The sequence below is a fragment of the Caldalkalibacillus uzonensis genome, assembly GCF_030814135.1.
GTDB lineage: Bacteria > Bacillota > Bacilli > Caldalkalibacillales > Caldalkalibacillaceae > Caldalkalibacillus > Caldalkalibacillus uzonensis.
The window spans coordinates 115344-346029 of sequence record NZ_JAUSUQ010000003.1 but is presented as its reverse complement, the minus strand read 5'-3'; the positions used below and the strand labels follow the sequence as shown (position 1 = coordinate 346029).

The 230686-nt window shown below is 46.7% G+C and carries 219 protein-coding genes, 1 tRNA gene, 1 other RNA gene, 9 pseudogenes and 3 riboswitches (2 of these 233 only partly in view); of the genes and pseudogenes, 187 read left to right on the top strand and 43 right to left on the bottom strand.

Annotated elements, in window-relative coordinates; genetic code table 11:
* The 4 genes in view from J2S00_RS06280 to fhuF are tightly spaced (at most 54 nt apart) and all read left to right on the top strand, a layout consistent with a single transcriptional unit that may run on beyond the window.
* Positions 1-120, top strand: partial view of a FecCD family ABC transporter permease gene (locus J2S00_RS06280; RefSeq protein WP_307336887.1) — the final stretch only. It extends 885 nt beyond the left edge of the window; 120 of the gene's 1005 nt are visible here — the last part of the coding sequence; its start codon lies off the left edge, out of view; the stop codon is at positions 118-120.
* A 2-nt stretch (positions 121-122) separates the two neighbouring features.
* A complete protein-coding gene (locus J2S00_RS06275; RefSeq protein ID WP_307336883.1) occupies positions 123-1172 on the top strand; it encodes a FecCD family ABC transporter permease in 1050 nt (349 codons plus the stop codon).
* 54 nt (positions 1173-1226) lie between these two features.
* Entirely contained in the window at positions 1227-2054 is an 828-nt protein-coding gene (locus J2S00_RS06270) for an ABC transporter ATP-binding protein (RefSeq protein WP_307336880.1), read from the top strand.
* Positions 2032-2799, top strand: coding sequence for a siderophore-iron reductase FhuF (gene fhuF, locus J2S00_RS06265; RefSeq protein WP_307336877.1), 768 nt, complete (start codon positions 2032-2034; stop codon positions 2797-2799). Before J2S00_RS06270 ends, fhuF begins: the two co-directional genes overlap by 23 nt.
* Here fhuF and J2S00_RS06260 read toward each other — a convergent pair.
* The gene (locus J2S00_RS06260) at positions 2796-3956 is read right to left on the bottom strand and encodes a CopD family protein (RefSeq protein WP_307336873.1); all 1161 of its coding nucleotides are present in this window, start codon (positions 3954-3956) and stop codon (positions 2796-2798) included. The two genes, fhuF and J2S00_RS06260, sit on opposite strands and share 4 nt — an antisense overlap.
* On the bottom strand, positions 3953-4591 hold the full coding sequence (locus J2S00_RS06255; protein ID WP_307336871.1) for a copper resistance CopC family protein: 639 nt from the start codon (positions 4589-4591) through the stop codon (positions 3953-3955). Before J2S00_RS06255 ends, J2S00_RS06260 begins: the two co-directional genes overlap by 4 nt.
* 280 nt (positions 4592-4871) lie before the next feature.
* On the opposite strand from J2S00_RS06255, the gene J2S00_RS06250 reads away from it, so the two are divergent.
* The 7 genes from J2S00_RS06250 (at position 4872) to J2S00_RS06220 (ending at position 11464) form a co-directional block, all read left to right on the top strand.
* Positions 4872-6533, top strand: a complete 1662-nt coding sequence (locus J2S00_RS06250; protein WP_307336869.1) for a tetratricopeptide repeat protein — start codon at positions 4872-4874, stop codon at positions 6531-6533.
* A 54-nt stretch (positions 6534-6587) separates the two neighbouring features.
* Positions 6588-7541, top strand: coding sequence for a thioredoxin-disulfide reductase (gene trxB, locus J2S00_RS06245; protein ID WP_307336866.1), 954 nt, complete (start codon positions 6588-6590; stop codon positions 7539-7541).
* Between the two features lie 260 nt (positions 7542-7801).
* Positions 7802-8260, top strand: coding sequence for an NUDIX domain-containing protein (locus J2S00_RS06240; protein ID WP_307336863.1), 459 nt, complete (start codon positions 7802-7804; stop codon positions 8258-8260).
* Complete coding sequence (rapZ, locus tag J2S00_RS06235; protein ID WP_370875837.1) at positions 8253-9140, top strand: RNase adapter RapZ; 888 nt, start codon at positions 8253-8255, stop codon at positions 9138-9140. The genes J2S00_RS06240 and rapZ overlap by 8 nt, the downstream gene beginning before the upstream one ends.
* A 13-nt stretch (positions 9141-9153) precedes the next feature.
* Positions 9154-10116: a gluconeogenesis morphogenetic factor MgfK gene (mgfK, locus tag J2S00_RS06230; protein WP_307336858.1), complete on the top strand. Its 963-nt coding sequence runs from the start codon at positions 9154-9156 to the stop codon at positions 10114-10116.
* A gap of 23 nt (positions 10117-10139) precedes the next feature.
* On the top strand, positions 10140-11075 hold the full coding sequence (whiA, locus tag J2S00_RS06225; RefSeq protein WP_307336855.1) for a DNA-binding protein WhiA: 936 nt from the start codon (positions 10140-10142) through the stop codon (positions 11073-11075).
* Positions 11076-11206: 131 nt separating this feature from the next.
* Positions 11207-11464: an HPr family phosphocarrier protein gene (locus tag J2S00_RS06220; RefSeq protein ID WP_307336852.1), complete on the top strand. Its 258-nt coding sequence runs from the start codon at positions 11207-11209 to the stop codon at positions 11462-11464.
* 109 nt (positions 11465-11573) lie between these two features.
* Here the strand turns inward: J2S00_RS06220 and clpP are convergent, their stop codons facing one another.
* Complete coding sequence (clpP, locus tag J2S00_RS06215; RefSeq protein ID WP_307336848.1) at positions 11574-12164, bottom strand: ATP-dependent Clp endopeptidase proteolytic subunit ClpP; 591 nt, start codon at positions 12162-12164, stop codon at positions 11574-11576.
* Between the two features lie 187 nt (positions 12165-12351).
* Between clpP and J2S00_RS06210 the strand changes: the two genes are divergently transcribed.
* The gene (locus J2S00_RS06210; protein WP_307336845.1) at positions 12352-14133 is read left to right on the top strand and encodes a phospho-sugar mutase; all 1782 of its coding nucleotides are present in this window, start codon (positions 12352-12354) and stop codon (positions 14131-14133) included.
* A gap of 61 nt (positions 14134-14194) precedes the next feature.
* On the opposite strand, the gene J2S00_RS06205 is transcribed toward J2S00_RS06210, so the two are convergent.
* Complete coding sequence (locus J2S00_RS06205) at positions 14195-14338, bottom strand: hypothetical protein (RefSeq protein WP_307336843.1); 144 nt, start codon at positions 14336-14338, stop codon at positions 14195-14197.
* Positions 14339-14519: 181 nt separating this feature from the next.
* On the opposite strand from J2S00_RS06205, the gene J2S00_RS06200 reads away from it, so the two are divergent.
* From J2S00_RS06200 to J2S00_RS06105, 20 genes are all read left to right on the top strand, one after another.
* A tRNA-Arg gene (locus tag J2S00_RS06200) sits at positions 14520-14598 on the top strand.
* A 247-nt stretch (positions 14599-14845) separates the two neighbouring features.
* Positions 14846-16204, top strand: a complete 1359-nt coding sequence (rpoN, locus tag J2S00_RS06195; protein WP_307336838.1) for an RNA polymerase factor sigma-54 — start codon at positions 14846-14848, stop codon at positions 16202-16204.
* A gap of 82 nt (positions 16205-16286) precedes the next feature.
* Positions 16287-16889 carry a hypothetical protein gene (locus J2S00_RS06190; protein ID WP_307336835.1) on the top strand — a complete coding sequence of 201 codons (603 nt, stop codon included), beginning with the start codon at positions 16287-16289 and terminating at the stop codon, positions 16887-16889.
* 141 nt (positions 16890-17030) lie between these two features.
* Positions 17031-17564: an MFS transporter gene (locus J2S00_RS06185; RefSeq protein WP_307336833.1), complete on the top strand. Its 534-nt coding sequence runs from the start codon at positions 17031-17033 to the stop codon at positions 17562-17564.
* Positions 17565-17575: 11 nt separating this feature from the next.
* Positions 17576-18292 (top strand): MFS transporter, encoded by a 717-nt coding sequence (locus tag J2S00_RS06180; protein ID WP_307336830.1) that lies wholly within the window; start codon positions 17576-17578, stop codon positions 18290-18292.
* Between the two features lie 201 nt (positions 18293-18493).
* On the top strand, positions 18494-19516 hold the full coding sequence (locus J2S00_RS06175) for a sugar-binding transcriptional regulator (protein WP_307336935.1): 1023 nt from the start codon (positions 18494-18496) through the stop codon (positions 19514-19516).
* Between the two features lie 71 nt (positions 19517-19587).
* On the top strand, positions 19588-20595 hold the full coding sequence (locus J2S00_RS06170) for an ArsJ-associated glyceraldehyde-3-phosphate dehydrogenase (protein WP_307336827.1): 1008 nt from the start codon (positions 19588-19590) through the stop codon (positions 20593-20595).
* Between the two features lie 87 nt (positions 20596-20682).
* Positions 20683-21864 carry a phosphoglycerate kinase gene (locus J2S00_RS06165; RefSeq protein ID WP_307336824.1) on the top strand — a complete coding sequence of 394 codons (1182 nt, stop codon included), beginning with the start codon at positions 20683-20685 and terminating at the stop codon, positions 21862-21864.
* A gap of 13 nt (positions 21865-21877) precedes the next feature.
* Positions 21878-22627: a triose-phosphate isomerase gene (gene tpiA, locus J2S00_RS06160; protein ID WP_307336822.1), complete on the top strand. Its 750-nt coding sequence runs from the start codon at positions 21878-21880 to the stop codon at positions 22625-22627.
* Between the two features lie 4 nt (positions 22628-22631).
* Positions 22632-24170: a 2,3-bisphosphoglycerate-independent phosphoglycerate mutase gene (gene gpmI, locus J2S00_RS06155; protein ID WP_307336819.1), complete on the top strand. Its 1539-nt coding sequence runs from the start codon at positions 22632-22634 to the stop codon at positions 24168-24170.
* Positions 24171-24300: 130 nt separating this feature from the next.
* On the top strand, positions 24301-25590 hold the full coding sequence (gene eno / locus J2S00_RS06150) for a phosphopyruvate hydratase (RefSeq protein WP_307336816.1): 1290 nt from the start codon (positions 24301-24303) through the stop codon (positions 25588-25590).
* Positions 25591-26199: 609 nt separating this feature from the next.
* The gene (locus J2S00_RS06145) at positions 26200-27441 is read left to right on the top strand and encodes an ROK family transcriptional regulator (protein ID WP_307336813.1); all 1242 of its coding nucleotides are present in this window, start codon (positions 26200-26202) and stop codon (positions 27439-27441) included.
* Between the two features lie 29 nt (positions 27442-27470).
* Positions 27471-28355: a carbohydrate ABC transporter permease gene (locus J2S00_RS06140; protein WP_307336812.1), complete on the top strand. Its 885-nt coding sequence runs from the start codon at positions 27471-27473 to the stop codon at positions 28353-28355.
* A gap of 100 nt (positions 28356-28455) precedes the next feature.
* A complete protein-coding gene (locus J2S00_RS06135; protein WP_307336932.1) occupies positions 28456-29223 on the top strand; it encodes a carbohydrate ABC transporter permease in 768 nt (255 codons plus the stop codon).
* Positions 29224-29338: 115 nt separating this feature from the next.
* Entirely contained in the window at positions 29339-30619 is a 1281-nt protein-coding gene (locus J2S00_RS06130) for an ABC transporter substrate-binding protein (protein WP_307336810.1), read from the top strand.
* 86 nt (positions 30620-30705) lie between these two features.
* Positions 30706-32538, top strand: a complete 1833-nt coding sequence (locus tag J2S00_RS06125; protein WP_307336807.1) for a glycoside hydrolase family 125 protein — start codon at positions 30706-30708, stop codon at positions 32536-32538.
* Positions 32535-34463, top strand: a complete 1929-nt coding sequence (locus J2S00_RS06120; RefSeq protein WP_307336804.1) for a glycoside hydrolase family 15 protein — start codon at positions 32535-32537, stop codon at positions 34461-34463. Before J2S00_RS06125 ends, J2S00_RS06120 begins: the two co-directional genes overlap by 4 nt.
* On the top strand, positions 34460-37966 hold the full coding sequence (locus J2S00_RS06115; RefSeq protein WP_307336801.1) for a TIM-barrel domain-containing protein: 3507 nt from the start codon (positions 34460-34462) through the stop codon (positions 37964-37966). The genes J2S00_RS06120 and J2S00_RS06115 overlap by 4 nt, the downstream gene beginning before the upstream one ends.
* 101 nt (positions 37967-38067) lie before the next feature.
* Positions 38068-41343, top strand: coding sequence for a TIM-barrel domain-containing protein (locus J2S00_RS06110; protein WP_442319987.1), 3276 nt, complete (start codon positions 38068-38070; stop codon positions 41341-41343).
* Between the two features lie 235 nt (positions 41344-41578).
* Positions 41579-45316 (top strand): TIM-barrel domain-containing protein, encoded by a 3738-nt coding sequence (locus J2S00_RS06105; RefSeq protein ID WP_370875836.1) that lies wholly within the window; start codon positions 41579-41581, stop codon positions 45314-45316.
* Between the two features lie 134 nt (positions 45317-45450).
* Here J2S00_RS06105 and J2S00_RS06100 read toward each other — a convergent pair whose 3' ends face one another.
* The gene (locus J2S00_RS06100; protein WP_307336796.1) at positions 45451-45600 is read right to left on the bottom strand and encodes a hypothetical protein; all 150 of its coding nucleotides are present in this window, start codon (positions 45598-45600) and stop codon (positions 45451-45453) included.
* 236 nt (positions 45601-45836) lie between these two features.
* Between J2S00_RS06100 and J2S00_RS06095 the strand changes: the two genes are divergently transcribed.
* Both J2S00_RS06095 and J2S00_RS06090 read left to right on the top strand, forming a co-directional pair.
* Positions 45837-46091 (top strand): nucleotidyltransferase family protein, encoded by a 255-nt coding sequence (locus tag J2S00_RS06095; protein ID WP_307336792.1) that lies wholly within the window; start codon positions 45837-45839, stop codon positions 46089-46091.
* Between the two features lie 22 nt (positions 46092-46113).
* Positions 46114-46581: a UPF0158 family protein gene (locus tag J2S00_RS06090; RefSeq protein ID WP_307336789.1), complete on the top strand. Its 468-nt coding sequence runs from the start codon at positions 46114-46116 to the stop codon at positions 46579-46581.
* A gap of 194 nt (positions 46582-46775) precedes the next feature.
* Here J2S00_RS06090 and J2S00_RS06085 read toward each other — a convergent pair whose 3' ends face one another.
* Entirely contained in the window at positions 46776-46922 is a 147-nt protein-coding gene (locus J2S00_RS06085) for a hypothetical protein (protein WP_307336787.1), read from the bottom strand.
* Positions 46923-47163: 241 nt separating this feature from the next.
* On the opposite strand from J2S00_RS06085, the gene J2S00_RS06080 reads away from it, so the two are divergent.
* Positions 47164-47424 (top strand): hypothetical protein, encoded by a 261-nt coding sequence (locus J2S00_RS06080; RefSeq protein WP_307336785.1) that lies wholly within the window; start codon positions 47164-47166, stop codon positions 47422-47424.
* 81 nt (positions 47425-47505) lie between these two features.
* Positions 47506-48327 (top strand): hypothetical protein, encoded by an 822-nt coding sequence (locus J2S00_RS19885; RefSeq protein ID WP_370875835.1) that lies wholly within the window; start codon positions 47506-47508, stop codon positions 48325-48327.
* Positions 48328-48331: 4 nt separating this feature from the next.
* Here J2S00_RS19885 and J2S00_RS06075 read toward each other — a convergent pair.
* Positions 48332-48631 (bottom strand): annotated as a pseudogene (locus J2S00_RS06075) (thiol-disulfide oxidoreductase DCC family protein); the annotation flags it as partial.
* Between the two features lie 181 nt (positions 48632-48812).
* Here J2S00_RS06075 and purU point away from each other — a divergent pair.
* From purU to J2S00_RS06030, 9 genes are all read left to right on the top strand, one after another.
* Positions 48813-49742, top strand: a complete 930-nt coding sequence (gene purU / locus J2S00_RS06070) for a formyltetrahydrofolate deformylase (RefSeq protein ID WP_370875834.1) — start codon at positions 48813-48815, stop codon at positions 49740-49742.
* A 186-nt stretch (positions 49743-49928) separates the two neighbouring features.
* A complete protein-coding gene (locus tag J2S00_RS06065) occupies positions 49929-51479 on the top strand; it encodes an AraC family transcriptional regulator (RefSeq protein WP_307336780.1) in 1551 nt (516 codons plus the stop codon).
* A gap of 196 nt (positions 51480-51675) precedes the next feature.
* Entirely contained in the window at positions 51676-52635 is a 960-nt protein-coding gene (locus tag J2S00_RS06060) for an ABC transporter permease (protein WP_307336777.1), read from the top strand.
* Positions 52619-53575: an iron chelate uptake ABC transporter family permease subunit gene (locus J2S00_RS06055; RefSeq protein ID WP_307336775.1), complete on the top strand. Its 957-nt coding sequence runs from the start codon at positions 52619-52621 to the stop codon at positions 53573-53575. The genes J2S00_RS06060 and J2S00_RS06055 overlap by 17 nt, the downstream gene beginning before the upstream one ends.
* Positions 53563-54321, top strand: a complete 759-nt coding sequence (locus J2S00_RS06050) for an iron ABC transporter ATP-binding protein (RefSeq protein ID WP_307336772.1) — start codon at positions 53563-53565, stop codon at positions 54319-54321. The genes J2S00_RS06055 and J2S00_RS06050 overlap by 13 nt, the downstream gene beginning before the upstream one ends.
* Before the next feature lie 48 nt (positions 54322-54369).
* On the top strand, positions 54370-55365 hold the full coding sequence (locus J2S00_RS06045) for a siderophore ABC transporter substrate-binding protein (protein ID WP_307336769.1): 996 nt from the start codon (positions 54370-54372) through the stop codon (positions 55363-55365).
* Between the two features lie 140 nt (positions 55366-55505).
* Positions 55506-56708: an aminotransferase-like domain-containing protein gene (locus tag J2S00_RS06040; RefSeq protein ID WP_307336766.1), complete on the top strand. Its 1203-nt coding sequence runs from the start codon at positions 55506-55508 to the stop codon at positions 56706-56708.
* 81 nt (positions 56709-56789) lie between these two features.
* Positions 56790-57527 (top strand): PH domain-containing protein, encoded by a 738-nt coding sequence (locus J2S00_RS06035; RefSeq protein ID WP_307336763.1) that lies wholly within the window; start codon positions 56790-56792, stop codon positions 57525-57527.
* A 77-nt stretch (positions 57528-57604) separates the two neighbouring features.
* A complete protein-coding gene (locus J2S00_RS06030) occupies positions 57605-58246 on the top strand; it encodes a hypothetical protein (protein WP_307336760.1) in 642 nt (213 codons plus the stop codon).
* Positions 58247-58475: 229 nt separating this feature from the next.
* Here J2S00_RS06030 and J2S00_RS06025 read toward each other — a convergent pair whose 3' ends face one another.
* Positions 58476-59642: a PstS family phosphate ABC transporter substrate-binding protein gene (locus tag J2S00_RS06025; protein WP_307336758.1), complete on the bottom strand. Its 1167-nt coding sequence runs from the start codon at positions 59640-59642 to the stop codon at positions 58476-58478.
* A gap of 188 nt (positions 59643-59830) precedes the next feature.
* Here J2S00_RS06025 and J2S00_RS06020 point away from each other — a divergent pair, with 188 nt between their 5' ends.
* From J2S00_RS06020 to J2S00_RS05960, 13 genes and pseudogenes are all read left to right on the top strand, one after another.
* Positions 59831-60325: a DUF456 domain-containing protein gene (locus tag J2S00_RS06020; RefSeq protein WP_307336755.1), complete on the top strand. Its 495-nt coding sequence runs from the start codon at positions 59831-59833 to the stop codon at positions 60323-60325.
* 42 nt (positions 60326-60367) lie between these two features.
* Positions 60368-60991 carry a flavin reductase family protein gene (locus tag J2S00_RS06015; protein ID WP_307336752.1) on the top strand — a complete coding sequence of 208 codons (624 nt, stop codon included), beginning with the start codon at positions 60368-60370 and terminating at the stop codon, positions 60989-60991.
* Positions 60992-61005: 14 nt separating this feature from the next.
* A complete protein-coding gene (locus J2S00_RS06010; protein WP_307336750.1) occupies positions 61006-61494 on the top strand; it encodes an NUDIX hydrolase in 489 nt (162 codons plus the stop codon).
* 28 nt (positions 61495-61522) lie between these two features.
* Positions 61523-61609: pseudogene (locus tag J2S00_RS06005) on the top strand (peptidase E); the annotation flags it as partial.
* Positions 61610-62900: 1291 nt separating this feature from the next.
* Positions 62901-63032: a hypothetical protein gene (locus tag J2S00_RS06000; RefSeq protein ID WP_307336747.1), complete on the top strand. Its 132-nt coding sequence runs from the start codon at positions 62901-62903 to the stop codon at positions 63030-63032.
* A 246-nt stretch (positions 63033-63278) separates the two neighbouring features.
* Positions 63279-63872, top strand: coding sequence for a histidine phosphatase family protein (locus J2S00_RS05995; RefSeq protein ID WP_307336744.1), 594 nt, complete (start codon positions 63279-63281; stop codon positions 63870-63872).
* An 11-nt stretch (positions 63873-63883) separates the two neighbouring features.
* Positions 63884-64111, top strand: coding sequence for a hypothetical protein (locus J2S00_RS05990; RefSeq protein ID WP_307336741.1), 228 nt, complete (start codon positions 63884-63886; stop codon positions 64109-64111).
* A gap of 19 nt (positions 64112-64130) precedes the next feature.
* Positions 64131-64463 carry an ATP-binding cassette domain-containing protein gene (locus tag J2S00_RS05985; RefSeq protein ID WP_307336737.1) on the top strand — a complete coding sequence of 111 codons (333 nt, stop codon included), beginning with the start codon at positions 64131-64133 and terminating at the stop codon, positions 64461-64463.
* A gap of 63 nt (positions 64464-64526) precedes the next feature.
* Positions 64527-65012, top strand: a complete 486-nt coding sequence (locus tag J2S00_RS05980; RefSeq protein ID WP_307336734.1) for an ABC transporter permease — start codon at positions 64527-64529, stop codon at positions 65010-65012.
* Positions 65013-65058: 46 nt separating this feature from the next.
* Positions 65059-65550 carry an SRPBCC domain-containing protein gene (locus J2S00_RS05975; protein ID WP_307336731.1) on the top strand — a complete coding sequence of 164 codons (492 nt, stop codon included), beginning with the start codon at positions 65059-65061 and terminating at the stop codon, positions 65548-65550.
* A gap of 201 nt (positions 65551-65751) precedes the next feature.
* Positions 65752-66105, top strand: coding sequence for an O-methyltransferase (locus J2S00_RS05970; RefSeq protein ID WP_307336729.1), 354 nt, complete (start codon positions 65752-65754; stop codon positions 66103-66105).
* Between the two features lie 71 nt (positions 66106-66176).
* Positions 66177-66497, top strand: a pseudogene (locus J2S00_RS05965) (GNAT family N-acetyltransferase); the annotation flags it as partial.
* 63 nt (positions 66498-66560) lie between these two features.
* Entirely contained in the window at positions 66561-67682 is a 1122-nt protein-coding gene (locus tag J2S00_RS05960; RefSeq protein WP_307336727.1) for an NAD(P)/FAD-dependent oxidoreductase, read from the top strand.
* Here the strand turns inward: J2S00_RS05960 and J2S00_RS05955 are convergent.
* Together J2S00_RS05955 and J2S00_RS05950 are read right to left on the bottom strand one after the other, a co-directional pair.
* Positions 67679-68242, bottom strand: coding sequence for a thioredoxin family protein (locus J2S00_RS05955; RefSeq protein ID WP_307336724.1), 564 nt, complete (start codon positions 68240-68242; stop codon positions 67679-67681). The genes J2S00_RS05960 and J2S00_RS05955 overlap by 4 nt on opposite strands.
* 215 nt (positions 68243-68457) lie before the next feature.
* Positions 68458-69018: an FAD-dependent oxidoreductase gene (locus J2S00_RS05950; RefSeq protein ID WP_307336722.1), complete on the bottom strand. Its 561-nt coding sequence runs from the start codon at positions 69016-69018 to the stop codon at positions 68458-68460.
* A 225-nt stretch (positions 69019-69243) separates the two neighbouring features.
* On the opposite strand from J2S00_RS05950, the gene J2S00_RS05945 reads away from it, so the two are divergent.
* The 5 genes from J2S00_RS05945 (at position 69244) to rnr (ending at position 73805) form a co-directional block, all read left to right on the top strand.
* The gene (locus J2S00_RS05945) at positions 69244-69606 is read left to right on the top strand and encodes a hypothetical protein (RefSeq protein ID WP_307336721.1); all 363 of its coding nucleotides are present in this window, start codon (positions 69244-69246) and stop codon (positions 69604-69606) included.
* A 79-nt stretch (positions 69607-69685) separates the two neighbouring features.
* On the top strand, positions 69686-69919 hold the full coding sequence (gene secG, locus J2S00_RS05940; protein ID WP_307336719.1) for a preprotein translocase subunit SecG: 234 nt from the start codon (positions 69686-69688) through the stop codon (positions 69917-69919).
* Between the two features lie 120 nt (positions 69920-70039).
* Complete coding sequence (locus J2S00_RS05935; RefSeq protein WP_307336717.1) at positions 70040-70774, top strand: alpha/beta hydrolase; 735 nt, start codon at positions 70040-70042, stop codon at positions 70772-70774.
* A gap of 5 nt (positions 70775-70779) precedes the next feature.
* Positions 70780-71547: an alpha/beta hydrolase gene (locus tag J2S00_RS05930; RefSeq protein ID WP_307336715.1), complete on the top strand. Its 768-nt coding sequence runs from the start codon at positions 70780-70782 to the stop codon at positions 71545-71547.
* A 26-nt stretch (positions 71548-71573) separates the two neighbouring features.
* On the top strand, positions 71574-73805 hold the full coding sequence (gene rnr / locus J2S00_RS05925; protein ID WP_307336712.1) for a ribonuclease R: 2232 nt from the start codon (positions 71574-71576) through the stop codon (positions 73803-73805).
* Positions 73806-73934: 129 nt separating this feature from the next.
* On the opposite strand, the gene J2S00_RS05920 is transcribed toward rnr, so the two are convergent.
* Positions 73935-74291 (bottom strand): c-type cytochrome, encoded by a 357-nt coding sequence (locus tag J2S00_RS05920; RefSeq protein ID WP_307336709.1) that lies wholly within the window; start codon positions 74289-74291, stop codon positions 73935-73937.
* Between the two features lie 232 nt (positions 74292-74523).
* Between J2S00_RS05920 and smpB the strand changes: the two genes are divergently transcribed.
* The 3 genes from smpB to J2S00_RS05905 all read left to right on the top strand — a co-directional run bounded on the left by smpB (position 74524) and on the right by J2S00_RS05905 (position 76436).
* Complete coding sequence (smpB, locus tag J2S00_RS05915; RefSeq protein WP_307336923.1) at positions 74524-74991, top strand: SsrA-binding protein SmpB; 468 nt, start codon at positions 74524-74526, stop codon at positions 74989-74991.
* Between the two features lie 55 nt (positions 74992-75046).
* Positions 75047-75403: a transfer-messenger RNA gene (ssrA, locus tag J2S00_RS05910) on the top strand.
* A 340-nt stretch (positions 75404-75743) separates the two neighbouring features.
* The gene (locus tag J2S00_RS05905) at positions 75744-76436 is read left to right on the top strand and encodes a TVP38/TMEM64 family protein (protein ID WP_307336707.1); all 693 of its coding nucleotides are present in this window, start codon (positions 75744-75746) and stop codon (positions 76434-76436) included.
* A 268-nt stretch (positions 76437-76704) separates the two neighbouring features.
* Here the strand turns inward: J2S00_RS05905 and J2S00_RS05900 are convergent, their stop codons facing one another.
* Entirely contained in the window at positions 76705-77676 is a 972-nt protein-coding gene (locus J2S00_RS05900; protein ID WP_307336704.1) for a C40 family peptidase, read from the bottom strand.
* A 189-nt stretch (positions 77677-77865) separates the two neighbouring features.
* Between J2S00_RS05900 and pheA the strand changes: the two genes are divergently transcribed.
* Both pheA and J2S00_RS05890 read left to right on the top strand, forming a co-directional pair.
* Positions 77866-78780 carry a prephenate dehydratase gene (pheA, locus tag J2S00_RS05895; RefSeq protein WP_307336920.1) on the top strand — a complete coding sequence of 305 codons (915 nt, stop codon included), beginning with the start codon at positions 77866-77868 and terminating at the stop codon, positions 78778-78780.
* Between the two features lie 44 nt (positions 78781-78824).
* Complete coding sequence (locus J2S00_RS05890; protein WP_307336702.1) at positions 78825-79949, top strand: mechanosensitive ion channel family protein; 1125 nt, start codon at positions 78825-78827, stop codon at positions 79947-79949.
* A gap of 96 nt (positions 79950-80045) precedes the next feature.
* Here J2S00_RS05890 and J2S00_RS05885 read toward each other — a convergent pair whose 3' ends face one another.
* From J2S00_RS05885 to hemQ, 3 genes are all read right to left on the bottom strand, one after another.
* A complete protein-coding gene (locus J2S00_RS05885) occupies positions 80046-80417 on the bottom strand; it encodes a DUF2512 family protein (protein ID WP_307336700.1) in 372 nt (123 codons plus the stop codon).
* A gap of 165 nt (positions 80418-80582) precedes the next feature.
* On the bottom strand, positions 80583-81761 hold the full coding sequence (locus J2S00_RS05880) for a KamA family radical SAM protein (RefSeq protein WP_307336697.1): 1179 nt from the start codon (positions 81759-81761) through the stop codon (positions 80583-80585).
* A gap of 236 nt (positions 81762-81997) precedes the next feature.
* Positions 81998-82747 (bottom strand): hydrogen peroxide-dependent heme synthase, encoded by a 750-nt coding sequence (hemQ, locus tag J2S00_RS05875; RefSeq protein ID WP_307336695.1) that lies wholly within the window; start codon positions 82745-82747, stop codon positions 81998-82000.
* A 120-nt stretch (positions 82748-82867) separates the two neighbouring features.
* On the opposite strand from hemQ, the gene J2S00_RS05870 reads away from it, so the two are divergent.
* The 3 genes from J2S00_RS05870 (at position 82868) to J2S00_RS05860 (ending at position 84894) form a co-directional block, all read left to right on the top strand.
* Positions 82868-83119, top strand: a complete 252-nt coding sequence (locus tag J2S00_RS05870; RefSeq protein ID WP_307336691.1) for a DUF2553 family protein — start codon at positions 82868-82870, stop codon at positions 83117-83119.
* Between the two features lie 108 nt (positions 83120-83227).
* Entirely contained in the window at positions 83228-84091 is an 864-nt protein-coding gene (locus tag J2S00_RS05865; protein WP_307336688.1) for a MotA/TolQ/ExbB proton channel family protein, read from the top strand.
* Entirely contained in the window at positions 84088-84894 is an 807-nt protein-coding gene (locus J2S00_RS05860) for an OmpA family protein (RefSeq protein WP_307336685.1), read from the top strand. Before J2S00_RS05865 ends, J2S00_RS05860 begins: the two co-directional genes overlap by 4 nt.
* Before the next feature lie 115 nt (positions 84895-85009).
* Here the strand turns inward: J2S00_RS05860 and hemY are convergent, their stop codons facing one another.
* From hemY to hemE, 3 genes are read right to left on the bottom strand one after another with little or no spacing between them, the layout of a single operon-like run.
* Entirely contained in the window at positions 85010-86455 is a 1446-nt protein-coding gene (gene hemY, locus J2S00_RS05855; protein WP_307336682.1) for a protoporphyrinogen oxidase, read from the bottom strand.
* A complete protein-coding gene (gene hemH / locus J2S00_RS05850; protein WP_307336679.1) occupies positions 86452-87402 on the bottom strand; it encodes a ferrochelatase in 951 nt (316 codons plus the stop codon). The genes hemY and hemH overlap by 4 nt, the downstream gene beginning before the upstream one ends.
* Before the next feature lie 31 nt (positions 87403-87433).
* On the bottom strand, positions 87434-88498 hold the full coding sequence (gene hemE / locus J2S00_RS05845; RefSeq protein WP_307336677.1) for a uroporphyrinogen decarboxylase: 1065 nt from the start codon (positions 88496-88498) through the stop codon (positions 87434-87436).
* 185 nt (positions 88499-88683) lie between these two features.
* On the opposite strand from hemE, the gene J2S00_RS05840 reads away from it, so the two are divergent.
* From J2S00_RS05840 to J2S00_RS05815, 6 genes are all read left to right on the top strand, one after another.
* Entirely contained in the window at positions 88684-88965 is a 282-nt protein-coding gene (locus J2S00_RS05840; protein ID WP_307336676.1) for a YgaP family membrane protein, read from the top strand.
* Between the two features lie 62 nt (positions 88966-89027).
* A complete protein-coding gene (locus tag J2S00_RS05835) occupies positions 89028-89165 on the top strand; it encodes an EYxxD motif small membrane protein (RefSeq protein WP_307336674.1) in 138 nt (45 codons plus the stop codon).
* Positions 89166-89657: 492 nt separating this feature from the next.
* Entirely contained in the window at positions 89658-92057 is a 2400-nt protein-coding gene (locus J2S00_RS05830) for a 3-hydroxyacyl-CoA dehydrogenase/enoyl-CoA hydratase family protein (protein WP_307336671.1), read from the top strand.
* A gap of 47 nt (positions 92058-92104) precedes the next feature.
* Positions 92105-93286, top strand: coding sequence for an acetyl-CoA C-acetyltransferase (locus tag J2S00_RS05825; RefSeq protein WP_307336669.1), 1182 nt, complete (start codon positions 92105-92107; stop codon positions 93284-93286).
* Positions 93287-93341: 55 nt separating this feature from the next.
* Complete coding sequence (locus J2S00_RS05820; RefSeq protein WP_307336666.1) at positions 93342-95126, top strand: acyl-CoA dehydrogenase FadE; 1785 nt, start codon at positions 93342-93344, stop codon at positions 95124-95126.
* Positions 95127-95322: 196 nt separating this feature from the next.
* Positions 95323-95478 (top strand): DUF1540 domain-containing protein, encoded by a 156-nt coding sequence (locus J2S00_RS05815; RefSeq protein WP_307336663.1) that lies wholly within the window; start codon positions 95323-95325, stop codon positions 95476-95478.
* A 191-nt stretch (positions 95479-95669) separates the two neighbouring features.
* Here J2S00_RS05815 and J2S00_RS05810 read toward each other — a convergent pair whose 3' ends face one another.
* The 5 genes and pseudogenes from J2S00_RS05810 to aroD form a co-directional block, all read right to left on the bottom strand.
* Positions 95670-95798, bottom strand: a complete 129-nt coding sequence (locus J2S00_RS05810) for a hypothetical protein (protein WP_307336660.1) — start codon at positions 95796-95798, stop codon at positions 95670-95672.
* A gap of 80 nt (positions 95799-95878) precedes the next feature.
* Positions 95879-96403 (bottom strand): DUF3189 family protein, encoded by a 525-nt coding sequence (locus tag J2S00_RS05805; protein ID WP_307336657.1) that lies wholly within the window; start codon positions 96401-96403, stop codon positions 95879-95881.
* Positions 96404-96525: 122 nt separating this feature from the next.
* Entirely contained in the window at positions 96526-96780 is a 255-nt protein-coding gene (locus tag J2S00_RS05800) for a hypothetical protein (RefSeq protein WP_307336654.1), read from the bottom strand.
* A gap of 181 nt (positions 96781-96961) precedes the next feature.
* A pseudogene (locus J2S00_RS05795) lies at positions 96962-97155 on the bottom strand (ATP-binding cassette domain-containing protein); the annotation flags it as partial.
* Positions 97156-97239: 84 nt separating this feature from the next.
* Positions 97240-97995, bottom strand: coding sequence for a type I 3-dehydroquinate dehydratase (gene aroD / locus J2S00_RS05790; protein ID WP_307336651.1), 756 nt, complete (start codon positions 97993-97995; stop codon positions 97240-97242).
* Between the two features lie 531 nt (positions 97996-98526).
* Positions 98527-98721, top strand: a riboswitch (cobalamin riboswitch).
* 219 nt (positions 98722-98940) lie between these two features.
* A riboswitch (cobalamin riboswitch) is annotated at positions 98941-99134 on the top strand.
* On the opposite strand from aroD, the gene J2S00_RS05785 reads away from it, so the two are divergent.
* From J2S00_RS05785 to J2S00_RS05690, 20 genes are all read left to right on the top strand, one after another.
* The gene (locus tag J2S00_RS05785) at positions 99092-99220 is read left to right on the top strand and encodes a hypothetical protein (RefSeq protein ID WP_307336649.1); all 129 of its coding nucleotides are present in this window, start codon (positions 99092-99094) and stop codon (positions 99218-99220) included. It overlaps the preceding riboswitch by 43 nt.
* Before the next feature lie 271 nt (positions 99221-99491).
* Positions 99492-101165 (top strand): precorrin-3B C(17)-methyltransferase, encoded by a 1674-nt coding sequence (gene cobJ, locus J2S00_RS05780; protein WP_307336646.1) that lies wholly within the window; start codon positions 99492-99494, stop codon positions 101163-101165.
* A gap of 22 nt (positions 101166-101187) precedes the next feature.
* Positions 101188-102084, top strand: coding sequence for a sirohydrochlorin chelatase (locus J2S00_RS05775; protein WP_307336643.1), 897 nt, complete (start codon positions 101188-101190; stop codon positions 102082-102084).
* 62 nt (positions 102085-102146) lie between these two features.
* Positions 102147-102938 carry a precorrin-6A reductase gene (gene cobK / locus J2S00_RS05770; protein WP_307336917.1) on the top strand — a complete coding sequence of 264 codons (792 nt, stop codon included), beginning with the start codon at positions 102147-102149 and terminating at the stop codon, positions 102936-102938.
* Positions 102939-103002: 64 nt separating this feature from the next.
* Positions 103003-103656: a precorrin-8X methylmutase gene (locus tag J2S00_RS05765; protein ID WP_307336641.1), complete on the top strand. Its 654-nt coding sequence runs from the start codon at positions 103003-103005 to the stop codon at positions 103654-103656.
* A 1-nt stretch (position 103657) separates the two neighbouring features.
* Positions 103658-104803: a cobalt-precorrin-5B (C(1))-methyltransferase gene (locus J2S00_RS05760; protein WP_307336638.1), complete on the top strand. Its 1146-nt coding sequence runs from the start codon at positions 103658-103660 to the stop codon at positions 104801-104803.
* Positions 104787-106001: a precorrin-6y C5,15-methyltransferase (decarboxylating) subunit CbiE gene (gene cbiE, locus J2S00_RS05755; protein WP_307336636.1), complete on the top strand. Its 1215-nt coding sequence runs from the start codon at positions 104787-104789 to the stop codon at positions 105999-106001. The genes J2S00_RS05760 and cbiE overlap by 17 nt, the downstream gene beginning before the upstream one ends.
* On the top strand, positions 105998-106708 hold the full coding sequence (cobI, locus tag J2S00_RS05750) for a precorrin-2 C(20)-methyltransferase (protein ID WP_307336633.1): 711 nt from the start codon (positions 105998-106000) through the stop codon (positions 106706-106708). The genes cbiE and cobI overlap by 4 nt, the downstream gene beginning before the upstream one ends.
* Complete coding sequence (cobM, locus tag J2S00_RS05745) at positions 106705-107481, top strand: precorrin-4 C(11)-methyltransferase (RefSeq protein ID WP_307336630.1); 777 nt, start codon at positions 106705-106707, stop codon at positions 107479-107481. The genes cobI and cobM overlap by 4 nt, the downstream gene beginning before the upstream one ends.
* Positions 107482-107492: 11 nt before the next feature.
* Positions 107493-108620 carry a cobalt-precorrin 5A hydrolase gene (locus J2S00_RS05740; protein WP_307336915.1) on the top strand — a complete coding sequence of 376 codons (1128 nt, stop codon included), beginning with the start codon at positions 107493-107495 and terminating at the stop codon, positions 108618-108620.
* Between the two features lie 42 nt (positions 108621-108662).
* Positions 108663-110036 carry a cobyrinic acid a,c-diamide synthase CobB gene (locus J2S00_RS05735; protein WP_307336628.1) on the top strand — a complete coding sequence of 458 codons (1374 nt, stop codon included), beginning with the start codon at positions 108663-108665 and terminating at the stop codon, positions 110034-110036.
* Positions 110029-111666 carry a cobyric acid synthase gene (locus J2S00_RS05730; RefSeq protein ID WP_307336626.1) on the top strand — a complete coding sequence of 546 codons (1638 nt, stop codon included), beginning with the start codon at positions 110029-110031 and terminating at the stop codon, positions 111664-111666. The genes J2S00_RS05735 and J2S00_RS05730 overlap by 8 nt, the downstream gene beginning before the upstream one ends.
* Positions 111660-112769: a nicotinate-nucleotide--dimethylbenzimidazole phosphoribosyltransferase gene (gene cobT, locus J2S00_RS05725; protein WP_307336623.1), complete on the top strand. Its 1110-nt coding sequence runs from the start codon at positions 111660-111662 to the stop codon at positions 112767-112769. Before J2S00_RS05730 ends, cobT begins: the two co-directional genes overlap by 7 nt.
* Positions 112766-113503 (top strand): precorrin-2 dehydrogenase/sirohydrochlorin ferrochelatase family protein, encoded by a 738-nt coding sequence (locus J2S00_RS05720; protein ID WP_307336620.1) that lies wholly within the window; start codon positions 112766-112768, stop codon positions 113501-113503. The genes cobT and J2S00_RS05720 overlap by 4 nt, the downstream gene beginning before the upstream one ends.
* A 23-nt stretch (positions 113504-113526) precedes the next feature.
* Positions 113527-114378, top strand: coding sequence for a uroporphyrinogen-III C-methyltransferase (gene cobA / locus J2S00_RS05715; protein ID WP_307336617.1), 852 nt, complete (start codon positions 113527-113529; stop codon positions 114376-114378).
* Positions 114332-115513: a FecCD family ABC transporter permease gene (locus J2S00_RS05710; protein ID WP_307336614.1), complete on the top strand. Its 1182-nt coding sequence runs from the start codon at positions 114332-114334 to the stop codon at positions 115511-115513. Before cobA ends, J2S00_RS05710 begins: the two co-directional genes overlap by 47 nt.
* Entirely contained in the window at positions 115510-116295 is a 786-nt protein-coding gene (locus J2S00_RS05705; protein WP_307336611.1) for a heme ABC transporter ATP-binding protein, read from the top strand. Before J2S00_RS05710 ends, J2S00_RS05705 begins: the two co-directional genes overlap by 4 nt.
* Before the next feature lie 152 nt (positions 116296-116447).
* Positions 116448-117491 carry an ABC transporter substrate-binding protein gene (locus tag J2S00_RS05700; protein WP_370875839.1) on the top strand — a complete coding sequence of 348 codons (1044 nt, stop codon included), beginning with the start codon at positions 116448-116450 and terminating at the stop codon, positions 117489-117491.
* A 40-nt stretch (positions 117492-117531) separates the two neighbouring features.
* Positions 117532-118329, top strand: coding sequence for an AIR synthase related protein (locus J2S00_RS05695; RefSeq protein ID WP_307336609.1), 798 nt, complete (start codon positions 117532-117534; stop codon positions 118327-118329).
* A 73-nt stretch (positions 118330-118402) separates the two neighbouring features.
* On the top strand, positions 118403-118969 hold the full coding sequence (locus J2S00_RS05690; RefSeq protein ID WP_188623284.1) for a Uma2 family endonuclease: 567 nt from the start codon (positions 118403-118405) through the stop codon (positions 118967-118969).
* Here the strand turns inward: J2S00_RS05690 and bioB are convergent.
* The 7 genes and pseudogenes from bioB to J2S00_RS05655 all read right to left on the bottom strand — a co-directional run.
* Entirely contained in the window at positions 118936-119967 is a 1032-nt protein-coding gene (bioB, locus tag J2S00_RS05685; protein WP_307336607.1) for a biotin synthase BioB, read from the bottom strand. The genes J2S00_RS05690 and bioB overlap by 34 nt on opposite strands.
* Before the next feature lie 22 nt (positions 119968-119989).
* Positions 119990-120685 (bottom strand): dethiobiotin synthase, encoded by a 696-nt coding sequence (gene bioD / locus J2S00_RS05680; RefSeq protein ID WP_307336605.1) that lies wholly within the window; start codon positions 120683-120685, stop codon positions 119990-119992.
* Positions 120685-121881, bottom strand: coding sequence for an 8-amino-7-oxononanoate synthase (gene bioF / locus J2S00_RS05675; protein ID WP_307336603.1), 1197 nt, complete (start codon positions 121879-121881; stop codon positions 120685-120687). The genes bioD and bioF overlap by 1 nt, the downstream gene beginning before the upstream one ends.
* Positions 121874-123235 (bottom strand): adenosylmethionine--8-amino-7-oxononanoate transaminase, encoded by a 1362-nt coding sequence (gene bioA, locus J2S00_RS05670; protein WP_307336601.1) that lies wholly within the window; start codon positions 123233-123235, stop codon positions 121874-121876. The genes bioF and bioA overlap by 8 nt, the downstream gene beginning before the upstream one ends.
* Before the next feature lie 3 nt (positions 123236-123238).
* A complete protein-coding gene (locus J2S00_RS05665; RefSeq protein ID WP_307336599.1) occupies positions 123239-124015 on the bottom strand; it encodes a 6-carboxyhexanoate--CoA ligase in 777 nt (258 codons plus the stop codon).
* Positions 123984-124493, bottom strand: coding sequence for a hypothetical protein (locus J2S00_RS05660; RefSeq protein ID WP_307336597.1), 510 nt, complete (start codon positions 124491-124493; stop codon positions 123984-123986). Before J2S00_RS05660 ends, J2S00_RS05665 begins: the two co-directional genes overlap by 32 nt.
* Before the next feature lie 237 nt (positions 124494-124730).
* Positions 124731-126230 (bottom strand): annotated as a pseudogene (locus J2S00_RS05655) (glycoside hydrolase family 13 protein); the annotation flags it as partial.
* A gap of 165 nt (positions 126231-126395) precedes the next feature.
* Here J2S00_RS05655 and J2S00_RS05650 point away from each other — a divergent pair.
* Positions 126396-126678 (top strand): annotated as a pseudogene (locus tag J2S00_RS05650) (IS21-like element IS5376 family transposase); the annotation flags it as partial.
* Positions 126679-127261: 583 nt separating this feature from the next.
* Here J2S00_RS05650 and istB read toward each other — a convergent pair.
* The 4 genes and pseudogenes from istB to istA form a co-directional block, all read right to left on the bottom strand.
* A complete protein-coding gene (gene istB, locus J2S00_RS05640; protein ID WP_307336594.1) occupies positions 127262-128131 on the bottom strand; it encodes an IS21-like element helper ATPase IstB in 870 nt (289 codons plus the stop codon).
* Positions 128116-128559 (bottom strand): hypothetical protein, encoded by a 444-nt coding sequence (locus J2S00_RS05635; RefSeq protein WP_307336591.1) that lies wholly within the window; start codon positions 128557-128559, stop codon positions 128116-128118. Before J2S00_RS05635 ends, istB begins: the two co-directional genes overlap by 16 nt.
* 54 nt (positions 128560-128613) lie before the next feature.
* Positions 128614-128718 (bottom strand): annotated as a pseudogene (locus tag J2S00_RS19880) (hypothetical protein); the annotation flags it as partial.
* Between the two features lie 26 nt (positions 128719-128744).
* Entirely contained in the window at positions 128745-129584 is an 840-nt protein-coding gene (gene istA / locus J2S00_RS05630) for an IS21 family transposase (protein ID WP_307336588.1), read from the bottom strand.
* A gap of 477 nt (positions 129585-130061) precedes the next feature.
* Here istA and J2S00_RS05625 point away from each other — a divergent pair, with 477 nt between their 5' ends.
* The 13 genes and pseudogenes from J2S00_RS05625 to J2S00_RS05565 all read left to right on the top strand — a co-directional run bounded on the left by J2S00_RS05625 (position 130062) and on the right by J2S00_RS05565 (position 145545).
* The gene (locus J2S00_RS05625) at positions 130062-131057 is read left to right on the top strand and encodes a VOC family protein (protein ID WP_307336585.1); all 996 of its coding nucleotides are present in this window, start codon (positions 130062-130064) and stop codon (positions 131055-131057) included.
* Between the two features lie 286 nt (positions 131058-131343).
* On the top strand, positions 131344-132075 hold the full coding sequence (locus J2S00_RS05620) for a FadR/GntR family transcriptional regulator (protein WP_307336582.1): 732 nt from the start codon (positions 131344-131346) through the stop codon (positions 132073-132075).
* Between the two features lie 283 nt (positions 132076-132358).
* On the top strand, positions 132359-132901 hold the full coding sequence (locus J2S00_RS05615) for an NADPH-dependent FMN reductase (RefSeq protein ID WP_307336579.1): 543 nt from the start codon (positions 132359-132361) through the stop codon (positions 132899-132901).
* Between the two features lie 98 nt (positions 132902-132999).
* Complete coding sequence (locus J2S00_RS05610) at positions 133000-133965, top strand: fumarylacetoacetate hydrolase family protein (RefSeq protein ID WP_307336576.1); 966 nt, start codon at positions 133000-133002, stop codon at positions 133963-133965.
* Positions 133966-134063: 98 nt separating this feature from the next.
* Positions 134064-135428: an amidohydrolase family protein gene (locus J2S00_RS05605; protein ID WP_307336574.1), complete on the top strand. Its 1365-nt coding sequence runs from the start codon at positions 134064-134066 to the stop codon at positions 135426-135428.
* Between the two features lie 251 nt (positions 135429-135679).
* Complete coding sequence (locus J2S00_RS05600; RefSeq protein ID WP_307336572.1) at positions 135680-136201, top strand: TRAP transporter small permease subunit; 522 nt, start codon at positions 135680-135682, stop codon at positions 136199-136201.
* Between the two features lie 3 nt (positions 136202-136204).
* Positions 136205-137530 carry a TRAP transporter large permease gene (locus J2S00_RS05595; RefSeq protein ID WP_307336570.1) on the top strand — a complete coding sequence of 442 codons (1326 nt, stop codon included), beginning with the start codon at positions 136205-136207 and terminating at the stop codon, positions 137528-137530.
* Between the two features lie 111 nt (positions 137531-137641).
* Complete coding sequence (locus J2S00_RS05590; RefSeq protein ID WP_307336567.1) at positions 137642-138781, top strand: C4-dicarboxylate TRAP transporter substrate-binding protein; 1140 nt, start codon at positions 137642-137644, stop codon at positions 138779-138781.
* 189 nt (positions 138782-138970) lie between these two features.
* Positions 138971-140305 (top strand): amidase, encoded by a 1335-nt coding sequence (locus tag J2S00_RS05585; RefSeq protein ID WP_307336564.1) that lies wholly within the window; start codon positions 138971-138973, stop codon positions 140303-140305.
* A gap of 266 nt (positions 140306-140571) precedes the next feature.
* Positions 140572-141717, top strand: a pseudogene (locus tag J2S00_RS05580) (tryptophanase); the annotation flags it as partial.
* A gap of 62 nt (positions 141718-141779) precedes the next feature.
* A complete protein-coding gene (locus tag J2S00_RS05575) occupies positions 141780-143078 on the top strand; it encodes an MFS transporter (RefSeq protein ID WP_307336561.1) in 1299 nt (432 codons plus the stop codon).
* On the top strand, positions 143048-143854 hold the full coding sequence (locus J2S00_RS05570; protein WP_307336558.1) for a DUF2797 domain-containing protein: 807 nt from the start codon (positions 143048-143050) through the stop codon (positions 143852-143854). The genes J2S00_RS05575 and J2S00_RS05570 overlap by 31 nt, the downstream gene beginning before the upstream one ends.
* Before the next feature lie 2 nt (positions 143855-143856).
* Positions 143857-145545 (top strand): plasmid pRiA4b ORF-3 family protein, encoded by a 1689-nt coding sequence (locus J2S00_RS05565; RefSeq protein WP_307336556.1) that lies wholly within the window; start codon positions 143857-143859, stop codon positions 145543-145545.
* Position 145546: 1 nt separating this feature from the next.
* Here the strand turns inward: J2S00_RS05565 and J2S00_RS05560 are convergent, their stop codons facing one another.
* The 5 genes from J2S00_RS05560 to J2S00_RS05540 all read right to left on the bottom strand — a co-directional run bounded on the left by J2S00_RS05560 (position 145547) and on the right by J2S00_RS05540 (position 150662).
* Positions 145547-145876, bottom strand: a complete 330-nt coding sequence (locus J2S00_RS05560) for an anti-sigma factor family protein (RefSeq protein ID WP_307336554.1) — start codon at positions 145874-145876, stop codon at positions 145547-145549.
* 5 nt (positions 145877-145881) lie between these two features.
* A complete protein-coding gene (locus tag J2S00_RS05555) occupies positions 145882-146427 on the bottom strand; it encodes an RNA polymerase sigma factor (protein WP_307336551.1) in 546 nt (181 codons plus the stop codon).
* A 32-nt stretch (positions 146428-146459) separates the two neighbouring features.
* Entirely contained in the window at positions 146460-146810 is a 351-nt protein-coding gene (locus tag J2S00_RS05550) for a hypothetical protein (RefSeq protein WP_307336548.1), read from the bottom strand.
* Positions 146810-148858, bottom strand: a complete 2049-nt coding sequence (locus tag J2S00_RS05545) for a hypothetical protein (RefSeq protein WP_307336546.1) — start codon at positions 148856-148858, stop codon at positions 146810-146812. Before J2S00_RS05545 ends, J2S00_RS05550 begins: the two co-directional genes overlap by 1 nt.
* A gap of 373 nt (positions 148859-149231) precedes the next feature.
* Positions 149232-150662, bottom strand: a complete 1431-nt coding sequence (locus tag J2S00_RS05540) for a sigma-54 interaction domain-containing protein (protein ID WP_307336543.1) — start codon at positions 150660-150662, stop codon at positions 149232-149234.
* 275 nt (positions 150663-150937) lie between these two features.
* Here J2S00_RS05540 and J2S00_RS05535 point away from each other — a divergent pair, with 275 nt between their 5' ends.
* The 21 genes and pseudogenes from J2S00_RS05535 to J2S00_RS05435 all read left to right on the top strand — a co-directional run bounded on the left by J2S00_RS05535 (position 150938) and on the right by J2S00_RS05435 (position 171182).
* Positions 150938-151855: a proline dehydrogenase family protein gene (locus J2S00_RS05535; RefSeq protein WP_307336540.1), complete on the top strand. Its 918-nt coding sequence runs from the start codon at positions 150938-150940 to the stop codon at positions 151853-151855.
* A 23-nt stretch (positions 151856-151878) separates the two neighbouring features.
* Positions 151879-153426: an L-glutamate gamma-semialdehyde dehydrogenase gene (pruA, locus tag J2S00_RS05530; RefSeq protein ID WP_307336538.1), complete on the top strand. Its 1548-nt coding sequence runs from the start codon at positions 151879-151881 to the stop codon at positions 153424-153426.
* A 329-nt stretch (positions 153427-153755) separates the two neighbouring features.
* Positions 153756-155264, top strand: a complete 1509-nt coding sequence (gene putP, locus J2S00_RS05525; protein WP_307336535.1) for a sodium/proline symporter PutP — start codon at positions 153756-153758, stop codon at positions 155262-155264.
* 85 nt (positions 155265-155349) lie between these two features.
* Positions 155350-155559: riboswitch (cobalamin riboswitch) on the top strand.
* A gap of 183 nt (positions 155560-155742) precedes the next feature.
* Positions 155743-156771: an ABC transporter substrate-binding protein gene (locus J2S00_RS05520; protein ID WP_307336530.1), complete on the top strand. Its 1029-nt coding sequence runs from the start codon at positions 155743-155745 to the stop codon at positions 156769-156771.
* A complete protein-coding gene (locus J2S00_RS05515; RefSeq protein WP_307336528.1) occupies positions 156734-157792 on the top strand; it encodes a FecCD family ABC transporter permease in 1059 nt (352 codons plus the stop codon). Before J2S00_RS05520 ends, J2S00_RS05515 begins: the two co-directional genes overlap by 38 nt.
* Complete coding sequence (locus J2S00_RS05510) at positions 157789-159273, top strand: adenosylcobinamide amidohydrolase (RefSeq protein ID WP_307336525.1); 1485 nt, start codon at positions 157789-157791, stop codon at positions 159271-159273. The genes J2S00_RS05515 and J2S00_RS05510 overlap by 4 nt, the downstream gene beginning before the upstream one ends.
* Positions 159274-159282: 9 nt before the next feature.
* Positions 159283-160278 (top strand): adenosylcobinamide-phosphate synthase CbiB, encoded by a 996-nt coding sequence (gene cbiB, locus J2S00_RS05505; RefSeq protein WP_307336521.1) that lies wholly within the window; start codon positions 159283-159285, stop codon positions 160276-160278.
* Positions 160279-160291: 13 nt separating this feature from the next.
* A complete protein-coding gene (cobD, locus tag J2S00_RS05500) occupies positions 160292-161401 on the top strand; it encodes a threonine-phosphate decarboxylase CobD (protein ID WP_307336518.1) in 1110 nt (369 codons plus the stop codon).
* A gap of 6 nt (positions 161402-161407) precedes the next feature.
* Positions 161408-161941 (top strand): bifunctional adenosylcobinamide kinase/adenosylcobinamide-phosphate guanylyltransferase, encoded by a 534-nt coding sequence (locus J2S00_RS05495; RefSeq protein WP_307336515.1) that lies wholly within the window; start codon positions 161408-161410, stop codon positions 161939-161941.
* Entirely contained in the window at positions 161938-162741 is an 804-nt protein-coding gene (gene cobS / locus J2S00_RS05490; protein WP_307336512.1) for an adenosylcobinamide-GDP ribazoletransferase, read from the top strand. Before J2S00_RS05495 ends, cobS begins: the two co-directional genes overlap by 4 nt.
* Positions 162693-163349 (top strand): histidine phosphatase family protein, encoded by a 657-nt coding sequence (locus J2S00_RS05485; protein ID WP_307336509.1) that lies wholly within the window; start codon positions 162693-162695, stop codon positions 163347-163349. The genes cobS and J2S00_RS05485 overlap by 49 nt, the downstream gene beginning before the upstream one ends.
* 65 nt (positions 163350-163414) lie before the next feature.
* A complete protein-coding gene (locus tag J2S00_RS05480) occupies positions 163415-163723 on the top strand; it encodes a bifunctional adenosylcobinamide kinase/adenosylcobinamide-phosphate guanylyltransferase (RefSeq protein WP_307336507.1) in 309 nt (102 codons plus the stop codon).
* 58 nt (positions 163724-163781) lie between these two features.
* Positions 163782-164654 carry a histidinol-phosphatase HisJ family protein gene (locus J2S00_RS05475; RefSeq protein ID WP_307336504.1) on the top strand — a complete coding sequence of 291 codons (873 nt, stop codon included), beginning with the start codon at positions 163782-163784 and terminating at the stop codon, positions 164652-164654.
* A complete protein-coding gene (locus J2S00_RS05470) occupies positions 164651-165232 on the top strand; it encodes a cob(I)yrinic acid a,c-diamide adenosyltransferase (RefSeq protein ID WP_307336501.1) in 582 nt (193 codons plus the stop codon). The genes J2S00_RS05475 and J2S00_RS05470 overlap by 4 nt, the downstream gene beginning before the upstream one ends.
* Before the next feature lie 136 nt (positions 165233-165368).
* Positions 165369-165683 (top strand): annotated as a pseudogene (locus tag J2S00_RS05465) (Spx/MgsR family RNA polymerase-binding regulatory protein); the annotation flags it as partial.
* 35 nt (positions 165684-165718) lie between these two features.
* Complete coding sequence (gene gcvH / locus J2S00_RS05460; RefSeq protein ID WP_307336495.1) at positions 165719-166105, top strand: glycine cleavage system protein GcvH; 387 nt, start codon at positions 165719-165721, stop codon at positions 166103-166105.
* Between the two features lie 96 nt (positions 166106-166201).
* Positions 166202-167044 carry an SDR family NAD(P)-dependent oxidoreductase gene (locus J2S00_RS05455; protein ID WP_307336491.1) on the top strand — a complete coding sequence of 281 codons (843 nt, stop codon included), beginning with the start codon at positions 166202-166204 and terminating at the stop codon, positions 167042-167044.
* An 88-nt stretch (positions 167045-167132) separates the two neighbouring features.
* Positions 167133-167561 (top strand): L-fucose mutarotase, encoded by a 429-nt coding sequence (gene fucU, locus J2S00_RS05450; RefSeq protein WP_307336488.1) that lies wholly within the window; start codon positions 167133-167135, stop codon positions 167559-167561.
* Between the two features lie 21 nt (positions 167562-167582).
* Entirely contained in the window at positions 167583-169085 is a 1503-nt protein-coding gene (locus J2S00_RS05445; protein WP_307336487.1) for a sugar ABC transporter ATP-binding protein, read from the top strand.
* 32 nt (positions 169086-169117) lie between these two features.
* The gene (locus J2S00_RS05440) at positions 169118-170122 is read left to right on the top strand and encodes an ABC transporter permease (protein ID WP_307336484.1); all 1005 of its coding nucleotides are present in this window, start codon (positions 169118-169120) and stop codon (positions 170120-170122) included.
* 100 nt (positions 170123-170222) lie between these two features.
* Positions 170223-171182 carry an ABC transporter substrate-binding protein gene (locus tag J2S00_RS05435; protein ID WP_307336912.1) on the top strand — a complete coding sequence of 320 codons (960 nt, stop codon included), beginning with the start codon at positions 170223-170225 and terminating at the stop codon, positions 171180-171182.
* 99 nt (positions 171183-171281) lie between these two features.
* Here J2S00_RS05435 and J2S00_RS05430 read toward each other — a convergent pair whose 3' ends face one another.
* Positions 171282-172277 (bottom strand): LacI family DNA-binding transcriptional regulator, encoded by a 996-nt coding sequence (locus tag J2S00_RS05430; RefSeq protein WP_307336481.1) that lies wholly within the window; start codon positions 172275-172277, stop codon positions 171282-171284.
* 101 nt (positions 172278-172378) lie between these two features.
* On the opposite strand from J2S00_RS05430, the gene J2S00_RS05425 reads away from it, so the two are divergent.
* The gene (locus J2S00_RS05425; RefSeq protein WP_307336479.1) at positions 172379-173212 is read left to right on the top strand and encodes an amidohydrolase family protein; all 834 of its coding nucleotides are present in this window, start codon (positions 172379-172381) and stop codon (positions 173210-173212) included.
* Between the two features lie 166 nt (positions 173213-173378).
* On the opposite strand, the gene larC is transcribed toward J2S00_RS05425, so the two are convergent.
* Together larC and larB are read right to left on the bottom strand one after the other, a co-directional pair.
* Positions 173379-174116, bottom strand: a complete 738-nt coding sequence (gene larC, locus J2S00_RS05420) for a nickel pincer cofactor biosynthesis protein LarC (protein WP_307336476.1) — start codon at positions 174114-174116, stop codon at positions 173379-173381.
* A gap of 6 nt (positions 174117-174122) precedes the next feature.
* Positions 174123-174872: a nickel pincer cofactor biosynthesis protein LarB gene (gene larB, locus J2S00_RS05415; protein WP_188624216.1), complete on the bottom strand. Its 750-nt coding sequence runs from the start codon at positions 174870-174872 to the stop codon at positions 174123-174125.
* A 153-nt stretch (positions 174873-175025) separates the two neighbouring features.
* Between larB and larE the strand changes: the two genes are divergently transcribed.
* The 54 genes from larE to J2S00_RS05145 all read left to right on the top strand — a co-directional run bounded on the left by larE (position 175026) and on the right by J2S00_RS05145 (position 230402).
* Positions 175026-175826, top strand: coding sequence for an ATP-dependent sacrificial sulfur transferase LarE (gene larE / locus J2S00_RS05410; protein ID WP_307336471.1), 801 nt, complete (start codon positions 175026-175028; stop codon positions 175824-175826).
* Positions 175823-176302, top strand: a complete 480-nt coding sequence (gene larC2 / locus J2S00_RS05405) for a nickel pincer cofactor biosynthesis protein LarC2 (protein ID WP_307336468.1) — start codon at positions 175823-175825, stop codon at positions 176300-176302. Before larE ends, larC2 begins: the two co-directional genes overlap by 4 nt.
* Before the next feature lie 110 nt (positions 176303-176412).
* Complete coding sequence (locus J2S00_RS05400) at positions 176413-177570, top strand: mandelate racemase/muconate lactonizing enzyme family protein (protein WP_307336465.1); 1158 nt, start codon at positions 176413-176415, stop codon at positions 177568-177570.
* 76 nt (positions 177571-177646) lie between these two features.
* A complete protein-coding gene (locus J2S00_RS05395; RefSeq protein ID WP_307336908.1) occupies positions 177647-178102 on the top strand; it encodes a FadR/GntR family transcriptional regulator in 456 nt (151 codons plus the stop codon).
* A 4-nt stretch (positions 178103-178106) separates the two neighbouring features.
* Positions 178107-178286, top strand: coding sequence for an FCD domain-containing protein (locus J2S00_RS05390; protein ID WP_188623184.1), 180 nt, complete (start codon positions 178107-178109; stop codon positions 178284-178286).
* 6 nt (positions 178287-178292) lie between these two features.
* Positions 178293-179456, top strand: coding sequence for an iron-containing alcohol dehydrogenase (locus tag J2S00_RS05385; protein WP_307336462.1), 1164 nt, complete (start codon positions 178293-178295; stop codon positions 179454-179456).
* 87 nt (positions 179457-179543) lie between these two features.
* On the top strand, positions 179544-180968 hold the full coding sequence (locus tag J2S00_RS05380) for an FAD-binding oxidoreductase (RefSeq protein WP_307336459.1): 1425 nt from the start codon (positions 179544-179546) through the stop codon (positions 180966-180968).
* A 7-nt stretch (positions 180969-180975) separates the two neighbouring features.
* Positions 180976-182268 (top strand): (Fe-S)-binding protein, encoded by a 1293-nt coding sequence (locus tag J2S00_RS05375; RefSeq protein WP_307336457.1) that lies wholly within the window; start codon positions 180976-180978, stop codon positions 182266-182268.
* A gap of 101 nt (positions 182269-182369) precedes the next feature.
* Positions 182370-183401 (top strand): TRAP transporter substrate-binding protein, encoded by a 1032-nt coding sequence (locus J2S00_RS05370; RefSeq protein WP_307336454.1) that lies wholly within the window; start codon positions 182370-182372, stop codon positions 183399-183401.
* Between the two features lie 247 nt (positions 183402-183648).
* The gene (locus J2S00_RS05365; RefSeq protein ID WP_307336451.1) at positions 183649-184398 is read left to right on the top strand and encodes an SDR family NAD(P)-dependent oxidoreductase; all 750 of its coding nucleotides are present in this window, start codon (positions 183649-183651) and stop codon (positions 184396-184398) included.
* Positions 184399-184417: 19 nt separating this feature from the next.
* Positions 184418-185701 carry a M20/M25/M40 family metallo-hydrolase gene (locus J2S00_RS05360; protein ID WP_307336448.1) on the top strand — a complete coding sequence of 428 codons (1284 nt, stop codon included), beginning with the start codon at positions 184418-184420 and terminating at the stop codon, positions 185699-185701.
* Between the two features lie 53 nt (positions 185702-185754).
* Positions 185755-186696 (top strand): carbohydrate ABC transporter permease, encoded by a 942-nt coding sequence (locus J2S00_RS05355; RefSeq protein WP_307336446.1) that lies wholly within the window; start codon positions 185755-185757, stop codon positions 186694-186696.
* Positions 186696-187529 carry a carbohydrate ABC transporter permease gene (locus J2S00_RS05350; RefSeq protein WP_307336443.1) on the top strand — a complete coding sequence of 278 codons (834 nt, stop codon included), beginning with the start codon at positions 186696-186698 and terminating at the stop codon, positions 187527-187529. The genes J2S00_RS05355 and J2S00_RS05350 overlap by 1 nt, the downstream gene beginning before the upstream one ends.
* A 25-nt stretch (positions 187530-187554) precedes the next feature.
* Positions 187555-188646: an alanine racemase gene (locus tag J2S00_RS05345; RefSeq protein ID WP_307336441.1), complete on the top strand. Its 1092-nt coding sequence runs from the start codon at positions 187555-187557 to the stop codon at positions 188644-188646.
* A complete protein-coding gene (locus tag J2S00_RS05340) occupies positions 188643-189791 on the top strand; it encodes a DUF4432 family protein (protein WP_307336438.1) in 1149 nt (382 codons plus the stop codon). The genes J2S00_RS05345 and J2S00_RS05340 overlap by 4 nt, the downstream gene beginning before the upstream one ends.
* On the top strand, positions 189766-191100 hold the full coding sequence (locus J2S00_RS05335; RefSeq protein WP_307336435.1) for a neutral/alkaline non-lysosomal ceramidase N-terminal domain-containing protein: 1335 nt from the start codon (positions 189766-189768) through the stop codon (positions 191098-191100). The genes J2S00_RS05340 and J2S00_RS05335 overlap by 26 nt, the downstream gene beginning before the upstream one ends.
* 70 nt (positions 191101-191170) lie before the next feature.
* Complete coding sequence (locus J2S00_RS05330; RefSeq protein WP_307336432.1) at positions 191171-192454, top strand: ABC transporter substrate-binding protein; 1284 nt, start codon at positions 191171-191173, stop codon at positions 192452-192454.
* 123 nt (positions 192455-192577) lie between these two features.
* Positions 192578-193228, top strand: a complete 651-nt coding sequence (locus J2S00_RS05325; RefSeq protein WP_307336429.1) for an RraA family protein — start codon at positions 192578-192580, stop codon at positions 193226-193228.
* Positions 193229-193275: 47 nt separating this feature from the next.
* Complete coding sequence (locus J2S00_RS05320; protein WP_307336426.1) at positions 193276-194499, top strand: ROK family protein; 1224 nt, start codon at positions 193276-193278, stop codon at positions 194497-194499.
* An 88-nt stretch (positions 194500-194587) separates the two neighbouring features.
* The gene (locus tag J2S00_RS05315) at positions 194588-195049 is read left to right on the top strand and encodes a RidA family protein (RefSeq protein WP_307336423.1); all 462 of its coding nucleotides are present in this window, start codon (positions 194588-194590) and stop codon (positions 195047-195049) included.
* Between the two features lie 84 nt (positions 195050-195133).
* Positions 195134-196006 carry an SMP-30/gluconolactonase/LRE family protein gene (locus tag J2S00_RS05310; protein WP_307336421.1) on the top strand — a complete coding sequence of 291 codons (873 nt, stop codon included), beginning with the start codon at positions 195134-195136 and terminating at the stop codon, positions 196004-196006.
* 280 nt (positions 196007-196286) lie between these two features.
* A complete protein-coding gene (locus J2S00_RS05305) occupies positions 196287-196592 on the top strand; it encodes a UxaA family hydrolase (protein WP_307336418.1) in 306 nt (101 codons plus the stop codon).
* A gap of 36 nt (positions 196593-196628) precedes the next feature.
* Positions 196629-197777 carry a UxaA family hydrolase gene (locus J2S00_RS05300; RefSeq protein WP_307336415.1) on the top strand — a complete coding sequence of 383 codons (1149 nt, stop codon included), beginning with the start codon at positions 196629-196631 and terminating at the stop codon, positions 197775-197777.
* Between the two features lie 93 nt (positions 197778-197870).
* Complete coding sequence (locus J2S00_RS05295) at positions 197871-198629, top strand: SDR family NAD(P)-dependent oxidoreductase (protein WP_307336412.1); 759 nt, start codon at positions 197871-197873, stop codon at positions 198627-198629.
* Positions 198630-198656: 27 nt separating this feature from the next.
* Entirely contained in the window at positions 198657-199943 is a 1287-nt protein-coding gene (locus J2S00_RS05290) for a nickel pincer cofactor-dependent isomerase, group 22 (RefSeq protein WP_307336409.1), read from the top strand.
* Positions 199944-199986: 43 nt separating this feature from the next.
* A complete protein-coding gene (locus tag J2S00_RS05285) occupies positions 199987-200940 on the top strand; it encodes a UxaA family hydrolase (protein ID WP_307336405.1) in 954 nt (317 codons plus the stop codon).
* Between the two features lie 37 nt (positions 200941-200977).
* Positions 200978-203173, top strand: a complete 2196-nt coding sequence (locus J2S00_RS05280) for a dihydroxy-acid dehydratase domain-containing protein (protein WP_307336402.1) — start codon at positions 200978-200980, stop codon at positions 203171-203173.
* A 51-nt stretch (positions 203174-203224) separates the two neighbouring features.
* Positions 203225-204178, top strand: a complete 954-nt coding sequence (locus J2S00_RS05275; RefSeq protein WP_307336399.1) for a U32 family peptidase — start codon at positions 203225-203227, stop codon at positions 204176-204178.
* Positions 204179-204235: 57 nt separating this feature from the next.
* On the top strand, positions 204236-205219 hold the full coding sequence (locus J2S00_RS05270) for a 2-hydroxyacid dehydrogenase (protein ID WP_188623175.1): 984 nt from the start codon (positions 204236-204238) through the stop codon (positions 205217-205219).
* 41 nt (positions 205220-205260) lie between these two features.
* The gene (locus J2S00_RS05265; RefSeq protein WP_307336394.1) at positions 205261-206202 is read left to right on the top strand and encodes a fumarylacetoacetate hydrolase family protein; all 942 of its coding nucleotides are present in this window, start codon (positions 205261-205263) and stop codon (positions 206200-206202) included.
* A gap of 114 nt (positions 206203-206316) precedes the next feature.
* Positions 206317-207237 (top strand): DMT family transporter, encoded by a 921-nt coding sequence (locus J2S00_RS05260; RefSeq protein ID WP_307336392.1) that lies wholly within the window; start codon positions 206317-206319, stop codon positions 207235-207237.
* A gap of 42 nt (positions 207238-207279) precedes the next feature.
* On the top strand, positions 207280-208584 hold the full coding sequence (locus J2S00_RS05255; protein ID WP_307336389.1) for a hypothetical protein: 1305 nt from the start codon (positions 207280-207282) through the stop codon (positions 208582-208584).
* 146 nt (positions 208585-208730) lie between these two features.
* The gene (locus tag J2S00_RS05250; protein ID WP_307336386.1) at positions 208731-209720 is read left to right on the top strand and encodes a C-terminal binding protein; all 990 of its coding nucleotides are present in this window, start codon (positions 208731-208733) and stop codon (positions 209718-209720) included.
* Between the two features lie 96 nt (positions 209721-209816).
* Positions 209817-210854: a TRAP transporter substrate-binding protein gene (locus J2S00_RS05245; RefSeq protein ID WP_307336384.1), complete on the top strand. Its 1038-nt coding sequence runs from the start codon at positions 209817-209819 to the stop codon at positions 210852-210854.
* Between the two features lie 111 nt (positions 210855-210965).
* Positions 210966-211493 carry a TRAP transporter small permease gene (locus J2S00_RS05240; RefSeq protein ID WP_307336381.1) on the top strand — a complete coding sequence of 176 codons (528 nt, stop codon included), beginning with the start codon at positions 210966-210968 and terminating at the stop codon, positions 211491-211493.
* Between the two features lie 24 nt (positions 211494-211517).
* Entirely contained in the window at positions 211518-212798 is a 1281-nt protein-coding gene (locus J2S00_RS05235) for a TRAP transporter large permease (RefSeq protein ID WP_307336379.1), read from the top strand.
* 131 nt (positions 212799-212929) lie between these two features.
* The gene (locus J2S00_RS05230; RefSeq protein ID WP_307336377.1) at positions 212930-213457 is read left to right on the top strand and encodes a TRAP transporter small permease; all 528 of its coding nucleotides are present in this window, start codon (positions 212930-212932) and stop codon (positions 213455-213457) included.
* A gap of 28 nt (positions 213458-213485) precedes the next feature.
* On the top strand, positions 213486-214766 hold the full coding sequence (locus J2S00_RS05225) for a TRAP transporter large permease (protein WP_307336375.1): 1281 nt from the start codon (positions 213486-213488) through the stop codon (positions 214764-214766).
* A 162-nt stretch (positions 214767-214928) separates the two neighbouring features.
* Positions 214929-215990, top strand: a complete 1062-nt coding sequence (locus J2S00_RS05220; protein ID WP_307336372.1) for a TRAP transporter substrate-binding protein — start codon at positions 214929-214931, stop codon at positions 215988-215990.
* A 125-nt stretch (positions 215991-216115) separates the two neighbouring features.
* A complete protein-coding gene (locus tag J2S00_RS05215; RefSeq protein WP_307336369.1) occupies positions 216116-216877 on the top strand; it encodes an SDR family oxidoreductase in 762 nt (253 codons plus the stop codon).
* Positions 216878-217078: 201 nt separating this feature from the next.
* Positions 217079-217993, top strand: coding sequence for a fumarylacetoacetate hydrolase family protein (locus tag J2S00_RS05210; protein WP_307336365.1), 915 nt, complete (start codon positions 217079-217081; stop codon positions 217991-217993).
* Between the two features lie 43 nt (positions 217994-218036).
* Positions 218037-219488 (top strand): alpha-ketoglutaric semialdehyde dehydrogenase GucD, encoded by a 1452-nt coding sequence (gene gucD / locus J2S00_RS05205; RefSeq protein ID WP_307336363.1) that lies wholly within the window; start codon positions 218037-218039, stop codon positions 219486-219488.
* 280 nt (positions 219489-219768) lie between these two features.
* Positions 219769-220542: an IclR family transcriptional regulator gene (locus tag J2S00_RS05200; RefSeq protein ID WP_307336360.1), complete on the top strand. Its 774-nt coding sequence runs from the start codon at positions 219769-219771 to the stop codon at positions 220540-220542.
* 259 nt (positions 220543-220801) lie between these two features.
* A complete protein-coding gene (locus tag J2S00_RS05195) occupies positions 220802-221632 on the top strand; it encodes an electron transfer flavoprotein subunit beta/FixA family protein (RefSeq protein WP_307336357.1) in 831 nt (276 codons plus the stop codon).
* Positions 221629-222678 (top strand): electron transfer flavoprotein subunit alpha/FixB family protein, encoded by a 1050-nt coding sequence (locus J2S00_RS05190; RefSeq protein ID WP_307336355.1) that lies wholly within the window; start codon positions 221629-221631, stop codon positions 222676-222678. Before J2S00_RS05195 ends, J2S00_RS05190 begins: the two co-directional genes overlap by 4 nt.
* Positions 222671-223966, top strand: coding sequence for an FAD-dependent oxidoreductase (locus J2S00_RS05185; RefSeq protein ID WP_307336352.1), 1296 nt, complete (start codon positions 222671-222673; stop codon positions 223964-223966). Before J2S00_RS05190 ends, J2S00_RS05185 begins: the two co-directional genes overlap by 8 nt.
* Positions 223966-224298, top strand: coding sequence for a ferredoxin family protein (locus J2S00_RS05180; protein ID WP_307336349.1), 333 nt, complete (start codon positions 223966-223968; stop codon positions 224296-224298). Before J2S00_RS05185 ends, J2S00_RS05180 begins: the two co-directional genes overlap by 1 nt.
* Positions 224295-224498, top strand: coding sequence for a hypothetical protein (locus J2S00_RS05175; RefSeq protein ID WP_370875833.1), 204 nt, complete (start codon positions 224295-224297; stop codon positions 224496-224498). Before J2S00_RS05180 ends, J2S00_RS05175 begins: the two co-directional genes overlap by 4 nt.
* 486 nt (positions 224499-224984) lie before the next feature.
* A complete protein-coding gene (locus J2S00_RS05170; RefSeq protein WP_307336346.1) occupies positions 224985-226058 on the top strand; it encodes a TRAP transporter substrate-binding protein in 1074 nt (357 codons plus the stop codon).
* 59 nt (positions 226059-226117) lie between these two features.
* Positions 226118-226609: a TRAP transporter small permease gene (locus tag J2S00_RS05165; protein WP_307336344.1), complete on the top strand. Its 492-nt coding sequence runs from the start codon at positions 226118-226120 to the stop codon at positions 226607-226609.
* The gene (locus tag J2S00_RS05160) at positions 226609-227883 is read left to right on the top strand and encodes a TRAP transporter large permease (protein WP_307336342.1); all 1275 of its coding nucleotides are present in this window, start codon (positions 226609-226611) and stop codon (positions 227881-227883) included. Before J2S00_RS05165 ends, J2S00_RS05160 begins: the two co-directional genes overlap by 1 nt.
* Before the next feature lie 280 nt (positions 227884-228163).
* Positions 228164-229126, top strand: a complete 963-nt coding sequence (locus tag J2S00_RS05155) for a sugar kinase (RefSeq protein WP_307336339.1) — start codon at positions 228164-228166, stop codon at positions 229124-229126.
* A 35-nt stretch (positions 229127-229161) separates the two neighbouring features.
* The gene (locus J2S00_RS05150; RefSeq protein ID WP_307336336.1) at positions 229162-229824 is read left to right on the top strand and encodes a bifunctional 4-hydroxy-2-oxoglutarate aldolase/2-dehydro-3-deoxy-phosphogluconate aldolase; all 663 of its coding nucleotides are present in this window, start codon (positions 229162-229164) and stop codon (positions 229822-229824) included.
* Positions 229825-229832: 8 nt separating this feature from the next.
* A complete protein-coding gene (locus tag J2S00_RS05145; protein ID WP_307336333.1) occupies positions 229833-230402 on the top strand; it encodes a DJ-1/PfpI family protein in 570 nt (189 codons plus the stop codon).
* Positions 230403-230565: 163 nt separating this feature from the next.
* On the opposite strand, the gene iolB is transcribed toward J2S00_RS05145, so the two are convergent.
* A protein-coding gene (gene iolB / locus J2S00_RS05140) for a 5-deoxy-glucuronate isomerase (protein ID WP_307336331.1) crosses the window boundary here: on the bottom strand, positions 230566-230686 show its end. The gene runs 683 nt beyond the window's last position; the window shows 121 of its 804 coding nt (coding positions 684-804); its start codon lies off the right edge, out of view; its stop codon occupies positions 230566-230568.

Sequence of the window (230686 nt, the reverse complement as noted above, 5' to 3'; positions counted from 1 at the left end):
CTGGCTGCCGATATTGCCGCCCGCTACGTGATCATGCCTGGCGAAGTTCCGGTAGGGGTGATGACTGCGTTGATCGGCACGCCCTTTCTTATCTATCTGGCACGCAAGGGGATACGTTAGACATGAGCAAATATGTCATTCTGCGCAAACGTCACCTATCTTATCTCTTTGATAAAAAAGCCTTATGGGTCATCACCATTCTGTTTGTCGTGCTGATGTTTGCCGCCTTGGTCAGCATGGGCATGGGGCAAATGGCTATTCATCCTCTCGATGTGTTAAAAGCCCTGTTTGGTTACGGCACGGAAATGGAGCGGCTGGTGGTCACCTCCTTCCGGCTGCCGCGGATTATGCTGGCCATATTGGCTGGAGCCGCTCTGGCGGTGTCAGGGGCGATTTTACAAGGGATTATTCGCAACCCTTTGGCCTCCCCCGATATTATCGGCATTACCGGGGGAGCTTCGGTGGCTGTGGTCACATTTTTTACCCTATTTAGTGACAGGAGCAATGCCTTGACAGTGAGTATCAACTGGTTGCCGCTGGCCGCTTTTTTAGGTGCTTTCCTGATCGGGTTTCTGGTGTATATCTTAGCCTGGAAGGAGGGCGTTTCTCCGCTGCGGCTGGTCTTGATCGGCATTGGCCTGGCTGCCGCAATGAAGGCCTTGACAACGTTGATGATGATTTTGGGGCCGATTTACAGGGCTACAGAGGCTAATATATGGATTACAGGCAGTGTGCATGGCACCAACTGGCGGGAGGTGCTCACCTTGTTGCCTTGGGTTTTGGCCATGGGGGTGCTGGCCTTGGTCCGGACGCGCCATCTGAATGTGCAAGAATTGGGAGACGAGGTGGGCAAAGGAGTGGGAAGCGCGATCCAAAAGGAGCGGCTGATTCTGCTCACCCTGAGCACAGCCTTGGCTGGCGGTGCTGTCGCTTTTGCAGGAGGCATCGGTTTTGTCGGATTAATGGCCCCCCATATGGCCCGCCGCCTGGTCGGATCCGCTTACGGGGTGTTAATTCCTGTTTCTGCTTTAATGGGGGGATTAATCGTCCTGTTGGCTGACTTAGCCGCCCGCACGCTGTTTGCTCCGCTTGAGGTCCCGGCTGGCGTGTTCACCGCTGCCATCGGCGCACCATATTTTATCTATTTGCTTTTTCGCCAGCGTCAGCACTAAACAATGCCCAAACAGGAAAGAGCAGTACTTTTGAGAACAAAGGGGGAGAGTTTTATGCCATCGCTCAAGACCAAAAGGTTAACCCTGGGGTACGGAGAAACGACAGTGATTAATAACTTGGATCTGTCCATCCCTGAGGGCAGGATTACGGTGCTGATCGGAAGCAATGGATCAGGGAAATCCACGCTGCTCCGCTCATTGGCACGCCTGTTGAAACCGAGAGAAGGGACGGTGTTGTTAAACGGCAAGAACATTGCCTCGTTGTCTACTAAAGAAGTGGCCAAACAGATGGCCATACTGCCCCAAACACCTGTTGCACCTGAAGGATTGACTGTCCTGCAGCTTGTCAAGCAGGGACGTTATCCTTATCAAAGCTGGCTCAAACAATGGTCGGAAGAGGACGAACAGGCGGTTCAGAAAGCTTTGGCCGCCACCAATCTGACTGATTTGGCCGAGCGGCAGGTGGATTCATTATCAGGGGGGCAGCGTCAGCGGGCCTGGATTGCCATGTCCCTGGCCCAGGATACCGATATTCTTTTGCTCGATGAACCCACTACTTACCTGGATCTAGCCCATCAGATAGAAATTTTGGATTTATTGTATGACTTAAACCGGAGCGAGGGCAGAACCATTGTCATGGTTTTACATGATCTGAACCTGGCCTGCCGGTATGCCGATTATATGATTGCTGTGTATCGGCAGGGGATTTTTGCCCAGGGAGAACCTGAACAGATCATGTCGCCGGGGTTGGTGGAAAAAGTGTTCGGCTTGTCCTGCCAGGTAATCACTGATCCGCTGTATGGCACACCCCTCTGCGTACCTTATGGGAAGGGAAAAAAGCAAAGGAGACGTGGACACAATGAGATTACGGCTCACGCCTGAAGAAGAACAGGTGCTTGCCGCCCGGTTTCGCTACAATCCTTTATCCCACAACTCGGTTTCGTCAGGAATTAAAGCCAGTGATTTACTGCATCCCGGGCAGTTAGCAGCCTATTTACAAGAGGTATCCCAACTGTTGCGATCCCCTTCCCGGGTCGTGACCGCTTCACAATTTTCCAAACGCTACAGCTATTTAGTCTTGGTGCCGGCTTTGTATGCCATGAGCCGCTTTAACAAATTACTCCCCCTTTGGCCCGGGAATGTTTGGGTGGAATCAAGTGCAGAACAAGGGATGTGGCTGCCAAAGCTTAAACTGCGCCATGGCACGGTGCTGATGCTCTCAGCTGACCGCGAGGTGCAGCGTACGGCTTTTATCCGCTCCCTTTTTGCTGAACATGTGACCAAAGTGTGGACGGCTCTGAACCGCCTCACAGGCATTTCACCGGCTGTCTTGTGGGAAAATACGGCGCTGTATGTGATTTGGTTATATGAACAACACCTGTTAACGGCTGATGAGCCGGATGTCAGACAACGGGCACGGGAGGACTTTCAGTCTTTGCTCACGGCCTCAGCAGCTTTATTTGGAACGGAGTACAATCCACTGGCTCAATACTGGGAGGAGTCAGGTCAGGGAAGCGATGGAGGGCTGCGGCAACGCAAGACATGTTGTTATTATTATCGTTTGCCTGGGGCCAAGCGCTGTCAAGGATGCCCATGCCTCAACAGACGCGCTTGCAATTCATGTTAGTGGCAAAATGAACCTCCGAACTCGATATACTCAGTTGTGCCGGTTTCTTGCCCGGCAGGAGGTTGCTGGATGTCTACTGATAGCATCACGGCCACATATAAACTGGCCGCCACCAGCACAGCACTGGCAAAAGACAGAAGAACTGACTTAACTCTTACTCCCAGCAGAAGGATTGATATAAAGATAAGGGAAGCAACCAGGCCGATCAGGGTCCACCAACTGAATACGAACGACAGTTGGCTGGGCTCAATGACTTGGGGAAAAAACCATTCGAATAAGGGAGAGGCACCGGTAAACTGGAATGTCCGGGCTATCTCTTCGTGTGGGGGTGCTTGCTCGGTCAGGTAAGCTGTCACGGCAAACACCCCGAGGGCCAGCCCGCTTTCAGCCCTCATCCAGCGCTGTGGCGCAAATGAGGGGTTAGTTTTGAGGCGGTGGCGCAGGAGAAAACCATTGATCAGGCCAAACAACAACACAGGAACAATGAGGATATGCTTAATTAAGAGCGTTTGTCCATAAGGCAGGATAAGGGACTCTGCCAGGTAAGGTGTGATAAATGACATCATGGTCACACCCGTGATGATCATGATGCCCACACAGCCTGCCGCCAGTGGTGTAAACCAAAAGAGAAACGGAAGCCACTCGGTGTTCCTGGGGGTAAACCAAGCTACAATTAACAGGCCCCCTATCCACAGACTGATTGCCAGAACATGAAACGATTGGGCAATAAAGCCCAACAGTCCTTCGACTGAGGAAGGGTGGCTGGCCCATCCCTGGGCAAAAACAACGCCAAGCATCAGGAAGAAAGCAACGTAGCGGAGAGAGGTGTACTTCTCCATGAGCCTGGAAAAATAAAGCACAGCCAGACCGCTTAAGAGCAGCAGGATAATCAGCCAGGCCTTGCCCATTTCAAACGAAAACAAGATGCTTTGAAAAATGGGCCAAAACCGCTCCCCTGTTTCCTGTGCAACATAACGGGACAAGGAAACAATGGGGATCAATAATACAGCGGCCAGCAACGGGATGACCACTCCTATGATCCGGCGGGAAACGTGGATGACAGGTTTCCGTGTCGGGGGAATCAGGTTAAGAAGTGTATATCCCATTAAAATAGCGAGGCAAAGATACATTATCCCTTTGCTGATGATAACCGTCATGAGCGTTTCCTCCACAGCACATACCCCACAACAGCAATAACCACCAGTACCAGTCCCAGCCAGGGGAGAAAGGAGTTGTTTTGATCCACTTCGTTTTGCTGCACATCCTCTTCCAATGTGCCTTCTCCATCTGGTGCTACCTGTTCATCTGCCTCAGGCCCTGCAGATTCTTCAGTTGTTTCTGTTGTGTCAGGATCATCTGCAGAAGTTCCCTCTTCAGGACTCTCTGGCATGTCAGCCTCCACGGTAAAGCTAAAAGCCCCGTTGGTGATATGGCCGTCTTCGCTGACAATTTCCCAGTTAACCGTGTAGTGGCCGTTATCCAAGGTGTGAGGCAGGAAAGCTATCACTTGTCGGCCATCATACTGTAACTTATCAATATCTATTACGTTATTGGCATCCGAAATAATTTCCACTTTAATGACATCTTGAACCTGAGTATCAAAAGTTAATTCTACTGACTGTATCTCTTCCTCCACTGTTTCTCCATCAGCGGGCGTCGAGCTTTCCAAATAGGTATGGGCTTTGACAGGAGGCCCGTAAAAAAGTGAAAGCCCACACAGTGAAAGGATGAGGATTAGCACGAAGCAGCCGCTTAGCCTCCTTTGTTTGATGGGAACAGTTTTATTAAACATGATGTGCACTCCTTTGCAAGTCAATTTATACTTAAAATGTAGCAAATCCGATTAAGCTAATCAATATTATAAAATTTCTATTTACCGACTTTCATTCGGTTTAAGGAATGAAAAACGGAGTCTCTCCCCAAATCTTGAATAGAGCAATGGGGATGACTCCTTATGTCTACAAAATATATGTGGATTGCCTTATTATACAAGTTTCGTAAGTGCTCGCGCTATTAAAAGCAAGTTATTTATGATATACTTTTGGCAAACAGATTCATATTTGGGGGATACTATGCCAAAGACTAACCAGACTCAAAAGAGAAACAACATCATTGCTGTACCGTTTGACGCTGATTTCTTTTTTGAACGGGGTTTGCGCCATTTGGCGCGCCGCAATTTTCAGCGTGCCTTGAAATACTTTCAACGTTGTGTTCAATGTGATCCCCATCATCCCCAATATCTGATTCATTTAGCTGCTGTTTACACGGAGCTGGAACAGTATGACCAAAGCAACTACTGGCTGTTTAAAGTGATCAATGAAGTGGATAATACGATACATGAGTGTTACTATTATCTGGCTAACAATTTTGCCCATATGGGTGACATGGAACAGGCGGAGCATTATGTGCTGACGTACCTCAAACAGGAACCGGATGGGGCCTACAGTGAGGAAGCGGAGGAATTGCTGGATTATATTTGCTTTGAGTTGGAACGGGCACCCAAAGAATTGGACGAAGAATACCGCATGATTGAGCAGCATGAGCAAGCACGCCTGTGTCTGGAGCAGGGCAAATTTGTAGAGGCGACAAAGATACTGGAAGAGATGGTGGCAACCTACCCCTCCTTTCTTGCTGCCCGCAATAATCTGGCTCTGTCCTATTATTATTTGGGCGAATGGGAAAAAGCATTAGCCACGATTGACAGCATTTTGGAAGAAGACGCCAGCAATCTGCATGCCCTTTGCAATTTGGCTGTCTTTTTAACCCATCAGGAGGAGCATGATCGGGCCCAAGCCATTATTAATGGTTTAAAAAAGGTACTGCCCATACACCTCGATCATCATTACAAGCTGGCGACAACTCTGGGGATTCTGGGTGAAGATGAACGTTCCTTTGAACTGTTTTCTATCCTTTCCCGCCGAGGGTTGCAGGATGAGGTGATTCTTTATCATTATTTGGCAGTGGCTGCCTTTAATACAAAACGCTGGGAGACAGCTGAAGCAGCCTGGAAAAAGGTTCAAACGCTGGACCCCAAGGGAGAAGTGGCCGACTATTATCTTGAGTTGATGAAACGTCCTGAAATTAAGCACAGCGGACGCAGGCTCCCCTATCATTATCAATTGCCCTACGCTGAACAGTGGCGGAAAAACAAATGGTTTGCTAACGGTCGGCTGCCCCAATCAGTGATGAATGACCCTATGATTCGTTCATCCATTTTTTGGGCGCTGAAACATGGCGATGTGAAAACCAAAATACAGGTGATCCAATCGCTGCCCCTGTTTGCTGATCAGGAAGTGGAGGAAGCGTTAAAATCTCTGCTGCAAGATCCGCAAGAGACAGATTACCTTAAGGCATTGGCTTTGTTTGTCTTGCGTCAAATGGGGGTTGCCATTGAACATGAAGCAACAGATAACGTTCGTTGGATTGGTCACTGGCGCAAAGTGGCGGACTGTCTGGATCAGCATATGACCTGTCCCGGTGATGAGCAGTATTTACAGGAAGCCTATCTAATCTGGACCCATTTCCTGCGCCTCAGTTATCCGCGATTGCCGATCATCAAGAAGCCGGAAGCCTGGGCAGCAGCAGTGGAATATGTCGTCTTGTCCTTGAACAATCATCCCTGCTTGAAAAAAGAGATGGCTCACAAATACGGTGTCTCCGTTTCTACACTCTCCCGCAATGTGGAACTCTTACAGCAAAGCATTTCTTTAGACAGTGTAGGAAAAAAAGATTAAGCTAATAGTAAGGGTGTCAAACCGAACAATGAGTCAGATAGGAGTGTGGACGTCATGAGTGCTGATCAACTGTACGATGTGATCATCGTTGGTGCCGGACCGGCAGGGTTAACCGCTGCTGTGTATACTTCCAGAGCCAACATGAGCACCCTGCTCTTGGAACGAGGACAGCCAGGGGGGCAGATGGCCAATACGGAAGATGTAGAGAACTATCCGGGCTATGATCACATTTTGGGCCCTGATTTATCCATGAAAATGTTTGAGCACGCCCAAAAATTTGGGGCCAAATACAGCTACGGCAATGTGACAAGCATTAAAGACGGGGATCCTTATAAAAAAGTGATTGTAGGAGATAAGGTGTACGAGGCTAAAGCGGTGATTGTGGCGACCGGTACTCAATACCGTAAGCTGGGCGTGCCCGGTGAGGACCGTCTTTCCGGCCGCGGTGTCTCCTGGTGTGCGGTGTGTGATGGTGCCTTCTTTAAAGGCAAGGAACTGGTTGTCGTGGGTGGTGGTGATTCTGCCGTGGAGGAAGCGAACTTTTTGACCAAATTTGCCAGCAAAGTGACAGTGGTGCACCGGCGGGACAAACTGAGAGCCCAACCTATTCTGCAACAACGCGCCTTTGACAACGATAAAATTGATTTTATATGGAACCATACAGTGGAGGAGATTTTGGGCGAGGACAAAGTGAGCGGTGTGCGGCTGAAACATACCCAAACCGGCGAAGAGCGAGAGTTTCCCTGCGATGGTGTGTTCATTTACATCGGTATGGATCCCATTTCCGATGTGGTTAAAGATTTGGGTATCCTTAATGAAGACGGGTACATTGTCACTGATGAAGAGATGAAAACGAAAGTGGACGGTATTTTTGCCGCAGGGGATGTGCGGGAGAAAACACTGCGCCAAATCGTCACGGCCACCGGGGACGGCTCCATTGCCGCCATGAGTGCCCAGCATTATGTGGAAGAGTTAAATGAGCGCTTAAAAGCAGCCAACAAAGCCTAAATCAGTGGCCCATGGCGATAAACAAACGACATATGGCGAAGATTGTCCACAATTGTAACAGTTTTTTTACCTGTTTGTAATATAATTGTAATAAAAAGGGGATATACTATAGATACGTAATGACCCCCTTTTAATATAAATTCTCTTTTTGGCACAGGAAAATCCTGTGCCTTCTTTTTTGCCCAAACGTTACTTTTTGATAATCTGCCCCTTTGGTGATATGCTGGATATGGTAAACTATATGTAGGAGTGACAGACAGGTGCAACGCGTAACTAACTGTATCTTGATCGACCGCGAACAAGATGAAGTCCTCCTGTTGCAAAAGCCCCGCCGTGGATGGTGGGTTGCACCGGGCGGAAAAATGGAAAGCGGAGAAACCATCCGCGAAGCGGTAACGCGGGAATTTAAGGAAGAAACAGGCATTACCCTGATAGATCCTGCTTTAAAAGGCGTTTTTACCATTCTGATTGAAGAGAATGGGCAACATGTGGATGAATGGATGATGTTCACCTTTGTCTGTGACCGGTACGAAGGAGAAGTGCTGGCACACTCTCCTGAGGGTCAGTTGGCCTGGTTGCCCCGCCGGCAAGTGGCCGGATTACCCAAAGCAAAAGGGGATCAGATCTATTTTGAACATATATTGGAACAAGAGGGCGATGAACTGCTGATTCTCAAGTTTCGTTACACCCCGGACTATGACTTGATTTCCTATGAGTAGGAGGGGCAGGCATATGCAGCCAAATCGAATCGAATTAATGATTATCACGGGGATGTCTGGGGCCGGAAAAACGGTGGCCGTTCAAGCTCTGGAAGACCTGGGCTACTTTTGTGTAGATAACCTGCCACCGGTGCTGATTCCAAAGTTCTTGGAACTGATTGAACAGTCGGCTTCAACAATGAATCAAGTGGCTTTGGTGATGGATCTCAGGGGGAGAGAATTTTTTGATGCCTTATTCCAGGCGCTGGATCAATTAAAGGTGAATGACCAGTTTAACTACCAAATCTTGTTCTTGGATGCCAGTGATGAGGTACTGGTCAAACGGTACAAAGAGACGCGCCGCCGTCATCCGCTGGCGCCCGAAGGATTGCCGCTGGAAGGAATCAGGCAGGAACGGGAACTGTTGAAGGAGCTGAAAGGGCGGGCCCAGCTCATCATTGATACTTCCGCCCTAAAGCCGGCCCAATTGCGCAAAAAAATCGTACAGTGCTTTTCCAAGGGCCGGCATACCTTTACTGTCAACGTGATGTCCTTTGGCTTCAAATACGGGATTCCCATCGATGCCGACCTGGTTTTTGATGTCCGTTTTCTGCCCAATCCCCACTATATCGAGGAGATGCGTCCCAAAACCGGACTGGATCAGGATGTGTCCGACTATGTCCTCAAGTGGAACGATACGCAGGAGTTTGTGCATAAATTAAAAGAGTTACTCAGCTTTTTACTGCCCCATTACCAACGGGAGGGGAAAAGCCAGCTGGTGATTGCCATCGGCTGTACGGGAGGAAAGCACCGTTCGGTCACCCTGGCAGAACATATCCGGGACTATTTTGCCGCTGATTACTATACTCAGGTGACCCATCGGGATATTGATAAGTCTTAAACGAGGTGTGCTGATGAACCGATTGGAAACGAGGAAAAGACGGGTGGTGGCCATCGGTGGCGGAACCGGGCTGTCGACGATCCTGCGCGGTTTAAAGAAAGCGGATCTTGAGTTAACCGCCATCGTCACCGTGGCCGATGATGGCGGGAGCTCCGGAATATTACGGGAAGAAATGAAAATGCCACCACCAGGTGATATTCGCAATGTGCTACTGGCTCTTGCTGAGCGGGAGCCGCTTTTGCAGCAAATTTTTCAACACCGCTTTCAAAACGGTAACCATCTGGCCGGCCACAGCCTGGGCAACTTGATTATTGCTGCCATGCAAGAAATAACGGGCGATTTTGTCACCGCTGTTAAAACCTTAAGCCGCGTGTTTGCCGTCCGGGGAACTGTGTTACCGGCGGCCAATCAAAGCATCAGGTTAAGGGCTGAAATGGCGGATGGCACTGTGGTGATTGGGGAGTCTAATATCCCCAAAGCCAAGAAAAAGATTGCCCGTCTGTCCCTCATTCCTGAAGATATTGAAGCGTTACCCGAAGCAGTGGCAGCGGTGAAACAGGCCGACCTGATTGTCATCGGGCCCGGAAGCCTGTATACCAGCGTCTTGCCCAACCTGTTGGTCCCAGGCATCCAAGAGGGGATTAAACAGAGCCAAGCCCAGGTGATTTATATCTGTAATGTGATGACCCAGCCCGGGGAGACCGATGGGTATACCGTACGAGACCATGTCACTGCGATCTATGAGCACATCGGCCAGCCTGTCTTCCATAAAGTGGTCGTTAATTGTGGTCATATTCCGCCTGCTGTTTTAAAAAAATACGAGGAAGAAGAGGCGTATCCTGTGGTGTACCAGCCCGGGAGCCTGGACCCGTTTAACATTGAGGTGATTGAAGACCGCCTGTTTATGGTTAATGATTATTTAAGGCATGATGCCCGGAAGGTAACGGAGATTGTGCTTCGTTGTTTACACGGGTAGCTGTCCGAGGGAGGAGAACCATCATGTCTTTTGCATCGCTAACGAAAAAAGAGCTGACAAGTTTAGAATTGAAAGATTGTTGCCTGAAGGCGGAACTGGCTGCCCTCTTACGTATGAATGGCTCCCTTTCCCTCTCCGGCGGCCGGGTGCTGGTGGATGTCAGCACAGAGAATGCAGCTATTGCCCGGCGCATTTTCAGCTCTTTGAAAAAGCTGTTTCAAGTTCCGGCAGAACTTTTGGTGCGCAAAAAAATGCGCCTGAAAAAGAATAATGTGTACATAGTCCGCTTATCTGCGGGAGCCAGAGACATCTTGGAGGCGCTGGAGATTATCTCTCCCAGTTTTGAAATGAAACGGGACATATCCCCTTCCCTGGTCAAAAAAACATGTTGCAAACGATCCTACTTAAGGGGCGCTTTTATGGCTGGCGGCTCTATTAACCACCCTGAATCTTCCTCCTACCACCTAGAGATTTTTACCAGCTACGCCGAGCACGGCCAGGCTCTGGTGAAGCTGTGCCGTCATTTTAAGTTGTATCCCAAGCTAATCGAGCGCAAAAAGGGATATGTGATGTATTTAAAAGAGGGTGAGAAGATCACCGAGTTTCTGAATATTATCGGTGCCCACCAAGCATTGTTTCAGTTTGAGGACGCCCGGATCGTTAAAGATATGCGCAACTCTGTCAACAGACTGGTCAATTGTGAGACAGCCAACCTGAACAAAACGGTTGCCGCAGCCATGCGCCAGATTGAGAATATCATGCTGATCGATCAAAGAATCGGCCTGGATAACCTGCCGGACAAGCTGAAGGAAATTGCCTTGGTCCGTTTGGAACATCCGGATGTCAACCTGAAAGAGTTAGGTGAGCTTCTGCCCAGCGGTAAAGTGTCCAAATCAGGCATCAATCACCGCTTGCGCAAGCTGGAAGCAATCGCCTCAAAGTTAAGGGCGGGTTCTTAAAAGCACGGGCCTGCCTTTGGAAGGCAGATAGGGAGGAAAGGGCTCAAATCAAATTGCGGCCGCATGAAGATAACGTTATAATAAATAAAAATAAAGTGTTGCTAAGAATTGCTAATAAGGGAGGAAGGTAAATGGTTCACCAAAAAGTAGAGGTGAAATTAAAAACGGGATTACAAGCGCGCCCAGCCGCATTGTTTGTGCAGGAAGCAAACCGTTACGCCGCCGATATTTATGTTGAAAAAGACGATAAGAAAGTCAATGCCAAAAGCATTATGGGTATTATGAGCCTGGCCATTGCCAAAGGAACCAATATTACCATTTCTGCCGAAGGACATGATGCAGAGGAGGCCATCCAGGCCCTGACCGAGTTTGTCTCCAAGGAAGCGTAACAGAGGCCAAACCAGCCGGGGCGATTAGACCATGAGCGTACAAAAAGAGTGATAGCCCGAGAGCCATCACTCTTTTTGTGTCTAGGTATTCCTTAAGGTTGCCAAGTCCTTATTTTTCTGGAGTACGGGTAATCACTTCATCGATCAGGCCATATGCTTTGGCTTCTTCGGCGGACATGAAGTGATCCCGGTCTGTATCCTTTTCAATCCGCTTCAGCGATTGGCCGGTCCGCTCAGCCAAGATTTTATTCAATTTTTCCCGCATTTTTAAGATCCGTTTAGCATGGATCTCAATGTCTGCAGCCTGGCCTTGGGTGCCTCCTAAAGGCTGGTGAATCATCACTTCAGCATTGGGCAAGGCGAAGCGTTTGCCTTTTTCCCCTGCTGCCAGCAGGAAGGCGCCCATGGAAGCTGCCAGCCCGATGCAGATGGTATTCACTTTGGGTTTAATGTATTGCATCGTATCGTAGATGGCCATCCCGGCTGTGATAGAGCCTCCAGGACTGTTGATGTACAGGGAAATATCTTTTTCCGGGTCTTCAGCAGCCAGGAACAAAAGCTGGGCCACAACGGCGTTGGCCACTTGATCATCGATGGGCGTCCCCAGGAAAATGATCCGGTCTTTTAACAGACGGGAATAAATATCATAGGCGCGTTCACCGCGATTGGTCTGTTCAATTACTGTTGGGATTAACGGCATAATGATAGCCTCCTTTTCTATCTGTTAATCAGTGTTCCACTTTTATCATACTACAAAAGGTCAAAAAAGGTCAAATGAAAAATCACTCAGAAAATGGTACAATTAAAACATTAGCGGTGGACGTTAAAGCTTGAAGCACACGTCATTTCACTTCATTAAGGTGATTCATGGAAAGGAAGAGTGCCACATGAGCCTGGAAAACGAGCGTTATCAGCGTTGGTTAAATGCCCCTGATCTTGAGCCCGCGCTGTATGAGGAACTGCGCGCCATCAAGGATCAGCCGGCTGAAATCGCCGAGCGTTTTTATACCCACCTGTCTTTCGGAACAGGGGGAATGCGCGGGGAAATCGGGGCGGGAACCAACCGCATGAACATCTATACAATCCGTAAGGCAACCTTAGGATTGGCACACTATTTACATAACCGAAAATCAGGGGATTTAAACCCTGAAAGAGACAATAACTTTTCAATGGCCGGGAAACATCACGCTGACTCAAGTGTGGTTATTGCCTATGACTGCCGTCATCACTCGGACCGCTTTGCCCTGGAAGCAGCCCTGACTCTGGCCCAGCAAGGGATCAAAGCCTTTCTGTTTCCGAATTTGGCCCCCACACCCCAGTTATCGTTTGCCGTGCGACGTTTGCAGGCAGATGCAGGCATTATGATCACGGCCAGTCACAATCCTCCCGAATACAACGGCTATAAGGTGTACGGTCCGGACGGGGCCCAGTTGAATGTGCAGGATGCCGAACAACTGATGGCCATGATTGCCCAGGTGGAGGACGAACTGTCTGTCCCGGTGGCAAGTCAAGAGGAAGCGCTGGACAAAGGTTTGTTGGTCTATCTGGATGAGCAGATTGACCGGGATTATGTACGCTACGTGACTTCTCTCTCTCTAGAGCCGGAGCTGATCGGAGAGATGAGTGAGCAATTTAAGATTGTGTTCACCCCCTTGCACGGAACAGCGACTAAACTTGTGCAGGCCGTTTTAAAGGAAGCCGGTTTTAAACAGGTATACATGGTGGAGGAGCAAGTGGCTCCCGACCCTGATTTTTCCACGGTGGCTTCACCCAACCCGGAGGAGCATGAAGCTTTTGCCTTGGCCATTGAAAAGGCAAAGCTGATTGAAGCGGATATCATTATGGGTACCGACCCTGATGCTGACCGGATGGGCATTGTCGTCCGGGATGATCAAGGCACTTATCGTGTTTTGACTGGTAACCAGACTGGCGCCCTGCTTTTGAATTATATCCTGACCCGGAGGAATGCCCAAGGCACATTGGCGGCCAATCATACCATCTGTAAAACGATCGTCACCTCTGAGTTAGGGCGGGTCATTGGCCAGCACTTTGGCTTGGAGACGATTGACACCCTGACAGGTTTTAAATTTATTGGGGAAAAAATTAAGCAGTTTAAGGCAACGGGTGACCGTCAGTTTCTCTTTGGCTATGAGGAGAGTTACGGTTATTTGATCGGTGATGAAGTCCGGGACAAAGATGCCATCCAGGCTGTGCTTCTGGCTGCCGAAATGGGGGCGTACTATAAATCAAAAGGGTTGACCTTGTATGAGGCTCTGTTGGCCCTTTATAAGCAGTACGGCTACTACCGGGAAGATTTAATCTCTGTCACCTTAAAAGGACGGGAAGGCCTGGAAAAGATCAGACAAACGATGGCCACACTCCGGCAAGATCCACCCCGCACTTTGACCGGTCAGCCCGTCACAGTGATCGAGGATTATCAGTCACAACGGCGCCAAAATCTTGTTCTGGGCAGGGAGGAGCCGTTGTCCCTTCCCGCTTCCAATGTGCTCAAGTTTATCTTGCAGGATGAGAGCTGGGTATGTGTTCGTCCCTCAGGAACGGAACCCAAATTAAAGCTGTACATTGGCGTGAAGGGAGACTCCCTGCAAGAAGCGGACAGGAAACTGCAAGCGGTGAAAGAAGCAGTTAGTGATGTAACGGCCTTTTAACTGAGTGGCCTGATGGTGTTGACTGCAGTAAAACCGCCCGTTTTAGCTCGGGCGGTTTACTTCATCTTTTCGGCTGTTTTTGCTCTTCATAAGCAATGAGGACAATATTTTCTCCCGTCTGCTGCCGCATCTCTTCTTCAAACGACTTCAATTTTTCCAAAAGGTGAGGATGCAGGTCAGCAGGAGGATACTGGATGTCTTCCATTTTCAGGTCACTTCCTTTCCTAGCAGCTGAACACTTATAGTGTGGATTGGTGGGCTTGTTTTTATAACGACCCCAAAAATAGGCACTTGCCAAATGCAGAGTGATGTCGTATAATTAGTGATGCATGTCAACTGTGGCACATGAGTGTTGCAGATTACTCAATCTGCTGAACGAATATTGTGCACCCGTAGCTCAGCCGGATAGAGCGGTGGCCTCCGGAGCCACGTCTTGCGGGGGTTCGAATCCCTCCGGGTGCACCATTGTAATGATGACAGTTGGTTATGTTTTACATAGGCTACATCCTCCTGTTGCGTCAGGCTGACAGGAGGTTATTTTTTAACTATCGTTCTGCGTTCTGACAGCTTCTTAAACATCCATAGTAATAAAAATAATCTGAAAAAACAGTCATAAGACAGGAGATATTTACCTTAAATATAGATGTAAGCGTTTCACAAAAGTTTTAGTACAATAGACATAAAGAAGACAATCGTTGGGGGGGATCAGACCATGGACATGGGCTTTCGCCTGGTTCAGGAACAACAATTAAAACTGGCCATGACACCTGAATTACGGCAGGCAATTACCCTCCTTCAATATCCGGCACTGGACCTTATTCCTTATCTGCAGGAGGTGGCCCAGAAAAACCCGCTTTTAGAGATTGAGGAGCCAGAGCTGATCAAAAGCTTGGTGCAGACTGAAGCTCCCTCCTCTAAGTGGGAGGATACAGAGGAGGATTATTTCTCCGAATATGCAGTTGCTACAGATGAATATGTGAACCCCATCGATTACTATGCCGAAAAAGAGGTCACTTTGCTACAGTATATCTTGGAACAGATTCACTACCTGCAGGTGACAGAAGAGGAGAAACAGATTCTTATTTTTATGGCCGGCAATTTGGATGAAAATGGTTACCTTGAGGCGGATTATGACGCTATGGCTCCCAACCAGCCCTGTTCCCGGTCCACATGGGAGGCCTGTTTGGCCTTGTTGCAGCAGCTGGAACCGTACGGCGTCGGTGCCCGCAATCTGGAGGAGTGTTTGTTGATTCAGCTCCGCCACAGCCCTTATCAGGGAGATAAGCTGTGTGAAACCCTGATCAGAAACCACCTGACCGATATTGCTGCCAAACGATATACACTGCTGGCCAGGACATTTGGCACCACCCTTGATGAAATTCAGCGCCGTGTGGAGTGGATCAGGTCGTTTTCACCCAAGCCGGGAAGTGTGTTCTTATCCCAGAAGCCCAAATATATTGTACCGGATGTCTTTGTGGAGCGTTTGCCTGATGGTACGTTTGTTTTCCAGGCCAATGACAGCGTACTGCCACGCATCCATTTTAACCGGGAGTATGCGTTGATGTTAGCAGAAAGCAAGCAGGCCAAAAAGTTTCTGGAACAAAAAGTGAAGGAATATGAATGGCTGAAACGGAGCATCAGGCAGCGGAAAGAAACCATTTTGAATGTCACCCAGGTGATTGTCGAACAGCAAAAAGCGTTTTTTGAGGAAGGGGAGGCGGCGTTAAAACCTTTAACACTGAAGGAAGTGGCCCAAGCCCTGGGCATGCATGAGTCCACCATTTCCAGAGCCACCAATCAAAAATATATGCAAACACCCCGGGGATTATATGAGTTAAAGTACTTCTTTAACCAAGGAATTGCCAAAAAAGATGGTGAATTAACTTCTGACGTGCAAATTAAACAAATGATCAAACAATTAATTGACGCCGAAAATAAGCGCAAGCCTTTATCGGATCAAAAAATTGCCCAATACTTGCAAGACAAAGGGATTCATATTGCCAGGCGCACAGTGGCCAAATACCGGGATGAACTGGGTATTCTTTCCTCCAGCCGCCGCAAAGAAATCTAATCATGTACACATATTCAAACTAGTTTGGTTCATACTAAAACATGTTAGCTTAACCAGAGTTTCCGGACTGGAGGACTGCCCAATGAAAAGCATAAAAACCATGCTGCTCGTAACCGTATTTAGTCTTTCTTGCCTGGGTTTTGACACCCCACGCACCGCTCTGCTGCTTCCAGCATCAGTTGCGAGCCAAGCACAACAATTGCCTCAAACCAAAACGGTGCCGATCATGATTGAGGGGATGGAGGAGGAAATCACACTTCACCTCCATGAGGCGAAACAGTTGGGCTTTTACACCTATATTCCCCAAGATATGACGGCTGAAAATAAAGAAAATGCCTTGCTTGTCTACTTCAATCCAGGTAGGCAAAAGGTGTACAAAGCCAAGCTGAAAATATTGGCTCAAGATGGAATTGAATCAGTAGAGGAGATGGCGGATTTTGTTCAAAACCAGCTTGAGGAGAAGGGGTTTACGGTTAAGCCGTCACAGGCAAGGCGGTTTGGATTCTCAGCCCAAGAATTTAGCATTTCCAAAAACAATATGATCGGCAAAGTGTCCATTTTTGAACACAACGAGCGTGTGTTTGGGTTGATTTACCATTATCCGCCTGAGTATGGTGATGGGTTTGAAACCCGGATGGAGACCATTTTGGATGAAATAGTATGGTACGAATCGGATTATAAGTAACGAGTGGATGACAAGGAACAATGGAAAAATATGTGTCGGAAACAGCCTAGCAGACCTAAACTATGGCTCTGCTGGGTTTTTTTATTAAAAATTGAAGTTGTGATAAAATAGAGAATATAAATAACGAGAGGATCTTACTATATGACTGGAAAGCATACTGCATCAACGAACAATGGTATCCAACCCGTTGTTGCCGTTTCAATTATTACTGCCATTTGTTTAACCGGTGACTCAATGTTATATATAGCCTTGCCAATTTACTATAAAGAAGTAGGCCTGGTATCATTATGGGAAGTTGGTTTGATCCTGTCATTAAATCGCTTAATCAGAATTCCCATCAACCCATTCGTAGGCTGGTTTTATAGAAAAATTTCATTAAGAACCGGCTTGTGTATTGCAGTAGTTATCGCTATTGTCACCACTGTAGGGTATGGCGTTGGACAGGGTTTAGTAATCTGGATCATATTGCGTTGTCTCTGGGGCATTGCCTGGAGTTTTTTACGCCTTGGAGGAATGTTTACAGTCCTTGAATGTACGGGGGATCATAATCGTGGAAAGTTAATGGGTACATATAATGGCTTATACCGGCTTGGAAGTTTGTTCGGAATGTTGGTTGGCGGAATATTGGTAGGCGTAGTGGGAATAAAGGCTGTTGCCATTTTTTTGGGCTCATAACGGTCTTTGCTATGCCACTGGTATATTATTCAGTTCCAAAAACTAAACAAGAGGAGTTAACACAGTATAGGAATGAAAAAAATGAATGGGGAAAGTGGATCACGAGCTCTGTAGTAAAGGTCATTATCAGCGGTTTGCTTCTATCTTTGCTTTTCCAAGGAATGTTAGCCTCTACATTAAGTCTAGTCATCGGTTCCCATTATTCTGAAACCATTAGCTTATTAGGATTTACTGTCGGCGCAGCTGCATTAGCTGGTATTATTCAAGGCATTCGCTGGGCATGGGAACCATTTTTAGCTACAAAATTTGGCCAATATTCGGATGGAAAATACGGCCGCTTACTTCTGTTTGTTGCCTTTTTAACAATTGCTGGTTTTACGTTCTTACTTATTCCATTTGCTTTTGCAATTTATATTTGGTTGGCTGTTGTTCTCACCGGTCAAGTGTCTGCCACCATTTTAACAACTCTAAGTGACGCATTGGCTTCTGATGTAGCGAAACAGACCGATAGAAATAGAGTAATAACCTGCTATACTGTTTTTTTAGATATCGGTGCAGCTTTCGGACCGTTAATTAGCTATATGATTATGAGCTTACATCATGGAATAATAATGACTTACATGACGGGAGCCGTGATTATTTTTTCATTAGCGCTCCTGTGGAGTGTTGAATATTTAAGGGGGAGATGGAGGCCCAGTATAAAAAAGAAAATCTCTAATCCAGTTTAAAAGATACGAACAGCCCTCACCATTACGGTGGGGATTTTCATCATCCCTTCTCCGGCCGATACAACAGGCTTGCAATTCATACATGACTTGCTATAATGAAGTTGGAACTTATTTTTTTACCCTTATCGGGACATAATAAGTCACACAGGGACACATAACGTCCCGGTTTGCTGGTGGATCCTGGAAAGGGGTGATCAGACCCTGGAAAAATGGTTAGAATTACAGCAAAGACTGGTGCCTGATCTCTTAGATGTGCTGGAAAGGCGCCATCGCGTCCTTAAGGTGATCCATTCTGTGCAGCCGGTGGGCCGGCGCACCTTGTCTCAACTGGTCGGTTTAACTGAGCGGGTGTTACGGCGGGAAACGGATTTTCTTAAGGAACAAGGGCTCATTGCCTTTTCTCCGGCAGGGATGACCTTGACCGAAGAGGGCAGTTATGTGGTAAGAAAAATGGAAGACGTGATCCGTGAATGGTTCGGTCTTAATCACCTGGAACACCAGTTGAAAGAACAGCTTGGATTAAACAAGGTGATTGTGGTTGCTGGTAATAGTTTGACCCAGACGTGGGTCAAAAATGACTTGGGCCGGGCAGCAGTGCAGCAGTTGAAACAGTGGGCTGAGCCCCACTCAGTCGTCTCTGTGGCTGGCGGCACCACCATGGAAGCGGTGGCCCAAGTAATGACCCCCCATCCGGTGTTGCGCACGTTGCTGTATGTGCCTGCCAGAGGGGGATTGGGCGAAAAAGTGGAGTATCAGGCCAACACCATTTGCTCCCAAATGGCGGCACGCTCCGGCGGACAGTACCGTCTGTTGCATGTGCCCGACCAACTCAGTGAAGAAGCCTATGAATCGCTTTTGCATGATGAACAGATCCAGGAGATCATCAAGCTTGTCAAGTCAGCCCGCATTGTCATTCACGGCATTGGAGAAGCTAACACTATGGCCACACGGCGCAAAGCAAGCCCTGAAACATTGGCCAAGCTGAAAAACAAGCAGGCCGTGGCCGAAGCGTTTGGTTTCTATTTTGACCGGAACGGCAACATTGTACATAAAATTCAAACCGTAGGCTTAAAGCTGGAAGATATCAAACAAGCTGAACACATCATTGCCGTTGCCGGCGGTCAGGATAAAGCACCAGCGATTTTGGCGTTCCTTAAGCATGGCGTGCATGATTGCCTCATTACGGATGAGGGGGCTGCACGGGAAATGCTTCAGTATATATAAACCGTTTTTGCAAAGCAAACAGCTTTTAGCAATCTTTATCACCACATTATTTTTTAAGAGGAGGAATCACAATGGCAACAAAAGTAGGTATTAACGGTTTTGGGCGAATCGGCCGCAATGTGTTCCGCGCGGCACTGAACAATCCCAATGTGGAAGTGGTGGCAGTCAACGACCTGACTGACGCCAAAATGCTGGCTCATCTGCTGAAGTATGACAGTGTGCATGGCCGTTTGAATGTGGAAGTGGAGCATACCGACGATGCCCTCATTGTGAACGGTAAAACGATTAAAGTGATTGCCGAGCGGGATCCGGCCAAGCTCCCTTGGGGCGGACTCGGCGTAGAAGTGGTTGTGGAAAGTACAGGACGTTTCACTGCCAAAGCGGATGCGTCCAAGCACTTGCAAGCAGGTGCCAAAAAAGTGATCATCTCTGCCCCGTCCAAGGACGCTGATTTTGATGTGGTCATGGGCGTCAACGAAGAAAAGTACGACCCGGCCAGCCATCATGTGATTTCCAATGCATCTTGCACCACCAACTGTCTGGCACCGGTTGTCAAGGTCCTGCATGAAACTTACGGGGTGCGCCGCGGCATGATGACCACTGTACACTCCTACACCAATGACCAGCAGATCCTGGACCTGCCCCATAAGGATTACCGCCGGGCCCGTGCTGCTGCACAAAATATTATTCCTACGACGACCGGTGCAGCGAAAGCAGTAGCCCTGGTTCTGCCTGAAATGAAAGGCAAGTTGAACGGCTTTGCCATGCGCGTGCCTACGGCTAACGTTTCTGTTGTCGATCTGGTGGCTGAACTGGAAAAGAACGTCACAGCCGAAGAGGTAAACGCCACTTTAAAACAAGCGGCTGAGGGGCCGTTGAAAGGGATCATGGCTTATTCTGAAGAGCCTCTGGTGTCTTCCGACTATAACGGCGATCCCCATTCTTCCACGGTGGATGCCTTGTCTACCATGGTGATTGAAGACAACATGGTCAAAGTGGTTGCCTGGTATGACAATGAATGGGGTTACTCCAACCGTGTGGTAGATTTAGTTGAATATATCGCCGGTAAAGGTCTATAATTTGAATAGTGTGTTAAGCAGCAAAGAGGAGAATGACCGTTCTCCTCTTTCGCATACATAATGTTGTGCGGTGTAAGGAGGGTACATATGGCCAAAAAAAGCGTGAAAGATATTGACGTTAAGGGGAAGCGCGTGTTGTGCCGCGTCGATTTTAACGTGCCGTTGGACGGGGAGAGGATTACGGATGATACCCGCATCCGTGCCGCTTTGTCCACCATTAATTACTTGCTTGAGCAAGGAGCGATTGTTATTCTTGCTTCCCATCTGGGACGGCCTAAGGGCGAAGTGAAAGAAGAGTTGCGCCTGGATCCGGTGGCCAAACGTTTGGCCGATTTGTTAGGCAAAGAAGTGTATAAAGCGGATGAAGCCATCGGACAAGAAGTGGAGGAGCAAATCGGCAACATGCAGCCGGGCGAGGTGCTGCTTTTGGAAAATGTGCGCTTTTATCCTGGCGAGGAAAAGAACGATCCTGAGTTTGCCAAGCAGCTGGCCCAACTGGCTGACGTCTATGTCAATGACGCCTTTGGTGCGGCCCACCGCGCCCATGCTTCCACGGAAGGGGTGGCTCACCATTTGCCCGCCGTCGCCGGTTTCTTGCTGCAAAAAGAACTGGATGTGCTGGGCGGTGCCCTGGAAGAGCCGGAGCGTCCTTTTACAGCTATTATTGGCGGGGCCAAAGTGAAGGATAAAATCGGCGTGATTGAAAACCTGCTGACAAAGGTGGACAATCTCTTAATTGGCGGGGGCTTGGCCTACACGTTTATCAAAGCGCAAGGCTATTCGGTCGGGAAGTCACTGTTGGAAGAAGACAAAATTGAACTGGCCAAATCACTGCTTGAAAAAGCCAAAGCCAACAACGTTAACTTCCTGATGCCGGTCGATTGTGTCGTAGCGGACCGCTTTGCTGCAGATGCCGAAACCCAAGTGGTGGGCATTGACAGCATCCCTGACGAGTGGGAAGCATTAGATATCGGGCCCGAAACAAGGGCACGTTATCGCAACATTATTTTGGAATCCAACCTGGTGATCTGGAACGGGCCAATGGGTGTGTTTGAGATGGAACCTTTTGCCCACGGCACCAACGCCATTGCCACCGCACTGGCTGACTGCCAAGGCACGACCATCATCGGTGGCGGAGATTCGGCTGCGGCCATTGAACAGGCCGGTTTGGCTGATGCCATGAGCCATATCTCAACCGGAGGCGGTGCATCCTTAGAGTTTATGGAAGGTAAAATCTTGCCGGGTGTTGCTGCTCTGGAAGATAAGTAAGGAGGGGGAGACCATGCGCAAACCGATTATCGCTGGCAACTGGAAAATGCATAAAACAGTCAATGAGGCTGTGGACTTTGCCCGGTCCATCGAGAATAAACTGCCTGATCCAGAAAGAATCGAAACAGTGATTTGCGCACCGTTTGTGGATTTGCCTGCCCTGGTGGAGTGGGCCAAGGACAAGCAGGTAGGCATTGGCGCCCAAAACATGCACTTTGAAGAACAGGGTGCTTTTACCGGGGAAATCAGCCCGGTCATGTTAAAGGAGCTGGGCGTTCAATACGTGATTCTGGGTCATTCCGAACGCCGCCAGTACTTTAATGAAACATGCGAAAGCGTCAATCTGAAAGCCCATGCTGCCCACAAGCATGGCTTAATCCCCATTATTTGTGTGGGTGAAACATTTGAAGAACGGGAAGAAGGCCAAACTAAAGAGGTGGTCCGCAGTCAGGTGATTAAAGCCCTGACCAACTTAACCGGGGAGCAAGTAAAACAATCTGTTATTGCTTACGAACCGGTGTGGGCCATTGGCACGGGCCAAACACCGACGGCTGAAGAAGCCAATGATGTGATCGCCTATATCCGCCAGGTGGTGGCTGAACAGTTTTCCCCAGACGTTGCTGAAGCCATTCGCATCCAATATGGGGGAAGCGTCAAGCCGGACAATATTGCCCAATTTATGCAGCAAACGGACATCGACGGGGCACTGGTGGGCGGTGCCAGCTTGAAACCGGATGCCTTTATAGGTTTATTGGAGGGGTAACAGCATGACAAGACCAAAACCAGTCGCCTTAATCATCTTGGACGGCTTTGCCCTCAGGGAAGAGACCCACGGCAATGCCATTGCCCAAGCCAACACCCCCAACTTTGACCGCTACTGGCAGCACTATCCCCACACCACATTAAAAGCATCAGGAGAAGCCGTGGGGCTGCCGGAAGGACAAATGGGCAATTCAGAAGTGGGGCACTTAAACATTGGGGCAGGCCGGATTGTGTACCAGGATTTAACCCGTGTGAACAAGGCCATCCAAGAAGGGGACTTTTATGAAAATGATGTGTTTCATCAAGCGATGCGCCATGTCAAAGAAAAAGGAACAGCCCTGCATCTGTACGGTTTGCTGTCAGACGGCGGCGTGCACAGCCATATTGACCACCTCTTCGCCTTGTTGGAACTGGCCAAGAAAGAACAAGTGGACAAGGTGTATGTCCATGCCTTCCTGGACGGCCGGGACGTGGCTCCCGACAGTGCCAAAGGGTACATTGAACAGCTGCTGGCCAAAATGGACGAACTGGGCGTGGGCCAGCTGGCCACCATCCAGGGCCGCTATTATGCCATGGACCGAGACCGGCGCTGGGACCGGACGGAAAAAGCGTACCGGGCCATGGTCTACGGAGAAGGCCCCCGTTACCGTGATCCCATTCAAGCCATTGTGGAATCTTACGAAAAAAGTATTTATGATGAGTTTGTGGAACCAACGGTTATTGTGGATGAACAGGATCAGCCGGTGGGCCTGATCCGTTCCGAGGATGCGGTCATTTTCTACAATTTCAGACCGGACCGGGCCATTCAGATCTCACAAGTGTTTACCAACGAAGACTTCCGCAGTTTTGACCGGGGAGAGAAGTTTCCCAAGGACTTATTCTATGTCTGCTTAACCCATTTTAGTGAGACGGTAAACGGTTATGTGGCTTACAGACCGGTTAACCTGGATAACACGCTGGGGGAAGTACTGACCCAAAACGGCTTGAAACAGCTGCGCATCGCTGAAACGGAAAAATATCCGCACGTCACCTTCTTCTTCAGCGGCGGCCGGGAGAAGAAATTTGACGGTGAAAAGCGGGTGCTGATTGACTCACCCAAAGTGGCCACCTATGACCTGAAGCCGGAAATGAGCGCCTATGAGGTGACCGATGCGGTGCTGGATGAGATCGACTCTGATGAGCACGACGTGATCATCCTCAACTTTGCCAACCCGGATATGGTGGGCCATTCCGGTAAATTGGAGCCGACCATCAAAGCGGTGGAAGCGGTGGATGAATGTCTGGGCAAAGTGGTCGATGCCGTACTGGCCAAGGGCGGTGTGGCTGTGATCACAGCGGACCACGGCAATGCGGATATGATCCTGGATGAAAACAATCATCCCCATACGGCCCATACCACCAACCCGGTTCCGTTTATTGTCACCAAAGAAGGCTTGAACTTAAGAGATGACGGTATTTTGGCCGATATCTCCCCTACCTTGCTCGATCTGTTACAAGTGGCTCAGCCGAAGGAAATGACAGGCAAGACGTTAATCAAGAAATAGTGTACAAGGCAGACGATGAACCTCTTCATCGCAAGCCTAAGCACTGTATGTCGTGATCCCTAGTGGCTGTGATAGGATGCTTGTAAAATACTATTGTTAAAATATCCATCGTGAAGGAGATGACTTTAACATGTCCATGATCAGTGATGTTTACGCCCGTCAAGTGTTGGATTCCCGCGGCAATCCGACAGTTGAGGTGGAAGTCTATCTTGAATCCGGTGCTTTCGGACGGGCCATCGTGCCTTCCGGTGCCTCCACCGGTGCCCATGAAGCGGTCGAGCTGCGTGACAATGACAAAGGCCGTTTCCTGGGCAAAGGCGTCTTAAAAGCTGTTGAAAATGTAAATGAAGTGATTGCCCCCGAACTGATTGGCCTGGATGCCACCAACCAAGTGGCCATTGACCGCCTGATGATTGAACTGGATGGCACCCCCAATAAAGGCAAGCTGGGTGCGAATGCCATCCTGGGTGTTTCCATGGCCGTCGCCCATGCCGCTGCCAATGAGGTTGGTTTACCGTTGTACCAGTACTTGGGCGGCTTCAATTCCAAAACCTTGCCTGTGCCGATGATGAACATCTTAAACGGCGGTAAACATGCCGACAACAACGTGGACTTTCAGGAGTTCATGATCATGCCGGTCGGTGCTGACAACTTTGCTGAAGCCCTGCGCATGGGCACAGAAATTTTCCATAACCTGAAGAAAGTACTGCAGGAAAAAGGCTTAAACACTGCTGTGGGTGACGAAGGCGGCTTTGCGCCTAACCTGAAGTCCAACGAAGAAGCCATCCAAACCATTATTGCCGCCATTGAGCAAGCAGGTTACCGTCCCGGTGAAGATGTGTTCCTGGCCATTGATGTGGCTTCGACGGAAATCTACAAAGACGGCAAATATGAGCTGGCTGGCGAAGGTGTCTCCTACACCGCTGATGAGATGATCAGCTTCTATAAAGAGCTGGTCGACAAGTACCCGATTATCTCCATTGAGGACGGCCTGGCCGAAGATGATTGGGAATCCTGGGCCAAGCTGACAGCAGCTATCGGGGACAAAGTGCAGCTGGTGGGAGACGACCTGTTCGTCACGAACACTGAGCGTCTGAAGCGCGGTATTGACACCAACACTGGTAACTCCATTCTGATTAAAGTAAACCAAATCGGAACCCTCACTGAAACGTTTGACGCGATTGAAATGGCCAAGCGCGCTGGCTATACGGCTGTGATCTCCCACCGTTCCGGTGAAACGGAAGACACAACCATCGCTGACATTGCAGTCGCTACCAACGCCGGCCAAATCAAAACCGGTGCTCCATCCCGCACCGACCGCGTGGCCAAATACAACCAGCTGCTGCGCATTGCCGATGAGCTGGATATCACCGGCCAATATGCCGGTAAAGCTGCTTTCTATAACTTGAAGCGTAAGTAAAAGCATAGCAAGCTTAGTCACCCCTCACATATCACTATAAAAGGACCCTTGTGCCCGTTCTGTGTCGGGGAGAGGGTCCTTTTAATGTTTGTTGTCATTTGCTAGCCGGAATAGTATATTAATATATTTTCTGCTCCCTCCTGAAATATCTGGGAAATTACTCTATATTTTTTTACTTTATATAATCTCGAAGAGAATCAAAACTATAAACAACCCATAATTATCGTGACATTATTTATTTTTATATTTTCCTACTCAATTTTTTGTGTTTTTAATACTACTAATGATGCTTTACAATATGCCAGACTAAGAATTAAATACCTTAGAATAAAGAAAGATAGATAAGCACATTTAAGCACATGTTTTTTGTTCCGATCTTTGACACATTATTACGCTACTTTGGTCTAGATAATTAAACAGATCCTTATGACTGTGTATCAAAGTTAAGGGTCTTTTTTATTTGCCTGTTTAGGAGAAATACGAGTCCGTGATAACCATCCAGTGTTAATTTAAATTCGATCCCTTGACCTAAAAATGATAAAATTTTCGAAAACTAACTTGTTTCATTGAATAAAGTAAGTTATAATCAGACTAACATCACAGTTTGAGGTGAGAAAATTGGCAGATATTAGAACAGGGAACAAGCAGTTAATCAAAGATCTTAACCGCTCGCTCGTCATAGAGACGATCCGCAATAAAGGACCGATCAGCCGGACGGACATTTCCCATATTTTAAATTTAGGTCTGTCAACTGTGACCTACATCGTCGACGATTTGTTAAACAACGGCCTTGTGATTGAAACCGGAGAAGCCGATTCCAGTGGAGGAAGGAGGCCCGTTCTGTTTGAGTTTAACCACAAATTCGGTTATACGATTGGTATCAAAATTGAAGTGAATCACATTATTTTTGCTTTGACTGACCTCAATGCCAATATTGTGGTTAAACATATTACTTCTTTTCCGGAAGGTGAAAAAGCACCTCAAGTCATTTCGTTAATTACAGAGGGTATTAAGGATTTGATGTCCTTAGCGGACATATCCTTTGAAAAGCTATTAGGGATTGGTATTGCCGTATCAGGCCATGTTAATGGCAAGACAGGGACAGTGATCAGATCCTCACTCCTGGGTTGGACCAATGTGGATTTAAGCAAAGAGATTGAAAAACATTTTAATCTTCCTGTTTATGTGGACAATGATGTTAACGCTTACGCTTTGGCCGAGCTAGCCAAGGGATACGGCCGGACGCATGACAGTTTTATTTGCCTCTCTATTGGAGAGGGTATTGGAACTAGCATTGTGAATGAGGGGAAGCTGTATTACGGCCACCAAGGCGGAGCTGGTGAGTTCGGCCATACGATCATTCAAGTTAACGGTTATTTGTGCCACTGCGGGCAACGCGGCTGTCTGGAAATGTATGCTTCCAACAAATTTCTGCGCAAAGAAGGGAAACTGTTAATCTCACAATTCCCGGATTCTGCATTAAGGAGCAGTTCCTTCTCTTTTGATGAGGTTTATCAGGCTGCTGCCCTGTTTCGAGATCCTCTGGCGCTTGAGCTCTTGAAAAGAGCAGGTGAATATCTCGGAGTGGGACTGATCAATATGATTAACAGTTTAAACCCTGAGACTATTGTTTTGGTTGGAGAAGGGATGATTGCCCAGGAGTTTTTTTTACCTTATGCCATTGAGACGGCCAATCGAAACTTTTTTGCCAAGGGCGGTTATGAAACCACCTTTTATGTTTCCGAACTGGGCAATGACGCCTGGCTGATGGGAGCTGCATTGCTGGCGATTAAGCATCTGTTTGAACCTCCCATCTACAAGGACAGCAAGGCAAAATCGATCAGCCTTTAAACCGCCTGCAAGATAAAGGGGGAAACATAATGGTCGGCAATACGGGATGGAAAAAGTTCGCTGTCATCAGTATTTTTTTACTGCCAAACTTAGCTGGTTTTCTGTTTTTTATCGGCATTCCGATTATCTCGTCATTTGTGCTTAGTTTTACAAGCTGGGATCTTTTATCACCACCTCAATTCGTTGGAGTAGACAATTATATAAACTTGCTGCGTGACCCATCATTTTTTAATGCTCTTACAAACACTTTACTGTTTATTGCGGGTTATTTGCCGACCGTTATGGTGCTGGCTTTAATCGTGGCCCTTCTTCTTAATAGACGGTTAAGGTTTAGGGTGTTTTTCCGGGCCGCCTACTTTGTGCCTGTCATCACGTCTTGGGTGGCAGTGGCTCTCATCTGGAAATGGATGTTTAACCCATCGTACGGGTTGGTTAATTATTTTCTGTCGCTGATCGGTATCAACGGCCCAGCCTGGCTGCAAGACCCGTCCTGGGCTATGCCCAGCATCATTATCACCAGTGTGTGGAAAGATATTGGTTTTGTGATGGTGATCTTTTTAGCCGGATTACAGGGAATTCCTGAAAACTATTACGAGGCGGCTGACATTGATGGGGCTAATGGATGGCAAAAATTTAGGTATGTCACGCTGCCTTTGCTCGCACCGACCACCTTTTTCGTTTTAGTGATTTCGTTAATCAATTCTTTTCAAGTCTTTGACCAGGTGATGATAATGACCGAAGGCGGACCAGCAGGCGCAACCACGGTGATGGTTCAGGAAATATACAACCACGCTTTCCGTTATTTCCAAATGGGCTATGCTTCCGCTTTGTCCTGGGTGTTGTTTGCCCTGATCTTTGTGGTCACCTTTATCCAAATGAGATGGCAAAAAAGGTGGGTTGATTATGGAAAGTAAAACCACACTAGAGACGCATAAAAAGCCCCATACTTCCAGTATTGATATTGTCAGTATTATTAAACAAGCGGTGTTCTATCTGTTGATTGTCAGTGGCGCCATGATCATGATCGTCCCATTCTTGTGGATGATCTCCACGTCTTTAAAGTCTAAAGGGGCAACCATGGTTCTTCCTCCACAGTGGATTCCGGACGAGATAAGCCTGGACAATTACATCAGAGTGGCCGAAGTGTTTCCAGTGGAAAAGTTTTTACTGAACAGCATCATTGTTGCCGTGTTCACGACAGTCGGACAGCTGCTACTGTGTTCCATGGCAGCCTATGTGTTCGCCCGAATCCAGTTCAAAGGACGGGAGACGCTGTTTCTCCTTTACCTGGCTACCTTGATGGTTCCTACGCAGGTCACGATGATTCCGCAATTTATTCTGATGAAATATCTGGGCTGGCTGGATACGTATCAAGCCCTGATTGTTCCTGGTGTGTTCAGTGCCTTTGGCACCTTTTTGCTCAGACAATCCTTTCTGACCATTCCCAAGTCGTTGGAAGAAGCGGCCTTTATAGACGGGGCCAGCCATTTCAGAGTTTACTGGCAAATCATCCTTCCACTAGCTAAACCGGCCTTGGCCACCCTTGCAGTTTTTTCCTTTATGCAATCTTGGAACAACTTTTTGTGGCCGCTCATTATTATTAGCGACCGTAACATGATGACACTTCCGTTGGGATTGTCCATGTTGCATGGCAGGTGGGAGACAGACTGGAACCTGATGATGGCAGGGGTGGTGATCAGTGTGATACCGATTTTAAGTGTCTATCTCTTTGCCCAAAAATACTTTATTCGCGGTATTACTTTAAGCGGGCTGAAAGAATAAAAGGATGGTCACTTTGTTGAACAGGGGGTGGTGGATCAGGGACAGGAAAGAGACATGTTGGTCGGATAAGATGGGACGCGGTTCATTGTTTATTATCCAAAAGGGGGAAATCACATTGAGAAAAATAGTCTTCTGTTTGTCTATTCTCATTCTGTTGGCCGGATTAATAGCTGGATGCGGCTCACAAGAGTCAAGTACACCGTCTGATTCAGATGTACCTGCTGATGAACAAGTCACCATCACCTACTTCACCTTTTCTCCGGGTGAAGGCCATGAACAAGCTTTGCAAGCGATGATTGAAGCATTTGAGGCTAAACATCCCAACATCAAGATTAAATATGAGATGGCTTCATTCCAGGATTATTTTACCCGCTTGCAAACCCAAATTGCTGGCGGAAATGCACCGGATACCTTTGAGCTAAACTATGAAAACTTTGTCAGCTACGCGGCCAAAGGTGCCCTGTTGGAGCTGGATGAATTAATTGCCAATGATCATGAATTTGATCCTGGTTCTTTAAACCAGCGTGCCTATGAAGCGTTTCAATACAATGGAAAACAATACGGCATGGTGGAGAGTTTTTCCAACGTGGTGCTCTTTTATAACAAAGATCTGTTTGATGAAGCGGGTGTAGAGTATCCCCAACCCGATTGGACCTGGGCGGATGAATTGGAGGCTGCCCAACAACTGACCAATCATGAAGAAGGGATCTGGGGGACTTATGCTCCGGTTCAGTTTTGGGAATTTTATAAAACCATTGCCCAGAACGGGGGAGCCGTTTTCAATGAGGACAAAACGGAGGTCACCTTGCATACACCCGAGAATGTGGAAGCTTTGCAATGGATGATCGACAAAATTCACAAATATAAGGTGACGCCATCTGATGCAGACATGTCGGGCCAATCTGACGGAGACCTGTTTAAAGCCGGAAAGATTGCCATGTTGCGGACCGGTATTTGGATGTTTGATTCCTTTAAAGATGCGCCGTTTGACTGGGATATAGTATTGGAACCTGGCAACACGCAGAAAGCGCACCACTTTTTTGCCAACGGTCTGGCCATCTCCAAAGACAGCGAACATCCTGAAGCCGCTTGGGAATGGATCAAATTTATGAGTGCCAGTCAGGAAGCGGCCCAAATTCGTGTTGATGCCGCTTGGGAATTGCCGGCCGTCAGTGAACCGTCATTGGTTGAAGACTACCTGCAGCAAACACCTCCAGAAAGCAGACACATTGTATTTGAAGCCTTAGACACACTGGTGGTGCCTCCTGTGATTGAACGCTGGAGCGAAATGACAGATATGATCGATGAGGAGCTGGACCGAGTCAAATTGGGTCAAAAGACGCCTGATGAAGCGTTGGCTAATGCGGAGAAAAAATTAAAAGAGCTGCTGGATTAAGCATGGAAGACTAAAGAAGAAGGAAAAGAGGAAGTTACTCTCTTTTCTTTCTTCTCACTTTTAAAAAAAGGGTGGGAGAGGCAGCAATGAAACTGAGGATGACTGACATTTACATTCCAACCGGCAATGAGCAAGTTTCCATTCCAACACTCTATACAGATGGAAGGATTGAAAATATTAATTTTATCAGCATGAAGCACAGGGGGTTAATTGAGATTGCCGGGCATTCCGGAGACTGCCCCCTCATGCAGCCTGTGTTAAGGGTCGACGGGCAACGGATCAGTTCGTCTTTGTATTGGGAGAGAGAAGCCTACTGGATACCCAAATTTATATGTCAGCATGATTATTTAATCTGGAAAGGGGAGATCTGTGCCCCGGTAGGTGAACGGGGTTTTTACTACCTGCTGCAAGTCACAAATACGAATTGTACGGAAAAGCAAACGATAGAGTTCGGATTGGAAGGGTGTTGGTATAGAAATTTACATACCATTAACGAAAGTAAGGAAATCAACGCACGTCCCACCGTGTTTGAGAGCGGATGGAATCAGTCTATTATTTTGGAGTTAGTAGGTGAAACCCCTTTGTTTGCCCTGGCGCCAATCACTGATACAGAATTAGACATATTGCAATATCAACAAGATGAAAATCAGAGTTGGACATATGCTTTGCTAAAAAAGGCGATATTGGAGCCTGGCCAACAAATGTCTCTTTGTTTTTACTGGGGGTTAGGCCTTGAAGAGGTTGGTGCTGCCACTGCTGCTAAAGAAATGTACAGGAAAGGTTGGCAGACTGTTAAGCGAACCACCCTGGACTGGCTGCAGCAACGGATAAAGACCACGACAGACCAGCGCCTTGACGAAGTGATGAATGTGAATCTGTTTTTCAATTATTTTTTTGCCACAGGCAAAACGCTTGATACGGAAGAAGATGTGTTGGTCACCTCCCGCAGCCCAAGGTATTACGTCAGTGCGGCCTATTGGGACCGTGACAGTTTGTTGTGGAGTTTGCCTTCTATTCTGGTGACCGATGTGAAACGGGCCAGGAAGATGCTCGATTACGTGTTTACCACCCAACGCCGAAACATTGGCATTCACAGCCGCTACATTGACGGGACAGTGCTTGAACCTGGGTTTGAACTGGATGAATTGTGTGCGCCCATCATTGCCTTAGACCGTTATGTTTGCTATAGCGGAGACTGGGGCTATCTGGAAGAACCGCATGTCCGACAATCGGTGCAGCAGATTATAGCGGAATTGGAGGAACACCGTCATCCGCGCATCGACCTGTATGACACCTTTCTGCAGCCGACAGATGATCCGATAACCTATCCATATTTGACCTACAACAATGTCCTGGTGTGGAAAGTGTATATGATCTTAAGCGATATGGCTAAAAAGCATGGTGAGCACAATCGTGCCCAGATATACCTTGAGAATGCCAAACGTGTTAAACAAGCGATCCAAACTCACATGATCGTTAAACATGAAGGCCAAGACATATATGCTTGGTCAGTAGATTTAAACGGTCATTTCAATGTGTATGATGAACCTCCCGGCAGCTTGCAGCTGTTACCGTATTACGGTTTTTGTGCCTTTGATGATCCGGTGTACCTGAACACGGTGAAAGTGATTCGCTCGCCGGTCAATGATTACGCGTTTGCCGGATGTGCCTTTGCAGAGTTAGGGTGTGCCCATGCTGAACATCCCTGGGTGTTAAGCATTGCCAACAGCTTTTTGGCTGGCAGGAAGGAGCAGGCCAAAGATCTGATTTTAAGAGCACCCATGGACGGCGGCATTGCTTGTGAGAGTATTGACGAGCATACCGGTGTTTCACGGACCGGTGAGCATTTTGCCACCTGTGCCGGATTTTTAGCTTATGCTATTTATATGGCGTTTGGACAAAAGGAGGAAGAGCAATGACGACTTACGGTCAACGCTATCCTGGCATTGCCGTTGTGGGGGGAGAAAACACCTCTGCTTTATATGGTGTGGATAATGGTATCGTGGACTGGCAGGGGGTGGGTATTCAACATTTCTTTTATCAAACCTATGAGCATGATCTGATCCATTCCGCTGTCACCTTTCTTAAGCACCCTAACGGTGAGCTGGAAATTGGCAACAGAAAGATCAACGGTAAGTCTCATCCTATTCACCAGCACCCGCAGACTACTAGTACTAAGGAAGGTTATTTGTTCCAAACCCGGTTTAAGTCCCAAGTCAACAAGCGGATAGGATGGCAAGAAGAAGTGTTTGCTACTGAAAAGAATAAAATTGTTTTTGAAACAACACTGTTTAATGAAAACTCCCAAACAGTGCAGTTGGAAACGGGGGGTTATGTGATCCTGCGGAATCCAGGTGGTGGGAAGGCAATAAAGACAGAGCAGGGCGTTATCTGGACCAGTCCATATGGCAGTCTTATCATAGCCATGGAACAAGTACAAAAGATTAACATCAATGTGGAGTCTCCCACAGGATTTGTTTGGCAAACTATGCAAAACTTGCTTACTGAGACAGAAACTCCTGCCGAACTTCAAACCTCCCATTTCATCGGTGTCACATTAAGCTGTGATATAAGCATTCCCGCTCACTCACAAGTTTGCATCCGTTGGGGAATAGCAGTAGGAGGGGAGCCGGGGTCCCTGAATCAAGCTGCCTTATGGGACTGGGACCATGAGCGCAGTCAGGCATCAGCCTATTGGCGCCAGTGGTTGCATAACGGCGTAGAGCAAAGTCTCCATTTGCCTTCACATATCCGTTCATACTACCATGTCAACCTTATTGCTCTCAAAGCGTCCTTATTGGGCGGTTTTGTACCAGCAGATATTACAGGGCATTATTATTCCAAAGGCTCTCCCTGCTACTATGCGAGGGATGCGATGATGATTGCCCGATCCTTCTTGTTAAGCGGCCATTATAAAGAAGCACAAGAAATCATGGATTATCTTATCCAGCGAGCAACCAAAGACGGAACCGGTGAATTTTACCAAAGGTACGACGCCCAAGGTAAGCCGAGAGAGGGAGCCAATAACAATGTGTTCCATCAACTTGATTCACAAGGGTATTTTTTGCGTAATGTTCTGACCTACTTTCAACGGACCGGGGAGTGGCTGCTGTCGTTAGATGAAATCAAACCTTATGTGGAAGTGCTGCGAAAATACCGGGGCAAACATGGGCTGATCGGGCCGGAAGGCGGAGTGAATGAAGGGGTATTCGGACCGGCTTACATTACCTCTTCAAATATGTTTATCTATGGCGGATTGATGGCTGCCGCTGATATGGCTGAACTGCACGGGGATAATCGAAGGGCCGACTCATGGAGAAAGTTGGCTAAGGATATTCAGCAGGGAATAGAATCAACATGGCTGGAGAATGAGGGGCGATATGGCTATGGTTACGTCACCTATAGCGATGAAGTGGTGAAAAAATATGATACGCCGCAATATTTTGCTCCATTATACGGTTATCCGCTGAATGAGAGGATGCAAAAAAACAACCGCTTCTTGCTGGAGCATGCTTCATTTTTTGGGCATGGTATAGGCTATACCGAGCAAGAGTACCATCACGGGCCATGGCTGTTTAATACGGCAGCGTGTGCCCAGTTTCAAGCACTAATCGGTGATGCAGAGCAATATGAAGCTAAAATCAACTGGCTGCTGGATCACGCCAACGGTTATGGTTTGATGCCAGAAGCCATTGATGCCCAAAATGAGCAACAGGCCTTTATCAATCCCTTAACCTGGGCCTGTGCTGAATTTGTCTCCGCAATCTCTATCCTGTCTACAGAGGATGGATTTAATTATGGCCGGCTGGCGGTCTGCCGGAATCTTTGGGAGGGAGCGAAATGAGCTTGATGGGTAAATTGTTCCGAGCATACTGTTATCAGTTAGAAAAGAGATTCAACCAATCGGAACAGATTTTAAAACAAAGTGCTGAACAGACAGGAAAGGAGGATCACATTCTGCCCAAAGCGGTGTGGATATGGATGTTGGCGGAGCACCAGGCACGAAGTAACGAACACCAGCTTGTTATCCAATATCAAAGCTTGATCGAGCATGCGGTGAACTTTATATGTGACCATTGGCAGCAACCTGCTTCAAATATCTGGGGAGAATCTGATGATCTTATTCATATCTCTAATCTCGGGATATGTTATGGCGCTCTTAATGCTGCCAAACGGCTGACGGGTCAGAATATTCTTCAGAAATATTTGACTGAAATACGTGATTTTGTTTTTGAGCACGGTCTTTCCGGCGGGATGCTCATCCGGGCCAAGGATAAAAGAGAAGTCTCAACCGACCTCTTGGCGACGGTGATGCCCTTTGGCCTTTTCTCACCGGAAGATTTGGTCCTGGTGGAAGCCGTCAAAGCTATTGAGGAGCGGTTAGTCTATGACAACAAGGTTTATCACTCGCTGGCCTCCAGGAAGGAATCGCCGGCAAGCACCGCCTGGCTGGCCTGGTATTTTACAGAAAAAGGAGAACTGGATAAGGGCAACTTCTACCTTAAAACAGCCCGGCAATTACTGTCGGGTGAGGATAGCGGGGATGGTGAGTTGGCCGATGCGCTTATCGATATCGTCAACCATTACTTGAGTGAAGCCTTACCTGCAACCGGTGAGGTGCGCATGATTCACACCCCGTTTGGACATGACAATCCGTATCACCCCCTTCAGACAGATAGAGAGCCCAAGCTGCCCCAAGCAGGTCAGGACGTTAAAGTGAGAGCGCAAGTCTGGCCTGAACCTGAAAACGGACAGGTGTTTGTCCATGTTAGGACAGAGTCGAAAGAATATGAGGTCAAATGTGTCAAAAAGCATCAGGAGGATAACGTCCTGTGGGAGGCTTCACTCGGTTCCTTCTCCCTTGGTGAGACTGTGCGTTATGCTTTTTACCTTCAATTGCCAGATCGGACGGTCAGGGGGAAGGAGGAATACTCGTTTTCACCGTTGGCCCTGAATGAGCTGGCCTCCGTGTCATGCTTGGGTGTGGATGAGAATACCTTGTGGCTGAAGGGAGAAGATACGCTACAGCTTCATAATGTCTATATTGGGATGGGAAACACGGCTGAAGGGTGGAGGTGTGAGGTGAGGTTAGCCGACCGTGGAAAATCCGCTTCACCCGGTATTGATCTCCCCCCTCAACAGAAACAAAGTCTTTTACACTGGCAAGAGGATGAAGAGCAGATTCAACTGTTTGGCCCTAACGGGACATGTGTGTTCCGCAAAAAGCCGTTTCACATTCAAGTGTTGGATGGTAAGGAAAATATACTGCTGTCCGGCTATGAGCACCTTTTACCCGTCCTGCAGTGGTCAGTCGACAGCGAGGGGCAGGTTTATCAAATGCGGTGGAATTTTCATTCCCCGCTGGATGAACGGTTTTACGGAATGGGAGAAAGGTATCACCGTCTGCAATATCGGGGAGAACGTATCGATTGCTATGTATACAATCAGTACCGGGACCAGGGCAGCCGCACTTATCTGCCAGCGCCCTTTTACTTGAGCTCAAAGGGGTATGGATTCTTTTTGGATCATCCCTGCTATTCCGTATTTGATTTTGCCCATCAATTTGAAGATCTGCTTTCCATTAACATTGATTTGAACCCCGCCCGGCCCTTCTGTTCCTTTCATCTTTTCAGTGGAGAGCCCAAAGAGGTGCTCCAGCACTATACGGCGGTGACCGGCAAGCCGGTGCTTCCTCCGGTGTGGGCTTTCGGTCCCTGGATGTCCAGCAACAATTGGGACCGGGAATCGGTGGTCAAACAGCAGGTGGAGCTGACTAATCGCTATCAAATCCCTGCAACGGTGCTGGTTCTGGAACAGTGGAGCGATGAGTGCACCTACTATATTTTCAATGATGCCGAGTATGATCTAAAGCCAGGACATGACTTTTTCAACTATGAAGATTTTCATTTCCCGGCGTGGGGACGCTGGCCCAATCCCAAAGCATTGATTGACTATGTTCATCAACAAGGTATGAAAGTGATCTTGTGGCAGATACCCATCCAGAAGTATCTAAATAAGCAATCTCATGCCCAGAAGGATGAGGATGAACGCTACATGATTGAGGCGGGCTATGTGGTAAAAGAAAAAGACGGACGCCCGTACCGCATACCGGAAGGGTGGTTTAAAGGAAGCCTTTTGATGGATTTTTCTAATAACGAAGCCTGCGAGTGGTGGTTTAGCAAACGTAAGTATTTGCTGGAGATTGGAGTGGACGGTTTTAAGACGGACGGTGGTGAATTTGTTTTCGGACGGGATGTACAGTTTGCTGACGGACGGACAGGAGCAGAAATGCGCAACCTGTATCCTAACGATTATGTGCAGGCTTACTTTGACTTCGCCTCCAGTTACCACAACGGAGAGGCGCTCACCTTCAGCCGGGCAGGATATGCAGGGGCGCAGAATTTTCCTGCTCATTGGGCGGGGGATGAACGTTCCACATTCGATGCCTTTCGTCACTCCCTGATTGCCGGACTCAGTTCAGGCTTGTCCGGTATCCCGTTTTGGGGCTGGGATTTGGCTGGCTTTAACGGAGAAATTCCCACTTGTGAACTATTCATCCGTTCAGCTCAAATGGCCGCATTTTGCCCCATTATGCAGTATCATGCTGAAAGTAAAGCAGAGTTTAACCAGGACCGGACCCCGTGGAACATTGCCGAGAGGACTGGGGACAGGCGGGCCATTGAGGGATACCGATTTTACGCCAATCTGCGCATGAACTTATTGCCTTATATATTTGCCCAGGCTAAAACATCCAGTCTGACAGGTGTTCCGCTGATGCGGAGCTTATGGCTGGAATTTCCGGACGATCTCCGCTGCTATTCTGTGTACGACCAGTATTTGTTTGGTGACGATTTGCTTGTCGCTCCAGTTATTGAGGAAGGAGCGACCGAGCGGATGGTTTATTTCCCGCAAGGCAAGTGGATCGATCTGTGGACGAATGAGGTGGTTACAGGCCCCTGTTGGAAACGGGTCAAAGCGCCCCTCTTGAAAATTCCGGTGTATGTTCGTCAGGGAACTGTTCTTGCTTGTAATTGTGGGGAAGATTTAAAGCTGGGCACCTGGGTAGGAAACCGCGTCGATCAATATGCTGGCCAGCCTGTGTTGCGCCTATATCCTGCGGAAGGCATGACCAAAACGGTGGAGGATCATTTGCAACAAACATGGTCCATCAGTTGCAGACGAGCTGACGGACAGTGGCAGATTGATGTGAATGGTCCCAAAGGAACGGTGTGCCTGATTCCACAATCACTGCTGGAGGGTGAACAGACCATCCTTGTCAATGGCAGGGAAATACAGCCCAATAAACAGGCAACTACAGATGATTCATGCGTGGTTATCAGGCTGTAAGATACACAGTACAGCGTAAGGGAGGTGATTGGCTATCGCAAAAAACACAGGATTGTAGAGTAGTTTTACAGGCCAATAACAAAGGAAAGGGGCGTTATTTCTTGTTAAGCACAATTAGAAGGAGAAAGACAGTTGCGTTGATCATTGTGCTGCTGATCTTTTTCCTTACTTCAATGACTGTTTTGGCTATTGACGGAGTGTGGCACCATCCCTATGGCATTGATGATTTGTATGAGGTGAAAGAGACAGAGAGATTCCCTAGGGATCCTGTTGCTGGTGAGAATGTATACATTCATTTAACGACTTGGCCCGTGATGCCAGGACAAGCCACCTGGATCACTTGGACCAAAAACGGTATTGCCCAGCCTGATATCGGTGGAGAATGGAAATACAACAGCGGCAATAATTCCTACTGGGTGGTTGACATGGGCAGTTTTGAGAAGGGAGACCACATCCAATATACCGTTCATGCCAATAAAGACGGAACAAATGAAAAAACAATCGGTCCCTTTGAATTTACAGTTGTTGGCTGGGAATCCATACAAAAAATTACTGGAGTTACCGACTATGGAAACCGCATAGTTTTGGAAGCGGTTCCTGACACGGGTAACATGAAACCTAAGATCAATCTCTCTTTTACGAACGATGAGGTTTTTCGCGTGCAAATGTCTCCCACAGGTCTCGAAGATCATATGGCAAGCGGCCTGAGCAACTACACGGTCAGTGAATCCACTTCACAGGTTGTGGTAGAGACAGCCAAGTTAAAAATCATTGTCGAAAAAGATCCTTATTTGCTTAAAGTCTATGATCAAGCGGACAATTTGATTGCCCGTGGTTATGATCCTTCGTTGCAGAGCAGTATGACCTGGCTTACCGACGGTGACTCGATTATCACTAAAGTACAGGATCATTTCTATACACCTGAAAACGAGCAGTTTTTCGGTTTTGGTGAACGCTATAACAGTTTGGGACAACGTGGGCGGAATGTGGACACCTATGTCTACAACCAGTACCTCAATCAAGATGAACGCACTTACATGGCTATTCCCTTTTTTGTCAATACCAACGGATACGGGATATTCGTCAACTCAACCTTTTATTCACAGTTCAGACTGGCCACAGACCGCAGTGACATGTACAGTTTTACCGTTAATACAGCAGGGGCGGCATCTTCGATGTTAGATTACTATTTTATTCACGGAACAGACCTCAAAGATGTGATTGCCAATTATACCGATATAACAGGAAAACCCACTTTGCCGCCCAAATTTGCCTTTGGACTGTGGATGTCCGCCAATGAATGGAGCAGTCAGGACCATGTAACCAACGTGCTCAATCAAGTCCGTACACATGATATTGCGGCTGCAGTCATGGTACTAGAACAATGGAGCGATGAGCACACCTTTTACATTTGGAACGATGCACAATACCAACCTAAACATGGCAGCGAATCATTCAGATATGAGGACTTCACATTCCCTGCAGATGGACGTTGGCCTGATCCCAAAGGAATGGTCCAAGAACTACATGATGAAGGCATTAAAGTGTTACTGTGGCAGATTCCGGTACAAAAATGGACCCCCTATCCCTATGAACAAGCAGATAATGATGAGGCATATATGCTTGAACAAGGCTATGCGGTCGGAAACGGCAGCAATGGCGCTTATCGTATTCCGGATGGCACATGGTTTGGAAACAGTCTGCTGCTCGATTTTACCAACCCTGAGGCGACGGCGTGGTGGATGTCCAAACTGGATTACCTGTTTGATGATATTGGAATAGACGGTTTCAAAACAGACGGGGGAGAAATGGTTTGGGGTAGATGGAACACGTTTGCCAACGGTAAAAAAGGGGATGAGATGCGCAATCAATATCCCAACGAATATATCCGGGCCTATTATGAGCATGCAAAGTCAAAAAAAGAGGAATCCATGCTATTCAGCCGGGCCGGCACACATGGTGTGCAGCAATACCCCGGATTCTGGGCAGGAGACCAGGATTCAACGTTTAATGCCTATCAGCAGGCCATTCGGGCTGGATTAACAGCCAATATTTCCGGTGTTCCCTTTTGGAGCTGGGATTTGGCCGGGTTTACAGGACCCTATCCGTCATCAGAATTGTATAAACGCTCGACTGCAATGGCTGCTTTTTCACCTATCATGCAGTTTCACTCGGAAAAAGCCAATCCATCTCCCAGTGAGGAACGTTCTCCTTGGAACGCCGCCACAAGAACAGGGGACGAAACTATTATTGATACCTTTCGATTTTATGTTAATACACGCATGAATTTACTGCCTTACATCTATAGTGAAGCTAAAAAAACCAGTGAGACCGGCATACCTCTCATGAGAGCGATGGCCATTGAATTTCCTGAAGATACAATAACACACGATTTGACATGGCAATACATGTTTGGAGATTATTTGCTCATTGCTCCCATTGTCAATGAAGGGGAGAAGGTTAAATCAATCTATCTCCCTGAAGGGGAGTGGATTGACTTCTGGTGGGGCGCGCAAAGGCCTGGACAGCGCTGGATCACTTATTATGCCGGTGTGAATGACATTCCGGTATTTGTTCGAGCCGGCAGCATTATCCCGATGAATTTGAATGAAAATTATGAACTCGGCGGTTCCATTGGCAATGAACTGGATAGGTATCAGAACTTAATTTTTCGCATTTATCCCAAAGGCACTACTGCTTATGACTGGTATGATGATGTAAACGGGCAAGTGAAGACGATTACGGTCACCGAAGATTATCCTTCCCAAAAGGTAACCGTTTCAATGCCACCGATCGATGAGATCAGCACCTTGATGGTATTCACCTCCATGCCTAACTCAGTAGAAATTGAAAGTTCACCGCTAGACCACTATACAGATTTCAGCTCCTTTACAACTGCTACTCAAGGCTGGTATTACGACAAGCGTGGAAAATTTGCTTTTGTCAAAGTGCCGGCTGATACTGCGACCCGCACCATTCATCTTAAAGGCGTGCATAAGGCTGAATATGAAGCCGAATTTGCCACTCAACACCAAGTTGGCACCAACGATAATCACAGCGGGTACTATGGAACAGGTTTTGTGGACCAGTTTGCAGATGTGGGTAATTACATCGAGTTTGATGTTCTGGTTGAACAAGAGGGGGCCTATACGCTTGACATCCGCTACAGCTCCGCAGGAGGAGCGGCTTCAAGGGGGATCTATGTCAACGATGTAAAGTTGCAGGAACTCTCCTTGCCACAAACCAGTGACTGGGATACTTGGGATGTTGCTTCACTCACCGTTTCATTAAGAAAAGGTTACAACACGATTAAGATTCAGTATGATAACGGCAACGTTCACGGCATTAATGTTGATCACATCGCCATTCGACCATAATTGAGGAAAATTTGAAGGAAGAGGGGGCGTCCTCCTCTTCCCCATAAACGTAACAACTGATACGTTTTGGAAATTCAAATATCACAATATTGCGATAACAAAAATCTGATGGAAGGTGGTCAGGCAGACAATGCCTTTAATCAGGAAAAGGTCATGGCTCACATGTATCGGAGTCTCCTTATTCCTCCTTGTTCTATGCACATCATTTTTCTCTGCTGGAGCCGATCATGACAGCTTGGGGGACATCATAGGCGTCAGCGTATCGGGTGACATGCTGACATTGGAGGTGGAAAACGGTTCGGCAACCCATGATATTTTGCAACTGCATGTCTTGGGTGAACATATTTTTAAAGTGGATTACCGGCCTCATGGCATTGAACCTTCCCAACAGACTCCAATGATCGACCCGGACAAAACGTGGGAAGCGGTAGGAGCCAATATTGATGTCAGTGGGAACCCCATCATCATCACCACATCAAAGATGAGAGTAGAGATCGAGCGCTATCCATGTCGAATGACTATAAAAAATTCAGACGGAATCCCGCTATTATGGGAAACAGAATCCGGTGGTGTCTTTCGTGATGGTGTTCGCTTTGTACGTTCCAGTCAAGATAACCTGTACGGCATTCGGGGATATAGTGCTTTTGAAGATGCTGGGAATATTTTGCGCAATGACAGCAATCACCCCTCACATGCGGGAGAGCAAGGTGATGCAGGAGGTCCTTTTATCTGGTCCACTGCAGGCTACGGGATACTAGTGGACAGTGACGGCGGCTATCCTTTTACAGAAACATCCACAGGTAAGTTGGAGTTTTATTATGGCGGGACTCCTGAAGAAGGGCGCCGATATGTAAAAGAAAATGTGGAATTCTATGTCATGCTTGGTAAACCGAAAGAGATTATGCATGCTTATACGGAGATCACTGGTAAACCTCCCTTGCTGCCCAAATGGTCACTCGGTTTTATGAACTTTGAATGGGACATCGATCAGGCCGAACTGGAATCCATTGTTGAAACATACCGGGCCAAGAATATTCCTCTTGACGCCTTTGCTTTGGATTATGATTGGATGTCATACGGAGAAGACAATTATGGTGAATTCCTCTGGAATGTGAATAATTTTCCGGATGCGGCTGACAGTACGCTTAAAAGCAAGATGGATCAGCGTGGCCTCAAACTGATCGGGATTCGCAAGCCACGCATTGTGACTAAGGATAAAAACGGACAGCGCACGACCCAGTTTTATGATGCTGAAGCAGGTGGGTATTGGTATCCGGGACATGAGGAATACACCGATTATTTCATTCCGGTGACCGTGCGTAGCATTGATCCGTATAAACAGGAAATGCGCGACTGGTGGTGGAATCATTCCAAAGAGGCTTATGATAAAGGCATCCGTGGCTGGTGGAACGATGAGACCGACAAAGTTTCGTCAGGAGCAGCCCAGTATTGGTTTGGAAACTTCACCACCACCCATCTTTCACAAGCAATGTATGAAGGCCAGCGCGCCTATACCGACAATAAGGAGCGTATCTGGCAAACGGCAAGAAACTACTATCCTGGGGCACAACGATATGCCACCACGCTCTGGTCTGGTGACATTGCCATTCAATACTACAAAGGAGAAAAAGTAGAGTGGGCGGCAGGTATGCAGGAACAACCTTCCGTCATGCTCTCAGCTGTCAATCTCGGGCAATTCAAGTGGGGGATGGATGCCGGAGGTTTTAATATGCAAAACGGAACGATAGATAATCCAAGTCCTGAATTATATACGCGATGGCTGCAGTTTGGTGCTTTAACCCCTGTTTTCAGGGTTCACGGCAATTATCAGCAACAGAGACAACCCTGGTATTATGGTATGACGGCAGAAGAAGTGACCAAGGCTGCCATCCATTTCCGCTACCGTCTTTTGCCGTATATGTACACCTATGAACGCAGCGCCTATGAAAGCGGAGTAGGCCTGGTCCGTCCGCTCATATTTGACTATCCTGATGATGAACAAGTTAAAAATACAACCGATTCCTGGATGTTTGGTGATTGGCTCTTAGTCGCTCCGGTTTTGGAAAAAGGCCAAACCTCCAAACAAATCTATTTGCCGGAAGGAACATGGATCGATTATTTCAGAGGTCATGTATATAACGGTAATCAGTCCATTCATTATCCGTTGGACGCTGAATCATGGACAGACATCCCCATTTTTGTCAAACAGGGTGCTATCATTCCCTCTCAAGAGGTGCAGGACTACGTGGGACAGAAATCTGCAGAGATGATGACCATCGATGTCTTTGCAGGTGACTCGGAATCTCGTTTTACCTACTATGACGATGATGGCAACACATATGGTTATGAAACAGGGGATTTTTTCAAGCAGGAAATGACGGCTCAAGATCAAGGAACCAACGGTATTCGCTTCACCGTTCAGGCAAAGGAGGGCCAATACACACCCGAAACGGAATATTATCTGGTAAGACTGCACGGAAAAGCAGGAGAACGGGTCACACTGAACGGCTCGTCACTGACCTACTATGACCAGCTGTTTGATCTTAAAAATGCCTCTGGAGAAGGTTGGGCAAAAGGAAGAGAAATATATGGAGATGTGACCTATGTTAAGGTAAGAGCAAATTCATCCTCAGTTAAGGAGTTAATTGTCACAGGAGATGCTCCAGTATCAACAGACCATCTGAAATATGAAGCGGAAGAGGCCTCTCTGTCTGGAGAGACAACAAATAGTCGGGCTTCCGTAAACAACAATCATTCTGGCTATTCCGGACAGGGATTCGTGGATGGCTTTCATCACGAGGAAGCAGCTGCAACCTTTTATGTTTCAACCAAGACAGGGGGTGATTATGACATCAGTCTCCGCTATGCAAACGGTACAGGCACAGATCAGACGCTCAGCATCTATGTCAACGGGAAGCGGGTGACACAGACCGTATTGGCAGATACGGGCGACTGGAGTACATGGGGAATACAAACGGAAACATTACCACTCACAGCCGGCCAAAATATGATTACCTACCGCTATGATGCCGAAGCAGGAGATACGGGCAATGTCAATTTGGATTATATTACAGTGCCTTTTGAACCTGCCCAGGCCGAATATCTGGCTGAAAGCGCTAAGCTGGATGGTGGAGCTTCAACCAATCAAAATCACTGGTTCTATACTGGGAACGCATTTGTTGATGGAATGACGCAAACAGGAGCCAGTGTCCAATTCCTGGTTGATGTTCCGGCCACAGGTGAATATCAGGTTGCTTTGCGATATGCCAACGGAACCAACAGTACACGGACAATAAGCGTCTATGTCAACGGCAACAAGGTTGAACAAATCAAACTCACTAGTCCAGGGATGAACTGGAACCTGTGGCGTGAGCATGTACACTCTGTGACCTTGCAGAAAGGGACAAATACGATTATGTACCGTTATGATTCAAGTGACAGCGGCAATGTCAATTTGGACCGGATTATTGTCTCTGCTGAAACACCTGTTCAGCCGGTGTCTGAAAAAAATTTACTCGATAATTCCGGTTTTGAAAGGCCGACTGACTATTCCAGCAACTGGACGCAATGGCACCCTGGCGGACAACCTTCCGCTTTTGGCGTTGACAGCGGTTCTGGAATTAATCCCCCGGAATCCCCTTGGACGGGAGATCAACGGGCTTATTTCTGGTCTGCCAATGCCTACAAACAAAGCATTCATCAGACTGTTGAGGTACCCGTCAACAACGCTCATTACAAACTGGAAGCAAGAGTCCGCCTGCTTAATACCAATCCATACGTCGCCAGGGCGGAAATCATGGATTATGGTGGACAGACCATCTATTACGACCTGGAGAACAATGGCCGCTGGAGCTATTTGACCGTTGACAATATCTATGTCACCAGCGGTCAGATAAAAGTCGGTTTCTATGTCGACTCTCCTGGTGGCACCACACTGCACATTGATGATGTGCGAGTGACGATACAAGAATAATTTTTATACGTTAGTCGAAGAAGGCTTTATACGGCATATCGTATAAAGTCTTTCTTCTGTCAAGTTGTGCCCAATTTGCTGTTTAAGGGCAATTTCTTTTTCAATCACGTTTCTATACAACAATCGAAGTGGCGTTAATTTTTTTTAAAAGTCATCATATTTAACATGTCTTCAAATGGCCCAGAAAGTAATAAATGTGTCATGACACTTTCATCACGCGAAAGAGGATTAAGCAATGAAGTCTCTCCTGTATTTGGATTTTCTACTAGCGCAATTTGCATCATACTCGTCCCACCTGAATTCACATCGCCCCACTTCTACGAATACCTAAATATTGTCCACCTGAGGCAGAATTGCTGAAAGGACGGGGCAGGCTGGCCATTGAGGGGAAGTTTAAACGACGTGAACCCTTATAACGTTAGACGATAGACAATAGTGACTGACTAAGGGTTTAAATGATTTAAAAAATTGGTTTTTTATGTAATTGAGATGGTATAATAAAAATGAGGTGATTGTTATGTTGACACCGCTAGATATTTCAAGAAATCGTCATAAGATCTTAAGAATAGCAAGAGAACACGGAGCCATTGATATCAAGTTATTTGGGTCCGTTTCCAAAAATCAAGTTAAACCAGATAGTGATGTTGACTTTTTAGTTGAATTTGAAGAAGGACGAACTTTATTTGACTTAATTTCAATGAAAGACACATTAGAAAGCTTATTAGGATACAAAGTACATTTAGTGACCCAAGAGGGTCTCCTCGCCGATTCTTGATGAAAATGGAGATGATCAATTGATGGAAAAGAAAGTTAAGCTTCAAGATATTATTGAAGGGATAGAAATGCAGTTTGAGGAGATCAACACATATTTAAATTTGAAAACTAGGCAAGTGATTGCGGTCTCTACTGATAGCTTGTGGAGAGCAGAAGAGGACGAACCCTTTGATGATCTGCCAAAATGGCAGCAAGATGAAGTAAAGGTGGCCATTGATATCATAGAGAACTTTGAAAACTATGAGAAGTTGCCAAGCCAATTTGAAATTAATGAATATGGAATGATGGAAGATTTTTGTTACAGCATACAAAATAACAAACACCGCAATTTACTGTTAGGTGCAATTAGAGGCAAGGGAGCTTTTAGAAGGTTTAAGGATCTCATTATACAATTAAATCTTGAAAAAGACTGGTATTATTACCGGGATAAGCGATATAGAGAATTGGCTATAGATTGGTGTAAAACGCGGGGAATTGACTTTACAGAGTAATAAAGGCCGAAGGGGAGTGGGCGGTCTCGATAGCCCCCAGCCTCGCTGCTACTCCTAAATGTGGTATAGGGGTCCAACTCTATGACCACTTGAGCACTGATCACCTCCAGCTTGTTATGCCGTCCGTTGGAAAAAGTAGGGCGTCTGAAAGCTCTCTTCTTCCTCAGGCAAAGAGAACAGCAGAGATTGACAGGTTAAATTGTGCAGTACAAGCTTGGTGTGCTCTCCCAGTATCCTTCCTCCAATTGCTCCTCTACGCTCGTTCCGGGTTCTCCAACATTATATTGAGGTGTCATCCACCGGTTTTGGCCTGCTGTGCCGGCATCCCTGTACCACTGCATCGGTTAACGGATATGTTCATCCGGTTTTTCACCTATCATTCTAAATGTTCGTTCAAGTTCTTTGCTAAGGTAAAGGTTATGATTATAGGAGGAGTAAAGTTTGATTAGAAAATTAGTTTTATTCATAATGTTAATGACACTTATGTTAACTGCTTGTCAAACGAAATATTGAACTGGTTCACTTAGTGGAAAAACAAAATTAACAAAAGGTGGGGTACTAGAAACCAGTGGAGGAAGTTGTATGGGATGTGCTTTTTACAGAGAAGATGATGAAATAGTTTTTTCTATTGAATGGAATGGACAAACAGAAAGCTTTACATTATTAATGTCTGACTGGATATCTGTACCATCACCGGACAGCAACCATGATGACCACGATGATACGAACAGCAGTCAAGGTACAACCACCAGTACGCAAACAGCAGAAAGTAGCAGGACGACTGAAGATAGAGATCAAAGATTTGTGCAACAAAATTTTAACCGGTTCCGTCTTATATTTTAACAGGTGTATGCTGGTGGGCATACCAAGACAGTAATAAGAAGGGTGATGCAAGTGATAAGAGTCAAGTATGTGGCTGCGATAATGGGAACGGCGCTCCTGCTTTTTTTAGGCCTGGCGGATGTAGGGGTATTGGCAGCCGACGGTGACAGGGCCGTTTTGCCAGTTGATAGACATGGTGATGCCTCAATAGCTCCCATAGATCATGTCTCTGTAGGAAAGGTGCAGGAGTATGCGGATGAAAATATTGATGCAGACATCTTTGCCAGCATTCATCTTGAGTGGGAAAATGAACGTATGCTTGTTGTTTTATCGGTTACTGAACCGCTTCGTGATGAACAACAATTGGCGCTGCAACAGCTAGTGCAAGAACCGGCTGAATTGAAGATCCGGATTGTTGACTATTCGGCAGAAGAGCTATACCGAAAGCAAGCGGAAATTGATATGAGGGCGTTTGAATATCAGGGCGTAAAAATTTGGTATGTAGGTGTGAACGTCTTCGATAATCGGCTGGAGATAGGCATTGATCCGTTTAACGAAGATACGGCCCAACTCGTTTATGATCAATACGGAGAGGATATGATTACAGTGGTAGAAGGTCATGAAGTAAAGACGCTGCATCTTCCGGTGAGCAGCGGCGAAGAACCACGGATGGATCTGGCTGTTGATGGCGAATTCGAAGCAGAAAAAACCGGTGATGGAGAAAGCATGGATACAATCGCACCGAGGGGGTCATCATCTAAAGGCAAGGAACCTGTAGAGTTGTTGCTTGCCTTTTTTAATGTATTCTCTCATCTGCATCTAAAAATCTGTTTCGTATTTCGGGTGCAGGGATCACACATGCTTCATTTTTTCCAAACAGTTTGTAACGGTATTTGGCAAACCAGCGATATAATAAATCTCTAATCGGTTTTGGAATGATAACGAATAGATATAATCCCTTCCACCAGCCATCCAGCCTTTTGCAAATGCGCAGGATGGCCGTTGATTCAGTATAATAATGCCCACCTTCAATGAGAACAATGGAATGAAGTTGATCAGTAGGGATTCGGTATGAAGATAATAGAGAGTGTCCCACCTTTGATTGTAATGAAGCAAACAGAAATGCACCTTTGCGGTCGCGTTGTAGAATAAACTGCACCGATTTGTTGCAAAGATGACAAACGCCATCAAAAAGAATAATACCCTGCTTTGGGATATCAACTTCCATAAGATTCATCATCATACTCTTCTCCTTATCGCATGTCTTAAGCATTGTATTAATTGGGAAAAGATTTATAATAAAACAAGGGCGAACTAAAAATAAAAACCATATGGAGCCGCTGACGCATTAAATATTTGAATGAATATCAAATTAGATCATCTTGCAGTTAAATCATAGAATTAATGATATGCCAATACAAGGAGGTCACGATCAAGCTGTGAACGCTGTCGTCAACGAACAACTGCTGTCTTTTAATGAACGCAACCGTAACCGAGCCAGATTGCTCATTTCTTGTCCTGACCAGCCTGGCATCGTTGCTGCTGTTTCCCAATTTTTATATAATGAAGGAGCCAATATCGTTCAATCGGATCAATATTCCACAGACCCTGAAGGCGGGCGTTTTTTCATGCGTATCGCCTTTGACCTTCCCAACTTGGAGGCAAAAGAAGAAGCATTGTGCCGGGCGTTTGAACCGGTGGCCGCCCGTTTTGCTATGGACTGGCGGATTTCGTTTGCTTACCGGATCAAACGGATGGCTATTTTTGTCTCCAAACAAGAGCACTGCTTGTTGGAATTGCTTTGGCAATTAAAGTCAGGGGATTTAATCGCTGAAGTGCCTTTTGTGATCAGCAATCATCAAGATCATCAGGAGATCGTAGAATCATTTGGCATTCCCTTTTATCACATTCCGGTCAGCAAAGAGTCGAAAAGCGCTGCTGAAGCGGAACAATTGAAGCTGCTGGCCGGCAACGTGGACTTTATTGTACTTGCCCGGTACATGCAAGTATTATCACCGCAGTTTGTGTCACAATACCCTAACCGCATCATTAACATCCATCATTCGTTTTTGCCAGCTTTTGTCGGAAGCAAACCGTATGAGCGGGCTTATGAACGCGGAGTCAAACTGATCGGAGCCACATCTCATTACGTTACATATGAACTAGATGCAGGACCGATTATTGAACAAGATGTTGTTCGAGTCAATCATCGTCATAATGTTTCAGATTTAAAAAGAATCGGCCGCCAGATCGAACGGGTTGTGCTGGCTCGAGCTGTAAAATGGCACCTTGAAGACCGAATTATTTCTTATAATAACAAAACGGTCGTATTTGTATGATACCAATCAACATGAGATGAGGAAAAATTGGATCCCAGGTTTTGTTTGTTAGAGGATACGATGTTCTCCTAAAGAGCATCTATCCTTTTTTTATGGTATTGAAAAAACGGTCATGATCATTAGAGTTGACAATGATAATTATTATCATCTAACATCGAATTGAAGCAATGGTCGGGAGGCATGCAGATGGCATTACCTCGTGCTAGCTTACATTACTTGGACGCACAGGAGCTTAAAATAGAAACAGGAGATTCATTGACCATGGCTGATGAAGAGCAATATCGGTTTGGCTACGTCAAGCAGGGGGGTGTAGGCATCCACTTGTACGTCAATCAACAAGAAACATCTGCCTTGCTTGAGAGTGGGACGTTATTTTTGCTTCCGGCAGAAAGCAGATGCACCATCTATAATCGTGCAACCCAAAAAGCTCACGTTGTGCTGGTCCGCTTTCAATGGACAGGTGAAGAACCATTACGCAGCTCTCTAGCCGGTCAGTCTGGGCTAAACATTCACCATTTGCGCTTGCCCCAGGCTCATAATTGGATGGAGGCCTTCTTAAAGGGCAACAGAGCAGACCTCTCAGCACACTTTCAGCTTCAGTCGCACTTATATGCTTTGGCTGCTGCTTTGATGGAACATATTCACCACCAAGCCAATGGGCCTGATTTATTCGATTATGTTGAACAAACCAGCCAATACATGCGGGAGCATTATGAAGAGCCGCTTAACATTGAACATATTGCCCAATTATCAGGGGCAAGTCCCAGCCGCTTTTACCGAGCATTTAAACAGTATACCGGACTGAGTCCTAACAAGTATGTCACCTATATTCGCTTAAATGCATCGCTGCGGTTACTTGCCAGTTCAAATGTAACCGTTGCAGAAGTCGCCCATGAGGTTGGCTACCAGGATGAGTATTATTTCAGCCGGCTGTTCAAAAAACATATGGGTCTTTCTCCCACAGAGTATGCAGCCCGTGCCCAAAAAAGGCTTGCCAATCTTTCTCCTGTCTTCCATGATGATTTAACTGTGTTAGGGATCAATCCCCTCATCAGTTTACAACGGGGCTGGTCTAAACAGCCTGACAGATACCTGGAACAGATCCGAAATGCTCGTCCAGATCTTATTTTCACTTCGCCCGTTCCGGAAGATATCTATCAACGTTTGACAGAGATCGCACCGGTTATTTTATTGTATTGGAAGCGGTATTCCTGGAAGGAGCGGTTGCGTAAAATAAGCAATGCACTGGGTTTGAGTACTGTGGCAAAATGGTGGCTAGACCATTTTGAACTCAAGGTCAAAAACGCCCAAGCCCATATCCGCAAGTTTTTGGGGCAAGAGCCCTTTTTGCTCGTCAGTGTGGAAGAGGACTATTTTCGCGTTTTTGGCACACAACACAAGAGAATACAGCAATTATTCTACGATGAGCTTCAAATCACACCACCAGCCTTTGTGCACCATTTCAGCGCATTAAATGTTTCTTCACTGGCTGAACTGGCTGCGTTAGGTTGTGACAATGTTTTCTTCTTGGTTCCTGCTTCAGTTGCGGATACTTACTGCAGTGAATTGCACAGGAAATGGCAGGCGTTGAAAGGTCATCTGGTACGGAACACTTGCTTTATTATCCGCTATGAAGGGCGTCTGAAGTATAATGCAGGCATCATTGACCGTCTCGTCGATCATACTGTTGTCCGTTTGCAAAAGTACAGCCAGGAGTTGCAGAAAAATCCTTCCTGAAAATAGCAAAGTCCATTCACATCATCTTTCATTCAGCTACAATCTAATAGAGAATGATAATTATACTCAATGAGTGCAAAGGGAAGGTGATGTGCATTGACGGGGTAAATCACTCATTTTTTTTGGACAATGACTGAGAATGATTCTTCTTATCATAAGCGATCTTAAGACTGAACCAGAAAGAGAAAGAAGCGTGATGAGAAAACGGTATTTAATCGTTGCACTTGTGCTCTTGTCTGGGGCTTCGTTGTTTGTTGGGGTACACGATATCAGCCCTTTAGACGTATTTGACCTGACTGAGGAACAGCGCCAAATTTTATGGGTCAGCCGTTTGCCGCGTTTGGCCAGCATCATCATGGCCGGCATGGGCTTAAGTATTTGTGGCCTGATTATGCAGCAATTGAGCCGCAATAAATTTGTCTCACCGACCACAGCGGGGACCATGGATTCGGCCAGACTGGGGGTGGTGGTGGCCTTGCTCCTGTTCACTTCGGCCAGTCCGTTACAAAAGATGGCGGTTGCTTTTGGATTTGCCTTGCTAGGCACGTTCATGTTCATGAAAATCCTGGACAACATCAAGTACAAGAATGCCATCTTTATCCCTTTGGTTGGTCTGATGTTTGGCAATATCATCGGCTCGGTCACCACCTTTTTGGCATATGAAAACAATTTGATCCAGAATATCTCATCCTGGCTGCAGGGCAATTTTGCTTTGATTATTAAAGGGCGTTATGAATTGTTGTATGTCAGCATTCCAGCGCTGATCATCGCTTATCTTTATGCCAACCGGTTTACTGTGGCCGGCATGGGGGAGGACTTTGCGGTCAATCTGGGGCTCAGCTATAAGTTTGTTGTCAATTTGGGGTTAGTGATTGTGGCTCTGGTCACCTCAGTGGTCGTGCTGACCGTAGGGATCATCCCCTTCTTGGGTTTGATCATTCCCAATATTGTCTCCATCTTCAGGGGAGACCATTTGCACAAAAGTTTGCCCCTGACCGCACTCCTGGGAGCGGTTTTTGTGCTCTGTTGCGATATAGTGGGGCGGGTCATCATTTACCCGTATGAGATTCCCATTGGTTTGACCACGGGTGTGATTGGCAGCGGAATATTCTTGTATCTGCTGGTAAGGAGAAAGACACATGAGTCATACAGCTAAGATCAGTATCCTGGGGTTTTTGGCAGCCGCATTGGTTGGCATTTTCATGTTCATACAAGTGGGAAGCAATTGGGAATATGTCCTGCCCAGACGGGGATACAAGGTGCTGGCCATGGTATTAACCGGAGCAGCCATTGCTTTTTCCACCATTATTTTTCAAACGGTCACCAACAACCGGATTTTGACCCCCAGTATTATCGGCTTGGATGCTTTATATGTGCTGATTCAGACAGTGGTCATTTTTGCCTTTGGCTCCTCCAGTATCGTTGTGCTGAACAAACAGCTCAATTTTATCATCTGCCTGGCGGTGATGGTCGGCTTTGCACTCTTGTTGTACCAGTTTCTGTTTCGGGGAGAAGGGCGCAACCTTTACTTTCTGCTGTTGGTCGGCGTGGTTTGCGGCACGCTGTTTGGCAGCTTGTCAACTTTTATGCAGGTTTTGATTGATCCGAACGAGTTTTTCTTTGTGCAGGACCGGATGTTTGCCAGTTTCAACAACATTAATACCGATCTTTTGCTCCTTTCCGCCGCAGGCGTCATTGGCGTTGGCCTGTACAGCCGGAAGTGGCTCAAATATTTGGATGTGTTGGCCTTGGGCAGGGAAGAGGCCATCAACTTGGGAGTCAATTATGCTTCCGTTGTGCAACGACTTTTGGTGATCATTGCGGTGCTGGTCTCCATATCCACCGCACTGGTGGGGCCAGTCACATTTTTGGGTCTGTTGGTGGCCAATGTGACCTATGAATTCATGCAAACTTACCGGCACCATATCTTGCTGGCCAGTGCCATCTTGATCAGCATCATTGCCCTGGTCGGGGGACAGTTGTTGGTGGAAAGGGTGTTTGCCTTTTCCACACCGTTAAGTGTCATTATCAATTTTATCGGGGGCTCCTACTTTTTATATCTTTTGTTGAGGGAGAGTCGGGCATGGTCGAGGTAAGAGAGGTTGCTAAACAGTATGGCGACAAGTGGGTGGTGGACGGTATTTCGGTCAGCATACCCAAGCAAAAAATCACCTCATTGATCGGCCCCAACGGAGCTGGAAAAAGCACGTTGTTGTCCATGATGAGCCGTTTGATTGCCAAAGATCATGGCACAGTACTGCTTGATCAGAAGGAGATTTCTGAGTACAAAAGTGAGGAGTTGGCCAAGAGGCTGTCCATTCTCAAACAATCCAATCATATCGGCATCCGTTTGACGGTCAAAGATTTGGTCAGCTTCGGACGTTTTCCCCACTCTCAGGGAAGGTTGTCAGCGGAAGACAAAAGGATTGTGGATCAAGCCATCCGATATATGAAGCTGGAAGGGCTAGAGGATCAATACCTTGACCAGCTGAGCGGCGGCCAGAAACAGCGCGCCTTTATCGCTATGATACTGGCCCAGGATACGGACTATATTTTCCTGGACGAGCCCCTCAACAATCTGGATCTGAAGCATGCCGTTGAGATGATGAATATGCTGCAGAGGCTCGTTTGCGAACTGGGCAAGACGATCGTGATTGTCCTCCATGATATCAACTTTGCGTCATGTTATTCCGATTATATCGTGGCGCTGAAGAACGGCAGAGTAGTGAAAGAAGGAAACAAAGATGAGATTATCCGCCCCGATGTATTAAAGGAGATTTATGACATGGACATTGCTATTGAAACGTTTGGCCAACACAAGATATGTGTTTACTTTGCCTGATACACAGATTCACCAAAATATGATCCATAAGCGAGGTGTTCCAGTATGATGAAAAGATTAGCTTTGGTGATGATGGTCTGGATGATGGTTCTGGTGGTTACAGCTTGCGGCAGCGGGGAGGGGACAGGAGGATCGGCTGAGACGGCTTCAGGTACAACAGGAGAGTCCGTTGCAGCAGGGGATGCAGTTGAAGAAAGTGTCCAAGAAACGGAACTGACCATTGCTCATCAACTGGGTGAAACAACTGTGCCCAAAAATCCGGAAAAGGTGGTGGTGTTTGATTTTGGCATACTGGATTCATTGGATAAAATGGGTGTGCCAGTCACCGGGGTTCCACAGGCCAATATTCCGCCCTATCTGGCTAAATATGAGGGGGATGAGTATGAAAATGTGGGCAGTCTGAAGGAGCCAGATTTTGAAAAAATGAGCGAGATCGATCCCGATCTGATCATTATTTCCGGACGGCAGGCTGAGGCTTATGAAGAGTTAAGCAAGCTGGGCCCGACGATCTTTTTGGGTGTTGATACAACCAATTACATGGCTTCTTTTAAAGAGAACATGCTTACGTTAGGCAAGATTTTTGATCAGGAATCCTTTGTGGAGGAGGAACTGCACAACATCGAAGCAGCTGTAAAAGAATTGCATGAACAGGCCTCCTCCAGCGGTCAAACAGCCTTGGTCATATTGGCCAACGATGGGAACATCAGCGCCTTCGGACCTGGTTCACGGTTTGGTTTTGTCTACGATGATTTTGGGTTTGAAGCTGTGGATGAAAATATTGAGGCGTCCACGCATGGGATGAATGTCTCCTTTGAATATATTGCCGAACAAGACCCTGATTACCTATTTGTCATTGACCGGGGAGCAGTTTTGGGCGGCGAAACTTCAGCCCAGCAAATGTTGGACAATGAACTGGTGGCCAATACAAAAGCGTACCAACAAGATCAAATTGTGTATCTGGATGCTAATTACTGGTACCTGTCCGGCGGAGGACTGGTTTCAGTTGCAGAAATGATCAAACAGGTGAAGGAAGCGATTAATTAGTTTGGCAAGAACACCTAAAGGCCCGGAATCCCTTTTCTAGTGGATTTCGGGTTTCTTTTGCCAAAAGATATTGACTTTATACAGAAATGATGTACTATTTGATTTAAAAAATTTTTAGTTTTTGCATCGAGGTGTCCATGATGAAGTATGCTTTTGCTAAGCGAGTTCGTCATTTGCAATCATCTGCGGTTCGTGAGATTCTAAAAGTAGTCAGCGAGGGAAATGTGATTTCATTTGCCGGTGGTTTGCCCGATGAAGATTTATTTCCGATGGAAGGCATTAAAGAAGCATTTGAAAAAGTGTTTTCCTCAGGAAAAAAATCGTTACAGTACATTGAAACAGAAGGGTACCGTCCGCTTCGGGAAATATTGATTGAACGCATGAAGAAAAAAGGGATTTCAGGGTACTCTGCAGATGAGGTCTTGCTAACCACGGGATCACAACAAGCGATTGATTTATTTTCAAAAGTGTTCTTTAATCCGGGAGACATTGTCTTAACCGAAAACCCTACATACTTGGCTGCATTGCAAGTGTTTGAATCGTATGAAGCTCATGTCATTGGTGTTGAGTCGGATGAGTACGGTATGCTTCCCGACGACTTGGAAGCAAAAATTAAACGGTACCGTCCAAAATGTATTTATGTGGTGCCGACATTCTCCAATCCAGCGGGAAAAGTATGGTCGCTGGAAAGGCGTAGGCTGCTCTTGAAACTCGCTCAAAAATATCATGTGGTTATTTTTGAAGACGATCCGTACGGAGACATTCATTTTCACAAGGATGAACAATATTGGCCAATCGCCGCTCTTGATGAGGGTACCCATGTGTTGTACACGAGCACGTTTTCCAAAACAGCCGTTCCAGCCTTGCGAACAGGTTGGATCGTCGGCCCTCATCAGATCATCCGCATCATGTCACAAGCCAAGCAAGCCAACGACCTTCATTCGAACTCATTGGCACAGCAAGCCTTATACTACTTATGCCGGGATTTTGATTTGGACGGTCATATTGACAAGTTGATTGATGTGTATTATGCACGGATGACGATGATGCTCAATGAATTAGAGAAAGCGAACCTTCCCGGGCTGTCTTATGTTGTGCCAAAAGGAGGTATGTTTTTCTGGATTGAGCTTGAGGAAGGGATGAATACGACTGAAATGCTGCCCAAAGCGGTTAAAAAAGGGGTTGCTTATGTGCCCGGAGCACCGTTTTATGTTGGCAGAGGGAAGGAAAATGCACTCCGATTAAATTTCACGCATTCGACGCCGGAAAAAATCCAAAAAGGGATGGCATTATTAACAGCTGTGGTCAAAGAGGAAAGTAGGGATTGTAAATTATTGGAATAAATGAAGATTTGTCTAGTCTAAGGAAGGCAGTTGGCAAGAGTCATACTTGATAATCGAACAGGTCATTGCGGAGGGGATAAGGTGTCAACGGGAATGATCGTCTATATTATTATGATGAGCTGGACACTCATCATTGTCGGTGGCATAACTTTTTTAATGTATAAGTATGAAGATTATACCCTGATCAGCGGCTTTGCCAACCGGACCAAAGAAGAGCAGGAACAATTGATCAAAAACGGGTATACACAAGCGGTCAAGCGCTTTCTGTTAACTTCTACACTAATATTATTGATAACTTTTGTCTTAAGTCTGTTCAGGATCCCGTGGGTGATGGAAGCAGGATTTTCGGTTCTCACTTTACATGCCTTAGGCGGCATGGTTTATATTCAGCGCTATGAGGTGGAGCATAAGAAGAAGAGGGGTTATTGGCTGACAGGGAGCATCAGTGCTGTAATATTGATCGGGATGATTGGGTTGCTGGTCTGGTCATTTCAGCCCCATACGGTAAGTATTGACCAGGAAGAACTGCACATCTCAGGGATATACGGTGTCACAATACCTTTGGAAGAAATTGAACAGGTAGAACGCTTAGATCGTCTGCCGCCCGTTCAAATGCGGACCAATGGCGTTGCCGTGCGCGGGTTGTTGAAGGGAGATTTCCTGATTGAAGGGTATGGTGCTGTGCGTTTGTTTGTCCGTGGTGAACCGTCTCCGGTGTTATATATTGAAACGGAAAGGCGGCGGATCATGCTTAATGGAGATGAGGAACAGCTGGATGAGTGGTACAAGACCTTGCGTGCCCAACTGCAAGTTGGCTAAGAGGAGAGGATAATCAAGGCTATTGAGACACCGCATTCCTTTCAGCATGGGCCCATAAATGATGGAGGAGGATGACGGTGAACCATTTTTTTGTACATTTTGTCTCGTTCATAATCCTGGGCATGCTCTGTTTCTACGAAGCGTGGCGGTATAAAAAGCATAAGGGCATTATGTTGGACAGTTTTTTCATTCACTGGGCCCAATTTGTTGTTGCCTCCATCGTTTTTATCTTTGAAGGTTGGCGTGCATTTCCAGAAGGCGTTCACCATTTGTTCCTTTTCGTGTGTATGCTTGCCGCTTTTTTTCTTTTTCTTTTTTTCATACATGGCAAGCGGATCCATGCCAATAAGATAACCGAGGAGATGGTTATTGCTGCAGTGGAAAAGGTGCTTCAAGATAGGCATGTAGCATATCAAAAAATTACAGGTCCCGCCGAAAGCGGGTATAGCGTACAGGAATATAAACGTATAAAGCTCCAGGAATATGACCTGGAAATGAGGATAACCTGGGGAGACCAGGACCGTAAAGGACTCAGCAACTATACCGTTACGTTCAAGAAATGGTGGCGGTTCCCCTATGCACAAGAACTATTGACTGAGATGGTTGTATATTTGAGAGAGCAAAGAAAAGACCAGGCATACCATAGATATATCTATCTCAATGCCATATTTGGTATTCTGTCTGTAAGCATAGGGCTGTATTTGTTGTATATGGGCTAGTATTGCTCCGCATTTTTTGAAAAACTTTTGAGATTTTTTAGGATGAGGCAACTTGCGAAGCGATCAATGAGTTTGGCAAGAACACCTAAAGGCCCGGAATCCCTTTTCTAGTGGATTACGGGCATTTTTTAATTTCAACAGGTTTACAGGGCGACAGAAACATCATGTTGCTGCCTTACTGCATGATAGGGTATAAGGGAGAGGGGACCCTGTCCACTGGGCCTGCGAGTTAATGATTGTGCACGGGGACATAGCCGGTTTTTTCGACGAAATATTGCCCCTGCTCAGACAGTATCCAGTCGATCAACGCCTCCACATGCGGGTTGTCACTTCCGGCCGTTATGGCGTAAAACTCAGCGGCTAAGGGATACTCTCCGGAGCGGATGGTTTCTTTGTCCGGGTAAACGCCCTCAATTTCTAAAAAGCGTATGTCCCCGTTATTCACCATTTCAGTAGCGAAGTAGCGAAAAGAATATCCCAGCGCGTTGCGGTAGTTCCGGTAATCCGCTGTGTTCTCAATAATGCTGCCCATGCCGGCCACAACATTTTCTGTCGGTGGTTCCATCAGCGGGATATCTCCCATTAATTTTTCCAGCGCGGTTTGACTGCCGCTGTCTGGCGGGCGTTGGAAGGCACGAATGGGTTCATCATTCCCACCGGCTTCCTTCCAGTTCGTGATTTCCCCGGAATAGATCGGTTGAATTTCTTCGATGGTGAGCCCTTTCACCGGATTATGTTTATTGACGAAAAAAACAAATGCTTCACGGCCGATCGGTGTTAGCTTAAGCTCCACACCGCGCTCTTCGGCTTGACGCAACTGTGCCTCTGACGGACCAGCTGCAAAGATGATGTCCACCTCACCATTGATCAAATTTTTATAGGCACCAGTCGTTTGGTTACACATCACTTCACTGTCATAAATGTCGTACTCCTTTTCGGGATAAGTGGCTTGAACGAAAGCTGCGTACAATGGATACAAAGCAGTGGCCCCATCCAGGACAGGCAGCTCCCTTTTTATTTGCAGAGTGGCAGGATCATCTAGGGTAACTGCTTTTGTTCCTTCTCGGAAGGGCTGGTAATCGTATAAATCAACGTCTTGTTCAGTGAGGGTGGGGATACTGTTATGGTAGCCCTTATAGATCTCATAACTGCCGATCACTGCTATACACAGGGCAACAAAAGCAATGATCCACTTGCGCAGGGTACTTGGCTTGACCAGTTTAAACAAACCTAAAATGAGAAACACAATCATGCCCAGTGTCACGATCACAACCACAGGCATGTAAAACAATAGCCCCGCCAGCCAGGTGAAAACAAGCCCGATAAACCCAGCAAATAACAGAAAGATAATCGTGATAACGCCAATGGCCATTTTAGTCCATAAATGCTGATGCATTGACACGTCCCCTTTGTTTGGTTTTTGATTGTGTTTAATCTATCATAGAGCTATGCTTAGTTTAACAGAATTTTATCAAATTGTATTTATCATTTAAAAATTTGAATGTTTAGTGTTTGGAAGGTCTACATGAATAACGGCCAAAACTGTTACAATAAGAGCAAGTTATCCATCATGGGGGGCTGAATATGGAAAGTGCTGTTTGGGATATTGTCTGGTGGCTGGTGATCATCAGTTTATTCGTACTCAGTATGGCAGGCCTTATGTATCCGGTGATTCCATCCATTTTGCTGATTTGGGCCGGTTTTGCCATTTATCAATTAGCGGTAGCGCCAGCTTTGCCAACCTCCTTTTGGGCCGTGATGGCTGTTTTCACACTGTTTGTCTTTGTGGCCGACTATGTGTCCAATCTCTACTTTGTCCGGAAATACGGCGGATCAAAGGTTTCCCAATGGACTGCTGTTGGCGGACTCATTGTGGGGCCTTTTCTGATGGGCCCTGTAGGCTTGATCGTGGTTCCTTTCCTGGCTGTCACATTGGTTGAGCTGACGCGGCAGCAAGATCCCGGTCAGGCCGTGCGGGTGGCTGTGGGGACGCTGCTTGGTTTTGTGAGCAGCACTTTGTTCAAATTGGTGGTCCAATTGATCATGATCGGCTGGTTTTTATGGCTGGTCTTGGTTTAATGTATAAAATAGGCTTCATTTATGAGAGAGGAGGAGAGGAGCATGTTTTATCAAACACAGGAATTAAGCGGCAAGGAATGTTACCAATTGTTAAACAGCCTGGTCACGCCCCGGCCCATTGCCTGGGTCAGCAGTCTGAGTGCAGACGGGGTGGTTAATTTGGCTCCACACAGCTATTTCACGGTGGTCTGCACTTATCCGCCTATGATCGGTTTTACAGCTGGCGGGCCTAAAGATACGCCCCGCAACATTCAAGCGACCAAAGAGTTTGTGGTTAATGTGGTTACGGAAGAATTGACTGAGCGGATGAATTTGACCGCTGTGGAGTTTCCGCCTGAGGTGAGTGAGCTGGAGGAGGTCGGTTTGACAGCTGAACCTTCCCGTTTCGTCCGTGTTCCCAGGGTGAAGGAATCTCCAATGCACATGGAATGCCGTTTGGTTGATATTCATGAGTACGGTCCGCGGCCCGCTTATTTTATTATCGGGGAAGTGTTGGCTTTTCATATTGACCCCCAAGTCACACGTAACGGGAAAGCTGATCCCGCTTTATTGAAAGCGGTGGGCCGCATGGGAGGAGCTTACTACACCCGGACCACAGATCATTTTCAACTCCCAAGAGTCGGTTATGAGGAGTATCAACAGCGCTATAAGCACAAAAGACCATGAACGGGGGGGCGAAGGTGTTTGCGTACACGCTCTGCTTCATAAGAAGGGATAACCACATTCTCATGCTTAACAGGGCAAAAGCGCCTTGGCAAGGCATGTGGAACGGGATTGGCGGGAAGATAGACCCCGGTGAGTCTCCTGACACAAGCATGAAAAGAGAGATAGCTGAAGAAGCGGGGTTAAACATAGAGCCGGTTTTAAGAGGTTGTGTGACATGGAACGTCGATCATGCCCGTTACGGGGGCATGTATGTTTACACCGCTGAACTGGACAGTGACATCCCATACATAACCCCAAAGCAAAATGACGAGGGGATTTTAGATTGGAAACCTATCAATTGGGTTTTAGATCCTGAAAATTTAGGCATAGTCAGCAACATTCCTAAATTTTTACCCGCGTTATTTGAGGAGCAAGATATGTATGAACATCATTGTGTCTATCAGGGCAATCAGCTGGTCGATTATGTAAGGAAACAATGGGCTCCAAACTTAATCAAGGGGTAGTCATCCGACAAAAAAGCAGATCATTGCCATGGGGGGAGGAGGGTGCTCCATGGAGCCAGACAACCCTCCTCTTCTCGACCTGTACATCTTAAAACAAGCACAGAAAAGTACACCGATGAGGCAAAGACATATTCTGTTACAGTGATTATCCCTGCCGATAGTTCAAGGTATTCAAAATTAGCACTTTATGGAGATTATAAACGTTTCTATGTAAAAGTGGAAGAAAAAGATTGGCTAGGGCGCATCGTCAAAACAACCTATCATTATACGTATGAACCTACATCTAATCATTATTTACGAGTGATTTATCAATAAAGGTCAAATTTTCCTCCTTTCCCACTTGTACCTCCAGAATCGATATTAACCAGCATTTTGTCATAAATTCTGAATCCGTGAGGTTTCAGCCTATTAATTCTTCGTCTGCTTTGATACAATAGATTGAAACAATTGTCACATTATTTCATCTGGCAGGTGAAGAATGGTGCGTTTGATTATGCAACCGACTGATGAATGTCTAACAGCACATAGCGGTCTTTAGGATTGTTCCTGAATAAAACCAACCTTCGGACCCGATTGAATCAGATCAAGTTAAGCAAATGAAGTCCACTGCCTTCACATGCTGATATTGTAAATGCCATGCTTGGTCTTCTCGCCCAAGGTAAAAGTGATTTTGAAGATATATAGACGACATTTAAGATTTTTATAATTGAACGCAAAGTCGATCGATGGACTTTTGCGGATTTTTGTTGATCTCCTTGATAAAAGGTTTGAACCGCTTTGCGTATTTCTGAAACGGTTTATATAAGAAGACATTGTAGATCGCTTTCGTAGGTCATCCACTTAAAATGAAGTAAAATCGTCTGATAATGCTCAAACATTCGTTTATTCTTGGTATCTTCATCGTGGCCTTGACTTCTTGTATAGCCGAGTTCTCGTTGCCTACTTGGGGTATGTTTTTCATGGCTGTTCACCTCCTATTGGTAACATTGTTTTTGTTATCTATAGGAATAAACCAAACTTTCTAAAATCCTTTAGTGCCTTCTATACAGAACTCTTTTAGGTTAAACCTTTCTTTAGAGCATTAGATATTAAGCAAGTTGCCTTGGTTGCCCGTCTGCGCGGGCAGCTGGATTTACGCCCAAACCCCTGACTGGCGAGTTGCTGTTTAAAGAAATGGCTTTGTTACCTCAACGATCAGAATTGAAACCAACAGCAGCCATCAAGATAAAAGAACATCCGTTATGTGCCTGTCGATATCATTTAACAACTTTGACACCAAAAAAGAAGAGGTCAGCCCTACTTAACGAAGACTATGATGAGTATACCCCTTTATTAGCTTATATAGACCGGGAAAGTTTTGGCCTATATGCTCAGTTACGAACCGGGAGTCCCATGTGCAGAAAGATGTGAAACACGAACTGACGAAAATCACTGCTTTGTTTCAGGCCACGGATGAAGAAATTGTTGTGCGTTTGGTGGATACTGGAAGAACCCACCATGGATCAAGATGGACAACTGCGCCTTGTCCCAGACATTAAAGTGTATGTGTATGGGGCGATATAGCTAGTTGAGTATGCCTTTTTTCATCACAAATGATGAAATGAAGCCAGATACCTAAATCAGATCTTTAAGTTATCTTCTATTTGGCATTTCAGACCCTGGTGGGCCTGCATCAGCGAACAACATGATAAACAACACAACACATTTTACGATTCAGGATAAATGTTAGTAAACTTACGAATTATTTAAAGAAAAGGAGTCGTTAACGATGAAACGAGTCATGATTGTCTGAATTAGGGATAAAGCAAGCATTATGGTTAAGGGATGCCTTGATGAATGAGAAAATCGACATCATATTTTCCAGTTCCAGCCCTAGAGCTTATCAAACGGCCCAACTCATCCGCGGGAACAGACCCATCACGATCGCCAAGTGTGATGAATTTAAAGAAATTAATTTAGGCGTATGGGAAGGAAAAAGGCAAGAAGATGTGATGGCTGAAAACCCTGAGCAATTTGAGTATTTTTGGAACCAACCCAGCCAATTTCAAGTCACAGGCAGTGAAACATTTGAAGATGTCCAACAGAGGGCGCTGCTTAAATTAGATGAAATCATGCAGGACTACAAGGGAAAAAACGTTTTAATTGTTACCCATACAGTTGTGGTCAAAATTTTAATGGCCTATTTTGAAGGGAGGGAGCTTGACCTGATTTGGAACCATCCCTATATCCATCCCGCTTGTTTATGCAAGGTGGAGATCGCAGATGAACAGGCTCATATTCTCCTCCATGGGGACATCAGCCATTATCAGGAAAACATCCACCTCCAGGCTGAAGCTAAGACTGCCAACCGTGAGAAGGGAGTCATTTGGAAAGAGTAACGTTTTTGATAATGGGAGAGTTGAAAGGGTGTTTGTTGATGTTCAGGCAGGATATTGTGGTTCAAAAAGCAACCATTGATCACGTAGAAGGCATAAGCAGGGTGTGTTCAGAAGGATGGGGGGATACTTACCGAGAATTGTATCCAATTGAATATATTGAGCGAGTCATAAAAGAATTCTATAATATGGAAAAAATAGAAGATGTTAGGGGGTGTTTGGTCAATTACAGTCCACTTTAATAGGAAGGGGAACTGATCGATGGATGATGCCATTGTCGTTCAGGATTTGCATAAAAGGTATAAAGATAATTATGCAGTGAGAGGGGTTAGTTTTACAGTTAAAAAAGGAGAAATTTTTGGCATTGTCGGACCGAACGGAGCTGGTAAAACCACGACGATTGAGATCATGGAAGGGTTACGGACACGGGATCAAGGCAAGGTACAGGTGCTGGGATTAGATCCGGAAGAAAATCCTTGGAACTGCGACAACGGATTGGGGTGCAGTTTCAGTCTACTTCCATTCACGAAAGGATTAAAATATCTGAGGCCATTCAACTGTTCAGCTCTTTTTACCAACAAAGGGGACCTGTAGAGGAACTTAATGCAAAAGGGACGCTGGATGATTTGTTTATTACGTTAGCAAATGAGGAGGTCAGTGCCTGATGAACGCTTTTGCCCAATTAGCCCTGTATCTTTAGGCGCCCACATGGTTTATGGGCTTATTGTCTTTCTGTTTAGTGCATTGGTTATAGCTGGTTTTGGCTGGTTGTTTTTTGACTTAAACAGGCCGGTATATTCAGGGAGCGTTGTGTTAGCCCTGATCATACCGATCTTTGCTTTGTTTCCCTTTGGTATGTTTGTGACGTCTTTAGCCAGAAACAACCGGGCGGCAGCGGCCATTAGTTCCCTGTTGCTTAATTTGATGCTCTTTCTTTCCGGGGCAACTTTTCCCTTGGAAATGATGCCTGTATTCTTACAACATGTTGCCAAGCTACTACCCCTTTATTATGTTGTGGATCTCTTAAGGCAGACCTGGAACTCAACGCCTATCACTGACCAGATGTTATCTGTTTTTGTGTTGATTGGTATTGGCGTTGTTTCATCTGTGTTAGCTGCTAAATTCTTTCGATGGTCTAATTGATTGACTGAAACTAAACTTAAATACACAAATTGTTCAAAATTGTTGTGTGAATCAAGGCCGCGATCAAGATGACAATAAAAAGGAGACAGAACCCATGTTTGAGATCTATACCTCAATTGAAATTGAAGCGACTCCTAAGGAAGTATGGAAGGCGTTAACAGATACGGACCGGTATTCCCAGTGGAATCCCTTTATCAAGCGCATCAATGGTGAGCTTAAAGAAGGGGCCACTATAGAAGTGTTCATTCAGCCTGTAGGAGAGAAGGGCATGACTTTCAGGCCTAAAGTGATCAGTTGCATCCCAGGTCAAGAGCTTCGCTGGCTGGGTAAAGTCTTTGTTCCTGGCTTGTTTGACGGTGAACATGGCTTTGAAATAGAAGATTTAGGGGAAGGGAAAGTGAAGTTTATACATAAGGAGAGATTTCAAGGACTGCTGGTGCCATTTCTTAAATCTAAACTGAATAATGGCACGAGAAAAGGGTTTGAAGCAATGAACCAAGCCTTGAAGAGTTATGTTGAGTCGGATTCTAATAGATAAATCTTTTTTAATTTTTTCTGGCAGAACTGTGGTTAAAGGGGGGAGGGACATGATGAACGGGTTCAACCAACGCTTTGCAGACAATTTGGAGGAATACGAGAATCCTGAATGGTATGATTTGGAAAACGCTACCTTTGCGGAAGAGGTTCCTTTGCTTTCTGATTGGGCCCATCAATTGGGGAGCCCGGTCGTTGAGTTGGCTTGTGGGACGGTGATGAAGAAACCGGGACATTATTGTCCACATTGGCGGCGGCTAAACCTGGAGGACGTTTATTGGAAATCGGCACGGGAGTCGGTGTTTCAACGGCTTGGATTCTTCAAGGCATGTCAGATGATGCCGAATTGGTGTCTGTTGATTTGGATGAGAAAGCCCAGGCTGTGGCCCGCAAATATCTGGGGAATGATGAAAGGGTTACTTTTTACACCATGGATGGGGAAAAATTTATCTTGGAAAATCAGGACAAATCCTTTGATTTCATCTTTGCTGACTCATGGCCGGGGAAGTTTTATGTGTTGGATGAAACCTTGAAGCTGCTCAAGCCAGGTGGATTGTAATATCATTGATGACTTGTTGCCGGTCAGCACTTGGCCCGAGGATCATTACAGCAAAGTAAAGGCGCTTATTGCTGTTTGCCTTTATCATCGGTTTTGTTTCGCAGAGTGAACCCAATGAAGCCTATATTCATTTTGTTGGTGTTCATCCCCAATACAGGAAGCAAGGGTTAGCCCGGAAACTGTATACCACTTTTATGGATACTGTGCGTCGAAAAGGATGCCAACTTGTCCGCTGCATCACTTCCCCGGTAAACAAAACGTCCATTCTATTTCATACCCGCATGGGATTTGAGATTGAGCCGGGTGATGACACCATCGCTGGCCTCCCTGTACATAGGGATTATGATGGTGTGGGCGTCGACCGTGTTTTGTTCGTCAAACGTTTGCATTGAGTCCGCCTAAACACTGATGTAAAATTTAGACATGAACAGCAAAAACATAGAAAGGTGTTATTGATGCAAACCTGTATTGTCGTTGGCGGCGGGATTCTCGGGGCATCTACCGCATACCACCTGGCTAAAGCTGGAGCAAAGGTGACATTAGTTGACCGTCAAGATCCAGGACAGGCTACGGATGCAGCAGCAGGCATTCTTTGTCCGTGGGTGACGCAACGCCGGAATAAAGCATGGTACCGGCTGGCTAAAAACGGGGCGAGGTATTATCCTGCTTTAATTAAAGAACTGGAGGAAGAGGGGATAACAGATACAGGGTATGCCCGGGTGGGGACCCTTTGCCTGCACACGGATGAAGAAAAGCTGGATAAAATAGAGGAAAGGGCGTATAAACGGCGCCAGGATGCTCCGGAAATAGGAGAAATTACGCGCTTATCCCCTAAGGAAACGCAAGATTTATTTCCACCGTTGAGAGAGCATTATAGCGCCGTACATATCAGTGGGGGCGCCCGTGTGAACGGCAGAGCCTTACGCGAAGCGCTTGTATATGTGGCCAAGCGCTACGGGGCTTCTTGCCTTTATGGTGATGCGGCACTGGTTGCCGAAGATAACCATGTGATTGGCATCCAGGTAAACGGAGAGAAACTATATGCTGATCAAATGATTGTCACAACGGGCGCCTGGGCAAAGGGGCTTTTACAACCACTAGGCGTTCACTTCTTAGTGGCTCCGCAAAGAGCCCAAATCGTTCACCTGGAACTCCCAGACACAGATACAAGTAAATGGCCGGTAGTCATGCCCCCCGCTAACAAGTATATTCTCTCCTTTGCAGGCGGCCGGGTTGTCATAGGAGCAACACACGAAGACCATGTTGGCTTTGATCCCAGAGTGACAGCCGGTGGCCTGCATGAAATCCTTAATAAAGCACTGGAGATTGCCCCTGGTTTAGCCAACGGTACGCTACTTGAAACAAGAGTGGGCTTTCGGCCACTGACTCCAGGCTTTCTTCCTGTGATAGGCCCTGTACCGGGTTATAAAGGGCTGTTAATAGCCAATGGACTCGGCGCCTCCGGATTAACGGTTGGGCCATATCTGGGGGCTGAACTGGCCAAGCTTGCTTTGGGAAGGGAGATGGAGATTGACATCACGGACTACGCTGTGTGTAGTGCCATCGAAAACGATTAAACCGCTGACAGCAGACTGTAAAGTTCATCCACAATCAGCTTTTGATAATCCGTCCCTTTTCCGTAGCGTTTTAAGATTTCTTCATAGGCTGCTGTTTTTTTCTCGTCGTAATCCGGGGCCTTGGGATCCGGATTGTCCTGCTTGAAGCGCACCATAGGTTCTTGCACATAAGCGGGCCGCGGCCCCCACTCAGCCAGCACATTGCCGTCCTGATCGGTAAACAGGACTTTGGGGATGGCCCGGCCCCCCATGGTTAAAAATTGATCGATCAGGTCCAGGTCTTTTTCCATGATAAAAATTTCCGTGGGAATCCCCGCCTCTTCCACCACCCTAAGGACAACAGGCAGATTGCGCACCACATCTCCGCACCAGTCAGAGGCAATGATGGCACAGCGCAGATCCCGGCGGTTCCTTAACTGTTGAAAGGCCGCCTTTTTGTCTTCATCCCAGACAAACCGGTCATACCAGTTAGTCAGTTTGTCGCGGTTTACAGTCATTCCGTCAATAAAATCTTGGGGTGCAATCCCCTGTCCTAGTTTGTGAGCAATATTTTTACTCATCATGTCTGCCTCCTTAAACATTTGTCTCTATGATAACACTGGTTGTTCTTGTCCAGCCATAATAATGCTTGGCGTGGGCAAGACTTTTCAAAACGTGTGGAGGGATAGGCAGATGTGGTATGATGATTTTAGCAATTTGGAAAAAGACGGGTCCGGGGTAAAAGTAAAAGGATCCTCCTTTCAGTTAAGAGGATCCTCTCCGTATATAGGCGGAATTATTTTAAAACATCATGGTCAACATACCGTTCACCATTGATTTCGCTGAGGAGATTAATGGCGACCTTGGCGCCGTCACCAGCAGTAATAATGGTATGCACGCTGACACCGGCGACTGTGCCTGCGGCCCATACATTATCTACATTTGTTTTACCCTGCTGGTCTGTTTCAACAATGGTTTTAATTCTCGGCTCGGTTCCAGGTTTTGTTTTCAGGCCAATTTTCTCAGCCAGGTCGGTTAAAAGACCCGTGGCCAAAATAATGTGCTGAGCTTCATAGGATTGGCTTTCGGTGCGTATCACAAAAGTGTCGCCTTGTCTTTCAATATCAGTGACAGCGGCATCGACTAACTCAGTGCCAAATTTTTGGGCTTGTTTCTTGCCGGTTTCCACCAGGTCAGGCCCTGCTATTTCCATAATTCCGTAGTGGTTTTCGATCCAGGCCCGCTTGGTGATGCTTTTGTCATGGTCAAAGAGAATGGTTTTCTTTCCCGCTTTTGATGTAAACAGAGCCGCGCTGGCGCCTGCAGGACCTGCACCGATAATGGCAATTTCGTACATATATAACGCCTCCTTTCGTATTTATCATATAGCCTCTTCATAGGTGTTGCAAACCTTTTGCTCATTATACACATCAATAATAAAAATTACCACGGAAATGGGAAGTATGTATATTCGCGCTTGGGACTACAGAATCAAAAACACTAGAGGGGGGACTGTCAATGTTTCAAATACGGTGGTGTGGCCTGTTGTTATGTTTTGCATTTATTGTAAGGGGCATTGGGGATGGGGATTGAGGAAGAGTTTGGTGGAGGATTTTATGGTGAATTTTCAGTGGCTTTAAGGGAGTCTGACGAGGATCAAAGCCAGTATTTCGTCTCCGTTGCTTTTACTGATGAATCAGGATACGCTAGCGCAAGATTTGACATTCCGGTCTTTGAAGGCCCCATTGGCATTCGACCTCACACTTTGCAGGAGAAGCGCGAGGTGAAGGCCGGAGAAAGCATGGCTGTCTGGGTTTTAGTGGCTGGAGAGGGTTCAGATTATTATCGAATTGGCGAAACGATCGAGGAGCTGGTCCAAAGGGTGGAGTGGGCTTTAGTGATCAAAGTGACGGTGGAGGATGATTTTGTTGACCATGAACAGTAAAAATGCGTGATGTATAATCATTTGAAACCTTGTCCAATCTGTGCTATAGTACTATAGTGATATAGTGGAGGTGGAACAGATGACTGGCTTGCTGAAAGTCTTGTTAGTGATTATCTCGCTCGCTCTTATTGCAGTTGTATTATTGCAATCCGGACGCAGTGCTGGTCTGTCAGGGGCCATCAGCGGGGCTTCTGAGCAGCTGATGGGCAAGACAAAAGCCCGCGGTATTGATGCCTTATTGGGCAAACTGACCGTTGTCTTCGGCACCCTTTTCATTCTTTTAACACTGGCCGTGGCGTATATTGTGCAATAAGACGAGGAGCAGTTGCATAAGGTAGCAGCAGGAGGGTTCCTGCTGTTTTTTATTTTGAAACAGGAAAAAAACGGGTATGATAAAACCATGGGATTCTTAGCTTACGAGAGGTGACATCAGGTGCAAGGCTGCATGTTGATCCATGGTTTTACCGGCAGCCCACATGAAGTGAGGCCGTTGGCTGAACACTTCAAACAGCATACGGAGTGGTTGATTCATACACCTACCCTGCCTGGACATGGTGAGGGAGAAAGCCTTAGAGGAGTGGAATGGCGGGACTGGATTGCTTACGCTGAGCAAGAGTGTGAACAGTTTGCCAGGCAATGTTCAGAGCTGTATCTGGTGGGTTTCTCCATGGGCAGTTTGATCGCAGCTTATTTGGCCAACCGTTTCCCTGCCAGGAAACTGGTACTGCTGAGTCCAGCCGTTTATGCACCCAATCCGCAACAAATGCTGAAAGACGTTGCAGATATATTGCGTGAGGGCTGGGAAGACAACGAGGCCATTCTGGCCAATCTGGAACGGTATAAGGCCAAAATCACCCAAACACCGCTTAGGGCGGTGATTCAGTTTCGCAAGCTGGTGCGCACATTAACACCGGAAATTGATCAACTTGATCTGCCTGTTTTAATCATACATGGCCAAAAAGATGATCTGGCCGATCCGAGAAGTGCCGACTATGTGTACCAGCGAGTGAAATCGCCCTGTAAGGAAATTGTGTGGCTGGAAAAATCCAAACATGTTATTTGCCATGATTGTGAACAGGAGCTGGTCATTAATAAAGTGAGCCAATTTTTTGATATACCCACCACAGATGGGACAGGAAGTAAGGTGGGCATGGGGAGGAGTCGATGAGGCAGATGCCAGCACAACCTGCACCGTTGATGCTTACAGCAGATCAAAGCCCTGTTGGCGTGCTCTTATTGCATGGTTTTACAGGGACCACACTGGAGCTCGAGCCCCTTGGCCGTCACCTGCACGCTGAGGGCTGGACGGTGCATGCCCCTCTGTTAAAGGGACATGGCCTGACGCCGGAAGAGATGGGCTGTACCACCTGGGTGGATTGGTTTGTCAGTGCCAAAGAGGGTTACCGGAGGTTGCTGGAGGAGGGGTGTGCACATATTGTGGTGGTTGGCTTGTCCATGGGCGGCCTGTTGGCGATCAAAGTGGCCCAGCATGAGCCGGTGGTTGGGATTGTCACTTTGTGTGCACCGATGAGAGTGAGAGATCCCCGCCTTAGTTTGGCCAAATATGCCCAGTATGTTCTGCCTTATGCCAAGCGGAGAGGGCGGAAGGCAGACCATATTGAGCCACATCTCTATGTCTATGAGCGGACACCCTTATCCTGTGTGGTCAGTTTGGAAGAGTTGATGCACAATGTCCGGCATGTGCTTCCCTGCATTAAACAACCTGCCCTCATTATTCAGGCGGAGCAGGATGAAACAGTTCATCCTTGTAGCGGCCAGATGCTTTATGAGCAACTGGGCAGTACGGATAAAGAACTGGTCATGTTTAAACAGTCAGGTCACATTATTACCCTGGATCATGAGCAGGAACGATTGCATGAGAAGGTCACACAGTTTATTCGATGCATCGAAAACAAGATGCAGTCCTTTTACAATACTTGATGCTAAACGAGAAAGGAGTGACAGCCATGATCGACAAAGCGACATTGCTTGAGTTTTTTGAAGAACAAGCGACTAAACCGTTAAGTGTAGAAGAATTACAAGAGATGTTGGAAGTTGATTCTGCGGCTGAGTTTAAAAAACTGATGAAACTTTTAAATAAGTTAGAGGAAGAAGGAGAGATTGTCCGTACCCGGACCAACCGCTACGGTGTGCCGGAACGGATGAATCTGATCAAGGGACGCATCCAAGGGCATGGGCGCGGATTTGCCTTTCTGATTCCGGAGCGTCCGGAAGATCCTGATGTGTATATTGCTGAAAAGGATTTAAATGGAGCGATGAACCGGGACATCGTCCTGGTCCGTTTGAACAGGACAAGCACGGGACCGGGCTTGGAAGGGGAAGTGGTGCGCATTTTGGAACGTGGCTTAACCGAAGTGGTCGGTACGTTCCAGGATCAGGAGTATTACGGCTTTGTCGTGCCTGACGATAAGCATATTGCCCAGGATATTTTTATTCCTAAAGCGAAGATTAACGGGGCGGCTGACGGGCACAAAGTGGTGGTCAAAATGACCAAGTACCCGCAAGGACGGCGCAGTCCGGAAGGGGAAGTGATTGAAATTCTGGGTCATAAAAATGACCCCGGCGTGGATATACTCTCAATCGTACGCAAATATCAGCTGCCAGAAGCTTTTCCTGAAGAAGTGATGAAAGAGGCGGAAGCCATTCCCGACGAGATTGATCCGGCAGAAATTGAGCGCCGTCGGGATTTGCGCAACGAAACCATCGTTACAATTGACGGAGAAGATGCCAAAGACTTGGATGATGCCATCTCCCTGACCAAAACCGAAGAGGGCAACTATTTGCTGGGGGTACATATTGCCGATGTCAGCTACTATGTGCAAGAAGGCTCCGCTTTGGATGAGGAAGCATTCAGAAGGGGGAACAGTGTCTACCTGGTTGACCGGGTCATTCCCATGCTGCCCCACCGTTTGTCCAACGGCATTTGCAGTTTAAATCCTAAAGTGGACCGCCTCACCTTGTCGTGTCAAATGGAGATTACACCGGATGGAGAAGTGGTTCACCATGAATTTTTTCCCAGTGTAATCCGTACCACGGAGCGTATGACCTATACCAATGTGCGCAAAATTGTGGAGCGGGAAGACGAAGAGGTATTAAAGCGTTATGAACAGCTCATCCCGTTCTTTGATCTGATGAAAGAGTTGGCACTGATTTTGCGTGCCAAGCGCATGCGGCGGGGCGCGATTGACTTTGACTTTAAAGAAGCGAAGGTCCTGGTAGACGAGGAAGGAAAGCCGACGGATGTGGTCTTGAGGGAACGCTCCATTGCAGAAAAGATTATTGAGGAATTTATGTTGGCGGCAAACGAAACGGTGGCTGCACATTTTCACTGGCTGAATGTGCCCTTTATCTACCGTATTCATGAGGATCCTAAACCGGAGAAGCTGCAGGCGTTTTTAGAGTTTATCACCAACTTCGGTTATGTGGTGCGCGGGTCGGCTAACCGGGTGCATCCCCGTTCATTACAGCAGCTTTTGGAGCAGATCAAAGATACACCGGAAGAAACGGTCATTAGCACGGTGATGTTACGCTCCATGCAACAGGCTCGCTATTCCCCGGAAAGCGTGGGGCACTTTGGTTTGGCTGCTGAATTTTACACCCATTTTACTTCCCCCATTCGCCGTTACCCGGACTTGATCGTCCACCGCCTGATGCGCACCTATCTGTTTGAGCAGAACATGAGTGAAGAGACACAGGCTTACTGGGCAGACAAATTGCCTCTCATAGCTGAACAATCCTCTGGGCGGGAGCGTCTGGCCGTTGATGCTGAGCGGGAAACAGACGACTTGAAAAAAGCGGAGTTTATGCAGGATAAGATTGGCGAAGAATTTGAAGGCGTGATCAGTGGTGTCACCTCATTTGGCCTGTTTGTTGAATTGCCCAATACGATAGAAGGACTGATTCATGTCAGCTATTTAACCGATGATTATTATCACTTCCACGATAAACACTACGCCATGATTGGGGAGCGCACAGGGCGGATCTTTCGCATCGGTGACAGTGTCAAGGTGCGGGTGATAGGGGTTAATCTGGATGAACGGTCAGTAGACTTTGAATTGGTTGAAGCACAAGCGAGACGGGAGCGGCCCAAGAAAAAGCGTGACCGGCAAGCAGAGCGCTTATTGGCTTTGACTAATCAAAAGGCGAAAGGCAAAAAGAAACGCAACAAGAAGAGATAAGCAAGTGCAGCTAATGATAGCTGTTAGCCCAGATGAACAGACTAACCCGACAGTTTGGTATCCTGGCCAGGTGTTAAAAGAAAAAACCGCCGCAGTGAAGGACTAGCCTTCTGCGGCGGGTTTCTGTTTTTATTGCTGGCTTAATAAGTACTCGGCAATTGCTTCTTCTTGACCTGGGGCTAAGTTGGGTGGCATTGAACCCTGACCGTTTTTAATCACTTCAACAATTTCATCTTTGCTTAAAGTGAGGTTGGCCAGAGCAGGTCCTGCTCCGCCTTCCAGATTACCACCATGGCAGCTGATACACGATTTTTGATATGCTTCTTCACCTTGGGCTACGAGTGTGGCTTCTCCAGTATCAGCGCCAGTTTCTTCTGTTTCATTAGCATCGTCAGCAGGTGCTTCAGCATCTCCGCCCCCGCAGGCTGTCAATACGAGCATCAAGCCGAAGGCGAGCAGCAAGAACCCCATTTTTTTGGTCTTCATCATGGTCCCTCCTTGATATTTACTAGTTCAAATGGCAAACAATGTCATCTCTATCTTAGCAGAATGGGCATGAAAAGGGGAGTGATTTATATCACTCCGGCCTTGTTGTCACAAAATTGTTCCTCTTTTAAAGAACGGACATATGTGCTCTTTTCCTCCTTGGAAATGCCCATCATTCCCTGTTATAATAGAAATGCTCGTTTTTCTATTCCTCCACTTGAGAGAGGTGGTCATGATGGCCGAAGAGATCAAAGTTGTAGCTCAAAATAAAAAAGCAAGCCACGATTACTATATCGAAGACACATATGAAGCGGGCATTGTGTTAACAGGGACAGAAATCAAGTCGATTCGTGCCGGCAAAGTTAATTTGAAAGATAGCTTCGCCCGGATAAAAAATGGTGAAGTATTCCTCATGAATATGCATATAAGTCCCTATGAACAGGGCAATCGCTTCAACCATGATCCGCTGCGGACACGCAAGCTCCTATTGCATAAACGGGAGATTAACAAGCTGATTGGATTGACGAAGGAAAAAGGCTATGCCCTTATTCCGCTTAAGATCTATCTTAAGCGGGGATTAGCTAAAATTGATCTGGCTGTGGCTAAAGGTAAGAAGTTGTATGACAAGCGGGAAACCATGAAAAAGCGGGATGCCCAGCGTGAAATTGAACGGGCCTTCCGTGAAAGACAAAGAATGTAAAGCTCATCTTGGGCTTGCATTGTAACCAAAAATATGTTATTATTAAACGTCCCATGGGGGCGTAATGGATTCGACGGGGATAGATCGAGCATTAGCTGCGAGCCGAGGGGTCGGCCTCGTAAAAACGACACCTAATAATAACTGGCAACAATAACGAAAACTACGCTCTGGCTGCTTAATTCCGGAGCGGCTCTGTCTGTCAATCGCCCACGTTGACAGATAGGGCTCACTCACAGTGGGCTGCAGCATGTTCCTCCACCTGCGGAACATGCTTAAGCTAAGCAGGTTAGCCTGAAGGGTGAGCCGGTCGCTGGGCGTTCCTTCGGGTGAAGCTGAAATACGGCGGCTACGCTCGTAGATGCTAATGTGGCGATATCTTCGGACGTGGGTTCGATTCCCACCGCCTCCACCATACAAAACCGCATCCTCTGGGCATTAACAGATTCATATACACTGGACAGATGTTTCTGCATAAATGCTTAACAAGTAACAAGGGTTTTGATTGTCAAAGCCCTTGTTATTTTGTTTTTGTTTACAATTAACAGCTGTTTATCAAATCAGACTCGAGACGGATATAAACTCCATCCTGGAACAGACGTATTTTGTTTAAATATCAAGTAGGATAAAACACAGATGAATAATCCAGAAAAGAGCCAGCCTATTTTGCTGAAAATGTTTGGTATTTTATGTATGCTAAATATTAATGGGTGATTGATTCAGGCTTGAGGTGTGGTTTGAGATGGAGGAGGAAGATGAAAATTAAACGTAAAAAACGGTTAGCCGTTATTATTGTAATATGCTTGTTTATTTTGGCTATCAAAAGCCCTTGGTTTGCGGCTATCCTAGATCAGGATATCTCTTCTGTTAGTGAACTGAGAGACGAGATGGGTTACCGGATACTGATGTTAACCGTGCCGCTGGGGATTATACAGGGAACAGTAACGATATTTCCGTTTATGACCATTGTTGCTGTGCATGTCTTCAGTTTTGGTCTAGTTCAAGGGTTGTTTTTCAGTTGGTTATGCGCCTTTCTTGGTGCGATGATTTGCTTCATTTTGGGGCGGTATTTTTTTCATGATTGGTCTGAACAATTGTGGGAAAATAAAAAAGAAAAATATGAGCGGTTTATAGTTTACTTCCATAAATATGGAATGTGGGGCCTCATTTTGCTCCGAACTATTCCTTTTATGCCCAGTAATTTGATTTCCATCATGGCTGCTCTGTCACCGATCAACTTTAGAGCTTATTTGTGGTCTTCAGTTATTGGAAATATCACTATGGTTATGCTGCTAGCACTGTTGAGTACTCCTTTTGCGTTAGATGATGCACATTATATCCCTTTATTAACTAGCTTCATCATCTTACTGATAACATTATTTTTGGTTTTTCTGTTTCAGCATTTAGTGAAACAAAAACAAAGAAGATATGAGGGGGAAGAATTATAATCCATGTTTAACTCCAACTTTCCCAACCGGGACTCGAAGATTTGACTAAAATGATTTCAGGATAAGGTCTGAGTCACAGGTTCAAATACCGCTCTTCCCGCTACAATGAAAACCAGATCAAGAGAGTGATGCCAAAGGTGAGAGCATGGACAAACTGGTTAAAGACCGGCGTTTATATGCCATATTGTTATCAAACATTACTTCTTCCATTGGAACAGGTATCACCATGATTGCCGTTCCGTGGCTATTAGTCAACGCTTTACTGGGTTTACTGGGATACCCTCACAGCCCCCAAATACGTTTGGCGCCAATAACTGGAGGCTGCGGCGTTAACAATATGGACGCCGCGATTGGGGGTAGTATGGATCATCCGGCCATTTCCCATATAAATGCCCACATGACCCACGATCCGATTGCTGCTATAGCGGCCCGGCCAGTAGAAGAAGACGAGGTCCCCTTTTCTTAACTGGGAAACAGGGATATAGCGGGCCCGGTTTGTGTGGCGCAGGGCAGCTTGCTGGCGGGAAGTGCGCGGCAGGCTGATGCCGTTGACCCCGAATACATATTGGGTAAACGATGAACAATCAAAGGTTCTGGTACTTCCGCTTGGGGCGCCAAATTCATAGGGTGTTCCAATGTAGCGTCGTGCGGTGCGTATAATAGCATCAGCTTTGGTACTGGACAGAGCAGGGACTTCTTCTTGATCTTCGTCATCTGCTTCGCTTAAGTCTTCGTCTTTTGGCAAATCAGCATCCTTTTGTTCCATATTAACCATGAGGACTTGATCGTTCAAACGGACTTCAGAACCTAGCAGTTCTTGTAAGGCCACTGTGGTGATGTAGGCTTGTCCGTCATAAGTGGCCACTTCATGGGACAGGTTAATGCTTTCACCTTCTGATATGGCTTCGGCAGATCCTTTTTTAACCTCGTAAATAATGTCAGTGTAACCGGCTCTAATGTGCTCATCATCTTCAGCAATATTAAAGTCCATCAGTTCCAGGATGCGGGTCAAGGGGATATAGATTTGACCTTTTTCCAGATAAACAGTCACTTCATCTAAGGGGTGGCCGTTAATATGGAGAAGGACATCTGCAGAGTCTTCAGGGAACTTTTTACCCAGCTGGTTTAAATAAGCCTCCCCTTCACTTTGAAAATTTTGGAGATTATCATTCTGAAATGGTTGTTGGCAACCGCAGAGACCGATCATGATGAGTAAAATGATCAACCATTTATTAGGCATAGGAGAGCTCCTTTCGCATATGCTTGAGGATGTATAGGCATCAATATTTACTTATAGCTTCTGTCATGTTTGTTTTTTTATTCCGGGGAAAGCCTATTGACAAAAAGTATGACTCTTTGCACAATGAAAAGAAAAAATTCTTAGGAGTGGAGTTAGGTGAGACAAACTCAACAGGAGAGTCAAACAGAAATGCGTGTGGCTTATTTAGGGCCAGCAGGGACGTATACAGAAGAGGCCTTGCTGGGCCTGTGCAAATTGATGCCTGCCTTGGGGCAAGCGACCTTTGTGGCCAGGCCTACCATTGCCGATTGTTTGCTGGACTGCGACAGGGGAAATGTGGATTATGCCATGGTCCCAATGGAAAATTCCATAGAGGGCTCAGTCAATATGACCTTGGATTGGCTGATTCATCATGTGGAGATCCCCATTCGCAGTGAGATCGCCCTGTTAATCTCCCATCATGCTCTGGTTCATCCGGACAGAAAAGACAGCCCTTTTTCTAACGTGGAAAAGGTGTTATCCCACCCCCAAGCTATTGCCCAGTGTCATCAGTTTATCCGCCAACACTGCCCCCATGCTCTGATTGAATATACTAAGAGTACAGCTGAAGCAGCGGAATATGTGGCTCACCACCCAGAGCAAAAGCTTGTGGCTATCGGTCCGCGTGTGGCAGGGGAGACATACGGATTGTATGAGGCTTTAGCAAATATAGAAGATCACCCCAATAACTACACCCGTTTTGTGCTTGTAGGTCACGAATCAGTTAATGGGCAGTCGATCGAAGCGCCGAAAATGCAACGCACAGATAAAACCTCTATTCTGGTGACCTTACCTGAAGATTTCCCTGGTGCTTTGCATCAGGTGTTAAGTGCCTTTGCCTGGCGCAAATTGAACCTGACCCGTATTGAATCCCGCCCGACCAAAAAGAAGCTGGGCAGTTATTTCTTCATTATTGATATTGGCCAGGGCATGGACGACACCCTTGTTCCGGGGGCCATCGCTGAGATAGAGGCATTAGGTTGCCAGGTGAGGTTGTTGGGCAGTTATCCTTGTTATATGCCACAGGACACAACTACACGTTCAACCATGTCGATGAAAGGGTAAACCAGAAAAAGCAGTTGTAAGGGAAGGACTAAGGAGGACCACTCATGCTGGAGCAATATTTGGCGTTTATCGATACAAACCAATGGTGGTGGGAATGGAGCATTGCCCTGTTGATTTTTTTGTTTTTTTTGCTGTTCCGAAATTTTTTCTCCCGGCACATTTTTAACCTCATTGTACGCTACACCAAAGAGACTAAAGTGGAGATTATACACAGTATCTTGCAATCTTTTGAACGACCGCTAAAAACCTTTTTCATTTTGGTGGGACTGTATTTTTCCTTGCGCTACTTGTCCCTTATGGCACCCTATATCCCCACCTTACATGATGCTTTCCGCTCGGCCGTGTTTATCTTGATCGCCTGGGGCTTTTATAATTTGAGCGGCACGTCTTCAGCCTTGTTGAACAAAATAGGGGAAAAGCTGAATTTTGAATTGGATCAGATATTGATTCCATTTTTATCAAAAGTGTTGCGCGTTTTGGTTGTTGCGCTGACTGTTGTTGTTATCCTAGACCAATGGGGCTACCAGGTGGGTGGGTTTATAGCAGGGCTTGGTCTGGGCGGTTTGGCTTTCTCCTTGGCAGCCAAAGATACCTTGAGCAATATTTTTGGCGGGATTGTGATCATCACGGAAAAGCCATTCTCTCTGGGGGACTGGATCCAAACGCCCAGTGTGGAAGGAGTCGTTGAAGATATTTCCTTCCGCAGCACCCGCATTCGCACTTTTGCTCAGGGTTTGGTCACAGTGCCTAATTCCACATTAGCTGACGAGCCGATTACCAACTGGACAAGAATGGGACGGAGACGCATTACCTTCCATCTGGGTGTAACCTACACCACACCCAGGGAAAAGTTGGAACGGTGTGTCAACCGGATTCGGGAGATGCTGCAAAAACATCCTGAAATCAGCAAAGAAACGCTGTTCGTCCATTTTGATCGTTTTAATGACAGCAGTTTAGACATTTTTCTGTATTTCTTTACCAAAACCACCGAATGGGGCCAATGGCTGCAGATTAAAGAAGAGATTAATTTTAAGATTATGGAGATCCTCGAGGAAGAAGGGGTATCTATTGCTTTTCCCAGCCGCAGCATTTATTTTGAAAACCAGTTGCACACAGGAGGGAACCTGCCTGAAGGGGCAGAACATCACCGGCACGAAAGCGGCGATTGATCTTGGTTTAGATCTTATAAGCAAAAGCCAACAACAAAGGGATGCCACTCACAGGCATCCCTTCTGGTTTCAAGCTGAAGACATTAAGCATGAACTTTAGGCGCGTTCTGGTTCTTCCTCCCGGTTGGGAAAAACCCTTGTTTCCATGTACTGATGGAAGAACCATTCCCCAACACCAATAATGACACTGGCTAATAAAGCTGTGGTAAAAGGTACAAAAGCACCGAGGAAAAAGGGGCCAATGATCCACATAGCAAATGTATTTAAGCCAATGTCAGCTAAGGTGGCTACAATGTTATTGGTCATTGGCAGGATGGCTAAATCACCAATCAGGTAAGACAGCCCCACAATGAGTAAAGCCAGGGCAAAGGTTGGACCAAAACGGTAATCATTCATCCAGTTTAAAACAATAGACAGAATGGCAAGCACCATAATGGTCTTAATGACTAAGGCCCAGACATGTTTCATGACAAAATACTCCTTTCATCCGTGTTTATAATTAGTAATCACCGGAGATTGGCAACTTTAATCATTTAATATGGCTGAAAGGAGTACCAATATTTTCCTTAATCCCTTCTTTCAACGTTATGGTATTCAAATAAAAGGGAGCCGGCCAAGGCTCCCTAAGGGTTTTTAAGCTTTAGAGTATGCTTTTGTTTTTTGCGGAAAGTCAGGCAGTTCGTTAACCGATACGACCTTATCCGTCTTCTTTTTCGGCTTTCTCCAATATTTTTCGTTGCCGGGCAGTTCGTCAAACCAAGTGGCATCTTTGGGACAGTCAAGGACCATAAACTTGCCGTACTCTCCGTCGCGGTTTTGATGGTACTTCAGATACGCTTTGCCATTTTCGATGGCCAGTATTTCAATTTTGCCGGATGTATGGCTCATGGCCAGGCGGACACGTTTACCCAGTCCGGAGGTTTTGGCCTTAGCTTGTTCCACTAGGTTATACACTTCCTCTAAGGTGAGCACAAAGTCTTTATTTCCGGCTACAGGACGGTTGACAAAGAAGTAGTAAGGTGTCACCCCGGCCCAGGACAGCTTATCCAGCAGTTCAGCCAGCACATCAGCGTTGTCATTGATCCCTCTTAACACCGGTGTTTGGTTCACAACGATCACATTGGATTCGTGTAAGGCTTGAATGGCTTTATAGGCCTGCTCTGTAATCTCACGGGGATGACAGAAGTGAGCCATAACATAGATACGCTTTTCAGGCGTTGAGTATTCTTTTAAGAGTGCTAACAATTCTTTGTCTTCGGAAATACGCATGGGATTGAAGGCTGGCAGTTTGGAGCCGATGCGGATAATTTTGACATGATCGATGGCACGCAGCCGTTCGATAATATAACGCAGTTTTTTGGTGGCAAGAATCAGCGGGTCGCCGCCGGTCAAGAGCACGTTGTTAATCTCCGGATGCTGGGCGATGTACTCCAAACCAGGCTCCACATCTGACATGGCTTCTTTGACGTCATTGCGGAACAGGCGCTTGCGGAAACAGTAGCGACAGTATGCACCGCATACTTCGGAGCAGATTAAGAGTGCGGTCGTGGTGTACTTGTGCTGGCACCCCGGAACTGCATAGTTGGTGGCCTCATCGGAAGCATCCCAACGCCCATACTCCTGCAGTTCGTTTTTATTGGGGATGACCAGTTTACGAATGGGATCGTTCGGATCATTCCAATCAATCAGGCTCAAATAATAATCGTTGACGCGGAACACAAACTTATCTGTGATTTGCTTCAGCTTTTGACGCTCTTCCTCAGGAATCTGGGTAATCTTATCAATGTTGGTAATGTACTTTGGTAAAGCCATAAACTCTCCCCTTTCAAATAGATTGACAAGTGTCACAATTTAAGTGTAACAGAAGGGGAGAGTGTTGTAAACATGTTAAAAATTTAATTATATAACAATGAAATAATTTTATCAAGAAATTTTTTTGGTGAAAGTTTTTCTTCATTTTAAACAAAATTGGAAAGGGATGGCATTTCCTTACATCAGCAAAAACCCCTTCTCAGTCAATAGACGAGAAGGGGGAAATACATTAGGCTTTATTTTACATCAAGGTAAGCTCTTAATGCTTCTTCACTCAGTTTGTTTCCAACCAGGAAGGTGCCAAACTCACTGTATTTGGCGCTCACTTCATCAAAACGCATTTCATAAATCAGCTTTTTGAACGTGACCGGGTCATCGGCGTAGAGGGTAACACCCCACTCCCAGTCATCCAATCCAATGGAACCGGAGATGACTTGCGTGACTTGACCTGCATATTTGCGGCCAATTAAGCCGTGACTTTTCATCATTTCCCGCCGTTCTTCCATGGACAAGGTGTACCAGTTTTGGCCGGCTTCCCGCCGTTTGTTCATCGGATAAAAACAAATGTTTTTATTATCCGGGATGACCGGTTTCAAGCGTCTTTGGATATAAGCGTCCGTTTCGGGATCCACGTTGTCAGAAGCCACATAGTTGCTCAATTCAACGACTGAGACATAAGAGTAGCTGGGCAGGGTGACATCGGCAAATTTTGTTTTGTTCAATGTGGCTTCAAGTTCGATCAGTTCTTCCAGTGTGGGCCGGAAATGGAGGAAAAGAAGGTCTGCTTTGTGGCCCAAAATGGTAAACATACCGGAAGATCCTTGCTTTTGCTCTTCGGTCTCCCGCCAAGCAGCAGTCAACGACAGCACCTCATCAAGCGCAGCCTGACGGTCTTCAGGAGACATCAATTTCCAGCTGGCCCAATCAATCGTGCGGAAATCATGATGGACAAACCAGCCTTCCAGTGTATGTACAGCTTCGCTCATAACCTTCACTCCTTTAAGTCATCCTAACATATACAACAATATGTCCGAGTAAAAGTATAACATACTTATCTGCTGGACAGCAAAACAAACCCCGTTGCTGCAATGAAAGGATGACATATGGTGACCGAACAACATCTAAGGAAAAAAGTGGATATAACGGAACATGTGCAAGGTAAGCTGAACCAAGGTCAATTGATCCTGTATCTCAACGAAGAAGAGATAGGGCGAATCAACCTGGCCCAGGCCAATCCCCCTGTTGTCTTTCGTGACGGTTATGGGTTAATCACGGAAGGCTATAAAATTTATCAAATTCAGGAAGTGGGAACTGAACAAGATCATTATGTGGAAGGCTGTGATTTGGGTTGGTGTTAGCACAAGCACTCTGGCAAAAGGCCAGGGTGCTTGTTTATTGTAACATAGTAAAAAGATGCGTCTGATAAGCCGAAATAATTAATAAGCGTGTCTGATTGAGAGGCACAGATGTCAATAGGCATAGCACTGTACATAGAGAAACAGAATGGAGGGTCAGCTGTGCGGCAGCGGGACTGGTTAACACCTTTGGGTATTTTTTTGGGATTTGGCATCATCATTATAGCCATTTATTTAGCTGGAGGGATTGAGGGACTTTCCGGCTTTGTCAGTCTTTCTTCATTTGTGACAGTTGTTGGTGGTTTAACCGCTTCCCTGTTTGTCGGTTTTGGCGGACAAGAAGTGAAGAACATGTTTTCAGTTCTCCATCAAACATTTAGGAAGAAAAATATCGATTTTCAGGAACTGATCGATTTTTGGGTACTACTTGCCCGCAAAGCTCGCCAGGAAGGTGTCGTTACCGGCTTGGAACAGGAACTTGAGCAGGTGAAGGACCCGTTTGTGCGCAAAGGGTTGAGGCTGGTTGTTGATGGCAATGACGCTGGCATTATCCGGCAGATTATGACAATGGATATCTCTACCCTGCAGAAACGGCATGCCCGGGGACACCAATTGATCAGCAAGGCGGCAGAATTGTCACCGGGATGGGGCATGGTAGGCACGATTGTCGGTTTGGTGCTCATGCTGCAACAAATTGATAATCCTCAAGCAATTGGACCGGCCATAGCACTGGCTTTGATTACGACATTGTACGGGGTCCTGTTGGCCAATCTGGTGTTTAATCCTATTGCCAATAAGCTGATGTTACTTACTGAAGAAGAGGTTTTTATCAAGGAAATTATTGTGGAAGCGCTGATCAGTATTCGGAACGATGAGGGGCCGGTTGTGCTCAGGGAGAAGCTGCAAATGTTTCTTACCTCTGAGATGTATGGCAGATTAAAACCCCTTGAGGAGGGGAGAGACGTGTCTGTATGAACCACAAATCCTCGTCAAAATCATCGTTTTCCAGAGAGCCCAGGCAAAGGTGGCTGGTCACTTTTGCTGACTTGATGATGATTGTGCTGGTTACCTTTGTTTTGCTCTATTCTTACTCGGAAATTAATATGCAAAAATTTCACTCTGTCCTTGATTCTTTTAATAAGCGTATCCCGCTGGAGGGTGAAAGCCTGCCCCCGGCAGAACCGGGGTTTGATAAGGATATCCCGGGCCCGGAACAGGGGGAAGAGGCGCATCCGACGCAAGAGGTGAGCCCGCAAGAGGAAGAACAAACCATTGATTTGGATCAAGACTTGCAGGAACAGTTGGCCGACCTGCTGGCAAGGGAACAAAAAATGAAAGCGATCCTGGAATATGTGCAGGGTTTTGCTCATGAGCATCAGCTGGAAGAAGAGTTGATTGTCAAACGGACAGCAAGGGGTATTGAGCTGGTGTTGCCGGAAGTGATGTTATTTCCCTCTGGACAAGCCGACCTGATCGATGAGGCGATTATTTTCCTAGATGAGCTAGCACCCCTTTTGCAAGAAATTCCTCATTTGATCGAAGTTGAGGGTCATACAGACAACAGGCCCATCTCTAATGTGCGTTTTCCTTCCAACTGGGAACTGTCAACAGCCAGGGCCACACAGGTGATCCGCCATCTGGTTGAAGAGCACGGGCTTGATCCCCAACGGTTTAAAGCTGTGGGTTACGGAGAATATCACCCTGTAGCCAGCAATGATTCGGAAGAAGGAAGAAGCCAAAACCGGCGCGTGGTGATGGTTATTTTGCTGAATGATTAAACCACTCAATATCCAGAACTATTGCCTTTTTTAGCAATAAAAAACACCTTCCCACTGCTTGACAAAAAGCAAGAATGGAAGGTGTTTTGTGTGTGAAGTGTGCTGCAAATCAATATCAGGGCTCTGCTTTTTTAGTCAAATAGGCGAGCAAATTCTGGGCTGCTTGCTTGGCCTGGCCGATACAATCAGGAATACCGACCCCGCGGTAACCAGCCCCGCATAGAAAAAGGCCGGGATGGGACATGTTCAATTTGTAGGTTAATTGTTCCAGACGCTCGACGTGCCCCACTTGGTACTGAGGCATGGATTGAAACCAGCGATTCACTTCGTAAAAAAGAGGCTGTGCGTTCAGCCCAGTCAGTTCCCGCAGTTCCTGTTGCACGATGCTCAAAATATGCTCGTCATCCTGCTTGACGATATCCTCTTGGCCAGCACGGCCCACATAAACTCTCATCAGCACCTTTCCTTCAGGTGCTGTGTGGGGCCATTTGGAGGAGGTCCACGTACAGGCTGTCATGGTGTACCCTTCTTTTTTGGGTACAACGAATCCCGACCCTTCTAAGGGCACGTTAATATCTTCTTGATTGAAGGTCAGGACCACATTGGCTACCGACACATAACGAATGGGTGCAAGTAACTGGCGCAGTTCAGGTTCCTCCAACAGCTGGGCTGTGACAAAGGCAGGAGTGGCCAAAATCAGGGCATCGGCCTCCAGGGTTTGCCCGTCGTTTAACTGAAGACGGTAGCCTGATTCGTTTTTGTGTAAACCTTTGACCGCCGTTTGAGTGCGGAGCTGGGCCCGTTTTAAGCCCGAGGCTAACGCCTTGACCAGGGTGCTTAATCCTCCTTGGAAGGAGAGAAACATACTTTTTTGAGCCATTGCTGGCAATCGGCTTGTTTGTTGCATGCGTTGTTTGCTGATCATCATGCCTTTGATGAGACTCGTGTATTTTTGCTCCAGTTGTTGAAACTGGGGGAAAGTGGCCTGTATGCTAAGGTCATAAGCGTCCCCGGCGTAGATACCGGACAAGAGCGGTTCTGCCATTTGGCCGACCACTTCCCTTCCCAGCCGGCGCTCGAGAAAGTGCCCCAGAGACTCGTCTCCTGTCTCCTTACGCTTAGGCAGGATGAGATCCAGAGCTGCCCTTGCTTTACCCAGGGGGGAAATTAACCCTGTCTTTAAAAAAGGCGTCCATTGTGTGGGAATGCCCAGCATTAACCCGGGTGGTAAAGGATGCATTTTTTTGTGATGGACAACAAAGGTTTGTTTGGCTTGGGGGCCGGTAGCGACCCAGTATTTGTTGAGGCCCAGTTCCTGGGACAATTCAATCACTGGCCATTTGCGGGCCAAAAAAGAATCGGGGCCCCGTTCGATGATAAAGTCATCACGATGCAAGGTGTCAATTTTGCCCCCCAGTCGCCCGTCTTTTTCCAGGAGGGAGAGCTCTATGGGCAGACCGGCCTTTTCAGCTATGTTTTGCACGTAGTAGGCGGCGCTGAGTCCGCTGATCCCTCCACCGATGATAACCACTTTTTGGGGACGGACGTCCGGACTGGTCATAGCTGGCCGTCCCCTTGATAGACGCCGAGGACCTTATCGGCCAGTACGGCGATATAACGGGGGTCTGTATTGAGAGAAGGGGGCCGTTTGAGCTCGATGCTTAATTCTCGGGCGACACTTCGGGCTTCAATGTCGATATCATACAAGATCTCCAGGTGATCGGAAACAAAGCCAATGGGACAGATCAAGACATGCTCCACTTTTTCTTCCTGCCGGAGCCTACGCAAAACGTCCAAGATATCAGGTCCCAGCCAGGGCACGGGTGTTTGTCCCGCACTTTGCCAGGCAATCTGCCAGTGGTTGGCCAGTCCCGTTTTGTCTATAACCGCCTTGGAGGTGGCCAGCAGTTGATCAACGTAGGGATCATTCATCTCTGTGATCTTTTCCGGCAAGCTGTGGGCGGTAAAGATAATCCGCACCTGGTTTTGAATGTGGGCCTCAAACTGGGAGAGGGTATCCTGTACCCGTTCTGCCCAGGCCTCAATCAACTGGGGATGGAGGTGGTAGTCTTGCACAAACCGCATAGAGATACCTGCCTTCTCTGCCGTTGCTTGGGCCCGCTTAATATAGCTGCCTACACTCATGATGGAGTAGTGGGGAGCCAGCACGATGCCAACCGCCTCCTTGATTCCATCCCGGGCCATCTCTTGCACGCCTTCTTCAATGAGGGGGTGGGCATGTTTCAGCCCCTGATAACATCGAAACTGCACCCCTGCAGCCCCTTGCAGCTGGTCAAGTTTATCCTGTAACGCTTCTACCTGGGCATTGGTGTTTTTGCGCAGGGGAAACAAACCGCCAATGGCTTCGTAGCGGTCTTTTAAATCTTGCAACTGCTCTGCGGATGGGGGATTTCCCCGGCGGATGTGGGTGTAGTATTCTTCTACCTGCTCCATATTTTCCGGGGTTCCGTAGGACATCACTAACACGCCGATCGTTTTTGAGGGCATAACCGTTCCTCGCTTTCTGGTCTTGTTTTCTTTACTGTGCCGGTTGTTGCATAAGCGATGAGGAATATTGATGGACAAAGGCCGTCAGTTGTTTCAGTTTGTCAAGGGAGGCTTCCGGGAACAAACCGTGCCCCAAGTTAAAAATGTAGCCAGGCTGGCGGCACCCTTGGTCAATGATGATCTTGGCATAACGTTCAATGACTGGCCAAGGGGCGGTTAGCACCATGGGATCCAGATTACCCTGCACAGCAAAAGATGGTCCGAGGCGCTTCCTGGCCTCACTGATCTCCACCCGCCAATCTACACTGATCACATCGGCTTTGATCTCCCTTAAATAGGGGAGAAGCTCCCCAGAAGCAACGCCGGGGAAATAGACTTTAGGGGCGTATACATCAGCCAAACGCTCAAAAATTGCTTTAATGGCAGGGAGCACATAAGCGCTGAAATCTGCAGGCGAGAGCGCGCCAACCCAGCTGTCAAACACTTGCACAGCATCTGCCCCCGCTTTGATTTGTGCTCGCAAATAGGTGCTAACCATGTCAGCTAACTTGTCCATCAGTTGCCGCCACAGCTCCGGTTCACTATACATTAATTGTTTGGTTCGGCGATAATTTTTTGACGGCCGTCCTTCAATAATGTAGCTGGCAATGGTAAAGGGTGCCCCGGCAAAACCGATCAGTGGCACGTTTAACTCACGTTTCAGGATGCGGATCGTTGCCAGGACATGGCCAAGATCTTCTTCCACCTGAATGGGTTTTAGGCTCTCGATATCCGCTTTGGTCCGTACAGGATTATGGATGACCGGTCCCACATTTTTGACAATGTCAAAATCAATGCCGAGGGAAGCAACCGGGTTCATAATGTCAGAGTATAAAATGGCAGCGTCTACTCCCAGCTTGCGTACTGGCATCAGGGTCACTTCTGCAGCAAGCTCGGGCTGGGCACAAATCTCCAGTAATGAATACTTTTCTTTAATTTTCCGATACTCAGGATCATAGCGGCCGGCTTGGCGCATATACCATACCGGCAGCTGTTCCACATGTTCCTTGCGGCAGGCTTTCAGGAACGAGTCATTAAATGTGTCGGCTTTTGTCATGTTTTTCCCTCTCTTTTCGTCTCACTAACTTTCATTATGACGATTTTTGCGGGCAGGATCAAGGTTAGCACCGTGTGCAGATTTGACAAATCATTGACAGCAACAATCAGAGCCGACATGCATGATTCGTGCCTTTTTTTACATACTAAGGACATGGTAAGCATGTTACGAAGGAGGAACAAATGATGAAGAAAAATGTCGGTACGTTTGACGCCATTGTGCGTATCACGTTTGGTTTGACTGGTGTAGCTTGGGGAACTGCCCAAATGGTTCGGCATCCCAACCGGGGATTTCCCATGATGGTCACAATGGCTTCGGCCATGAAAGTAGCGGAGGGCATTACCCGTTATTGCCCTATGCTGGCTATGTTAAACATGAACTCCGCACGCCTGCTGCCCTCAGAAAAACGGGAAGAGATGCCCAAGGATTATGAAGCTCCTCAAACCGGCTATTACAAAGAAACTTAAGTCTTTGAAGCTGCATTCCGGCTCGTATCAGCCGGATCAAAGGGGAACAGGGAGGATTGGTGATGAACCCAAGAGAGCATATGATCATGGAGTTGTCCAATGATTATGCCTTTGTGATCTTAACCATTGTCGGTGTGATAGGTGTGCTGTTATATGTTTATCGCGGGCGGAAGAAAGACCGGGGCAAAGCTGAGGATTAATAGTTATTGCGGTATGTCAGATGTATGGCTGGTCATTGAAATCTAAATGGCGTATGAATCCTGTGATCCGCAATCAGCTATGAGGAGTACGAATGTACGAAGATGATCAGAACGCTGATGTTGTGCATCAGCGTTCTCTTTACTAAGTTATACCATATTTATTCTGTCACAGGTGAAAACTTGTTACTTTTTCTAACAGTTTTTTTGACGCAGGATTAATGTTTTTACTAATTGGCCTATGCTGAATACAGCCACTTGAAAATTTTTAAATTTTTCTGTTGATAGAAAAATGATTTTGGCTTATAGTATAAGTAGAATATTCTAAAGCGTTTACATTCCAGGCTGATGTGCAGGAATGTTTTTTCAGCACCAATAATGAATGAACATTCATTCAAAATGTAAAGCATATGTATCTTAATAGGGTACATAGCGCCTGTTTCACCTCTGGTACAGGCCTTAAACAACAGAACATTTCAGGGAGGGGAATAGACAATGGGTTATCGTATCAACAAAGCGGCTGTGATTGGCTCCGGTGTGATGGGTGCCGGCATTGCCGCCCATTTGGCCAATGTGGGCATACCGGTGTACATGTTTGACATTGTGCCGCAATCTTTAACAGAGGAAGAGCAAAGGAAAGGCTTAACACTTGAAGACAAAGTGGTGCGCAACCGCATTGCCGAGCAAAACCGGCAAAAGCTGTTAAAGCAGAAACCGGCCCCTTTGTATGACAAAAGCCGGATTGAACTGATCACCGCCTGCAATCTGGAAGACGACCTGGACAAATTGAAGGAAGTGGACTGGATTGTAGAAGTGGTCGTTGAGCGCTTGGATGTGAAGCAGCAAGTGCTGGCCAAAATTGAGCCTTACCGTAAGGAGAATGCCATTGTTTCCACCAACACCTCCGGCATTTCGGTGGAGGCGATGAGTGAGGGGCGTTCCGAGGCGTTTCTCCGTCATTTTCTGGGCACCCACTTTTTCAATCCGCCCCGCTATCTGAAGCTGTTGGAAGTAATCCCAACGGCCAAGACGGATTCCGAAGTGGTGCAATTTATGAAAGAGTTTGGTGAAAAAGTGCTGGGCAAAGGGGTGGTGCTGGCCAAAGATACACCCAACTTTATTGCTAACCGCATCGGTTGTTACGGCTTGATGGTCATCGTGGACGAAATGGTCAAGGGCGGCTACAGTGTGGGTGAAGTGGACTCAGTGACTGGTCCGGCCATAGGACGGCCAAAAAGTGCCACCTTCCGTACTCTGGACGTGGTCGGTCTGGATACCTTTGCCCATGTGGCCCATAACGTGCGGGAAAATGTGAGCGATCCTACTGAACAAGATGTGTTCAAACTGCCGGATTTTATGCAGCACATGGTGAATAAAGGCTGGATTGGCTCTAAAGCAGGACAAGGCTTTTTCAAGAAAGTGAAAGGGGACAAAGGCAGCGAAATCCTGGAGTTGGATTACAACACCATGGAATATGTGCCGCGCAAAAAGTTGAATGCCCCTTCACTGCAACAAAGCAAAGGCAAAAAAGATCTCGCTGAGAAGATCCGGACCATTGTTTATGCCAAGGACCGGGCCGGCAAGCTGGTCTGGAACATTATGAAACGGGTGCTGCTCTATTCGGCTGACAAACTGGGTGAGATAGCCGATGATATTGTCAGCATCGACCAGGCCATGAAGTGGGGCTTCGGCTGGGAAATGGGTCCGTTCGAAACCTGGGATGCCATTGGTTTGCAACAATCTGTAGCCCGCATGGAAGAAGAAGGGGAACAGGTGCCCGACTGGATCAAAACGATGCTGGCCAAGGGGAAAACCTTCTTCTACAACCGGGAACAAGGCAAAACGTTCTATATCAGCCATGGTGAGTATAAGCAGGTGGAAGAACGGCCGGAAGAGATCTCCCTGGTGGCATTAAAAGAACAAGGCAAAGTGATTAAGCAAAATGCCGGAGCCAGCTTGATCGATATTGGTGATGGTGTGGCTCTGCTTGAATTCCATTCCCCGAACAATGCCATTGGAGCTGACATCATCCACATGCTGCACTTCAGCCTGGATGAAGTGGCCAGAAACTATGAAGGATTGGTCATCGGCAACCAGGGCAAAAACTTCTGTGTGGGTGCCAACTTGATGCTCTTGCTCATGGAAGCCCAAGAAATGAACTGGCCGGAAATTGACTTCATGGTGCGCCAGTTCCAGCAAGCAACCATGGCCATCCGTTACAGTGAAAAGCCGGTGGTGGCTGCACCATTCGCCATGACCTTGGGAGGGGGCACTGAATTCTGTTTGCCTGCCGCACGTATTCAGGCTGCTGCGGAAACGTACATGGGACTGGTTGAAGTGGGCGTCGGCTTGATCCCGGGCGGCGGAGGCAACAAAGAAGTGCTGTTACGCCTGTATGACAGTGTGCCGGACAAAGCCAATGTGGATCTGCAGCAGCTGGTCAATCTCGCTTTTGAGACGATCGCTATGGCTAAGGTGTCCACCAGTGCTGAGGAAGCCCGTCAGTATCAGTTTATCCGGCCGCAGGATGGCATCAGCATCAATCAAAGCTTCCTGATCTACGATGCCAAACAAAAAGTGCTGGAGCTGGCCCGGGCAGGCTACCGTGCGCCTCAGCCCCAAAAGATTCCAGTGGTCGGGCAAGAAGGAAAAGCCGTATTGCTGCTGGGCGCCTATACCTTCAAAAAAGGCGGCCAGATCAGCGACCATGATTACAAAATTGCCGAAAAACTGGCCCATGTCTTATGCGGAGGAAATCTGCCACAGGGAACCCTGGTGGATGAGCAATACTTGCTGGACGTTGAGCGCGAAGCCTTCTTAAGCTTGTGCGGCGAACCAAAAACACAACAGCGGATGCAATACATGCTCACCAAAGGCAAGCCTCTCAGAAACTAAGGGAACGCCAGCACATCAATCATCTGAAAAACAAGGAGGAGAGTGCCGTGAGAGAAGCAGTGATTGTAGCGGGGGCCCGCACACCGGTTGGCAAAGCAAAAAAAGGATCGCTCAAGCAGGTCCGGCCGGAAGATATGGGCGCCCTGGTTGTCAAAGAAGCCATTAAGCGCGCGGGAGATTTTGATCCTGCCTTAATTGAGGATATCATTATCGGGTGCGCCTTCCCGGAAGGGGAGCAAGGCATGAATATGGCCCGCATTATCGCCCTTCGTGCCGGGCTGCCCACCACCACACCGGGCATCACCATTAACCGCTTTTGCTCCTCAGGTTTGCAGGCGATCGCTTTTGCGGCGGAAAAAATTATGCTGGGCCATGCCGACGTGATGATTGCCGGCGGAGTGGAAAGCATGACCCGCGTGCCTATGGGCGGGCATAAAGTGGCTCCCAATCCCTGGCTGATGGAAAACTTGCCTGAAGCCTACATGAGTATGGGGCATACGGCGGAAGAGGTGGCCCGCCGCTTTGAAATCAGCCGTGAAGATCAGGATGCTTTTGCCGTGCGCAGTCACCAACGGGCAGCCGCGGCCATTAAAGAGGGTCGCTTCAAAGAGGAAATTGTCCCGGTGCCGGTTACCGAGCGTTATCTGGATGAAAACGGCCAGGTTCAGGAACGCACCTTCACCTTTGATACAGATGAAGGGGTGCGCCCCAACACTACCATGGAGATTTTGGCTACGTTAAAGCCGGCCTTCCATCCCCGGGGAACGGTGACAGCGGGCAATGCCTCTCAGACCAGTGACGGAGCAGCTGCTGTGGTGGTCATGAGCAGAGAAAAGGCGGATGAACTGGGCTTACAACCGCTGCTGGCCTTTAAATCCTTTGCTGTTGGCGGCGTTGATCCGGACATTATGGGTATCGGTCCGGTGGAAGCAGTACCCAAAGCTCTTAAACTGGCCGGTATTACCCTGGATGATGTAGGGTTGGTGGAACTGAATGAAGCCTTTGCTTCCCAGTCCATTCAGGTTATTCGCCACTTGGGATTGGATGAAGAGAGAGTGAATGTGAACGGCGGGGCGATCGCCCTGGGCCATCCGCTGGGTTGTACCGGAGCCAAACTGACTCTGACCCTGGCCTATGAAATGAGACGGCGTGGGGAACGTTTTGGGGTTGTGACCATGTGTATCGGCGGCGGCATGGGCGCAGCCGGTGTGTTTGAACTGTGTGAATGAGATTAAGAGAATGGAATATAAAGTGTGAATTAAGGAAAACAAGGAGGAGATAAACATGAATGATGTGAAATCCTTTGTGCGTGGCGGAGGCTTTTTAATCGAGGATGTCACGCCGGAGCAAGTGTTGACACCTGAAGAATTTAGTGAAGAGCACCGCATGATCGCCAAAACAACAGAAGAATTTGTGTTGAACGAAGTCAGACCGGTTTTGGAGGAAATTGAGAACCACAACTTTGAGCATACGGTGAGACTGTTGAAGCAGGCAGGAGAACTGGGTCTCTTGGGTGCCGATATACCTGAAAAATATGGCGGTTTGGGCTTGGACAAAATCAGTTCCTCTCTGATTACCGAATACCTGTCCCCGGGACGTTCTTTTGCCCTCAGTTTTGGGGCTCACGTGGGAATCGGCACTTTACCCATCGTCTTTTTCGGTAATGAAGAGCAGAAGAAAAAGTACCTGCCTGCCCTGGCTACGGGCGAAAAAATTGCCGCTTATGCCCTGACAGAACCTTCTTCCGGCTCCGATGCCCTGGGGGCCAAAACGGTGGCTAAATTAAGCGATTGCGGCAAATACTATCTGTTAACTGGGGAAAAGCAATGGATCACCAACTCCGGCTTTGCTGATGTGTTTGTTGTCTACGCCAAAGTGGATGGGGAAAAATTTACCGCCTTTATTGTTGAGCGGGACTATGAGGGTGTCTCCACCGGTCCTGAAGAGAAGAAGATGGGCATTAAGGGGTCATCCACCCGCACCTTGATCCTGGATGAAGCCAAAGTGCCTGTTGAAAATGTGCTGGGTGAGATTGGTAAAGGGCACGTGATCGCCTTTAATATTCTGAACATTGGACGCTACAAGCTGGCCGTGGGCTGCGTCGGTTCCACCAAACGGCTGCTGGAGATTTCGGTTAAATATGCGAAAGAGCGCAAGCAATTCAAACAACCGATTGCCAATTTTAACTTGATCAAAAACAAACTGGCCGACATGGCCATCCGCACCTTTGTTAACGAAAGCATGGTTTACCGCACCACTGGCCTGTTTGAAGAAAAGCTGGGCCAACTGAGCGAAGAGGAGATGCAAAACGGCCTGGAAGTGGCCAAATCCATTGCCGAATATGCCATTGAATGCTCCATCAACAAAGTATACGGCTCGGAAGCCCTCGACTTTGTGGTGGATGAAGCAGTGCAGATCCATGGCGGTTACGGCTACATGAGCGAGTACGAGGTGGAGAATGCCTACCGTGATTCCCGTATTAATCGTATTTTTGAGGGCACCAACGAGATTAACCGTTTGCTCATTCCGGCCACGCTCATGCGCAAAGTGATGAAAGGGGAGCTGGATCTGTTGTCCAAAGCCAGCGGCCTGCAGGAAGAGCTGATGATGCTGATGCCCCAGGAGCCGGATGAAAGCGAACTGCTGGCTAAAGAAAAACAGCATCTGGAGATGGCCAAAAAACTGTTCCTGATGGTAGCCGGCACTGGCGTGCAAAAATATCAGCAAGAGCTGGAAAAAGAGCAGGAACTGTTGGCCCACATCGCTGACATGGTCATTGAAATTTACGGCATGGAAAGTGCCATCCTGAGAACGGAAAAAGCCGTACAGAAAAACGGTGAAGCTAAGGAACAGCAAAAGCTGGACTACACCCGCGTCTATGTCCAGGAAGCCCTGCAGCGTCTGGAAGGGATCGCCAGAGAGAGTCTGGCTGCCATGGAAGAAGGGGATACCTTGCGTACCATGCTGGCCATTGTGAAAAAACTGACCCGTCACAATCCGATTAATACCATTGAAATCAAGCGGCGTATTGCCAACCGTATTATTGAAGCCGAAAAGTATGTGGTTTAAGTATGGTTGTTTAAAGCACCATGTGTGTAACATCAATCTCCTCTCTTGTCTAACGGCCGGAACAGAGTGTCCGGCCGTTTTTTTTAGCAAGGTCTTTAAATCACTCATGACAGAGAGAACTTTTCAGCTCGTATAAAATGGCAAGAATGCTTTTCCAGTGTACGGAGAAAATTAAGAGAACAGGGAGGTGAATGCCATGGCCAGAGATGTGTTGTGTGAAGTGAGCAACTGCAAATACTGGGAACAGGGCAATAAATGTGCAGCCGATGCCATTTATATTGTCAGCCATCACGGCAAACAGGCCGCTGATCAAAAAGAAACCGATTGTAAAACCTTTGAGCCTGAGGTTTAAACCGGCTGACATGGCTTAACACATGACGTCCAATATTGCCGTTCATCCCCTGTTTGAACATCTTTTAGAGCGGGCCATTGTCCCGCTCTATATTAGTCGCTCTAGGCTTTTTCTCCTTCGCGCACGCTCGTCGATTAAACTGCGGAGGTAACGAATCAGCTCCCGAACGTTGTTTCCGATTCGGAATGTAGCTACCTGTAGCAAGCCATGCCGCAACAAATCAGCAATACTTCGGCATCTTTGGCATCGGTTTTCCGTTCACAGACATTCTTCATGTTCCTGGCATTGACGACCAACGTTTCGATGTCTTCTATCTCCAACAAACGGGGGATTATTTCTTATATGAACACATAAACAAGTATTTCTAATAATAATGATTTAATTTTGAGTGAGGTACACATTATTTTTGGAAAGGGTTGACTTCAAAAGATTTATTGTCTAAAACTTTAACCGGAAGATGTGTTGTTTTGGCTACCTTTTTTGTATGATTTACGAGATCTGCAATGTTGTGATAAGTTTGTCTGGCTCCTCTAATTAGTAACGGAATTCCAATAAAATGAAGGCGTAATCGTCTTGAAAAAAGACCACCAAATGTCATGGATAAGGGGACCGTTGGTGAAGCATTAGAAAAAATGATTTTTTCTGTGAGGTTTCCATGACGGTGAAGGAGTAAACATAAATCTTGAAGAGCGGGGATTACTTCTTTTGACCTTCCTCTTCCAAGAGTATAAACCTTATTTCCTTCTCTATCTTCTCCATGAAAAATAATTTTCCCAAAGTCATCTGTTGATAATTTATTAAAAATATCGACATTAAGGATTTCTTCTTTCGTGGGAAGTCGGTCATTAGGTAATTTTTCGAGGTGATATGCAGCTGCTAAAGCCGATGAATGAGTACCGGCATAACAATTGTAAATGAATATCAACTTTACTCACCCTTTTTAGTACATTTAACTGTATTGCATAGATATATCCCCTTTATTACAAGGGGATATTGAACTCTTTATCTTTTGTTGTGTAGGGGGAATATAGTCAAAATATTTGCTTATTAAGCAGGTGGTGTAAATCCTCCGGTAAAAAAGAAGCCAATACCTATTGCTACAATTCCCAAAACAATGGACCACCAAGCTAATGTTCTCATAGGGCTGAACAGGGTAATGATCCCTAATACAACAGCAGTTCCGCCTAACCAGAATGGAGCGAAAAAGAGACCGATAACAGCTACAATAATACCTATCCAGCCAGTCCAACGAGCTATGTCTTTATTTAACCCAGCCTCTTTTCGACGTGTTTCTTCACTCATAAAATCAATACATCCTTTCCATTTGAGGTTTTATATTCAGATTTTGACTTTGCGTATTCAGTTATTTCCTAAAATGTTATGAAACATACTGGTAATTTTTAATACGACTCTCTAATATTGTATCATTTAGAGAGGATAACTTGTTGAGGATCATAGAACCGGAACAACAGATTCATGATCCATATCCGATCCAGCTGTGCAATCGCAATCGTCTAGCGGGATCTCTTCAATAGGAACTCCTGAGATAAAGATTTGTCTTTTCTCTGCAGGATACTGTCTTATCAATTGCTTCAGTAGAGTGGATTTACCGCTTCCTGTACGCCCCACTACACCAATCGTTTGCCCTCTTTTCAAAGAAAAGGAGACATTTCGCAACTTAACTTAATAAAAGTGAAGTAATTTAAAATTATTACAACATTGAAACCGAGCTTCCTAAACAAGGAAACTCGGTTTCGTTTTTTAATCGTATCCGATAGAATCTTTTACCATTCGGATTATCTGTTGAAGTGTTTCAATGGGAATTTGACCCGGGGCCGAACTTTTATCTCCAACAGCAAATGTAATAGCAGAACCGTAATACCAGCCAAATATTCTGCTAACTATACCAAGCTCTCCCATAGACATGGTTACAACAGGAATGGTTAAGGTTTCTTTCGCTTCTTTCGTTACTTCTAATAAAGTAATGACATCCTCCTGGCTGTTAGGCATAACGGCTGCTTTTGCAACATCTGCACCATAAAACTGCATCATCAATAAATGTTTAAAGATTTCTGTTTTTTTAGGTGTGCATTCAAAATTATGATAAGATAACACAAGTTTTTTTAGATGTTTATTTGAAACATCTCTTAAACGTTTAATGTGTTCAGGGTTATTCGATACCTCAAAGTCAATCATATCTATGAAATCGCTTTCGCACACCTTACAAAGTAACTCAACTCGTTCATCTTCAAGCAAAGGAATCTCTTGTCCACCTTCCGCTTGGGAGCGAATTGTAAATAGTAGAGGAATTCCATTGCTATGATTATAAATTTCCTGTAGTGTAGAGAACACTTCATCAAGTTGGTCAATATCGTTAAAAAAATCAACACGCCATTCTATCAAATCAGGATTCTTAGGAACAATAGTTACTAGTTCAGAGATAATTTCTGCTTTATTTTTACCAGTTAATGGTGTACATATGCACGGGAGTTCATTTTCATTTAAAAGTTCTTTCATAAAGGCCTCCTAATTTGCTTACCTTATTTTATGTTATGTATTTATAAAGAAGTACTTCTATCTATTAAATAATTAGAGGTAGTAATTAAGTAACAATAAATTTCGAAAATAATGATTATCAGGCGTATGATTAACCAATAACAAACAGTTTCAACGATCTATCCGTGAATTGATACTAATCCATTATTTTAATGATAAATGACAATTGGAGTAACGACAAGAGCGAAATAGAAAAATCATTTCTACAGCGCAAGCAAAGGGTGAATAAGTATTGAGGTTTTAATATAGAGAAAATAATAAAAAATGATAGAATAAAACCTGGCAACTGCATAAGCAGGGTGGGCGGTGGCCTCTGTAGCACAAGGGCAAAAAAGAAGTAACCCACCCTGTTTTGAGCCATATATAAAAGATTTTCGGCTGTACAAATAAAATCCTTTGAGCCGTTGGGCTCAGATTTATGAAACTGGTTCATATTGAAAAATAGGGCTTGTCAGACGGGAACATTTTTTGTTTAATAGAATTAAGAAAATTATATACACCTGCTCTAAAAGTGCCCGGATACCTATGCATTTGGGATAATAGGGAAATCGGTGAAAATCCGATGCAGCCCCCGCTACTGTGAGCGTGGATGAAATTGCAGCAAACCACCGGTTGTAAAGCAACCGGGAAGGTGCAAGAGTAAGATGAAGCGCGAGCCAGGAGACCTGCTTTTAGAGCTTGTGTCACTTTATCTTTCGGTGGGAAGGATAAAGGGGAAGGTGTCATAATGCCTTCATTTTGTTCGCCGTTTTTTACTCTCTGTAACGGAGATCTTTGCCAAGTTAGTACTTGTCTGATGGGTGAACAGATAGATTGGCTTAGACAAAGATGCACAGTCCCTGGTCCTCCGGCCAGGGCTTTTTTGCTTGCTTGGTGATTATTTACTCTACTATATTGGCTACAACTGCATAGAGGATCAGCAGAGGTGCCCATGGGTTGCCCAATGGGCTTAAAAGGGAAGTCCGGTGAGAATCCGGCACGGTCCCGCCACTGTATTTGGGGAGAGACCCGTCATGAAACCACTGGGTGTATCACCTGGGAAGGGAGATGGGAATCGATGAGCCATAAGTCAGGAGACCTGCCTCTGTTGGACTGGTCAGCTTCCTACGCGGATAGGAGAGTTGATGGGGAATGTGGCCTTGGATCCGTCACAGGCGATGTGGGTGGCCCCATGCGCGTGTTCTGATGGGGCAAACTTAAGGCCAAGTAGCAGATGGATTCATCATTCCTTTTCAACGGCACGCTTCCACGTGGGAAGGGTGTCTTTTTTTACAGTTTAAGAAAGTATATGTTTCTATACTTTCTTAAACATGCGTAAAAAGCTTCAGCTAACAAAGGATTGTAACCTCTTCGGGAAGACTTCAATCAGAAGCTTTTAATTATTGATCCAATTGAAAAAAGAGGTAGTGATCGAACCATCGTTGGGAGAGTGAATCTGAAGAATGGAGGGATAAGCGATGTCAGGCAAAATCATGGTTGTGGGATTCGGTCCGGGGGATTTGCAAAATATGACTTACCGGGCCAAGGAAGCCCTGGAAGAGAGCGACGTGATTATCGGTTACAAAACTTACGTTGAGTTGATCAGCCCGTTTTTAACCGGCCAGGAGATTGTCAGCACCGGAATGACAGAGGAAGTTTCCCGGGCCCAGGCGGCCGTTAAAAAGGCGGAAGAAGGGAAAAAGGTGGCGGTGATCTCCAGTGGTGATGCCGGTTTGTACGGGATGGCCGGACTGGTGTATGAAGTGCTGATCGCCAAAGGATGGCGGGAAGAGACGGGGGTGCCGGTAGAAATTATCCCGGGCATAACGGCCATCAACTCTTGTGCCTCTCTGTTGGGAGCTCCGGTGATGCACGATGCTTGCACCATCAGTTTAAGTGACCATCTGACCCCGTGGGAATTGATTAAAAAACGGATTGAAGCAGCGGCCATGGCTGATTTTGTTATTGCTTTGTACAACCCTAAAAGCGGGCGGCGGACCCGTCAAATCTTGGAAGCCCAGCAGATTTTACTGGCTCACCGTTCGCCGGAAACACCGGTAGGACTGGTCAAAAGTGCTTATCGGGAGAGACAGCACGTGGTGCTGACCACTTTGAAGGAGATGCTGGAACATGAAATTGGCATGCTAACCACGGTGATTATCGGTAACTCGACTACCTTTGTTTATGACGGCAAAATGATTACCCCTCGGGGGTATCAGCGTAAATACACGCTGGATAAAGATGAACAGCCCCTGGCACCCCATGAGCGGCTGCGCCAAGAAGCGGAGCCGTGGGCTTTGCCTGCGACAGATAAGCCAGCACCAGCAAAACCGGCTGAAACAACAGGAACAGAAAAGAAAGCAGTTGATGAAGGGGCGGAAAAAACACCGTACCAGTGGGCGATGGAAGCGTGGCAAAGACTTGCTCCTCAACAAGAAGCAGCCATCACTTCGCAGAAAGGAACCGCCATTTCCTCCCAGGCCCCACTGTCTGGGCAGGTAGAGGAGATCTTTGAAGCGGCGGTCAGTCCGGGTCTGGCAAACAAACAGTTTAAACCCGAACAATTGCAGAAGCTGGCCGAGGTGGTTGGTGAAAAAGGGTCCATCCGCTACAGCCGCCATCATCAGCTGGTGGTGGAAATCCCCACTCGGGATCCGGAGCGGGTGGTCAAACAATTAAAAGCAGCCGGCTTTTTGGTTGAACCGGTGGGCGACGTGGTGCAAATCAAAGCGTGTGACTTTTGTGATGGGGAAAAGTTTGACTCCATCCCCTATGCGGAAGAGCTGCACAAGCGGCTGGGAGGCCTTTTGGTTCCCAAAACCTTGAAAATTGGGTTTAACGGATGTGGCATGGCCTGTTACGGCGCGGTGAATGACGATATTGGCATTGTCTACCGCAAAGGACGTTTTGACCTGTTTTTGGGCGGTAAGGGTCTCAGCCGTACAGCCCATCCGGGACAGCCTGTGGCAGAGGGCATCCCCCCTGAAGAGCTGGTTGACCTGATTGAACGCGTTGTCCGTTTGTACGTGGAAGAAGGACATCCCAATGAGCGCTTCCATAAGTTTTTCAAGCGCGTCAAAGAAATTGAGGGCTTTAAATATCAAGATATGCGGCCGCCGATCACGGTGGAGCCAGTGGCTTGCGGGGATTAAGTACCGGAAGGAGGAGAACCGGATGAAACGGTTGGAAAAGAGACGGAAAGGGGTCCTGTTTGTGGGGCATGGCAGCAAAGATCCTGAAGGCAATCAGGAAGTGGCCACCTTTGTTGACATGATGAGGCCGCAACTGGAGGACTATCTTGTGCATCACTGTTATCTGGAGTTTGCCTCTCCTACCATCATGGAGGGCATTGAGCAATGTGTGGCCGACGGGGCAACAGAAGTGGCTGTCATTCCCATCATTCTGCTTCCTGCTGGCCATTCCAAGCTGCATATCCCCCATGAACTGGATGAAGCCCGCCGTAAATACCCTGAGGTCATCTTTCACTACGGGCGGCCGCTGGGGCAGCATCCGCAAACGGTGGATATCTTGCTGTCTAGGCTGAAGGAAAGCGGGCTTGGTTTAACAGAGGAGCAAGACAACGCAGCACTTCGGGAAACCGCGGTACTGGTGGTGGGCCGGGGCAGTTCCGATCCCGATGCCAACAGTGAGTTGTATAAGCTGACCCGGCTGCTGTGGGAGAAGGTGAACGTGAAATGGGTGGAGACTGCGTTTATGGGCGTGACTGAGCCCCTGTTAGAGGAGGGATTTGAGCGTTGTGTGCAGCTTGGCGCCAAACGGGTGGTCGTGCTTCCCTATTTTCTGTTTACAGGTGTGTTGATCAAGCGCATGGCCCGTATGGTTGAACGCTTTAGAGAACAACATCCTTCTTGTCAGATTAGCATGGCCCCCTATTTTGGTTATCATGATCAATTGCAGTCGATTTTACTGGAGCGGGTCCGTGAAGCCTTTGCAGGTGAGGTGCGGATGAACTGTGATCTGTGCCAGTACCGCCTCCATGCCCTGGAACATATGGATCATCACCACCATCATCACCACCATCACCATGATCACCATCACGAACATCGTTAGGATCACGGCAGGTGGACGAACAGCCACGAGGAGGCACTGATGCAAGAAGGGAGAGATCACGCGTGATATTTATGCTGGCTGGTACCAGTGATGCACGGGAACTGGCTGTGGCCATCAAGAATAGAGGGTACCGGGTGCTGGCTTCGGTGGTGACCGAAAGCGCGGCCAAGCGGCTGAATGAAGCTGGCCTTGAGGTACACGTTGGCCGTCTGACGGCAGAGCAGATGGTCGACGTCATTAAACGTCATGGCTGCCGGGTTGTGGTGGATGGCAGTCATCCCTATGCCGATCAAGCCTCACAAAATGCCGTCCAGGCAGCGCAGGAAGCCAATATTCCTTATATTCGCTATGAGCGGGAGAATCAGGTCTTTGAGCATCCCCATATTATCTGGGTTGACGATTATGAACAAGCCGCTGAGGCGGCAGCCCAACAAAAGGGTGTCATCATGCTCACCACCGGGAGCAAAACAGTGGACATCTTTGCCCGCCGGCTGCTGGGGATCCCTGAGGTGACGCTTGTTGTCCGTTTGCTGCCCCGCAAGGAAAATATGGAGAGATGTGAGCAGCTGGGCATTGAACAGCGGCACATCGTCGCCATGCAAGGGCCGTTTTCTAAAGCATTAAATCAGGCTTTGTATGACCATTACAGTGTGGATGTGATGGTCACCAAAGAGAGCGGCAAAGTAGGAGCGGTGGATGAAAAGGTGGAGGCGGCCCTTGAAAAAGGAATAAAGGTGATTATGATCAAACGGCCCAAAGTGGACTACGGGGTTTGTTATCACACTTACGATGAGGTGTTGCACCATCTGCAACAGTGGAGTTCCTGCTTGCTGGGGTGTAACTTTATCCGCTAAAAGCAGTTGAGCATGTTCGGGTGTGCTTTCTTTTTGATAAAAACATATGGGAGGTAGAAGCAACGTGGAATTTTCAAGCGGCTTTAAACCGATCACCATACAGCCACAGGAAATTGAAAGTAAAAGTTTTGAGATCATCAAGGAAGAGTTTGGGGCCCATGACTTTTCAGAGGCCGAATTTACTGTTGTGCAGCGCATTGTCCATGCGTCAGCCGATTTTGAACTAGGCAGAAGTCTTATCTTTCATCCCCAGGCGGTGGAAGCCGGGGTGCGTGCGATTCGTCAGGGCCGGCCGGTGGTGGCCGATGTGCAAATGGTTCAAGTGGGGATTAATAAACCCCGTTTGGAGAAATACGGCAGCCAGGTCAATGTCTATATTTCTGATCCTGATGTGGCTGAAGAAGCGAAACGGCACAATGTGACCCGGGCCATCATGGCTATGCGCAAAGCGGTGAAGGAGGCAGAAGGAGGCATCTTTGCTATCGGCAACGCGCCCACGGCACTGTTGGAATTGATACGGCTGGTGAAAGCGGGAGAAGCCAAACCGGGGCTGATCATTGGGCTTCCTGTCGGGTTTGTTTCTGCTGCGGAGTCCAAAGAAGAGCTGGCCAAACTGGACATTCCCTATATCACCAACATTGGCCGCAAAGGCGGCAGCACAGTAACAGTTGCAGCTGTCAATGCTTTATCCCTTCTGGCCGAACAGGTGGTTGAGTAACTTGGGTTCAGAACAACGCCAAGCGCAAGAAAGCAATAAACAAGAAAACAGCAATCCAGAAAAAAAGATGCGCCACGGCTACACCACGGGTGCTTGCGCCACGGCAGCGGCCAAAGCGGCTTTAACGGCCTTAGTCACCCAGCAGCAGCAACAGGAAGCCACGATCCGGCTACCCATCGGCCAGGAGGCCACGTTTCAGATGGCCCATTGCCATTTTTCCCCACAGCAGGCGACAGCCGGAACAGTCAAAGATGCCGGGGATGACCCGGATGTGACTCATGGCGCCTTAATTGAGGCCACGGTCACGTGGCTGGCTGAGCCTGGGATTGTTCTGGATGGCGGCCAAGGCGTCGGCCGGGTGACTAAGCCGGGGTTGCCCGTGCCGGTTGGAGAAGCGGCGATTAACCCGGTGCCCCGCAAAATGATCACAGACACGGTGCGGGAGGTGTTGAGCCAGCATGGGGTCTCCCGGGGAGTCAAGGTGGTCATCTCTGTACCCGAAGGAGAAAAAATAGCGGAAAAAACGTTAAATGCCCGCCTGGGGATTATCGGTGGCATCTCTATATTAGGAACCCGGGGCATTGTTGTGCCTTTTTCCACGGCGGCTTATAAAGCCAGCGTGGCCCAAGCGATTAAAGTGGCCCGGTTAAACGGATGTAAACACCTGGTTTTAACCACGGGAGGACGCAGTGAAAAGCACGCCATGGGCTTATATCCTCATCTGCCTGAGGAGGCGTTTATCGAAATGGGAGACTTTGTCGGTTTTGCCCTTAAACAATGCAAACGGCAAGGGATCAGGCACGTCTCTCTGGCAGGGATGATGGGCAAATTTTCTAAAGTGGCTCAAGGGGTGATGATGGTCCACTCCAAAAGCGCCCCGGTTGACTTTAATTTTTTAGCTGAACTGGCGAAAGACAGCGAGGCCTCTCCGGAGGTTGTTGAAGCGGTCAGACAGGCGAATACAGCTGCGGAAGTGGGGAACTTGATGCATGAGCACGGGTACACCCGTTTTTTTGAAAAGCTGTGTGAGGCTTGCTGCCGTGCCGGCTTAAAAGAGGTTGACGGTGGGATAGAATTGGAAACGGTCATTTTTACCTTTAAAGGCGTTTTACTAGGAAGGGCGATTATCAATGACAGAAGCCATTAAGGTGATTGGCATTGGAGACGACGGCAAGCAGAGTTTGCTTCCTCTTTATCGACGCTGGATTGAGGAGAGTCAGGTCCTGGTTGGGGGAAAGCGGCATTTAGCATTTTTTCCGGATTACCAGGGTGAAAAAGTGGAAATTTCTGGCGGATTGAAAGACTTGGCGCGGCGCTTAAAGGAAGAAACCCGTCCAACAGTGGTTTTAGCCTCTGGAGACCCTTTGTTTTACGGCATAGGGGGTTATTTGGCCAAACAGATGCCGGTTGAGGTGTATCCCAGCCTTAGTTCCCTGCAACTGGCTTTTGCCCGCATGGGTGAAAGCTGGCAAGATGCCTATATCCATAGTGTGCATGGCCGTCCAATGACCGGTCTGGCCCAACGGATTGATGGCCGCGACAAAGTGGTACTGCTGACGGATGTGAACAACAGTCCGCAGGCCATTGCTGCTTATCTTATAAAGTTTGGCATGACCGAGTACAAAGCGTTTGTTGCTGAAAATCTGGGCGGGGAAGATGAGCGTACAGGCTGGTACACATTGGACGAGATGGTGGAACTTCATTTTTCTCCGCTCAATGTTGTGGTTTTAAAACGGGTAGGGCCTTCGCCACAGTGGCCCCTGGGCATCGACGATGAGGCTTTTGCCCAGCGCAAGCCGGATAAAGGCCTGATCACCAAAAAAGAAGTGCGCGTGCTCAGCTTAGCCCAGTTAGGCTTACGGACGGACAGTGTGGTGTGGGACATTGGCACCTGTACAGGATCCGTGGCCATCGAAGCAGCCCGGTTGGCCCGCGAAGGAGCTGTCTATGCCATTGAAAAAAATGAAGCTGATTTAGAGTTGTGCCGGCGTAATATGCTGATCTTCCGGACAGATCTTGTTTTAAAACATGGTAAAGCTCCTGATGGTTTAGAGGATTTTCCTGATCCTGACGCCATTTTCATTGGGGGCACAGGAGGAAATTTGGAAGCTTTGCTGAACACATGTGCCAGCCGTCTCAAGCCTCACGGGACGATGGTACTGAATGCAGCAACGATTGAGACCTTATCCCAAGCCTTGGCCGCTTTTAAGGCCCTGGGTTTTGCCACCCAGGTGACACAAGTTCAAGTGTCCAGAAGCAAGCCCATTTTAAATATGAACCGCTTTCTTGCCCTTAATCCGGTATTTATTTTGAGGGCTTCCAGAGAAAGGAGCGACCAGACATGAGCAGCGTAGGAACATTGTATGGTGTCGGGGTGGGACCGGGAGATCCAGAACTGATCACCGTTAAGGCGTTTCGCATTTTGCAGAAGGTCCCAGTTATTGCCTACCCCAAAAAAAGGAAAGGAAGCAAAAGCTATGCGCACCGCATTGCCGAAGGGTTTATTCCGGCTGATGAAAAACAGTTGGTGGGCTTGGTCTTCCCTATGACTAAAGATAAAAACATCCTGGAACGGGAGTGGAACAACACAACTGCCACCCTGTGGGAGTACCTTAAGCAGGGAAAAGACGTGGCTTTTGTGACCGAGGGGGATCCCCTGTTGTACAGCACTTTTATTCATATGAAACGGGTCATGGAAGAACAGCATCCCGAGGTGAATATCCAGGTGGTGCCCGGTATCTCCTCCATCAATGGAGCCGCCGCACGGTTAGGGATCGATTTGGCCGATGGGGAGGAAAGAATCGCCATCGTTCCGGCTACAGATGACCGGGAAACGCTGCGCAAGGTGCTCTTGGAGAACGATTGTGTGGTCTTTTTGAAGGTGGCCAAGGTCCTGGATCTGCTCTTGTCTGTGCTGGATGAACTTGATCTTCGACACTGTGCGTCCGTGGTAACCAAAGTGACATCAGATGAAGAAGTGATTTGGGATGTGAAGCAATTAGACGGATTGGAGCTGGAGTATTTAACACTGATGGTGGTGAGAAAAAGGTGAAAGTGTATATCATTGGGGCCGGGCCCGGAGATCCCGAGCTGATCACTGTCAAGGGATTAAACCTGTTGCGCCAGGCCGATGTCGTCATGTATACCGATTCTTTGGTGAGTGAGCGCTTGATAGCCGAGGCCAAGCCGGAAGCAGAAGTGATTAAAAGTGCGGGTTTAAGCTTGGAAGAAATGATGGACATCATCATACCCCGCGTCCGGGAAGGAAAAGTAGTGGCCCGCGTCCACACCGGAGATCCAGCCGTATTTGGGGCCATTATGGAACAGATCATCCGCTTAAAACAGGCCGGCATTGCCTATGAAATCATCCCGGGTGTAAGCTCGGTTTTTGCGGCGGCTGCAGTGTTAGGGGCAGAGCTGACCATCCCTGAACTGACCCAAACCGTCATTCTGACCCGGACAGAGGGCAGGACACCGATGCCCGAGCGGGAGAAGTTAAAGGATTTAGCCCGTCATCACTGCACGCTGGCCCTCTTTCTCAGTGCCACATTAGCCAAAAAGGTGGTTCAAGAGTTAAAGGAGGCAGGCTGGAGTGAAGAAACACCGGTTGCTGTGGTGTATAAAGCCAGCTGGCCCGACCAAAAAGTGATACGTACCATTTTGCGTGATTTGCCGGAAGAGATGCACCAGGCCGGGATCCGTTCCCAGGCCATGATTTTAGCAGGCTGGGCATTAGAGCCTGATCAGGAGAAGCTGGCTGCTTACCGGTCCAAGCTGTACGATCCCTCTTTTACACACGGGTACCGTCAGGGGGTGGAGCAGTGATGATCCAGCAGATGGTGATTCAGTTGGAAGAAGGCAGAGAGGCCAATATTGTGGCTAAAGGTGCTTTTGCTGTCGTCGCCATTACCAAGCACGGCGTGCGCATGGCCCGGGAACTTGGGAAGCTCATGCCCCAAACCGATATCTATTACATGTCCAAATTTGAACAGGGGGACGAAGCGGAGAAAGGCATCCAGCTGTTTGACGGCAGTGTCCGTCTTTTATTGCCCGCTTTATTCCAAGCATACAGAGGTCTTATTTTAATGATTTCCCTTGGAGCTGTCGTCCGCATGATTGCACCTTTGCTCAAAGACAAAAAAACGGACCCCGCAGTGGTGGTTGTCGATGATAAAGGCCAATTTGCCATCAGTGTGCTTTCCGGACACTTGGGGGGAGCCAACACCCTGACCCGGGAGGTGGCTGCCTGTCTGGGAGCAACTCCGGTGGTGACGACGGCTTCCGATGTGCAACAGACTATTGCTGTTGACCTGTTTGGACGCCAGTTTGGCTGGGAATGGGAATCAGCTGAGAAGCTGACACCTGTCAGTGCCGCGGTGGTCAATGAAGAACAGGTGGCTGTGGTGCAAGAATCAGGGGAACGGAACTGGTGGACGTATGATCGTCCTTTGCCGGCCAACATTCAAGTGTTTAAAAAAATAAATGAGGCTTTAGACATGAACCCGCAAGCTGCTCTGGTGGTGACACACCGCATACTCAACGCGGAAGAAGAAGCCATTTTGGACAATGGGGTGTTGTACCGGCCCAAAGTGATTGTCTTAGGTGTCGGGTGTAATAGAGGGACCAGCGCTGAAGAAATCGAATCTGTCATTAAGGAGACGCTGGCTGAATTAAAGTTTTCCATTAAAAGTGTCAAAGCGTTATGCACCATTGATTTGAAAAAAGATGAACAGGGATTGTTGGACATTGTCATGAAATACGGCTGGGAGTTTGTCACCTATCGTCCGGAACAATTGAACGCTGTACCCATTGAACAACCTTCAAAGGCCGTGTACAAGTACACCGGAGCGTATGGCGTCAGTGAACCGGCGGTCAAAGTGTACACCGGTGTTCATGAGCTTGATCTGGTGAAGAAGAAATCGGGCAATGTGACCATTTCAGTTGGCCGTCTCCATCATGCCTAAAGCGTAAGATAAGAGCCGGATGCGAGGATAGGAGGATCAAACGTGACAGAAAAGAGAATCATCATTGCCGGAACAGGCAGCGGAGTGGGTAAAACCACTCTGACACTAGGTTTGATGGCCGCGTTGAAAAAAAGAGGATATACCGTCCAAGGCTTTAAGTGCGGCCCAGACTATATTGATCCCACTTACCACACCGCTGTGACGGGGCGCCCTTCACGCAACTTGGACAGCTGGATGTTTAACGAAGGGGTGGTCAAGGCCATTCTGAAGAGGGGAAGTGCAGGAGCCGACATCTCCATTATTGAGGGAGTGATGGGCTTTTATGACGGCAAAAGCCCGTTGAATAACCGGGGCAGTACAGCGGAGATCAGCTTGATCACACACAGCCCGGTGCTTTTGGTGGTCAATTGTCACAGCATGGCCAGGAGCGCTGCGGCCATTGTGAAAGGATTTCAAGCCTTGGAACCTGCAGTCAATATTGTGGGGGTTGTGGCCAACAAGGTGGGCAGTTCAGGTCATTTCCGTCTGGTACGGCAGGCCATTGAACAGGAATGCGGTATTCCGGTTATTGGCTATTTGGAACGGAATGATAAGGTTCAAATTCCGGAAAGGCACCTGGGATTGGTACCTGCCATTGAGCGGGGGGAGCTGGACACCTTTTTTGACCAGCTGGCCGAGTGGGTGTCCCAGACCGTTGATGTGGAGCAGGTATTGAGCTTGGCTCAGGCAGAACCCCTGATTGGAGCAGACGCCAGCCTGTTCCAGCCAAAGTGTGAACCACAGGTACAGATTGCGGTGGCCAAGGATGCTGCTTTCAACTTTTATTACCCGGAAAATCTGGAGTTATTGGAGGCTTACGGGGCCAAGCTGGCCTTTTTCTCTCCCTTAGCCGGAGAGCCGATTCCTTCTGGCAGTGCCGGTTTGTATATCGGGGGCGGGTTTCCGGAAGAGTTTGCCGCAGAACTGGCTGGGCAAACGAAGGTTAAGGCATCTGTTAAGCAGGCGATTGAAAACGGCATGCCCACCCTGGCCGAGTGCGGCGGGTTTATGTATCTGACTGAATCCATTGAAACCACCGAAGGAAAAGTGCATGACATGGTGGGCATCATCCCGGGCAAAGTGAAGATGCAGGACAAGCTGGCTGCCTTGGGCTACAGGGAGGTAACGGGAGAGTCAGGCAACTACCTGCTTCCGGACGGTGGTCAAGCCAAGGGGCACGAGTTTCATTACTCGGTTTTTGAGCGGCACAGAGACTTTCCGGCGGCTTACCGCACATCTGGATTGAGAGGGAAGAAGGCAGAAGGGATTCGGTACAAAGGGCTCATTGCCGGGTATACCCATTTGCACTTTGCTTCGACTCCTGACTTGGTGGAGCGCTGGATCGAGGCTTGTCTGGAGTGGCAGAACCATGGCTAGCCAGCGGCAAGAATCTTCCCGCGGCATGGCCCTGCCCTTAATGTTTCAGGGCACGGGTTCTGATGTGGGCAAAAGTGTGCTGGTTACCGCTTTTTGCCGCCTGTTTGCCCGGCGGGGCTACCGGACGGCTCCGTTTAAATCACAGAATATGGCCTTAAATTCTTATATTACCGTTGACGGCAAGGAAATAGGACGGGCCCAGGGAGTGCAAGCGGAAGCCGCGGGGGTGACCGCCACCACCGATATGAATCCGATTTTGATTAAACCCTCCAGGGAAGCGGAAGCTCAGATTGTGGTACACGGCCGTCCGCTTAAAAATATGAAAGCCGGGGAATATCGCACCTCGTTTTTCGGGCAGGGCTTGGCCGTGATAAGGGAAGCGTACACCAGGCTGGCCCAGGAGTATGAACGCATTGTGATTGAAGGGGCCGGCAGCCCGGCGGAAATCAACTTGAATGACCGGGAGCTGGTCAATATGCGTGTGGCCAGGATGGCGGATGCGCCGGTGATCTTGGTGGCCGATATTGAACGCGGCGGCGTGTTTGCCAATCTGGTAGGGACCCTGGAGCTTCTGGAGCCGGAAGACCGGGAGCGGGTGATCGGCGTCATTATCAACAAGTTTCGGGGCGATCTCAGCTTGCTAGAACCGGGTCTGGACTGGTTTGAAAAGTATACGGGAAAGCCTGTACTGGGCGTGCTCCCGTATATTCACGGATTATGGATTGAGGCCGAGGATTCAGTGGTGCTCAATCATGTCAAACCGGACCCAGAGCAGGAGAAGGACTTGGATATTGCGGTGGTCAAGCTGCCCATGATCAGCAATTTTACAGATATTGATCCACTGATGGCGGAAACAGACTGCAAGGTGCGGTATGTGACGGCGGTCCATGAACTGGGGCAGCCTGATCTGATCATTTTGCCGGGCAGCAAAAACACCATTGAAGATTTGGTTTTTGTCAAAAAAACAGGTCTGGCCAACAAGATCAGGAAGCTGGTTTGGGATAAGAAAAGTATCGTGTTTGGCATCTGCGGCGGGTACCAGATGCTGGGCCGGGCCATTGCCGATCCCGACCACATGGAGACGCCTCTGGGAGAAGCAGAAGGTTTGGGGCTGCTCCCCCTTGTCACCCGCATGGCCCGAACCAAAACAACGGTCCGCTCAAGGGGGCGCTTAACCTTTGACGGACAAACGTTTCCTGTTGCCGGTTATGAGATTCATATGGGCCAGTCCCAGGTTCTTGCCCAATCCCATGGGCGTGCTTCCCCCTTGATCCAGGTGGAGGACAGAAGTGACAGCATGGAGAAGGATTGGGAAGGGGAAAATGAGGCCTCGGCACAAGATGCCCACCACAGGAATGAGCCATGGACTGATGGTTTGATCACCGAGGATGGGGCAGTGATGGGCACTTACTTTCATGGCATTTTCCATAATGATGCCTTCCGCTGGACTTTGTTAAACCATTTGCGGGTGAAAAAAGGACTGACACCGCTTAAAGAACGTGTCTCATTTGCCGCCATACGGGAACAAGCCTTTGATTATCTCGCCGATGAAGTGGAGAAACACGTTCAATTAGAACGAGTTGAAGCATTGATGAGAAGCTATCAAACAAGGAGGAGGAGACAATGGTAGCAAGCCTGAATCGCTATTGCCAGAGGATACCGTCTGTTGATGATCAAGTGGGTCAAGAGGCGGCCCGCTATGTGGACACTTTAACGAAACCTAAGGGAAGTTTGGGCCGGTTGGAAGCGATCGCGGTGGAGCTGGCCAAAATCACGGGTCACATGAAACCCCAGGTGTCTCCCCCGGGAATCATTGTTTTTGCCGCCGACCACGGTATCGCTGCAGAAGGGGTTTCCGCTTATCCGCAGGAAGTGACAGCGCAAATGGTGCACAACTTTCTTAACGGAGGAGCGGCAATTAATGTGTTTGCCCGCCAAATTGGAGCCATGCTGGAAGTGGTAGATATCGGTGTGGCCCAGCCCCTTGCGGCCCCGGGCTTAATCTCGCGCAAGGTGCGCTATGGGACTGCTAATTTTTTAAAAGAAACAGCCATGTCGCTGAAGGATGCTGTAGCTGCGATTGAAGTGGGTATCGAGCGGGCAGAAGCCATGATTGACCGCGGGATTAAAAGTTTAATCGTGGGTGAAATGGGGATCGGTAACACCACGACAAGCAGTGCCATGCTGGCCGCCTTTCTCTGTGGTGATACAAGCGGTGCATATCCCGGGCCGGATACAACTGAACTTGCTGAACGAATGAAAGGATTGGTGGGCCCGGGTACGGGGGTGAAGCAAGAGAGGGTGATCCACAAACAGTCGGTCATTGCCCGGGCCCTTGCACTGCACCGCCCCAACGGACAGGACCCTGTGGATGTGTTAAGCAAGGTGGGTGGGCTGGAGATTGCCGGAATGGCCGGGGCCATACTGGCTGCAGCCAGGCATCACATTCCTGTCATTGTGGACGGGTTTATCTGTACGGTGGCTGCTCTGACAGCCGTCAGGTTGTGCCCCCATGTCAATGATGTTTTGCTTGCTGCCCACCGTTCCCAGGAGCCGGGACATCAAGTTGCCCTCCGTTTATTAAACAAAGAACCGTTAGTTGACTTGGGTATGCGGCTGGGCGAAGGGAGCGGAGCTGCTGTGGCTTTCCCACTTGTTGAAGCAGCCTGCCGCATGATCGGGGAAATGGCCACCTTTCAATCAGCTGGTGTAACGGACGGTGAGGGAGCGTGAATAAACCGGGATATCCTGTCATTTTAAACATTGAAGAGCTGCCCGTTGTTGTGATTGGGGGAGGAACAGTAGCGGCCAGGAAAGTGGGTAAACTGCTGGAGGCTGGGGCTCAAGTGACAGTAGTCAGTCCACAGTTGGCACCTGACCTCAAAGAGTGGGCCAGGCAAGGGAAAATCAGGTGGCTGGACAAGCAGTTTGACCCTGGAGATATAAGGGGAGCACGCCTGGTGATTGCCGCTACCAATGATCCACATGTGAATATAGCGGTTTACAATGCTTTGGAACCACAGCAATGGATTAATATAGTGGATCGTCCTGATTTAAGCCATTTTATTGTCCCGACGACGTTCCGGCGGGGAAAGCTCTCGATCAGCGTCTCCACTTCAGGTGCCAGTCCGGGATTGGCCAAGAAGATTACAGCAGAATTGGCGGAACGTTATGATGATGTGTATGCCGACTATGTTGATTTTTTGGCCAGCTGCCGCGAGGAAATATTGCAGCATGTGTCGGATCAAAAACAGAGGCAAAGGTTGTTTGCCGCCCTTTTGGATCCTGTTTTTCTGCGCTTAACCAGAGAGGGAAAGCAGGAAGAACGGTCAGCACGTTACCGCCGCCTGTTAAGTACAGCGGCCGGAAGTGCTACAGCAGAAGTGGAGAGGAAAGCCGGACAAGATGGTGACTCTGATCCTGCTCTAAAGCAATCTGTGCAGCAGCAAAGCGAGGATGAGATTTAAAGTGATCAGGAAGGAGTGAGCAGATGGGAACGGGCAAAGTATATCTTGTCGGAGCAGGACCTGGCCACCCCAAGCTCATTACCGTGCGGGGGTTGGAATGCATTCAAGAGGCCGATGTGATCATCTACGACCGCTTGGCCGGCCCTGAGCTCTTAGCTTATGCCTCTCCCCAAGCAGAGCTGATTTTTTGCGGCAAGTCTCCCCGGCAGCACACGTTGCGCCAGGAACGGATCAATCAATTGCTGGTGGAGAAAGCACGGGAAGGAAAAGTGGTCACCCGCTTAAAGGGAGGCGATCCCTCGGTCTTTGGACGGGTGGGGGAAGAGGCTGAATGGCTTGCTGCCCACGCTGTTCCCTTTGAAATTGTACCAGGGGTGACAGCAGCTGCGGGGGCCGCAGCAGCGGCGGGCATCCCCCTCACGCACCGGGCCTATGCCTCTTCGTTTGCTGTGGTGACCGGTCATGCCGGGGAAAAAGGTGACTCCTGTGCACAGTCGAAAGAAACGGGCACACCAGAAGTAAGGCAGCATGGTGCAGAGTGTGAACGGACCTGGGCTGCGCTGGCCAGAGGAATCGATACCCTGGTGTTTTATATGGGTATGAACCGTTTGTCGGAGATTTGCCATGCTTTGCTTCACCATGGAAGGGCGCCAGACACTCCGGTGGCGGTGATCCAGTGGGCGACGACACCCAGGCAAAAGTTAGTCACCGGTACATTGGAGACAATTGAACAGCAGGTGCAAGACAGCAGGATCGGTTCTCCGGCCGTCATCGTGGTGGGGGAAGTGGTTCGCATCAGGGACAGGCTGGCGAAGAGTATGGAGTTTCATGCTGCAGCTTTGGCTCCCTTATCCGGTGGTGGGCAGCATGGCTGAAACAATGGGAAACACAGATCAAAACAAGAAAATAACGTTGGCAACAGGTTTTAACCGCCCCTTGTTTCAGCGGGATCAAACACAGCGGTTTAAACTGGTTGTAGGACTGGCTCTGTTGGGCCTTACCTTTGTCGTCTCCCTGACAGTGGCCGTTATGATTGGTCCGGTCTCTGTGCCGCCCCTCACGGTGTGGCAGATTATTCTGGCTAACCTGCCTTGGATTGGGGGAGCGGTTACGGCTGATTGGAGCACGCCCCACGGCCATATTGTCTGGGACATCCGTTTACCCAGGGTGCTTTTGGCTGGTTTGGTTGGCGCCGGTTTGGCCACAGTGGGCGTTGCGATCCAGGCCCTTGTGCGCAATTCCCTGGCTGACCCGTATATTTTGGGGGTTTCCTCCGGTGCTTCAGTGGGGGCAACGGCCGTCATTGTAGCCGGGGCATTCAGTCTCTTGGGCCAATATGCGCTGGCGTTGGCTGCCTTTGGCGGGGCTCTGCTTTCGGTCATGCTGGTATTTGTTATCGCCCAGATAGGCGGCCGCATTTCGATTGTTCGCTTGCTTCTGGCCGGCATTGCCATTTCCATGGTGCTCTCGTCCCTGACCAGTTTTATCGTCATGACAGCCCCACGCGAGGAAGCCATCCGCTCCGCCCTGTTCTGGATGATGGGCAGCCTGGCTGGGGCCAGGTGGGAGTACTTGACGATTCCGGTTCTGGTCATCGCCGCTGGCTTGTTCTACCTGCTGATCCAGTTCAGAACCCTGAATGCGCTATTAATGGGCGATGAAGCAGCCACCACACTGGGAGTGGACGTGCACCGTTTTCGTAAAATCCTGATTATGGTCACCGCTTTGATCACTGGAGTGCTCGTTGCTGTCAGCGGAGCAATCGGCTTTGTCGGCTTGATGATTCCACATATGGTTCGTCTGGTGGTGGGAGCGGACCATCGCCTGGTGTTGCCCTTCAGCGCTTTGGCAGGTGCCATCTTTCTGATTTGGGCCGATGTGTTTGCCCGCATGATCCTGGCTCCAGAAGAGCTGCCGATCGGGATTGTCACTGCACTGTGTGGCGGGCCGTTTTTCATTTGGCTTTTGCGCAGCCGCCAATATAGCTTTGGGGGAAGTGAACAGGGATGATCAAGCTGGAGGAGTTGTCGACAGCGGTAGGGGGTAAGACCATTGTTCAGCAAGTGACCGCTTCGGTCAACAAAGGAGAGTTTGTCGGCTTAGTAGGACCAAACGGAAGCGGCAAATCTACGCTGCTCAAAACGATTTACCGTGTGCTTAAGCCCCAGGCCGGTCTGGTCACATTGGAGGGTGAGGCCCTAAGCCGTATACCACTTAAAGAGACAGCCAAGAAGATGGCCGTTGTCAGCCAGGAAGCTCCCCTTCTGTTTGAATTCAAAGTGCGGGAAATTGTCCATATGGGGCGCTTCCCCCATAAGCGTTTGTTGGAACCGGATACTCCCGCTGATGAGGAAATGGTGCAACAGGCCTTACAACAGGTTGGTTTGCAGGATAAGCTGGATGAACCTTACAGCGGCTTGTCAGGAGGAGAGAAACAGCGGGTGCAGATTGCCCGGGTCTTGGCCCAAGGTGCCGACTATCTGATCTTGGATGAGCCGACGAACCATCTAGACATTCACCATCAGTTGCATATTTTGGAGCTGGTCAAAAGCTTGGAAGTCACTGTATTGGCCGCCTTGCATGATCTCAATCTGGCCGCCATGTATTGTGACCGTTTGCTGGTGATGAAAGAGGGGCACCTAGTAGCTGACGGGACGCCGGAAGAGGTCCTCACCCCATCCCTTTTGGCGGAGGTCTTTCAGGTGCAGGCCGAAGTGCGCCCTCATCCTGTATTCAACAAGCCTGTGATTACGTTTTTCCCCACGGAGACAAGGGGAAGAAACCATAAGTAATTGATGAAAGGAGGAAAACAATTATGGAACTTGGCATGTGGACCATGCTGGGGCTTGGATTAGTGATTGGTTTTAAGACATGCCAGGCCAGAACAGTTTGGCCAGTGAGGGAACAATCCAAAATACATGCTCTGGAAGAAAGGGGTAAGAACATGTTCCGTTTGCCCAAATGCCATCTTCTTCTTATCGTTATCATGATAGTTGTCTTTGTGCTGACTGCCTGCAGCTCTGAACAGGCCAGCAGCTCACCGGCAGAGAACGGTACTGTGGCGGAAGGAGAGGCCTCTGGTGAGGAGACTCAGACTGATCCCGCTGGTGCCAGCGGGTACCAGCCGGTCACGATTGAAAATAACGGACGCACACTCAGCTTTGATAAGCCCCCGCAAAGGGCTGTTACTCTGAACCAGCATGTAACCGAAGTGATGCTGGCTTTGGGACTGGAAGAGGTGATGGTGGGGACCGCCTATTTGGATGATGAGATTTTGCCACAGTTTCAGGAAGCTTACGAGCAGATCCCTGTCCTGGCTGATCGATATCCATCCCAAGAGGTGTTTCTCTCGGTTGAACCGGATTTTGCTTATGCGGGATGGCAGAGCGCCTTTAGTGAAAATGGGGTTGGTTCCGTAGAGGAGTTAGAAGCCTTCGGTGTGACGGCTTACTTGCATCACTCTTCTACGATCGTGGGACCGACGATTGAGGATGTGTACCAGGATATCCATAACATCGGCCGTATTTTTGGAGTGGAAGAGCGGGCTAAGGCGCTGATTGCCCAGATGGAAACAGATATTGCCCTCTTGCAGGAACAGATTGGGAAGGTGGATGAGCCAATCCGGGTCTTTGTCTACGACAGTGGGGAAGATCAGGCTTTTACCGTGGGACAAAATTATATGAATACCCTGATTCGCTTAGCTGGGGGAGAAAACATTTTTGCTGATTTGGACAAAAATTGGGGGGCCGTTAACTGGGAAGAGGTAGTCGAACGATCACCCGAGGTCATCGTCGTTGTTGATTACGGGGAGATGACAGCTGAACAAAAAATAGATTTCCTGCTGCGGCATCCAGCGCTGGACAATGTACCAGCCATCCAGCATGAACGGTTCGTCGTCGTTCCCTTATCGGCTGCTGCCGAAGGCATCCGGGCTCCTTTAGCATTGGAAATACTGATCAAAGGGTTTTATCCGGAGAAGGCAGAATAAAGCAGAAAAACATAAAAACACAATCTGAGCAGCGCTTGGTGTGGAGGGATGCATAGCCATGGTGGGGATGGGCAAACATTCGACAATGTTCCAAGTGAGAGATTTAACGGTCATGGAGCTGAACGAGCAGGAGGTGATGGTGGTTGCCTGTGATTCGGTGGGGGGCATTGGCAGTAAACCGCATGACAAGGTAAAGGCAGACGGTGCTGTTGTCGGTGCGTTTGCCCTGCGGGTGCCTTTGTTCGAGCTTATTTCTGCTGGTGCTGCCCCTGTACTCGTGGTCAACACGCTCAGTGTGGAATGGGATCCGGCAGGAAGGGAGATTGTCCAAGGATTGAAAGCGTACGCCAAACAGGCCGGGCTTGACGTGGACGTGCAGTTTACCGGCAGTACAGAGGAGAATGTGCCTACCGTACAAACTGGTGTAGGTATTACCGTGCTGGGCAAAGCAGAAAAAGCCCGGTTTTTTCCGGGCTCTACACGTCAGGGTGACTGGGTGGCTTGTGCCGGCTGGCCCAAAAGTGCGCCTGATGATGACGTCCGCCTGGATGATCCTCAGATATTATCCATTGAGGAACTGTATATATTGCGTCAGCAACCCGACGTTCATGATATCCTGCCGGTTGGTTCCAAAGGAATCTTGTATGAAGCGCAGGAACTGGCCAATAGTGCCGGACTCGCTTCTCAACTGGAAGTTCAAAAGGGGCGGACCACCCTTGATCTTGAGAAATCGGCCGGTCCGTCCACTTGTGTCATTTTTTCAGCGGCAGAAGAGGCGATCGGCCGTCTCCAGCGGCAATTAAAGGCACCGTTAACCGTGATAGGCCAACTGGCCTAACGAGCAAGAATGATATATAGATGTTTCGTGGTATAATGTTCTTAACAAACTTGTAAGCAAAGGTGGTGTTGCTATGAATTTGCCTCAAAAAAGCAAAATAAGTCTCGAAGAATTTTATAAAATGAGAGAGGAAACAAACGATTTGTTGGAATACGTAGACGGCATTGTTTTGATGACACCATCACCTTCCACGAAACATCAAAGAGTATCGGGAAGATTACAAGCAAAATTGTTTAATTTTTTAGAAGGCACCAATTGTGAAGTATTTAGTGCTCCTTATGACATTGAACTCAAAAAGGATGGCATAGAGGGAACTAAAATATTAGTGCCTGATTTATCCGTCATTTGTGATAAGCAAGGCTTACAAGAAAATAAGTTTGTTGGAGTTCCCGATTTAATTATTGAAATTCTAAGTCCATCTAATCAATCAAATGATTTAGTGACTAAAATGAATTTGTATATGCAATACGGTGTAAAGGAATATTGGATTATCAATCCTATGTTAAACGCAGTTCAAATTTACGTCCTAGATGAAAAAGGGCATTATCAACAAAAGGATATATTGAAAGAAATAGGAACTGTTGAGTCAGAAATACTAAAGGGATTTCAAGTAGAATTAGAAGACATATTTAGAGAATAATGCATTAACTCGATTTCAAAGCCCAGGTCCTCGATCATCTGATGGTCAGCCCGGGCTGTTTGGCCTTCCGTGGTTAAATAGTCACCCACAAAGATGGCATTGGCCGGATAGAGACCGAGCGCTTGCAGGGAGCGCAGGTTGACTTCCCGTCCTCCGGAAATACGAATCTCTTTAGAAGGGTTGATAAAACGGAACAGGGCGAGTACTTTCAAACAGTAGCGCGGATTTAACTCATCCATATTCTCCAGCGGCGTCCCCGGAATGGCGTGCAAAAAGTTGACAGGTATGGAATCTGCATCTAATTCCCTCAGGCTGAGGGCCAGATGATACACATCATCCCAGGTTTCCCCCATCCCAATGATGCAGCCTGAGCAAGGGGAGATGCCTGCCTGCTTCACATGTTGTACCGTGCGCACCCGGTCTTCGTAGGTGTGCGTGGTGGTGATGTGACCGTAATGGCTGGCACTGGTATTTAAGTTGTGGTTGTAGCGTTCCACCCCGGCTTCACGGAGCTTTTGGGCCTGCTCTTCTGAGATAATACCCAAACAACAGCAGATTTTAAGCGGCATTTCCTGCTTGATGGCTTTCACAGCTTCGACCACTTGCTCAATCTCCTTGTCCGTTGCACCGCGGCCGCTGGCCACAATACAATAGGTTCCCGCTTTGCGTCTTACCGCTTCCCGTGCCCCTTCAATCAGGGTTTCTTTATCCAATAAGGGATATTTTTCGATGGGCGCTTTGGACACAATAGATTGAGAACAGTAGCCGCAGTCCTCAGGACATAAACCGCTTTTGGCATTAATGATCATATTGAGTTTCACTTTATTGCCATAGTAGTGATAACGGACCCGGTAAGCGGCTTGCAACAGGGGCAGAAGTTCCCCATCTGGTGCACCGAGGATATGAAACGCTTCATCTTTGGTTAAAACTTCACCCCGCAAAGCTTTATCAGCGTATACTTCCCATACATTCACTCGTGCTTGTGAAAATATTGACAATCCACACGCCTCCTTTACAGTATTAGCAGTATGCATACAGCTCTTCCACATCAATGCACTTTGCAACCAACGCGGCCAGCGCTTGTGCTGAATGGTGTTCCGTACGGGGAATGATGCCCAAAACCGGCACATCTGACCATTCTTCTAATAGGGATGGGTTGGTATCTTGGGCTAAGTCCCCGGCCTCGGGATCATAACCGTTAAAAATCACGCCAGCCACAGCAAGCCCTTTGCTTTGAGCAAAATGAAGTGTTAACAGGGTGTGATTGATGGTACCCAGGTTAGGACGAGCCACTACAATCAAGGGCAAATCTATTAGTTTGGCCACATCGGCCACCAGATAATTGGGACCCATGGGAACTGCCAGGCCACCTGCCCCTTCCACCAGGAAAAAGGCATGACTGTCACGTACCTGATGCCACGCTTCTATCAGTTGGACGAAGCTGACTTCCCGCTGGGCCCTTTTGGCAGCCAGGTAGGGTGCGAGGGGTTCGTCAAACTGAAAGGGATTAATCTGCTCCACAGGGTTGGTATCCCCCGACATGGTTTTAAGCAGAAAAGCGTCACTGTGAGGATTTTCCCGCTGGATGCCGCTCATCATGGGTTTAAAGACGCCCACATCCTGCCCCTGTTGTTTCAGGTAAGCGGCAAGTGCTGCAGCCACGAAGGTTTTGCCCACCCCGGTGTCTGTGCCGGTAATAAAAAACCCTTTTGTCATCAGCTGATCACTCCCAATTCTTGCCCTACTTGTTTAAACTGAGCCAAAGCAAAGTCTAGTTGAGCCGTGGTGTGGGTGGCCATGACGGTACAGCGGATACGGCTCATCCCTTCCGGAACGGTGGGTGGCCGGATCGCCGGAGCATACACACCAGCTTCTTCCAGTCTTCGGCTGAACCGGACAGCGGTTTTGGCCTCACCGATTAACACGGCAATAATGGGGGTCTCCCCTTCAATCAGCCTGAAGCCATAAGACTTAAGTCCTTCGCGCAGATAGCGGGCATTGGACAGCAACTGGTGACGGAGGGCCGGCTCAGTACGAATGATGTGGATCGCCTCCAGGCTGGCTGCCACTACCCCAGGGGACAAGGCGGTTTGGAAAATGAAAGAGCGAGCCCGGTTCAGCAGGTATTCGATGACCGTTTGAGACCCGGCCACATAACCGCTCTCTGCTCCACAGGCTTTGGACAGGGTGCCCACCGACAAATGCACCCGCCCGCTTAAGCCGAAGTGTTCCACGCTGCCCGCACCAGTGTCTCCCAGCACGCCGGTGCCATGGGCATCATCCACCATCAGCCACGCCCCATATTGTTCAGCCAGGGAGACCAGCTCAGGAAGCGGGGCAATGTTGCCATCCATGCTGAATACGCCGTCCGTTGCAATCAAGGTACGCCGGTATTGTCCCCGGGTGTCACGCAACTTTTGGTGCAGGTCGTCCATGTCCACATGGCGGTAGACCATGGTGGCAGCCTTGCTTAAACGGCAGCCATCGATCATGCTGGCATGATTCAACTCGTCACTGAGAACGAGATCCCCTTTTCCAGCCAGGGCAGAAATGGTCCCGACGTTGGCCAAGTAACCGCAGCTGAACAGCTGGGCCGCCTCAGTGCCTTTCCAGGCCGCGATTGTTTGTTCCAGTTCTTCATGCAAGCGGAGATTGCCTGTAATCAAACGGGAACCACCGCTGCCCGTGCCAAACTGTTGGACCGCTTCGATGGCTTTGGCTTTTACCCGGGGATGGGTGGCCAGGCCTAAATAATTGTTAGTGGAGAGAAGTAACAGCTTTTTTCCTTCGACTACTATCTCGGGCTCTGCACCTGTTTCCACCGTGCGCAGGGTGCGGCGCAAGCCGTGTTGCTCCAGGAGGTCCAGCTCCTTGGTTAAGCTCTCTTCTTGGGTTAATGTCTGCTTAAACATAAACCTGTTCTCCTTGGGTGACCTGCTCAATGGACTGGCGCATGATGCAGATCATCTCCTGCAACTCCTCTCTGGTGCTGCACAGTGGAGGCATAAACACCAGTACATCGCCCATAGGCCGTGTCAGCATGCCCAGTTCCCGCATTTTGAGGGAGACGCGGTAGCCCATCCGTTTTTCCCAGGCAAAGGGCTGGCGGGTCTCTTTATCCTGAACCAGTTCCACTCCGGCCATCAGGCCAATCTGGCGTACCTCCCCCACATGGTCCAGGGAAGCAAGCTCTTGGAGCAACGGGGCAATAAAGGCAGCTTTTTCGGCCACCTGTTCTACTACGTTTTCCTGCTCAAACAGCTCCAAGTTAGCCAGAGCAACGGCACAGCCCAGCTGGTTGCCTGTATAGGAATGACCGTGGAAAAATGTTTTCAGTTCGGTGTAATCGGCATAAAAGGCTTCATAAACCGTTTCAGTGGTCAAGGTGGCCGCAATAGGCAGATACCCGCCGGTAATCCCTTTGGCTACGGTCATAATGTCGGGCCGGACATCTTCATGTTCACAGGCAAACATTCGCCCGGTGCGGCCAAAGCCGGTGGCCACTTCATCACAAATGAGCAGGACATCAAATTCACGGCACAAGCGGGCCACTTCGCTCAAAAATCCAGGAGGCATGGTGATCATGCCACCTGCCCCTTGAATCATGGGCTCCACAATCAGAGCTGCCACTTGCTGGTGGTGTTCTGTCAAAACGTGATGCAGCGCTTGTAAGCAGTCCTGCTTGCACTGTTCTCTATCCCGGCTGGGATGACGGTAAACGTAAGGATAAGGGACTTTAAAGCTCTTAAACAACAGAGGCTGATAAATCTGGTGGAACAAATCGATCGCACCGACGCTGACCGCTCCGATGGTGTCCCCGTGGTAGCCGTTTTTCATCGTGATAAATGTCTGTTTCTCTTTTTGACCGATGTTTTGCCAGTATTGGAAAGCCATTTTCAAAGCAATTTCCACCGCTTCCGCTCCGCTGTCCGAATAGAAGACTCTCGTCAGGCCTGGCGGGGTGATGTCCACCAGTTTTTCGGCCAGCAGGGTGGCAGGGACATTGGTCATGCCCAGCAAAGTAGAGTGGGCAATCAGCTCAAGCTGCTTTCTGATCGCTTCATCCAGTTCTGCCCTGCGGTGTCCGTGCACATTGAGCCACACAGATGAAAAGCCGTCATAATAGGATTTGCCTTGCGTGTCAGTCAGGCGGACCCCTTCACCGCTGGCAATAATCAGCGGATGCTGGTCGTAATCTTTCATTTGGGTAAAAGGCAGCCACAAATACTGTTTACTTTTTTCAATCAATGCTTGATGATCAAACATCTCTCAATCCTCCCAACCAATCCAAACGGGTGTTTGTTCCAGGAAAGTCAGATAAGTATCCAGGTCAACAGAGCGATGAATAAAGAAGACTCGCCCGCCATGCTCCTCACCGGGAGATTTAAGCCTGGTAATCCGGCAGTAGCCTAAGTGAGGTGCGGCCACATAGCCGGTCACGTAATCGGGGTCATCGGACCAGCACAGCTCAGCCACGGCACCTGGAGCGGCGCTTACTTTGGTGGCTAAGGCCAAAGCTTCTTTTGTTCTGGGATTGGTCAGGCCAGGATGCTGGTCTAGCCAGCGTTCATAACTTCCAGGCCGCCAATCGAGGCGGGAGACGCGGACTCCCCTTTCTCCCCGGTCATCCAGCCGTTCCCCTGTATGGGCATCGAGCACGACCGCCCCCCGCACATGGCCCATGGACTGGATCAGTTGTAACCCGAGCTTTCCGGCTGCCGGAGACACACCGCACTTGCCCACCAGAGTAAGCGCTAAGTCTCTTCCCGCCTCAACGGATGCAACCTGTTCCGTTTGAACGGGGAGCGGGGGAAGCAGCTTTAACTCTTCCCATGGGATCTCTTCAACAATCAGGTTTAGAAAATCAAACGGACCTCTGCTGTGATTGCTGGCTTTGTCCATTAACTCTAGCACGGCCTGGTTCACATCTGGGCTCTGGACCAGCCTTTCACCGCCGGAAATGTGTTTGCCACCCTGTTCATGGGGGCCCCCTTGGGCTGCACGCATGCGAATGCTATACAGAGTGGGAGTGTTTGTGTTTGCCATATTGTGCCTCCACGATGGTTTTGACCCGCTGTAACGTTTTATAGAGGGGCCAGACAAGCAGCACGGAGTACACCATACCGGGCAGGGCAGCCACAAGGAGGGGCCATGCGTCAATGCCCAGGGTGAGGGCCAGTACCCAGCGGGCAGCAGCCGTTCCGGCGGGGCCGGCCATCAACAGGACGGGAAGGGAGGGGCCTAGGATGGCCACCAACCCCCCGGCCACCAGACGGAAAACCATTGAAATTTCAAAATTAATGAAGTTATGAATACCGAGCAGCATTAAAATAAAGCTGGCAATGATCCCTGCTGTGATGTACCGCCAGAAGCCGAACACGGCTGCAATGGCAACTGCCAAGGGCGCCGAAAGCTGAAATTCTGCTCCGGGGATGCCAGTGGGCAGTTTAAATGATCCAGTGACAGCAATCATGCTGGCCAGAAGGGCAATTTGGGCTACATCGTAAGCTGTGAGTTTTTTCATGGTGACATCCTGCTTTCTGTGTTTCTGTGTGTTCTAAATGTTAACCATATAAATTAAACAGTTAACATTATAAGCCAATTATATCCAACATGGGCCAGGTGGTGTCAAGGGGGTGTTTATGTCGACTTTTGTCATTTTTTAGCGACAAAAAAAGGACCGCCCCGCAAGGGAAGCTCTTCCCTTGGGTGCAGCCCTGGGGGTTGTTGGACACCACGGCCTGCCTGTGGTGATGATGGATTAGCCATTGTTAGTGTGAGTATACTGATAGATCCGCGCTTCGTGGGGACGCAAGGTGACATGGCGGATAGAGTCCTGTTCTTTCACATCAGGATAGTTGGCCAAAATCAATTGCTTGTGCTCATCATCAAATCCCTTGGGCAGAGAAAAGGGGGTCTGGTGATCGGCGTGATTGAGGATGATCAGCCAGCACACATCATCCAGCGAGCGGGTATAAACATACAGATGTTCATCATCGCCAGAAAGGTTGTGGTAATCCCCGTAGACCATCACAGGGTGCTTTTTGCGCAAAGCAATCAGCTGTTGATAATAGTAGAAGATGGAGTTGGGATCAGCCAGGGCTTGCTCGACGTTAATCATCTTGTAGTTCGGGTTGACCTTGATCCACGGGGTGCCGGTTGTAAATCCTGCATGGGGCTGGTCATTCCATTGCATGGGCGTGCGGGAATTATCCCGGCTGAGCGGTTTCAGCTCTTCTAACACTTCCTGGGGATCCCGGCCTTTAGCCACTTCTTCCTTGTATTTGTTTTTCATGGCGATATCATTGTAATCATCAATCGAGTCAAAGTTGACGCCGGTCATGCCAATCTCTTCCCCTTGATAAACATAGGGGATGCCAAGCAGGGTGTGGATCATGGTGGCCAAAAGTTTGGCTGACTCCACCCGGTAAGGGCCGTCGTTGCCATAGCGTGTCACTTGGCGGGTATGATCGTGGTTGTTGAGAAATTGGGACACCCAGCCCCGGCCGTGGAACACGTCGTACCATGCTTGCTGGATCTCTTTAAAACGTTTCATGTCCCAGCGCGGCATTTCGTCGGCCACTTCAAAATGGAACAGGGTGTGCAGTTCGCGGCGGTCTTCCGCCACATATAAAATGCCCTGTTCCGGTTTAGCAAAGGCCACTTCTCCCACGGTCATAATATCGTAATGCTTAAGGACTTTGTCATGCATCTCCCGCAAATAATCATGCACACCGGGGTTGTTGGCCAGATAACGGATATCCTCCGGTTTGTCCGCATCAAGCAATACTTCAGGTTTGGCCAACAGGGCAATGGCATCCATGCGGAAACCATCAATCCCCTGATCAAGCCAGAAACGCATCATATCGTAAATGGCTTCCCTTACTTCAGGATTAGCCCAGTTTAAATCAGGCTGCTCCACTGCAAAAGAATGGAAGTAATACTGGCCGGTTGCCTCATCAAATTCCCAGGCAGACGGCGTGAAATAGGAGCGCCAGTTATTGGGCGGAGAGCCGTCCGGCTTGGGGTCCCGCCAGATGTACCAGTCCCGTTTAGGATTGTTGCGGGAGGAACGGGATTCAAGGAACCAGGGGTGCTGATCAGAGGTGTGATTGACCACCAGGTCCATAATGAGTTTCATGTCCCGCTTATGGACTTCCTCAAGCAGAGTGCGCCACGTGTCCATCGTGCCTGCTTTGGGCATGATTGAATAGTAGTCGGAAATGTCGTAACCGTTATCTTTATCGGGGGATTCATAACACGTAAAGAGTGCGGATTGGAAGGTAATACGTTCAGAAGCTTCCCTACTGTCACATGATGTGTCGCCTCATCCATCCCTTTTCATTCGTCTACCACAATGAGCGGGGTTAGGTTCGTATATTTGTGTAAAAATGAATTGGGCTCAAACAAAAAATGAGCCAATTAGCTTGGGTTGGATAGAAAAACAGTACGCAAATATATTTACGCTCAACAACCGCCCAAAAAGCAAGAACGAACGAAGCGAAAAAGTAAATTAGACCTATGAGATTAAAAGACGTGGCTACATCAGCGGTCGTACGATTTTAAAAGACTTTATGAAGCCATACCGTCAACAGCATCACAAATCATACACGGTTCGCTTTGAGACAGCTCCGGGTGAACAAATGCAAGTCGACTGGAAGTCCATTGGGCCTGTGATGATTGAGGGCCGGAAAAAAAAACTATCAGTATGAGTAAAATATCTGGGGAGGACACCAAGCGAAGCGCGGTGAAGAAAAACAAAAAAATCCATGAAGCGAGGCTCTCTTTCCGATTACAATAGAATGGCCAAAAAACAAATAAGGAAGGAGAGAGCCTATATGAAGCAGTTTAGCATAAATATCCCTACACTAGCGTTGCATTAATCTAATTCCATCATTGGGAAAACACAAAATGTTCAGAGTTATATTGTCCGGAGGACAAAAAAATCCTTAACACTGGAGGTACAGGTCGTTCCTGTCCAAATCCAACGTAAAGGACACAAGTTATGGACAAGGATACACTATTTTCGTCATTTGGTAAATGGGTTTCAACAATTAATTTTCAACAGTTTGAAGAACACGTTGAAGTGCTTGATCAAGACAAATGCACTAAGAAGCTAACAGCTAAAGCGTACCTCTGGTGTTTCTGCATGCTCATTTACATGAGAAAGAAAGTTTAAAGGGCAATCGCAGATGGCCAATGCCACTGAAAATCATTGATTCAACGACGATCCCTCTATCTTTGACAAACTACAAATGGGCCACTTTTCGGAGAACAAAATCTGGTGTCAAGTTACATTTGCGTCTCGTTTTTATGGATAAAGAGAGTGTTTATCCAGAGAAGGCGTGACACGTTGTGAGCGTCAAGTACAATTGAACAATTTTCGCTAAATAATTTTGAGCACCTAGTCATTTCCAATAATATGGTTTTCCTGTTTTTTAAACGATAACTGTCACCGGTTAGATGAATCACCTCGCTTTTATGGAGTAGCCGATCCAGAATGGCTGTGGTGATGGCCGGATCACCCAATAACTCTCCCCAATCTTCCGGCCCTTTGTTGGAGGTGATGATCACAGATGATTGGCCATAGAGTTTGTTGATGAGTTGAAAGAAAAGATTGGCTTCATGCCGGTTGATGGCCATAAACATCAAATCATCGATGATGACAAGATCTGACTGAGTAATTCTTTTCAATTTGATTTGGGCGCTTCTTGTTACTTCTTGGGTACGCAGCAACTCGATTAAATGATCCATGGTCACAAAGCTGACTTTGTATCCTTGCTGAATCGCTTCTACTCCTAAGCCAATGGCCAGGTGAGTTTTACCCACCCCTGGCGGGCCCAATAAGATGAGGTTATAAACCTGTTCAATCCATAAGAGTTCACGCAACTGTTGAAATTGCTGCCGGCTTAGGGCAGGCTGGGCGCTAATGTCGAACTCATCAAGGGATTGGTGGACAGGAAAGCCGGCCCACTTGAGTCGTTTAGCCAATTGTTTTTCTTCCCGCTTGCGTATTTCGTATCCCAACAGTTTCGTCAGAAACTGTTGATAACTGAATCCATTTGTTTCGGCTTCCATCAGTTGTTCCTCAATCACTTCGGCGATGGAGGCCAATTTGAGTGTTTTCAAGCTGTGTTTCAGTCGCACTAAGCATTCTGACATAGGCTCTCTCCCTCCAGGATACGAATGTAAACTTGAGGATCTCGAATTTCTGCTTTCACTTCCGAGTGTGATTGATGTCCGAGCATGGTGGGTTTGATCTCAGGTTGATGTTCATGCTGGTGTGCTTGTTGTCTCTGTGCTTGTTGCATAAAATGTTGCACTGCATCGCTGAAGGCTGCTGCACTGTACAGTTGGTATGTCAGACAGTAGGCTAAAGCTTGTCCAATCACTTCAGAATGATGGTTGGCTTTGTTCATGACTTCCTGTATCTTTTGCAATTGATCTCTCATATAACGCTGCTTCCGCTGATAGATTTCTTTCAAAAAGAGGGTGGCTTGATCCGGTTCTGGAAAACGCCCGGCCACTTGTTGCATCAACGCTTGAATCCCTTTGCTGCGGTCCCTTTTATGATTCGTATTTTGAATCAACTTGCCTTTTTCGTGGCAAATGGCATGTTGGGCAAGTACCTTGCCTGTTTCCCAGTCGTAGATGGTCAGGGTATCGTTTTGAATCTTTAGTCCAACGCTTTTACCCTTGTCATCATAGGTCCCTAGAGGGACCGAGTAGCGGTTCCCGGCATAAAGAATGGTATTGTCTTTTCGGACAACTCTTGTTATACTGGCTTTAGCTTGATTGATGTGGTATTTTTCTTGGACCGGGCGAAGGTAAAAACGTTCCTGTTGGACACTTCGGCCGGTATTTTTTTGGTTGTCTGATGCACTTTGCCATTGCCTGTTCGCTCAAGCCAGGCCAGACAGTCTTCACTCCATTGGGCCAGATTGTAATAGGTCCGGTGACGGGCAAAGTTCTTTTTCACATAGCCAACAACGTTTTCCACTTTTCCTTTGCTTTCCGGGTCGCCTTTGCGGCACATGTGAACCTTAAATGCCCTGTGCTTCAGATAATTGGCAAATTTTTTTGTGTAAATAAGATTTCCACCATTTTCACTCACTAAGATGAGATGGTCTTGATCATAAACAATTTCTTGAGGAAGACCGCCGTAAAAGGCGAAAGCTTGTTCATGAGCCTGAATGACATCTGCTGTTGTAAAGGGACGGTCCAGCCAATACACAAATTTGTAACGGGAATGGGATAATACACAAGCCATAAACCACAGTTTCTGAGGTTGATGAAACTGGTTCATCACGGTGACCTGACCAAAATCAACTTGCATTTGTTGTCCCATCGGTGGATCTTCAATCGCTTCATATTGCCGAGTCGTCTTTATTTTTGGAATGCTATATTCCTTTCTCAGTTGACTAACATAGCACCTGACGGTACTTTCACCGACCGTAAGGTCAGGATATCTCTCCTTAATCCAATCATGGATCTGTGCACTTGCAATGTCGGGATACTGTTTCAACCAGGTGATGAGCTTCTCTTTGATACAGTCTAATTTCTTTTGTCTCACTTCCATGTGCTCCAACATATCTTCAAATTCTTCAGGTGTCATATTGATATATTTGTAAACTGTATTGCGGCTAATCCCCAATCGTCTGGCAATTGCGATTTGTTAAGTCCCAGTTTCTTTAGCTGTTGAATCTCTAGGTACATGTTCCACCTTTCCATTTTATTCATATTTTCCTCTCCCAACCGTTTTGATGTTTTCAGTGATATGATACTGGGAGAGGAATGTTATGGTAAATGTGTTCACTGTTATCCAGCGATTTTTGTTAATTCTAATTTAGCATTCACACACTACCATCGAAACCTTTGAGGTTCCAAAAGACAGTCCGATTTGTCCGACTCCATGGTACTCTTAGGGACACCGCAGAAACGGACAGAAAATGTGTTCCGTCTCATCGAGACGGTCGTACGAATGTTAAATGTATATTTTTACCAAATGGACAGTACCACTTTTAGTTGGTTATTCACTTTTTAGCTCTTCGAGCTTAAATTGTTTATTGGGAATAGTCTGTACAAACCTACAATGACCTTGACAAAGCACGGAAAATTCCAAGTTGACAATTTAATAAATAATATAATAATATTAGTACAAATATTATTTTTAATATATTATATTTTTAACAAGAAGGAGAGTGAGACAATGCTAAATATTTTTAAATTAGGTTATGTTGATTTCTTTGTTAGAGATATGGAAAGTATGACAAGGTACTATTCTGACGTAATAGGGTTGACAGTTACGGAGCAAGACGGAGAAGGAAGGGTTTATTTAAGTACTGCGCTTGACCATCATAATATTGTCTTGACACCCTCGGATAAGACAGGAATAAATCGTTTTGGCTTCCAGTTTGAAGATACGATTACTATCAAAGAAGCACAGGATCATTTAAAAGAACTCGGTATTCAATCTGAAATAAAAACTGATGCAAGTCCAGGAGTGCCAGAGTTGCTTGAATTTACTGATCCTGAAGGGTATATTGTGGAGCTTTATCCTAAGATGACTTTAGCAACACCTGGTTTCAAAAATTCTGGCATTGTTCCCAACAAGGTTGGGCATTTGTCTTTAAGAGTAAAGGATGCCAAAAAACAAGTGGAATTTTATGAACAATTAGGATTTATCAATACAGATTGGATTGAATCTTACTTTGGTTTTATGACTTGCAACCAGGATCATCACGTACTTAATTTTTTCACTTCTGAAAAAGAAGGCATGCATCACTTGGCATTTGAGACGAGAAATTATCAACACTTAGTACAGTCTCTAGACATTTTGCGTCATAATAATATCAAAATAGAGTGGGGACCCTCCAGACATGGTGCCGGTCATAATGTGGCAACCTATCATTATGATCCAGAAAATAATCTAATTGAATTATTCACTGATGTGGATATCTACATTAAAGAGTTAAATTGTTTTGAACCGCGTCCATGGCACCGCGATTGTCCGCAAAGACCTAAGGTGTGGAGTACGGATGAATGCTTGTCTGTTTGGGGAGTGGATTTTGAAAAGGCATTGGTTTAAATGATGCATATTGTTAATATGTATGAGATCAGACAGGAATCCTGGACTTCAATGCCTGCAAAAGGATATGGCGTATCAAAGCCCTTGGGCCCCCTATTGGCACGCCTAAGGGCTATCAATTTTATTAACGCAGACCTCTGTTGAGATTGGTTAAGGTTTAGTGCGGGCCTACTGCTAGGTGCCGCACATTGACTCTTTGTATCGTTATGAGTATAATGTTAAAGTCTAAAAATATTATTTATTCAACTGGTCTATTCTTAAAAACAGATTTTTAAGAAGGGATATAATGGCACCTCGAAATTTAAGTGAACAATTATTACATGATATAGGCCAACAGATTGTCAATGAAGAATTACTGCCCGGTGATATTTTGCCAAAAGTTGAAGTGTTAAGCGAAATAAAAGGTGTAAGTCGGACAGTGGTTCGCGAGGCATTAAAAGGACTGATAGCCCGGCGGCTGGTGGAGTCCTCAACCAAGGTCGGTACTGTGGTGCGCGACCGTTCTGATTGGCAATGGTGGGATCCGGACGTCTTGTTATGGGCTTCAAGATCAAAAAAAAAGCGTCAGTTCTTGCTTCAAATTACAGAGGTCCGGTTAGCGATCGAACCTTCCGCAGTAAAGCTTGCAGCAAAAAACGCAACGGACGAAGATATTCGTCACATTCAAAAATGCTATCAAAGATTGGAAGAAACACTGGGTAATGATGAAGAATGGGTTAAAGCAGACTACGAGTTCCATAATAGTATCCTAATGGCTTCACACAATGAGATCATGTTCAGCTTGGTTAAAACATTACATATTGGTTTATTTCAAAGTAGACAGGAAACGATACGTGCTTTGAAAGAAGATCCGAGCCCCTCGTATGGAGAGCCGTCAGAAGAAGTGTTGGCGCGACATAAGTCTGTCATGGATGCGATATGCGCGCGTGATGAAAATCTGGCATATCAAAAAATGTATGAATTGCTCATGAGGGTCGTGGAATTAATTGAAAGAAGAAATGATGGAGAGAATATATAAATAGGCTCTTAATTTTAGTGGATAATATTAACAGACAGTTGTAAGCCGCTTATTCTGTTCTCATTTGACCAGAGGCGGCTTTTTTTACATTTATCAAAAAAATAATTTTCTTGACAGAATAAATAATAATATAATATTATTATTTAAAAATAAACAATTTTTAATGATGGGATGTGGTGAGGAAACTTATCAATACTATGTTACCTAGTATAACCCATTTCAACTATCTCATCATTGAAAAAATTTTTTAAACATAGATAATGAATGAAATGGAGGGAATACAATGGATGTTGCCGCCATTATCGGAAGCTTACGTAAAGAATCCTATAATAAAAAGGTTGTTGAGTTTATGCAGTCGCGCTATGAACGCAAAATGGAAATTGAAATCCTTCATATCCGAGATCTGCCGCACTTTGATCAAGATGTGGAAGAGGACCCTCCTCAACAAGTCAAAGTGTTTAAGCAGCGTGTGGCAGCAGCAGATGCCATACTGATTGCCACACCTGAATATAACCATTCTGTTCCGGGAGTACTGAAAAATGCCCTGGATTGGTTGTCCCGTGTTGATAAAGTATTAACGGGAAAACCGGTTTTGCTGATTGGTTCTACACCAGGGATGCTCGGTACAGTGCGTGCACAAATTCATTTGAGACAAATTTTGGCTTCACCAGGTCTCTCAGCAAAAGTGTTGCCTGGTAATGAAGTATTGATCAATTTCGTACATGAGAAGCTCGATGATCATGGACGACTCGTGCATCAACAGACGATTTCCTTTCTTGATGATGTCGTTAACCGCTTCATTGATTTTGTCAATGGTCAAACATAAATGGTAATCAGGCATAGTTCTATGTCCTCAGATCTTGATATTAATCTGAATTAATGTGGCATGAGTTTGTAAAAATAAATAAATTAGGAGGAAAATGTATGGGATATCATCTTGTTCGCTATCAGCACCAAGGCCGAATTAAATGGGGCATTGTCAAAGAAGAGATCATTTATGAAATTACAGGTACTTATGACACATTGGCGTCTTTTTTGAGAACGGGAGTGGATGAAGCCAAAAACATTTTATCTACTAAAGATCCAATGAGGAGATCTTTTGCTGAAGTAGAGATCCTCAGTCCGGTGACTGAACCAGCCCAGATAGTTTGTCAAGGCGCCAATTATGGGGCACACAGGGAAGAAGCGGGCTTGACAGGCCAACGCCCTCCTTTCAATTTAATTTTTACCAAAGCTTCTAGCTCCATGGTTGGTGCTTATCACGATATCTACCTCCCGGATCATGTTCAGCTTTTAGATTATGAGATTGAGGTTGGTCTAGTTATCGGCAAGGAAATCACTGAACCGATTAAAGTGACCATAGAGAATTTGCACCAGTATGTGGTGGGGGTTGTATTGGGTAATGATATTTCTGCCCGTGACATCCAGTTAGCGGAGGGACAATGGTTTAAAGGGAAGAGCTTCCGCACGTTTTGTCCAGTCGGTCCATTTCTGTATCTGTTTGATCAAGATGAAGCCCACTACATTCACAATCTTGAACTTACTCTGTCAGTAAATGGGCAGGTAAGGCAAACGTCTAATACGGCATTCATGCTATACAAACCTGAAGAAACCTTGACACATCTATCACAAATTATGAATCTGTATCCTGGGGATTTGTTACTTACCGGTACTCCTGGAGGAGTAGCCTTGAAACTTACATCTGAGGAGCTGGAGACGCTATGGAATCCTTTTGCTCCCTATGATGAAAAAATGGAGCTGATTATCAAAAGCCAAAAAAATAATCCTGACTATCTGAAAGTTGGAGATGTGATCAAATGTACAGCCAAAAGCACTGATGGAAAAATCAATTTAGGGACTCAAGAAAACCGAATTGTCAGAAAATCATGAAAATGGAGATCCTTTTGTGAAGATAGTTGAAAGCGAGATTGACGATTAAGGGATTATTTGTCAGGCCCTAAAAAAGTTCAGGAAAGGAGAGTGGGACGATGTCTGAAAAGAAGCTTTTTAAAGACGGATGTGTTATTACGCTTGATAAGACTTTGGGAGATTTTAAAAAGGCGGATGTTTTGGTTGAAGGAAGCAAAATCGTGGAGGTCCGACCGAGAATTGAAGTTGGATCTGATTTCGAAGTGATTGACGCTTCAAATATGATTGTGATGCCTGGTTTTGTCGATACTCACCGTCACACCTGGGAATCAGTGATTCGCAATGTTGGGGCAGACTGGTCTTTAATGAAGTATTTGAACAGCATTTATTTTGGGAATATTGGAGCTAAGTTGCGACCGGAGGATGGCTATGTCGCCAATCTTTTAGGAGCACTGGAAGCCTTGGATGCTGGCGTGACTACCATATTGGATTGGTCCATGATCATTTCTCCTGACCATGCCTATGAATTGATCAGAGGACTGCAAGAATCTGGGATCCGGGCTGTTTTTGCATACGGGATTCCGGGTGACGGAGACTACTGGTCCAGAGAAAGTCAAATCAGGCATTCCGAGGACAGTCGGCGGGTGAAGAACAGCTATTTTTCTTCAGATGATCAATTGCTAACAATGGCGCTGGCCATTAGAGGGCCAGAATTCAGTTCATGGGATACGGCAGTTGATGATATTCAATTAGCACGAGAACTGGATGTGCTTTGCAGTATGCATTTGGGTTTTGGAAGCTGGGGATCTGTTGACCGCTCCATTGAAAAGCTCCAGCAGGCAGATCTATTAGGGCCGGATTTGAACTTTGTTCATGCCAATTCAATCAGTCCAGAAGAATTTAAAATGGTCGCTGATGCTGGAGCTTCCATCTCGGTAACACCGGAAGTTGAGATGATGATGGGACATGGCTATCCACCAACTGGATTGATACTGGAGAATGGCGGCAGGCCTGCACTGGGGGTTGATGTGGTCACTTCCACAGGTGGTGATATGTTTGCGCAGATGAAATTCGCATTACAAGCTGAGCGAGCACGAATAAATGATAAGGTGCTGGCTGAAGGAAAAATGCCTGAGAAGTTGAATCTCACAGCCAGAGAAGTACTTGAATTTGCCATAACAGAAGGAGCAAGGGTGTTAAAACTGGATCACAAGATAGGTACTCTGTCACCTGGCAAAGAGGCGGATATCATTATGATTCGAACCACTGATTTGAACCTCTACCCAGTGAATGATCCAATTGGTGCTGTAGTGCAATGTGCGCATGCCGGTAATGTGGATTCTGTTTTTGTAGCAGGTCAGGCAGTGAAGCGGGACGGAAAGATGCTGAAAGAAAACATGGATCGTATTTTCGGATTGGCAAAGGAAGCAAGGGATCACATATTTGCTAAGTATGGGAACCCTGACGGCCTCTGGCTGCTCTAAAAAATGGTATAGGTCCTTTTTTGAGAAAAATTATTTCCCAGGGTTAATATAAAACACCTCTTCGTTTGGTGTAGTGAACTTGTCCAAAACACTACCATACCGAAGAGGTGTCTCCTATATCTTAGCAGGGATCAACATTAACATTGGATATCAGCCCTTCACCTGCGAAATGATCAGTGAGTTTATTTTTGTCTTATGTTGAAGTTGTCTTCTGATTAAATAGGTGGCCTCATTTCCGAGGAGGTGCTTTTATGGAAAATAAACAAAGTCACAAGCTTAGAAAAATATTTGATTCAATGATTGCAAACTTGTGTTTTATCGGAGCGGTTTGGATTGTTTTTTTGATGGTGATTATTTTTGCTGATGTCGTTGGGAGGGGATTATTTAATACTCCCATTCCTGGGATTCCGGAAATCGTAAAAAATTCAATCGTAGGTCTTACGTTTTTACAAATCGCTCACGTTTTAAGGAAAGGACGGCATATCCGCACGACGGTTATTTATGATCGTGTACCGCAATATTGGAAAAAGGTGTTGGATACGATGGCTAGTTTGGCCGGTATGATTGTTTTTATAATGATTTTTTTCGCTACACTGGAACCGGCTTATCGAGCATTCGTAACATGGAATTTTGAAGGAAATTACGTGCGCATTCCTACGTTTCCCACATACGCGCTAATTTTGCTGGGGAGTTTGCTGATGACGTTGCAGTTTGCGTTGAGTATGTACGATTCACTAAGAAGACCTCGGGCAAAGACTGACAAGGGGGCATAGACCGTGGGATCCATCGTAATAGGCCTGTTAACGTTTATTCTTCTAGTCATTCTCATATTTTTGGGGATGCATGTTGCTGTTGCCTTGGGATTAATGAGTTTTTTGGGGGTATGGTTAACCATTGGAGATTTCAAAACAAGTATGACCATTTTAAGTAATACAGCTTATTCCGCTGTAAATGATTATACATTTGCTGTAATCCCCCTTTTTGTCTTGATGGGCGTGTTTACCACTATGTCAGGGACCAGTACCGAGATCTATAATGCCTTTCATGCCCTCCTCAGAAAAATACGTGGAGGACTGGCGATGGCGACCGTTGGGGCCAGCGCTGTGTTTGCCACAATCACAGGGGTTAGTGTGGCCTCGGCATCTGTTTTTAGTAAAGTCGCCATTGATCCCATGACACGCTTGCATTATGACAAAAAAATGGCCCTAGGTTCTGTTGCCGGAAGCTCGGTATTGGGCATGCTGATTCCTCCAAGTCTCATGTTCATTGTTTACGGCATGATCGCCCAAGAGTCTGTGGGTAAACTCTTTATTGCAGGTATGATACCTGGAATTGTTCTTGCTGTCACATATTGCGTGGGAATCTATGTTATGGCCACGCTTAAACCGGAATTAGTGGGGGGAAAGAAGGCAACTGAAGGCCAGCAGGGATGGTCCAAGGAAAATATTAAAATTTTTCTCAAGCCTTTAGGAGCGGGTGTGTTAGTGGTTGTCATGCTCGGTGGGCTATATGGAGGTTGGTTTACACCTACAGAGGCTGGTGCTGTTGGGGCGTTTGGAGCCTTTCTTCTTGTTCTATCTAAACGCAAATTAACAATCAAAAAGCTGAAAGAGATACTCATTGAAACGGGCTACACGTCAGCAAGTGTTCTTTTACTCCTCATAACAGCAATGATGTACTCCCGTATGCTGGGGGTCACCGGTGTCCTCGCAGAACTGAACACATTTATTGAGAAACTTTCTGTGTCACCTGTAATACTGATTATCATCTTTTTACTCATTATCATATTACTCGGAACGATCCTTGATTCTGTGTCAATTTTATTGATAACGATGCCAATGATGTTACCGTTTGTTCATTCGATTGGGTTTGATCCCATTCTTTTTGGAGTGCTCGTGGTAATCGCTGCAGAAATCGGATTGCTAACGCCTCCTTTTGGGCTCGTCGTTTATTCTATGAAATCTGCTTTAGGTGATAAGGCAAGTATCGAAGAAATATTTATAGGTGCTTTTCCATTTATTTTAATGATGATCTTCGTGATAGGGCTCATATTGTTATTTCCCCAGATTGCTACTTGGCTGCCGAGCTTTATGGAGGTCTGAGCAGATCATGTAAGACCACTCCAAGATTATCCTAGGGGAAACAGACCACGTTGATGTTCAAGATCAACGGTGGTTTGTATAATCATGATTACTCTAAGGAGGTTTTTTCCAATGAGATCAAGTAGTCGTGAACGTCTTCTCATTCTGTTTGTCAGCATGGTCGTGGTAATGCTTCTGGTTGCATGCGGGCAATCTACGGAGACGGGTGGTGAAAGTGCGAATGGTGGTGAGGGTTCTCAGGTCGCAGGTGATTCCGAAAAAACCGTGATTACTTTGCGGATTGGTGCTGGAGCTCCATTGGAAAGTTCGGTGTGGCTGCATCCTATTAAAAATTATTTTATGCCAGAGGTTGATCGGGCTTTAGAATCAACGCCATATGAAATCAATTGGGTTGAAAATTGGGGTACTATTACTAACATGAGTGGAGAATTGGAAACGATTGAAGCAGGAATTTTGGATGTAGGATTCATGACTGCTGCTTTTCAACCAAGACATTTGATGATTTCGAGCATGGGTTTCAATACTCCTTTTTCCAGCAGTGATCCAGAAATTATTGCTGAAGTGGCTATGAGAATGAAAGATGAATTTGAAGAATTTGCAGGAGAATACGACGCTGTTAACGCAAAATTATTGGGATTTGCGATCTCGGAGAATTACTCTTTGATTACGACTTTTCCAGTAGAGAAAATGGAAGATATGGAAGGACGAAAGGTTGCTGGCGCCTCTGCAAACCAAAGATGGTTACAAGCCTCTGGGGCCATCCCCGTACAAAGCGCATTGACCGAGGCTTATCAAAGTCTGCAGTCAGGTGTTTATGAGGGGTGGGTAATCTTTACCAGCTCAGTGATGGGATTTAGGTTATACGAGCAAGCTAAATATTTGACAAATGTTAATTTTGGTTCTATGAATCTGGGCGGGCTGGTTGTCAATAATGATACTTGGAATAGCTTGCCTCCCGAAGTTCAGAAAGTTTTTGAAGAAGTAGGTAGTGAATTTACGTATCGAAGCGCTAAATATGCAAAAGAAGTGGAACAGTCTAATTTCGAAGAAATGGAAAAGCAGGGGGTTCAGATTTCTAATCTTCCACTGGAAGAAGAGAAGCGGTGGGCTGAGAGATTGGTCGGAATGCCGCAAGACTACGCTGAGGAAATGAACCAAGCCGGTTTACCAGGAACGGAACTAATGCGGGCTTTTATTCAATTTCAAATTGATGCTGGGCATGAGTTTCCCGTACCATACGAAATCGAGTAACCGGATTACTCCAATAACCATGAGCAAGCGTTTATTTGTGAATTTTAAGAAGCATCTTACCAGTTCATCAGTAAGATAAACATCAACATAAGGGACCGTATCATGTATATATGAAAAAGTAAATGAACCCGTGTTTAAAAATTGATTGTGATCATATCAATAAAAAATGGTGTCGAGGAGGCTTACATGATGGATAAAATTACACAACTTAGTATTCTCCAAATGGCAGAACGGATTTCCAAAGGTGTACTTTCTCCTGTAGAGATTGTCAAAGCACATCTGGAACACATTGACCAGCTGGAGGCTGACATTAAGGCTTGGAAACTAGTTGACAGAAAAAGGGCCTTGGAGACTGCCGAGCTCCTTGCTGAAGAGGTGAGACTAGGAAGGATTAGAAGTCCGCTGCATGGCATTCCGATTGGAGTAAAGGATAATATAGACGTGGCTGGTTTACCAACTCAAGTAGGGAGCAAGGTTTTTCAACATGCCAAACCGGCTCAAAAAGATGCAAAGATCGTGGCTAAGCTCAAGGCACTCGGTGCAATTATACTGGGTAAGACCCATACGACTGAATTTACATGGTTCGACCCGGCCCCCACTAGAAATCCGTTCAATCATAACCATACGCCTGGCGGTTCCAGCAGCGGATCAGCGGCTGCTGTTTCTGCCGGAATGGTCCCGCTCGCTATCGGCAGCCAGACTGCTGCATCGGTTTGCAGACCGGCAGCTTATTGCGGAATAAGCGCACTTAAACCTTCCTGGAGAAACCTCCCAACAGATGGGGTTTTTCCTCTTGCTCCAACTTTTGATTCACTTGGTTTTTTTGGCCGGACTTGGGATGACGTGAGCTTAGCCTATGAAGTCTTTCATCAACACGGTCATCAAGAAAAAATGAATCTGTCTCATCATTCTGTGAAAATATTAAAGGTAGGGATTGTAGAAGACCCTCTTTATCAACGAGAGGGCTCACCACATGCAATTAAAGTGGTAAAACAAATTTCCAAACTATTTGAAGAGGCGGGACATGCTGTAGAACGGGTTACGCCACCTCATCCGTTTGATGATTTTATTACATTACACAGGCAAGTAGTTGCTTATGAAGCGGCGGAATATCACGGTGCGACAGTTCAAACCAACAAAGCCAACATCGGTCATCATTTTGTGGAATTGGTTGAAAGCGGTATGGCCATAACAAAAGAAAGCTATGAAAAGGCACGCAGGTTAATAGAGGAGATGAAAGCAGACACCTGGAAAGCCTTTCAACCTTATGATGTGCTGATATCTCCTCCTGTTCCTGCATCTGCACCGAAGAGGCTTGATACAACAGGTCCTCCCAATTTTACGACACCCTGGACAGTGTTAGGAGGTCCTCTTTCAGTGATTCCGGTTGCATTGGACTCTAATGGACTTCCGTTGGCCGTCATGCTTGCCGCAGCACCAGGAAACGATACGGAATTAATCCAAATAAGTAAATATGTAGAACGGATGAAGGGGTTGAACCTGAAACAACTGTCCCAGGCCTGAGGACATTGTCCCTATTGAGGGGGAGATTCGTGAAGGTTTGCTGAACAGCTTGCAGCATTTGGGCTACTTGAAATCTGAGGCAGCTGATTCTGATGATTTACTGAGAAAAGTGGATGTATAGTTTTAAAAAGTGTTTTATTGTTCAATTTAAAAAATATAAAATGAAAATAAGATCGTGCCCGGCGTTGATGCTACAAAGAGTGCATGCGCGGGTTTCTGTGATGAGCTGAGAAATCCCCTTGTTGAGCTGAGCAGAGCAGTACCAGCACTTAAAGGAAGTGAGCCAACAGCTGTTTGGACACCGTTATATTTTGCCTGTCCACCAGGGCCGGGGAGCGGAACAAGTGTTGTTTCCCTTGTTAATCAACGAGGCTAAGCCGCTGGTGTTGGGCAATATGCACTTTGATACCACCCGTGCTCACATTCAATTGGCTGGTGGGGAAGGCATCGACTTGGTGATTAAGGAGGCCTACCAGAGCGCGAACCCTCATCCGTTTAAGGGTAACATTGATCTCACTCAGTTATCCGCCTATTTGGAAAAAGAAGGTGACCGTGTGGCCATGATCATTATGACCGTCACATGCAATGGGGCAGGTGGGCAGCCTGTTTCCATGACCAACCTGAAGGAGGCTTATCAGCTGGCACGGAAGTATAATGTTCCGCTTATTTTGGATGCGGCCCGCTTTGCTGAAAACGCCTATTTTATCCGCCAGCGTGAAGAAGGGTATACCCACAAAACCATCGCAGAAATCGTGAGGGAAATGTTCCGCTATTGTGATGGGTTTACCATGAGTGCCAAAAAGGACGGGTTGGTCAATATTGGTGGTTTACTGGGCATTAAGGAGAACGAGGAGTGGGCTTTAGAGTGCCAAGCCAGGCTAGTCGCTTATGAGGGGTTTCCCACCTATGGCGGTTTGGCCGGGCGGGATATGGAAGCCTTGGCCGTGGGCCTGACCGAGGTGATCGAACCGGACTATCTTGAACAGCGGATCGGACAGGTGAGGCGCTTAGGGGAGGATTTAATCAAGCGAGGGATTCCTATTCAGCAGCCGGTGGGAGGCCATGCGATCTTTGTTGATGCGGGTCAGGTGTATCCCCACATTCCCAAGGACCAGTTTCCGGCCCAGGTCCTGGCTTGCCAGTTGTATATGGCAGCGGGTGTCCGGGGAGTGGAAATTGGCTCTTTACTTTACGGCCGCCACCCTCAAACAGGGGAAGATGGATGTTCACCGGTGGAGTTTTTGCGTCTGACCATTCCCAGACGTACGTATACGGACAATCACATGCGTGTGGTGGCTGAGGGATTGTCAGCTGTGATGGAAGGAAGCGGGGAGCATAAGGGTTTACAGTTGGTGTATGAAGCCCCCATTCTGCGCCATTTCACCGCACGCCTAAAGCCGGTTTGTTCATGATAGACAAAACATAAGTCAATATGATAGATTGACAGTTAGTAGAAGATCACAGCAAGAAACGTATGGCTGGTGAAAGAAGGAAAGGGGCTGTCAGATTGGAAGAAAGTCCACAGGCAACTGAACACAGAAGTGAACATCACAATAAATCCACACCGGAACAAATGACAAGCCCCAATCATCCCACTTACCGGTTTATGGTACTGGTGGTGATGGTCGGTATTGCTGGCTTTTCCCAGGGCATGCTGTTGCCTGTCCTGGCTGTGATGCTGGAGGGCATTGGTGTACCTCCAGCGCTTAACGGTTTGAATGCCGCCGCACTGTACATTGGCATTCTGCTGGCCTCCCCTTTTATTGAAGCCCCTGTACGTAATTATGGCTACAAACCGGTCATTGTGATCGGCTTAACGTTGGTACTGGTTTCTATTATACTATTTCCTTTCTGGCAGGTGTTTTGGTTCTGGTTCATGCTGCGGGTCATTGTCGGCATGGGAGACAATATGATTCACTTTGCCACTCAAGTGTGGATCACCTCAACCAGCCCGGCTGAGAAAAGGGGACGTCAGATTGCTATTTATGGCTTGGCCTTTGGCCTGGGATTCGGCATCGGCCCCTTGATGATGCACCTGTTAACAATTAATGAGCTATTGCCTTTTTTTGTGGCCACGGTCACCAATGTGTTAGCCTGGTTGATGCTCATCACGCTGCGCAATGAGTGGCCGGAGTCCCATGTAGAAACCGCATCCGGTCTTGGGACCTGGCAGCGTTATCGCACAGTTTTTAAGCGTTGTTGGTTTGCGTTGTTGCCTTGCTTTGGTTATGGTTTTTTGGAAGCGGCGCTGCATGGCAACTTTCCGGTTTACGCCTTGCGGTCGGAGATAGATATTGGCTGGAGCGCGATCCTTCTGTCTTCATTTGTGGTTGGCAGTCTGATCACACAATTGCCGCTGGGGATTTTAAGTGACCGTATTGGGCGTCGGCGATTGCTGTTGATCGTCACCGGAACGGGGGCGTTAACCTTTATCAGTTCTGTGTTTGTGGAGCACAATATGTGGTTGTTGCTGGGCACTTTTGCTATCACGGGCGCACTGATTGGCTCCTTGTTCTCACTGGGGGTTGCCTATCTGGCTGATCTGTTGCCCAAGAGCCTTTTACCTACAGGAAATGTGATGGCTGCGGTTTGTTTTGCCATAGGGAGTATAGTAGGTCCGCTGGTTGGTGGATTGTTCATTCAGTGGTTTGCCCAAGGCAGTTTGTACTATGCAATTGGGGGCATGCTGTTGTTTATCTTCATCAGCGGCCTGGTGTTCAGGGAGCAAAGGAGGTTCACATCATGCAAGCAAGCGGCATGGTTAAGGGATTGACCCATCAATACGGGGATCCTTTGCAATATTTTTTACAGTTAGGGGATGAAACACTTCCATTGAACCATGTATTGGGCGAACAGATTCGTCTTCAGTTTACAGGAGAGATCGAATGTGTGTATTGTGGGCGCAAGATTAAAAAAACGTATAACAACGGCAGCTGTTACGTCTGTTTTAAAAAGCGGCCGGAAAATGACATGTGTATTGTCAAGCCCAGCTTGTGTCACTTTGACGAAGGGACATGCCGGGATGAAACATTTGGGGAACAGCACTGCATGATTCCCCATTATGTTTATTTGGCCTTAAGCAGTGACGTGAAAGTGGGCCTGACCCGTAAAAACAATGAATTAAAGCGCTGGGCTGATCAGGGAGCGATCAAGGCGATTCCTATTGCTGAGGTGCCTAACCGCAAAACAGCCGGAGAGCTTGAACTGGCCCTGGCTGATTACTTGCCAGACAAAACCAATTGGCGCAAAATGCTCAAAGGGGAATTTAACGATGTGGACCTCAAACAGGTTCGGGATGATGTGCTTGAATTTGTGCCGGAGTCATTTAAGCACTATGTCCTAACTGAAGAGGAGATTGTCCAGTTTACCTATCCCATCCTGGAAGCGGTGGGTCAAATCAAGTCTTACAATCTGGACAAGCAGCCTAAGATTGAAGACCGGTTAATTGGTATCAAAGGCCAGTATCTGTTATTTACAAACGGCGTGATTAATATGAAAAAGTACTGTGGGTATCATGTGCAAGCAAAGGTAGTTTCAACAGGAGGATAGTAATGATTTATGAGCTGAAAATAAGGTTGAAAGGATCGAGACCACCCGTATGGTGTCGTATACTGGTAGACCGGGATATCACGTTTGCCCAATTACATCATATCATGCAACTGATCATTGACCCCGATGACATCCATCTGCACCAGTTTGAAGTTCCCGCCATCCCGGAGTCCAAACAGCAACAATTGGAAGGCAAGCCGGGTGAACATGCTGATTCGCTGTTTGGCTCGTTTTCTCCTTTCTGGGATAAGGTGCTTATTGGCAATCAGAATATAAAGGGAATTGATTTGTTCGGACAGACCTTAGTGTTGGATGAAGAACAAGAAAAGCTGGGAGAATGGCTGCAGCATGTAGGAGATACATGTGTGTACACTTCTGATTTTGGTTTGGATCTTCAATATATACTTGAAGTCAAAGCTATTATGGAACCACAAAGAGAAAAGGTATATCCACGCTGCATCAAGGCCAAATGGCTGCCAACCCAGGACAAAGCGGCCAATCTACGCTGGCAAGGTGAGCTGAATCAGTTTTTTGCCAAGAGGGAAAAGAGCTTAAACAGCCCCCAATTTTTACAGCAAAGAACCCAGGCTCAAACTTCATCAGGCTCCACGCTCCCACACAGAACGGCTCAAATAAAACAATTGACTGAACAGGACCTCATCTGGCGCCAACTGTTTGAAGCGGCTAATCAGTATAAGGCCCTTGCTCCGTGGCAATGGATGTCCGATGTGGACAATTTTGCCATTGTTGATGGCCAAACGGGACAGACGGGATACGGTTGTGTGCTGGGTGAAGGTGGAGATATGTATGGTTTATTGATCTTATTTGGCAAGCCGGGCTTACGCTCTTTAATGATGATGCAGAATGGAATCGGGTCAGACGAAGACATGCTTCATCTGCAACAAGGTATACTGCTTTCCTTCGACAACCGTGAAGAGTTGAGTGAGTTTGACTACCGGCTGATCAAAAGGCTAGGTTTAAAATACAGGGGACGCCATCAATGGCCAGTATTCAGAAACTATACACCTGGTTATCTGCCTTGGTATATCACTGAGGATGAAGCACGGTTAATGACACGGGTCTTATACCAGTCCATCAACGTTTGCCAACGGGTGAAAGAGAATCCGGCCTTGTTAGACACAGCACAGAACACCAAGTTTGCCCGCATATCTGTCAAAGAGGGTAATAGCTGGAACTGGCAGGATGGCACTGTGGATGTGAGTGTGACATTAGCGGAGTTAGATGATGAGTATCGTCAGCAGCTGTTTCAAAAAGCGCAGAACCACATGGATCGCCTCACCTGGCAAAGGGTGCGCAAGGCCTATCAACGCAAACCACATGAGCTGATTTGCCATGTTGATTACATGACAGAACCTGTGCAGAACCGAAAAGGTGAACGTCCCTACTTTCCCACAATGTGTCTGTTTTTTGATGGCAAAAGTGGAATGGTCATCAGCTTTGCTCTTGCTGAGCACAACGCTGAGGTTCACAAGCTATACTCAGAATTACACAAACTGATTGACTGCTTAGGTTATATACCCGCTGTTATTCAAGTGGAGAGCGATAAGGCTTATGCCTGCTTGCAACCTGTCTGCCAGTTGTTAAGGATTAAGTTGGAAAAACGGCATCTTCCTGTTCTGGCTGAATTTAAATCTATGCTGGAGCATGGGTTGAACTGGGATTCCTTTTAAATTAAGAGAATACTTTTCCGCCTGCCACCAGCAAGAGATATAGCACTAAAAACAGCAGACTTCCTTTCACTAAATATCTGCCATAGTAGCGCCGCCAAAATTCCCGTTGCTGCAAGTTGCTGGGCTCTGTATCAGCAGCCGTGTCCACATTGAGAGGTGCTTCCTTCTCTCCAAGTAATGACTTGAGTTTAAGCGGTTGGTCCAACGCTTTATACAATTTGTGGCAATGGGGGCAGGTGTTTAGATGCTTTTCTACTGCCCGTATTGTTTCAGGACGACAGTTCTCTTCTCTGTACAGCGGGAGTAAATCACGTACTAAGGAACATTTCATTTGTCTCATCCTTTCCGTCTTTGATTAACAACTTGTCCTTGCTCGTATTTTTCAAAGTCCAGACGAAACTGCAGCCGCGCCCGATGCAAGGTGGTTTTCACTTTGGGCAAACTCCAGCCTAGAATATCCGCTATTTCTTGATAAGCTAGTTCCTGTATGTCTCGTAAAATCAGGACGGTTCGGAACTCTGTTTTCAGTTGGTTCAAAATACGCCGTACATGCTCACTTTCTTCTTTTTGCTCTAAAGATTTGTGGGGCAAATCATGATCTGCCTCGAGTTGATGAAGGAGCTCTGTTTTGATGGGTACCATACGGTATCTTGTTTCCCGGCGGTACCAGGTCACAAAATGGTTATGGGCAATGCGGTACAGCCATGATTTGATAGAAGCTTGCCCCCGATATGAGGGCAGCCCGTGGTAAGCTTTCAAAAAGACATCCTGGCATAATTCTTCAGCGATCTCTTTCCGGCCTGTTTGATGATAGAGATAGGCGTATATTTCTGGCTGGTATTGCTCATAAAATTTTTCTAGTTGTCTAAAATAGTTGTCCATGATTAATACCCCTACACTTCAAGCGCTTAAGTTTAAAAGTAGAACCAGAAGGCTACCCAGACAGACAAAGCTGTGACTAGCCCAATGCCTAGCCAAAGCATGCGCTTTGCTGTCCGGATGGTTTTCAGCTCTTCCTTGGTTAAGGATGATGAATGAACAGATGATGTTTGCTGCACGGAGAAGCTTTCCCCTGGTTCATGTTGATCCTCTCCTGCCGTTTGGGATGTTCCTCCTAGGGTTATCCATTCTTGGCAATTACCACACTGGTACAGATGTTCTTCCATCCATTGCTTCGTTTCTTGTTCCACATGATCTGCTTGATAGTCTGCATAAAGATCACGAAATATAGCACACTGTTCAGTCAAACTTTGCTGGTGATTCATCATCCATCATCCCTGCTTTGCTTATAGTCTGCTAAAGGTGTTATTTCTCCCGTTTGCACATCGACAAAATACAAGTGGTGTTCTTGCGTGGCAAAGGGCATCAATACAACGAGCCACTTAAGGTCAACCTCTCCTGAACGGTTGATGACGCAGGCCAGTTTGATCCGTTGGGCGTAAAGAGAGAGGAGAGGGTATTTTTCTTTCACTCGCTGTAATGCCTCCTGGCGGGAAACAGGAAAACGATTCTGCTGATATGTTTCCTCTCTATCGGCATAAACAGAGTAATTGAACGAGACTAATGCTCCTTTTTCATCTAGTGTGACATCAACATGACGGGTGAGTCCTGTACTGTTTTGGTCCCGGGCCTGCCAGGAAAAGAGTCCTGGTTCTTCAGTTTCGACTCGTGTATAGGGCTGGTCGTACCAGTCCCTCACCCATTGCGCTGCCCATTGTTCTGCCGCGGCTGCAATGTCTGAAGCAGCAGTTTGCCTTTGTCCAGCCGCTTGTTCAGGGGGGGTTTGCTCCTCGTCAGCCCGGTTGTAGGCCAGGACGTCTCCTGTCAGACCGCTGAGTGTCAAGCGGTCGCCATGTCCAGTATCAATCCAGAGTGATGGTCCTTCTCCATCATACCAAAAGGAAGCGTGGCTCAACTGGTAAGCTGGTGTTGGTTGCCCTAACCCTTCATACCAGTGGCGGATGACCTGCTCAACTTGCTCTTCACTCAGCTTGATCTGCTCGTAATCATCCAGCATAAAAACAATACCGGAAGAGAAATGATCAATCTGCCCTGTTTTAGACCAGCGCAGGAAAGCGCTCCAATCATGCTCCGTTCTCTGGAGTTCTCCATCGGACCATTTGCGGTAAATGTGAACGGAAAAATGGTCCCTTTCCTCTTCAATGTCCATGTGGTGGTACTCAGGATGAAAGGTGTACCCGACCGATGCCAGCCAATCGATGGTTTTAGCTTTAATTTTTTCTTGATTGAGCAGAGTGCTGTGGGAATGAAGCAGAGAATCTTCTGCTTCATCCCTCCCCAGCGAGCGGGACAGGTTGAGTAACTTGCCGGAGACCCCGTTAAAATCCAGGTGATATTCACCCAATCGTAACCGGTATATATTATGAAAATCTTCAATATAGCCTTGCATGACAATGATGTTATCCTCCCAGTTGCCTGTGGCCTGCCGGGCTATTTGTTCAACCTCATTTAGCGTGGCGATAGTCACCTCTTCCCGATAGGCCAGTTCTACAGGATAGCTGGCTTTGGCAGCCGCCCACAGCCACACATTATAAAACGGATTTGCTGACATGATCAGCAACAAAGGGACATTGCATAAGACCAATCTTAATCCACGTTTAAAACCATAAGTATGCCTAATTACCCAAGGCCAGATAAAATGTTTGGTTCCTTCATACATGCCGAGCAACAATAAAAAGGTGAAGACAGGAACGAGCATATCTAATGGAATGGTGTGAACCACCCATGTTGCCGCTCCGGTCAGCAGGAAAAAGAGACCATAAACTTTCCATCCCCGTCGCCAATAAAGCTCAAAAAACAAATACAAAGCAGCAACCAAAGACAGAACAAGTAATATAAACAGGTAACCCACCGGATCTCTAAAGAATTCCTCTAACTCTACCCCCGGTAAGATAAGCAAAATAGGGTTAAGCACCAGAAAAAGGTCAAAGGTGTAAAAAAAACCGAACCATCTCTGATAAGGCAAACTAAGAATATAGTGAATACCGGCTACCACAATATAACTGTAAAACAGAATATTCATATATTGATTGATAATCGTGTCTGCATCCCAATACGATATATATTGCAACGAGTAGTGACTGAAGTGATGAACAAACTCAATGGTGATAGCTGCAAACATGAGGACACGTACTATGATCCCCATCCATAGCAGCTGTTTTTCTGCTTGATGCGGGTCAAACAGGAGATGGTACAACTGGATAAGTCCTAACATGGTTATACTGATTCCCATCAGGTACATGGTGTATAAGCTCAAGGGAACATAACGTTGCATATGTTCAACAAACATCATGAGGAATTCGATCATCATCTCACCCCGCAGTGTAGCTAAGCATGCAGCATGTATTGATTGGGAAGTAACCTTCACTAGTAATGACAAATGGGCAGGGCAAAAGTTACAGGTTCTTTGTTTAGAAAGTTGAACCCCGTGTGTACAGGGGGTGAGACCGTTGGATGTACTAGGATTGCTTATACTACTTTTCACCGGAGGAATCTTCTTGGTGGAGTCCTGCAACTGGCCGTCCGGACCGTCCGGGAAATAAAAAAGTAATCCACCCGCTCGGCCAAGCTGGGTAGTGGATTACTTATACCAAAAATATGTGATTTGACAAATAGAATGCCGCTGAATATGTTCGAGGACAGTATTTTTTTACTGTGCTTTCCCCTTACCGCCCCTCCCGCTTCCAACTTAGCCCATACTGTTTCAACTTCTGATAGAGGGTTGCCCGGGAAATACCCAGCTTTTTGGCTGCGGCACTTTTATTGCCATAGGTCTCTTTCAAGGCTTGTTCAATCCGCCGCTTTTCTAAAGCCTCTTTCTCTACTGACAATGGGTTGAAGCGGAAGGTAGAGAAATCGTTTGCTGGTTGGGATACATATTGCTGTCGTCCCGAACTTTCAGCAACTGGAAAGAGATAGCGGACATCTTCCTCTTTGATCTCTTGCCCATCCGTCAAAATGATCAAGCGCTCCACCACATTACGCAGCTGGCGAATGTTGCCCGGCCAATGGTATTGTAAGAATAGGGCCATCACTTGGCTATCCAGTGAGGGAATCGGCTTTTGGTACTTGGCTGCAAATTCGTTAATGAACATTTGCACCAGTTCCGGGATATCTTCCAGACGATCACGGAGGGGAGGGATGGACAAAGAGACCACATTGAGACGGTAGTACAGGTCTTCTCTGAAAGTTCCTTCAGCCGCCATTTGCTCCAGGTTACGGTTGGTGGCAGCCAAGACCCGGATATTAACCGGCAGCGGTTTGGTGGCGCCGATACGGTACACTTCCTGCTCCTGCAGGACACGGAGCAGTTTGACCTGCATGTCCATAGGCAGTTCGCCCACTTCGTCCAAAAACAGGGTCCCCCCAGAGGCCAGCTCTATTTTGCCTTTTTTCCCTTCTTTGGACGCACCTGTAAACGCCCCTGCTTCATAGCCAAACAACTCACTTTCGAACAAGGCTGGGGGGATGGCACCGCAGTTAATGGGCACAAAAGGTTGGTCATGGCGCAGGCTGGCTTCATGAATCGCCCGGGCAAAAAGTTCTTTGCCGACGCCGCTTTCCCCTGTGATCAGTACCGTGGCTTCCGTTTTGGCCACTTTCATGGCCATCTGTATGGCCTCCTGAATGGTCCTGCTTTTCCCTTTAATTTGGGAAAAGGGACTTTCAGCATGGTTTTGGGAGACCGCACTTTTCAGCTGATCAAGCTGCAGGGAGGCATCCGACAGCTCCTCATTTAACTTGACCAACTGGGAAATATCTTGTTCCACTGAAACCGCCCCGATTAAGCGCCCCTCATCGTCATAAACAGGGGCTGAATTGATTAAAACATGTTTATCTGGACGGGGACGGTGGTAAATACCCCTAACAGGCTGTTCTGTCTCCAGCATTTTTAACACAATCAGGTCTTCTTGCCGGAAGAAATCTTTGATTTTTTTGCCAATAATCTCCTCTCGTTTGATGTTATAGGTTTGCTCCGCAGCTACACTCCAAAACAGGACCTCACCTTCCAGATTAACCATGGTAATAGCCTCATTGCTGACTCGGTTTAATACGTCCAAAAAGAAACGGGATTCTTGGTACTGACGTAGACCCATCTCCCCTGACCCTCCAATTCAAATCTGTTTAGATTCTAGACATAAATGGATTGAAACTAAACAAATTCTATACAAATGTGTAAATATATTATACATGCAATAGCGAAAAATGACAAAGCAGTGACCATCAACATGAGTTTTTTCAACATTTTAGTGAAATGATAAAGTTGGCATGAAATTTGCTTGTTAAGAAAATGGAACTTTTCACTTGAAAGCACTTTATATGGCGAAAGACTAATTAGCACAGTGAAAAGTTGTGCAAAGGAGGGGAACACATGGAACAGGTGATGAAAAACTTTTTCCTCTTTATGGCAAAAAACAAAACATTGAATCGCCTGGCTAAGAAATATGGATTGGCTCTGGGGGCCAGCCGGTTTGTAGCAGGGGCTACGTTAGATTCTGCTTTGCAAGTGATCCATGGCTTAAATGCCAAAGGGCTGATGGCTACGATGGATCATCTGGGGGAATTTGTCTACAACGAACAGGAAGCCAATGATATGGCTGATCACTGTATTGCTGCTTTGGAAGGCATGGCCAGGGAGAAGCTGGATTGCAACTTGTCTTTAAAACTGACTTCCATGGGCCTGGATATCTCCAAAGACTTGTGTTTGGCTAATATGAACCGCATCATGGAAACAGCTGCAGCATTGGGCATCTTTGTACGCATCGATATGGAAGATTACGCTCATCTGGAAGATACACTGGACATATACAAACGGTTAAGACAAAACTACGACAACGTAGGCACCGTAATCCAAGCCTATCTGTACCGCAGTGCCGATGATGTACAGGATCTGGCTCAGTTGAAAACCAACTTGCGCTTGGTGAAAGGAGCCTATAAAGAGTCTCCTGAAGTGGCATATCCTGAAAAACAGGATGTGGATGACAACTTCAAAAAGCTGATTCGCCTGCAATTGGAAAACGGCTGCTATGCCGCTGTGGCCACCCATGATGAGGCGATCATTGATTATACGAAACAATTCGTTCAGAAAAATAACGTCCCATACGATTGTTTTGAATTTCAAATGTTATATGGCATCCGGTCTGAACTGCAGCTGCGCTTGGTAGAAGAAGGGTACCGTGTGCGTGTCTACGTGCCCTATGGCAACGACTGGTACGGCTACTTTATGCGCCGACTGGCGGAGCGGCCGGCCAACGTCGCTTTTGTCTTGAAGGGCATGTTGAAAAAATAAACTTTTAGGAAAGGATGGTTCACATGTTAGAAGCATTTAAGCCAGAGCCGTTCACCAACTTTAAGGATGAGCAAAACCGGGCTGATTTTGAAGCGGCTTTGAAAAAAGTGGAAGGTGAGCTGGAGGGAAAGTATCCGCTGATTATTGGCGGGGAACGGATCACCACGGAGCAAAAGATTGTCTCGGTTAACCCCTCCAAAAAGGGGGAAGTGATTGGGCGCGTCTCCAAAGCGGATCAAGCCTTGGCTGAAAAAGCGATTCAAGTGGCAGCTGAAACATTTGAAGAGTGGAAACGTGTTCCCGCTGAACACCGGGCCCGCTACTTGTTTAAAACAGCTGCCCTGTTAAGAAGACGTAAACATGAGTTTTCCGCCTGGTTAGTCAAAGAAGCCGGGAAATCTTGGGTAGAAGCAGATGCAGATACCGCGGAAGCGATTGATTTCTTGGAGTATTACGGACGCGACATGATCCGTCTGGCCCAGCCGCAGGAATTAACCCGTTTGCCTGGAGAAGATAATGAAGCCTTTTATATTCCATTAGGCGTTGGTATCGTGATTCCGCCCTGGAACTTCCCGCTGGCCATTATGTGCGGTATGACGGTTTCCTCCATTGTGACGGGTAACACAGTGGTGTTAAAGCCAGCCAGCGCTACGCCGGTCATTGCCTATAAGTTTATGGAACTCTTGGAGGAAGCAGGTCTTCCGGCTGGTGTCGTCAACTACTTGCCTGGCAGCGGTTCTGAAGTTGGGGATTACCTGGTTGAACATCCGCAAACCCGCTTTATCACCTTTACCGGTTCCCGCGATGTGGGCTTGCGCATTAATGAGCTGGCTGCCAAACGTTCTGACAAACAAAAATGGATTAAGCGGGTTGTGGCTGAAATGGGCGGTAAAAATGCCGTCATCGTTGACAAAGATGCCGACCTGGAAGCAGCGGCCCAAGGCATTGTCGCCTCAGCTTTCGGCTTCTCAGGCCAAAAATGTTCCGCCGGCTCACGGGCGATTATCCTGGAAGACGTCTATGATCAAGTGCTGCAATTGGTTGTGGAAAAAACGGAGCAATTAAAAGTTGGTGATGTGAGCAAGCCAGACACCTTCACCGGACCTGTCATTGATGAAGCAGCCCAAAGCAAAATTCTGGAGTACATTGAAATTGGGAAACAAGAAGGGCGTTTGTTGGCAGGCGGTGAGAAAGGTTCTGACGAAGGATTCTTTGTGCAGCCAACTATCTTTGCTGACGTGGATCCCAATGCCCGTATTGCCCAGGAAGAGATTTTCGGGCCGGTTGTGGCCTTTATCAAAGCTAAAGATTTTGACCATGCCCTGCAGATTGCCAACAATACGGAGTACGGCTTAACCGGGTCGGTCTACTCTCGCAACCGCTATAACTTGGAAAAAGCAAGAGAAGAATTTTATGTGGGCAACCTGTATTTTAACCGCAAGTCAACAGGTGCAATCGTTGGTGTTCATCCGTTTGGCGGATTTAATATGTCCGGTACGAACGCCAAAACAGGGGATCAGGATTATCTCTTAAACTTCCTGTTGAAAAAAGCGGTCTCTGAAATTTTGTAAACTATCTAATTAAAATACAAACTTATATCGTTTTTACCATAATATACAAAACATGATTAGGCGTTCAAACGTGATATAATAAGATTGGAGAGTAACCCTGGAGGTGCTCTCCAATTTCACCCCCCATTGTATTCACAAGATGCAGAATTTTTGTGGGAGTTATATGGATATTAATGTTATTAATTACCTTAAATAGATAAGAAAGGAGCTATGAAAATGGAAGCGTTTTCTTTGACGCCGGCAACCTGGTTTTGGCTGGTTGTGCCCATGCCGTTGCTCATTGTCTGGGCGGTTTGGACTTATGTTAAAGAAGGAAGGGGTAACGATCAATGAGTGCCACTTATCTCACATTTTTGGCTTATCTGCTTGGGATGTTGATTATTGGGATTTATATGTATCGTCGGACAAACACTTTATCTGATTATGTTCTTGGGGGAAGAAAGTTAAACAGCTGGGTGGCAGCCTTGTCCGCGCAGGCCAGTGATATGAGTGGCTGGTTACTGTTAGGATTGCCTGGAGCCGCTTATGCATCGGGGATGGGCATGTGGAGTATCTGGATCGCCATTGGTCTGGCGACAGGGACAATGTTAAACTGGCAGTATGTGGCCCAGCGGTTACGCCGTTATACACAGATTGCCGGGGATTCGATTACATTGTCTGAATATTTCTCAAACCGCTTTAAGGACAGAAGCCAGTTGTTGCGCGTTATTTCTGCTGTCTTTATTTTGGTCTATTTCCTCTTTTACACGGCTTCAGGCCTTGTAGCGGGCGGAAAACTGTTCGAGGCAACTTTTGGCATCGATTATTCAACGGCATTACTGATTGGTGCTTTGGTGATCGTAGGTTATACTTTCTTGGGAGGCTTTTTGGCCGTCAGCTGGACAGACTTTTTCCAAGGGACATTAATGTTTATTGCGCTGATTGTGGCGCCTGTTGTGGCCATCAGTTATGTTGGCGGTATTGATGCCCTGTTCAGCAAGATTGGCGCAGCCAATCCGGACCTGCTGGATGTGGCAGCTGATGTGAACTTTGTTGATGGTGTGTGGGAATCGGCTGGCACCTTAAGTGTTGTGGGGATTATATCTGCTTTAGCATGGGGATTGGGCTACTTTGGGCAACCCCATATCCTGGCCCGTTTTATGGCCATCCGCTCTGACAGGGATATTCCCGCTGCCCGTTTGATTTCTGTCACATGGGTGGTGATCACCTTATACGGTGCCATTATTGTTGGCTTTGTTGGCATTGCCATGTTTGGCGGGGATCAAGCACTGGCTGATCCTGAAACGGTTTTCCTGGTTATGGTGCAAACGGTGTTTAATCCGTGGGTCGCTGGTATTCTCCTGGCTGCTGTTTTGGCTGCCATTATGAGTACCATTGACTCCCAGCTCCTGGTTTCCTCCAGTGCGTTGACAGAAGACTTCTACCGGACTTTCTTCCGCAGAGAAGCAACCGACAAGGAACTGGTGTGGGTTGGACGTATTGCTGTTCTTGTCATTGCCCTTATTGCACTCATGTTGGCCTGGGATAGCGAGAATACAGTACTAGGCTTAGTTGCTTATGCCTGGGCTGGTTTTGGTGCCGCATTTGGTCCAGCTGTGCTGTTTTCTTTGTTCTGGAAGCGTATGACTGCAGGCGGTGCAATGGCTGGGATTATTTCAGGTGGCTTAACCGTGATTTTATGGGAGGCTGCAGAGAAGTTTACACTGTATAGTATTGTGCCGGGCTTTATCGTTGCCTCGGTCATGATTGTGCTGGTCAGCTTGGTGGAACAGAAACCTGCACAAGAGATTCAGGAGGAGTTTGAGCAAGCAACAAAACCTCTCAACCAACATCATTGACCTTAATCATTTACAACGGCCACAAACTTAACTATAATAGATGTGCAGCATAGTAGATTTGCAACACGATCTTTCTGCGGAAAATCACATAATCTCGCAAATAGGTGCCTTGAGTGTTTTTCAAGAAGGAAAATCACTCGGGTTAAAAGGGAAGCCCGGTGAAAGTCCGGCACGGTCCCGCCACTGTGAGCGTTGAGCCTGCTTCAAACAAGCCACTGTGAGCCTTGTCTCATGGGAAGGCGAAGCAAGGCGAGGAAACGTGAGTCAGGAAACCTGCCTATTTGCCAGATTAAGTATCCTTCGAGGAAAAGGATGCTTAAAACTAGCACTTATTGTGCAGCACTGGGCTGCGTAAGCCGGCTATTTTAAGTGAACACCTTATCCTTGAAGGAAAGGTGTTTTTTTCATGCTTGATGACGTACAGTGGTGTTGCCAATCTGCAAGACAATATAGATAACATCACAAAGGGGTGTAGAAGATGCTACAGATGGGATGGAAAAAGTGGGGGTTATTAGCAATTGTTCTCTCTTTTGTCCTGGTTTTAGCTGCAGCATGCGGAACAGCAACTGATGGGGAAGGGAACAACGGGAATGGCCAGGAAGAGCATGTGCCAGGTCAAGAAGAAACGGATCAGGAGGAAGTTTCACAAGGGGAAGGGACTTTTCCGGCTACCATTGTTGACGGTTCAGGGACTGAAGTGACGATTGAGGATGAACCGCAAACATTGATCACCATGATCCCCAGTATTACAGAGACGGTTTTTGCCCTTGGTTTGGGAGATAAAGTGATCGCCGTGGATGATTATTCCAATTATCCTGAGGAAGCACTGGAAAAAGAGAAAGTGGGAGCACAGGAGATTAATGTGGAGAAAATTTTAAGTCTCTTGCCTGATGTGATCTTTGTCACCACTCACCACCAGGACAATTATGCGGATGTGCTGGATCAATTGAGGGAGGCTGGCATTACTGTTGTGGTGGTAGATACTGATGCCACGAGGTTTGAAGATGTGTATGAGTCTATCCGTCTGATCGCTCGGGTCACCGGCACGACTGAAGAAGCAGAGGCCTTGGTGAGTGATCTAGAGCGCCGTCTGGAAGAGATTAAGGCGAAAGCACAGGAAGTAGACGAGCCAAAGAAAGTGTGGGTGGAAGTATCCCCCCGTCCTGATATTTACACACCAGGGACAGGAACTTTTATGCATGAAATGTTAGAAGCCATCAATGCCGTTAATGCAGCAGCAACTGCCGGTGTGGAAGGATGGGCAGCCATAACTGAGGAAGAAATTGTCCAGCTGGAACCTGAGGTGATCATTACCACTTACGGTTATTATGTTGACAATCCTGTTGAAGAAGTGCTAAGTCGTGACGGCTGGAGTCAAGTGCCTGCCGTGCAGCACGAGCAGGTGTTTGACGTGGATAACGATACCGTGACACGTCCTGGACCACGCATCATGGATGGAGTGGAGACCCTTGCCAAACTCATTTATCCCGAAATTTTTACTGAATAAGGGCTGGCTGTATGTTTTTAGCGGAGGGCTGGTCGTGGTGACCGCTCTCCTGGCCCTGTTTATGAGCAGTGTCAAAGTTCCCGTGGCAGATATCATTCATATTATCATTCACAAGTTGACGGGATGGGCGGCGGGGGAGGATATTCCAGCTAATGTGGAGATGATCATCTGGGACATCAGATTTCCCCGGGTACTCTTATCTTTTGGGGTTGGCGGTGCCTTGGCCATTAGCGGAGCAGCCTTTCAGGGCTTGCTGCGCAATCCCCTGGCTGACCCGTACACCATTGGGGTGTCCTCCGGCGCCGCCTTAGGTGCTGTCATCGTTATTTTTTTTCAATTAAGTTTGTTCGGTATGTTTACGCTGCCGTTGTTTGCCATCCTGGGCGGATTGTTTGCTTTATTCCTGGTATTCGGCATGACCCGCTTGTCGGGTAGAGGTCTGGCCATTGAAACCATTGTGTTAGCTGGGATAATCATCAGTGCCTTTATTGGATCACTTATCTCTTTGATTATGGCCTTGAGCGGCGAAGAGTTGCGCAGCATTTTGTTTTGGCTGTTTGGCAGTGTGGGCATGAGGGGCTGGCACTATGTGCTTTTGTTTCTGCCTTTTTTGGTGGTGGGGATAGTCCTGTTACTCATTCATCACCGGGATTTGAATGCCCTGGCTTTGGGTGAACATTCAGCTGCCCATGTGGGAGTGGAGGTCCGGCGAAGTAAGTTATTGATTTTGATCGGTGCCTCTCTTTTAACCGGATCGGCGGTGGCCGTGTCTGGCACGATTGGTTTTGTGGGGCTGGTTATTCCCCATGTGGTTCGTTTGCTTGCTGGGCCAGACCATAAGCATGTGCTGCCGCTGTCTATTTTGATCGGGGGCAGTTTCCTGGCTCTGACTGATCTGTTGGCCCGCACGCTGATTGCACCTCAGGAGTTGCCTGTTGGCGTGATCACGGCTTTGGTTGGTGCACCGGTTTTTGCTTTTCTCTTGCTGAGAGAACGAGCCGGAAAGGGGTTTGTACGATGATGGAACTTCGTCAGGTGAGTGGGGGCTATGAGGCATTTAAGGTTAAACAGATCAACTTAACCTTGCGCAAGGGGGAGTTTTTTGCCCTGCTTGGTCCTAACGGCAGTGGTAAATCGACGCTGCTGAAGTTGATGACCGGGGTGTTGTCTCCTGAGCAGGGAGAGATCTGCTTAAATGGAACTCCCTTGGCCCGTTATGGGAGTGTACAGAAGGCGAAGCTGATCAGTGTGTTGGGGCAAGAAGAGCACGTGTCCTTTGATTTTACAGTGGAAGAAATTGTGGCCCTGGGACGCTACCCCCATCAGCATGGTTTGTTCAATTGGCTGTCGGCTGAAGATGAACGGGTGATCACAGAGGCCATGGAAGCCACCCATGTGGCCCACTATCGCAAGCAGCCGTTTCGCTTGTTGAGCGGTGGGGAAAAACAGCGGGTGCTGCTGGCCAAAGCATTGGCCCAGGAGCCTCAGCTTCTGTTCCTGGACGAACCAACCAATCACCTGGATTTAAAGCATACCTTTAACTTGCTGAACATGCTCAAAGAGTGGCAGCGCAGCAAAGCCTTAACCGTATTTGCTATTTTGCACGACATTAATGTAGCTGCTTTGTATGCGGATCGGTTGGGCTTGATGAAAGATGGTTATCTGCAAGTGGTCAATGATGTTCATCTCCTCAAAGACGAGGACCGTATTGAAGACATCTACCGGGTGCGGGTCAATGCCCAGGCCCATCCCCAGCTGGATAAGCCACAATTTATGCTGACGCCAAAAGAGGAGCAGGGCCAAGCATCTCCTTCCCTGTTAGCAGGGTACCGCTTAACCCAGGACGAAAAGCTGCTTTATTTGTGTTTTGACCATCCATTAAAAGTGATGGCTAACAGTGTGTGGGGGAGCGGAATCAGTTGGGCGGCTCATTTTTGTAATTTCCACGTTCCCAAGCACTATAACTGTTCCAACCCTGAGTCAGATGTAAAGCGCTGGCTAGAAGAGCGATCCATTCCTGTTCAGCAGGCGATTGGCATGATGACAGCGGTTGATCTGGAAGATTACGTCCTCTTGGAGCGGGAAGAAGCCCCTTTTCAACTGCTGGCCGTGGTCACGGCCGGAACAGGCAATGCCGTTGATATTTCCCAAAACCATGACCTGCAGACGCTCAGACAAATTGGCACGATCAACACGATGGTGTTTATTGATGGCCACCTGACCGACGGTGCGTTTGTCAATGCGGTGATGACGGCGACAGAAGCCAAGGCAAAGGCCCTTGCCACTTTACAGGTGAAAGATAAGGCTACTGGCACTCTAGCCACTGGCACCTCCACAGACAGTGTGGTGATTGCGGCTACCCAGCGCGGTAAGAAAACACCGTATGCCGGATCGGCCACCGTACTGGGCAAAGCCCTGGGCCAGCTGGTTTACCAGGCAACACTACAAGCGATTCAGAAGTACTGGCGCCGGCTTGGGGTAACTTCTGCAGAAAGAGGTTAGATTGTATAGATGTTGGCGGGACTGACACCAGCTTGGATCCATTTGCTGATTATCCTTTCAGGAGCGATAGCTCTTGATCTTCTCGTTGGTGATCCTCGCCGCTTACCCCATCCTGTGCGTTGGCTGGGCAGCTTTATTGCTGTTTTGGAAGGGAAGTGGAACAGGGGAACAAACCGCAGGTTAAAGGGAATTGGATTGTTGACTACAGTAGTGGTTGTGGTTGGAGGACTAAGCTGGTTGGCAGTATGGGGAGCTTACCGCCTCCATACAGGAGTGGGGATGTTAGTGGAAATAGGGTTGATCTGGACCAGCATTGCCATTAAAAGTTTGCATCAAGCAGCGATGGAGGTTTACCGTCCCCTCCAAGCAGGGCAGTTGGAAACAGCCCGTGACAAGCTGGGCGAAATTGTAGGACGGGATACAGACCACTTAAACAAGGGAGAGGTTGCCAGAGGAGCGGTGGAAACGGTGGCTGAAAACAGCGTGGATGCGATTACGGCTCCTTTGTTTTGGACCCTGATTGGCGGGGCTCCCTTGGCCATGGTGTACCGGGCCGTCAACACCTTGGATGCTATGGTGGGTTACCGGAATGAGCGTTACAAAGCGTTTGGCTGGGCATCTGCACGAATGGATGATGTGCTTAATTGGCTTCCGGCCCGTTTCACGGTTGTTGCTCTGTGGTTAGCAGCACAGATGGGCCGTGTCAGTCTTGTCAAAAGCAAGGTGTGGCACATTACTTTCCGGGATGCTCCTAAACACCCCAGCCCAAATAGCGGCTGGCCGGAGGCAATGATGGCTGCTCTCTTAGGGGTTCAACTGGGCGGAATCAATTATTATCAGGGGGTTCCTTCCCGGCGTCCCACCTTGGGGGATAACCTCCGGCCGCTTGAGGCGGAAGATATCAGACGCAGTGTGCGGCTGATGCACGGAACATGGCTGATTTTCAGCGCTGTCCTTCTCCTAGCCCTTTGCCTGTGGGGTTGGCTGAGTTTATACGTTGAGTGAAGGGGGGATGTGTGTGCAGTGGCCAAGTCATGGCGGGCAACCTGAACAAATGTGGAACATGTTTCATCAGTCTCGTCCCCAATCGGTGTTAGATTTTAGTGCCAATTTGAACCCGTTGGGCCCTCCGGATTATATCCAGGAGCTCATCTTTTCCGCGTTAAAGCAGATCAGACGTTATCCGGATCCAAACTATGAGGAACCGCGCCAAGCGATCGCCCAGGCAGAAGGCCTGCCGTCTGAAAAGGTGCTGTTAACCAACGGAGGAGCAGAAGCGATTTTTCTCGTAGCCCATTGGTTACGGAACAAGCGGGCCCTGATTGTCCATCCTACCTTTGGGGAGTATGAGCGGGCTTGCCAGCAACATGGGCTTCAGATTACGCCTTTGTTTCTCTCTCATCCTCCCCGTTTTGAGTGGCCCCTGGGGGAGATCGTGGCTCATCTTAGTGATGTTGATGTCATTTTTTTGGCCCAGCCTAATAATCCAACAGGCACACTGCTTGATGCTGACACAATCCGCAGCATCTTGTCAGCAGCCCGGCGTCATGGATGTTATGTGGTGGTTGATGAGGCGTTTGTCGATTTTTTGCCACAAGCGGACTCCCTCACACCATGGCTAAAAGAGGCGCCCCACTTGATCTTACTGCGCTCCCTGACAAAAATGTTCACCATTCCAGGCTTGCGGCTGGGATATATCTTGGCTGACGAAGCGGTCATTGAGGAGCTGGCCGCCAAACAAATGCCCTGGAGTGTCAATGCTTTAGCGGCCGCCTTAATTCCACACTTGGTGGCTGATCAGACGTTTGTAGCACGGACCCGTGACTGGCTGTTGGCTGAAACCCAATTTTTAAGAACAGCCTTAACTGGCTTAAAATTTGAAACCTCACCGTTCACGGCCAATTTCTATTTACTGCGCGATGGCAGGTCTGAAAGGTGGAGCAAAGAGCAAGCAGTGAGCGAAGCTGAGGCGTTGCTTGCCTTCTTGTTAGGCAAAGGCATTGTGCCCCGTCACACGCATACCTTCAAAGGGTTGGACGGGGAGTGGCTCCGTTTTGCCGTCCGCTCTCGAGAGGAAAATGAGAAATTGGTAGCAGCCCTTGCCGAGTGGACTGAACAAAGATGGTGAACCAAGATGATTATGTTTGTTTCAGGAGGCGCCCGTTCGGGAAAAAGCAGCTATGCCGAGTCCCTCTGTTTGCAGTTAGCAAAAAAGGGCACACCACTTGTCTATGTTGCCACAGCCCAACCGCTTGACTCTGAAATGGCAGAGCGCATTGAGCGGCACCGCCGCCAGCGTTCGGGACGATGGCAGACAATAGAAGAAGCAAAGGAAGTGGATAAGGTCATAAACCTGTGTCAGGAAGGAAGCATCGTCTTGGTCGATTGCCTGACCATCTGGCTTAGCCATTTGTTATTTGAAGACGTCCTTTCAGTGGAGGAAATTTTGACTGCGGCCAGGCGGATGCTGGCCACAGCCGAGAAGAGGCAATTGTCACTGGTTCTGGTGTCCAATGATGTTAATGAAGGGGTTCCTCCAGTTGACCGTGAAGTGAGACGTTATATCTATGCTTTGGAACAGGTTCATCGGCTGTGCGTGGCCGAGGCTGACCAAGCCGTTCAGGTCATTGCCGGGCAAGGGGTGATGTGGAAAGGAGATCGGGCATGAGCAGGAACTGGAGACGGAACATGAAGGAGATGGGTGGCGGAGTGGCCATCGCCTTTCAATTTTTAACCACGCTGCCTCTGCCCTTCCGTCCGGAATGGCAGCCTGAAACTTTAAGCTGGGCCCTAAGGGCCTACCCCTTGGTCGGTATGGTGCTGGGTGTTTTCCTTGGCAGTCTGGTCTTCTTGCTTGCTCCGTTTGTGCCGGTGTGGATGCTCACCCTTGTTGTGCTCTCAGCCTGGATCATTCTAACCGGCGGCCTGCACCTGGACGGATGGATGGATGTGGCCGATGCTGTCGGCTCTCGGGCCCCATTAGAAAAAAAAATCGCCATTATGAAAGACCCCCATGTGGGCAGTTTCGGGATCATTAGCTTGGTTTTGTTGCTGATGTGGAAAGCTGTTTTTCTGTTCGCCATTGTTGAGGTTATGCTGAAGCAGGAGCAGACAGCCCTGCTGATGTTGATTCTAGTGGGGGTGCTCGGTATCTCCCGCTGGGGTGTGCTGGTCTGCCTCGGTTGGCTTCGGCCGTTTAGACAGGAAGGATTGGCCTGGGTGTGGCACCGCTCCTTGGGGAAGCGGGATCTTGCCTGGGGGGGTTTCCCCCTTGCACTCACTATTGTCCTGGAACCGTGGCTGATTCTGCTCTATGTCAATCATCTTTTGTTTTTGCTGGTTTGGATGCGGTGGAGCCAGGCTCAATTTGGCGGGATTAACGGAGATCTGTTAGGGGCAGCAATTGAGGGGGGCGAATTATGGGGACTATTCAGTCTGTTCATCTGTATCTGGTTCGTCATGGGCTGACAGAGTGGAACAGGGAAGGACGCTACTATGGCCACACGGATGTCCCCTGTCTGCCTGAGGAGTGGCATCTGTTCGACGGTCTCCGCTCACAGTTGGCCGCACTCAGCTTCAGCCGGGTATATTGCAGTGATCTGACCCGCTGCCGGCAAACGCTGCATGATTTGAACCCGGAACTGGCCAAGATTGCCAGCTATGATCACCGTTTGCGAGAATACCACTTCGGTGTCTGGGAAGGCAGGACCCATCAGGAGCTGGAACATGATCCGCTTTATCAGGCGTGGTTAAGGAACTTGGAAACAACAGCCCCGCCTGGTGGAGAGTCAATGGGTCAATTTAGGCAGCGGGTAAGTGAGTGGCTGAGAGAGGTGTTAAGGCCGGAGAATCTACCGGCACGTATTTTAACGATGACTCATGGTGGTGTGATACGCTACCTGTTATATACATGGGGGGTGAGGGCCTCCATGTGGCAAAGTCCCATCAATATGGGGCAAGCTTATGTGCTGGAATTGACTCGGACTGAAAGGGGATGGGCATGTACTGCATCGTGGGAGGTGCCTTCTCAGGGAAGCGCGCTTTTGTCAGGACACAAACAACAGGTCAACAGCTGAGCTGGATCTCTGCCTATCAGGGACATAGTTGGCAGGACTGGTCGAAAAGGTGGCAGGCTCATACCGTGTTAGTCATGGAAGGCTTTGAGGAGTGGATTAAGCAGGAACTGGAACAAGGAAGGGATGCGGAACATATATTGTCTCAGTTTAACACTTTATTGGGACAGGTGCGCCAGTCAGAAGCACAAAGGCGTCAAAGCGATGAGAATAGTGTTGTGTTTCTGATCATGTTGGAAATGGGGCGGGGCATTGTACCTTTGTCAGCGCTAGAAAGAACGTGGCGTGATTTAAACGGCTGGCTTGTCCAGCAAGGGTCGTCGCTAAGCGATCATGTGTATTACATCTGGCACGGACTGGGGAAAAAACTGAAATGATCAGAGCCCTCTTTTCCTGAGCGGGATTTTCAGCTATGCTGTTGTATAAGTATAAAAAATGCCAGATGTAAAGGAAGAAAGTGCCATGTTTGATTACCACGTGCATACCTCATTTTCAGCTGACTCCAAACTCCCAATGGATGTGGCCTGTCAAGCGGCCATTGACAAGGGAGTGACTGAAATCGCCTTTACTGAACATTTGGATTATTTTTATCCCAATTGTCCGTTGACCTTTGAATTCGATTATCATGATTATGCCCGCACAGTGGATGAGCTGAGAAAGCGGTTTGGAGACCATCTGCATATCTTAAAGGCAGTGGAGATTGGCTTACATCCCTCGGTAAAAAGTAGGAATGAACAGTTTGTCCGGGACCATCAGTTTGACTTTATCATTGGTTCCGTCCATATTGCTGATGACTTGGATCTGCACAACGGTGACTATTTTAAAGGTAAACAATTAGATCAAGCCTTGCATCTCTATTTTGAGACTGTGTACCACTGTGTGCGGGATAACCCCTATTTTCATGTGCTAGGTCATCTGGATCTGATCAAACGTTATGTGCACTACTTGAAAGCGGATCATACCTGTATCGATTGGCGGCGCTACGATCACCTCATTGCTGAGACGCTGAAAGAGCTGATTAACACAGGGCGGGGCATTGAAATCAATATGTCTGGTTATCGTTATAAACTGAACTGTGCCTTGCCTGAGCTGCCGGTCATCAAACTTTACCGCCAGCTGGGTGGCGAAATTATCACTATCGGTTCCGATGCGCATCATCAGGCACATATTGCCCACCACTTTGAACAGGCCTATCACTTGTTGGTAGAAGTCGGTTTCAAGTATATCACCGTTTATCGGGAAGGGCAGCCACGTTTCATTTCTGTGGGAGAAACTCGTAAACCGAATGAAAGGGGAACGAAACGATGAAAATTTATACGCGTACAGGGGATGAGGGCCAAACCAGTATTGTAGGTGGCCGTGTATCCAAGGCCAGTGCAAAAGTGGAAGCTTATGGCACGGTAGACGAAGCCAACAGCTTTGTGGGTGTGGCGATTGCCCATCTGCCAGAAGAGGAGCGCCAGATCAGAGAGGAGCTGGAGAAAATTCAGCATGAGTTGTTTGACTGCGGCAGTGACTTAAGCAAAAAAGAAGGTGCGGAGCGGAAATATCCATTTAAAGTGACGGAAGAGATGGTCACCTTTTTGGAGGAGCGCATCGATGCCTATGTGGCCGAGGCACCAGAACTGGAGCGGTTTATTCTCCCGGGTGGAACCAAAGCAGCGGCCTATTTGCATGTGGCCAGAACGGTCATCCGGCGGGCGGAACGCCAGACGGTGCGATTGGCTGAAAAAGAAAAGATCAATCCTTGGGTGCAGAAATATTTGAACCGCTTGTCCGATTATTTCTTTGCCTTGGCCAGGGTGATCAACCACCGGGCTGGGCATAAAGATGTGGAGTATGTACGCAGTGCCAATGTGTTTTCCCGTCGACGTAACAAGGAGTAGAGTGAGTGGTTAACGTGTCTGATTGGTACTGGCTCAACTTGGACAGGCTATATAAAGTAAACTGGACGATTGGTAAAGGAGGATCTTGATGCCTAAAGTAACGATATATCACTATCCCCAATGAACATCGTGCCGTAAAGCCAAGGCTTGGCTTGAAGATCATGGCTATGATTTGCATGTGGTGCATATTGTCAACGATCCCCCGGACAAGGAAACGCTGCGCAAGCTGTGGCAGCAATCGGGAGAATCACTAAACAAATTTTTTAATACACGGGGTACAGTGTACAAAGAATTAAACCTGAAAGAAAACTTACCTGGCATGAACGAAGAGGAACAACTGGAACTTCTGTCTTCAAACGGGAAGCTGCTTAAACGGCCCATAGTGACAGATGGTAACAAGGTGACCATTGGCTTTCAGGAGAAAACATTTGCAGAGACTTGGGGAACATAGTATGATGAAAGCAAATACACATGGAGGTGTGAGGAATGAACCTACCTAAGGAATTGAAATACAGCGAAGAGCACGAGTGGGTTCGCGTGGAAGGCAACAAGGCATACATAGGAATTACTGATTTTGCTCAATCTGAATTAGGTGATATTGTTTTTGTAGAACTGCCCGAAGTGGATGATGAAGTGGAACAGGATTCTCCTTTTGGCAGTGTAGAATCTGTTAAAACGGTTTCGGAGTTATATGCACCTGTGAGCGGAAAAGTATTAGAAGTCAACGAAAGCCTGGAAGATGAACCGGAACTGGTCAACTCTGATCCATATGGTGATGGGTGGATGATTGTCGTGGAAATGTCAGATACCAGTGAACTGGATAAGCTCATGTCCGCTGAAGAATATGAAAAAATGGTCACCGAAAATGACTAATAGATGATTAAAATTGCCGTGCAGAGTGAGTGTTCTGCACGGTTTATTTATTGTATAATTGTTACCGATAACAATTAAAGGAGGTTATATCATACGATGCGCTTAAAAGATAAAGTCGTCATTGTCACGGGTGGAGCAAGCGGGATCGGAGAGGCAAGTGCTCGCTTATTTGCCCAAGAAGGAGCTAAGGTGGTCGTCGCTGACATCAACATGGAAAAAGCAGAGGCCATCGCAGAGAAGATCAGAGAAGACAATCAGGATTCAATCGCTGTTCACTGTGATGTCTCAAACGAGTCTCATGTTTGCTCGCTGATTGAAAATACCATTACCACATTTAAACAGCTCGATATTTTGTTTAATAATGCGGGAATCATCCTCCCTAAACGTTTAGAGGAAATCGAAACGGCTGAATGGAATCGTTTATTTGATGTTAATATCAAAAGCATCTACTTAACGATTAAATATGCCATTCCTCACCTTAAGCAAACACAGGGTAATATCATTAATATGGCTTCGATGACAGGAGTCATTGGGCAGCGGAGTAATGCGGCCTACTCAGCCAGCAAAGGGGCTGTGATTGCCTTGACCAAAGCAGCAGCCATTGATTATGCTCCGTTTAATGTTCGTGTCAATGCCATTTGTCCGGCAGGAGTGAAAACCCCCCTTCTGGAAAGCTGGTTTGAAACACAGCATGATCCAGAGAAAGCCCGCTTGGAGCAAGATTTGTCCCACATGTTAGGTCGTACCGCTTCTACTGAAGAAATTGCAAGAGCTGCCTTATTTCTTGCTAGTGAAGAAGCTTCTTTTGTTACAGGGGTCGCACTGCCAGTGGAGGGGGGCGCTACGTTAGGTTATGGAGCTGGAATAAAGCCGGAGTGGGAATATTTTAATCATTCAACTGACTATTATCAAAAAAATATGAATAATACTAAAATATAATTGACCGCTTAAATATGAATCTGATACAATTAAACTAAAAAAATGTTATCGATAACAATAGAATGATAGGAATGGGGGAAAGCTATCCATGCTCAAAGGGATCCCTGCTATTCTTTCTCCAGAATTAATGAAGATACTTATGGAGATGGGACACGGTGATGAAATTGTACTGGCAGATGGAAATTTTCCATCTGCCAGTCTCGCCCGCCGGTTAATCCGTTCTGATGGCCATAACATACCTGAACTGTTGGAAGCCATCCTTACCTTTTTTCCCCTTGATACTTATGTGGAAAAGCCGGTGGCGTTAATGCAGGTAGTACCAGGTGATCCTCATTCGCCTTTGATATGGGAACAGTATCGCTCAATCATAAATAAGCATGCTGGCCAAGGTACTCAGTTTGAGATGGTGGACAGGTTTGAGTTCTATGGAAGAGCTAAATCAGCCTATGCCATTGTGGCCACAAGTGAAAGCGCTTTATATGGCAATATCATTCTAAAAAAAGGAGTAATCAAATAAGCGGAAAAAGCAGGTGATAAAGTGAGTGAGGTTCTTTTGCGAATGGAGGATATTGATAAGCGTTTCCCAGGGGTCCAAGCCCTTTCTAAAGCACGATTCGAGTTAAAGAAAGGGGAGGTTCATGCTCTTGTTGGTGAAAATGGGGCAGGCAAGTCTACTCTCATGAAAATTCTGACCGGTATTTACCAGAAGGATGCAGGCACCATTTTTTTTAAGGGGAAGGAGATTGATATTCCAAATACAAAAACAGCACAAAATCTGGGTATCAGTATGATTCACCAAGAATTAAATCTTATGCCTGATTTGACAGTGGCTCAAAATATTTTTATTGGCAGAGAACCAAGGAAAAGGTTTCAGTTATTCCTGGATGAAAAAAGACAGAATGAAATGGCCAGTTTGATGTTTGAACGTTTGAATCTGAATTTGGACCTGAACACCTTGGTCTCCGAACTTACCGTGGCCAAGCAACAGATGGTTGAAATTGCGAAGGCGCTCTCCTTTGATGCTGAAGTGTTAATCATGGATGAGCCAACAGCAGCGTTGACAGAAAATGAAATTGAAGACCTGTTTAAGATCATTCACCAGTTGCGGGATAACGGGGTGGGTATTATCTATATCTCTCACCGCATGGATGAACTAAAGCGGATCACGGATCGAATTACGGTCATGCGAGATGGGTGCTATGTTGATACCGTTAACACTCAAGAGGTGTCGATTGACGAGATTGTGGCCATGATGGTGGGACGGGAAATTAAATATTCGTTCAAACCCAAAATCGAGAGGGTTAGCAATGAAAAGGTGCTTGAAGTGAAACATCTCAACCGGGGGTCCATTCTTAAAGATATCTCTTTTTACCTCAATAAAGGAGAGATTTTAGGATTTGCAGGATTAATGGGAGCTGGTCGCACAGAGGTGGCCCGTGCCATTTTTGGTGCAGACCCGATTGACTCAGGGGACATTTATATCCATGGACAGAAAGTTGTAATTAATAGTACCCATGATGCGGTAAAACATGGGATAGGATATCTTTCTGAAGACCGAAAACAGTTTGGACTGCTCACCGAAATGGATGTCAAAACTAATATTGCTCTTCCTTCTTATCGAAAGTTCATGTGGGCAGGAGGATGGATGAATGATAACCACATTGACCGTGTCTCTACGGATATTGTTGAGGACTTAAAAGTGAAGACCCCCAGTATCCATCAGCAGGTGAAGTTTCTTTCAGGGGGTAATCAACAGAAGGTGGTTATAGGGAAATGGTTGGTCCGTGACTGTGATATTTTAATATTTGATGAACCGACCCGTGGCATTGATGTGGGAGCCAAACGTGAGATTTATAATTTGTTAAACAAGCTGGCTAAACAAGGGAAGTCCATCATTATGATTTCGTCAGAATTGACCGAGATTTTACTTATGAGTCACCGTATAATTGTCATGTGTGAAGGAAGGATTACCGGTGAACTTAAGAATGAAAATGTGACCCAAGAGACTATTATGAATTACGCTGTCAAACGATTGGCATAATTGAAGACCTTTCAAACAATGGGGGAACGATCATGAAATTGGAAACGGACAAGTTCGCTGCGTTGAGAAAGAAAGTCCCTATTAAATCGAGTGCATTACAGCAGGTATTGGCTTTTGCTAGTTTAATCATACTTGTCATCTTTTTTTCCTTGGCCTCGAGTAATTTTCTACACTTTTCCAATATCGTCGGTATCCTATTATCAGCAGCAGTAATCGGCATTCTAGCTTTAGGGGCTACGTTTGTTATCATTACTGGAGGTATCGACTTATCTGTCGGGACAGTCATGACCTTATGTTCAGTCATGACTGGCGTGTTTATCACATTTTGGGGATTGCCAACACCCATCGGTATATTGGGTGGGATTTTGACCGGAGCCCTGTGCGGATTGTTAAGCGGATTTGCTGTGGCCAAGATGAAAATTCCTCCCTTCATTGCCACACTGGCAATGATGATGATCGCCAAGGGCTTGGCACTCGTGATCTCTGGAACAAAGCCAATCTATTTTAATGACAATCCGGAATTTTCCTCAATTGCGCTAGGATCAATAACGTCCTACATCATCCCAGGATTTGAGGTGCCCAATGCCATTTTAATCTATTTCGGCATGGCCATTTTGGCAGCTGTTATTCTGTCTAAGACGATTATAGGGAGATATAACTTTGCCTTGGGGAGTAATGAAGAAGCGACTCGCCTTTCAGGGGTGAACGTGGATTTTTGGAAGATGACTATTTACACCATAACCGGCATTTTTACAGGAGTGGCTGGCGTACTCATGGCCTCCAGGTTAAATTCTGCCCAACCGGGACTAGGTATGGGATATGAATTAGAAGCGATTGCCGCAGTGGTCATTGGTGGAACGTCCCTCAGCGGTGGAAAGGGAACCATCCTGGGCACAGTGATAGGGGCATTGATTATGAGTGTCCTGACCAACGGTTTGCGCATTCTTTCTGTTCCTCAAGAGTGGCAAACCGTGGTGGTGGGGGTTGTGGTCATCCTAGCGGTCTATGCGGATATTTTAAGGCGTGGCAAAAAGTAAGGGAAGGTTGTTTTCTATAAGGGGTTACAACTTATTAATAAAAATTTATATTAAAAAGGAGAGATTGAGTGTGAAAAATGGGATAGTTTTTCTTGCTTTGATGTTGGTGTTCACTTCTCTTTTGACCGCTTGTTCGTCTTCTCCAGCTGATGAGCAACAAGGCGTTTCAAATGGGGGAGATGATGATGGAAAACTGTACATTCCCTTAATCTCAAAAGGGTTTCAACATCAATTTTGGCAAGCAGTCAGGTTGGGGGCTGAACAGGCTGCAGAAGAATTTGACGTTGAAATTACATTTGAAGGGCCTGAAACTGAGTCCCAAGTGGACAAACAAATTGAAATGCTTCAGGCTGCTCTTGACCGAAATCCGGATGCCATTGGGTTTGCAGCGCTGGACAGCCAGTCGGCCCTGCCGCTTCTGGAACGGGCACGTGACAACAATATTCCTGTTATTGCTTTTGATTCTGGTGTAGACAGTGACATTCCACTAGCAACGGCGGCCACAGATAATATCGCCGCATCAGCTCTGGCGGCAGATAAAATGGCTGAGCTGATTGGCAATAAAGGGAAAGTAGCTTTGATTGTTCATGACCAAACTAGCCGCACGGGCGTTGACCGTCGTGATGGTTTTGTCAATCGGATTAATGAACAATATCCCGATATTGAGATCATTGATATCCAATATGGAGGCGGGGACCATCTCAGATCAACTGATTTGGCCAAAGCGATCTTACAAGCCCATCCAGATCTTGACGGCTTCTTCGGTGCCAATGAAGGATCTGCGATCGGTATTGTCAATGCAGTTCGTGAGCTGAACAAAGAAGGAGAGATAGTCATTATTGGTTATGACTCGGGGAAACAGCAGATCGAGGGGATCAAAAGTGGTATTATGGCAGGAGCCATTACTCAAAACCCGATCGGCATAGGATATGAGACGGTCAAGGCTGCGGTGCAGGTCATTAGTGGTGAAAGTGTACCAGAAACAATCGATACCGGTTTCTTCTGGTATGATAAGGACAACATTGATTCGGAAGAGATACAAGCGGTTCTATATGACTAAAACATTCTTTAAACAGAAAAGGTGAAACATACATGAATAGGTTAGCCGTGCTTTGGCTAACCTTTCCACCTTATTTTGTTCAAATAGAAGGATATTATTTCAGTTTCGATATACTATTTTAGGAGTCAGGATCACTTTCCGTTCTGTTGTCGGTGACTTTTTTTCAATGCGTTCAATCAGTAACTGAGTGGCAGTATAGCCGAAATCATAAGCTGGTTGTACAGCTACCGTTAGAAAAGGGGGGAACCACGAATAGGATTCTAAATCATCAAAACAGACAATATCAATATCATGGGGAGGATCGTAGTTGTATTTCTTTAATGTATTGATGGCATCAATAGCAATAAAGTTGTTGGCTGCAAAAATGGCCGTAGGTTTATCCTTATTAGGAAGGGAAAGCAAAGTTTCGACCGCGGTAATGGCCCCTCCTTGTTTGTAATTGGTCTCTAAAATCCATTCAGGGTGGATCACTAAACTGTGTTCCCTCATAAATTCCATATACGCTTTCTGGCGTTCCCTTGCGGTGGAGACGGTTGCCGGTCCATTGATTAAAGCTATCTTCCGGTGGCCTTTCTGGTATAAATAGTCGAGGAGTTGCCGGCTGCCACTGTGATTGTCGCCTAATACTTGGTCGCATTGGATGCCCGGAATTTCCCGATCCACTAGCACAAAGGGAATTTGGTGATCATTTAACAACTGAATGTTCTTCTTTGATTCATCTCCAGTTGGGGCAAAGATGATCCCGTCCACAGGGGTGGAAATAAATGTTTTAAAGTAATCAGTTTCTTTGTATAGATTCTCATCGCTATTGCTTAATATTAAACGATAACCCTTTTCCAGTGCTTTATCCTCTGCTCCACGGGCTACTTTTGTGAAAAAAGGGTTGGTGATGTCGGTGATAAGCAAAGCTAAAATTTTTGTTTCCTTTGAGATAAGGCTGCGAGCCGCAGAATTGGGGATATAATTCATTTCACGAATGACCTTTTCAACTTTTTTTCTCGTTTTCTCAGAGATGTTTCCAGAATTATTAATCACCCGGGAGACCGTCATGGGTGACACATTGGCTTTTTTAGCAATATCGTAAATTGTTACCATCTCTAGGTTCTTCCTTTCACCGCATTAAATTTTGAACATTTAAAAAGTTACCGGTATCATATAACCTTATTATAACATCAACGCATAAGGGAGTGTAAGGGATGCGAATAGATGCTCATCAACACTTTTGGAAGCTGGAACGTGGTGATTACTTTTGGTTAACGCCTGAACTTGAAGAGATCTACCGAGATTTTTTACCGCAGGATTTAAAATCCCATTTGGAACGCTGTGGGATAGAGAAGACCATTGTGGTTCAAGCCACATCGACTGTCGAAGAGACAGAATTTCTACTTAGCTTGTACGCTGAAACAGACTTTATCGCTGGAGTGGTTGGCTGGTTGGACTTAGAGTCAGAAACATTTCCCCAAGATTTTGACCGCTATAGACAACGGCAAGGATTTGTTGGGATCCGTCCAATGCTCCAGGATTTAGCTGATGATAAATGGATCCTGCGTCCGCAGGTGGTCGAAAATATCAGTCGGTTAGTAGAAAACGATTTTCCTATTGACTTGCTCATCTATCCAAGGCATCTTCCTGTAATCAAGGCCTTACTTCAACGTTTTCCTCGCTTGCGAGCGGTTATTGACCATCTGGCTAAACCGAACATTGCCAAGCAGGAGATGCATCCATGGCAGGAACATCTTGCAGAAATAGCGAATTATCCCAATGTGATGTGCAAGTTATCAGGGATGATCACAGAGGCCGATCACCAGAAGTGGGCCCCGGATGATCTCCGTCCCTATGTGTCCCATGCCTTAGAGGTGTTTGGAGTGGAAAGAGTGATGTTTGGAAGCGACTGGCCAGTCTGCTTGCTGGCTGGACAGTATGAAGAAGTATATCAGGCCTTGGCAGCAAATTTGCCTGCCTCCTTATCGGCTAAGGAAGCAGACAAAATTTTTGGTCAGAATGCGATGCGCTTTTACAAACTATCCTAATTTTTTCGATTAGTACAATCATCGGGGCAGAACACTTGCTCTATCAACGGGAGTGTTTTAAAACCGGATGTGGGACTCCTACAGGCAATCCTATTGTCCCTAGGACGAAAAAAGCAGGGGGTGCTTTTGAAAGAGTTCCCCCTGCTTTTAAGTCTTTGTTCTTAATTTACTCAACTCGTTCACCTATTACAGCTCTTAGTACATTAGGATGGCCTTCGAAATCTTTTGTACCTGCCCCATAGCCGATCTGGGTGACAGTCATGCTTGGCATGGGGCCGAACGAGGTGCTCAATCCTTTAATTATAGCCGCCCCTGTGGGAGTAGTGAGTTCGCCATTTAGATCAGACTCTAAGATAGGCACACCTCGCAGAATTTCCAGTGTAGCCGGCGCCGGGACCGGATAACGGCCGTGATCAATGTGAATGGAGCCCGAGCCCACTACAACAGGGGAACTGAACACCTGGTTAATCTCAAGTTGATCAAGGGCAATTGCCACCCCAACAATGTCCACGATCGAATCAACAGCGCCAACCTCGTGGAAGTGTACTTTGTCGACACTTGTGTTGTGAATTTTCGCTTCAGCCTGAGCGATGGGTTCAAAAATCCTTATGGCCAGCTGTTTGGCCCGATCCGAGATTTGGGACTCCTCGATCATTTTTTTAATCGTGCTGTAATGGCGGTGATGAGCAGGAGGGGTGTCAGGATCAACCACAACATCTACCTTTTGGCTGTAGATGCCTTTTTTAAGCACACCTTTCCGCTCTAATTTAAATGGCTCAATAGGAAACGATTGCAGCTGTTGTTCAATAAGTTCTAAGTCCGCACCTAAATCGGCCAAAGCACCTAAAGTCATATCTCCGCTAATACCGGACAAGCTGCAGTCAAGGTACAAGATCGTAGACATGATATGTTATTCCTCCCCAAGTTGATTAATAAGCGATGCTGAGTAGGCTGCACCAAAACCATTATCAATATTGACCACTGTCACCCCGGAAGAACAAGAATTGAGCATGGTTAAGAGCGGTGCCAGTCCATTAAAATGTGCCCCGTAACCCACGCTAGTGGGAACAGCAATGACAGGCTGGTGGACCAAACCGCCAACTACGCTGGGAAGGGCTCCTTCCATCCCGGCAATCACGATCAACACGCGGCACTGTTTGATTTGCTCCAAATGGTGGAACAAGCGGTGAATGCCTGCTACGCCTACGTCATAAAAGCGTTTGACACGATTGCCCATAGCCAAGGCGGTTAATGCCGCCTCTTCGGCTACGGGCAGATCCGCTGTACCGGCACAAAGAATACCGATGGCCCCTTTCGTTCGCGGTTCCAAGGGCTTGTCTGCATAATAAAGAATTCGAGCAGTGTGATCATAGCTCAATTCAGGTAGTGACTGCCTGACAGCGGCTGCTTTATCCTTTGAGACCCGTGTGGCTAAAATGATCTTATGTTGGGTCATTAAACGTTTAAAAAGTTCGACGATTTGATCTGCTGTTTTCCCTGAACCAAAAATCACTTCAGGAAATCCTTTACGCCGCACCCGGTGATAATCCACCTTGGCAAAACCTAGATCTTCGTAGCTTTTCAACTGTTCATAGGCCATCTCTGGACTGAGGTCTCCCGCTGCGACTTGGTGCAACAGATGTTTTAATTGATCTGGCATGTTACTCTCCCTCTTGTTGTTTTAGTTTTATTCTAACAAACCCCCTTGCTGCTGACCAGTTGCTTCAAAATCCTAAGACCACGCAGTGTCAATTTAAAAAGATTCTGTTAAAATAGGAGAAAACATGATTAAACGTAACTAGAGAGGGATAATATGGAGAATAAACTGCTCAAACTTAAAGGTATACTCTCCGACATGAAAAGTGTGCTTGTTGCCTTCTCGGGAGGGGTAGACAGTACCTTTTTACTCAAGGTTGCAGTGGACACCCTTGGTTATGACCATGTCCTAGCTGTGACAGCCGATTCGGAGACATATCCTTCTTCAGAGTTGGAGGAGGCAAAGCGGCTGGCAGCCAAAATCGGGGCACGCCATGTGGTGATTTCCACGTCTGAACTGGAGATTCCCGGGTATAAGGAGAACAATAAAAATCGTTGTTACTTCTGCAAAAAAGGGCTGTTTGAGGAATTGGAACCTTTGCGCAAAAAGTATGGATTGAACCATATTGTCTATGGTCTTATTGCCGATGATTTAAGTGAATACCGTCCGGGTACTAAAGCAGCCCAAGAATCGGGTGTGAGGGGCCCACTGCAGGAAGCCGGTTTGTACAAAGATGAGATCAGGGCACTGTCCAAACAAATGGGCTTAGAAACCTGGGATAAGCCTTCTTTTGCCTGCCTGTCCTCCCGCATTGCTTACGGAGAGATGATTACAGTGCAAAAGCTTTCCAAGGTTGAACAGGCTGAACAGGTAATTCGCAGCTTAGGTATCCGCCAGGTACGTGTCCGTCATCACGGGGATCTGGCTAGGATAGAGGTAGAACCGGGAGATATGGATACGATCTTAACAAACAGAGACCACATTTATAACCAGTTGGAACAGATCGGATATAAGTTTATTACTTTAGATTTAAAAGGATATAAAAGTGGTAGTATGAACAAGGTGTTAACAAAATGAATAGATCAAAACAACCGTTTAATCACGAGCGTGAGCATATTGACTCCGACATGATCAAAATAGAAGTAAACTTGGATGACATGCCTGCTGAATGGTTGGGAGAGTTAATGGACAGACTGCTGGCGATAGGAGTGAATGATGTTTACTACACGCCAATTTATATGAAAAAAAACAGGCCTGCTGTCTTATTATCCGTTCTCTTGTCTAAACATTTGCTGGATAAAGTGAAACGTTTGATCTTTACCGAAACAACGACTTTTGGCATTCGTTACTCCCCGTGGACTGTGCATCGTTTGGGCCGGAAGTTCAAAACAGTCGAAACTAAATGGGGCCCTGTATCGGTTAAACAGGCCTTGTTGGGGAATCAAGTGGTTCAAGAAAGTCCCGAGTTTGAAGATTGTCGGCAGATTGCAGAGAAGGCAGGCGTGCCTGTTAAAGCAGTATACCAAGCTGTGTGGAAAATTTTAAATGACTAAGGTGATGTTGTAAGTGAAGGGAAACTGAAGAAAACATGGCGGTCTTAAGGTCGTCAGTAAATTTCAGTTTCCTACTCTGCTACATCATTATCATTTAGGAGTGAATTATTTTGAAGATTGTTAATGTTATTCCGCATGTATTATCTACACCGTTAGATGAAAAGTTTTCTTTTTCTCAAGGATGGGTGGAAAAACGCAGCTCATTAATCGTGGAAATAATCACCGATGAGGGAGTTGTTGGATGGGGAGAGTCTTTGTGTCATGGATTACAACCCCCTGAGATTGCTGCATCATTTATTGAGTTTTGCTATAAACCCATTTTAATAGGCAGAGACCCATTCGATGTAGAAGTACTTTGGGAGGAAATGTATAATCGTTCTCGTCCTTTTGGACAGTCGGGTGCAGCTGTCAATGCCATTAGTGGTGTTGATATTGCCCTTTGGGACGTGATTGGAAGAGCTTTGAATAAACCAATATCGAAACTGATTGGAGGAAGTTTCCGGTCAGAAGTTACTCCCTATGCAACTGGCTTTTATAGATATAAAGGAAAAAAATATCCCGAAAGCGGAATTGAGGAAGCAAAAGAGCATATATCAAAAGGATTTAAAGCAATTAAGTTGAAAATAGGCTTTGGTGTAGAAGAGGATATTAGCTTTGTGAGTGCTATTCGTGAAGCTGTGGGTGATCAAATAAAAATTATGATGGATGCAAACTGTGCCTATAACCTCCCAGCTGCTAGGCGGATTTTAAATGAGTGTCAATCTTTAAATATTCATTTTTTTGAAGAACCTCTTGCTCCTGAAGATATCGAAGGGTATAAACAACTGAGAAATTTATCTTCTACATATATTGCAGCTGGAGAAAATCTATTCGGAAAAACGGGTTATAGGCATTGGATAGCAAATGGAGCGCTTGATATATTGCAACCAGATTTAATGTCTTCCGGTGGATTTACCGAGTGCAAGAAAATAGCTGCCATGGCTCAAGCTTGGAATACGATGTTAATACCCCATGTATGGGGTTCGGGAATTGGGCTTGCAGCTTCACTGCAATTTATAGCTTCCTTACCTCCAACTCCATTATCCTTAAATCCTATCGAGCCCATGCTAGAATATGATCAATCAGCCCATCCATTCAGAGGGGATTTAATTTATCATTCAATTTCTATGCAGGATGGAAAAGTACCAATTCCGCAAAAGCCGGGGATTGGCGTAGACGTCAATAGGGAAGTCATTGAAAGATATGAACAGCCCATTTTTAGGAAGTAACATTTCATCGCAAACGGGCACTGTCATAAGGGCAGTGCCTGTATTCTAAAAAAAGGCGTCCGAAGCTCCTGGGTTCATCAGCAGACCAATATTACACCAATTTAAAAAAGAGAGAAATTTAGCAAACATGTTTTCTGTTTCCAGAGGTGCGGTCCGCGAAGCGATCAGTGTACTCGCGGAGAGAGGAATTGTTACTGTTAAACCTGGTATTGGTATCTTTTTGAATAACAATGACCAAGACCAGTTATTTGTCTTATTCGACTCCATTTTCCATGAAGGGAAAGCAGACATTTTTGAATTATTAGAACTGCGTCAAGGTATCGAAAGCTATGCTTCCTTTTATGCGGCCCAACGCAGAACAGAAGAAGATCTGCGACGGATCAAAGCAGCCTTAGATCAAATGGAACATTCAATAAACCGTCATGAACTGGCTGTAAAAGAGGATTTTGCCTTTCACTCTGCTGTGATTGAGGCCAGCCATAATTCTATGATGATCAACACGTTTAAATTAATATCCGATACCGCTTATTAGCGGGGTGTATGAAGCAAGGATCGATGCACTTAAAATTCCAGGAAAAACCGAAGAAGTGTTGGGCGAACATCGCTTAATTTATGAAGCCATACTGACCGCTGACGCAGAAATGGCACGGACAGCAATGGAAAATCATATTAGCAATATTAAACATCAACTAAATCAAATGGAAGAAAAGGAGTGAATGGCATTGGATGGGTACAAATTTTTTATGCCGACACAAATGGAGTATGGACGAGGACTAGCGAAAAAAACGGGGGAATTGTTAAAGCCGTATGTTAAGCAAAAAGTCCTCATTGTAACTGACGCTGGTGTCAGAAAAGCAAAGATCCTGGATCCGATTGAAATGTCTTTGAACGAACAGGGTATTGCCTATGACATTTTTGATGAAGTGGACCCGAACCCCACTAATCAGATAGTGGAAAATGGTTTGCGTTATTTGCAAAAAGGGAATTGCGACATCGTACTAGCGGTTGGTGGGGGCAGCAGTATTGATACAGCAAAGGCTATTGCTGCGCTCGTGAATAATAGCGGCAGTATTCTCGATTACGAAGGGGTGAACAAATTACCTCATCCCCCTCTTCCGATTGTTGCCATCCCGACTACAGCTGGAACAGGAAGTGAAGCGACCCCAGCTACCATCATTACAAACGAGAAGACATTGTTTAAAGCAGCCATTATCAGTCCGCATCTATATCCTAAGCTAGCAATCTTAGATCCTGAACTTACACTAGGTTTACCGCCTTCGATTACAGCTGCTACTGGAATGGATGCACTTACACACGCCATAGAGTCTTATACTTCTAAATTTTCAAATCCTGTCAGTCAAGCTTTAGCGATAAACGCAGTAAAAATAATTGGTGAGAACATAAATAAAGCTTATTTTGTAGGTACAGATATGGATAGCAGAGGGGAAATGCTTGTGGCATCCTGCATGGCAGGGATGGCCTTTGCCCAGTCACGTTTAGGAAATGTACATGCCATTTCACATACGCTCGGTGGTATTTTTAATATCCCTCATGGTATTGCCAATGCTGCATTATTACCATATGTCATGGCATATAACCTGCCGGCTTGTCCTGATCAATACAAGGAGATCGCCGTTGCATTAGGGGAAGATGTGAGCGGTTTGCCAGTGACTGAGGCAGGAAGGAAAGCCATTGAAGCAATCGTAACAATGAATAAATCCTTAAACATCCCAGACAATATCAAGGATTTGGGGGTTTCATTGGATTATTTGCCGCAGATGATCAGAGACACCATGAGGAGTGGAAATGTGTTTGCAAACCCCAGGCTCACTAGTGAAAGCGATGTTAGACAAATTATTGAAAACGCTTATCACGGAGTGTTGTAAGAACCGAACAGTGGTAAGTACAGGACCAAGCGGTATTTTGGATGACAAATTCTGTCCCTCAGATTAACCTGTAAGAGGGTGAATGTATTGGCCTACAGAAAAGTTGATGAGGAAATTTTACAGCAGGTCAGAGGTATTATCTCAGACGATAAGCGGATTCTGACGGAGAAGCAGGACTTGATTGGCTATTCTTACGATGCGTCGTTCGGTGTCTTTCTCCCAGAACTGGTGATACAGCCGACGACCGCACAGGAGGTGGCTGCAGTCGTTAAGCTGGCCTACGAGGAAACGATTCCTGTCTATCCACGCGGCCAGTCCACTTCACTGTCCGGAGGGCCGTTGCCCGTCGAAGGCGGCATCGTGCTGGACCTGTCGCACATGAACAAGAAGCTGGAAGTGGTCCCCGACGATTTGATTGCAATTGTCTCTCCGGGAGTCTTAACGGCTGACATTCATGCAGCAGCTGAGCAGGCAGGACTGATATATCCACCCGACCCAAGCAGTTCGCATGTCTCCACCATCGGCGGCAATCTGGCGGAGAATTCCGGTGGGCCACGTGGCTTGAAGTACGGGGTGACCAAGGATTACGTATTGGGCTTAGAAGTGGTGACGCCGCAGGGGGAGATCATCCGCACCGGCGGACGTACGGTGAAAAATGTGACTGGCTATGACCTGACTAAGCTGATCGTCGGCTCTGAAGGCACACTTGGTATCATCACGGAAGCGATTTTGCGGCTGATTCCCAAACCACAGGCAACAGCTGCGCTGATGGCCATTTTCGACGACATCGTCACCTCAGGAGAAGCAATCTCCAAAGTACTTACTTCAGGAATATTACCGGCCAAGATGGAGATTATGGATCAAACCTGCATCCGAGCGGTGGAATCGTACCAGCCTAGCGGACTTCCCGTCGATGCCGAAGCAATCATTCTGATTGAAGTGGATGGCCATGCCCGTGCCGTGGAGGAGGAAATTCGGGAAGCAGCAAAACTTTGCGAAGCGGTTGGAGCTCGCAGCGTAAAAATTGCCACTAGCGAGTCGGAGCGGGCTAATCTGTGGAAGGCTCGCAAAATGGTCTCTCCTGCGATTACGAGAGTTAAGCCGACCAAAATTTCCGAGGATGCCACCGTTCCGCGCAGCCAGATCCCAGCAATGTTTGCTCGTTTAAAAAAAATCCGAGAAAAATACAACGTTAATCTGGTGGTGTTCGGGCATGCAGGTGATGGTAATTTGCATCCCAATATTGTGGCCGACAAGCGGGACAAGGACGAGATGAAGCGCGTTGAGCAGGCAGTTGCGGAGATTTTTGAAGCGGCGATTGAGTTGGGAGGCACGCTGTCTGGAGAGCACGGCATCGGCAACATGAAGGCACCGTTTATGGAGATGGAATTGGGCAAGGCAGGGCTTGAGATGATGCAGCGTATCAAGGAGAGTTGGGATCCAAAGAACATTATGAATCCGGGCAAGATTTTTCCTAAGCCTGGGCAACGACTCAACTTAACGGAAGGGTAGTGAGCAGATGAACAAGCGTAAAACGTTGCCTTACGACGAAACCGTCCAATGTGTGCAGTGTGGCTACTGCTTGCCCGCCTGCCCCACCTACCTGACCATGAAAAGGGAGACCCATTCTCCACGCGGCCGGATCAATCTAGTACAGATGGCGGCGGAGGGACATCTTTCGTTGGATGAACTCGAAGAGCCGCTTGATCTTTGCCTGGGTTGTCGTGCCTGCGAGACAGCTTGTCCGTCTGGGGTGCAGTATGGCAAAATCTTAGAGGACGCACGGGGAGTGTTGGCGGAATATAAGGGAAACCGTACATCCACACCGTTGCGCTGGATAGAGGACAAGATGTTTCAAAACATCTTTCCCAGTCCCAAAAAATTGCAGCTTTTAACAGATGTGATCTGGTTGTATCAAGCATCCGGAGTACAGGCAATGGTTCATAAAGGGAAATTAAACCATGTTCTATCAGATAATCTTCGGGCCTTCGAAGCAGTATTGCCTAAAGTGAGTTCTCCCCTAAAGAGGCGCAAACGGCCGCGTCTGTTTAAGCCACCGATAGCGAATACTCTCCAATGGAAAGTCGCTTTTTTTACCGGTTGCATTATGGATGCTATATTTGAAAAGATTAACCGGCTGTCAATGGAGTTGCTTGCCCTTGCCGGATGTGAGGTTCACGTCATTGGTGAGCAAACCTGCTGCGGTGCGTTGCACGCCCATGCCGGGCGATTAGATGATGCAAAAATACTTGCAAAGCGAAACATAGAGGCTTTTGAACGACTGGACGTGGACTTTATCGTTAACAACGCAGGTGGCTGCGGGGGGATGCTGGTGGAGTACGACCATCTTTTCCACGACGATCCACAATGGGAAGAACGGGCGAAAGCGTTTGTGGCCAAGACTCGTGATATAAGCCAGGTGCTCGCACAGTGTGAACTGCCGCTGACCAAGCCGGTTAACGAAATTATCACGTACCAGCGATCCTGCCATATGACCAATGTACAGAAGGTAACGACGGAGCCGCTGGACTTAATTAAGCGAATACCAGGAGTGACGTTCCGGGAAATGGCCAACCCCGACATGTGCTGTGGGTCTGCAGGGATTTACAATGTATTAAACTACAAGGAATCGATGGAGATTCTCGATGTTAAGATGGAGACAGTAAAAGAAACCACAGCGACCACTATAGTTACGACAAACCCAGGCTGTCTCTTACAGATGAAGCTAGGGGTGCAACGTGAAGGACTTAGTGAACGGGTACGGGTTGTTCATCTAGCAGAATTGTTAGCTGAATCGGCGGAATTATTGTAAATAACAAGACAGCATTTTTGTCATCTTCAGTGTAATAGCGGAGTGATGCCTGGCATCAACTCTGCACTCATTAATTTTACAAAATACGAGGAGGATAAAAAATGAAAAGACTATTTTCTTTATTCTGTATTCTTGTGTTAATTTTGGCAGCCTGTGGCAGCAACTCTGACACTGGGACAAATGTCGAAGCAGAGCAAGAGGGTGAGCAAAGCGCTCCTGCTGGAGAGACAATTAGTATTGACATAGCTACTGTTTTTGACGAAAAATCAGCTCCAGCCAAAGGGGCAGCCAAATTTGCTGAGCTAGTTAACGAACGTGCCAATGGTGAGATTGAAGTTAACTTTTTCCCCAATGGGTCCCTGGGTTCAGCACGGGAAAACTATGAAGCAGTTCGATCAGGAGACCTGGAGATGGTTTTGGAAGGATATACAGGAGTAGATATGTATGCTCCCGAATACATGTTCTTTACAGCACCGTTCTTATTCCAGAGCATGGAGCATATGCAAGCCGCTTTTTACGGGGACCTTGGAGAGCAGATGTTTGCCAAAATGGCTGATGCCGGATTCCAAATCATCGGGACCATTATGCGTGGTCCACGTCATATGACAGCTAACAAACCGATTGAAACCCCTGATGATGTCAAGGGCCTGAACTTGCGTATGCCGGAAATTGAAGCTTGGGTTGCGGCCTGGGAAGCGATCGGTGCCTCGCCAACACCTGTTGCTTTGCCTGAATTATACGGAGCCTTGCAAACCGGGGTTGTGGAAGCGTCTGAAGGTCCATACGAACAGATCTATACGTTTAATTTGCATGAAGTACAAGACTATTTAATCAATACCGGCCATGTTTACGAAGCCGCCTTTATGTGGATGAACAAGGATTTATGGGATTCCTTAAGCCCCGAACACCAGCAGTTGATCCAAGAAGCAGCGGAAGAAGCGATGGCTTATGCCGATGCCGAAGCAGTATCTGATGCTGATCAATTCTATCATGAGATGCTAGAAGCAGGTATGCAAGCTGTTGAAGTAGACAAGGAAGCATTTATTGAAAAGGCACGTCCTGGATTGGAGCGCTTCTTCCAAGAATCTTGGACTGTAACATCTTTGGAAGAAATTGACGCTCTTCTTGAATAGGAATATCTGTGAAACCTGGCCTCACACACAGTGTTTACATAAGTCTTTGTGTGTGGGGCTGTTACAATGTTAACTTTAACACTGTTGGAGAATCGCATACCACATTGAGTTGATCAAGGGTTAAGCACGTCTTAATATAAAAGAAAAATATTAATATTTTAAAAATTATATTGACCTAATTATATGAGGGTTTGTATAATCTAGTTAGAAAATCAATTTAATTAACAAACTTGTTGGAGGTGGATCTATGCGTTTACAAAATAAAAGTGCGATTGTAACTGGTGCTGGGAGAGGGATAGGAAAAGCAATTGCCAAAAAGTTTTTGCAAGAGGGGGCTAAAGTAGTGATTTGTGACATAAACGAAGAATGGTTAACTGAATCAAAAAAGGAATTATCTTCCTTCGGAGAAGTCTATAGTATTCTAACCGACGTTACACAGAGACAAGATGTTGAACAACTTGTTTCGTTTACAAAAGAACGATTTGGACGGATTGATATTTTAGCAAATAATGCCGGAATTGCCCGCTTTGAACTTTTCTTAGAAACGACGGATAAAAATTGGAACGACACCCTAAATGTTAATTTAACTGGTGTTTTCTTATGTTCACAGGTTGTGGCTCGAGAGATGAAAGAGCAAAAGTCGGGAGTGATCGTTCACATGGCTTCGAGTAACGGGATCTTAGGGGAAGCAGGATTGGCTCACTATAATGCCAGCAAAGCAGGGGTTATTTTGTTAGGGAAAACAATGGCAATTGAATTGGCACCCTATAATATCCGTGTTAATTCCGTATGCCCAGGATTTATATTGACTGAGTTGGCTCTTGAAGGCGGAATGTCGGAAGAAACGGTAAAGAATTACACATCCAAGATTCCTCTCAATCGATATGGAAAGGTTGAAGAGGTGGCGAATGCTTTTTGTTTTCTCGCTTCTGATGAGGCTTCATTCATCACTGGGACAGAATTGGTGGTCGATGGAGGACAGCTTTGTCAAGAATAAATCATGTGGGAGGAAGGTCATGTTGATTGATGAAATTAGTCAGTGGGTGGACAAACATCGTGAGGAGATTTTAAATCTTAACAAGGAATTAGTCTCTATTCCAAGTGAAAACCGTTACCCGTACGGAGATGAGAAAAAAGTTCAGGATGTTGTCTATGCCAAATTAAAAGATCTCGGGTGCGTGGTGGATATGTTTTTGCCAACAGATGTCCCCGGTCTAGAAGAACATCCTGCTTACTTGGGAAATCGTCATTATAAGAACAGGCCTAATGTTGTAGGAAAAAAGCCAGGGGCTGGAGGAGGACGATCCATACTATTTTCGGGACATGTGGATACGGTTCCGGTGGGGGATGACCCTTGGACGGTCGACCCTTTTTCAGGCATTGTCAAAGATGGGAAGCAATACGGTCTAGGTGTTTTTGATATGAAGGGTGGGCTGGTGGCCGCCATGATGGCCCTGAAAGCCCTGTCTGACTTAGGCATTCAACTGAAAGGTGATGTCACCATCGAATCAGTGGTGGATGAAGAATATGGGGGAGCCAATGGCACGCTAGCCTGCCGTTTGCGGGGATACAAGGCGGATATTGCTATTATTCCAGAACCGAGTAATCTTTCCATTTGTCCGGTTAATCAGGGAGGAAGTATGTATAGAATCACCTACAAGGGACGGCCGGGGAGATCGTTTAGTGGGGAAAGGCTTGAAAATCCTGTATTTGCCGGAAGTCGATTTTTAAACATATTTAGAGATTATGAGAAGTACCACGGGAAAAAAAGGTCAACCAATAAGTATTTTGCCGACGGTCCCAATCTTCCGGCCTATGTCCAGGGGGTGAAAGCAGGTCCGGTTCATTTGCCTCTATGTGATCGGGTGCCCAGTTCTTGTGTGATCGATGTATGGATTCAGTGCTATCCAGAGACAACAGAAGAAGACCTCTATCAAGATTTTACAGAATTTTATAAAAAGAGGGCGGAGCAAGATGAAATTTTGAAACATGTCAAGCCGACGATAGAGAAATTGATTCGGTATCTGCCTGGGTCCGGTATACCCGAGGATCATGAGATTATCTCTATAACCAAAAGAATTTCACTGAGTTTTTATAAAGACGGGCTTCCGGTACACGGTGCTCCTTTTGCTTGCGATTCGTTTATGTTTAATGTCTATAGTGATACTCCGGCTTTGATCTGGGGCCCAAAAGGGGCTAATGCCCATGCCCCTGATGAATATATCTTCGTTGATGATTTCCTTAATTTAGTCAAAATGTATGCCTTAACAATGATTGAGTGGTGCGGCGTGAGCAAGTAAGAGAGAAGACGATAACATGACAATGAATCACTAGTATAACCGGAGGGTATCTGATGGAAATAGATAAAGTGCCTGCCTTAAAAAAACTCACCAGAGACTTGAAGATAAAACCAAGGAAGATGACATGGGAGGATATAGTTACTCATCCTTATTTATGGCTGCTACCTAGTTTAATTTTAATGTTCATTGTCACTTTTATCCCCATCGTAGAATTGTTTATCACTTCTTTTTCTAGAGTTAGCTTGGCGGGTGTCAGGCACGAGATTACCGGATTTGAAAATTATGTGGCTGTTTCTTCTAAGCCTACTTTTTATATGGTTCTGAAAAATACCTTGATATGGACAGTGGCAGTCGTCGGGTTCAGTACTATTTTATCCTTGGGAATAGCTATCTTACTAAATCAAAAATTTATAGGGCGCCGATTAGTCAGAGCAGCATTAATCGTCCCATGGGCTGTATCATTAATTATTACGTCTGCAATTTGGAAATGGATCCTTGATTACAACTATGGAACACTGAACTATCTACTGTCCAAGTTTAATTTGATTAACGAAAATATTTACTGGTTGGCATCCCCTTCTTTATCTTTCCCGCTCATGATATGGGTCGGTATTTTTGTTACCTTACCTTTTACTTCATTTGTTATTTTATCTGGATTGCAAACCATCAGCAATGACTTATATGAGGCCGCCAGTATTGATGGAGCGGATGGTTGGAAGAGGTTCTTCTTTATTACTCTGCCTTTAATAAAACAACCACTCACCGTTAGTGTTGTTCTCAACACCATTTACGTCTTTAATTCCTTTCCCATCATATGGACGATTACACAAGGAGATCCTGTCAATCAAACAGATACCGTGATCACCTATTTGTACAAACTGGCCTTTCAAACGAACAAGATGGGTGAGGCGGCAGCGGTGTCAGTGATAAGCTTTTTATTATTACTTGCCTTTACTATTGTTTATGTTTCCATCGTGTTAAGGAGGGAACGTTGATGGTTCATCCATCTAGAATACAAAAAGGATTGACGTTATTGGCGGCCTACTTTTTGGTCGTGGTCTTACTGTTTCCTTACGTCGTTATGCTTGTCACTGCACTGAAAAGCAGATCTGAGGTCTATTCGATTCCGCCTACGTTTTTCCCTAGAGAATGGACAGTGAGTAACTTTTTAGAGATTTGGACGGTTATTCCTTTGTCAACATATATTTGGAATACAATCTTAATCGCAACTGGTTCAACATTGTTAACCCTGTTTTGTGCCATACCAGCCGCTTATGTATTATCTCGGAGGCAGTTTGTTGGTAAGCGTGCTTATATGTATCTCGTCTTAATTACCCAAATGTTTTCACCCATTGTTTTACTTGTGGGTTTGTTTCGAGTGATCCAATGGTTAGGGTTGATGGATTCTATATGGGGTCTGGTCCTTGTTAATGCCGCCTTTACCCAGGCTTTTGCCATATGGCTGCTGACGGGGTATTTTTCAACCATTCCCCGGGAGTTGGAACAGGCGGCTTGGATAGACGGTTGTTCAAAGCTGAAAACGCTGGTCAAGATTGTTCTCCCCTTGGCCACGCCGGGGATTATCACAACAGTGATCTTTGTTTTTATCATGGCTTGGAATGAGTTTGTTGTAGCCTTGACCATTATCTCGTCAGATGTCTCCCGTCCGCTAACTGTTGGGATATATGCTTTTTTTGGTAAATATGATGTGCAGTGGCAATACCTGTTTGCTACTTCACTGGTGGCAACCATCCCGGTGATTATTCTGTTCCTGGCAATCGAGAAGTATTTGGTCAGCGGTTTAACGGCTGGTGGAGTTAAAGATTAATAGAAATGGTAGAGGAGTTGAACAAATGATGGAATTAATTGATACTCCTTCACTTGTTGTTGATGCAGCCGCTCTTGAGCATAACTTGAAAAAAATGGCCGACTTGGCCAAAGCGAAAGGAGTGAAACTTCGGCCACACACAAAAACACACAAATCTCCTTACATCGCCTTAAAACAATTGGAGATGGGAGCAACCGGGATCACAGTAGCTAAATTGGGAGAGGCAGAGGTCATGCGGCAGCATGGTATCACAGACATTCTCATCGCCTATCCTATCGTGGGGAAGAACAAATTGGATCGCTTGGCCCGATTGGCGCGCCATACAGATGTCACAGTGGCTCTCGATAGTGTAGAGGTTGGAAAAGGAATTTCCGCTGTTGGCGAAAAACTGGGGAAAAAGATTCCTGTCTATGTTGAAGTCGATACAGGATTGAAGCGATGTGGACGTGATCCAGGAGATGAAACGTTACGTCTAATCTGCGAGTTAAAGGATTTGCCGTATATTGAAATCGCAGGGTTGATGACGCATGGGGGTTATGCATATCAGGCCGAAACATCCCAAGAATTGCAAAAGTTCAGTCAACAAGAAGGAAACATATTAGTTCAACTGAAAGAAAGAGTCAGGAAGATTTTGGGTCTTGATATTCGAGAAGTAAGTGTGGGTTCAACTCCAACAGCGCTAAACCCTATACAAATAGCAGGGGTGACCGAAATGAGACCGGGTACATATGTCTTTAATGATGCCACACTTCTGCAGATGGGCCTCGTGGAGGAAACAGAGTGCGCCTTAAGTGTATATGCTACGGTCGTCAGTACCCCTGCACCAGATCGATTTATCGTGGATGCGGGTTCCAAAACATTAACTTCTGATAAAGGGAAGCTTACACAGGGATACGGTCTCATCCGTCATTCATCTGGAGTGTGGATTACTTGGCTATCGGAAGAACATGGAATTGTGCAATTAACACATCCTCACGCCTATAAAATCGGGGATGTGCTTAAAATCATTCCTAATCATGTCTGCCCGGTTGTCAATTTGGCTGATGAATTCATCCTGATCAAAAACAACAAGGTAATCGAAACGATAAAAATAGAAGCAAGAGGGAAAAACAAATGAACATACCTAGCAGATTTTATGTTACTGAGCGGAACTATGGCTGTAGGATCGACCGCTGGAGCACATATAAAGGGATACGCACCATCGTGATGCAGAACGAGTTAATACGCCTATCTTTTATGTTAGATAAAGGAACTGATGTGTTTGAACTTTTATACAAACCCAAAGATATAGATTTCTTGTGGCGTGCACCTCTTGGGACCCGCCATCCCAATCATCTTTCTTCCATTGAACAACCGGAAGGGGCTTTTTTCGATCATTTTCACGGAGGATGGCAGGAAATCTTTCCAGCCGGAGGCGGTCCGTCATTATATAAAGGAGCCCTCTTAGGGTTTCATGGCGAAGTCGCAACAAATATCTGGGATTATGAAGTTTTAAAAGACGACCCCGATTGTGTCGAAGTCAAATTTACAGTTAGAACACTTCGAACACCATTTGTTTTGGAAAAAATCGTTTCTATAAAAGCTGGAAAACCCGTGATTTATATTGATGAAAAGATAACCAACTACGGTCAAATTGATTTGTACTATATGTGGGGACACCATCCCAGCTTTGGAGCACCCTTTCTAAATTCTTATTGTCGTTTAGATTTGCCAGCGTGTTTGGTCATGACTCATCCAGTGTTGTACAGTCAGAATAGCCGATTTTTACCAAATCAAACATTTAAATGGCCATACGCAGTGGACCGCTACGGGAAGAAAGTTGATTTACGATTGATCCCTGGAAAGGAAGCCAAGACAGCAGATATGCTGTATGCCACTCAGTTCACAGAGGGATGGTTTGCGTTAACAAATATGGAGCAAGGGATTGGTATTGGCATGGTTTGGGATGCAAAAGATTTCCCTTTTGTCTGGATATGGCAAGAGTTTGGCGGCAGTATGGAATACCCTTGGTATGGGAATGCGTATACACTGGCTGTTGAACCCTTTACCAGTCTTCCCGGAAAGGAGGAAAGGGGATTAAACGGTTCAGTTATCAATGGTACAGCAGAATTGATCAGAAAGGGCAGCAGTGTCCAAAAAAAGCTGAACGTTATTATTTATGAAGCTGACTCAGATGTTAAAAGCATCAATTCATCTGGAACGGTTATCTTTGCCACAAAAAAGGAGGTGAACAATCGTGATTGCGGGATGTGTCAGTATTGACATTACACCTGACCTAGGAACCCCTATAGGGGGGAATATCAGGGAAGACAATATATCTCGCGGTATTCATGACCCTCTCTATGCCAATATATTATACTTTAACAATTCCCAAAATGAACTCCTGTTTGTTGGACTGGACATTATTGGTATCCATCGTGCGTTTGGTAAGGCTATCAAGGATCGTATCCATTCCATTCACCGTATACCTAAAGAGCATATTATTCTGTTTGCCACTCATACGCACTCAGGTCCCGATGTCATGGAAGCTTTTAAGGATGGATACCACCCTCTTGTCCAATCGTATTTAAAAATTCTAGAGGATAAAGTAGTCCAGGGAGTCCACGAATGTAAGCAGAATACGTGGCCTGCCCAGTTGAGACTCGGTAAAGGCGTTGAGTATGCTTTAAGTTTTAATCGTCGTCTGATCATGAAAGATGGGATATTACGGATGAACTGGGAAGATATCGATCCCAGAGAGGTGGATCGTGTGGCCGGGCCGATTGATCCGGAGCTATATGTTTTAACAGTACATGATCGTCATGATTCGATAAGAGCCATGTTAATCAACTTTACACTTCATCCCGCTGTATTAGTCGGGAAAGATTGGTTGTTTTCACGTGATTATATTCATCGTTTAACGGAAGCTTTGCAGAAGGAACTCCGTCACGATCTTGTGGTCCTTTTTGCTAATGGTGCAGAAGGAAATATTAACCATATCGACATCAAAAATCCCAATCAGACGAGATCTTTTGATGAGGCAGATCGCATAGGCTATGCCTTATATAAAAAGGTATTAAAAGTATTTAATGATTCCCAATATTTTATCAGTAATGATATAAATGTTTGTTCAGTTAAGATTGATCTGCCTAGAAGATCAATTACAGGTAAAGAGTTCAATGACGCTCTTTCCCTGTTCCACAAAACCAAGGGGAAAATTCCGTCATTATTAGATGGAGTACCGGACGAAGTTTATGCCAAAGAGATTATCCTGCTCTTTAAAGAAAACAAAAGTAAGGTCACAACAGAACTGCAAGCAGTGCATCTTGGTGATACAGCCATTGTTTGTCTTCCTGGCGAATTTTTTGTGGAACAAGGACTAGCCATTAAGGAGAGATCACCATATAAACATACAATGGTTTTTGGATTGGCCAATGATTATATCGGCTATGTTCCAACTGAAGAAGCTTTTGAGCAGGGAGGATACGAAGTTAGAACGGCACGGACCAGTCAATTAGCCCCTCATGCCGGAAAGATTGTCGTAGAAAAAGCACTCAGTATGCTCCATCTGCTTAGAGGGGGTGATTGTTGATTTTAGGTCAAGAAACTAGGATGTGATAGTACCGACTGTTCTTAAATCAATTTTTAAAGGGGGATTTAGGATGATGAAAAAGAGAAGATTTTTCTGGCTGTTCTTTGCTCTCCTGTTTATTGTATCAATGATGGCAGGTTGTTTCCAGAGTACAGGTTCGGAGGGTGAAGGGGGTGTTGAATCAGATAGTGGGGAAGCAACAGGAAGTTCTGAACAGGTAGAAATTCATTTTGTTGCTGCTCAGTACAGTCATGCGACAGAGCCATTTTTAAGACAGCTCATTGAGGAGTTTGAGTCTGAAAATCCGGATATCAAAGTGAAACTTGATGTTATTGGGTGGGATGTATTGGAGCAAAGAGTGAATACGATGGTGGCAACCAATCAAACCCCTGATATATTAAACCTTAATCATTTTGCAGCCTTTGTTGAGGACGATCTTTTGCTACCGATTGAGGAGGCTATTTCTCCTGAGCTCAAGAATAAGTTTTATGATTCATTTTATGAGGCTGGGGCCGTTGATGGTACCCAATATGCAATCCCGTTCCTCGCGTCCATACGCGGCTTATACTATAATAAAGACTTGTTTGAACAGGCAGGGATAACAGAACCTCCGGTAACATGGGAAGAATTGCGTCAAACAGCAAAGACCATAAAAGAAAAGACAGGAATTGATGGATTTGGTGTCCCTATGACCACATTAGAAGGTCAGGCATACTTCTCTTATTTCATCTGGGGGAATGGTGGGGACTGGAAAGATGGGGAACAGTGGGTTTTGAATTCGTCTGAAAATGTTGAAGCAATGGAGTTCTTGTACCAATTGGTCCGGGAAGATCAAGTGACAAACCCTGAGCCAACCGCTATCAATCGTGATGAATTACAGAAAGTGTTCGGAGCTGGGCAAGTGGGGATGATGATTACAGCCAATTTCTTACCGACTGTTTTGGCGGCTGAATTCCCGGATTTAAACTACGGTGTTGCCCCTATTCCAATCAACGAAGGGAAAGAGCCTTTCAATCTTGGCGTTCAGGATTTTCTGATGGTATTCAAGTCTACCCAACATCCAGAAGCAATAGGACGGTTTTTAGACTTTTTCTATGAAGATCAGCGTTATGAAGCCTTCATGAATGCTGAAGGGATGTTACCTGCAACAAAAACGACTGGAGAAATGATGGCCCAGAAGGATGAATTAAATGCCCAGTTTATTGAGCAGTTACCTTTGGCTAAATTCTATCCTCTGACCGATCCAAAATTTACAGAGTTGCGCCTGGAGACGATTAATGCTGTGCAAGAAATCTTACTAGGGCAGAAATCAGCACAAGAGGCTCTCGATGAATTACAAAAGAAGGCTGAGTAACAACAGGATATTTTTTAAAATGGTCATTTTTAAACATTGTAGGAGGACATTGTCTCCTCTTACCATCCTTTCCCTTCTGTTATAGCTAAAGTTAAAAACGGTACACACAAGGGGTGATAGATGATGAAATATGACTTTGGGCAATTAGAACAAAAAGTATATACTGCCGTAACAGCTGACATATTAGATGATCTGGGCCTACGTGCGCAAGTGATGGAACACCATATCCGTCCCATTGACCCTTCATTTAGTGTGATAGGGAGAGCTTTTACTATTCTTGCTACTGATGTTTACGAGATTCCAGAACACCCTTATAAAAAAGAACTAGAAGCGGTTGATGCATTAAATGAAGGGGATATTGTAGTGGCAACCACAAACGGCTCAACAAGCAGCGGCTTTTGGGGAGAGCTGCTAAGCACTGCGGCAATGGTCAAGGGATCAAGAGGGGCCATCATTGACGGATTTACCAGGGATAGCCGAAAGATTATTGAAATGGGATTTCCAACCTTTACAAGAGGATTTCATCCCCATGATTCAAAAGGGAGAACTGACGTGATTAACTATCAAGTCCCCATTGAATGCGGCGGTGTTAAGGTGTTTCCAGGCGATATCATTGTTGCTGATCATGATGGAATTGTCGTTGTTCCTCAAACTTGTGCAGCCCAAGTGTTTGAAAGAGTATTAAAAAAAGTGGATGGAGAAAACGCTATGCGTAAAGCACTTCAACAGGGAATGGGCATTGTAGAGGCATATAAAAAGTATAATATTTTATAATGTCGGAGTTACAGATAAGGAAATTGATGTAACTGGGGGGAAGGTTGTTGCTCAACACTAATAAAAAAATCGACGTAAAACTCACACATAAAATCAGTATTTTGGAATACGTCAGATGCCGTATAAGAACCACGAAACCACAGATTGCTAAAGATCTTGGAATCAGTACCCCAACCGCCTCCTCGTTAGTTGATGAGCTAATCGAAGAAGGTTATTTAAAAGTTGACGGAACAGGGAGTTCAACCGAACTCGGTGGTAAACGTCCGAAAATTATTGCTTTCCATCCGCGCGGAAAAAGCATTATAGCAGTACATCTCGGGATTGAACTGTTGGATATGGCATTGATTGATTTATCCGCTAGCATTTTATTTCGGATACAAGAACGAAATAGGCGTGATGAAAGTAAGGAGCAGTTACTCCATAAGTTGACGCTTCAAGTTGGTGAGTTGATCAAGAAAGCAGAGGACTTGAAGATTCCGGTCTTAGGGATTGGAGTCGGAAGCCCGGGGCTTGTAGAAACAAAGACAGGAACCATTCGTGATGCTTCCAATTTTAGCATCCTAAATAATGTAAATTTAGGAGATTTGTTATCAGAACGATTTAATAAGCCAGTCTGGGTTGACAACGAATGTAAAAATTTAAGTTTAGCTGAAAAATGGTTTGGTCAGGATGAAGCCCAAACAATAATCTCTTTAATGACCGATGGTGGAATTGGTGCGGGTGTGATTATCGATAACCAAATGATGAGAGGAATTGATGATAGTTTTGGTGAGATTGGACACACCACGCTTAACTTCAATGGTCCTAAATGTCGATGTGGAAATCGAGGGTGTTGGGAAACTTATGCTTCATCAGATGCCTTATTAAAACAGGTATCCGAAAATATGAACCAAACAACATGGTTAAAACAAATGGTTGATTCAGCTGAAGACTTGACACTTCCGTTAATTGCAAAAGCGGTTGAAAACGGTGATCCTGTTGTTGAACAGATCGCGATCTATGATCTTGGAACCTATTTGGGAATTGGTATTGCTAATCTGGTGAACACATTCAATCCTGAATTGGTGATCATACATGGAGAAATGTCATGCTTAGGTGAACGATTACTGGAACATATTCGTTATGAGATGCACATGCGTGCGCTTCCTATTCCAGCTGCTCGGGTAAACCTAAAATTTTCAAAATTAGGTCGTAATGCCAACATCATGGGAGCAGGGGCCCTTGTTCTCAAAGAACTATTTGAAAACCCGGAGTGTCTGTTCAACAGTTAATCCTAACCCTTTGAAAAAACTTATTTGTCTTTTCATCTATTGGAATTCCTTTTTGATCCAAGCATACAATGAAAAAGGAGTGTTTCTGATGTCCAAAATCGAAGAGAAATTAAAAAGATTAGGGATTAATTTGCCTGAGGCACCAAGACCTGCTGCAGAGTATGTGCCTGCGAGGACAGTGGGAAATCTCGTCTACACCTCAGGCCAAGATTGCAGGGTTAACGGGGTATTGAAATATAAAGGAAAAGTAGGGAAAGATCTCACTGTAGAAGAGGGCTATGATGCAGCCAGACAAACCATGATTAATCTATTAGCCGTTTTAAAAGAACACATAGGTGATCTAGATCGGATCAAACAAGTGGTTAAATTACTGGGATTTGTCAATTCCGCAGAAGGGTTTGTTGAGCAACCATATGTCATCAATGGAGCTTCCGAGTTGTTGGAAGAAATTTTTGGGGAACGGGGTAAACATGCCAGATCCGCAATTTCGGCTAATGAACTTCCATTTGATACCCCGGTGGAAATTGAAATGATTGTTGAAATTGAGTAGAAACTGAGCGTCTGAAGGGCATGGGTTTTTAGTTGTCTTGAATATTTTAATAAAGGAACCCCTACACTAAAAGGAGGAGAGCGGTTGGTGCAGGCCGAACTTGTTTTTGATGCCAAGGCCACCCTTGGTGAAGGACCTTCCTGGGATGTGAAAAAGAAACGTCTCTATTGGGTTGATATTGATCAAAAAAAGGTCCATATCTATGATCCGAACCGTAATGAAAATACATCCCTGGAAATTGGCCAGCTTGTAAGCGCCGTCGTACCACGGGAATCAGGCGGGCTTGTGATGGTAACGGAAAATGGGTTTTTTACGTTTGATTTTGACACGCGGCAATTATGCCCGATTGCTGACCCCGAAAGTCACTTGCCTGAAAATCGATTTAATGACGGTAAATGTGATGCAATGGGGCGTTTTTGGGCAGGAACCATGCATAAGAAGGAATTCCCAGAGCAAGGATCATTATACTGTCTCGAGACTAATAAGGTAAACAGAGTGTTAAATCATGTAAGCATCTCTAATGGTATCTCATGGTCACCAGATAACCAAATTTTCTATTATGTTGATACTCCGACAAAAGAGGTCGTCGCCTTTGATTTTGATCTTGACTCAGGAGAACTAAAAAATAAAAGAGTTGTGGTGAGAATACCAGACGGCGCCGGCGTTCCGGATGGAATGACAACGGACACTGAAGGCATGATCTGGGTCGCTCATTGGGGTGGGTATAAAGTGACCCGCTGGAATCCCATGACAGGTGATTTATTAGACACCATCCATTTGCCCGTCGCTAAGGTGACGTCATGTGTTTTTGGAGGTGATGATTTAGACCATTTATATATTACAACAGCCAGAGTAGGACTAAGCGATGAAGAACGCTTAAAGCAACCTTATGCAGGAGGGCTTTTCTGCGTTAAAACGAAAGTGAAAGGCTTGCCTACTTATCCATTTAAGGGCTAAGATTCTCACTGTTGTTACATCCATTCAGTAGCGGTGCAACCTGGCCTTTCAAGGCTGGGTTTTTGTTATGGTTAAATTGTTCAATAATATAAAACTATGTTTTGACAAAACGTACGCATAATGGTATCCTATATACTAAGAAAAGAGTGAAAACTATGAATAAAATCAATAAAAACCGGTTTGGTTGGGCAATTTAACTTAAATGGAGGAACTTGGTTCGAGGAGGGAAGGGAGCCCTATCAGCCTATAATACGACCACGACAAAGAGGAGGAGAAGTTCGTGTCAAATAAAGCGAATGCTGTCAAGATGAAAGATAACGACAATGTTGCCACAGCTGTTCGTGATTTAAGCAAAGGTGAGAAGGGACGGGTTAAGATCAACCAGGGAGAGATGGCAGAGGTTGATCTGTTAGATGACATTCCTTTTGGACACAAATTTGCGCTGCTTGACATTCCAAAAGGGGCTTCGGTAATCAAGTACGGGGAAGAGATCGGCATTGCCACCCAAGATATCCATTGCGGGGAACATGTTCATATCCACAACGTCGATAGCGTGAGAGGCAAAGGGACAGCACAAGGGGCTTGATCAATAGATTAATGATGGAATAGGAGACGATGACAAATGAAATTTAAAGGGTATGTTCGTTCGGATGGACGAGTGGGAATCCGTAATCATCTTCTTGTTTTACCAACGACCATTGCCAGTACTGAAACAGCTAAGTACATAGCTAAAGGTGCAGAAGAGGCTGTTTCTCTCTCTAACCAGGTAGGCCGGACTTTGGCCCAAGAAGACTTTGACCAAGTGTGGCGAACTTTAAAGGGGTTTGGCACCCATCCTAACGTAGCTGCCGTCTTGGTGGTTGGTCTGGGGGGAGAGGACATTAATGCGGCCCAACTGGCTGAAGAGATACGTCAGACAGGGAAACGGGCAGAAGTTTTGATCATTAAGGAAGAAGGAGGAGTGGCCAAGACCATTAAAAAAGGCATTGAGGTGCTGAAGGAATTAAAACAGGAAGCTGACCGTATGCAAACAGAAGAGGTCGGTGTGGAAAACTTGATGATCGGGATTGAATGTGGTGGATCCGATACCACTTCCGGGTTGGCAGCCAATCCTGCGGCAGGGGTTGCTTCTGATCTCCTGGTGGAACAAGGGGGAACCACTTTTCTATCTGAAACCCCGGAACTGATCGGAGCAGAGCATATCCTGGCCCGCAATGCGGCCAGTCCTGAAGTTGGAAAACAGATTTTAGAGACCGTCTACCGTTATGAAGAAAACTTAAAGCGCTCCGGTGTCGACTTTAGGGGAGCACAGCCCAGTCCTGGAAATATTCGGGGTGGTTTGACCACCATAGAGGAAAAATCACTAGGAGCGATATACAAATCTGGTCTTGCTCCCATACAGGGGGTTTTAAAATATGCTGAAGCACCTGTGAGTCCAGGTCATTATCTGATGGATTCTCCGGGCTATGACATTGAATCAGTTACAGGGATGATTGCCGGTGGTGCCCAGATCATTATTTTTACTACTGGAAGAGGAACACCGGTCGGCTCACCGATTTGTCCTGTGATCAAGGTTTGCGGCAATCCTCAAACAGTGAAGAGGATGATCGATAACATCGATGTGGATGCGTCCAAAATTATCGAAGGAGAAAAGACGATTGATGAGGTAGGCAAATCTATTTTTGATCTCATTGTTGAGGTGGCTAATGGCCGCTTCACTAAGTCGGAGCAACATGGCTTTACGGAATTTGCCATTAACCGAGTCATTTGATTCTCTGTTGCCGGATCGTGGTCAGTTAAACCTTTTTCATGCAGGTAAGGTGAAAGTTTGAGAGGATGGAAAAAAGAAGGGAGATGGCCAAGGGTGTATCAGTTTGAGGGAAAAGTGGTTTGGGTGACAGGGAGCAGTACGGGGATTGGTCGGGCTGCTGCCTTAGCTTTTGCAGAGCATGGTGCAGATGTGATTGTTCATGCCAATCGGAGTGTGAAGCCGGCCCAGGAGCTGGTACAAGAGATTGAACAACAAGGACGGCGTGCCCTGCTCGTGCAAGGGGATGTGGCAGACCGGGAGCAGGTGAAGAAAATGGTGGGCGAGGTCGAGGAAGCGTTTGGACGTTTGGATGTATTAGTCAATAATGCGGGTTCAATGATTAAACGGGCGCGGCTGAACGAGTTAGATGAAGAACTGTGGCAGCGGGTGATCGATGTTAATTTAACCTCGGTGTATCTGGTTACCAAATATGCATTGCCGTTATTGCAAGCCCAGCCTAAGGCGAAGGTGATCAATACCACCTCTGTGGCAGCACGTAACGGTGGCGGACTCGGCAGCATTGCTTACGCCACTTCAAAGGGAGGGGTCAGCACTCTAACCCGCGCTTTAGCCAAAGATTTGGCCGAATACAATATTCTTGTTAACGGTGTAGCACCTGGGATTATAGATACACCTTTTCACGAGCAGTTTACTGCTCCTGAAGTCTTTAAAAAAATGGTGAGCACCATCCCGCTCGGCCGCGCCGGAACACCGCAAGATACCGTGGGTGCTATCTTGTTCCTGGCCTCCGATTATGCAGACTATTTAACAGGGGAAATCATCGAAGTGAACGGCGGGCAGTTGATGGACTAGGGAAATAGATAAGGTGGAGGAATGACAATGATTTTGGAACGGGTAAATGTACCGCTGGCAGGCGGTTATGAGATCGACTTGCCGAAGATGATGAGGGTGAAACAGCACTTTAATGCTGATAGGTTGGAAGATATCGAAGGTGAAGTGGTCAAGCAAATGCAGGCCAAATTGGTGCCAGATGTTTTCCAGGGGAAGCGGGTGGCGGTTGCAGCAGGCAGTCGTGGGATTGCTAATCTGGCTGCGATTGTCAAAAGCACCATCACTCAACTAAAAGCCTGGGGAGCGGAGCCGTTTATTGTTCCGGCCATGGGCAGCCACGGGGGTGCAACCGCTCAAGGCCAGGCTAAGATTTTAGCTGACTATGGCATCGACGAGAAAACGATGGGTGTTCCGGTCATTTCCTCGATGGATGTGGTCGAATTGACCAAGTTGGATAACGGCATGCCTGTCTATCTGGATAAGGAGGCCTCACAGGCCGATTTGATTGTGGTGGTCAATCGCATTAAGCCCCATACTGATTTTAAAGGGGATTTTGAGAGCGGACTGCTTAAGATGCTCGGTATCGGTCTGGGTAAGCATAAAGGGGCTACTACCCTTCATTCTTATGGATTTGATCAATTCCATGACCTCATTCCCAAAACGGGAAAAGCCATTCTTGAAAAGGCCCCTGTCGCTTTTGGGATCGGGATTGTTGAAAACGCCTATGATGAAACAGCCAAACTGGAAGTGATTCCTGCTGAGGATATTGTTGAACGGGAAAAATCACTGCTGATTGAAGCTAAGCAAAATATGCCTAAGTTACTGGTTTCAGAAATCGATGTTTTAATTGTGGATGAAATTGGTAAAAACATTAGCGGTTCAGGCATGGACCCTAACATCACAGGCCGGCCCGGATCTAAACTTCCCGGCTTTTCCGCTCCGCCGATACAAAAAGTGGTCGTGCTGGATTTGACAGAGAAAACCCATGGCAATGCCACTGGTATTGGTATGGCTGACGTGACCACGCTGCACTGTGTGAACAAAATCGATTTCAGTTATACCTATGCGAATTGCATTACTTCAACCGTGCTGGAAGGGGCTAAGCTGCCGCTTATCATGAACAACGATAAAGAAGCGATTATCGTGGCCCTCAAAACCTGTAACCGGGTAACACCGGAACGGGCTAAGATCGTCCGAATTAAAAATACCCTGGAATTGAATGAGATCTATCTTTCAGAGGCTTATCTGCATGAAATTCGCAGCCAGGACAAGATCACCATTCTCTCTGAGCCTGGAGAAATGCGCTTTGATGAACAAGGATATTTGCTAGATTAGACAGATATGACTTGATTAGACCATGAGAGTTGGGGGAACGTCTATGATGGTAAAAGGATACGTTAGGCCGGATGGTCGCGCGGGGATACGGAATCATGTTCTTATCCTGCCGTCCGTCCTGTGTTCATCGGAAACCTGTGAGCAGATTGCGGCCCAGGTGAAGGGGGCAGTTACCCTGGCCAACCAGGCCGGTTGTGCCCAGGTAGGGGATGATGTTCAGCAGACCAAGCGGACGTTGGCAGGATTCGGAATGAATCCTAATGTGGCAGCCGTTCTGGTCGTTGGTTTGGGGTGTGAGAGTGTTGATCCATACGGTCTGGCCCAAGAGATAGAAAAGTCCGGAAAGCCGGTGGAAACGCTGGTGATTCAGGAAGCTGGGGGAACGGTCAAAACAATTGAACAAGGGGTTCAGTTGGCGAAGAAGTTAAAAGCAATCGCTGACACACAGCCTCGACAAGATATTGCTTGGAATCAGCTAAGTATAGGTATTCAATATGGTGACGAGACGACATCAACCCAAAGAGCGGCGATGCCGGCGGTAGAATGGGCCAGTGCTCGTTTGGCTGAACAAGGGGCTATCGTCCTCCGCACAAAAGAAATGGAAACGCTGACGATTGATGGCCAACTAAGGTACGGTGAGCAGCCGAGAGAACAAGGACAGTACTTGATGGCCGGCGGCACCAGTGATGCGGAAGGTATTACCGGGATGATTGCTGGGGGAGCCAGCTTAATTCTTTATGCAACGGGAGAAGGGAATCCTGTTGGCTCTCCCATCTCTCCAGTCATTAAAGTGTGCGGTGACCCCGAACTGATGTCCATCATGGGGGAAGAGCTGGATATAGACGCCAGCGGTATCCTGGAAAAGACGCATACCATCCCTGAGATCGGTCAGATGATTTTGTCTGATATCGGGAACGTAACCAACGGCAAAGCGACTAAGAATGAAGAACTTGGTTTTTCGGAATTTGCCATCCATCGTGTCTTACCCAGCTTCTAGACTTGTCACAAGGATAATGCAAAGGGAGGAGAAAGTTGTGAGTAAGCCATACAGGCCTCGGGTCAATAGCCCGGTCAATCCTTATAAAGAAAATGTTCAAGGCAAGGCTAATGAGCCGATTACGGTGGCAGGGCTTCTGGATCAAGCGAAGCAATGGTTGGGAGAAGAAGCAAAGCATATCCAGCCTGGTTGGACTTTGGAGGAAATTTATGACCGGTTGGAAGAAAATTGCCCACGGATTGCGATTATCGGTGGATCTGCCGATCACCCTGCTCACATATTGGATCAGTATACGGTCTCCCGGGCGGCGCTTAAGATCTGGCTAGAGGGTGGCGTTCCGTTTTATTTCAGCACACCTGTCCTGTGTGATGGAACAGCTCAGAGCAACATGGGCATGAGCTATTCTCTCCAAAGCCGTAATGCCATCGCTGAAGTCGTGGCCAACCAGATGGAAGCCCATTCTTATCATGGTGCTTTTGTCATTCAAGGCTGTGATAAACAGCCGCTCGGTGTGTTGAGCGGATTGGCCATGGTCGACCGGACACGGCGCATTAGAGGAGAAGCGCCTCTGTTTGCCACCTTTGCTCCTTCGCACGTGCTTAAAGGAGGAGAAATCCCGGCGGATCTCATGAGCGAGTTGCATGAGGTGGCAGAGCGTGCCCGGAAAATGGGCTACCCGGAGATCGCTGACGATCTTCTGGATGCCTCCAGCTTTATCTTACAATGTTCCTCAAACACTGCTTTTCAAGGGGTTTTTCTGCGAGCTGTTGAAAAAGGGGTAATCACCCCGGAGCAACATAAAGATTTTGAAAAGCGATTGGCGGTTAACACTTGTGATGCTGCTGGCGGGATCTGTGCTTTTCATGGTACCGGAAACAGCTCTAGGGATATCACTGCTGGCTTTGGTCTTGTTCACCCTAATCTTGAATTATTGACAGAGCCGCCTACCCAGGAACAATTGAATCCGGCGATCGAATCACTGTTTGGAATTATTAACCGTCCGGAGTGCAGTGTAACAGAGCTGCTCAAGGCTAACATAGCCAATGCTGTTCGTATTCACAGTGCCGGTGGCGGTTCCAGCAATCTGATGATGCATATCGTTGGAGCTATGTTATATGCCGGTTATGACTTTAGTCTGTGGGATGTCCGGGACATTCAGCAGGAATATCCCATTCCGGACCTGTTTGATTATAGCCTGACCGAGGGGCGAGACATTTTCGTTCTGGCCCAGCAATGTTGTTCAGGCCTCATTCGGGGAATGGAAACACTCTTTTACGAGTTGCTCAATAATGGCGTTCCCATGGATACTGATGCCATGACCGTAACCGGACAGACTTGGGCCGAGCGCTTGGCGGATACAAAGGGCTTAAGCGCTGACAATGTGAAGGATAACCCCATCATTCTCAGCAAACCGAGACGCCCGTTTAGCGGGGTGGATGTCCTCGAAGGAAACTTCTTTGAGAGCGCTGTTGTCAAGATCAGCGGCATGCCCACTCACCAACTGGATAAATTTGATGAAAAGGTCTCATTTGTCCTTTATTTTGAAAACGAAGATGAGGCCAATGCCCAGCTTTTGAATGTCAACCTGTTGGATGACCTTCGTCAGAAGAAAACTTTCGCCCACGAGCATCTGCTTAAGATGTGGGCCCATAATCAGCCGGAGACGTTCCAAAACGCACAAAACTTAGACTATGATTCTCTCTTCAAGCGTATGGTGCAGGAAGAGATTTTAAAAATTGCAGTGATCATTGCCGGACAAGGTCCGGAGGCATACGGTATGCCTGAGATGTTTACACCCATGCAGCACATTAATGCCAACCGGCAATTACAGAAACTGGCTACATTGATTAGCGATGGACGCTACTCCGGTGTCTCCTACGGTGCAGCTATCGGTCATATGACACCGGAGGCGTACCAAGGAGGAGGAATCCTCTACCTGCAAGAAGGAGATTTGCTGCTCCTGCGTTTCCGGGCTAAACGGATTGAACTGCTCGACGCAGAAAAGTTCCAAGAGGGACAGGTTGAATTGTATCAGGGCGACTTGGAAACTGAACGAGCCCAGTTAGGTGAAGAACGTAAGCAACGTATGAGACGGCGCCAGAAAGAGGTGGCACCAGGCAACCGTCTAGCTGGATGTACTGATGCGGCCCATGGTGTTGTACCCTTAGTAGTCAAAATGGATGCTGACATTCCTTACAAAAGAAAAGCAAATCGTTCAATAAAAGTGACTTAAACCAAACTGAATCAATGAACTAAGGTGAACCAAGAAAGGGATGTGAACAGGATGCAGGAATCAAGAGCCTTCCTTCGCTCACTGGGTTTTCCGGAGCGGGATTTATACGAACTTCCTGACTCAGAGAAACGCTTTCCTGATGGGGCCCAATATCGGATTGAACTGCCCAGCGTTGAAGGCCCTCGTGCCTTGGAGGCCACACTGGAAGAAATCGACCGCCATGGAATTACCGTACACCGTGTGTCCCAAGGAAGCGGCATTATGCTCTTGACTGATGACGAAATTGTAGAGATGAACCGGATGTGCGCTGAGCGGGGCATGGAGCTCAGCTTGTTTGTGGGCCCGAGAGGAACCTGGGATATCAGTGCCCAACCCTTCACCAAAGCAGGATCTTCTATTGCTTTAAGACATGAAGGGGCAGATCAGTTGGTCTATGCCATGGAAGATTTAAAGAGAGGGGCCAGCCTGGGTCTCAGAGGGGCGTTAGTCGCTGATGAAGGGCTGCTCTATTTGACTAAGAAAATGAAAGAAAAAGGGTTGCTGCCTAAGGATTTTGTGGTCAAAGTTTCTGTGCAGTTAGCCGCTGCCAATCCTGTGTCTGTGAAAATAATACAGGACCTGGGTGCTGACACGTTTAACGTGCCCACGGCGTTGACCCTTCCCAAGCTGGCAGCCATCCGCCAGGCAATTGATATTCCCATTGACCTTTATGTTGAAGTGCCTGACAACTTTGGCGGGTTCATCCGTCACTATGAAATACCGGAGTTGATCCGTATATTAGCTCCTGTTTATATCAAATTTGGTTTGCGTAATCATCCTGATGTATATCCATCTGGGCTCCATTGGGAAGCAACCAATATTCAGCTGTGCCGGGAGCGGGTTCGTCGAGCTGCCTTAGGCATACAAATCATTGAACGTTATTATCCTGAAGCAAAAACATCGAAGCTGGGAGCGAGTGATTTAGGCATTCCCCAAGTGAGCGTGCGCCAGGGGGATAACAGATGAATTGCCAAAAAAGTATTGAAACCGGTTTTCTGTTTTGGTTCATAGAAGGAGGGTATTATGAAGCCTAATGTGTTTATTGCCAATCCTATTCCGGCTGACATTGAGGCCTATATTGGTCAACACTGCCAGTACCGCAAATGGGATCGGTCTGAGCCTATTCCCCGTGGCAAGCTCCTCGAGGAGGTAAGAGATGCAGAGGGCCTCCTGCTGCATGGCCTTAAGGTGGATGAGGAGTTGTTGGCTCATGCGCCTCATCTGAGAGTGATTAGCACCATCTCCGTCGGTTATAACAACTTTGATATAGGTGCCATGCGTAAAAGAAAAGTGCTAGGTACCCATACCCCATACGTGTTAGATGATACTGTAGCCGATCTGGTTTTTGCCCTTATCTTAAGCAGTGCCCGGCGCATAGCGGAACTGGATCGTTATGTGAAAGAAGGGAAATGGAAAAAGGGTGATAACGAGAACTTATTTGGTATTGACGTTCATCATCGTACTCTCGGTATCATCGGCATGGGTCGTATCGGAGAAAAGGTGGCCAAACGAGCCAAGTTAGGCTTTGATATGGAGGTACTCTATTATAACCGCCGCCAGAAACCGGAAATAGAAGAGCGCTTAGGCGTCACCTATGTCTCTTTGGAGACCCTTTTGCGCCAGTCAGACTTTATCGTACTGCTTACTCCCTTAACCCCGCAGACAGTTCAGCTGATTGGGGACGATCAATTTCAGTTAATGAAGGAAGAAGCCATTTTCATCAATGCGTCTAGAGGTCAGACAGTGGATGAACAGGCGCTAGTCCGTGCTTTACAAAGCGGACGGATACGAGGGGCTGGTTTGGACGTCTTTCAGCAAGAGCCAATCCCGCCGGATCATCCTTTGCTTGCTTTGCCCAACGTGGTGACTGTTCCCCACATTGGTTCTGCAACCCATCAAACGCGCCGGGATATGGCCAGGGTGGCTGCAGAAAACCTGGTTAAGGCGTTACAAGGTGATTCTTCCTGCTACGTTGTACCAGAATTAAAAGATCTTATCTTATCCTGAGATCAACGAAAAGATTGGAACATATTAGGAGGTTATTCGCTATGAAGCTAGTCACTTTTTCATTTAATGGTCTTACTCGTGTGGGTGCCTTAGTTGATCAACAAGTGGTGGACCTGAACGCTGCCTATACGGCCTTGTTGGCCGATAAAGGTGAAGCAAGCCCAGTACTTGTTGCGCAGGCCATGGTTCCCTCTGAGATGCTCACCTTCTTGGAACGAGGGGAAGCTGCTCTTGCCGAAGCCAAAAAAGCAATGGATTACGCTTTAGGGTCCCCAGGTTCAGGCTTGAACGGGGAACGATTGATTTACGCCGTAGACGAAGTGAAATTAAAAGCCCCGATTCCCCGGCCTGGAAAACTGGTTTGTGTCGGTTTAAACTATGTGGACCACTGTGAGGAGACAGGAATGGATATTCCCAAATCCCCTGTGATTTTTTCCAAGTACGCTAACGCTGTCGTTGGGCCCGATGATGCTATTCTGCTGCCTCCTAACTCAGATCAGGTAGACTATGAAGCGGAACTGGCGTTTGTGATAGGCAAGAAAGCAAAACAAGTGAGCGAAAGCGAAGCCATGGCGTATATTGCCGGTTATACCATTATCAACGATGTCAGTGCCCGGGACATTCAGCTGGGAGATGGGCAATGGGTCAGAGGTAAATCCCCCGATTCATTTGCTCCGATGGGACCAGTGCTGGTGACGAAAGACGAAATTGAAGATCCCCACCAACTGGACATTAAGCTGCATCTCAATGGAGAAACAATGCAAGATTCAAATACGAAAAATTTGATCTTTAACATACCCTATATCTTATCCTATCTCTCTCAATCCATGACCTTTGAACCTGGGGATGTCATTGCCACTGGTACGCCTCCGGGAGTGGGGATGTCCCGTGAACCTCAAGTCTTTTTGAAAGATGGAGATGAAGTTATCGTTGAGGTAGAAAAGATTGGAAAACTGCGCAACGTTGTTAAAGGGAATCAATAATTCCTGATATGGGCAGGGTTGTGCTAGAACAAGACACGTGTGATGGAGCATGCCTCCATCACTTTTTTCAGATTTAAGCCCCTTTTCTTACTTGCAAAGAAATGTGGTGATCATGTGAATTGGAAAATGATTTTATTATGTACGATTTGGGGAACAAACTGGGTAGTGATGAGCACGGCCCTCTATTATTTTTCTCCGCTTATGTTTTCAGCTCTCCGCTTCATGCTCGGCTCAGCCGTTTTACTTTTGTTTTGTCTGATCCGTAAAATTCCACTGCCCAAAAAAGAAGACTGGAAATGGTACGCTTTATGCGGAGTTCTGCAGATCAGTTGCGTGTTTGCCATCACCCAGTCTGCCTTGCAATTTGTTGAAATAGGAATTGCTTCCATTTTGGCCTTTACGATGCCTTTTTGGCTAACCATGATGGCCCACTTTTTTATTCCTGGCGAACAAATGACAAGGTTTCACCTGTTGGGTCTTGGCATTGGATTTGGGGGACTGTTTCTGGTCCTCGATGTCAATCCCTGGGCTCTGGAATGGACAGGAACGGTGTTTGTGGTTCAAACTCTTTGTCTCATCGCTGCTGTCTCCTGGGCCACGGCTAGCCTGATCATCAAAAAAGTGCTTAACGGTCGGAATCAAATTCAGTTGACCGCCTACCAAATGGTGGTGGGGACCATTGTTTTATTTTTGTTCACCTTCACCATTGAGTCTGAACCGATGGCTAGCTGGAACGGTATGGCTGTGTTTTGCTTGATTTTTGCTGGAATGATTGCCTCCGCGCTGGCCTATTTTCTGTGGTCGCATATCCTTTCCTCAGGGGGGGCGGGACAATCCTCCATCTCCCTTTTGCTGGTTCCGGTGATAGGAACGTTATCCGGGTGGGTGTTTCTAGGGGAAACCCTCGCGGTTGATACGTTGGTCGGTATTGGGTTGGTTCTGGCAGGAATTTGGATTGTCAACCGCAAGCAGACAGGAGCAGAGAAGAAGGGACCTCCTGCTCCAGTGAATCATCAACAGAAAGGCGCCTTGTAAACCATGTTCATCGTGCTCAGTTTACTCGTTTGGTGCTTTGTCGTGAATACTTTTGTCCAAAATGCAGCGCTGGAATATGTGACCGGCTTGCTCGCCCTGCTTGCCTTAGTTATGGCGTTTAGACAAGCGGAGCGTCTCTTTCAAGTGAGCAGTGTGATTTTTTGTGCGGCAGGGAGCGGTCTTTTCTTGTCGAACGGCGGGACATTGCATGAATTACCCCTGCTGTTAACCTCATTTGCTGTCATTTTGGTGTTGTTCTATGTTCTGCCGTTTATTAACAGTATGATCATAACGGGACGTTATGATCAATCGGTCAGTAAGCTGTTGAAAGCGCATGTGCAGCATTTTGGCCAACTATATGGACGAGGGTTAAGCGCCAGCTTTTTGCTGGGCTCCTTTTTGAATATCGCCATGCTCCCCCTTGTCTATGGTGTGTTGACCAAACACTTAAGATCGCTGCCAGAACGACTTGCACATCTTTTTATCAGCAGCTCTATGCTAAGAGGATATGCCTTGTGCCTTGCCTGGAGTCCCATGGAAGTACTAGTGGCTATTACCGTTGATATAACAGGCACTGGCTATCTCACCTTTCTGCCATGGCTGTTATTGATTGCCCTCACCTTGCTTGTGATCGACGGAGGCCTCGGTTATTTACGTTTTCGAGCCTGGCGGATACATGATCATATGGAACAGACAAGAGAAAAACTGGATTGGTCTGTTTATCGACGCATAGGGTTGTTAATGTGTTATTTGGCTCTGTTTATTGTTTGTGTCACTGTTGTCAAACAGTTGTTTCAGCTTAACTTTCTGTTATCTGTATCATTGGTCATTGTACCTTTTTCGTTTGTTTGGGCTTTTATGATTGGGCGGCTGCGTACTTTTTTTATTTATAGTTTGAAGCAGTGGCGAGAGAGAGTCTCTACTCTCCACAGTTATGTTCTTCTCTTTCTCAGTATGGGTTTGTTTATCGGTGCCTTAAGGGATTCCCAATGGATCGATTATTTACAAGCACCCTTTATCTTTTTAGCAGGGCAGCCGATTTTCTTGTTCGTGACCATCCAAGTGATGTTCCTGGGTCTGGCCTTGATTGGATTTCATCCTCTGGTGACAATGGGGTTGGTCGGTGAAATGGTGCAGCCACTATTGATGTGGATGAACCCGGTTAGCATTGGCCTTGTGCTGATTACGTCCAGTTTAGCAACAGTAATGGCGGGGCCGTTCAATGTCTCTGTGATCTTGACCGGCAATTTGCTCAAGGAAAACCCCTATAAGATCATGGTGTGGAACTTGACTTTTGCGTTTTTGTTTGGCGGGACGGGGAGTATAGTCGCTTGGGCCTTGCTCTAATATGTTATCTGAAATTTTTATTTACTTTATATTTTTGTTCGTGTATAATTCTTATATAGAGAAATGAGTTTTATATTATAAAACATAATCTATTATTATCGTCTCTTGTAAACGCTTAAGTCAGTTCAAAGTGGGGGGATTAGGAAGTGACACAGAAATTGAAAGTTGTTGTAACTGACTATGAGTATTACGATTTACGCTACGAAGAACGTGTTCTCCAGGCCTTGCCTGATGTGGAATTGGTTAAGGGACAAGCTCGTACAGAGGACGAGGTTATCGAGATCGCCAAAGATGCTGATGGTATCATCAATCAATATGCTCCGATTTCAGCCAAAGTTATTGAACAGCTGGAAAAATGTAAGGTGATTTCCCGCTATGGAGTTGGTGTTAATACAATTGACATTCCCAAGGCGACGGAAAAAGGGATTTACGTGGCTAATGTGCCTGATTACTGTATGGATGAAGTGTCTGATCATACACTGGCTCTGTTGATGAGCTGGGCCAGGAAGGTGGTTCTTCTCAACCAATATGTGAAAAATGGGGTTTGGGATTTTAAAAAAGGCATCCCCATTCACCGTTTCCAAACTCAGACTGTCGGTGTTTTAGGGTTTGGGCGGATTCCTCGCAGTCTGGTCAAAAAGTTAATCGCGATCGGCTTTAATGTGCTCGTGTACGATCCGTACGTACCGGAGGATGTGATCCACGAGGCTCAAGCTGAGCCAGCTTCATTGGAAGAGATTTTTAGAAAAGCGGATTTTGTCTCTGTTCACATCCCATTAACTGACGAGACAAAAGGCTTGATTAACAAGGATCTCTTTAAACTCGCTAAGAAAAACCTTGTGATTGTCAATACGGCGAGGGGACCGGTCATCAATGAGCAAGACTTGATTGAAGCCCTGCAAGCGGGGCAGATTGCCGGTGCGGCGCTGGACGTAGTCGAGATTGAACCGATTCAGCCTGACAATCCTTTACTCACAATGGATAATGTGATATTAACACCCCATGTAGCCTGGTACTCGGAAGAATCTGAGGATGAGATGCGCAGTAAGTGTGCCAGAAATGTTTTGGAAGCGCTCCAAGGCCAAACGCCGACATACTTGGTCAACAAAGACGTACTAAATGTACTCAAAAAGTAGGTGGACATGATCTCATCATTCGGTTCACAGCGGAATGAGGCTTAAGCATCATTCCGTCCTAGTATAAAAATTATAAAAATCAAAGGGGGAAAAAAGATGAAAAAAACATTTTTAATCTTCGGTATGCTAGTGCTGGTTTTGGCTCTGGCAGCTTGCGGAGGTGATTCTGGCACAAGCTCAAATGGCGAAGCAGAGCAAGAGGAAGAACAGAGCGCGCCTGCTGGAGAGACGATTCGCATTGATATCGCTAGTGTTTATGAAGAAAAATCAGCTCCGGCCAAAGGGGCAGCCAAATTCGCCGAGTTGGTTAATGAGCGTTCCAATGGAGAGATTGAAGTTAATTTCTTCCCTAACGGGGCTCTGGGTACTGAACGAGAAAACTTTGAAGCTGTTCGTGCCGGCGATCTGGAGATGGTCCTAGGGGGATATCAAGGTGTTGATATGTATGCTCCCGAATACATGTTCTTTACAGCACCGTTCTTATTCCAAAGCATGGAGCATATGCAAGCTGCTTTATACGGGGACCTTGGAGAGCAGATGTTTGCCGAAATGGCTGATGCCGGCTTGCAAATCATCGGAACCAATATTCGCGGTGCCCGCCATATGACCGCTAACAAACCGATTGAAACACCCGATGATGTAAAGGGCCTGAACTTGCGTTTGCCTGAAATTGAAGCCTGGATTGCGTCCTGGGAAGCCATTGGTGCCTCTCCAACGCCTGTTGCTTTGCCTGAATTATACGGGGCTTTGCAAACCGGGGTTGTGGAAGCGTCTGAAGGTCCGTACGAGCAAATTTATACGTTTAAATTACAAGAAGTTCAAGACTATCTGATCAACACTGGCCATATCTATGAAGCAACCTTTATGTGGATGAACAAAGATTTATGGGATTCCTTAAGCCCCGAACACCAGCAGTTGATCCAAGAAGCAGCAGAAGAAGCAATGGCTTATGCCGATGCTGAGGCTGTGTCTGATGCCGAGCAATTCTATCAAGAGTTGCAAGAGGCAGGTATGCAAGTGGTTGAAATAGACAAAGAAGCGTTTGTTGAACAGGCTCAACCTGGATTGGAGCGTTTCTTCCAAGAGTCTTGGACTGTGACATCTTTGGAAGAAATTAACGCTCTCCTGGACTAGAAACCTGTATAGAATCCGACCTCACACACAGCACCCATAACCGCTTGTGTGAGGTCGCTCCCATATCATTTTGAGAATAGTAAGAAAGAAGCTGACAAAGGGGCATGGATGATGATGAAACGTATTCTCGGTTTCCTTGACAAGACCATCGATTTCTTTATTGTTCTGATGTTAGTTGGCATTGTAGTCACCATCACCCTGCAAGTGGCTTTTCGTTATATCTTTCAGATCTCTGCGCCATGGACAGAAGAAGTGGCCCGCTTTATGTTTATCTATCTCACTTATATCGGGGCTGCCCTTGCCATTAGGGAAAAGTCCCATATCGCCATTGATATATTAGTTGAACGGCTTCCACGCATGTTGCGAGCAGCTGTACACATTATTGTTCAACTAGCCATTATCTTTTTTCTTAGTATTTTGCTTAAAGGAAGCTGGATCATGGTGGAAAGCAGCACTGACGTTTCGTCGGCAACCATGCGTTGGTTAAGCATGTCCTATGTTTATTTGGCCCTGTTTTTAGGATCGGTTTTAATGATTTTCTACAGCGTGTTACGGGTTATTGAGGTCATTAAAGAAACATTTTTCACCTCCAACAATTCATTAAATGATTCCTCTTCCTCTACCGTGTCTAAATCGTGATCAATCTCAGAAAGGGTTGAGCCAATGGTACTTGTAGTCTTTATCGGGCTTTTATTGGTCTTGTTTCTTATCGGAATGCCAGTTGCTTTCAGCATGGGCTTTACCTCTTTTGTGCTGATGCTTATGGATGGCAATATCCAATATGCCAATATGGCCCAGCGCTTAATGGGCGGTATAAATAGCTTTGTTATTCTGGCAGTGCCCCTCTTCCTTCTTGCCGGTAAACTCCTGAATACGGGAGGCATCACTGATCGCATCTTTGATTTTTGTAAAGTATGCGTGGGTTTTCTCCCTGGAGGTATGGGACACGTTAACGTGACCAGCAGTGTTATTTTTTCCGGAATGTCTGGAACCGCAGTTTCGGATGCAGCTGGTCTTGGGCAAATCGAGATTAAAGCGATGCGCGATGCAGGATATGGACGGGGATTTTCTTCCGCTATTACTGCTGCTTCATCCACTATTGGTCCGATTATTCCGCCCAGCTTGCCCATGGTGATCTACGGGGTAGCTGCAGGTGCTTCGGTCGGGGCCTTGTTTCTTGCTGGTGTGATTCCCGGTTTGTTAATGGGCGTGGCCATGATGCTGCTTGTTTCCTATTTTGCCAAGAAGCGGGATTTCCCCCGTGAAGCACGTCCAACGTGGCCAGTATTTTTCAGGGCTTTGCGTCGGGCATTTCTGCCTTTGCTCACACCAGTGATCATTATCGGAGGAATCTATAAAGGGATTTTTACACCCACTGAGGCAGCAGTCGTAGCAGTATTGTACGCCTTCTTTTTGGCCGGGATTGTTTATCGGGAATTAACATGGAAATCATTGGTTCAGGTGTTGCGTGAAACTGCCCGGGATAGTGCCATTATCGGCATTATTATTTCCATGGCTACCATTTATGGAAACGTCATCATGCGTCAGCGCATCCCGATGGAAGTGTTGGACTTCTTTACCTCTTTCGCTGATTCTGCCTTGATTTTACTTTTGGTCTTAAATCTCTTTTTACTGATCGTCGGTGCCTTCATGGAGACAATCGCAGCCATTACAATTCTCACGCCCATCATATTGCCATTGCTTAATGAATTTGGTATTGATCCTGTTCATTTCGGGATCATTATGGTTCTCAATTTGATGATCGGGCTTTTAACTCCACCGTTTGGCATTGTGCTGTTTGTGATCTCCAAGATAGGCGGCATCGGCATCTTGCAGTTAATTCGGGAACTTATTCCATTCTATCTGTTGCTGATTGCGGTGTTGCTCATCATCACTCTGTTCCCTGATCTCGTTTTGTGGCTGCCTAAATTGATGACGAGTTAGTGTTTTATATTACAAACCATGTTCTGCTTCCTGTCTTTCGGTTATCTCGTATTTATCTGTAAGCGTTTTAGAAGCCTTAAGAGCTTATAATCTCCTTGCTTAAAGATCTTATTTTGAAGGGAAAGATCGATGTGAAGGTCTTGCGCTGGCTCGATGAACATTTGGAAGAGTATATGTTGATCCTTTTAAGTGTCATTGCCGTTGTTATCGTTTTTTATCAGGTGTTTATGCGTTACGTAATGGGTGATTCCTCACGCTGGTCTGAAGAACTGGCACGCTACTTGTTTATCTGGCTGATCTACATCGGCATCAGTTACGGAGTTAAACGACAGCGTCACATTTCAGTAGATGCATTGTCTATGGTACTTAGTGCCAGAGGAAAGGTGATTCTCAATATTATAGCGAATATGCTGTTTTTATTCTTTGCCGTGTTTATGGTTTTTTATGGCTATCAAGTGATGATGTATATTTTTGACAGGGGCCAAACCTCTGCGGGGCTGGGTTTACCCATGGGTTATGTTTATGCGGCAGGGCCGGTTGGAATGGCATTAACCTCGGTTCGTCTTATTCAACATCTCATCAAACAATTTAGACGTTTGCTGGCAGGGGACCTGGAAGACGTAGAAGAAGAATTTGAGGAACAGATAAAACAAAGTTAAGTGTAAACAGGTTTAAGGGAGGAGAAGGATGACCACGCTGATTCTCTTTGGCACCTTATTTATTTTGCTGCTCTTGACGGTTCCTGTTGGTATTGCCCTGGGACTTTCCACCATGATAACACTAATGTTTTCCGGTACCATGTCCCTCAGCTTTTTAGCGCAAGGTTTGATCACCGGAACAGATTCATTCCCCTTAATGGCTGTGCCCTTCTTTATTCTGGCGGGGGAAATCATGTCCAAAGGCGGTATTTCCAATCGACTTTTTGACTTGGCTAATGTGATGGTGGGGCGCTTCACCGGTGGCTTCGCCATGGCCACAGTCGTGACCTGTATGTTTTTTGCTGCCATATCAGGTTCTTCGCCCGCTACCGTCGCTGCCATTGGTGGGATTATGATTCCGGCCATGGTGCAACAAGGTTATGACAAAAAGTTTGCTACTGCAACAGTGGCGGCAGCCGGGTCTATCGGGGTCATTATACCCCCCAGTATTCCCATGGTCTTATACGGTGTCTCCTCTTCCACTTCGATCGGAAATTTGTTTATCGCGGGAATCATCCCCGGTATTTTAATCGGGATTGCCCTGATGATCTGGGCTTACATTTACTCGAAGAAAAAAGGCTATCGTGGCCGACAAGACAAGGTTACAATTTTAGATTTCTTTAAGGCTTTATGGAATGGCAAATGGGCTCTGATGATTCCTGTGCTTATCTTGGGAGGAATCTACGGAGGTATTTTTACCCCGACCGAAGCAGCAGTGATCGCTGTGGTAGCATCCCTTTTAATCGGTATGTTGCTTCATCGAGAATTAAAAATAAAAGATTTGCCAGCGGTATTTAGAGAGGCAGCGCTAACAACCGCCACAATTCTGATTATTGTGGGTGTGGCCTCTACTTTCGGACGACTGTTGACGGTCGAGCAGATCCCGAATCAAGTTGCCGATATGATTATGAGTATTTCTGAAAATCCGATTATCGTCCTTTTATTTATCAATGTGTTGCTCTTGGTGGTTGGCTGCTTTATGGATACATCTGCCGCCATTATTATACTAACGCCAATTCTTGCTCCCATTGCAGTGCAGTTAGGCGTTGATCCTGTCCATTTTGGCATCATAATGGTGGTTAACCTGGCCATTGGCTTTATCACCCCTCCATTGGGTGTCAATCTCTTTGTGGGACAAGGAATATCAGGTCTGCCTGTACTAACTATTTCCAGGGCCGTTATCCCGTTCTTTATTGCCATGGTGATAAGTTTACTACTCATCACTTATCTTCCGGATATATCCCTCTTTCTGGTCAGCCTTGGAAAATAAAAAAATGTCTGATCCGCAAAGGGGGTGACTGAAAAGACGTATAAGACGTATAAATAGACAAACATGTCAAGGTTAGTACAGTGTGTTTTGTTGGAGTTTTCTTCAACTCTTGAAACTTGAATCTGTCATCTAAAAAAACAATAAAAGGGGGAAATGTATGTGTTGACAAAAAAGAAATGGCTGCTTTTGTTATTGTCCTTAACCATGGTGATCTCTGTCCTGGCTGCTTGCGGCTCCAGTGAGGATACGGGAGGGACCGGCAGCGATGGTGACGCATCCCAAGGAGAGGAAAGTGGCAATGGCGATGCCATGGTGTTAAGGATCAGTTTAGGGATTAACAACCACCATCCACTTTATGAATCTGCTCTCCATTTTAAAGAATTACTAGAAGAAAAAACCGATGATTTTGTCGTTGAAGTGTACCATTCCGCTCAGATCGGGGACGACCGGGTGGCCACTGAGATGCTCCAAATGGGAGACTTAGCCATTACTATCCCATCCACTTCACCTTTGGTTAATTTCGTTCCTGAGTATGGGGTCTTTGATCTGCCTTTCATGATTCCTTCAGAAGAAGTGGCTGATGCTGTACTGGACGGTCCGTTCGGAGATAAAATGCTCGCCCTGCTTGAGGAACAGGACCTAATCGGTCTGGCTTGGTACGAAAACGGATTCAGAAATCTGACGAACAGTGTTAGACCTGTTGAAAAAGTAGAAGATCTTAAAGGTTTAGTTATCCGTACCATGGAAAATCAAATCCATTTAGATGCCTGGTCAGAACTGGGGGCTAACCCGACTCCGATGTCCTTTGCTGAATTGTTTACCGCCATGCAACAAGGTACTGTTGATGGCCAGGAAAATCCTTATCCAACGATTGAGTTAGAAGGTTATCCTGAAGTACAGGATTACATTTCAGACACCAACCATGTCTACACACCTTTCGTATTCTTATTCAGTAAACCTATCTGGGATACATTATCACCTGAGCAACAGGAGCTTATCCGGGAAACTGCCCTTGAAGCCCGACTGTTTAATCGTGAACGTACCCGCGAAGTGGCTGAACAAAGTAAAGAAAAACTGAAAGAATTGATGACCTTTACAGAAATCAGTGATGAAGAACGGGCACGTTTCCGGGAAGCGGTTATGCCTGTCATTGACAAACATGCTGATAACATCAGCCGCGACATCGTTGAAGAATTTATGGCTGAGATCGAAAAGCATAGCTAACCATATGCGATTGAATTGATTTAGGGGTAGGGTGGAGAGGTTTCTCCATCCTAGTCCATTTAATTCTATTAAACTAGTACAGATGAATGCTTGGGATTAGAGATATACATGGGGAGTGAAAAAAAATGAAGCTGTCCGATAAAGTCTCTGTTGTTACAGGAGCAGGATCTGGTATCGGCCAGGCTATCGCCGTTCGGTTCGCTCAAGAAGGGGCCCACGTGGTTATCGCTGACGCTAACTTGGAAGCGGCAGAGCAAACCTATGCCCTTATTAAGGATACTTCGCCTCAAAGTAAGGCCTATCAGGTTGATGTCGCACAAGAGAAACAGATAGAGCGGCTAATCTCCTGGACCAAATCCCAGTTTGGCCGCATTGATATCTTGGTGAACAATGCCGGTATTGGAGTAGCAGCTCCAGTGGCTGAAACAACCGTTGAAGATTGGGATCGGGTCATGGCTGTAAATGCAAGAGGTGTTTTTTTGGGCTGCAAGTTTGTGGTTCCCATCATGGAAGAGCAAGGAAAAGGAGTTATCGTTAATATTGCCTCGGTTGCTGGTGAAGTGGGTGTGTATAACCGGGCTGTATATTGTGCTTCTAAAGGGGCCGTGATAGCCTTAACTAAATCAGTGGCCATTGATTATGCCGAAAAAGGGATCCGGGCAGTCGCCGTTTCACCAGGAACGGTAGAATCGCCATGGATTGGCAAGATTTTAAGCAACAATCCTGACCCCGAATCGGCACGAAAAGCGATGGAAGCCCGTCAACCGATTGGTCGTATGGGCACTCCTGAGGAGATTGCCAATGCGGTCTGTTTCCTCGCTTCAGACGAGGCCTCTTTTGTCACTGGAAGCAATATGATTGTTGACGGCGGTTTAATGGCCAGATAACGGCGAGTTGTCAGTACAATAATAATGGCTGAGCCGTAAAATGCGGTTAAGAGAATTAATATTGAAAAAGTTGCTTTAATTACACGCCATTTTCAAAAAATATGTTATAATAAATGTGAACAAAAATAAAAACAGAGTTTTATATTATCGTACATCAACGAGTGATGGGCAGTATAGGGCCTATTCAGAGGGAGGATGAATATGAATATCGTTCGCTTTTTAGATGAACAAGGAACAGCAGTTTTGGGTGTCTTAGAAGGGGAAGAGATCTATGAGATCACTAGTCTTCATCCCGAAGCATGCCGGGACATTGTCACCCTGGCTCAGCATGCCAAAAATGTCGGTCAGACCCCTTCTCAATTGATTTCCTCATTAAACTATAGGCAGCAGGCAAAAGTTTACCGTCTGCAGAACGTTGAATTGTTAACTCCTGTTGATGCACCTGAAGTGTGGGCTTGCGGGGTGACATACGAGCGGAGCCGGGATGCAAGAAATATAGAAATGAAAGAAAAGCCCGAAGGACTTACGTTCTACGATAAGGTTTATGAAGCCGAACGTCCGGAAATTTTCTTCAAGTCCACGTCAGCCCGGACTGTTCACCCTCATCAACCAGTTTGCATCCGTTCTGATTCAGAGTGGCAAGTGCCAGAACCTGAGGTCGGTTTGGTTATTAATGGATCAGGTGAGATCATCGGATATACTGCCGGTAATGACATGAGCAGCCGTGACATCGAAGGAGAAAATCCTCTCTATCTGCCTCAAGCTAAAGTTTGGCGCAACTCATGCTCATTCGGTCCGACGATCCGTTTAGCTGAGACGGTGGATAACCCTTATAATATGGACATTGTGTGTCGTATTTACAGAGAAGAAAAGCTCATCTTTGAAGGCAGTGCTAATACCTCCCAGTTAAAGCGCAAATTTCATGATCTCATTGACTATCTCTGTCGGGACAATAAGGTCTTCGACGGTACAGTTCTCTTAACTGGTACTTGTATTGTTCCTCCTGACGAATTTACCCTGCAGGAAGGAGATCTCATCGAAATTGAGGTGTCCGGTGTGGGAACCTTGTCCAATCCTGTTGCTCTGGCGACACGGACAGGAGTACAAAAATCTTAACTTCATATAAAAAATCACAATGGTGGAAAAGGAGTGGGTATTTATGACACAAACTTATCTCAATTACATCAACGGAGAATGGAAAGCTTCTGCATCCGGTCAAACCATCAAGAGCATCAACCCGGCTAACGTTAATGAGGTCGTTGGGGAAATCCAAGCTTCAACTGCAGACGATGTTCAAGAAGCTGTTCAGGCGGCTAAAGCAGCTCAGAGAACATGGAAAAAAATGTCTGGTGCCGAACGAGGCAATATTTTGTATAAAGCAGCTGACATTTTGGAAAATCGCCTAGAAGAAATTGCCGAAACCATGACCCGGGAAATGGGAAAAACGCTCCCAGAGGCAAGAGGAGAAACGATGCGTGGTGTTCACCTGTTGCGCTATTATGCTGGGGAAGGCTTGCGCAAAGTAGGGGATGTCATCCCGTCAATGGATGGGAAAACTCATATTTATACAACCCGCGTCCCCTTGGGCGTTGTTGGTATCATTACCCCGTGGAACTTCCCAGTGGCCATTCCGATTTGGAAGATTGCCCCTGCTCTCATTTACGGCAATACCGTTGTCTTTAAGCCAGCCAGTGACACAGGAGTAACAGCAGCAAAAGTGGTTGAGGTCTTCGCACAGGCTGGCTTACCAAAAGGAGTGCTTAATTTTGTCACTGGAAGCGGATCTCGTGTGGGCAATGCCATTATTGAACATAATGATATCCATGGTATCTCCTTCACTGGTTCTAACTCAACGGGCCGTTATATCGCCCAAACTGCTGCTGCCCGGGGCGTGAAATATCAGCTGGAAATGGGAGGGAAAAATCCTGCCATCGTCGATGAAGAGTGTGATTTGGATTTGGCAGTCACACAAGTCATCAATGGTGCCATGAAGTCTACGGGACAGAAGTGTACGGCAACGAGCCGGGCTTTGATCCATCGCAACATTTATGAGCAATTTAAAACTAAACTGCTTGATGAAGTTCAAAAGATTACCATTGGAGACGGTTTGCAAGATGGCGTTTGGATGGGGCCTGTAGCCAACAAAAACCAGCTTGATACCATTCTCACGATGATTGAAAAAGGCAAAAGTGAAGGCGGCAAGATTCTTTTCGGCGGGGAAGTGCCAGAAGGTGAGCAGTACAAGAACGGTTACTTTATACAACCAACCGTGTTCGAAAGCGTCTCTCCAAAAGCGGAAATTGCTCAGGAAGAGATCTTTGGTCCGGTCCTGGTGCTTATTCCAGTGGACAGTTTAGAGGAAGCTTTTGAAATTGCTAACGACGTCCGTTTTGGACTCAGTGCTTCTCTGTTTACCACTAACGTTAATAAAGCTCTGTCATTTATAGACGAAATCGATGCCGGTATGGTTCGTATCAATGGTGAAACAGCTGGCGTGGAGCCCCAAGCGCCATTTGGCGGCATGAAGGAATCCAGTTCACATTCCCGTGAACAAGGGCGTGCTGCCATTGAATTTTACACTTCCATTAAAACTGTTTCCATTTGTCGTTAGAATGATCATTAATCAAGGGTAAAGCTAGGACATCTCTTCTTAAGACCTCTTCGTGAATTGGGTTCGCGGAGAGGCTCTTTTTTCACATCGGATATGACGTACTGGTAATTTAGGAATGATTTTTACTTTGGGTTGTTCCTAATTCACAAATGATGTACAATAGTTTTATAATGTAAAACAAATGATTTGACTGAGTTGACACATGAAGACGTAAATGTGTATGCCATTAGTTTGTTTGATCTTGTAAAAGGATATTATTTAGTGTTAGAGGGTGTTTAAAGTGAAAGAAACAAAAGGACTCATTAATGCAGTTGACCGGGCATTACGAATTCTCGATTTATTTACTGATCAGCAGCCTGAATTAAAATTAACAGAGATCAGCAAAACGCTTAATTTGCACAAAAGTACTGTTCATGGTTTGTTACGTACCCTTGCTTATCATGGTTATATTTCCCAAAATCCAGAAACAGGAAAGTATCGCCTTGGACTTAAATTTTTGGAAAAGAGCGACAGAGTATTGCACGCGCTAGATCTCCGTAAAATTGCTAATCCCCATTTACAAAAAATTGCTAATAAATACGGTGAGAGTACCCACCTAGTGATTTTGGAGGGTGGAGAAGCCATCTATATTGATAAAATTGAAGGCCACCTGGCCATCGGCATGTATTCTCGAATCAGTAAACGGGCTCCCATTTATTGTACGGCAGTGGGAAAGGTTTTAGTTTCAGAAAAACCGGAATGGGAGCTTAAGGAGATTGCTCAAAACCAGAACTATATTATGCATACCAAGAATACAATTAAGAATGCAGATGAATTATTGGAAGAAATTAGACGCGTAAGAGAGTTAGGGTATGGCATGGATGATGAAGAGTTAGAGATTGGATTGCGGTGTATCGCTGTTCCTGTGCGCAATAATACGGGTTCCATCGTAGCTGCCATTAGTATCTCAGGTCCTACAATGCGTCTCAGTAACAAGGTACTCCCTGAAGTGGTCGATAGCATGAAAAAAGCCGCTGCCCAGATATCGTCAGAATTGGGTTACCAAAGAGATTAGTAAAATGCAAATTTAATCCCCTTAACAAACCACGCCAGTATGCGTTAGTTTTTCTCCCCTTAGCCCTATAGTTGTTCATGTACACTTCCTTAACAGTGCGGATTAGCCTCCATTAAACCAATAAGCTTGACGTAGTGCAATCCGCGCTGATTCACCCGGTTTTGTAAAATGATTAGATGTGTTAAAATATTATTAATTAACATAAAATTGAGATTCAGCTTGATTCAGAACAAGACGTTGAGGAGAGGAGAGTGATGATATGCTGCATGTTGTGGCCTGTATCAAACAGGTTCCGGACACAAAAGTGATTAAGATGAATCCCAAAACTAATACTATGGACCGGGCCAGTGCACCTGCCATTTTGAACCCGTATGATGCCCATGCGGTGGAAGAAGCCGTCAGACTTAAAAAAAGGTATGGTGGGACGGTATCGGTGCTAACCATGGGTCCACCGCCAGCTGTGAAAGCGATCAAGAAGTGTATTGAACTGGGCGCAGATGAGGGCTATATGATTTCTGACCGGGCCTTTGCCGGGGCAGATACATTGGCCACCAGTTATGCCTTGACCAAGGCGCTCAACAAAATAGCCACAATCAAACCCATTGACCTGATCATTTGCGGCAAAATGACCATTGACGGGGATACGGGTCAGGTGGGGCCAGGCATTGCCCGGCGTTTGGATATTCCACCGCTTACCAGTGTGAAAAAAATCGTGGAAATCAACAAGGAACAAGGCTACGCTATTGTTCACCGCAAACTGGAAGACGGGTATGAAGTAGTACAATCCACCCTGCCCTGCTTGTTTGCCGTTGAAAAAGAGATCAATGAAGTTTCCTTTGCACCTTTACCCAACATGATTAAAGCAGCCCGCTACCAGCCCCATATTTGGTCCGTGAACGATCTGGAGGATGTAGATCGTAAACAATTAGGCTTGAAAGGATCACCTACTATTGTGGCCAAAGTGTGGGCCCCGCCCAAGCCAGAAGGCGGAAAACTGCTGGAAGGAATACCGGAAGAGCAGGTGAAGCAGTTAATTGGCATTGTGCTGGAAAAGAAAGAATTGTTCCAAGGCAAGGGGGGAGTGCAATGAATTTTGAGGATTACAAAGGGATTTGGGTCTATATTGAAGAGCAAGAAGGTGTGATTGCCCCCGTTTCTTTGGAGCTGTTGGGCGCAGGAAGACAACTAGCCGACAAACGGGGGGTGGAACTGGCTGGCGTGTTAATTGGAAACAGAGTCAAACATTTGTCGCAGACCGTATTTGAGTATGGAGCTGATACGGTCTATGTTTACGATGATCCTATTTTTGAGCATTACCGGACAGAACCATATATGTACGCCTTGTTGGACTGTTGTCAGAAGCATAAACCCGAAGTGATACTGTACGGAGCGACTCCTACCGGCAAAGATTTGGCCAGTGCCGTAGCCACTGATTTGCCGACAGGCCTGACCGCCGATACGACCATGCTGGACATCGAGGAAGATACAGGCTTGCTTTTGGCCAGCCGACCTGCTTTTGGGGGCAATATTATGGCCACTATCTTGTGTAAAAAATACCGCCCCCAAATGGCCACAGTCCGTCCTAAAGTGATGAAAGCCCTGAAGCGGGAGCCCGGCCGTACAGGCAAAGTGGTGGAAGAACGTATATGGCTAAGGGAAGAAGATGTGCGCACCAAAGTACTGGAGATTGTACGGGAAACCACCAAAAAAGTGCGCATTGACGAAGCAGATATTGTTGTTGCCGGCGGAAAGGGATTGGAAAGCAAGGAAGGGTTTCAGTTGATCCACCAGCTGGCCGATGTGCTGGGCGGGGCAGTGGGAGCCAGTAGGGATGTGGTGGAAGCAGGCTGGATTGACCATCATCATCAAGTAGGGCAGACAGGAGTGACGGTCACCCCTAAAATCTATTTTGCCATCGGTATCTCCGGTGCTATCCAACACCTGGTCGGTATGCAAAATTCGGGATTAATTATTGCTATTAACAAAGATCCCCATGCGCCTATTTTCCAAGCGTGTCATTACGGCATTGTGGGAGATGCATTTGAGATCGTGCCCTTATTAATCGAACACTTTAAGCAAGCCCTGGCTCATCTGAATGAAGCAGCCGTAACAGAAGAGGAGGTTCGCCATGCCTGAAAAATTTGATTGCATTGTCGTGGGTGCCGGTCCAGCAGGAACGTCTTGTGCCTATGAACTGGCCAAAGCAGGGGTGAACGTCTTGCTTTTGGAGAGAGGGGAGTACCCGGGCTCTAAAAACGTGATGGGCGGTGTCTTATACCGCAAAATGATGGAAGATATTATCCCTGAGTTTTACAAAGAAGCCCCCCTTGAACGTCCTATTGTGGAGCAACGGTTTATGATGATGGATAAAGAATCGGCACTTACCTTTAGTTACAAAGGGCTGGAGTGGGCGCAGGAACCATTCAACAATTTTACTGTGCTGAGAGCCAAATTTGACCAGTGGTTCGCCCAAAAAGCGGTGGAACAAGGGGCCTTGCTGGTCTGTGAAACAGTGGCCTTAGAATGTATTGTTGAAGACGGGCGGGTGGTTGGTATCAGAACGGACCGCCCCGACGGTGATGTGTATGCCGATGTGGTGGTGCTGGCAGACGGAGTCAACTCCCTCTTAGCCAAACAGCTTGGTTTTCATAAAGAGTGGCGTCCCGATGAAGTGGCACTGGCTACGATGGAAATTTTAAAACTGGATAAAAAGGTGATCGAGGACCGCTTTAATCTTGAACCCAATCAGGGATGCACCATTGAGCTGTTTGGCGATGCCACCAAGGGCATTTTGGGCACTGGTTTTCTGTATACCAACAAAGATACTTTAAGCATAGGCGTTGGCACGTTACTTTCCGGCCTGATCAAACATAAGATAAAACCATACGAGTTGTTAGAATATGTTAAAAATCATCCCATGATCCGCCCCTACATCCAGGGCAGTGAGCCTGTGGAATATTTGGCCCACCTGATCCCTGAGGGAGGCTACCGTTCCATGCCCAAGGTGGTTGGGCACGGGGTACTGGTTGCCGGGGATGCGGCACAGTTGGTCAATGCCATCCACCGGGAAGGCTCCAACCTGGCCATGACCTCTGGACGCCTAGCTGCGGAGACCATCATCATGGCCAAAGAGTATAATGATTTCTCTGAAAACATGCTGGACCATTATCGTGTCAAGCTGATGGAAAGTTTTGTGGGACAGGACATGAAAAAATATAAAGATGCCACTCATCACTTTGATAAATTTCCTCAATATTTCGAACGCTATATTCCCATGTTGAACCGGGCTGCCAGCCAAATGTTTACCGTTGATGGCCTGTCCAAATGGGAAAAGCAGAAAAAAATCTGGCGGGATATTGGCTCAGCAGGTGAGAAAATGAAACTTGCCCGGGATGTGATCCGGGCCTGGAGGGTGATGAAATGATGGCTGAAGCGGCCAAAAAATTGTCTTCGGCGGGAGCAGGCGAGACGGCCAAAGGGCAAACGATTGAAGAGAAGCAGTATCTGGTCCGCTTTAATGCGGACACCAAATCCCATTTGCATGTCCTTGACCCGGAGATCTGTATGACCAAATGTCCGGACAAAATCTGCACGATTTTTTGCCCGGCAGATGTGTACAAGTGGGAAGAGATCCGCATGCATGTGGGCTATGAAGGGTGTCATGAATGCGGCAGCTGCCGCATCGGCTGTCCCTATCAAAATATTAAGTGGGAATATCCCAAAGGCGGCCATGGGATCGTCTTTCGATTGGGGTGAACAGGTTGTTTAAAATAGGTGACTGTGTGATCTTTGCTTTGGATGGGGCACGAGGGGTTGTATTGGGTATGAATAGCCATTCCTGCCATGTGATCTGGGAGGACACCTTTGTGAGTTGGGAAAAGATGGATCTGTTAACTGTTGATGCTGAGCTGACGCAAAAGCAAAAAATTGCCTTACCCCGGCGCATGTCAATTTAGCTGCTTTGCTGTGAACGAAAATACTCACTTTGCAAAGGTCATATTATAATGACACACGATCAAGTCAGAAAATTGGGAAGCAGGATGGAGCAACTTCTCCATCCTGCTTCCACTCATTTTAAGAGGAACTATAAAAAATGACAACTTTATCTTGACAATCTAGTTCATAAGCATTATATTTTGACTAAAAAAATAATATAATCAAAATAATAGATATATAAATAAAATACATGCGGATAAACAGTTCTCAAGTTAAACCCAGAGGTTTAAACATAACTTCTCGATATTGTTTCTAGTAAAAATAAATAACCTTATTTATTAGAATATTATTCTGTATTGTCAAACTTTCAAAATTCAAATATTGAAAGCGCTTAAATTTTTTTAAGATATGTTATATAAGAGACGCTATAAAGGAGGTGATGGCATAGTAAAGCCGTAATTAAAAAATCAGGATAATATCAAAAACAAAAATAGAGGGGGAAAAAGATGAAAAAAGCATTAGGCATGTTACTAGTTTTTATGCTGATTTTAGGGGTATTAGCAGCGTGTGGAGGCAATACCGAAACAGCAGCACCTTCCGGAAGTGATGCCACTGAACAACAAAGTGAAAATACCAATGATGATGCAACTAAACCAACTTTTGAAAGCAGAACCATCGCTTTAGGCCACGCTACTTCGGATTCAGAAAATTCCCACTATCATCAAGGGGCCTTGAAATTTAAAGAGCTAGTAGAAGAAGCAACAGATGGCCAAGTCACAATCGAGATTCATCCTAACGGTGTGTTAGGTGGCGAACGTGAAATGATTGAAGCTGTGCAACTTGGTACAGTAGATATGGTCTTCACATCAACCGGTCCCGTTGGAAATTTTGCTTCTAAATCTAATGCTTTTGATTTCCCATTCCTTTTCAGAGATCGTGAACATGCTTATAAAGTTCTTGACGGAGAAATTGGTGAAGAAGTTAACCAACAGTTAGAAAGTGCCGGATTAAAAGTGCTCGTTTGGGCTGAGAATGGATTCCGTAACATTACAAACAGTACACATCCGATTAAAACACCTGATGACTTAAAAGGAGTTAAAATTCGTACGATGGAGAACAAAATCCATTTGGATTCTTTCCGTCAATTTGGAGCTGATCCAACACCGATGGCATTCACTGAATTGTTTACAGCCCTGCAGCAAGGGGTCGTCGATGCTCAAGAAAACCCATTGTCTGTTATTATTCCTAACAAATTCTATGAAGTGCAGGATTATTTAACACTTACCGGTCACTTCTACAGCCCTGCACCACTGATTATCAATAAAGATCTATTTGACAGCTTCTCCCCTGAACTTCAAGATGTCATTACAAAGGCAGCTGAAGAGATGCGTGACTTTGAACGCGAATTTATTTATCAACAGGAGCAAGAGTACCTAAAAATTGCTGAAGAAAATGGTATGGAAATCATCCAGGCAGACGAATACGATTTTGAGGCATTTTTTGAAGCAGCACAGCCGGTATACGAAAAATATGCCGATGAATATGGTGATATCTTAGATCGTATTATAGCGACTGAATAACACATATTTGAGAGGGGAATATCCCCTCTCTCTTCTGAAGTGATGAAGGAGAGGAGATTATGCGGGTCGTTTTACGCTACATTGATATATTTAACAAATACTTAACGATCATCATGGGTCTTTTTCTGGGTATCATGTCCGTTGTTATCTTCTTTCAAGTTTTCTCGCGTTTTTTCTTAGGATTACCATTGCCTTGGTCAGAAGAATTAGCACGTTTCCTTATGATTTATACAGTGTTTTTTGGGGCGGCTGTCGCTCTGCGCCACCAAAAATTAATCGCCATTGAAGTGATCGCTGAGAGTGTTTCCAAGAACACTAGACGATTGATAAAAACGGTTGCTAATGGTATTGGAATTGTTTTTTTTATTATTGTTCTTATCAAAGGTTTGGAAGTTATGGAGCGTGTCCATAATCAAGTTTCAGCGGCCATGCAACTGCCGATGTCTGTTGCTTATGCCGCAATACCTATTGGGGCTGTATTGCTAATCATTAATGGAATCGCTGTTATTATTGAATTATATACGGTAGAAGAAGGGGAGGCTGAAAGTTAATGGCCTTATTGTTGGTTATCGCTATGTTTGCACTCTTCTTTATAGGTGTGCCTGTTGCAATCAGTCTCGGATTTGCCTCCACGATCGCCATATGGTGGGACGGAACTATACCATTGATTATCGTTGCTCAACGATTGTTCACCTCCGTTGATCTGTTTCCGTTGATGGCCATTCCTTTTTTCATTTTAGCTGGGACATTAATGGAAGCCGGTGGAATATCTCAAAGGCTGATCAACTTTGCAAATGCGTTAACTGGTCACATGACGGGAGGACTGGCGCTTGTTGCGGTGGTGACTTCCATGTTTTTTGCAGCTGTATCAGGCTCAAGTGCCGCAACAGTGGCGGCTATCGGTTCTATCTTGATACCTGCTATGATTAAACGTGGTTATCATAAGAATTTTTCCGGTGGGATTCAATCCATATCAGGTGAATTAGGGGTTATTATTCCTCCTAGCATTCCAATGATCCTTTATGGGGTAACGACAGAAACCTCCATTAGGGACATGTTTATTGCCGGAATTATCCCGGGCATATTTATTGGAATCTCATTGCTTTTAACGGTCTATATCATCGCCAAGAAGAGAGGATATAAGGGAGATACAAATATCACTTGGGCTGATCGTAAAAAAGCGTTTAAGGAAGCTTTGTTACCCTTGATTATGCCTGTTATCATTTTGGGTGGTATTTATGGTGGTGTGTTTACACCCACTGAGGCAGGGGCCGTTGCTGTTGCTTACGCGTTCATCGTTGGCGTATTTGTATACAAGGAAATTAAGTGGAAAGAAGTCATTCAGCTGCTCAGCCGTTCTGTTGTTATGTCTTCCATTATTATGTTTATCATTGCTAATGCTGGCTTGTTTGGATGGATCCTAAGCCGTGAAGGTGTACCGCAAATGGCCGCTTCATTTTTTGCCGGTATTTCAGATTCGCCAATTATCTTTTTATTAATCATCAATGCTTTACTGTTGTTTATCGGTATGTTTATTGAGACGTCCGTATCTATCATTCTATTGGCTCCGTTGCTAATGCCTGTTGCCATGCATATGGGCATTGATCCTGTACACTTTGGGATTATTATGATTGTTAATTTAGCGATTGGAATGTGTACACCACCATTAGGCGTTAATCTCTTTATTTCATGTCAAATTGCCAATATCAGCTTAATTGAAATTACAAAAGCTATTATCCCGTTTTTGCTTGTTATGATCATAAATGTTTTGATCATTAGTTATGTCCCTTGGTTGTCCACGTGGCTGGTCCAGTTATTAAACTAGATGATTTTGTCACTTTTTAGCTGAAACATGAGAAATAAAAGACAAATCAGAAGACACGGATACGGGTGGCTGTGCCACTGTTGTAGATACAATGTGTCTTGATTTTTCAGAATAGATTACTGTAAAATAATATGTATCGTTGTAAGCGTTTTTTCTTTTATCAATTTATCGGAACATCGTTCTGATTATCGGAAAATAAGAAACAATAAACTTTATTACAGTAAATGAAGCTAAATATCAGCTGCAAGCAGAAGACAGTGAAGATCGAGGTGGACTGGTAATGACATTAGACGTTGCTACATTCGGTGAAACCATGGTGCTATTTAGTTCAGACCGGTTAGTACCGCTTGAGTATACCCATCAGTTTTACAAACAGATTGGCGGTGCCGAGTCCAATGTAGCTATTGGTTTGGCGCGATTGGGACATCAGGTGGGCTGGTTCAGCAAGTTGGGTAATGACCCGTTTGGGCGTTACATTGAGAAATTTATCAGAGGGGAAGGGGTGGATACCAGTCGGTGCATTTATACAGATCAAGCCCCCACTGCGGTATTTTTTAAGGAAAAATTAACTCCAAAAAACATCAATGTATACTATTACCGCAAAGGTTCAGCAGCAAGTTTACTGCGAGCGGACGAACTTGATGAAACGTACATCGGATCGGCCAAAATGCTGCATCTGTCTGGGATTACCCCAGCGCTCAGTCAATCGGCCAAGGAAGCTGTGTATAAAGCGATAGAGGTAGCAAAGGCGAAGGGAGTCAAAATTGTGTTTGACCCCAACATTCGTCTTAAGTTATGGTCCATAGAAGAAGCCAAGCCTGTGCTGCTCGATTTGATTCGTCAGGCCGACATTGTTTTACCCGGCGTAGAAGAGGGGCAGCTCATAACCGGAGAAACACAACCTGAAAAAATTGTGGACGCTCTGCGTGCCCATGAACAGCAAACTTTTGTTGTTAAACTGGGCGCAAAGGGTGCCTATTACACTAACAGTCAAGAAAAAGGTTACGTTCCAGGCTTTACGGTTGAGGAAGTCGTTGATCCTGTCGGTGCTGGTGACGGATTTGCCGCAGGGGTTATGAGCGGATTGCTTCGTGGTTGGACGATCCAAGAGGCTGTACGTTTGGGCAATGCGATAGGCGCCATAGTGGTGGGAGTCAGCGGTGATGTGGAAGGACTGCCTTATTGGGCTGAGGTACAGCAGAAACTAGAGGACAATGGCACTAGACAGGACGTTGTACGTTAAATTTAGTCTATATTTAAACAAGGGAGAGGATAAGGATGGAAAAAGAACAGGTGTTACGACAGTTGTTGGACAGTGGTCTTGTGGTTGTTGTTCGTCGGCCGCCCTCTGCTGAAGTGGAGGCCATTGCCCAAGCCCTGGTAGACGGCGGAGTCAAAGCCCTTGAAATTACTTTTGATTCTGAAGATGCTCCACAGATGATTGAAAGCTTGAAAGGCAGATTTGGAGATAAAGTTCTCGTTGGAGCGGGCACAGTGCTGACAGTAGAACAGACCAAACAGGCGGTTGATTGCGGCGTTGACTTTGTATTCTCTCCCCATTATGACCACGATGTTGTAGCAGAAACTGTTAAGCACAACAGAATTTCTATTCCGGGAGCCATGACGCCCACTGAAATTGTTCAGGCCCATCGCAGTGGGGCGGATTTGATCAAAGTGTTCCCAGCCTCTGTGTTGGGGCCTGGTTATTTTAAAGAACTGCGGGGGCCGCTACCCCATATCCGGCTCATGCCCACAGGCGGTGTGAACCTGGACAACATCCCCGCATTTATTGAAAACGGGGCTGTGGCTGTAGGTGTAGGGGGCGCCCTGTTAAAACCTGATCTCATCAATCAAAAAGCGTACGATCAGCTGACTGATCTAGCCAGCCAGTTTGTGAACACAATCAAAAAGGTTAAAAATAACAAGCAAAAGGGAAGGTGATGATAGTGATGAGTAAAAAGGTTCTCATCTTAACGGGAGACGCTGCAGAGACACTGGAAGTGATTTATCCGTTATATCGTTTTAGAGAAGAAGGTTTTGAGGTAACAGTCGCAGTACCAAACAAAGATGAGGTACAAACTGTTGTACATGACAGACAGCCTGGCATTATGGAGATTTCAACCGAAAGGTTAGCCTATCGAGTTCCTGCGCAGAAAAAATTTAGCGACGTGAATCCTGAAGATTATGATGCACTCATGATCCCTGGCGGAAGAGCTCCTGAACATATTCGTACAAAACCGGAGACTCCACATATTGTCGGACATTTTTTAAGGGAAAATAAACCTATAGGCGTTATTTGTCACGGAGCCATCGTTTTCCTGGTTCCAGAATTAAAGGAACTTTTGACACAGAGAAAGATGACTGCTGTTCCAACATGCCGTTATGAAGTAGAGCAAGCAGGGGCAGAATTTATCAATGAGCTGGTTTATAGAGATGGAAATCTGGTATCTGGCCAAACGTGGAGAGACTTGCCTGAGTTTATGAAACAATTTTTAGCAGTTATAAAAGATAGACATTGAGATGTAAATCAAAACATAAGGAGTCATCCCCCAATCTCTAGAGTTTTATTGCTCAATTACTTTATTCGAGATTTGGGGAGGTACTCCTTTTTTCATTCCTAAAATTCTTTGAGACTGTTGGGGTCAACGGATGAAATGGATTCAGTTAAATAATTGATCAATGTTATTTTTTATGATGTAGCCATTTATGATCGGCATCTTCATAGGGATTTAATGTTCGTCCGGTATTACCCGCCATAAACCACAGATAATACACCTGATAACCACCTGCTGCTGCCACAGGG

Bases quoted from the DNA above. Each gene is read 5' to 3' on its own strand.
- J2S00_RS06220 (WP_307336852.1), top strand. From the start codon at position 11,207: ATGGTTCACCAAAAAGTAGAGGTGAAATTAAAAACGGGATTACAAGCG.
- J2S00_RS05520 (WP_307336530.1), top strand. From the start codon at position 155,743: ATGCTACAGATGGGATGGAAAAAGTGGGGGTTATTAGCAATTGTTCTC.
- J2S00_RS06255 (WP_307336871.1), bottom strand. From the start codon at position 4,591: ATGTTTAATAAAACTGTTCCCATCAAACAAAGGAGGCTAAGCGGCTGC.
- J2S00_RS06165 (WP_307336824.1), top strand. From the start codon at position 20,683: ATGGCCAAAAAAAGCGTGAAAGATATTGACGTTAAGGGGAAGCGCGTG.
- J2S00_RS05800 (WP_307336654.1), bottom strand. From the start codon at position 96,780: ATGAGTGAAGAAACACGTCGAAAAGAGGCTGGGTTAAATAAAGACATA.
- J2S00_RS06185 (WP_307336833.1), top strand. From the start codon at position 17,031: ATGACTGGAAAGCATACTGCATCAACGAACAATGGTATCCAACCCGTT.
- J2S00_RS05880 (WP_307336697.1), bottom strand. From the start codon at position 81,761: ATGGCTTTACCAAAGTACATTACCAACATTGATAAGATTACCCAGATT.
- J2S00_RS06025 (WP_307336758.1), bottom strand. From the start codon at position 59,642: ATGCATCAGCATTTATGGACTAAAATGGCCATTGGCGTTATCACGATT.
- J2S00_RS05275 (WP_307336399.1), top strand. From the start codon at position 203,225: ATGCAGGAATCAAGAGCCTTCCTTCGCTCACTGGGTTTTCCGGAGCGG.
- J2S00_RS05730 (WP_307336626.1), top strand. From the start codon at position 110,029: ATGGCTAGCCAGCGGCAAGAATCTTCCCGCGGCATGGCCCTGCCCTTA.
- J2S00_RS05835 (WP_307336674.1), top strand. From the start codon at position 89,028: ATGAACCCAAGAGAGCATATGATCATGGAGTTGTCCAATGATTATGCC.
- J2S00_RS05475 (WP_307336504.1), top strand. From the start codon at position 163,782: ATGCCAGATGTAAAGGAAGAAAGTGCCATGTTTGATTACCACGTGCAT.
- J2S00_RS06140 (WP_307336812.1), top strand. From the start codon at position 27,471: ATGGTCGGCAATACGGGATGGAAAAAGTTCGCTGTCATCAGTATTTTT.
- J2S00_RS06275 (WP_307336883.1), top strand. From the start codon at position 123: ATGAGCAAATATGTCATTCTGCGCAAACGTCACCTATCTTATCTCTTT.
- J2S00_RS05195 (WP_307336357.1), top strand. From the start codon at position 220,802: ATGCTGCATGTTGTGGCCTGTATCAAACAGGTTCCGGACACAAAAGTG.
- gpmI (WP_307336819.1), top strand. From the start codon at position 22,632: ATGACAAGACCAAAACCAGTCGCCTTAATCATCTTGGACGGCTTTGCC.
- cobA (WP_307336617.1), top strand. From the start codon at position 113,527: ATGGGAACGGGCAAAGTATATCTTGTCGGAGCAGGACCTGGCCACCCC.
- J2S00_RS05585 (WP_307336564.1), top strand. From the start codon at position 138,971: ATGGATAAAATTACACAACTTAGTATTCTCCAAATGGCAGAACGGATT.
- J2S00_RS05245 (WP_307336384.1), top strand. From the start codon at position 209,817: ATGAAAAAAACATTTTTAATCTTCGGTATGCTAGTGCTGGTTTTGGCT.
- putP (WP_307336535.1), top strand. From the start codon at position 153,756: ATGAGTGCCACTTATCTCACATTTTTGGCTTATCTGCTTGGGATGTTG.
- J2S00_RS05560 (WP_307336554.1), bottom strand. From the start codon at position 145,876: ATGAAATGTTCCTTAGTACGTGATTTACTCCCGCTGTACAGAGAAGAG.
- J2S00_RS06180 (WP_307336830.1), top strand. From the start codon at position 17,576: ATGCCACTGGTATATTATTCAGTTCCAAAAACTAAACAAGAGGAGTTA.
- hemH (WP_307336679.1), bottom strand. From the start codon at position 87,402: ATGCCCTCAAAAACGATCGGCGTGTTAGTGATGTCCTACGGAACCCCG.
- J2S00_RS05455 (WP_307336491.1), top strand. From the start codon at position 166,202: ATGCGCTTAAAAGATAAAGTCGTCATTGTCACGGGTGGAGCAAGCGGG.
- J2S00_RS05225 (WP_307336375.1), top strand. From the start codon at position 213,486: ATGACCACGCTGATTCTCTTTGGCACCTTATTTATTTTGCTGCTCTTG.
- J2S00_RS05315 (WP_307336423.1), top strand. From the start codon at position 194,588: ATGTCCAAAATCGAAGAGAAATTAAAAAGATTAGGGATTAATTTGCCT.
- J2S00_RS05885 (WP_307336700.1), bottom strand. From the start codon at position 80,417: ATGAAACATGTCTGGGCCTTAGTCATTAAGACCATTATGGTGCTTGCC.
- cobJ (WP_307336646.1), top strand. From the start codon at position 99,492: ATGTCAGGCAAAATCATGGTTGTGGGATTCGGTCCGGGGGATTTGCAA.
- hemQ (WP_307336695.1), bottom strand. From the start codon at position 82,747: ATGAGCGAAGCTGTACATACACTGGAAGGCTGGTTTGTCCATCATGAT.
- J2S00_RS05290 (WP_307336409.1), top strand. From the start codon at position 198,657: ATGATTTTGGAACGGGTAAATGTACCGCTGGCAGGCGGTTATGAGATC.
- bioF (WP_307336603.1), bottom strand. From the start codon at position 121,881: ATGTTTAAGCAGACATTAACCCAAGAAGAGAGCTTAACCAAGGAGCTG.
- J2S00_RS05495 (WP_307336515.1), top strand. From the start codon at position 161,408: ATGATTATGTTTGTTTCAGGAGGCGCCCGTTCGGGAAAAAGCAGCTAT.
- J2S00_RS05865 (WP_307336688.1), top strand. From the start codon at position 83,228: ATGTCAATAGGCATAGCACTGTACATAGAGAAACAGAATGGAGGGTCA.
- J2S00_RS05985 (WP_307336737.1), top strand. From the start codon at position 64,131: ATGGATGATGCCATTGTCGTTCAGGATTTGCATAAAAGGTATAAAGAT.
- bioA (WP_307336601.1), bottom strand. From the start codon at position 123,235: ATGTTTGATCATCAAGCATTGATTGAAAAAAGTAAACAGTATTTGTGG.
- J2S00_RS06250 (WP_307336869.1), top strand. From the start codon at position 4,872: ATGCCAAAGACTAACCAGACTCAAAAGAGAAACAACATCATTGCTGTA.
- rapZ (WP_370875837.1), top strand. From the start codon at position 8,253: ATGAGTAGGAGGGGCAGGCATATGCAGCCAAATCGAATCGAATTAATG.
- J2S00_RS05155 (WP_307336339.1), top strand. From the start codon at position 228,164: ATGACATTAGACGTTGCTACATTCGGTGAAACCATGGTGCTATTTAGT.
- J2S00_RS05740 (WP_307336915.1), top strand. From the start codon at position 107,493: ATGGTGATTCAGTTGGAAGAAGGCAGAGAGGCCAATATTGTGGCTAAA.
- J2S00_RS05545 (WP_307336546.1), bottom strand. From the start codon at position 148,858: ATGATGTTTGTTGAACATATGCAACGTTATGTTCCCTTGAGCTTATAC.
- J2S00_RS05185 (WP_307336352.1), top strand. From the start codon at position 222,671: ATGCCTGAAAAATTTGATTGCATTGTCGTGGGTGCCGGTCCAGCAGGA.
- larC (WP_307336476.1), bottom strand. From the start codon at position 174,116: ATGTCTACGATCTTGTACCTTGACTGCAGCTTGTCCGGTATTAGCGGA.
- cbiE (WP_307336636.1), top strand. From the start codon at position 104,787: ATGACAGAAGCCATTAAGGTGATTGGCATTGGAGACGACGGCAAGCAG.
- J2S00_RS06085 (WP_307336787.1), bottom strand. From the start codon at position 46,922: ATGCAGTGGTACAGGGATGCCGGCACAGCAGGCCAAAACCGGTGGATG.
- larC2 (WP_307336468.1), top strand. From the start codon at position 175,823: ATGAATAGATCAAAACAACCGTTTAATCACGAGCGTGAGCATATTGAC.
- J2S00_RS05775 (WP_307336643.1), top strand. From the start codon at position 101,188: ATGAAACGGTTGGAAAAGAGACGGAAAGGGGTCCTGTTTGTGGGGCAT.
- J2S00_RS06055 (WP_307336775.1), top strand. From the start codon at position 52,619: ATGAGTCATACAGCTAAGATCAGTATCCTGGGGTTTTTGGCAGCCGCA.
- J2S00_RS05605 (WP_307336574.1), top strand. From the start codon at position 134,064: ATGTCTGAAAAGAAGCTTTTTAAAGACGGATGTGTTATTACGCTTGAT.
- larE (WP_307336471.1), top strand. From the start codon at position 175,026: ATGGAGAATAAACTGCTCAAACTTAAAGGTATACTCTCCGACATGAAA.
- J2S00_RS05820 (WP_307336666.1), top strand. From the start codon at position 93,342: ATGAATGATGTGAAATCCTTTGTGCGTGGCGGAGGCTTTTTAATCGAG.
- J2S00_RS05170 (WP_307336346.1), top strand. From the start codon at position 224,985: ATGAAAAAAGCATTAGGCATGTTACTAGTTTTTATGCTGATTTTAGGG.
- J2S00_RS05785 (WP_307336649.1), top strand. From the start codon at position 99,092: ATGAGCCATAAGTCAGGAGACCTGCCTCTGTTGGACTGGTCAGCTTCC.
- J2S00_RS05615 (WP_307336579.1), top strand. From the start codon at position 132,359: ATGGATGTTGCCGCCATTATCGGAAGCTTACGTAAAGAATCCTATAAT.
- J2S00_RS05145 (WP_307336333.1), top strand. From the start codon at position 229,833: ATGAGTAAAAAGGTTCTCATCTTAACGGGAGACGCTGCAGAGACACTG.
- cbiB (WP_307336521.1), top strand. From the start codon at position 159,283: ATGTTGGCGGGACTGACACCAGCTTGGATCCATTTGCTGATTATCCTT.
- J2S00_RS06170 (WP_307336827.1), top strand. From the start codon at position 19,588: ATGGCAACAAAAGTAGGTATTAACGGTTTTGGGCGAATCGGCCGCAAT.
- J2S00_RS06040 (WP_307336766.1), top strand. From the start codon at position 55,506: ATGAAGTATGCTTTTGCTAAGCGAGTTCGTCATTTGCAATCATCTGCG.
- J2S00_RS05365 (WP_307336451.1), top strand. From the start codon at position 183,649: ATGCGTTTACAAAATAAAAGTGCGATTGTAACTGGTGCTGGGAGAGGG.
- J2S00_RS05440 (WP_307336484.1), top strand. From the start codon at position 169,118: ATGAAATTGGAAACGGACAAGTTCGCTGCGTTGAGAAAGAAAGTCCCT.
- J2S00_RS05190 (WP_307336355.1), top strand. From the start codon at position 221,629: ATGAATTTTGAGGATTACAAAGGGATTTGGGTCTATATTGAAGAGCAA.
- J2S00_RS05430 (WP_307336481.1), bottom strand. From the start codon at position 172,277: ATGGTAACAATTTACGATATTGCTAAAAAAGCCAATGTGTCACCCATG.
- J2S00_RS05535 (WP_307336540.1), top strand. From the start codon at position 150,938: ATGGAACAGGTGATGAAAAACTTTTTCCTCTTTATGGCAAAAAACAAA.
- J2S00_RS05265 (WP_307336394.1), top strand. From the start codon at position 205,261: ATGAAGCTAGTCACTTTTTCATTTAATGGTCTTACTCGTGTGGGTGCC.
- J2S00_RS06050 (WP_307336772.1), top strand. From the start codon at position 53,563: ATGGTCGAGGTAAGAGAGGTTGCTAAACAGTATGGCGACAAGTGGGTG.
- J2S00_RS06260 (WP_307336873.1), bottom strand. From the start codon at position 3,956: ATGACGGTTATCATCAGCAAAGGGATAATGTATCTTTGCCTCGCTATT.
- J2S00_RS05370 (WP_307336454.1), top strand. From the start codon at position 182,370: ATGAAAAGACTATTTTCTTTATTCTGTATTCTTGTGTTAATTTTGGCA.
- J2S00_RS06045 (WP_307336769.1), top strand. From the start codon at position 54,370: ATGAAAAGATTAGCTTTGGTGATGATGGTCTGGATGATGGTTCTGGTG.
- rpoN (WP_307336838.1), top strand. From the start codon at position 14,846: ATGGACATGGGCTTTCGCCTGGTTCAGGAACAACAATTAAAACTGGCC.
- J2S00_RS05325 (WP_307336429.1), top strand. From the start codon at position 192,578: ATGAAATATGACTTTGGGCAATTAGAACAAAAAGTATATACTGCCGTA.
- secG (WP_307336719.1), top strand. From the start codon at position 69,686: ATGACTGGCTTGCTGAAAGTCTTGTTAGTGATTATCTCGCTCGCTCTT.
- pheA (WP_307336920.1), top strand. From the start codon at position 77,866: ATGCGTGTGGCTTATTTAGGGCCAGCAGGGACGTATACAGAAGAGGCC.
- J2S00_RS06210 (WP_307336845.1), top strand. From the start codon at position 12,352: ATGAGCCTGGAAAACGAGCGTTATCAGCGTTGGTTAAATGCCCCTGAT.
- J2S00_RS05575 (WP_307336561.1), top strand. From the start codon at position 141,780: ATGGCTGGTGAAAGAAGGAAAGGGGCTGTCAGATTGGAAGAAAGTCCA.
- J2S00_RS05360 (WP_307336448.1), top strand. From the start codon at position 184,418: ATGTTGATTGATGAAATTAGTCAGTGGGTGGACAAACATCGTGAGGAG.
- pruA (WP_307336538.1), top strand. From the start codon at position 151,879: ATGTTAGAAGCATTTAAGCCAGAGCCGTTCACCAACTTTAAGGATGAG.
- J2S00_RS06015 (WP_307336752.1), top strand. From the start codon at position 60,368: ATGTTTTATCAAACACAGGAATTAAGCGGCAAGGAATGTTACCAATTG.
- J2S00_RS05900 (WP_307336704.1), bottom strand. From the start codon at position 77,676: ATGCCTAATAAATGGTTGATCATTTTACTCATCATGATCGGTCTCTGC.
- rnr (WP_307336712.1), top strand. From the start codon at position 71,574: ATGATCGACAAAGCGACATTGCTTGAGTTTTTTGAAGAACAAGCGACT.
- J2S00_RS05345 (WP_307336441.1), top strand. From the start codon at position 187,555: ATGATGGAATTAATTGATACTCCTTCACTTGTTGTTGATGCAGCCGCT.
- fucU (WP_307336488.1), top strand. From the start codon at position 167,133: ATGCTCAAAGGGATCCCTGCTATTCTTTCTCCAGAATTAATGAAGATA.
- J2S00_RS05550 (WP_307336548.1), bottom strand. From the start codon at position 146,810: ATGAATCACCAGCAAAGTTTGACTGAACAGTGTGCTATATTTCGTGAT.
- J2S00_RS05830 (WP_307336671.1), top strand. From the start codon at position 89,658: ATGGGTTATCGTATCAACAAAGCGGCTGTGATTGGCTCCGGTGTGATG.
- J2S00_RS05705 (WP_307336611.1), top strand. From the start codon at position 115,510: ATGATCAAGCTGGAGGAGTTGTCGACAGCGGTAGGGGGTAAGACCATT.
- J2S00_RS05815 (WP_307336663.1), top strand. From the start codon at position 95,323: ATGGCCAGAGATGTGTTGTGTGAAGTGAGCAACTGCAAATACTGGGAA.
- cobS (WP_307336512.1), top strand. From the start codon at position 161,938: ATGAGCAGGAACTGGAGACGGAACATGAAGGAGATGGGTGGCGGAGTG.
- mgfK (WP_307336858.1), top strand. From the start codon at position 9,154: ATGAACCGATTGGAAACGAGGAAAAGACGGGTGGTGGCCATCGGTGGC.
- J2S00_RS05150 (WP_307336336.1), top strand. From the start codon at position 229,162: ATGGAAAAAGAACAGGTGTTACGACAGTTGTTGGACAGTGGTCTTGTG.
- J2S00_RS05270 (WP_188623175.1), top strand. From the start codon at position 204,236: ATGAAGCCTAATGTGTTTATTGCCAATCCTATTCCGGCTGACATTGAG.
- trxB (WP_307336866.1), top strand. From the start codon at position 6,588: ATGAGTGCTGATCAACTGTACGATGTGATCATCGTTGGTGCCGGACCG.
- purU (WP_370875834.1), top strand. From the start codon at position 48,813: ATGCCAATACAAGGAGGTCACGATCAAGCTGTGAACGCTGTCGTCAAC.
- J2S00_RS05690 (WP_188623284.1), top strand. From the start codon at position 118,403: ATGAATTTGCCTCAAAAAAGCAAAATAAGTCTCGAAGAATTTTATAAA.
- J2S00_RS05285 (WP_307336405.1), top strand. From the start codon at position 199,987: ATGATGGTAAAAGGATACGTTAGGCCGGATGGTCGCGCGGGGATACGG.
- J2S00_RS05570 (WP_307336558.1), top strand. From the start codon at position 143,048: ATGCAAGCAAGCGGCATGGTTAAGGGATTGACCCATCAATACGGGGAT.
- J2S00_RS05625 (WP_307336585.1), top strand. From the start codon at position 130,062: ATGACCTTGACAAAGCACGGAAAATTCCAAGTTGACAATTTAATAAAT.
- J2S00_RS06090 (WP_307336789.1), top strand. From the start codon at position 46,114: ATGGAAAAGAAAGTTAAGCTTCAAGATATTATTGAAGGGATAGAAATG.
- J2S00_RS05165 (WP_307336344.1), top strand. From the start codon at position 226,118: ATGCGGGTCGTTTTACGCTACATTGATATATTTAACAAATACTTAACG.
- J2S00_RS06060 (WP_307336777.1), top strand. From the start codon at position 51,676: ATGAGAAAACGGTATTTAATCGTTGCACTTGTGCTCTTGTCTGGGGCT.
- eno (WP_307336816.1), top strand. From the start codon at position 24,301: ATGTCCATGATCAGTGATGTTTACGCCCGTCAAGTGTTGGATTCCCGC.
- J2S00_RS05555 (WP_307336551.1), bottom strand. From the start codon at position 146,427: ATGGACAACTATTTTAGACAACTAGAAAAATTTTATGAGCAATACCAG.
- cobI (WP_307336633.1), top strand. From the start codon at position 105,998: ATGAGCAGCGTAGGAACATTGTATGGTGTCGGGGTGGGACCGGGAGAT.
- J2S00_RS05990 (WP_307336741.1), top strand. From the start codon at position 63,884: ATGGGAGAGTTGAAAGGGTGTTTGTTGATGTTCAGGCAGGATATTGTG.
- J2S00_RS05235 (WP_307336379.1), top strand. From the start codon at position 211,518: ATGGTACTTGTAGTCTTTATCGGGCTTTTATTGGTCTTGTTTCTTATC.
- J2S00_RS05180 (WP_307336349.1), top strand. From the start codon at position 223,966: ATGGCTGAAGCGGCCAAAAAATTGTCTTCGGCGGGAGCAGGCGAGACG.
- whiA (WP_307336855.1), top strand. From the start codon at position 10,140: ATGTCTTTTGCATCGCTAACGAAAAAAGAGCTGACAAGTTTAGAATTG.
- J2S00_RS05470 (WP_307336501.1), top strand. From the start codon at position 164,651: ATGAAAATTTATACGCGTACAGGGGATGAGGGCCAAACCAGTATTGTA.
- bioD (WP_307336605.1), bottom strand. From the start codon at position 120,685: ATGACAAAAGGGTTTTTTATTACCGGCACAGACACCGGGGTGGGCAAA.
- J2S00_RS05700 (WP_370875839.1), top strand. From the start codon at position 116,448: ATGTTCCGTTTGCCCAAATGCCATCTTCTTCTTATCGTTATCATGATA.
- J2S00_RS06115 (WP_307336801.1), top strand. From the start codon at position 34,460: ATGAGCTTGATGGGTAAATTGTTCCGAGCATACTGTTATCAGTTAGAA.
- J2S00_RS05590 (WP_307336567.1), top strand. From the start codon at position 137,642: ATGAGATCAAGTAGTCGTGAACGTCTTCTCATTCTGTTTGTCAGCATG.
- J2S00_RS06135 (WP_307336932.1), top strand. From the start codon at position 28,456: ATGATCATGATCGTCCCATTCTTGTGGATGATCTCCACGTCTTTAAAG.
- J2S00_RS05955 (WP_307336724.1), bottom strand. From the start codon at position 68,242: ATGAGTAAAAATATTGCTCACAAACTAGGACAGGGGATTGCACCCCAA.
- J2S00_RS05350 (WP_307336443.1), top strand. From the start codon at position 186,696: ATGGTTCATCCATCTAGAATACAAAAAGGATTGACGTTATTGGCGGCC.
- J2S00_RS05860 (WP_307336685.1), top strand. From the start codon at position 84,088: ATGAACCACAAATCCTCGTCAAAATCATCGTTTTCCAGAGAGCCCAGG.
- smpB (WP_307336923.1), top strand. From the start codon at position 74,524: ATGATGGCCGAAGAGATCAAAGTTGTAGCTCAAAATAAAAAAGCAAGC.
- cobT (WP_307336623.1), top strand. From the start codon at position 111,660: ATGGTAGCAAGCCTGAATCGCTATTGCCAGAGGATACCGTCTGTTGAT.
- J2S00_RS06020 (WP_307336755.1), top strand. From the start codon at position 59,831: ATGGAAAGTGCTGTTTGGGATATTGTCTGGTGGCTGGTGATCATCAGT.
- J2S00_RS19885 (WP_370875835.1), top strand. From the start codon at position 47,506: ATGGGAACGGCGCTCCTGCTTTTTTTAGGCCTGGCGGATGTAGGGGTA.
- J2S00_RS05330 (WP_307336432.1), top strand. From the start codon at position 191,171: ATGATGAAAAAGAGAAGATTTTTCTGGCTGTTCTTTGCTCTCCTGTTT.
- J2S00_RS05600 (WP_307336572.1), top strand. From the start codon at position 135,680: ATGGAAAATAAACAAAGTCACAAGCTTAGAAAAATATTTGATTCAATG.
- hemY (WP_307336682.1), bottom strand. From the start codon at position 86,455: ATGACCAGTCCGGACGTCCGTCCCCAAAAAGTGGTTATCATCGGTGGA.
- gucD (WP_307336363.1), top strand. From the start codon at position 218,037: ATGACACAAACTTATCTCAATTACATCAACGGAGAATGGAAAGCTTCT.
- J2S00_RS06270 (WP_307336880.1), top strand. From the start codon at position 1,227: ATGCCATCGCTCAAGACCAAAAGGTTAACCCTGGGGTACGGAGAAACG.
- J2S00_RS05425 (WP_307336479.1), top strand. From the start codon at position 172,379: ATGCGAATAGATGCTCATCAACACTTTTGGAAGCTGGAACGTGGTGAT.
- J2S00_RS05435 (WP_307336912.1), top strand. From the start codon at position 170,223: ATGTTGGTGTTCACTTCTCTTTTGACCGCTTGTTCGTCTTCTCCAGCT.
- clpP (WP_307336848.1), bottom strand. From the start codon at position 12,164: ATGCCGTTAATCCCAACAGTAATTGAACAGACCAATCGCGGTGAACGC.
- fhuF (WP_307336877.1), top strand. From the start codon at position 2,032: ATGAGATTACGGCTCACGCCTGAAGAAGAACAGGTGCTTGCCGCCCGG.
- J2S00_RS06190 (WP_307336835.1), top strand. From the start codon at position 16,287: ATGAAAAGCATAAAAACCATGCTGCTCGTAACCGTATTTAGTCTTTCT.
- J2S00_RS05905 (WP_307336707.1), top strand. From the start codon at position 75,744: ATGAAAATTAAACGTAAAAAACGGTTAGCCGTTATTATTGTAATATGC.
- tpiA (WP_307336822.1), top strand. From the start codon at position 21,878: ATGCGCAAACCGATTATCGCTGGCAACTGGAAAATGCATAAAACAGTC.
- J2S00_RS05930 (WP_307336715.1), top strand. From the start codon at position 70,780: ATGCCAGCACAACCTGCACCGTTGATGCTTACAGCAGATCAAAGCCCT.
- J2S00_RS05960 (WP_307336727.1), top strand. From the start codon at position 66,561: ATGCAAACCTGTATTGTCGTTGGCGGCGGGATTCTCGGGGCATCTACC.
- larB (WP_188624216.1), bottom strand. From the start codon at position 174,872: ATGCCAGATCAATTAAAACATCTGTTGCACCAAGTCGCAGCGGGAGAC.
- J2S00_RS05665 (WP_307336599.1), bottom strand. From the start codon at position 124,015: ATGGCAAACACAAACACTCCCACTCTGTATAGCATTCGCATGCGTGCA.
- J2S00_RS05240 (WP_307336381.1), top strand. From the start codon at position 210,966: ATGATGAAACGTATTCTCGGTTTCCTTGACAAGACCATCGATTTCTTT.
- hemE (WP_307336677.1), bottom strand. From the start codon at position 88,498: ATGACAAAAGCCGACACATTTAATGACTCGTTCCTGAAAGCCTGCCGC.
- J2S00_RS05215 (WP_307336369.1), top strand. From the start codon at position 216,116: ATGAAGCTGTCCGATAAAGTCTCTGTTGTTACAGGAGCAGGATCTGGT.
- J2S00_RS06065 (WP_307336780.1), top strand. From the start codon at position 49,929: ATGGCATTACCTCGTGCTAGCTTACATTACTTGGACGCACAGGAGCTT.
- J2S00_RS06125 (WP_307336807.1), top strand. From the start codon at position 30,706: ATGAAACTGAGGATGACTGACATTTACATTCCAACCGGCAATGAGCAA.
- J2S00_RS05375 (WP_307336457.1), top strand. From the start codon at position 180,976: ATGAACAAGCGTAAAACGTTGCCTTACGACGAAACCGTCCAATGTGTG.
- J2S00_RS05340 (WP_307336438.1), top strand. From the start codon at position 188,643: ATGAACATACCTAGCAGATTTTATGTTACTGAGCGGAACTATGGCTGT.
- J2S00_RS06080 (WP_307336785.1), top strand. From the start codon at position 47,164: ATGGGATGTGCTTTTTACAGAGAAGATGATGAAATAGTTTTTTCTATT.
- J2S00_RS05660 (WP_307336597.1), bottom strand. From the start codon at position 124,493: ATGAAAAAACTCACAGCTTACGATGTAGCCCAAATTGCCCTTCTGGCC.
- J2S00_RS05620 (WP_307336582.1), top strand. From the start codon at position 131,344: ATGGCACCTCGAAATTTAAGTGAACAATTATTACATGATATAGGCCAA.
- J2S00_RS05485 (WP_307336509.1), top strand. From the start codon at position 162,693: ATGGGGACTATTCAGTCTGTTCATCTGTATCTGGTTCGTCATGGGCTG.
- istA (WP_307336588.1), bottom strand. From the start codon at position 129,584: ATGACACCTGAAGAATTTGAAGATATGTTGGAGCACATGGAAGTGAGA.
- J2S00_RS05210 (WP_307336365.1), top strand. From the start codon at position 217,079: ATGAATATCGTTCGCTTTTTAGATGAACAAGGAACAGCAGTTTTGGGT.
- J2S00_RS05950 (WP_307336722.1), bottom strand. From the start codon at position 69,018: ATGTACGAAATTGCCATTATCGGTGCAGGTCCTGCAGGCGCCAGCGCG.
- J2S00_RS06120 (WP_307336804.1), top strand. From the start codon at position 32,535: ATGACGACTTACGGTCAACGCTATCCTGGCATTGCCGTTGTGGGGGGA.
- J2S00_RS05565 (WP_307336556.1), top strand. From the start codon at position 143,857: ATGATTTATGAGCTGAAAATAAGGTTGAAAGGATCGAGACCACCCGTA.
- gcvH (WP_307336495.1), top strand. From the start codon at position 165,719: ATGAACCTACCTAAGGAATTGAAATACAGCGAAGAGCACGAGTGGGTT.
- J2S00_RS05610 (WP_307336576.1), top strand. From the start codon at position 133,000: ATGGGATATCATCTTGTTCGCTATCAGCACCAAGGCCGAATTAAATGG.
- J2S00_RS06205 (WP_307336843.1), bottom strand. From the start codon at position 14,338: ATGGAAGACATCCAGTATCCTCCTGCTGACCTGCATCCTCACCTTTTG.
- istB (WP_307336594.1), bottom strand. From the start codon at position 128,131: ATGTCAGAATGCTTAGTGCGACTGAAACACAGCTTGAAAACACTCAAA.
- aroD (WP_307336651.1), bottom strand. From the start codon at position 97,995: ATGAAAGAACTTTTAAATGAAAATGAACTCCCGTGCATATGTACACCA.
- J2S00_RS05300 (WP_307336415.1), top strand. From the start codon at position 196,629: ATGAAATTTAAAGGGTATGTTCGTTCGGATGGACGAGTGGGAATCCGT.
- J2S00_RS05840 (WP_307336676.1), top strand. From the start codon at position 88,684: ATGAAGAAAAATGTCGGTACGTTTGACGCCATTGTGCGTATCACGTTT.
- J2S00_RS05710 (WP_307336614.1), top strand. From the start codon at position 114,332: ATGCTGCAGCTTTGGCTCCCTTATCCGGTGGTGGGCAGCATGGCTGAA.
- J2S00_RS05920 (WP_307336709.1), bottom strand. From the start codon at position 74,291: ATGAAGACCAAAAAAATGGGGTTCTTGCTGCTCGCCTTCGGCTTGATG.
- J2S00_RS05510 (WP_307336525.1), top strand. From the start codon at position 157,789: ATGATGGAACTTCGTCAGGTGAGTGGGGGCTATGAGGCATTTAAGGTT.
- J2S00_RS06100 (WP_307336796.1), bottom strand. From the start codon at position 45,600: ATGATGCAAATTGCGCTAGTAGAAAATCCAAATACAGGAGAGACTTCA.
- J2S00_RS05945 (WP_307336721.1), top strand. From the start codon at position 69,244: ATGGGGATTGAGGAAGAGTTTGGTGGAGGATTTTATGGTGAATTTTCA.
- J2S00_RS05355 (WP_307336446.1), top strand. From the start codon at position 185,755: ATGGAAATAGATAAAGTGCCTGCCTTAAAAAAACTCACCAGAGACTTG.
- J2S00_RS05160 (WP_307336342.1), top strand. From the start codon at position 226,609: ATGGCCTTATTGTTGGTTATCGCTATGTTTGCACTCTTCTTTATAGGT.
- J2S00_RS05540 (WP_307336543.1), bottom strand. From the start codon at position 150,662: ATGGGTCTACGTCAGTACCAAGAATCCCGTTTCTTTTTGGACGTATTA.
- J2S00_RS05890 (WP_307336702.1), top strand. From the start codon at position 78,825: ATGCTGGAGCAATATTTGGCGTTTATCGATACAAACCAATGGTGGTGG.